207 protein-coding genes and 3 pseudogenes (1 of these 210 running past the window's edge) are annotated in these 228332 nt (G+C 63.2%); 93 read left to right on the top strand and 117 right to left on the bottom strand.

The window, feature by feature from the left end:
- Nucleotides 1-85: 85 nt before the first annotated feature.
- Nucleotides 86-334, top strand: a complete 249-nt coding sequence (locus tag ACSQ3Z_RS23775; protein WP_436173691.1) for a hypothetical protein — start codon at nt 86-88, stop codon at nt 332-334.
- A gap of 191 nt (nt 335-525) precedes the next feature.
- On the opposite strand, the gene ACSQ3Z_RS23770 is transcribed toward ACSQ3Z_RS23775, so the two are convergent.
- Nucleotides 526-729: a hypothetical protein gene (locus tag ACSQ3Z_RS23770; protein ID WP_436173690.1), complete on the bottom strand. Its 204-nt coding sequence runs from the start codon at nt 727-729 to the stop codon at nt 526-528.
- 291 nt (nt 730-1020) lie between these two features.
- Between ACSQ3Z_RS23770 and ACSQ3Z_RS23765 the strand changes: the two are divergent.
- Together ACSQ3Z_RS23765 and ACSQ3Z_RS23760 are read left to right on the top strand one after the other, a co-directional pair.
- A pseudogene (locus tag ACSQ3Z_RS23765) lies at nt 1021-1170 on the top strand (IS630 family transposase); the annotation flags it as partial.
- Between the two features lie 128 nt (nt 1171-1298).
- Nucleotides 1299-1970 carry a zinc ribbon domain-containing protein gene (locus tag ACSQ3Z_RS23760; protein ID WP_436173689.1) on the top strand — a complete coding sequence of 224 codons (672 nt, stop codon included), beginning with the start codon at nt 1299-1301 and terminating at the stop codon, nt 1968-1970.
- 184 nt (nt 1971-2154) lie between these two features.
- Here ACSQ3Z_RS23760 and ACSQ3Z_RS23755 read toward each other — a convergent pair whose 3' ends face one another.
- The 4 genes and pseudogenes from ACSQ3Z_RS23755 to ACSQ3Z_RS23740 all read right to left on the bottom strand — a co-directional run.
- Nucleotides 2155-2394 (bottom strand): hypothetical protein, encoded by a 240-nt coding sequence (locus tag ACSQ3Z_RS23755; RefSeq protein ID WP_436173688.1) that lies wholly within the window; start codon nt 2392-2394, stop codon nt 2155-2157.
- Nucleotides 2395-2733: 339 nt separating this feature from the next.
- Complete coding sequence (locus ACSQ3Z_RS23750) at nt 2734-3642, bottom strand: LysR family transcriptional regulator (RefSeq protein WP_436173687.1); 909 nt, start codon at nt 3640-3642, stop codon at nt 2734-2736.
- A gap of 1161 nt (nt 3643-4803) precedes the next feature.
- Complete coding sequence (locus tag ACSQ3Z_RS23745; RefSeq protein WP_436173686.1) at nt 4804-5793, bottom strand: methyltransferase; 990 nt, start codon at nt 5791-5793, stop codon at nt 4804-4806.
- Nucleotides 5794-6345: 552 nt separating this feature from the next.
- A pseudogene (locus tag ACSQ3Z_RS23740) lies at nt 6346-6465 on the bottom strand (IS481 family transposase); the annotation flags it as partial.
- A gap of 1176 nt (nt 6466-7641) precedes the next feature.
- On the opposite strand from ACSQ3Z_RS23740, the pseudogene ACSQ3Z_RS23735 reads away from it, so the two are divergent.
- The 5 genes and pseudogenes from ACSQ3Z_RS23735 to ACSQ3Z_RS23715 all read left to right on the top strand — a co-directional run bounded on the left by ACSQ3Z_RS23735 (nt 7642) and on the right by ACSQ3Z_RS23715 (nt 14715).
- Nucleotides 7642-8680 (top strand): annotated as a pseudogene (locus ACSQ3Z_RS23735) (IS110 family transposase).
- Between the two features lie 1129 nt (nt 8681-9809).
- Complete coding sequence (locus ACSQ3Z_RS23730) at nt 9810-10430, top strand: DUF6647 family protein (RefSeq protein WP_436173685.1); 621 nt, start codon at nt 9810-9812, stop codon at nt 10428-10430.
- A gap of 631 nt (nt 10431-11061) precedes the next feature.
- Nucleotides 11062-12207 carry a TRAP transporter substrate-binding protein gene (locus ACSQ3Z_RS23725; protein ID WP_436173684.1) on the top strand — a complete coding sequence of 382 codons (1146 nt, stop codon included), beginning with the start codon at nt 11062-11064 and terminating at the stop codon, nt 12205-12207.
- A 91-nt stretch (nt 12208-12298) separates the two neighbouring features.
- Nucleotides 12299-12967 carry a TRAP transporter small permease subunit gene (locus ACSQ3Z_RS23720; protein ID WP_436173683.1) on the top strand — a complete coding sequence of 223 codons (669 nt, stop codon included), beginning with the start codon at nt 12299-12301 and terminating at the stop codon, nt 12965-12967.
- On the top strand, nt 12964-14715 hold the full coding sequence (locus tag ACSQ3Z_RS23715; RefSeq protein ID WP_436173682.1) for a TRAP transporter large permease: 1752 nt from the start codon (nt 12964-12966) through the stop codon (nt 14713-14715). The genes ACSQ3Z_RS23720 and ACSQ3Z_RS23715 overlap by 4 nt, the downstream gene beginning before the upstream one ends.
- Before the next feature lie 159 nt (nt 14716-14874).
- On the opposite strand, the gene ACSQ3Z_RS23710 is transcribed toward ACSQ3Z_RS23715, so the two are convergent.
- From ACSQ3Z_RS23710 to ACSQ3Z_RS23690, 5 genes are all read right to left on the bottom strand, one after another.
- A complete protein-coding gene (locus ACSQ3Z_RS23710; RefSeq protein WP_436173681.1) occupies nt 14875-15450 on the bottom strand; it encodes a Chromate resistance protein ChrB in 576 nt (191 codons plus the stop codon).
- 239 nt (nt 15451-15689) lie between these two features.
- Entirely contained in the window at nt 15690-16103 is a 414-nt protein-coding gene (locus ACSQ3Z_RS23705) for a curlin (RefSeq protein WP_436173680.1), read from the bottom strand.
- A gap of 172 nt (nt 16104-16275) precedes the next feature.
- Nucleotides 16276-16677, bottom strand: coding sequence for a curli-like amyloid fiber formation chaperone CsgH (gene csgH / locus ACSQ3Z_RS23700; protein ID WP_436173679.1), 402 nt, complete (start codon nt 16675-16677; stop codon nt 16276-16278).
- A gap of 69 nt (nt 16678-16746) precedes the next feature.
- Nucleotides 16747-17184, bottom strand: coding sequence for a curlin (locus ACSQ3Z_RS23695; RefSeq protein ID WP_436173678.1), 438 nt, complete (start codon nt 17182-17184; stop codon nt 16747-16749).
- A gap of 445 nt (nt 17185-17629) precedes the next feature.
- Entirely contained in the window at nt 17630-18301 is a 672-nt protein-coding gene (locus tag ACSQ3Z_RS23690) for a hypothetical protein (protein WP_436173677.1), read from the bottom strand.
- Nucleotides 18302-18687: 386 nt separating this feature from the next.
- On the opposite strand from ACSQ3Z_RS23690, the gene ACSQ3Z_RS23685 reads away from it, so the two are divergent.
- Nucleotides 18688-19086, top strand: a complete 399-nt coding sequence (locus ACSQ3Z_RS23685; protein ID WP_436173676.1) for a hypothetical protein — start codon at nt 18688-18690, stop codon at nt 19084-19086.
- 177 nt (nt 19087-19263) lie between these two features.
- On the opposite strand, the gene ACSQ3Z_RS23680 is transcribed toward ACSQ3Z_RS23685, so the two are convergent.
- The gene (locus ACSQ3Z_RS23680) at nt 19264-19569 is read right to left on the bottom strand and encodes a hypothetical protein (RefSeq protein WP_436173972.1); all 306 of its coding nucleotides are present in this window, start codon (nt 19567-19569) and stop codon (nt 19264-19266) included.
- 398 nt (nt 19570-19967) lie between these two features.
- Between ACSQ3Z_RS23680 and ACSQ3Z_RS23675 the strand changes: the two genes are divergently transcribed.
- From ACSQ3Z_RS23675 to ACSQ3Z_RS23665, 3 genes are all read left to right on the top strand, one after another.
- Nucleotides 19968-22643 carry a caspase family protein gene (locus ACSQ3Z_RS23675; protein ID WP_436173675.1) on the top strand — a complete coding sequence of 892 codons (2676 nt, stop codon included), beginning with the start codon at nt 19968-19970 and terminating at the stop codon, nt 22641-22643.
- Between the two features lie 546 nt (nt 22644-23189).
- Nucleotides 23190-24566 carry an aspartate aminotransferase family protein gene (locus ACSQ3Z_RS23670; protein ID WP_436173674.1) on the top strand — a complete coding sequence of 459 codons (1377 nt, stop codon included), beginning with the start codon at nt 23190-23192 and terminating at the stop codon, nt 24564-24566.
- A 622-nt stretch (nt 24567-25188) separates the two neighbouring features.
- The gene (locus ACSQ3Z_RS23665; protein WP_436173673.1) at nt 25189-25959 is read left to right on the top strand and encodes a LuxR C-terminal-related transcriptional regulator; all 771 of its coding nucleotides are present in this window, start codon (nt 25189-25191) and stop codon (nt 25957-25959) included.
- A gap of 109 nt (nt 25960-26068) precedes the next feature.
- On the opposite strand, the gene ACSQ3Z_RS23660 is transcribed toward ACSQ3Z_RS23665, so the two are convergent.
- A complete protein-coding gene (locus ACSQ3Z_RS23660) occupies nt 26069-27211 on the bottom strand; it encodes a hypothetical protein (RefSeq protein WP_436173672.1) in 1143 nt (380 codons plus the stop codon).
- Between the two features lie 810 nt (nt 27212-28021).
- On the opposite strand from ACSQ3Z_RS23660, the gene ACSQ3Z_RS23655 reads away from it, so the two are divergent.
- A complete protein-coding gene (locus ACSQ3Z_RS23655; protein ID WP_436173971.1) occupies nt 28022-28609 on the top strand; it encodes a sugar transferase in 588 nt (195 codons plus the stop codon).
- 62 nt (nt 28610-28671) lie between these two features.
- Here ACSQ3Z_RS23655 and ACSQ3Z_RS23650 read toward each other — a convergent pair whose 3' ends face one another.
- Nucleotides 28672-28920 (bottom strand): hypothetical protein, encoded by a 249-nt coding sequence (locus ACSQ3Z_RS23650; protein WP_436173671.1) that lies wholly within the window; start codon nt 28918-28920, stop codon nt 28672-28674.
- Nucleotides 28921-29423: 503 nt separating this feature from the next.
- On the opposite strand from ACSQ3Z_RS23650, the gene ACSQ3Z_RS23645 reads away from it, so the two are divergent.
- The 9 genes from ACSQ3Z_RS23645 (at nt 29424) to ACSQ3Z_RS23605 (ending at nt 39681) form a co-directional block, all read left to right on the top strand.
- Entirely contained in the window at nt 29424-30704 is a 1281-nt protein-coding gene (locus ACSQ3Z_RS23645) for an O-antigen ligase family protein (RefSeq protein ID WP_436173670.1), read from the top strand.
- 73 nt (nt 30705-30777) lie between these two features.
- Nucleotides 30778-31611 (top strand): hypothetical protein, encoded by an 834-nt coding sequence (locus tag ACSQ3Z_RS23640; protein ID WP_436173669.1) that lies wholly within the window; start codon nt 30778-30780, stop codon nt 31609-31611.
- Entirely contained in the window at nt 31608-32645 is a 1038-nt protein-coding gene (locus ACSQ3Z_RS23635; RefSeq protein WP_436173668.1) for a hypothetical protein, read from the top strand. Before ACSQ3Z_RS23640 ends, ACSQ3Z_RS23635 begins: the two co-directional genes overlap by 4 nt.
- A gap of 202 nt (nt 32646-32847) precedes the next feature.
- Nucleotides 32848-35028, top strand: coding sequence for a pyruvate kinase (locus tag ACSQ3Z_RS23630; protein ID WP_436173667.1), 2181 nt, complete (start codon nt 32848-32850; stop codon nt 35026-35028).
- Nucleotides 35029-35038: 10 nt separating this feature from the next.
- Nucleotides 35039-35605, top strand: a complete 567-nt coding sequence (locus ACSQ3Z_RS23625) for an adenylyl-sulfate kinase (RefSeq protein ID WP_436173666.1) — start codon at nt 35039-35041, stop codon at nt 35603-35605.
- A 66-nt stretch (nt 35606-35671) separates the two neighbouring features.
- Nucleotides 35672-37114: a cation:proton antiporter gene (locus tag ACSQ3Z_RS23620; RefSeq protein ID WP_436173665.1), complete on the top strand. Its 1443-nt coding sequence runs from the start codon at nt 35672-35674 to the stop codon at nt 37112-37114.
- A 63-nt stretch (nt 37115-37177) separates the two neighbouring features.
- Nucleotides 37178-38338: a PqqD family peptide modification chaperone gene (locus ACSQ3Z_RS23615; RefSeq protein ID WP_436173664.1), complete on the top strand. Its 1161-nt coding sequence runs from the start codon at nt 37178-37180 to the stop codon at nt 38336-38338.
- Entirely contained in the window at nt 38335-39330 is a 996-nt protein-coding gene (locus ACSQ3Z_RS23610; protein ID WP_436173663.1) for a nucleotidyltransferase family protein, read from the top strand. The genes ACSQ3Z_RS23615 and ACSQ3Z_RS23610 overlap by 4 nt, the downstream gene beginning before the upstream one ends.
- Before the next feature lie 69 nt (nt 39331-39399).
- Nucleotides 39400-39681: a hypothetical protein gene (locus ACSQ3Z_RS23605; protein WP_436173662.1), complete on the top strand. Its 282-nt coding sequence runs from the start codon at nt 39400-39402 to the stop codon at nt 39679-39681.
- Nucleotides 39682-39742: 61 nt separating this feature from the next.
- Here the strand turns inward: ACSQ3Z_RS23605 and ACSQ3Z_RS23600 are convergent, their stop codons facing one another.
- The 12 genes from ACSQ3Z_RS23600 to ACSQ3Z_RS23545 all read right to left on the bottom strand — a co-directional run bounded on the left by ACSQ3Z_RS23600 (nt 39743) and on the right by ACSQ3Z_RS23545 (nt 60847).
- Nucleotides 39743-39979: a hypothetical protein gene (locus ACSQ3Z_RS23600; protein ID WP_436173661.1), complete on the bottom strand. Its 237-nt coding sequence runs from the start codon at nt 39977-39979 to the stop codon at nt 39743-39745.
- A gap of 40 nt (nt 39980-40019) precedes the next feature.
- On the bottom strand, nt 40020-43988 hold the full coding sequence (locus ACSQ3Z_RS23595) for a metallophosphoesterase (RefSeq protein ID WP_436173660.1): 3969 nt from the start codon (nt 43986-43988) through the stop codon (nt 40020-40022).
- 406 nt (nt 43989-44394) lie between these two features.
- Complete coding sequence (locus ACSQ3Z_RS23590) at nt 44395-46830, bottom strand: RTX toxin (RefSeq protein WP_436173659.1); 2436 nt, start codon at nt 46828-46830, stop codon at nt 44395-44397.
- 247 nt (nt 46831-47077) lie between these two features.
- Nucleotides 47078-48580, bottom strand: a complete 1503-nt coding sequence (locus ACSQ3Z_RS23585; protein ID WP_436173658.1) for a lipopolysaccharide biosynthesis protein — start codon at nt 48578-48580, stop codon at nt 47078-47080.
- Between the two features lie 216 nt (nt 48581-48796).
- Nucleotides 48797-49675 (bottom strand): sulfotransferase family protein, encoded by an 879-nt coding sequence (locus ACSQ3Z_RS23580; RefSeq protein ID WP_436173657.1) that lies wholly within the window; start codon nt 49673-49675, stop codon nt 48797-48799.
- Between the two features lie 130 nt (nt 49676-49805).
- The gene (locus tag ACSQ3Z_RS23575) at nt 49806-51125 is read right to left on the bottom strand and encodes an HlyD family type I secretion periplasmic adaptor subunit (RefSeq protein WP_436173656.1); all 1320 of its coding nucleotides are present in this window, start codon (nt 51123-51125) and stop codon (nt 49806-49808) included.
- Nucleotides 51126-51151: 26 nt separating this feature from the next.
- Nucleotides 51152-52927 (bottom strand): type I secretion system permease/ATPase, encoded by a 1776-nt coding sequence (locus ACSQ3Z_RS23570; RefSeq protein ID WP_436173970.1) that lies wholly within the window; start codon nt 52925-52927, stop codon nt 51152-51154.
- A 438-nt stretch (nt 52928-53365) separates the two neighbouring features.
- Nucleotides 53366-54625, bottom strand: coding sequence for a polysaccharide biosynthesis/export family protein (locus tag ACSQ3Z_RS23565; RefSeq protein WP_436173655.1), 1260 nt, complete (start codon nt 54623-54625; stop codon nt 53366-53368).
- A 185-nt stretch (nt 54626-54810) separates the two neighbouring features.
- A complete protein-coding gene (locus ACSQ3Z_RS23560) occupies nt 54811-56031 on the bottom strand; it encodes a glycosyltransferase (RefSeq protein ID WP_436173654.1) in 1221 nt (406 codons plus the stop codon).
- Nucleotides 56032-56242: 211 nt separating this feature from the next.
- Nucleotides 56243-57925, bottom strand: coding sequence for a hypothetical protein (locus tag ACSQ3Z_RS23555; RefSeq protein ID WP_436173653.1), 1683 nt, complete (start codon nt 57923-57925; stop codon nt 56243-56245).
- Nucleotides 57926-58160: 235 nt separating this feature from the next.
- Nucleotides 58161-58730, bottom strand: a complete 570-nt coding sequence (gene nusG, locus ACSQ3Z_RS23550) for a transcription termination/antitermination protein NusG (protein WP_436173652.1) — start codon at nt 58728-58730, stop codon at nt 58161-58163.
- Nucleotides 58731-58750: 20 nt separating this feature from the next.
- Nucleotides 58751-60847, bottom strand: coding sequence for a GumC family protein (locus ACSQ3Z_RS23545; protein WP_436173651.1), 2097 nt, complete (start codon nt 60845-60847; stop codon nt 58751-58753).
- Nucleotides 60848-61286: 439 nt separating this feature from the next.
- Between ACSQ3Z_RS23545 and ACSQ3Z_RS23540 the strand changes: the two genes are divergently transcribed.
- The 3 genes from ACSQ3Z_RS23540 (at nt 61287) to ACSQ3Z_RS23530 (ending at nt 63953) form a co-directional block, all read left to right on the top strand.
- The gene (locus ACSQ3Z_RS23540) at nt 61287-61937 is read left to right on the top strand and encodes a hypothetical protein (protein ID WP_436173650.1); all 651 of its coding nucleotides are present in this window, start codon (nt 61287-61289) and stop codon (nt 61935-61937) included.
- 456 nt (nt 61938-62393) lie between these two features.
- On the top strand, nt 62394-63029 hold the full coding sequence (locus tag ACSQ3Z_RS23535; protein ID WP_436173649.1) for a Crp/Fnr family transcriptional regulator: 636 nt from the start codon (nt 62394-62396) through the stop codon (nt 63027-63029).
- Nucleotides 63030-63311: 282 nt separating this feature from the next.
- Nucleotides 63312-63953 (top strand): ThuA domain-containing protein, encoded by a 642-nt coding sequence (locus tag ACSQ3Z_RS23530; RefSeq protein WP_436173648.1) that lies wholly within the window; start codon nt 63312-63314, stop codon nt 63951-63953.
- Between the two features lie 46 nt (nt 63954-63999).
- On the opposite strand, the gene ACSQ3Z_RS23525 is transcribed toward ACSQ3Z_RS23530, so the two are convergent.
- The 10 genes from ACSQ3Z_RS23525 to ACSQ3Z_RS23480 all read right to left on the bottom strand — a co-directional run bounded on the left by ACSQ3Z_RS23525 (nt 64000) and on the right by ACSQ3Z_RS23480 (nt 74892).
- Complete coding sequence (locus ACSQ3Z_RS23525; protein WP_436173647.1) at nt 64000-65355, bottom strand: glutamine synthetase family protein; 1356 nt, start codon at nt 65353-65355, stop codon at nt 64000-64002.
- A gap of 280 nt (nt 65356-65635) precedes the next feature.
- The gene (locus tag ACSQ3Z_RS23520) at nt 65636-66334 is read right to left on the bottom strand and encodes a GntR family transcriptional regulator (RefSeq protein WP_436173646.1); all 699 of its coding nucleotides are present in this window, start codon (nt 66332-66334) and stop codon (nt 65636-65638) included.
- 265 nt (nt 66335-66599) lie between these two features.
- A complete protein-coding gene (gene atzF / locus ACSQ3Z_RS23515; RefSeq protein WP_436173645.1) occupies nt 66600-68432 on the bottom strand; it encodes an allophanate hydrolase in 1833 nt (610 codons plus the stop codon).
- Nucleotides 68429-68779, bottom strand: coding sequence for a cupin domain-containing protein (locus tag ACSQ3Z_RS23510; protein ID WP_436173644.1), 351 nt, complete (start codon nt 68777-68779; stop codon nt 68429-68431). Before ACSQ3Z_RS23510 ends, atzF begins: the two co-directional genes overlap by 4 nt.
- The gene (locus tag ACSQ3Z_RS23505) at nt 68772-69440 is read right to left on the bottom strand and encodes a cysteine hydrolase family protein (protein WP_436173643.1); all 669 of its coding nucleotides are present in this window, start codon (nt 69438-69440) and stop codon (nt 68772-68774) included. Before ACSQ3Z_RS23505 ends, ACSQ3Z_RS23510 begins: the two co-directional genes overlap by 8 nt.
- Nucleotides 69440-70972 (bottom strand): ABC transporter ATP-binding protein, encoded by a 1533-nt coding sequence (locus ACSQ3Z_RS23500; RefSeq protein WP_436173642.1) that lies wholly within the window; start codon nt 70970-70972, stop codon nt 69440-69442. The genes ACSQ3Z_RS23505 and ACSQ3Z_RS23500 overlap by 1 nt, the downstream gene beginning before the upstream one ends.
- A 10-nt stretch (nt 70973-70982) precedes the next feature.
- The gene (gene biuH, locus ACSQ3Z_RS23495) at nt 70983-71684 is read right to left on the bottom strand and encodes a biuret amidohydrolase (RefSeq protein ID WP_436173641.1); all 702 of its coding nucleotides are present in this window, start codon (nt 71682-71684) and stop codon (nt 70983-70985) included.
- 16 nt (nt 71685-71700) lie between these two features.
- The gene (locus ACSQ3Z_RS23490) at nt 71701-72627 is read right to left on the bottom strand and encodes an ABC transporter permease (RefSeq protein ID WP_436173640.1); all 927 of its coding nucleotides are present in this window, start codon (nt 72625-72627) and stop codon (nt 71701-71703) included.
- Entirely contained in the window at nt 72627-73745 is a 1119-nt protein-coding gene (locus ACSQ3Z_RS23485; protein ID WP_436173639.1) for an ABC transporter permease, read from the bottom strand. Before ACSQ3Z_RS23485 ends, ACSQ3Z_RS23490 begins: the two co-directional genes overlap by 1 nt.
- Before the next feature lie 19 nt (nt 73746-73764).
- On the bottom strand, nt 73765-74892 hold the full coding sequence (locus tag ACSQ3Z_RS23480) for a BMP family ABC transporter substrate-binding protein (RefSeq protein ID WP_436173638.1): 1128 nt from the start codon (nt 74890-74892) through the stop codon (nt 73765-73767).
- Between the two features lie 300 nt (nt 74893-75192).
- Between ACSQ3Z_RS23480 and ACSQ3Z_RS23475 the strand changes: the two genes are divergently transcribed.
- Nucleotides 75193-75876, top strand: coding sequence for a GntR family transcriptional regulator (locus ACSQ3Z_RS23475; RefSeq protein WP_436173637.1), 684 nt, complete (start codon nt 75193-75195; stop codon nt 75874-75876).
- Here ACSQ3Z_RS23475 and ACSQ3Z_RS23470 read toward each other — a convergent pair.
- Nucleotides 75842-76666 carry a LuxR C-terminal-related transcriptional regulator gene (locus ACSQ3Z_RS23470; RefSeq protein WP_436173636.1) on the bottom strand — a complete coding sequence of 275 codons (825 nt, stop codon included), beginning with the start codon at nt 76664-76666 and terminating at the stop codon, nt 75842-75844. The two genes, ACSQ3Z_RS23475 and ACSQ3Z_RS23470, sit on opposite strands and share 35 nt — an antisense overlap.
- A 114-nt stretch (nt 76667-76780) precedes the next feature.
- Between ACSQ3Z_RS23470 and ACSQ3Z_RS23465 the strand changes: the two genes are divergently transcribed.
- From ACSQ3Z_RS23465 to ACSQ3Z_RS23445, 5 genes are read left to right on the top strand one after another with little or no spacing between them, the layout of a single operon-like run.
- Nucleotides 76781-77917 (top strand): ABC transporter ATP-binding protein, encoded by a 1137-nt coding sequence (locus ACSQ3Z_RS23465; RefSeq protein WP_436173635.1) that lies wholly within the window; start codon nt 76781-76783, stop codon nt 77915-77917.
- Nucleotides 77898-79061, top strand: a complete 1164-nt coding sequence (locus tag ACSQ3Z_RS23460) for an ABC transporter substrate-binding protein (protein ID WP_436173634.1) — start codon at nt 77898-77900, stop codon at nt 79059-79061. The genes ACSQ3Z_RS23465 and ACSQ3Z_RS23460 overlap by 20 nt, the downstream gene beginning before the upstream one ends.
- A gap of 47 nt (nt 79062-79108) precedes the next feature.
- Nucleotides 79109-80002: an ABC transporter permease gene (locus ACSQ3Z_RS23455; RefSeq protein ID WP_436173633.1), complete on the top strand. Its 894-nt coding sequence runs from the start codon at nt 79109-79111 to the stop codon at nt 80000-80002.
- The gene (locus ACSQ3Z_RS23450) at nt 80002-80808 is read left to right on the top strand and encodes an ABC transporter permease (RefSeq protein WP_436173632.1); all 807 of its coding nucleotides are present in this window, start codon (nt 80002-80004) and stop codon (nt 80806-80808) included. The genes ACSQ3Z_RS23455 and ACSQ3Z_RS23450 overlap by 1 nt, the downstream gene beginning before the upstream one ends.
- 10 nt (nt 80809-80818) lie before the next feature.
- Complete coding sequence (locus tag ACSQ3Z_RS23445) at nt 80819-81580, top strand: SDR family NAD(P)-dependent oxidoreductase (RefSeq protein WP_436173631.1); 762 nt, start codon at nt 80819-80821, stop codon at nt 81578-81580.
- Between the two features lie 20 nt (nt 81581-81600).
- On the opposite strand, the gene ACSQ3Z_RS23440 is transcribed toward ACSQ3Z_RS23445, so the two are convergent.
- The 9 genes from ACSQ3Z_RS23440 to ACSQ3Z_RS23400 form a co-directional block, all read right to left on the bottom strand.
- Nucleotides 81601-83109: an aldehyde dehydrogenase family protein gene (locus ACSQ3Z_RS23440; protein ID WP_436173630.1), complete on the bottom strand. Its 1509-nt coding sequence runs from the start codon at nt 83107-83109 to the stop codon at nt 81601-81603.
- A gap of 20 nt (nt 83110-83129) precedes the next feature.
- Entirely contained in the window at nt 83130-83474 is a 345-nt protein-coding gene (locus tag ACSQ3Z_RS23435) for a cupin domain-containing protein (RefSeq protein ID WP_436173629.1), read from the bottom strand.
- 29 nt (nt 83475-83503) lie between these two features.
- The gene (locus ACSQ3Z_RS23430) at nt 83504-83845 is read right to left on the bottom strand and encodes a cupin domain-containing protein (RefSeq protein ID WP_436173628.1); all 342 of its coding nucleotides are present in this window, start codon (nt 83843-83845) and stop codon (nt 83504-83506) included.
- Nucleotides 83846-83869: 24 nt separating this feature from the next.
- The gene (locus tag ACSQ3Z_RS23425; RefSeq protein ID WP_436173627.1) at nt 83870-84220 is read right to left on the bottom strand and encodes a cupin domain-containing protein; all 351 of its coding nucleotides are present in this window, start codon (nt 84218-84220) and stop codon (nt 83870-83872) included.
- Nucleotides 84221-84242: 22 nt separating this feature from the next.
- A complete protein-coding gene (locus ACSQ3Z_RS23420; protein WP_436173626.1) occupies nt 84243-85523 on the bottom strand; it encodes a glycosyltransferase in 1281 nt (426 codons plus the stop codon).
- Between the two features lie 12 nt (nt 85524-85535).
- Entirely contained in the window at nt 85536-86609 is a 1074-nt protein-coding gene (locus tag ACSQ3Z_RS23415; RefSeq protein WP_436173625.1) for an ABC transporter ATP-binding protein, read from the bottom strand.
- The gene (locus tag ACSQ3Z_RS23410; RefSeq protein WP_436173624.1) at nt 86606-87400 is read right to left on the bottom strand and encodes an ABC transporter permease; all 795 of its coding nucleotides are present in this window, start codon (nt 87398-87400) and stop codon (nt 86606-86608) included. Before ACSQ3Z_RS23410 ends, ACSQ3Z_RS23415 begins: the two co-directional genes overlap by 4 nt.
- Entirely contained in the window at nt 87393-88235 is an 843-nt protein-coding gene (locus ACSQ3Z_RS23405; RefSeq protein ID WP_436173969.1) for an ABC transporter permease, read from the bottom strand. The genes ACSQ3Z_RS23410 and ACSQ3Z_RS23405 overlap by 8 nt, the downstream gene beginning before the upstream one ends.
- Nucleotides 88236-88335: 100 nt before the next feature.
- The gene (locus tag ACSQ3Z_RS23400; protein WP_436173623.1) at nt 88336-89400 is read right to left on the bottom strand and encodes a polyamine ABC transporter substrate-binding protein; all 1065 of its coding nucleotides are present in this window, start codon (nt 89398-89400) and stop codon (nt 88336-88338) included.
- Nucleotides 89401-89628: 228 nt separating this feature from the next.
- On the opposite strand from ACSQ3Z_RS23400, the gene ACSQ3Z_RS23395 reads away from it, so the two are divergent.
- The 4 genes from ACSQ3Z_RS23395 to ACSQ3Z_RS23380 are packed head-to-tail and all read left to right on the top strand — an operon-like array spanning nt 89629 to nt 94543.
- Nucleotides 89629-90567 carry a GntR family transcriptional regulator gene (locus tag ACSQ3Z_RS23395; protein WP_436173622.1) on the top strand — a complete coding sequence of 313 codons (939 nt, stop codon included), beginning with the start codon at nt 89629-89631 and terminating at the stop codon, nt 90565-90567.
- An 11-nt stretch (nt 90568-90578) separates the two neighbouring features.
- A complete protein-coding gene (locus tag ACSQ3Z_RS23390; RefSeq protein WP_436173621.1) occupies nt 90579-91862 on the top strand; it encodes a glycosyltransferase in 1284 nt (427 codons plus the stop codon).
- 6 nt (nt 91863-91868) lie between these two features.
- Nucleotides 91869-93254 carry a glutamine synthetase family protein gene (locus ACSQ3Z_RS23385; protein WP_436173620.1) on the top strand — a complete coding sequence of 462 codons (1386 nt, stop codon included), beginning with the start codon at nt 91869-91871 and terminating at the stop codon, nt 93252-93254.
- Nucleotides 93254-94543, top strand: coding sequence for an NAD(P)/FAD-dependent oxidoreductase (locus tag ACSQ3Z_RS23380; protein ID WP_436173619.1), 1290 nt, complete (start codon nt 93254-93256; stop codon nt 94541-94543). The genes ACSQ3Z_RS23385 and ACSQ3Z_RS23380 overlap by 1 nt, the downstream gene beginning before the upstream one ends.
- A gap of 39 nt (nt 94544-94582) precedes the next feature.
- Here ACSQ3Z_RS23380 and ACSQ3Z_RS23375 read toward each other — a convergent pair whose 3' ends face one another.
- From ACSQ3Z_RS23375 to ACSQ3Z_RS23350, 6 genes are read right to left on the bottom strand one after another with little or no spacing between them, the layout of a single operon-like run.
- Nucleotides 94583-95089 (bottom strand): L-2-amino-thiazoline-4-carboxylic acid hydrolase, encoded by a 507-nt coding sequence (locus ACSQ3Z_RS23375; RefSeq protein WP_436173618.1) that lies wholly within the window; start codon nt 95087-95089, stop codon nt 94583-94585.
- Entirely contained in the window at nt 95086-95871 is a 786-nt protein-coding gene (locus ACSQ3Z_RS23370; protein ID WP_436173617.1) for an ABC transporter ATP-binding protein, read from the bottom strand. The genes ACSQ3Z_RS23375 and ACSQ3Z_RS23370 overlap by 4 nt, the downstream gene beginning before the upstream one ends.
- A complete protein-coding gene (locus ACSQ3Z_RS23365) occupies nt 95868-96728 on the bottom strand; it encodes an ABC transporter ATP-binding protein (RefSeq protein ID WP_436173616.1) in 861 nt (286 codons plus the stop codon). The genes ACSQ3Z_RS23370 and ACSQ3Z_RS23365 overlap by 4 nt, the downstream gene beginning before the upstream one ends.
- Nucleotides 96725-97555, bottom strand: coding sequence for an ABC transporter permease (locus tag ACSQ3Z_RS23360; RefSeq protein ID WP_436173615.1), 831 nt, complete (start codon nt 97553-97555; stop codon nt 96725-96727). The genes ACSQ3Z_RS23365 and ACSQ3Z_RS23360 overlap by 4 nt, the downstream gene beginning before the upstream one ends.
- Entirely contained in the window at nt 97552-98553 is a 1002-nt protein-coding gene (locus ACSQ3Z_RS23355; RefSeq protein WP_436173614.1) for an ABC transporter permease, read from the bottom strand. Before ACSQ3Z_RS23355 ends, ACSQ3Z_RS23360 begins: the two co-directional genes overlap by 4 nt.
- A gap of 13 nt (nt 98554-98566) precedes the next feature.
- Entirely contained in the window at nt 98567-100177 is a 1611-nt protein-coding gene (locus tag ACSQ3Z_RS23350) for an ABC transporter substrate-binding protein (RefSeq protein ID WP_436173613.1), read from the bottom strand.
- Between the two features lie 384 nt (nt 100178-100561).
- Between ACSQ3Z_RS23350 and ACSQ3Z_RS23345 the strand changes: the two genes are divergently transcribed.
- The gene (locus ACSQ3Z_RS23345) at nt 100562-101746 is read left to right on the top strand and encodes a M24 family metallopeptidase (RefSeq protein WP_436173612.1); all 1185 of its coding nucleotides are present in this window, start codon (nt 100562-100564) and stop codon (nt 101744-101746) included.
- A 121-nt stretch (nt 101747-101867) separates the two neighbouring features.
- Here ACSQ3Z_RS23345 and ACSQ3Z_RS23340 read toward each other — a convergent pair.
- From ACSQ3Z_RS23340 to ACSQ3Z_RS23325, 4 genes are all read right to left on the bottom strand, one after another.
- Nucleotides 101868-102816 (bottom strand): IS630 family transposase gene (locus tag ACSQ3Z_RS23340; protein WP_436173611.1). Its coding sequence is split into 2 segments (ribosomal slippage): nt 101868-102479 and nt 102481-102816, totalling 948 coding nucleotides; the frame shifts between segments, so codons are not numbered across the junction.
- Nucleotides 102817-102912: 96 nt separating this feature from the next.
- On the bottom strand, nt 102913-103332 hold the full coding sequence (locus tag ACSQ3Z_RS23335) for a cupin domain-containing protein (protein WP_436173610.1): 420 nt from the start codon (nt 103330-103332) through the stop codon (nt 102913-102915).
- 4 nt (nt 103333-103336) lie between these two features.
- A complete protein-coding gene (locus ACSQ3Z_RS23330; RefSeq protein WP_436173609.1) occupies nt 103337-104203 on the bottom strand; it encodes a phosphoenolpyruvate hydrolase family protein in 867 nt (288 codons plus the stop codon).
- Nucleotides 104204-104215: 12 nt separating this feature from the next.
- A complete protein-coding gene (locus ACSQ3Z_RS23325; RefSeq protein WP_436173968.1) occupies nt 104216-105412 on the bottom strand; it encodes a Tm-1-like ATP-binding domain-containing protein in 1197 nt (398 codons plus the stop codon).
- A gap of 111 nt (nt 105413-105523) precedes the next feature.
- Between ACSQ3Z_RS23325 and ACSQ3Z_RS23320 the strand changes: the two genes are divergently transcribed.
- The 7 genes from ACSQ3Z_RS23320 (at nt 105524) to ACSQ3Z_RS23290 (ending at nt 112268) form a co-directional block, all read left to right on the top strand.
- Complete coding sequence (locus tag ACSQ3Z_RS23320) at nt 105524-106219, top strand: TetR/AcrR family transcriptional regulator (RefSeq protein ID WP_436173608.1); 696 nt, start codon at nt 105524-105526, stop codon at nt 106217-106219.
- A 361-nt stretch (nt 106220-106580) separates the two neighbouring features.
- Complete coding sequence (locus ACSQ3Z_RS23315) at nt 106581-107897, top strand: ABC transporter substrate-binding protein (protein ID WP_436173607.1); 1317 nt, start codon at nt 106581-106583, stop codon at nt 107895-107897.
- A 68-nt stretch (nt 107898-107965) separates the two neighbouring features.
- Nucleotides 107966-108871, top strand: coding sequence for a carbohydrate ABC transporter permease (locus tag ACSQ3Z_RS23310; protein WP_436173606.1), 906 nt, complete (start codon nt 107966-107968; stop codon nt 108869-108871).
- 1 nt (nt 108872) lies between these two features.
- Nucleotides 108873-109832: a carbohydrate ABC transporter permease gene (locus tag ACSQ3Z_RS23305; RefSeq protein ID WP_436173605.1), complete on the top strand. Its 960-nt coding sequence runs from the start codon at nt 108873-108875 to the stop codon at nt 109830-109832.
- Entirely contained in the window at nt 109829-110065 is a 237-nt protein-coding gene (locus tag ACSQ3Z_RS23300) for a hypothetical protein (RefSeq protein ID WP_436173604.1), read from the top strand. Before ACSQ3Z_RS23305 ends, ACSQ3Z_RS23300 begins: the two co-directional genes overlap by 4 nt.
- A complete protein-coding gene (locus tag ACSQ3Z_RS23295) occupies nt 110062-111165 on the top strand; it encodes an ABC transporter ATP-binding protein (protein ID WP_436173603.1) in 1104 nt (367 codons plus the stop codon). Before ACSQ3Z_RS23300 ends, ACSQ3Z_RS23295 begins: the two co-directional genes overlap by 4 nt.
- Nucleotides 111165-112268 carry an ABC transporter ATP-binding protein gene (locus ACSQ3Z_RS23290; RefSeq protein ID WP_436173602.1) on the top strand — a complete coding sequence of 368 codons (1104 nt, stop codon included), beginning with the start codon at nt 111165-111167 and terminating at the stop codon, nt 112266-112268. The genes ACSQ3Z_RS23295 and ACSQ3Z_RS23290 overlap by 1 nt, the downstream gene beginning before the upstream one ends.
- Nucleotides 112269-112304: 36 nt before the next feature.
- On the opposite strand, the gene ACSQ3Z_RS23285 is transcribed toward ACSQ3Z_RS23290, so the two are convergent.
- Together ACSQ3Z_RS23285 and ACSQ3Z_RS23280 are read right to left on the bottom strand one after the other, a co-directional pair.
- Complete coding sequence (locus ACSQ3Z_RS23285; protein ID WP_436173601.1) at nt 112305-112736, bottom strand: DUF4437 domain-containing protein; 432 nt, start codon at nt 112734-112736, stop codon at nt 112305-112307.
- A 116-nt stretch (nt 112737-112852) separates the two neighbouring features.
- Nucleotides 112853-113821, bottom strand: a complete 969-nt coding sequence (locus tag ACSQ3Z_RS23280) for an AraC family transcriptional regulator (RefSeq protein ID WP_436173600.1) — start codon at nt 113819-113821, stop codon at nt 112853-112855.
- A gap of 91 nt (nt 113822-113912) precedes the next feature.
- Between ACSQ3Z_RS23280 and ACSQ3Z_RS23275 the strand changes: the two genes are divergently transcribed.
- On the top strand, nt 113913-115127 hold the full coding sequence (locus tag ACSQ3Z_RS23275) for an MFS transporter (protein WP_436173599.1): 1215 nt from the start codon (nt 113913-113915) through the stop codon (nt 115125-115127).
- Nucleotides 115128-115177: 50 nt separating this feature from the next.
- On the opposite strand, the gene ACSQ3Z_RS23270 is transcribed toward ACSQ3Z_RS23275, so the two are convergent.
- Nucleotides 115178-115747 carry a TetR/AcrR family transcriptional regulator gene (locus tag ACSQ3Z_RS23270; RefSeq protein WP_436173598.1) on the bottom strand — a complete coding sequence of 190 codons (570 nt, stop codon included), beginning with the start codon at nt 115745-115747 and terminating at the stop codon, nt 115178-115180.
- Between the two features lie 88 nt (nt 115748-115835).
- On the opposite strand from ACSQ3Z_RS23270, the gene ACSQ3Z_RS23265 reads away from it, so the two are divergent.
- Nucleotides 115836-116744, top strand: a complete 909-nt coding sequence (locus ACSQ3Z_RS23265) for an SDR family oxidoreductase (protein ID WP_436173597.1) — start codon at nt 115836-115838, stop codon at nt 116742-116744.
- Between the two features lie 2 nt (nt 116745-116746).
- Here ACSQ3Z_RS23265 and ACSQ3Z_RS23260 read toward each other — a convergent pair whose 3' ends face one another.
- Nucleotides 116747-117094 (bottom strand): GFA family protein, encoded by a 348-nt coding sequence (locus tag ACSQ3Z_RS23260; RefSeq protein WP_436173596.1) that lies wholly within the window; start codon nt 117092-117094, stop codon nt 116747-116749.
- Nucleotides 117095-117221: 127 nt separating this feature from the next.
- On the opposite strand from ACSQ3Z_RS23260, the gene ACSQ3Z_RS23255 reads away from it, so the two are divergent.
- Nucleotides 117222-118520, top strand: coding sequence for an amidase (locus ACSQ3Z_RS23255; protein WP_436173595.1), 1299 nt, complete (start codon nt 117222-117224; stop codon nt 118518-118520).
- Between the two features lie 23 nt (nt 118521-118543).
- Here the strand turns inward: ACSQ3Z_RS23255 and ACSQ3Z_RS23250 are convergent, their stop codons facing one another.
- From ACSQ3Z_RS23250 to ACSQ3Z_RS23230, 5 genes are all read right to left on the bottom strand, one after another.
- A complete protein-coding gene (locus tag ACSQ3Z_RS23250) occupies nt 118544-118930 on the bottom strand; it encodes a hypothetical protein (protein ID WP_436173594.1) in 387 nt (128 codons plus the stop codon).
- An 83-nt stretch (nt 118931-119013) separates the two neighbouring features.
- Nucleotides 119014-119994 carry a hydroxyacid dehydrogenase gene (locus ACSQ3Z_RS23245; RefSeq protein ID WP_436173593.1) on the bottom strand — a complete coding sequence of 327 codons (981 nt, stop codon included), beginning with the start codon at nt 119992-119994 and terminating at the stop codon, nt 119014-119016.
- An 8-nt stretch (nt 119995-120002) separates the two neighbouring features.
- Nucleotides 120003-120719, bottom strand: a complete 717-nt coding sequence (locus tag ACSQ3Z_RS23240; RefSeq protein ID WP_436173592.1) for a FadR/GntR family transcriptional regulator — start codon at nt 120717-120719, stop codon at nt 120003-120005.
- 2 nt (nt 120720-120721) lie between these two features.
- On the bottom strand, nt 120722-121891 hold the full coding sequence (locus ACSQ3Z_RS23235) for a mandelate racemase/muconate lactonizing enzyme family protein (protein ID WP_436173591.1): 1170 nt from the start codon (nt 121889-121891) through the stop codon (nt 120722-120724).
- 57 nt (nt 121892-121948) lie between these two features.
- Nucleotides 121949-122836, bottom strand: coding sequence for a sugar phosphate isomerase/epimerase family protein (locus tag ACSQ3Z_RS23230; protein ID WP_436173590.1), 888 nt, complete (start codon nt 122834-122836; stop codon nt 121949-121951).
- A 399-nt stretch (nt 122837-123235) separates the two neighbouring features.
- Between ACSQ3Z_RS23230 and ACSQ3Z_RS23225 the strand changes: the two genes are divergently transcribed.
- The 3 genes from ACSQ3Z_RS23225 (at nt 123236) to ACSQ3Z_RS23215 (ending at nt 126692) form a co-directional block, all read left to right on the top strand.
- A complete protein-coding gene (locus ACSQ3Z_RS23225) occupies nt 123236-124291 on the top strand; it encodes a sugar phosphate isomerase/epimerase family protein (RefSeq protein WP_436173589.1) in 1056 nt (351 codons plus the stop codon).
- A 155-nt stretch (nt 124292-124446) separates the two neighbouring features.
- Nucleotides 124447-125634: a Gfo/Idh/MocA family protein gene (locus ACSQ3Z_RS23220; RefSeq protein WP_436173588.1), complete on the top strand. Its 1188-nt coding sequence runs from the start codon at nt 124447-124449 to the stop codon at nt 125632-125634.
- Nucleotides 125635-125801: 167 nt separating this feature from the next.
- On the top strand, nt 125802-126692 hold the full coding sequence (locus ACSQ3Z_RS23215; RefSeq protein ID WP_436173587.1) for a sugar phosphate isomerase/epimerase family protein: 891 nt from the start codon (nt 125802-125804) through the stop codon (nt 126690-126692).
- Here the strand turns inward: ACSQ3Z_RS23215 and phnE (ACSQ3Z_RS23210) are convergent.
- From phnE (ACSQ3Z_RS23210) to phnG, 14 genes are all read right to left on the bottom strand, one after another.
- Nucleotides 126680-128239 carry a phosphonate ABC transporter, permease protein PhnE gene (gene phnE / locus ACSQ3Z_RS23210; RefSeq protein ID WP_436173586.1) on the bottom strand — a complete coding sequence of 520 codons (1560 nt, stop codon included), beginning with the start codon at nt 128237-128239 and terminating at the stop codon, nt 126680-126682. The two genes, ACSQ3Z_RS23215 and phnE (ACSQ3Z_RS23210), sit on opposite strands and share 13 nt — an antisense overlap.
- Nucleotides 128240-128243: 4 nt before the next feature.
- A complete protein-coding gene (gene phnE, locus ACSQ3Z_RS23205) occupies nt 128244-129218 on the bottom strand; it encodes a phosphonate ABC transporter, permease protein PhnE (RefSeq protein WP_436173585.1) in 975 nt (324 codons plus the stop codon).
- Nucleotides 129219-129291: 73 nt separating this feature from the next.
- A complete protein-coding gene (gene phnD / locus ACSQ3Z_RS23200) occupies nt 129292-130200 on the bottom strand; it encodes a phosphonate ABC transporter substrate-binding protein (protein WP_436173584.1) in 909 nt (302 codons plus the stop codon).
- Between the two features lie 149 nt (nt 130201-130349).
- Nucleotides 130350-131195: a phosphonate ABC transporter ATP-binding protein gene (gene phnC, locus ACSQ3Z_RS23195; protein ID WP_436173583.1), complete on the bottom strand. Its 846-nt coding sequence runs from the start codon at nt 131193-131195 to the stop codon at nt 130350-130352.
- A gap of 130 nt (nt 131196-131325) precedes the next feature.
- Nucleotides 131326-132036 (bottom strand): DUF1868 domain-containing protein, encoded by a 711-nt coding sequence (locus tag ACSQ3Z_RS23190; protein ID WP_436173582.1) that lies wholly within the window; start codon nt 132034-132036, stop codon nt 131326-131328.
- Nucleotides 132037-132105: 69 nt separating this feature from the next.
- Nucleotides 132106-132597, bottom strand: coding sequence for an N-acetyltransferase family protein (locus ACSQ3Z_RS23185; RefSeq protein WP_436173581.1), 492 nt, complete (start codon nt 132595-132597; stop codon nt 132106-132108).
- A 232-nt stretch (nt 132598-132829) separates the two neighbouring features.
- Complete coding sequence (locus tag ACSQ3Z_RS23180; protein ID WP_436173580.1) at nt 132830-133447, bottom strand: DapH/DapD/GlmU-related protein; 618 nt, start codon at nt 133445-133447, stop codon at nt 132830-132832.
- The gene (gene phnL / locus ACSQ3Z_RS23175) at nt 133444-134151 is read right to left on the bottom strand and encodes a phosphonate C-P lyase system protein PhnL (protein ID WP_436173579.1); all 708 of its coding nucleotides are present in this window, start codon (nt 134149-134151) and stop codon (nt 133444-133446) included. Before phnL ends, ACSQ3Z_RS23180 begins: the two co-directional genes overlap by 4 nt.
- A gap of 68 nt (nt 134152-134219) precedes the next feature.
- Complete coding sequence (gene phnK / locus ACSQ3Z_RS23170; RefSeq protein WP_436173578.1) at nt 134220-134996, bottom strand: phosphonate C-P lyase system protein PhnK; 777 nt, start codon at nt 134994-134996, stop codon at nt 134220-134222.
- Entirely contained in the window at nt 134993-135892 is a 900-nt protein-coding gene (locus ACSQ3Z_RS23165; protein ID WP_436173577.1) for an alpha-D-ribose 1-methylphosphonate 5-phosphate C-P-lyase PhnJ, read from the bottom strand. The genes phnK and ACSQ3Z_RS23165 overlap by 4 nt, the downstream gene beginning before the upstream one ends.
- Nucleotides 135893-136151: 259 nt before the next feature.
- Complete coding sequence (gene fosX / locus ACSQ3Z_RS23160) at nt 136152-136571, bottom strand: FosX/FosE/FosI family fosfomycin resistance hydrolase (RefSeq protein ID WP_436173576.1); 420 nt, start codon at nt 136569-136571, stop codon at nt 136152-136154.
- Complete coding sequence (locus ACSQ3Z_RS23155; RefSeq protein WP_436173575.1) at nt 136568-137680, bottom strand: carbon-phosphorus lyase complex subunit PhnI; 1113 nt, start codon at nt 137678-137680, stop codon at nt 136568-136570. Before ACSQ3Z_RS23155 ends, fosX begins: the two co-directional genes overlap by 4 nt.
- A gap of 1 nt (nt 137681) precedes the next feature.
- Complete coding sequence (gene phnH, locus ACSQ3Z_RS23150; protein ID WP_436173574.1) at nt 137682-138293, bottom strand: phosphonate C-P lyase system protein PhnH; 612 nt, start codon at nt 138291-138293, stop codon at nt 137682-137684.
- Nucleotides 138293-138754, bottom strand: a complete 462-nt coding sequence (gene phnG, locus ACSQ3Z_RS23145; protein WP_436173573.1) for a phosphonate C-P lyase system protein PhnG — start codon at nt 138752-138754, stop codon at nt 138293-138295. Before phnG ends, phnH begins: the two co-directional genes overlap by 1 nt.
- 157 nt (nt 138755-138911) lie before the next feature.
- On the opposite strand from phnG, the gene phnF reads away from it, so the two are divergent.
- A complete protein-coding gene (phnF, locus tag ACSQ3Z_RS23140) occupies nt 138912-139658 on the top strand; it encodes a phosphonate metabolism transcriptional regulator PhnF (RefSeq protein ID WP_436173572.1) in 747 nt (248 codons plus the stop codon).
- Between the two features lie 11 nt (nt 139659-139669).
- Here phnF and ACSQ3Z_RS23135 read toward each other — a convergent pair whose 3' ends face one another.
- The 7 genes from ACSQ3Z_RS23135 to ACSQ3Z_RS23105 form a co-directional block, all read right to left on the bottom strand.
- Nucleotides 139670-140497, bottom strand: coding sequence for an amidohydrolase family protein (locus ACSQ3Z_RS23135; RefSeq protein ID WP_436173571.1), 828 nt, complete (start codon nt 140495-140497; stop codon nt 139670-139672).
- 4 nt (nt 140498-140501) lie between these two features.
- The gene (locus ACSQ3Z_RS23130) at nt 140502-141518 is read right to left on the bottom strand and encodes a zinc-binding alcohol dehydrogenase family protein (RefSeq protein WP_436173570.1); all 1017 of its coding nucleotides are present in this window, start codon (nt 141516-141518) and stop codon (nt 140502-140504) included.
- A gap of 67 nt (nt 141519-141585) precedes the next feature.
- Complete coding sequence (locus ACSQ3Z_RS23125) at nt 141586-142551, bottom strand: ABC transporter permease (RefSeq protein ID WP_006200459.1); 966 nt, start codon at nt 142549-142551, stop codon at nt 141586-141588.
- The gene (locus ACSQ3Z_RS23120; protein WP_436173569.1) at nt 142548-144101 is read right to left on the bottom strand and encodes a sugar ABC transporter ATP-binding protein; all 1554 of its coding nucleotides are present in this window, start codon (nt 144099-144101) and stop codon (nt 142548-142550) included. Before ACSQ3Z_RS23120 ends, ACSQ3Z_RS23125 begins: the two co-directional genes overlap by 4 nt.
- A gap of 126 nt (nt 144102-144227) precedes the next feature.
- On the bottom strand, nt 144228-145223 hold the full coding sequence (locus tag ACSQ3Z_RS23115) for an ABC transporter substrate-binding protein (protein ID WP_436173568.1): 996 nt from the start codon (nt 145221-145223) through the stop codon (nt 144228-144230).
- 338 nt (nt 145224-145561) lie between these two features.
- Nucleotides 145562-146560 (bottom strand): aldo/keto reductase, encoded by a 999-nt coding sequence (locus ACSQ3Z_RS23110; RefSeq protein ID WP_436173567.1) that lies wholly within the window; start codon nt 146558-146560, stop codon nt 145562-145564.
- A 59-nt stretch (nt 146561-146619) separates the two neighbouring features.
- Nucleotides 146620-148125, bottom strand: coding sequence for a UxaA family hydrolase (locus ACSQ3Z_RS23105; protein ID WP_436173566.1), 1506 nt, complete (start codon nt 148123-148125; stop codon nt 146620-146622).
- Between the two features lie 258 nt (nt 148126-148383).
- Between ACSQ3Z_RS23105 and ACSQ3Z_RS23100 the strand changes: the two genes are divergently transcribed.
- The 6 genes from ACSQ3Z_RS23100 (at nt 148384) to gndA (ending at nt 154444) form a co-directional block, all read left to right on the top strand.
- A complete protein-coding gene (locus ACSQ3Z_RS23100) occupies nt 148384-149301 on the top strand; it encodes an FCD domain-containing protein (RefSeq protein WP_436173565.1) in 918 nt (305 codons plus the stop codon).
- A 204-nt stretch (nt 149302-149505) separates the two neighbouring features.
- Nucleotides 149506-149859, top strand: a complete 354-nt coding sequence (locus ACSQ3Z_RS23095) for a DUF2946 family protein (RefSeq protein ID WP_436173564.1) — start codon at nt 149506-149508, stop codon at nt 149857-149859.
- A gap of 98 nt (nt 149860-149957) precedes the next feature.
- Nucleotides 149958-150506: a copper chaperone PCu(A)C gene (locus ACSQ3Z_RS23090; RefSeq protein WP_436173563.1), complete on the top strand. Its 549-nt coding sequence runs from the start codon at nt 149958-149960 to the stop codon at nt 150504-150506.
- Between the two features lie 42 nt (nt 150507-150548).
- Nucleotides 150549-151064: a YcnI family copper-binding membrane protein gene (locus ACSQ3Z_RS23085; protein ID WP_436173562.1), complete on the top strand. Its 516-nt coding sequence runs from the start codon at nt 150549-150551 to the stop codon at nt 151062-151064.
- Between the two features lie 56 nt (nt 151065-151120).
- Nucleotides 151121-152761 (top strand): copper resistance CopC/CopD family protein, encoded by a 1641-nt coding sequence (locus tag ACSQ3Z_RS23080; protein ID WP_436173561.1) that lies wholly within the window; start codon nt 151121-151123, stop codon nt 152759-152761.
- Nucleotides 152762-153016: 255 nt separating this feature from the next.
- Nucleotides 153017-154444 carry an NADP-dependent phosphogluconate dehydrogenase gene (gene gndA / locus ACSQ3Z_RS23075; RefSeq protein ID WP_436173560.1) on the top strand — a complete coding sequence of 476 codons (1428 nt, stop codon included), beginning with the start codon at nt 153017-153019 and terminating at the stop codon, nt 154442-154444.
- Nucleotides 154445-154502: 58 nt separating this feature from the next.
- Here the strand turns inward: gndA and ACSQ3Z_RS23070 are convergent, their stop codons facing one another.
- Nucleotides 154503-155546 (bottom strand): LacI family transcriptional regulator, encoded by a 1044-nt coding sequence (locus tag ACSQ3Z_RS23070; RefSeq protein WP_436173559.1) that lies wholly within the window; start codon nt 155544-155546, stop codon nt 154503-154505.
- A gap of 27 nt (nt 155547-155573) precedes the next feature.
- Between ACSQ3Z_RS23070 and ACSQ3Z_RS23065 the strand changes: the two genes are divergently transcribed.
- From ACSQ3Z_RS23065 to mgrA, 7 genes are all read left to right on the top strand, one after another.
- The gene (locus ACSQ3Z_RS23065) at nt 155574-157202 is read left to right on the top strand and encodes an ABC transporter substrate-binding protein (RefSeq protein WP_436173558.1); all 1629 of its coding nucleotides are present in this window, start codon (nt 155574-155576) and stop codon (nt 157200-157202) included.
- Between the two features lie 129 nt (nt 157203-157331).
- A complete protein-coding gene (locus tag ACSQ3Z_RS23060) occupies nt 157332-158222 on the top strand; it encodes a carbohydrate ABC transporter permease (protein ID WP_436173557.1) in 891 nt (296 codons plus the stop codon).
- On the top strand, nt 158219-159154 hold the full coding sequence (locus ACSQ3Z_RS23055; RefSeq protein WP_436173556.1) for a carbohydrate ABC transporter permease: 936 nt from the start codon (nt 158219-158221) through the stop codon (nt 159152-159154). Before ACSQ3Z_RS23060 ends, ACSQ3Z_RS23055 begins: the two co-directional genes overlap by 4 nt.
- Nucleotides 159154-160254, top strand: coding sequence for an ABC transporter ATP-binding protein (locus ACSQ3Z_RS23050; protein ID WP_436173555.1), 1101 nt, complete (start codon nt 159154-159156; stop codon nt 160252-160254). Before ACSQ3Z_RS23055 ends, ACSQ3Z_RS23050 begins: the two co-directional genes overlap by 1 nt.
- Before the next feature lie 51 nt (nt 160255-160305).
- On the top strand, nt 160306-161052 hold the full coding sequence (locus ACSQ3Z_RS23045) for a sugar phosphate isomerase/epimerase family protein (RefSeq protein WP_436173554.1): 747 nt from the start codon (nt 160306-160308) through the stop codon (nt 161050-161052).
- Between the two features lie 11 nt (nt 161053-161063).
- Nucleotides 161064-162206 carry a Gfo/Idh/MocA family protein gene (locus ACSQ3Z_RS23040; protein WP_436173553.1) on the top strand — a complete coding sequence of 381 codons (1143 nt, stop codon included), beginning with the start codon at nt 161064-161066 and terminating at the stop codon, nt 162204-162206.
- Nucleotides 162207-162340: 134 nt separating this feature from the next.
- The gene (mgrA, locus tag ACSQ3Z_RS23035) at nt 162341-163387 is read left to right on the top strand and encodes an L-glyceraldehyde 3-phosphate reductase (protein WP_436173552.1); all 1047 of its coding nucleotides are present in this window, start codon (nt 162341-162343) and stop codon (nt 163385-163387) included.
- A gap of 62 nt (nt 163388-163449) precedes the next feature.
- Here the strand turns inward: mgrA and ACSQ3Z_RS23030 are convergent, their stop codons facing one another.
- Entirely contained in the window at nt 163450-164535 is a 1086-nt protein-coding gene (locus ACSQ3Z_RS23030) for a S1 family serine peptidase (protein WP_436173551.1), read from the bottom strand.
- Between the two features lie 391 nt (nt 164536-164926).
- Here ACSQ3Z_RS23030 and ACSQ3Z_RS23025 point away from each other — a divergent pair, with 391 nt between their 5' ends.
- Both ACSQ3Z_RS23025 and ACSQ3Z_RS23020 read left to right on the top strand, forming a co-directional pair.
- Nucleotides 164927-166036, top strand: coding sequence for a trypsin-like serine peptidase (locus ACSQ3Z_RS23025; RefSeq protein WP_436173550.1), 1110 nt, complete (start codon nt 164927-164929; stop codon nt 166034-166036).
- A gap of 167 nt (nt 166037-166203) precedes the next feature.
- On the top strand, nt 166204-168042 hold the full coding sequence (locus tag ACSQ3Z_RS23020; RefSeq protein ID WP_436173549.1) for an MORN repeat-containing protein: 1839 nt from the start codon (nt 166204-166206) through the stop codon (nt 168040-168042).
- A 1-nt stretch (nt 168043) separates the two neighbouring features.
- On the opposite strand, the gene amrB is transcribed toward ACSQ3Z_RS23020, so the two are convergent.
- From amrB to ACSQ3Z_RS22995, 5 genes are all read right to left on the bottom strand, one after another.
- Complete coding sequence (gene amrB / locus ACSQ3Z_RS23015) at nt 168044-169729, bottom strand: AmmeMemoRadiSam system protein B (RefSeq protein WP_436173548.1); 1686 nt, start codon at nt 169727-169729, stop codon at nt 168044-168046.
- Nucleotides 169726-172752, bottom strand: coding sequence for a caspase family protein (locus tag ACSQ3Z_RS23010; protein WP_436173547.1), 3027 nt, complete (start codon nt 172750-172752; stop codon nt 169726-169728). Before ACSQ3Z_RS23010 ends, amrB begins: the two co-directional genes overlap by 4 nt.
- A gap of 12 nt (nt 172753-172764) precedes the next feature.
- Complete coding sequence (locus ACSQ3Z_RS23005) at nt 172765-173484, bottom strand: DUF4760 domain-containing protein (RefSeq protein WP_436173546.1); 720 nt, start codon at nt 173482-173484, stop codon at nt 172765-172767.
- Complete coding sequence (locus ACSQ3Z_RS23000) at nt 173481-173852, bottom strand: hypothetical protein (RefSeq protein WP_436173967.1); 372 nt, start codon at nt 173850-173852, stop codon at nt 173481-173483. The genes ACSQ3Z_RS23005 and ACSQ3Z_RS23000 overlap by 4 nt, the downstream gene beginning before the upstream one ends.
- A 115-nt stretch (nt 173853-173967) precedes the next feature.
- Nucleotides 173968-176184: a caspase family protein gene (locus ACSQ3Z_RS22995; RefSeq protein ID WP_436173545.1), complete on the bottom strand. Its 2217-nt coding sequence runs from the start codon at nt 176182-176184 to the stop codon at nt 173968-173970.
- Between the two features lie 275 nt (nt 176185-176459).
- On the opposite strand from ACSQ3Z_RS22995, the gene ACSQ3Z_RS22990 reads away from it, so the two are divergent.
- The gene (locus ACSQ3Z_RS22990) at nt 176460-176864 is read left to right on the top strand and encodes a Fur family transcriptional regulator (protein WP_006200431.1); all 405 of its coding nucleotides are present in this window, start codon (nt 176460-176462) and stop codon (nt 176862-176864) included.
- 97 nt (nt 176865-176961) lie between these two features.
- On the opposite strand, the gene ACSQ3Z_RS22985 is transcribed toward ACSQ3Z_RS22990, so the two are convergent.
- A complete protein-coding gene (locus ACSQ3Z_RS22985) occupies nt 176962-177591 on the bottom strand; it encodes a LysE family translocator (RefSeq protein ID WP_436173544.1) in 630 nt (209 codons plus the stop codon).
- Between the two features lies 1 nt (nt 177592).
- The gene (polA, locus tag ACSQ3Z_RS22980; protein WP_436173966.1) at nt 177593-180556 is read right to left on the bottom strand and encodes a DNA polymerase I; all 2964 of its coding nucleotides are present in this window, start codon (nt 180554-180556) and stop codon (nt 177593-177595) included.
- Nucleotides 180557-180980: 424 nt separating this feature from the next.
- On the opposite strand from polA, the gene ACSQ3Z_RS22975 reads away from it, so the two are divergent.
- The 6 genes from ACSQ3Z_RS22975 (at nt 180981) to ACSQ3Z_RS22950 (ending at nt 185070) form a co-directional block, all read left to right on the top strand.
- Complete coding sequence (locus ACSQ3Z_RS22975) at nt 180981-182366, top strand: M20/M25/M40 family metallo-hydrolase (RefSeq protein ID WP_436173543.1); 1386 nt, start codon at nt 180981-180983, stop codon at nt 182364-182366.
- Nucleotides 182367-182498: 132 nt separating this feature from the next.
- Complete coding sequence (locus tag ACSQ3Z_RS22970) at nt 182499-183119, top strand: ribonuclease D (RefSeq protein WP_436173542.1); 621 nt, start codon at nt 182499-182501, stop codon at nt 183117-183119.
- Nucleotides 183120-183192: 73 nt separating this feature from the next.
- Nucleotides 183193-183396: a hypothetical protein gene (locus ACSQ3Z_RS22965; RefSeq protein WP_436173541.1), complete on the top strand. Its 204-nt coding sequence runs from the start codon at nt 183193-183195 to the stop codon at nt 183394-183396.
- Nucleotides 183397-183502: 106 nt separating this feature from the next.
- A complete protein-coding gene (locus tag ACSQ3Z_RS22960; RefSeq protein WP_436173540.1) occupies nt 183503-183757 on the top strand; it encodes a GlsB/YeaQ/YmgE family stress response membrane protein in 255 nt (84 codons plus the stop codon).
- 24 nt (nt 183758-183781) lie between these two features.
- Nucleotides 183782-183928, top strand: a complete 147-nt coding sequence (locus tag ACSQ3Z_RS22955; RefSeq protein ID WP_404278131.1) for a hypothetical protein — start codon at nt 183782-183784, stop codon at nt 183926-183928.
- Nucleotides 183929-184104: 176 nt separating this feature from the next.
- Entirely contained in the window at nt 184105-185070 is a 966-nt protein-coding gene (locus ACSQ3Z_RS22950) for a YncE family protein (protein ID WP_436173539.1), read from the top strand.
- Here ACSQ3Z_RS22950 and ACSQ3Z_RS22945 read toward each other — a convergent pair.
- The gene (locus ACSQ3Z_RS22945) at nt 185053-186150 is read right to left on the bottom strand and encodes a glycosyltransferase family 9 protein (protein ID WP_436173538.1); all 1098 of its coding nucleotides are present in this window, start codon (nt 186148-186150) and stop codon (nt 185053-185055) included. The genes ACSQ3Z_RS22950 and ACSQ3Z_RS22945 overlap by 18 nt on opposite strands.
- Nucleotides 186151-186521: 371 nt before the next feature.
- On the opposite strand from ACSQ3Z_RS22945, the gene ACSQ3Z_RS22940 reads away from it, so the two are divergent.
- Nucleotides 186522-188777: a transglycosylase domain-containing protein gene (locus ACSQ3Z_RS22940; RefSeq protein ID WP_436173537.1), complete on the top strand. Its 2256-nt coding sequence runs from the start codon at nt 186522-186524 to the stop codon at nt 188775-188777.
- A 155-nt stretch (nt 188778-188932) separates the two neighbouring features.
- Entirely contained in the window at nt 188933-189685 is a 753-nt protein-coding gene (locus tag ACSQ3Z_RS22935) for an SDR family NAD(P)-dependent oxidoreductase (protein WP_436173536.1), read from the top strand.
- 12 nt (nt 189686-189697) lie between these two features.
- Here the strand turns inward: ACSQ3Z_RS22935 and ACSQ3Z_RS22930 are convergent, their stop codons facing one another.
- On the bottom strand, nt 189698-190618 hold the full coding sequence (locus ACSQ3Z_RS22930; protein ID WP_436173535.1) for a zinc-binding dehydrogenase: 921 nt from the start codon (nt 190616-190618) through the stop codon (nt 189698-189700).
- Between the two features lie 222 nt (nt 190619-190840).
- Between ACSQ3Z_RS22930 and ACSQ3Z_RS22925 the strand changes: the two genes are divergently transcribed.
- On the top strand, nt 190841-191650 hold the full coding sequence (locus ACSQ3Z_RS22925; RefSeq protein ID WP_436173534.1) for an AraC family transcriptional regulator: 810 nt from the start codon (nt 190841-190843) through the stop codon (nt 191648-191650).
- 97 nt (nt 191651-191747) lie between these two features.
- On the opposite strand, the gene ACSQ3Z_RS22920 is transcribed toward ACSQ3Z_RS22925, so the two are convergent.
- Nucleotides 191748-193529 carry a cation:proton antiporter domain-containing protein gene (locus tag ACSQ3Z_RS22920; RefSeq protein WP_436173533.1) on the bottom strand — a complete coding sequence of 594 codons (1782 nt, stop codon included), beginning with the start codon at nt 193527-193529 and terminating at the stop codon, nt 191748-191750.
- A gap of 161 nt (nt 193530-193690) precedes the next feature.
- The gene (locus tag ACSQ3Z_RS22915) at nt 193691-194140 is read right to left on the bottom strand and encodes a baeRF12 domain-containing protein (RefSeq protein WP_436173532.1); all 450 of its coding nucleotides are present in this window, start codon (nt 194138-194140) and stop codon (nt 193691-193693) included.
- A 408-nt stretch (nt 194141-194548) separates the two neighbouring features.
- On the opposite strand from ACSQ3Z_RS22915, the gene cysG reads away from it, so the two are divergent.
- From cysG to ACSQ3Z_RS22880, 7 genes are all read left to right on the top strand, one after another.
- Nucleotides 194549-195997 carry a siroheme synthase CysG gene (gene cysG, locus ACSQ3Z_RS22910; protein WP_436173531.1) on the top strand — a complete coding sequence of 483 codons (1449 nt, stop codon included), beginning with the start codon at nt 194549-194551 and terminating at the stop codon, nt 195995-195997.
- Nucleotides 195994-196305 (top strand): DUF2849 domain-containing protein, encoded by a 312-nt coding sequence (locus tag ACSQ3Z_RS22905; protein ID WP_436173530.1) that lies wholly within the window; start codon nt 195994-195996, stop codon nt 196303-196305. Before cysG ends, ACSQ3Z_RS22905 begins: the two co-directional genes overlap by 4 nt.
- 38 nt (nt 196306-196343) lie before the next feature.
- Nucleotides 196344-198014 (top strand): nitrite/sulfite reductase, encoded by a 1671-nt coding sequence (locus ACSQ3Z_RS22900; RefSeq protein WP_436173529.1) that lies wholly within the window; start codon nt 196344-196346, stop codon nt 198012-198014.
- Nucleotides 197989-198753, top strand: a complete 765-nt coding sequence (locus ACSQ3Z_RS22895) for a phosphoadenylyl-sulfate reductase (RefSeq protein WP_436173528.1) — start codon at nt 197989-197991, stop codon at nt 198751-198753. Before ACSQ3Z_RS22900 ends, ACSQ3Z_RS22895 begins: the two co-directional genes overlap by 26 nt.
- A 169-nt stretch (nt 198754-198922) precedes the next feature.
- Nucleotides 198923-199456, top strand: coding sequence for a DUF934 domain-containing protein (locus ACSQ3Z_RS22890; protein ID WP_436173527.1), 534 nt, complete (start codon nt 198923-198925; stop codon nt 199454-199456).
- Between the two features lie 97 nt (nt 199457-199553).
- Nucleotides 199554-201161 (top strand): GMC family oxidoreductase, encoded by a 1608-nt coding sequence (locus tag ACSQ3Z_RS22885; RefSeq protein ID WP_436173526.1) that lies wholly within the window; start codon nt 199554-199556, stop codon nt 201159-201161.
- A 193-nt stretch (nt 201162-201354) separates the two neighbouring features.
- On the top strand, nt 201355-201975 hold the full coding sequence (locus ACSQ3Z_RS22880) for a DJ-1/PfpI family protein (protein WP_436173525.1): 621 nt from the start codon (nt 201355-201357) through the stop codon (nt 201973-201975).
- 45 nt (nt 201976-202020) lie between these two features.
- Here ACSQ3Z_RS22880 and ACSQ3Z_RS22875 read toward each other — a convergent pair whose 3' ends face one another.
- Nucleotides 202021-203043 carry a fatty acid desaturase gene (locus ACSQ3Z_RS22875; RefSeq protein ID WP_120013950.1) on the bottom strand — a complete coding sequence of 341 codons (1023 nt, stop codon included), beginning with the start codon at nt 203041-203043 and terminating at the stop codon, nt 202021-202023.
- 124 nt (nt 203044-203167) lie between these two features.
- Entirely contained in the window at nt 203168-203365 is a 198-nt protein-coding gene (locus ACSQ3Z_RS22870) for a hypothetical protein (RefSeq protein WP_436173524.1), read from the bottom strand.
- A gap of 217 nt (nt 203366-203582) precedes the next feature.
- On the opposite strand from ACSQ3Z_RS22870, the gene grpE reads away from it, so the two are divergent.
- Together grpE and ACSQ3Z_RS22860 are read left to right on the top strand one after the other, a co-directional pair.
- Nucleotides 203583-204218: a nucleotide exchange factor GrpE gene (gene grpE / locus ACSQ3Z_RS22865; protein WP_436173523.1), complete on the top strand. Its 636-nt coding sequence runs from the start codon at nt 203583-203585 to the stop codon at nt 204216-204218.
- Between the two features lie 114 nt (nt 204219-204332).
- Nucleotides 204333-204965: a trimeric intracellular cation channel family protein gene (locus tag ACSQ3Z_RS22860; RefSeq protein WP_436173522.1), complete on the top strand. Its 633-nt coding sequence runs from the start codon at nt 204333-204335 to the stop codon at nt 204963-204965.
- Nucleotides 204966-205039: 74 nt separating this feature from the next.
- Here the strand turns inward: ACSQ3Z_RS22860 and ACSQ3Z_RS22855 are convergent, their stop codons facing one another.
- From ACSQ3Z_RS22855 to ACSQ3Z_RS22830, 6 genes are all read right to left on the bottom strand, one after another.
- Nucleotides 205040-205915: a GNAT family N-acetyltransferase gene (locus ACSQ3Z_RS22855; protein WP_436173965.1), complete on the bottom strand. Its 876-nt coding sequence runs from the start codon at nt 205913-205915 to the stop codon at nt 205040-205042.
- Nucleotides 205916-206090: 175 nt separating this feature from the next.
- On the bottom strand, nt 206091-208382 hold the full coding sequence (locus tag ACSQ3Z_RS22850; RefSeq protein WP_436173521.1) for a response regulator: 2292 nt from the start codon (nt 208380-208382) through the stop codon (nt 206091-206093).
- 80 nt (nt 208383-208462) lie between these two features.
- A complete protein-coding gene (gene acuI / locus ACSQ3Z_RS22845; protein ID WP_436173520.1) occupies nt 208463-209458 on the bottom strand; it encodes an acrylyl-CoA reductase (NADPH) in 996 nt (331 codons plus the stop codon).
- Between the two features lie 77 nt (nt 209459-209535).
- A complete protein-coding gene (gene lspA, locus ACSQ3Z_RS22840; RefSeq protein WP_436173519.1) occupies nt 209536-210024 on the bottom strand; it encodes a signal peptidase II in 489 nt (162 codons plus the stop codon).
- Nucleotides 210025-210092: 68 nt separating this feature from the next.
- Nucleotides 210093-210938, bottom strand: a complete 846-nt coding sequence (locus tag ACSQ3Z_RS22835; protein ID WP_436173518.1) for a TrmH family RNA methyltransferase — start codon at nt 210936-210938, stop codon at nt 210093-210095.
- Nucleotides 210939-212021, bottom strand: a complete 1083-nt coding sequence (locus tag ACSQ3Z_RS22830) for an RsmD family RNA methyltransferase (protein ID WP_436173517.1) — start codon at nt 212019-212021, stop codon at nt 210939-210941.
- A 281-nt stretch (nt 212022-212302) separates the two neighbouring features.
- On the opposite strand from ACSQ3Z_RS22830, the gene ACSQ3Z_RS22825 reads away from it, so the two are divergent.
- Entirely contained in the window at nt 212303-213526 is a 1224-nt protein-coding gene (locus tag ACSQ3Z_RS22825; protein WP_436173516.1) for an RNA ligase RtcB family protein, read from the top strand.
- Nucleotides 213513-214130 (top strand): peptide chain release factor H, encoded by a 618-nt coding sequence (gene prfH, locus ACSQ3Z_RS22820; protein WP_436173515.1) that lies wholly within the window; start codon nt 213513-213515, stop codon nt 214128-214130. The genes ACSQ3Z_RS22825 and prfH overlap by 14 nt, the downstream gene beginning before the upstream one ends.
- Before the next feature lie 111 nt (nt 214131-214241).
- Here prfH and ACSQ3Z_RS22815 read toward each other — a convergent pair whose 3' ends face one another.
- The 4 genes from ACSQ3Z_RS22815 to sppA all read right to left on the bottom strand — a co-directional run bounded on the left by ACSQ3Z_RS22815 (nt 214242) and on the right by sppA (nt 216955).
- Entirely contained in the window at nt 214242-215210 is a 969-nt protein-coding gene (locus tag ACSQ3Z_RS22815; RefSeq protein ID WP_436173514.1) for an ornithine cyclodeaminase family protein, read from the bottom strand.
- 37 nt (nt 215211-215247) lie between these two features.
- Nucleotides 215248-215592, bottom strand: a complete 345-nt coding sequence (locus tag ACSQ3Z_RS22810) for a DUF1049 domain-containing protein (RefSeq protein ID WP_120013965.1) — start codon at nt 215590-215592, stop codon at nt 215248-215250.
- Between the two features lie 41 nt (nt 215593-215633).
- Complete coding sequence (locus ACSQ3Z_RS22805) at nt 215634-215918, bottom strand: integration host factor subunit beta (protein WP_006200394.1); 285 nt, start codon at nt 215916-215918, stop codon at nt 215634-215636.
- A gap of 80 nt (nt 215919-215998) precedes the next feature.
- Nucleotides 215999-216955 carry a signal peptide peptidase SppA gene (sppA, locus tag ACSQ3Z_RS22800; RefSeq protein WP_436173513.1) on the bottom strand — a complete coding sequence of 319 codons (957 nt, stop codon included), beginning with the start codon at nt 216953-216955 and terminating at the stop codon, nt 215999-216001.
- A 303-nt stretch (nt 216956-217258) separates the two neighbouring features.
- Between sppA and lptC the strand changes: the two genes are divergently transcribed.
- The 6 genes from lptC to ptsN all read left to right on the top strand — a co-directional run bounded on the left by lptC (nt 217259) and on the right by ptsN (nt 222504).
- Complete coding sequence (gene lptC / locus ACSQ3Z_RS22795; protein ID WP_436173512.1) at nt 217259-217972, top strand: LPS export ABC transporter periplasmic protein LptC; 714 nt, start codon at nt 217259-217261, stop codon at nt 217970-217972.
- A complete protein-coding gene (locus ACSQ3Z_RS22790; protein WP_436173511.1) occupies nt 217959-218540 on the top strand; it encodes an LptA/OstA family protein in 582 nt (193 codons plus the stop codon). Before lptC ends, ACSQ3Z_RS22790 begins: the two co-directional genes overlap by 14 nt.
- Nucleotides 218540-219358, top strand: a complete 819-nt coding sequence (lptB, locus tag ACSQ3Z_RS22785) for an LPS export ABC transporter ATP-binding protein (protein ID WP_006200390.1) — start codon at nt 218540-218542, stop codon at nt 219356-219358. The genes ACSQ3Z_RS22790 and lptB overlap by 1 nt, the downstream gene beginning before the upstream one ends.
- Nucleotides 219359-219571: 213 nt before the next feature.
- A complete protein-coding gene (gene rpoN, locus ACSQ3Z_RS22780) occupies nt 219572-221101 on the top strand; it encodes an RNA polymerase factor sigma-54 (protein ID WP_436173510.1) in 1530 nt (509 codons plus the stop codon).
- Nucleotides 221102-221392: 291 nt separating this feature from the next.
- Nucleotides 221393-221977: a ribosome hibernation-promoting factor, HPF/YfiA family gene (gene hpf / locus ACSQ3Z_RS22775; protein ID WP_436173509.1), complete on the top strand. Its 585-nt coding sequence runs from the start codon at nt 221393-221395 to the stop codon at nt 221975-221977.
- A gap of 62 nt (nt 221978-222039) precedes the next feature.
- Nucleotides 222040-222504, top strand: coding sequence for a PTS IIA-like nitrogen regulatory protein PtsN (gene ptsN, locus ACSQ3Z_RS22770; RefSeq protein WP_006200387.1), 465 nt, complete (start codon nt 222040-222042; stop codon nt 222502-222504).
- A 72-nt stretch (nt 222505-222576) separates the two neighbouring features.
- Here the strand turns inward: ptsN and ACSQ3Z_RS22765 are convergent, their stop codons facing one another.
- On the bottom strand, nt 222577-222834 hold the full coding sequence (locus tag ACSQ3Z_RS22765; RefSeq protein ID WP_120013971.1) for a DUF1150 family protein: 258 nt from the start codon (nt 222832-222834) through the stop codon (nt 222577-222579).
- Between the two features lie 64 nt (nt 222835-222898).
- A complete protein-coding gene (locus ACSQ3Z_RS22760; protein ID WP_436173508.1) occupies nt 222899-223324 on the bottom strand; it encodes an Hsp20 family protein in 426 nt (141 codons plus the stop codon).
- A 142-nt stretch (nt 223325-223466) separates the two neighbouring features.
- On the opposite strand from ACSQ3Z_RS22760, the gene ACSQ3Z_RS22755 reads away from it, so the two are divergent.
- The gene (locus tag ACSQ3Z_RS22755; protein WP_436173507.1) at nt 223467-224408 is read left to right on the top strand and encodes a nucleoside hydrolase; all 942 of its coding nucleotides are present in this window, start codon (nt 223467-223469) and stop codon (nt 224406-224408) included.
- A 166-nt stretch (nt 224409-224574) separates the two neighbouring features.
- Here ACSQ3Z_RS22755 and ACSQ3Z_RS22750 read toward each other — a convergent pair whose 3' ends face one another.
- From ACSQ3Z_RS22750 to ACSQ3Z_RS22730, 5 genes are all read right to left on the bottom strand, one after another.
- Nucleotides 224575-224847 (bottom strand): hypothetical protein, encoded by a 273-nt coding sequence (locus ACSQ3Z_RS22750; protein WP_436173506.1) that lies wholly within the window; start codon nt 224845-224847, stop codon nt 224575-224577.
- A gap of 127 nt (nt 224848-224974) precedes the next feature.
- Entirely contained in the window at nt 224975-225589 is a 615-nt protein-coding gene (locus ACSQ3Z_RS22745) for a LysE family translocator (protein ID WP_436173505.1), read from the bottom strand.
- A 111-nt stretch (nt 225590-225700) separates the two neighbouring features.
- A complete protein-coding gene (locus ACSQ3Z_RS22740) occupies nt 225701-227161 on the bottom strand; it encodes an amidase (protein WP_436173504.1) in 1461 nt (486 codons plus the stop codon).
- Between the two features lie 17 nt (nt 227162-227178).
- A complete protein-coding gene (locus ACSQ3Z_RS22735) occupies nt 227179-228087 on the bottom strand; it encodes a ribokinase (RefSeq protein WP_436173503.1) in 909 nt (302 codons plus the stop codon).
- 78 nt (nt 228088-228165) lie between these two features.
- Nucleotides 228166-228332, bottom strand: the final stretch of a protein-coding gene (locus tag ACSQ3Z_RS22730; protein ID WP_436173502.1) for a hypothetical protein. 316 nt of this gene lie beyond the right edge of the window; the window shows 167 of its 483 coding nt (coding positions 317-483); its start codon lies beyond the right edge, outside the window; the stop codon is at nt 228166-228168.

The raw sequence follows: 228332 nt of genomic DNA, 5'->3' as shown, positions 1-228332 counted from the left end.
TTCGCAGGGCCATCATGGGCCGCCCCCGCCCCCTCCTCACCACTAATCCCGCAGTGTGCGGTAGAGTGTATCTAGGAGGACAACCATGTCCGGTAAGCCAGCAATCTTTCCAGCGCTCGATCCCTTGCCGAGCCAAGCTCAAAAGCATGTTCCGCCGGCCGCTTTCGATATCGATACAGCGTTAGCAGCCCTGGCAGCGGCGGCTCCCAATCATCCCGACGGGCCTGGCGATCATTTTGCTCCCCATGCGACCGTTGACCTACCTGATGCAGGGGTTGCTGGCATTGAGCACGCGAGCCTGCCAGTTCACATTTCGGATTGGTGGCAGCTCTAGCAAGCTCCATCTCGGCGCACAGATTTTGCGGCCGCGCCGAGCGCGTCACGGTGAAAGCCGTTGAGCCTCAAGACCTCGCGAGAGGCGAACCCCACCATGGCGACACCAAGCCCGGTGGGGTTTCTTGCTTCTAGAGCCAGGGAAGCCTGCCAGCGCGCGTTCTTTGCCGTTTGGCGCCGATGTGCCCCTGGCTACCAGCCCAAGTGGATTATCTGGGAAAGATCGGCGATGTCGCCATAGATCATCGAACCTTTGACGAGAAAACACTTGCCACCCAGGACCTCGAAGAGTGGGCTTGACGCGGTGCAAACCGGCGGGACCTTACGGTCCGTGGCTCCGGCATAGCCGACGCTGATCGCCAGGATAGCGATAGCACAGAGAGTCGTTTTGCTCATATCTAACCCCTAAAGCCAACTGGCTTTTTGGGCCGCAAAACCGGGTTGCCATCCCTTTAAGGTAGCATCGGGCCACATGAGCTTCATTCTATCGATTGGAGACACGGGCTCATCTATTTGCCGTAGGCGCAAAAACGGGTTCACCCCGCCAGCGAACTGGCATCACTACCGGCTGGCATCCGTGGGCCTGCATGGGCCGGCGCCAATCCATTCCTGCCGGCAGCTGTCCTACACCGCCGCCGAAGCGCCCGCGCGTGCTCGCATTGTCAGAAGTTGGCCAGGAGCTGGCGCTTCCACTCCGTCGTCGACCTCCAGGCCGCTATCAACCGCTACCTCGCTGATCACAACCGACAACCCAAACCCTTCACCTGGACCTCCAACCCCGACAAAATCAACGCTGCCGTCAAACGAGGGCACCAAGTGTTAGATTCCAGCCGCTAGCGGCCGGCAACGCTAGCCAACAACCCGACAGCCTTTATGTCCAGGCGCATCAGACTGAAGGGGCCAGTGCGGTGGTAGTTGGCTCGGCGAGCACCCTCAAGTGTACGGTCTAGGTCGACGGATCGCCCATGGCCGCAGGTCTAAGACTTTTGTGGCTGAAACTTCTTTGTGATAAAGCAACCATGTCATACAGACAACAGCAGCGGGGGCTGGTGCGTGGGCGTATTAATGATCGCCGTTTTGATTGGCCTCATCCCGGCGAGTATCGCGCAAGGGAAAGGACGCGACTTCGTATTGTGTGGTTTTACGGAGCTGCCTTATTCATTGTAGCCCTCCCTCATTCTCTTCTGATGAAAGCTGACCGCGTTGGGTTGGAGAGAAAGCAGTTGTCCGAGGGTCTGAAAAAGTGCCCGCACTGCGCTGAATTTATCAAGATCGACGCCAATGTGTGCCGTTATTGCGGCCGCGATCTAAATTCCTATGTTGAACCGCTGCCCGATATGTCGCGCTGGTCAAAGCGGGATCGCGACGCGCGCCTTGCGCAATACGAGGCGGTGATTCGCGCCGCCAATGTTGAGAAGCATAGTACTAGCCAACAAAAGCAGTTGGCTCCCAGGGCGCGTCCAATTCCCTACAGTGCCGACCCACACTATCAAAGGGATACACGTCGTGGAATAATCGCGCTAACGCTTATTCTATGCGCACTCATCAGCTTAGGAATTTACGCAAGAGCGCGGGGGGCAGCTAGAACCGCGAGACTAGAAATGACAGCTTCCTACTTCCTACCCACTAGACCTTGAAGTGTTCCGCCTGACTTGGGCAGACAGGAATGGCCCCAGCTGAGGAACTGCGCCTAACTCAGCTTTTTGCCCTTGGCTAAGACCCAAACGGGGATGTGGCCTGTGCCTTGCAGCGCCCCTTCGGCTTCGGGGTGGTCTGATCAACCCGAACCTTGTTCTTCCCGGCTTGTCGGCCACAAGATCCCTAGAAATCCCGGAACATCAACGGGGACGTACGGTCAACCGACGCCGTCCCCGCGTCCTCCGCTTCCGATCGCCTGACTATCAAGCGAACGACCAGGCCGACGTACCCGACCTGCAGGACGACCATGGCAAGGATTGCCCAGCCGAGCGCGGTCCAGATTGAACTGGCTTCTATGTAGGCCCAGATCGCCACAACGACTGTCGTGGCAGACATCCCGACCAAAAACTGCGGAAAATACATGCTCTTTTTCCCCAGCCTATCCCAAAACCAACCGGTTCGAGAATCGGCGCCACTTTGCCCTATGTCCCCCGCGCACCGTTTCACTAAATTAGCAAATACGCAAATAATCTGGGTTCGAATTGCAGGCTGCAAAACGGCCCGCTGCTACGAGTGTTAACAGCAGCGAGCCATTAGTGACCGGAGGGGAGAGACGTCTAGCTGGCTGTTAGCTTTGTCTTGGACCGACAATTGACAGGACAGTTGCCGCTTTGCGCCTGACGGGTGCGCCTACACCGGCAACGCTAGACAGCTGCCCCGACAGCCTTATATCAGGTGCATCAAGCTGAGTGGCAGGTGCCATCACGACACGTCATACTGCTGCGCCAGCGAGGCGGAAAGCTGGTCGGCGAAACGGGCAGCGGCCACCGGTAGGGTGCGGCCCTTGAGTTGGCCGACATAGAGCATGCCAGCGGGCACGTCGCGTGGGTCGAGCGGCCGGGAGATCATGTCACCGGTCATCGTCTGGTGGGACAGGCCAATTGGGAAATGGAAGGTGATGATATCCTCCGAGATAGCGTGGTTGCGCAGGAATTCGAAGCTGTCCGACTGAATCACCGGCTCCAGCTGCAGCGATGACGATTGCGCCCCGATGTCGAGCAGGTAGCGCACGCCGTAACCTGATGTGGGAAGCGCGATTGGATAGTCGAGGCAAGCGCGCAACCGCACCGTCTCGTGAGAAGCCAGCGGATGATCGGGCCGCATAACCGCATGCACCGGCTGGTGCACCCGCATCAGCGTCATGAAAGCAGCCAGCCGGGTTGGCTCGTAGACGATGGCGATGTCGGCCGTGTGATCGACCAAGGCACGCTCGGCCTCCTCCCGGTCGCGCAGGTGCACTCCGAAGGTCACATTCGGATGTTCCTTGCGGTAGAGTGAGATCTGCATCGGCAGATGGTAGGGCAATAGCGCCTGGCTGCAGGCGATCGCCACATGGCCGCGCCGGGCGCCAGCAAGGTCTGCAATCTGCGATTTCACGTGCTCCATATCGGATAACTGGTTGCGCATGTGATGCACTAGAAGCTCGCCGGCGCTGGACAACCGCACGCCGTGAGGCAGTCGCTCGAAAATCGCAACGCCGAGTTCGGCCTCCATCGCCAATATACGCCGGTTGAGCGCCGTCGAGGTTATGGCGAGCAATTCCGCGGCGGCGCGGATCGAACCGGTCTTGGCCACCACATTGATATAGTGAGCGGAGTTCAGGTAACGCATCGGCAGCGCCCGGCATCACCGCTGCAATTCTTGCAGCAGGCTGAACAAAACATAGCACAAGACAGCAGCACCGTCATCGAGATAATTAATCCTGTCGATATATGGGTGAAGAAGTATCTTCAAGCGACATTGATTGTTTAAAGACAATGAAAGATGGAATAATGTATTTATTCCACTTTCTTCAGTTAATTCATTAATTGAAAGGAGCAACCATGCGCTACATATCAATTCTAAGCTTAGTTTCTTTCGGTTTTATTGTCCTTGTAAATGTATCGGCGATTGCCGCCGAACAATGCAGCGACATGACCGCGTCATCGGGCCTACCAGGTTATACTCGTCAATGTAGTGTGACCTCCAATACCAGCATCGATGAAAGCGTTCTAGCGGACGCCGGCGAGCATAAAAGCTGCGGTTCGGATTGTGCGCAAGTCTACAGTCTGTGCAAGACCAGCAGGGGTAGAGACTGTCGCCAAGAATACAAAACCTGTTCTTGGAAATGCGTCTTTGGTGCGGCAATAGCGATTCGCTAGTAAAGAAAACCCGACATTTGAAATCTCTTGTGCGGAATTCTTGTTGGGCGTTTAGTGCGCGGGTCGGGCATATGCGCGCCGAAATTACCATCACTGTTTCGCCCGCCGACCGCTGCCGCCTTCTAGCTGTGGTCATATGGCATAAGGTCGTCCTTGAACAGAGCTTGGTACGCCAAATGTCATGCTTCGATTTCGTTTCGGACTTTTACCGAAAACGAATCTATCTTGGGATGGTAGCGTTTGCGACCAAGGGCAATTAATTGGACAACCTTTACACCGCCCCACAAGCGCGAATTGCTCACGGTGATGTCAGATGCCTTTCAATGGGACACAACGGTGCCAGCGGGTACTCTCGCCCTCGTCAAGCCTGATGGGGAGACGGTAGAATGCACCTTGATCCTGATGAGTGAGTGGCAAGTAAAGCTGCCTGACTACCTCAAAGTGCCTCACGGCGATCAAACCCAATCTTCATAAGAAACGGCAAGCAACCGGCAATTTCCAGGTGGGTAGCGGGGTGGATGGAAATCCGCTCAGTCCTTGTATCTTCTTGGAAACAAAGCATTTCTTGGGAGAAGATGGTGCCCAGAGGCGACCTGCCACTGTTGACCCTTCCCCGACAGGCGCGCGCCTTCTAGGCCGCAGACGCCTCAAGGATTGAAATGGGTCCTCGGGTCTGAATCACTCGTTCAAGGCGTAGCCCAGCGGCGTCGAACAACCTTGCATATTGGGCCTGCGTTCTCTCAAGGCCGCCAGTGATGGCGAGCATGACCACGTCGATACCCTTGATCTGGTTCGGTTCGTCACCCGGCGGCACGAGCGTCTCGGCCACAAGCACCTTCCCATTCGGCAGCATTGCCTTGCGGCAATTTCGCAAGATCACCGCAGCACGCCCATCCTCCCAGTCGTGAATGACCTTCTTGATGACGTACGCGTCTCCGGTGGGAACGCTCTCAAAGAAATCACCGGCGAAAAATTCGGTGCGCGGTAGGTCGCCCCCGGCACTCTGGCGCGCTGCCGCGACGCCCGAAGGCAGATCGAAAAGCATGCCGTTCAAATGGGGGTTGCGGACCAGGATTGCCGAGAGAAGCTGGCCATGTCCGCCGCCAACGTCGACGATCCGTGTGAATGGCTTGAAGTCATAAGCATCGGCAACGGCCTCGTTGCTGCCTTGGCCCAAGGCGACCATGGCACGCTGAAACAAGGCAGCCTGCTCCGGGTGTTCCGACAGCCAATCAAACCTTGGGCTCCCGAACACCTTGTCGAAGGCTGGCTTTCCGGTGCGGACAGAATGCAGGAGCTGCTCGAAGGCAAGATAGGCCTCGCTGTTGATCATACGGACAAAGTCACGGGGACCCGGGCGATCGGAGCGCAGCACCGCGCCCACCTCCGTCAACTCGAAATGACGGGGCAGCAATTCCCTAAAGACCCCTTCAGGCGCGAGAAGTCGCATTACTCGATAAAGCGCGTCAGCATTTGACTGAGTGGCAGCCGCCAGCTCATCCACCGACTGCTCGCTGGTAGCCAGGAGATCGGGGATGCCGAGTTCGACAACGACTCGCAGCGCTTGTGACACCGCGAATCCAAATCCTAGTCTCATGATCTGTTGCGACGGATTGGTCATGACTCTCCCTCGAAGAACTCTAGCTGTGGAGCGCCTCTCGAAGGAGGACCCGGACCAGAGGGTCCAATTGCGGTGCCAACAGCCACCTATTATAAGATCATCAAAGCAAACTGCTACACCTATACCCCAGCGACGCTGTCGGGGCGGGATGATCCGGGTTTTCGCCCTTCGAAAGGGAACTGCCTTCAACCTCTCATATTCCCGCATCGCGTCCCAGTGTGCCAACGGATGCATGCCTTCAAGCACTTTCGTCGCCCGCCGCTAAGCAGGCATCGCGTTGGTTCTGCTTCGAGCATGGGGACGATGGCGAGCGATGTCTTTGATGCTAGAGGTTGAGCTGAGTCCGACCATATTCTGCAAGGTCAGAGAAGCCCTAGCTGATCGTGGGGGTCGCTTTCGACAGCGGCGAGGAGGTGCGCTCTATGGTTGGACCGGCCGACCAGTGGAGCGATGAGCGGGCCATTCCCACCGCCAAAGCTCCGGCTTCAAGTCACGCAGGCATCATCGCCTGGATCCTTGACGCCGACCTGCGCTCGGTGACTGCGGCCCGCCGACGGTCTTCTGGTTGATCCCGTAGCGCTTCGCCAGCGTCCTCAGGCTCTCTTGACTATGCTGTATCGCTCGACGGACCGCCTCTGTCGTCGTGGCGCTCCCATGAAGAACCTGGCCCATAGCGCATCCCTTGATTCGGAGGACAAGGATGCCCATCAAAGCCTGGGATCAAACATCCTAGCTGGCGCGGTATGTGGAATTAGGCATGCGTTGCAGTCGCCTTCATAGCGGCGCCGGCCATTTTGACTATGCCGGCGTCGGAAGGCAGGGCCATGCCGCTAAGCTGGCCCGGTACGATTTCGTCAACAATGACAATCGCGATTACCGCAGGGCGCCGGCCGTCCACGCGCCTCCTGGACCGGCGGACACGGCACGTCTGCGTTCCCCCCGTATGTTGGTATCGGCAACTTCACGGCCGTGGGCCTTTGTGAAGAGGACTATACCTGGGTTGGAAGCCTAATAAGCGGCAAGGTTGGCGGGGGCTCCTCTTGCCCGCTGGTGCCGGCTGCTCCAAATCTCAGGATCGGACATCTTACAGAGCTGATTAACTAGCTTCCCGGCCTTTAGTTGCGCGACTTCTAATATAAGCGTTGCAAAAGGTGCGGGGGGACGCTCACAATCCAACCGCAATGGCCGGTGCGGTTCGCTATCACACCCAAACAGGGCAATCGCGCCGGCCAGCTTGAACCTGTGCGAACGCATCTCCCCGCTGCGGCCCAAATCCTTGTTGAAGACTAGCAGGCTTCAACGGTTTTTGGACTTCGCCAGCGCAAAAGGCCCGAGTGAGCCCGTCTAGGATTCTCGGGGACGCTCGTCGAGCGAACGCGACGTCCTCCGAAACTCTGGCGGATGCGATGTACAGCTGACACCGTTTGACCGACTCGAAAGCCGCGGGTTGGTTAGGTACTTTTCAACCTTGACCGGCCCGAAGAGGCCGACAATTCGCACGCGGGCTGCGCGCGAGATGCCTGTCAATCTACGCAGTTGCGCGAAACAGTCCGCTGCGGTCGCCGGCAACCAGCATGGCTAGCGGATAGTGCCGTTGTTCGAATCGCAAGTTAAGAGCAAATCCTGTCCCCGCAACCACTTCTGTCATAACACGCTAACCGTCCCGGTCTAACCGGGGCGGTTTTTGCGTTTTGACGCTGGGGACTGTCTGGTTTGCGCCGCATCCCGGTCGTAGCGACCAGCTTTGCCGCTTCCTGAAAGCAGATGAGGTGGATGGCTCCCGCTCCCGGCATCACAGTGCCACAGTGGGTTTGCTGTCAGGCAACCCGAGCCAAGGAGCCATCCGCCATGCAGATTACCACCGTGGGCCTTGATCTGGCCAAGCGCATTTTTCAAGTTCACGCCGTCGACGCGTCTGGAGACGTTGTCGTTCGCAAGGCACTGCGCCGATCGCAAGTTCTGCCGTTCTTCACCAAGTTGCCGCCCTCACTGATCGGCATGGAGGCGTGCGGCACATCGCATCATTGGGCTCGAGAGTTGACGGAGCTCGGCCATGAAGTCCGCCTGATGCCACCGTCCTACGTGAAGCCCTATGTGAAGCGCGGAAAGAATGATGCGGTGGACGCGGAAGCGATTTGCGAAGCGGTGACACGCCCGACCATGCGTTTTCGTCGTGATGAAGTCAGCCGAGCAGCAAGCGGCCCTATCGCTTCACCGCGCCCGTAATCTTCTGGTCAAGCAGCGTACGCAACTGGTGAATATGATCCGCGGCCTGTTGGCCGAGTTCGGCATCGATATTCCCGAAGGTTTGGAGCGGGCGCTTAGGCTGGCGCGCCAGATAGCCGCGAAGAAATCCACATTGGACGTACCGGCAATGGCACTGCAGATTCTGTGTCTCCTGTGCGAGCAGGTGCTCGACACCCATGCCCGGCTCCAGACCATTGACCGGTCGATCCTTGCCCAGCAAAGAACGAATGAAGTGGCACGGCGTCTATCGACCATACCTGGCATTGGCCCGATCGGTGCCACTGCGTTGGCGGCCTCGGTTGCTGATCCGAGTCGGTTCCGCTCGGGTCGAGAGTTTGCCGCCTGGCTCGGGCTGACACCTTCGCAAAACTCGAGCGGCGGAAAGGACCGTCTCGGGCACATCACCAAGATGGGCGACCGGTACCTGAGAAAGCTCCTTGTGATCGGCGCGACCTCTCTGATCCGACGGGCAAGGCATAAGCCCGAGGCTGCGGATCCGCGCCTCCTCGCGTTGCTCGCCAGGAAGCCAGCGCGCGTGGCGAGCGTAGCCATGGCAAACAAGATGGCCCGCGTGGTGTGGGCTATCATGGCGCGCGGCGAAACCTATCAAGCGCGTCATGCTCCGAACCTTGCAGCGTAAGTTGCGCAGAAGACGAGACACTGAAGCAGAAATCAGATCGAGCCGATCAATCGGCTCCATGAGGTTGTAAGAGCGACGCGATGTGATGGCGAGACCGGTCAGGTCGGGAACAGGGATAACCCATGCGATGTCGGAGGCATCATAGCCTGCAAAGCAGATTGGGACCTTGTTCGCCGACCCCATCAGGGCCAGCAGCTTCGAACGGCTGCATGAACAGGCCGGACAGAAGACTGCACCCGACCAATGCGCCAGAACAGCGAAGGGCGAACAAGCGCATCACCGATGCAGCTAGCTCTGTGAATATGTCGACGCAATGGCACTGATGACTTAGCCGCGGCCGATCAGGTCGGTCATTGCATCGATGACTTTCCCGGCCGCCGCTCCCGTGGCAGACCGGTCATTGACCAGGATCGAGGTGCGGAACGGAATGTCGAGATCGATCGCTCCATGCTAGGCGGCTTGGTCTCGACCCTGCGAGCTACCGGCTTGCCCAAATCTGTCCATTAGAGTATTCTAATTTGATGTACTTATAATTGCGGATCAACAAGTGGAGGGGCAATGGGAAGGCATGAGTGGTTAGGCTTGGCGTTAGCTTGCTCTGGAATACTTTTGAATCCGATAACCGCCGAGGCAAAAGCTTTCAAAAATTTCCAAGGCAAAGAATGCAACCGCGACTACAACGGCTTTGCCCAATGACACCGATCGGCAAATGCGATCTTCAAAGCATGATCGAGCAGTTGTCACCCGCCTGCAAAGCTTTCGTGGAGAAGCACCGGTAAAAGTCGCAATGATATTTGCACGCTGACCGCATTTCCCTCCGGGGTGGTGGGCGACGACGCCAGGCGTGACTACGCTGGTGTTCAAGCCCAATCGGTGAGTGACCACTGAATGCTCAGGCCTTGCTTCATGATGGAGGGCCACATGCCGGCCTTTTTCCGACGTGCGTACATCAAGCTGGATCGGGTCTTTTTTCTCGCGATAGCGTCAGTTGCGTTTCTCATTTGCGAGGGGGGGCGGGGACCTCTATGCGGGAGAGTTCAAGAAAACGAATTGTTGGTTCGAAATTCCGCGGGACCGCGCAGTGACGTGCGGAACCCTCAGTGTGCCTGAAAACCGGAAAGGAACACTGATGCTGAAATCACCCTGTCCGTGGTGGTCTTCGAACCGGATCGCGAACGGCACGAGCCCGTTGTCTATTATCGGTGCCGCCGCGCAGCAAGTTGAAGTCCCTGGCCAGGCCGCTCCTGCGGTCGCACTACCGGGAACCAACTACGTCGTCGCGCCTGCGACCTTCGCAGGACCTGGCGCAGATCGGCCCCTGAAGGATTTGCAGACCGCGATTGCCGATTGGCTCGCGTTCGAATTTGGCCTTCCGAAGGTATCTGCTCAGGCAAAAATCGTATTTGCATCTGAAACCCGGATGGCGGACCTGCGGTTTCGGGACGTGCCCTCTGACCTCGGGCCGAACGACAAACCCGATCTCCTGGCAGTTTATGACGACGACGCGAGGACGATCTACCTGCCCGACGGATGGACAGGCGGAACCGCCGCCGACCGCTCGGTGCTGGTGCACGAAATGGTGCACCATCTCCAGAACGGCGGCGGATTGAAGTTCGCTTGCCCCGAAGAGCGCGAGAAGACGGCATATGAAGCGCAAGAGCGTTGGCTGCAGCTTTTCGGCAGCAGCCTTGAGGCGGATTTCCAAATCGACCCGTTCACGGTACTGGCCCGTACAACCTGCCTCTATTGATCCCACTTGGAGCATCCAGGCCGTCAATTCCCAGCGAGTAGATCGAGCGAAGCTCCCATGCTCGCCGCCGACATATAGTACAGTCGGCCGCATGCCAGGGCCGCCAAACAAGGACGGCATTGGGCTGACGGTCCGAAAAGCTGAAGGTCCGAAAAAAACGAATTCCTGCCGTGCGGCCCGATCGTCGAATCCGTCCGCAACGGGTCAGATCCGTCATGCTACCCTGGCAACTGAACGACCGCAAAGGGTCGTCTCCAGCCGCAGCGCGAACGTCAACCTTCGGAGAAGCTCTGGGAATGTCAAGAAATGGCGCTGCTTGCCCGTTCAGTTTGACGAGAGCAATGGCTGACTTCCACCCCGGCCGGACCCGAGCCTCATCAGGTGTTCAGAAGTCTGAACGCACCAACCAACCACATGCGCCGGACCTTTGTATCCTTGGCGAGAGCGGTCATTCAGTGGCGCGATGCGTAACTGCTACTCGCCCATTGCTTGGGAACGTACCGGCACCTGTCCTTAAGAGAGAACCGCACTAGTTTAGGCGATGGGACGTGCGCTGCAATTTTTGCTGGGCCGTCTTTGAGGAGTATTGTCGGACGTGGGCTTGAAAAGCCGACACCTTCGGGAGGAACCGATGACCAAAGCAAGGATCCAGACATGGAATATGAGGTCGCGCCGCAAGTTCCTTGGCGAGGCGGCCGTGGCAGCTGCGGCGATCGTTGCCGCGCCGAGCGTCGTCAAGGCACAGGGGCCGGTCAACATGCGCTGGCAGAGCACATGGCCTTCCAAGGATATCTTTCACGAATACGCGCTCGATTTCGCCAAGAAGGTCAACGACATGACCGGCGGCGACCTCAAGATCGAGGTGCTGCCGGCGGGCGCCGTGGTGCCGGCCTTCGGCCTGCTCGACGCGGTGTCGCAAGGAACGCTCGATGGCGGCCACGGCGTGCTCGTCTACCACTACGGCAAACAGACGGCGCTGGCGCTGTGGGGGTCCGGGCCGGGCTTCGCCATGGATGCCAACATGCTGCTCGCCTGGCACAAATATGGCGGCGGCAAGGAACTGCTCGCAAAGCTCTACGAATCCATCGGCGCCAATGTCGTTTCGTTCCCCTATGGGCCGATGCCGACACAGCCGCTCGGCTGGTTCAAGAAGCCGATAGCGAAGGCCGAGGATCTCCAGGGCCTGAAGTTCCGCACCGTCGGCATTTCCATTGACGTGTTCACCGGTCTCGGTGCTGCGGTCAACGCGCTGCCGGGCGGCGAAATCGTCGCGGCATTGGATCGCGGCCTGCTCGATGCGGCCGAGTTCAACAACGCGTCGTCCGACCGGGTGCTCGGTTTTCCGGACGTCTCCAAGATCTGCATGCTGCAGAGCTATCACCAGAATGCGGAGCAGTTCGAGATCATGTTCAACAAGACGAAATACGACGCCCTGCCCGATCAGATGAAGGCAATCATCACCAATGCGGTCGAGGCCGCCTCGCAGGACATGGCCTGGAAGGCGATCGACCGTTATTCGAAAGACTATTTGGAGATGCAGACGCAGGACAAGGTCAAATTCTACAAGACACCGGAAGCAATCCTCAAGCGACAGCTGGAGGTCTACGACGAGGTCGTGAAGAAGAAGGCGGCTGAAAACCCGCTGTTCAGGGAGGTCCTTGAATCGCAGCTCGCCTTTGCCCAGCGGGCAACACGATGGGAACAGGACGTAGTCGTCAGCCGCCGCCTGGTCTTCAATCATTACTTCGGACCTGACGGGGCAGCAAAGAAGATCTGAAGCACAGTTCGAGCCGGCAAGGCACCATCGGGGCCATGACCGAACGGTGCCTTGCCTTCTTACCAACACTCTGGCCATCCGGCTGCCTCGCATGAACGTCCAGAATTTCCTGAATACAATCGATGCAATCAGCGCGTGGGTCGGCAAGGCCGCGGCGTGGCTCATCATCGGGCTGATGACGCTGGTCTGCGTCGAGGTATTCAAGCGCTACATCATGAACATGCCGACCGCGTGGATCTTCGACGCCAGCAACATGCTCTACGGCACGCTGTTCATGCTCGCCGGGGCATACGGGCTGGCGCAGAATGCCCATGTGCGCGGCGACTTTCTATACAGCTCGATGCGGCCCCGGACTCAAGCCGCGCTCGATCTTTTGTTGTACGTGGTTTTCTTCCTGCCGGGGATCGCGGCTCTCGTCTATGCAGGCTACGACTATGCCGCGATTTCATGGCGGATCGGGGAGCATTCGACCGTGACAGCTGAGGGTCCGCCGATCTACTATTTCAAATCGGTCATTCCGCTGGCCGGCGCCCTGGTGATGCTCCAGGGCGTGGCCGAGATCGTGCGCTGCATCGTCTGTCTCAGGACCGGGCAATGGCCCAGCCGGCGCAAGGACGTTGCGGAGATCGACGTCGTGGAGGAACAGCTCGCGCTCAGTGAATATGTGGATGAAGAGACGCGCAAGACCGCCATCGAGCGCGCGCAAAAGATAGACGAGGAAGCGCGGCAGCGCGGAATGGGTGGAGATCTGCAGAGATGAGCGATCCAGCCCTCGGACTCACGATGCTCATGCTCATCGTGGTCGTCATCGTCATGGGTTTCCCGACAGCCTTCACGCTGATGGGGCTCGGCATGTTTTTCGGGTTCTACGCGTTCTACAACCCGGCGGAGCACTGGATCGACAACCGCGTGTTCGATCTGATGGTCCAGCGCACCTATGGGGCAATGACCAATGACGTTCTGATCTCCATCCCGCTTTTCGTGCTCATGGGATATGTGATGGAACGCGGGGCGCTGGTCGACAAGATGTTCTACAGCATCCAGCTTTCGTTCCGACGAGTACCGGCGTCGCTGGCCATTGCTACGCTCATCGTCTGCACCTTCTGGGGCATCGCCAGTGGCCTCGTCGGCGCCGTTGTGGTCTTGATGGGGGTGATTGCCTTCAATCCGATGCTGCGCGCCGGATACGATGTGAAGCTCGCTTCCGGCGTGATCACCGCGGGCGGCACGCTGGGCATCCTGATCCCGCCGTCAGTCATGATCATCGTCTATGCGGCGGTTGCAGGCCAGTCCGTCGTGAAGCTCTATGCTGCGGCGATGTTCCCCGGTTTTTTCCTCGCCTTCCTTTATCTCGTCTACATTCTTGGCTGGGCGACAATCAGTCCGAAGATCGCCCCACCTTTGCCAGAGGATCAAACAAAGGTTCCGGTGCCGGCGTGGATGCGAAGCTTTCAGACAGTTTACTCGCGCAACATGCTTGTTGGACTTCTTTCCGCATTGTTCTCGCCGTCCAAGGCGACGGTGCTCGAGACGGAGAACGGACGCCTCACATATTGGAAGCTGTTCAAGAATTTCTGCGCTGCGCTGGTACCTTTCGCCTTGACAGTACTCACCCTCTTGCTGGTGTGGTGGTATGTCGTCATCCATCCGCAAGCATCGGCCGACGTCGAAGCTCCAGTCGGATTGGAGCAGCTCGGCGCTCCGGCAGTGGAGGAACTTGGCGCACCCGCGGTGGACGCAGTGCCGGCAACCAGCTTCTACGTCACCTTCGGCATCATCGCAGCATTCGCCGCAGTGGTGCTCGTCCGCTACTACCGGAACATGACTGCCGAACGGCTAGAGGTCCTGAAGCTGCTGGTCTCGTCGGTCATGCCGCTGGGCATACTTACCGTCGTCGTGCTCGGCGTCATCCTGTTCGGAATCACGACGGCGACCGAGTCCGCGGCAGTCGGCGCCGCTGGTGCCTTTCTGCTGGCGTTCCAGGCCCGGACGCTCGACTGGAAACGCATCAAGGAAGCAGTGTTCCTGACGGCGAAGACCACAGCCATGGTTTGCTGGCTCTTTGTCGGCTCGGCGCTGTTCTCCGCCGTTTTTGCGATCCTCGGCGGCCAGGCACTTCTCGAGCAATGGGTGCTGTCGCTCGACTTGTCGCCCGTGCAGTTCATGATCCTGTCGCAAGCGATCATATTCATTCTCGGCTGGCCGCTCGAATGGACCGAAATCATCATCATCTTCGTGCCGATCTTCCTGCCGATGTTGAAGCACTTCAACATCGACCCGATCCTCTGGGGGGTTCTCGTCTTCGTGAATTTGCAAGCGGCGTTCTTGTCACCCCCGGTCGCGATGTCGGCGTTCTATCTCAAGGGCGTTTCCCCACCGCATGTCACCCTCAACCAGATATTCGCAGGCATGATGCCTTACATGCTGATCGTCATCCTCTGCATGATCCTCATGTATATCTGGCCCGGCATGGCGCTCTGGCTTCCGAACTATCTTTACGGCGGCTGAGAAAGACTCCGTTCTCGGACGCCTTCCGCGACCGCGCGTTTTCGGCCGCTTCGACCCACGGGATGTCCTTTTGAACGCCAAAGCAGGATCTCGGAGATACAGGTGATCGGAAGGTCTACTTTCGGGCGACAATCGGCGCGAGCGAATGACGGCTTCGGGTCATGAGCGTGAATTCGGCCAGGGCGAACGAACTTCCGCTTCCTCGTCATGGGCGTCGAAGACGCGTTGCGCGTAGCTGTCGAGCAGAGCTTCGCAGGCGCGCAGGCGTTCCGTGGCTTCCTCGGCCAGCGCCGCGCCGTAGAAGTCGAGCTTCTTGATCTTCTCCAGCCACCCCTGGAGCTTCTTCAGATCGGTGTCCTCCTCCTCGAGCTCCGCATAGGTGAATTTGTTGATGGCGATCTCCTTGGCGATCTCCTTCTCGAAATCGGCGCAGCGGCCGAGGAACTCGCGATACTGCTCGTCGCGGTCCGCCTTGAAGCGGGCGACGACCTTCTCTTCCTGGACCCGATCGAGGGCGATCGTCTCCAGGATGACGGACTCACCGCGCATCTCAGAAACATCGTTCTCTAGCATCTTCAGCCGGCGGACATGGTCGTCGGTCTTGGGCAACAGGCAGACGCCGTTCTGCAGATAGACGGCGCCCATACCCTTGAGCCGTCGCCACAGCGCGATGCGCTTGGCCGCCGGTTCGGGCGGTACTTTATATGTCAGAAGAAGCCATGAGGCAGCTACCATGGCTCCTCTGTAATGCAACGGTCGTAACATTTCAATAGAAATGCTTCGCGCCATCCGGAGCGATTGCTTAGGAGCAGTGAGGCAATCGCTACGACGACGGGTGCACCGCATCGAACGCAAAAGACAACGCGTGAGCAAAGCTCGCAAACTTTGCCCACGTATTTGGCCAATTCCGTACCCGTGCCGCCCGGAGACTCCTTAACACCACCGGTCGGAAAATTGATCTTCGTGGCGGGCCGCTACCAACCGTAGCTCAGGGTAGCGCCGCCGCCGCCATTGCCGTTCTGCACCACATTGGCGCTGGTGTTCCCTCCGAACTGGAAAATGCCGTAAGCGTTGTCGTCGCCGTTTTGCTGCAAGGTGGCGGAATGACCGTTACCCTTCTGCTGGATGATGCCCACATTGCCGCGCCCGTTCTGGGCGATGCCAGCCGCGTTGCCGCGTCCGGACTGACGGATGCTGGCGCCGTGCAGGCCGCGATAGAGCGAATAGAAGCGCAGGCCGGTCGCCAGAGCGCTGCCGTCGCGCGCGTTGGCCGGGGCATAGGTCACCGAAACCGAGCCGCCGGCGAAGGTCGGTGTGGAAAGTGCCAACTGACCGATGCTGCCGGCAACGAGAGCGGCGGTAAGGGTCTTGAACATATTGCAGGTCATCCTGGTTCTCCATTTTCCGGTTGCCTCAGCCCATGGCCACCTTCTCATTTCGCGGCTGAACCTTGCCGGAGTCCGCCGTTCAGATTGCATTCAGCCGCCTTTTCATGGCTGGCTTGCATAAAAAAGGGCGCCGGTCGCCCGACGCCCTTTTTGCAAAACCCGGACGGTGCGATCAGGTCGCACCGCCGATCCGGTCGGTGCAGCCGATGCTCTTGCCGTCGACCGTGACCTCAAGCCTGGCGTCATAGACGGCGCCCTTCGCGTCGAGCGTGACGGCGCCGAGTGTGGCAGGCCTGCCGGGCGCAGCGCTGAAGGCGCCGCCCTGCTCAATATTGGTGCCGCCAGTCTGCCCGGCGCTTTCGACATGGAAGGAATAGGTTCCGCTAACCTTTCTGTCCGCATAGGCGAGCGCCTCCAGCGAGACCATGTCGCCCTCCGGCGTGACCCGGATTTCGCAGCGCGCTGGCCCGACGGATTGGTCGGCGGTGGCAATGGTTGCCAGAGCGCCGACCGGGATCAGGATTAGGGCGAGTGCGGCCATGACGCGGCGGGGATGCTTGATGATGCGTGGCATGGTTCTTCTCCTGGCGTTGGATTGCGGCCGCGGACCTTTCCGCGACCGCCCGCCTGGTTGGTGGTCCGCTTACGGGCAGGCCTGGACGAAGGCGGCGACGTTGCCGCTGCCGCCCTGGCTGACATTGGCATCGCAGCCGTGGCCAACTTGCACGCCGGCAGCGATATTGCCATTGCCGTCCTGGGTGAGGATGGTGGTGTGGTTGGAGCCGAACTGGCCAACGCCGGCCACGTTGCGGTTGCCGTTTTGGTAGGTGGCGCCGTAGTTGCCGACGCCGTCCTGGCCGATGGCCGAAAGGTTGTGGCGGCCGCGCTGCTGGCCGATCACCTTGTTGAACCGGCCGTTCTGGTAGACGCGGATGCGGTTTCGGAAGCCGTTCTGGGCGCCGCCAGCCGAGTTCGACCAGCCGTATTGCTCGATGCTCACGTCGTTGGCCATGGCCGGTGCCGCGGCGGTGATACCGACAAGGGCGGCGAGCGCAGTTGCGATGAAAGAATTGCGGATCATGAGAGCGTCTCCTTTGGCGGACGGGACCGCGAGTTGAACGTCTCCTTTTTAGGAGATGCCGTTCGAACCGATGCTGAAGGCAACGTTCAGCCAAGGTTCAGGAGAAGCCTGGATGGGTCGTGGCGGCTCTAGACTAGGCGTGCGGTTATCACGCCGCTCGGAGAGCAGCTAACCTTACCAAAGGATGGGCAAGATAGACTTTTCGGTCATTCGCGTTGTAGGGCGCGGATGTCCTTTGTAGGGTGGTTTGCGGCTCTTGATCGCGGGCCCAACGACGACCGGTTTGCGCCACTTAGGTACATTCGCAGCGCCGCCGCTGCGAATGCGGACCGTCGTACTCGGAATTTCACAGGACGCTGGTGGTTCAGGACGACGCGATTACCACGCACCAATGAATTATTTGCCGTTCGATCATCAAAATTCCTCCCGAAGAACCGATCAGATTTTACACGGCCTCGACGTCAACTTGCGGCATGGGTTGTGAGGTGCCAGCCTGGCTTTCTCCCGTGAGCGCCGTTGCAGCATCGGGCTGCCGAAGTGTGATCACGCCAACTAGAAAGCCCTGAACCAAAACCAGAAGGTAGGCCTCGAGGATGACCATGCAAGGCACGACGAAGTTCAGCTGCGGTGCGGCACCGAGAACCACCGGTATCGTCCACGAGACGATTGAGATGACGCCACAGCCGATCAACGCAGCCCTTTTCCTAGATGAGATTCCGTCCAGCAATCGGCGGCCGATCTGATGGCGGAGGAATGGCAGGACGAGCCGGTGGATGGCGATTCCGTTTAGGGTCAGAATCGCCACGATGGTTAATTTGGCCCATATCTTCGGATTGAGCAGCTTTTCCGGCTCTGTTGCTTGGTAGAGCAGTAGGAAGCCGATGCCTGAGAACCAGAGCAGGGCGAGCCCTAGCGCGACGAAGCGGCTTATCCATTCGACATTGTTCACCAGTTCTGCCGTCACGGCCGTGCGGCGATAGCGCGATACCATCAGGTCGATAGCCAAAGCACCGCCGAACCCGAGGACCAGCCCTGCAAAATGAAGCAATCGAAGGGTCGTCCGGATGTAGGACACAAGTGCCGGTGACGATGCGACAGAGAGGTCGAGAGCGCTCAATTTTCAACACCAAGAACGAGCAAAGCGATGCCGGCGCGCCACCCATAGAAGGTCGCGCCCGAATGCTTCGAGCCGAGAGGATTGGAAGTTTCAACCCGGTAGCTCCCTGGAACGGCGGGCCGGAAGCCGAGCGGCCCAACTCGTATTTAACTTGAATATCGTCGTCAAGTATCACAAGCGGCTATTTCAGAACTTTTGCAAATTTCCGAAGCGTCACATGCAGAGGTGGCTCGCCGCCGGATTTTTGGTCAGCCGACCCCTGACAGAATGCGAGGTGCTCAACCACCTAAGTTCACAATTAGCAACAACTAAAATTGTCTCCTTGCATTTAAGGGCGTCGTAATTTAGCCGGACGATAAAGCCGGGTGCCAGCCACGGTGGCTGGCTTGCTGAAATCGGACACAACGATGAAAAAGTTCCCTTTGCTGGTAGCGACCTCGATCGGCCTGCTGGGCGTTCTCATGGCCGGGAAATCGTTTGCAAGCCAAGTCTCCGATCACGGCGCTCCGGTGACCGCCGCCATACCAAACGATGACAGCGAGGATGCCGGCGATCAGAACGATGACAATGTCGTGGAAAGCGACGACAGCACCGATGATCAAAATGGTGATGGCGTCGAGCAGGGCGACCAGGGTGACGATGGCGTCGACGCCGGTCCGCATGAGGGCGACCAGGGTGACGACACCGGCGATGATAGCAGCGACAGCGATCACGAGAGCGGCGACCATGCCGGTGGCGATAGCGGGGGCGGCGACAGCGGCGGCGATCACGGGGGTGACGACTGATACGTTAGTCCACTTTGCAGCCTTTGGCCCCGCCGACTGGCGGGGCTTTTTGCGCCTGGACCAGAGCTATATCGGCCGGATGGCAAAGGGCTGGACGTTCCAATTTCTTGATCACCCGCGGCACTCTGGCATGTCGCGACCAGTTCCGGGCCAATAAAATGAATTGGTAGTGCCCTGCTAGTTGGGGTCGCCGGACCTGGGGCTCCCGTGCGAGCCGCCGCCGTAGCTGTCGGAGCGACCTTCGCGGAAGTTGGAGCGACCTTGATCGACCTTGTAGGCTTGACCGGGAGGGCGAGGTGGACATGGTTCTTGCCCCCTCCACGGCGGACGTGATCCACCCGATTTGGCAATCGCCGCAGAACTCAGGCTTGCGCCGAGCAAAAGCGTTATCGCCGGCGGTGTCACCGCCGCGAAGCGCCCCGCCTTCTTGAGAAAGTCGCGGCGCGCCTGAAGTCGCTTTTCGTGAAAGAGAGTGCAAGCGATTCAGGCAAGGGGTGCCGGTGTGGCGGGGGAAGATGTTAAAAACTCTGCGGTACACAAACACAGCCGCAGAATTAAGAGCTTAAAGCGACATGGTGAACGAGGGGTTAAAGCAACCTTAGCCTTTAGGAGCCTCGCCAGCGCCCGTCTCGGCTGGCTATAGCGTGAAGCGCGCCTAAAAAGGCAGCGCCGATCTCGGTACGGCGCAAAGAAACAGCGCGTGTCGCCCTTTCTGAAACCGCCTGATCCGGCGCACCTGCAGGTCGCATCGCGTAAGGGTAACCCAAAACCACTTTTTTGGACGAATTTGTGCCGCAAATCCGCGCGAGATTCTGGCTCGCACTGTTTTCGGAAGATTTCCGTCTCTGCGGCGTTGTTGTTCGTATGGATGGCGGATTGTAATGCGCACGCTCCAGAAATTCCTCGGCTTCCTGGTCGCGCTCACCATCCTTGCGGTCTGTTTCGCGACCGGGGCTCTCGCCCAGGGCGAAAAGCGCCTGGCCTTCGTGATCGGCAATGCCGCCTATCAGTCCGGAGAGCTGGCAACGCCCGCCAATGATGCCGGTCTGATCGCACAGACCTTGCAGGCGGCAGGATTCGATGTCGTCGGGGCGCGCGACGTCGACCAGGAGTCGCTACGCGGCGCGTTCCGTGATTTCCTCGGCAAGGTCTCGGCCGCCGGTCCGGACGCGGTGGTCTTTGTCTATCTCGCCGGACATGGCGTCCAGTTCGAAGGCGAGAACTATTTCGTGCCGGTCGACGCCCAGATCTCGAATGCCACCGATGTGCCGATCGCGGCGGTGCGGGTCTCCGATCTCACCAAGCCGCTCGCCGCGTTGCCGACCAAGGTCAACATCATCGTGCTCGATGCCGCGCGGCCAAATTCCTTCGCGCAGTCGAAGCAGCCACTTGCCGGTGGCCTCGCGCTGGTCGATCCCGATCCGAACATGCTCATCGCCTTCAACGCCGCTCCAGGGACGGTCGCGCCAGGAGGCAAGGGGCCCTATGGCGCCTATGCCCAGGCATTGGCCGAGATGATGCGCGAAGGCGGTTTGCCATTGGACGAAGTCTTCGACAGGACGCGGCTGCGCGTCAACGAAGTGACCGAGGGCGGCGAGCTGCCCTGGAGCGCTTCGAAGATCACCGAGCCCTTCGTCTTCTTCGAACGCGGTCCGGATGCTCCCCCGCCCCAGGTTTCAGCGGCGGAGGTCGGCAAGATGCGGACAAAGGAGATCCGCGACTTTGATGCACTCGACGCCTATGCCGCGGCTCTCGAGCGTGACACGCTGCGCGGTTACCAGGACTTTCTCGCTGCCTATCCTCAAGACCCGATGGCCAGGCGCGTGCACGCGATCATCGGGGCGCGGCGCGAGGCGATCACCTGGCGAGAGACCTGGCTGCGGGACACGCCGGAAGCCTACTGGTCCTATCTCGAGCGTTATCCACATGGCCCGCATGCCTGGGATGCGCGCCGCCGGCTCGCGCATTTCGATGCCGCCCTGGAGCCGCCGGAGGATTTCACCCTCTATGTCTATGACGTGCCGCCGCCGCCGCCGGAGGAAATCGTCTATATCGACCGGCTCGTGATATATTTCGATGATCCCGACTTCGACTTCGCGCCGCCGCCACCGGTGGCGGTGATCTTCCTTCCGCCGCCGCCGCCGGATTTCATCGTGTTGCCGCCACCGCCGCCGCCAGTCGCGATCTTCGTTCTGCCGGTGCCGGTCTTCGTGCCCGTGCCCGTATGGGTCAACCCGCCACACAACATCGTGCCGCCGCCGGACAACATCGTCTTCAACAACATCCACAACACCACCATCATCAACAACACGACGATCAACAACGAGACCATCAACCAGACTGGGCAGGCCAGCGGGAATGCGCCGGGCGGTCTCACCACCGGCCAGAAGGCGGCCGGCGCCGCCACGGGCCTGGGTGCGACCGCGCTTGCGGCCAAGGTCGCGTTGCCGCCGCTGCTGCAGAAAAAGGCCGCGCTGGCCAAGCAGGGCCCAGGCGGCCTGCCGGCGAAGCTCGGCCAGGGCGCGACGCAAGGCCAGCAGCCGAATGGAGCGACGCCGCTGTCGAAGACGTTGCCTGCCGGCAAGCGTTCAACCGAACACGCGCTGCCTGGGGCCAAGGGCAAGCCGCTGCCGCTCGTCAATGGCAAGCCGCCGCTGCTCAACAGCCAGTCCTTGCCCAACGACAAGTCCAGGAAGTTCCTGCGCAAGCAAGGTGCGGCGGGCAGGAACCAGCAAGCTACCGGAAACGCCGGCGCCGCCGTAACGGGAGAGCAGGGTACGGGACAGCAGCCGAATGGAGCGACGCCGCTGTCGAAGACGTTGCCTGCCGGCAAGCTTTCAACCGAACACGCCCTGCCTCGGGCCAAGGGCAAGACGCCGCTGCTCGACAGCCAGACCTTGTCCAATGACAAGTCCAGGAAGTTCCTGCGCAAGCAAGGTGCGGCGGGCAGGAACCAGCAAGCTACCGGAAATGCCGGTGCCGCTGTGACAGGAGAGCAAGGCACGGGCCAGCAGAGCGGGCAGGGCAAGAAGTTCCGCAAGCTTCCGACCGTCAATGGCGCACCGGCCGGGAACGGCCTGAGCGCCCAAGAGAGGTTTAAGAGAAACAATCCGACTGTGTTCTCCGACCAGAACAATGGCAAACCCAGGAAGCTGCTGCGCAGGCAAGGCCTGCCCGAGGGCAAGCCATTGTCGTCCGGCCAGGCGATTGTCGTGAACCCGAACGGGCAAGGCTCGGCGACCGGGAACGAAAAGGGCAGGAAGTTCCGCAAGCTTCCGGCCATCGGGGGTGGATCGGCTGGCGGTGAGGTCAACGTCCAGCGCAACTTCAAAGTCAACAGGCCCAACGAAAATCCGCAGCGCCAATTCAAGCTGCAGGAACAGCCGAATGCTCAAGTGTTCTCCAGGCCCCGGAAACCAGAGTTCCAAGCGCAGCCAAGGCCCCAGGTCCAGATGCAAGAGCGACGTCAGCCGCCCGCACCTTTCAAGCCGCAGCAGCCACAGGCCGGAAAGAAGCCGTCCTGTGGGCATCCGGGCGAGCCGGCCTGCAGCAAATAGGAGCGCGGCAGGCAATCGGCGATGCAATCGCGCGAGGTGGATCGGTGAGGCTCTAGATGGGCGAGAGCGAAAGTTGATGGTCGACTGGATCGACAGCCGCCCACTGGGCATCGGCTAAGACCGCCCGGCCTATGAGGCCCGGAACCATGCGGAACGATACGGGAAGGCCTCTGATTCTGAACACGTCCCCGGGCCTACCACATTGATCCATGCAATGCGACTTGACGTTGTCAAATCTCCACCACCAGTGAATGTCGGTATCGGTGGTTGCGTGTCCCCGCAACCAAATACCAAAACGGCCCGCCTCGTGCGGGCCGTTTTGGTATTTGGCTGTGATGGCCGGTCGATTTTGACCCTCATCAGGGGCCCGCAAGGAGGTGAATCCGACGCCGCGGGACTAAAAAGTCAAATCCTGTCCCCGCAACCAAATTTCGAAAACGGCCCGCCTTGTGCGGGCCGTTTTCGTTTGGGAACATGCAAGAGGGAAATTGCGGAACCCCAAGAGGGCAGCAGACAGTTCCCGTACGCATGCACACAGGAGCCTTCATGGACGCCAGACCCAATTCCGCTGAAGCCCGTGACATACGCTACCATCTGCATGGTTATACCAATGCCCGCAAGCATCAGGAATCGGGCCCGCTCGTTATCGAGAAGGGCGATGGCATCTATGTCGAGGACGTGGCCGGCAATCGCTACATCGAAGCGATGGCGGGCCTGTGGAGCGTAGCCGTCGGCTTTTCGGAAAAGCGGCTGGTCGACGCCGCCACCCGGCAGATGTCGAAGCTGCCCTATTATCACGACTTCGGTTCGAAATCGCATTCGCCGCTGATCGACTTGGCCGAGAAGCTGGTCCAGATGGCGCCGGTCCCGATGAGCAAGGCGTATTTCACCAATTCGGGCTCCGAGGCCAACGACACGGCCATGAAGATGATCTGGTACCGGTCAAATGCGCTCGGCCAGCCAGCTCGCAAGAAGATCATCAGCCGCAAACGCGGCTATCATGGCGTGACGATTGCCGCGGCAAGCCTGACCGGGCTGCCCAACAACCATCTTTCATTCGACCTGCCAATCGCCAACGTGCTCCACACATCGACGCCGCATTACTGGCGCGAAGCGGAACCGGGCGAAAGCGAAGAACAATTCTCGAGCCGTCTTGCCGATAATCTGGAGACGCTGATCCTTGCGGAGGGACCGGAGACCATCGCCGCCTTTATCGGCGAGCCGATCATGGGCGCGGGCGGCGTCATTGTTCCGCCCGCCGGCTATTGGGAGAAGATCCAGGCGGTGCTGTCGAAATACGACATCCTGCTCGTAGCCGACGAGGTCATCTGCGGCTTTGGCCGGACAGGCGAGATGTTCGGCTCGCAAACCTTCGGCATCAAGCCCGACATCATGGTGCTGTCCAAGCAGATCTCGTCGTCCTACCTGCCGATCTCGGCCCTGCTCATCAATGAGAAGGTGTTCGAGCCGATCGCGGACGAGAGCGACCGCATCGGCACGTTTGGGCATGGCTTCACGGGCGGCGGCCATCCCGTCGCCGCGGCCGTGGCGCTGGAGAATCTCAAGCTGATCGAGGAGCGCGACCTTGTCGGCAATGCGCGTACGGTCGGTGCGCACATGCAGGCACGGCTGCGCAAGCTCGCTTCGCACCCGCTCGTTGGAGAGGTGCGCGGCATCGGCCTGATCGCCGCCGTCGAGCTGGTCGCCGACAAGGCTGGCAAGGCGCCGTGGGGCAAGCCCGGTGCGCTCGGCGCACTGGTCAACGGGTTGCTGCAGCAGAATGGCGTCATCTCGCGCAACATGGGCGATGCGATTGCCTTCTGTCCGCCGCTGATCATCACCGAGGCCCAGGTCGATACGCTGATCGATGCATTCGAACGGTCGCTCGCCGCCGCCCTGCCGCAGGTCCGGGTGCAGGGCTGAACAGTCTGCGTTGCCTCCGGGTTTCATGACCGGTCGTCATCGGAGCGAGGCGGTGCGCCGACCAGGGGGGCGCTGTCGCGCCCATTTGGAGGGCCGCTCGCCGCATGTGGTCACGGTCGCCGACTGCCGTAGTTGGATGCGAGCTAGTGGCACCGGCAGCCGAGGCCAGGACTTTTCCTGGAATTTGAGGCCCCCCGTTCTCCTCAAGCCGCAGGTGTCCCCAGACCAAAAGGCGAGGAGGGGGGTGTTCAGCTCCCTGGTGTGATTCTCGACGATGCAATGTAAGGTTGTTATCCTTTCGGATTATATTAGTCACCTAAGATATAATTACCAAATTGTTAACCGGGATTAATGCGAGTTTTCCACAGTACCCGTAGTATGGATCTAGGTAGGTCGGGCTGGGCTACCTAAACGGAGCGTGGCGGGTGGCACCGTACGTCGAGCGTTGGATCGACGTTTATGCCTACTCCTTGAGATTTACTCCCAGTGAACGTGCAGGGCTGATATGCCGTGGATGAGGCTTATCGGTTCACACGCACGAGAGGCTTTGCGTGCAGCGCAAGGCAAAGAAAAGAGAGGATATAGGGAAAGTAAATCGGCAACGGAGAGGAGGAGTAAGGCTATGGTGTACTCTCAAAATCCCGATTTCTCGAATGGTGCCACGGGGGTGGCAATACACAATGGACATAATGGGCATCTGCCCGATAGCAGTGGTGTCGGCAAGATTAGGCTTGAAAGCGGACACCAGAACGAAGGTCTGGTCGTAATCATCGACAAGCGAGCACTTGAGCGGGAATGCCTGGCTCGCGGCCTTGTCGAACACAATCCTAGCTTACGGGTCAGTGCCGTGGGATCGCTCGACGAATTCCACAACATTGCCGACGCGGGCGAACCATCAGCTTTCCTCGTGCTCCTGGGGGCTAAAAGGGTCACAGACCAAAGTGTTCGGGCGGAACTCTTGAACTTCGTTTCTGAGGTCGGCGCCGTGCCTGTAATCGTGGTCGCGGATTCCGATGAACCGGGCGAGATTCTCGCGGCTCTTGAAAGTGGCGCTCGAGGCTACATTCCGACAAGTGTGACAGTGAAGGTCGCTGCCGAGGCCACTGGCCTTGCTCGCGCCGGTGGAATCTTTGTACCCGCCAGCTGCGTGCTGGCGCTTCGGGAGATCATCCACGCGACCGCAAGCAGCACCCGTCCACTCACCGGCATGTTCACCGTGCGCGAGGCCGCCGTTGTGGAGGCGCTCAGAAAAGGCAAGGCGAACAAGATAATCGCCTATGAGCTCAACCTTTGCGAGAGTACCGTCAAGGTCCACATCCGCAACATAATGAAAAAACTGAAGGCTACGAACCGTACGGAAGTAGCTTACAAGCTCAGAGAGATGATGCTTTGAAGCGCCGCCTGGCCGGCCTTTGACGGGCCGGCCCAGCTGATGTGACTGCCGGACAGTATCGCTACGATTGCGGGCGGGCCTCGTTGAGGTCCGAGCGCGAGTCTGATGCTCAGCGATCCGGCGTTCCCTCCGGATCCTTTTCGCGCAACAGATGCGCGTCGGCGAGTGTCTCCGCGCGTGCCCGCTCAACCATCCCGGACCCTGCCTTCACAATATAGCCAACGCTGTCCCGCCCCAGTTCCGCGCCGCGATATGCGGCTTCGGCGGCCTTCAGCCCGCCGGTGAGCTTGCGGATCGCCGGAGCCGCTCCGAGTACGTCCAGCGGCAGGCCCAGTTGACCGCGGGTGGGCCGCTTCGGCGGCCACACCGTCAGGCCGAAGTAGCTGGCGGCCGAGCGGTCGATCTCGCCGCTGAACTGCACCAGCAGCGCCTGGCGCGAGCTCTCGGAAATGCGGCCCAGGCTGTTGATATCCATTGGCGGTCTGTCGGAAGGCCGCAACGCGGCAACGATCACATCCCATTTGCCGTCGGTCAGGAGCGACGGGTGCGCAAAAACGCTCACTCTCACCCCACGCTCGCGCAAGGCCTGCTCGATGAATGGTGCACAGGGCGTATCACAGACAAGGGCGAGTGATGCGCCGCGTTGCTGGACGCCGGCCTGGTCGAGCATGATGCAACATAACCGTGCGAACTCAGGCAGCAGGTTAATGGCCGGATGGCCGAGATTGGGAGCTACGACCTTGATGCCGGCGTCGTCACAGCTGTCGAAGTCCACAACGCCTGGCCGAAGCTCCCACGGTTCAGCCATCAGCGAAACCACAGCATGAGGGGGCAGAAGTTCAACGAGCGATCTCGAGATTGGCCCGACCGGGAGACCGTTCGCGAGGACATCGACGTCCTGCCATCCGCGGCTGTCGATGCGGTTCATCACTTCCACGCGTTCGGAGACGTGGGCATATCTGGCACATGCCAACGTCGCGTCGACGGCTGTTGCCAGGCTCGGATGTCTTTGGAATTCGCCGGCGAGCGCTATGACACGGCCGGCATCGGCCAGCGCGGCGGCAGTCGCAGCTACCGCCTGGTATCCCGTCGCGGCGCCAACGACCACTGTTAGCCCGGAGAGATCGAGATCGAGCAAGGCTATTTGCTCGCGGACGATGGCAAGTGCTTCCGCGTGATCGATCTCGGGAACATTGCGAGCAACCGGCCTTGAGGGGAACTCAAATGATGAAATCATGAAGCTGTCCGTCACGTTGCGCGCTCTCCAAAATCAGATCGGCTGGTAACGTCCTTCGACGCAGAGAGCCCCGCTTCGCGGGATCTCGTCCGGGCGCGGTGCATATGCCGTCACGCATTGGGTCCACCCTTGGCCCGGCTTGCGCATCTGCAAGCGCGGTCCCCAGATTTGCAGTCTGCGAAGCAAAGGGGTGGCCTGTATTCGGGTGGCACTCTCGACCGCCTCATGACGGATCCAGTTCCAATGCGTCATTCTCGCAAGTAAGGCCGAATTTGCCCGAACCGCTACCACGGCAATCGGATGCCGATGATACGCCGTTTGGTCGGAAGACTTACCGCCGCCATGGCAGCAATGCGCGGACCTCTCCGAATGAATAGGGAGGCGCCATCGGCGCCTTGCCGGCTACCGCTATTGCGCCGGCAGCGTCCGCACGGCGGCAACGCCCCGGTCCAGTTTGAGACAGTCACCGTCAGCATTCGGCTGTGCGACGGGGTTCTAGCCCCTCCTAAACGTCCACCTGCGCCTCCCAGGGGCCCCTGCACCGGAAAACGGCTCTCAGCGGCCTGGGCTGCCTTCACGGCCTGGCCGGCACATGACATCGGGTGCCTTGAAATAAGGCTAAGGGGGTAACCGGAAACAGTTAGCTGGCTACCTCCTTTGCGGCTCTTGTCGAGATTGGTCCGTCGCTGTGAAGTTGTACGCAGCAACAGCTAGTATTCGTGGGCGAAACCCGTGACAATCAGCGCATTTGACATAAACTCCCGCAGGCCCGGCCTCCACGTTGGCCGGAGCCATCGTCCGCTTGGAGGCCGGCGCAAGAGGATGATGGACGTGACGGTCGCCCTGATCGCGCTTGTCCTGGCCTCTCCGGTCATGCTGGTCGTTGCCCTTCTGATATGGGTGACCGACGGCGGGCCGGCGATATTTTCCCACACCCGTGTCGGTTTCAACGGCAAGCGTTTCGCCTGCTACAAGTTCAGGACCATGGTGGCCAACTCTCAGCAGGTTCTGGCCGACTACCTGGCGAAGAACCCCGAAGCCGCCAAGGAGTGGGAGCAGAACTGGAAGTTCAAGAACGACCCACGCATAACATTCCTGGGGCGCATCCTCAGGAAGTCGAGCCTGGATGAACTGCCGCAGCTCATCAACGTGCTGCGCGGGGAAATGAGCTGTGTCGGTCCGCGCCCGGTCGTTCCCGACGAACTGCAACGCTACGGCGCCTGTGCGGCCGAGTATCTGCAAGCCCGGCCGGGACTGACCGGCCTGTGGCAAGTGACGGGCAGAGACGCAGTAGACTATGCCAGTCGTGTCTCCATCGACAGCCGCTATATACGAAACTGGTCCATATGGGCCGATGTCGTCATCCTCGGACGGACGGTCTTCGCCGTGATGAAGTTCGACCATGCGTCCTGACTGAAAGCGCGTCGCGTTTGAACGGGCTTCATACGACGCGCCTCATGAATGTCCACGCTCCGTCATTGCTCACGGGTCACGCCACGGCGCCATATGGCGCCGAGCAAGAGGCCGAGCACATAGGCGCACTGCAGCGTGACGACGAGGAGCAAGATTGAAAGCAGGCGCTGCCGATCGAACAGACCGTCGGTGCCGCTTGCGGCGGCGCTGATCACGACGGTCACAGCCGTCACGACGATGAGTGCAGGTGCGCGAAAGCGAAATCCCAGCAAAATGCCGGTCACGCCGACGGCGACAAGGCTCCAAAGCACGGCGATCTCCTATGGGCCCGGAAGAACCAATGTGCCGCGCAAAGTCTCCCACATTTTGCGAACCCCTACCAACATTCAAATCCGGTGTACGCCTATCGTTCGTGATCTGCGCGCCTGGGGCTGCACTATGTGCCCCTCCCTCATGGCAACAAAGGCCTCGGGAACCGCGCCTCGGTCGCTTGCACAAAAGGCGTAGGTCACCTTGCACCAATGTCACCCTTTCGCTCATTTCCTTGTCCACCGGCTGAGCTTACGCTGCTTGTTGAATGATATGCGGAATATTCACCCGCAGTGCGGCAGCATGCCTTGAATTGTTGTGCACGGGCGAACGCTGGGCGACTTGTTTCTCAGTGTTACTTGTTCATGGCAAATGGTGCTGGATGTTGCGTAGCGATGAAGGGCCGCGTCGGCTGCACCTCATTCGCCGCGGACAGCCCCGCTCATAGACTTGCCAGAAAAAGCAGGAAGTAGCGCTTTCGGTGCGACATCCCACAGACCATCCCATGCTTCAGGCATCCGTTCTTTTGCTTATCGTGTCGATATGGTTCCCTGGCGCCACGCGGATTGCCGGAACCGATGGGTCACTTTCCTTCCTGCTGGCCCTGTTCTGCGCTCTGGTAAGCGTCGTCTGCTATGGCGAAACGGCAAGGCGCCTTCATCATACCGAAGCCGCCCTGGCGGCTGCCGTGCTGACGACATCTGCCTTCATCATCGTTCTTTCCCTTCTTTCGATGCTCTATGCAGACAGTCCGCTCCGGACAATGCGCGCAGTTTTCGCGCAGATATTCGGATTTGCCATTGTCCCGGCGGTTGCAGCGATCTCTACGAGGCCTAAGGGTTTCGAGGCGGTCGACAGACTTGTGATGGCGATGATCGTCATGAGCGTGGCAACGTCGTGCCTTGTGACGATCGGCCTGGGCGACGCCAAATTCGCCGACAGGGCTGAAGGATATTTCAAGCACTCGAACCAGCTGGGAATTGCCCTGTCGGCGGGGTTGCCGCTGATCGCCGCGAAGCTGGTCACCGCTCGCAGGCACCGGATTCTCCTGCTGGGTTGTCTTGCGGCGGTGCTGCTGGGCCTGGTGAAATCAGGTTCAAAGACAAATTTCGTTGTCGGCGTTGTCGGTCTTGGAATTTTCTTCGGCCTATACAGCATCTATCTGGTGATGAGAAAGCAGAGGCCGATATCGGTTATCCTTGGCGTGGTTGCGGCTCCCGTGTTGATCCAGGTGTGTTTGGTCACATTGCAGTCCCTCAATCCACGGGCTTACAAGCTGCTGTCGGTTCAACTCTCCGGAGGCGAGGCGCATTCGATCGTATCGCGGCAGCGACTATGGTCGATGTCCATTGATCTCGGCTTGACGCATCCCTTCATCGGGGTTGGGGCAGGGCAGCCGGTGGGCGACATCGCTCCCCATAGCCACAATTTGTTCATCGACTACTTTAGAACGCTCGGGGTGCCCGGCGTCGCGCTGGTGGCGGTCATCGCTCTGCTGGTCACGGCCTATCTGGTCAGCGCCGTTCTTTCCACACTGTTCGGCAAGGACAGGAACGAGGACGCGGCAGAAGCGAATGTGATGGTGCTCGGTTCGTCGGTTTCCGTATGGAATTACCTCGCCGCAAACCAGATGAGCGATTCCTTCGGTCCTTCGACCGCACCGTTCTTCTGGCTGCCTTTGGCACTGCTGATAGCCTATCGGGGGATGCAACGATCGCTCCAGATCAGCCGTGACGGGAATACTGAGCTGTACGCCGGCACGGCGCCGCAGGCATTCGAACGCTGAGGATCCGAAGAAGAGCGAGAGCTTTTCCTTGTTTCTTCGACCTTCCAAGAGTCAACTTCACCGGCTGAATCCAATGACTTCGCACACGGTTCGTAACCTGGCGGCAAGCCTGCCGCCAAGCGTCGAAGCACGCGCGCTTCAGACAGACATTCGATTTGTGGAGTTCTTTGGTCTGCCCGGGATTGGAAAGACAACTGCCTCCAGCCTGCTGGCGAACAGCTTGCGACGATGCGGCCCGCTGGTAGGCGAGGTGCAAATAGCCTGGGGGACAAGAACATTCATCAGCCGCCAGATCTACAGGATCGGTATCCTTGCCCCAAGATTCATGGATCGTGAGTTTCGCTCGCTGTTCGCGCGAATTGCACGCTTTGTCATCGAAAGCGGGCAATCATCGATTGTCGATGCAATCAGGGTCATCTGGAACCTTTCGGTTCTGGTTGCCTATGTTGAGAACGAGAGGCCAAGAAGAAATACCATCGTCATTATGGATCAGGGATTGTTGCAGGGGTTCTGGTCCATCTTGCTGAAGAGCAAGCATCGGGCAACGTCCGAGAAATGGCTCGATATCCTGTCCGCCATTGGTGTGCATGACATGGTCTTCGTCCATCTGCGCGGCGAGACCGGCGTCGCACGAGATCGACTCCAGACAAGGGGCGACCGGTCCTCGCGGATGCAGAGGACATCTCCTGATCGCGACCCTGATCTCTGGTCGACGGCGGATCGTTCTTGCCGCGAGATGGCGGCCGCTCTCGAGACGGGAATGGCAACGGAAGATCATGTCGGCGTATTGGCGGCAGTCGATGTGGACAGGTTGGCGTCGCCTGAGGACGTGGCCGAAAGAGCCCTTGAGGCGGTGCTTTTGGCCTGCCTCGACAGGCATCGGCTATGCGGTTCGGCAGGCCAATGAGCACGAATATGGACCGCCGTGCGTTCATGAGCCTTGCCGGTATGTCGCCCGTATTGGCTCTGTTGCCGGCTTCGTCCAAGGCGGAAGGGGCGCAGGCGCCCCTTCAGTCGGATGACAGCGGGAGAGGCACGCAGGTCGTGCTGAGAGGTGAGTACGGCTACGAACAACAATCGGTTCGGGACCTACAGGCCGGAGCAACAGTCGACGCGCGGAATGCGTCCTTCACAGTCGCCAACAGCAGAAACAGCGATCCAAGCGCGCTCATGGGCTGCGATGCGGGGATGCTGCCGGTCAATCGCTATCCACTTGTCATCCGCAACTGTCCCGACGTTCGCTTTGTCGGCGGGCGCTTCAACGGCCAGGTGCCGCTGACGTCGGACTGGCAAGATACCTACTGCAACAGCGCGGCCCTGCTTGTCAGGGACGGGACCACCAATGCGACGATAGAAGGTGTCCGCGCGCGCCGCTGCTGGGATGGCATTCGCTTCGCAGAGCGATCTGACGGCTTTCGCCTGAAAGGGTGCTGGCTCAGCGAAATCAGGGATGATGCGGTCGAAAACGACTATCTCCTCAGCGGCAGCATCGAGGATTGCCTGTTCGACGGATGCTTCTCGGGGATCAGTCTGGATCCCGCATCGAACGAACGGGACGGAACACAAGAGATCGTGCGGATCGAGGGGACACTCATCCGCATGCACGCCTATCTGGCCAAGGGCGACGTCACACATCAAGCCCCGGTCAAGGCTTCCGACCAATCGCCCAGCTTGAAGATCACGGGATCGATCTTTGCGCTGGCTTCGTCAAACATGCGGGGATTTCGGCGCCTGGAACGAACGTGGCAAAAGACCATCGAAAGCCGGGACAATTTGTTGTTGTGGCTGCCCGATGAGCCGATCCCGCCCGCACTGCCGCTGCCGCCGTCCGGTTTCAGGGTGCTGACGGGCAGCAACGCTCGCGAACACTGGGACAAGGTTCAGTTCCAGTGGATCACGGCGCATCAGGATGTGGCCCGGTTCTCCGACGAAGTGCTGTGAGACGTCGCGCAGCATCGGCAAATCGCCGGCCATCTCCTTCCACGGCTGCGTCGAGAGCGATCGCCCGGCTTGAGCCGAGCCGACGAGCGTTCGGGTCGTCCGCGCCTTCGGCCACATCATCGGCAGGACCGCAAGCCTGGTCGCGCCGGTTCATCGTTTCATCAAGTGCATCACACAACCATGAAGACAAAGGTGGGGAGCCATGAAAGCCAGGGAAGTCGAGCTTCTGTGCACGCTGGGTCCGGCGTCGCTCAATGACAAGGTCATCCATTGGTTGGACCGGGTCGGTACTTCGCTTTTGCGCCTCAATTTGTCTCACACGAAGATTGAGGACCTCGAGCGGATCATTACGTTCATCCAGAAGCGGACACGCATTCCGATTTGTCTCGATACCGAAGGCGCGCAGGTCCGCACCGGTCCGCTGGTCGACGGCAAGGTTACGGTGCATGAGAACCGGTTCTTGACTGCCCGTGCGCGGCCGGTGGCGGGCGACCAGTTCAGCATCAGCTTCTACCCGGCATACATCATCAACAAACTTCAAGTCGGCGATTTCATCAGCATCGATTTCAACGCTGTCCTGACCCAGGTCGTGGAGAAGGACAACGAGGCCGTGATCCTGAGGGTCCTGAACGGTGGAGAGCTCGGTCAGAACAAGGCCGTAACGGTGCAGCGCACGCTCGAGATGCCGCCCTTGACCGAAAAGGATCTGGCAGCAATCGCGATCGGCCGCCGGATGGGGATACGTCATTTCGCGCTCTCCTTCGCCCATCGTGCTTCAGACGTTGACGGGATCCGGGCCAAAGCCGGCGCCGGCGCAATCATCATCTCCAAGATCGAATGCCTGAGCGGCTTGCGCAATCTCGCCGCCATTGCCGAGAAGTCCGACGCAATCCTGATTGACCGCGGCGACCTGTCCCGGGAGGTACCGATCGAGCAGATCCCCGCAATTCAGAAGATGATCATCCGAAATGCGAAGGCGCATGGCGCGAAAGTCTATGTCGCAACGAACCTGCTGGAGTCGATGACGAGCGCGCCGACGCCGACTCGGGCCGAAGTCAACGACGTCTACAATACACTGGCGGACGGCGCCGACGGCCTCGTCCTGGCGGCGGAAACGGCCATCGGCCAATACCCGGTGAGCTGTGCCAGGATGGTCATCAAGGTTGCCGAGCAATTCCGGCGGAATATGGCCGGCGGCGCGCAAGCCATTCGGGTGCGTCCGTCATCGCTGCACGCCGGCGTCGAGCCTCATGGCGGGCGCCTGGTCATCCGGACGCTCGGACCGGCGGAAGATCTGGAAACCAAGGATCTGCCGATGGTCACGGTCACAGACGAGGACCTGACCGACGTCGAGCAGATCGCCCGCGGCACCTTCTCGCCGCTGTGCGGCTTCATGGACAAGGCGTGCCTGGAAAGCGTGCTTGAACGCAACCGGCTTCCCTCGGGATTGGCCTGGACGATGCCGGTTGTGCTGGCTGTTCCCAAAGAAACCGCAAGCCGATTTTCGGGCGGCGAGCGCGTTCTCCTTTGCAGCAAAAGCGGACTGTCGCACTCCGTTCTCGACATCTCCGAAACCTACGGGTTCGAGCCGGAGCTGCTCGCGCGCAAATGGTTCGGCACGGACTCGCGCGAGCATCCAGGTGTCGCCCGCGTGCTTGCGCGCGGCGGACATTTTCTTGCCGGCAGCATCACCCTTATCCAGCCGCTGCCTTCGCCGTACCGGCGCTACGACCTGACGCCGGCCCAATTGCGCACGGTCTTTGCGCACAAGGGCTGGACCCGGGTGGTGGCCTTCCACAGCCGCAACCTGGTTCATCGTGTCCACGAAGTGATCCAGATGGCCGCTCTGGAGCGCACCTACGCGGACGGCCTGTTGATCAATCCCGTGGTGGGAAATGCCAAGCGCGGCGATTTCATGCCGCATCTTGTCCTCGATGGCTACCAGGCCATGCTCGACTACGGCATTTATCCGCCAGGCAAGGTGGTGCTCGCAAGCTTCATAACCTACCCGCGATTTGCCGGTCCTCGCGAGGCGGTTTTCACCGCGCTTTGCCGCAAGAACATGGGCTGCAGCCATTTCATCATCGGGCGGGATCACTCAGGCGTCGGCGGCTTCTACGGCGCCAACGAGAGTAGGGAGCTGTTTGATGAACTGGGCGACATAGGCATAGAGCCGATCTTCTTCGATGCCATCGGCTACGACACCCAGTCCGAGAGCTATGTCGACCTGAACGCCTGCAAGGCCGCGACGCCCATCAGCGGCTCGGAGATTCGACGCGCGTTGCGGGCGGGAGAAGCGCTGCCGAACTGGATGATGCGATCCGAGGTGCAGGAGGTGGTGCGCGCCGAGGTGATGATGAAACACGCGCTGTTCCAGGAATAGGATGCGAACGATGGCCAACGGAGTGAAGCATTTCGGGTTGCCGCGGCAGGACCGCGAATATCCTGAACCGGGAACGGTGCTATGGCTGCTCGGACCAACCTCCGCCGGCAAGACGACGCTGGCGATGCGCGTCGTTGCGGATCTGCGGCGGCTCGGGGTTCCGACCATCCTCTTTGACGGCGACGAGGTCCGCGGGTTCTTCGGAGCCGACCTCGGGTTTGGCACAGACAGCCGGTTGCGCGTGGTCTCAGTGCTGGTGCATCTGGCCAACAAGGCGGCCGATGCCGGCCTGCACGTCGTGGTCGCCGCGCTGACCGCAGGGCAAGATGCTCGCGAGCATGTTCGCGAAAATGTCAGAAACCTGACGATTGGCTACGTCGCCTGCTCCGTCGAGACCTGTGCGCAACGGGACCCAAAGGGCCTGTATCGCAAAGCGATAAGTGGCGAGATCGATACCCTCATCGGCTACAACTGCGAATATCGGCCGCCGGACAGTCCGGACCTCGTTCTCGATACCGAGGCGCATTCCGTGGACGAACTCGCGGCGCGGATCGTTGCCTCGTATGTCGGGAATTGACCCGGCGTGCCGGCCAGCGGCATCCCACCTTCATCCTCTGAGCGCGTCAGCAACTGAGGCGGTCGCATGAACGATTCCGAACTCGCGCGTTTCTTTCTTTCCCTGGTTCTGCTGCTCATCGGCGCATTGGGCGGCGGCCTTGTGTTCGAGCGATTGAAGCTGCCGCGCGTGATTGGCGAGATCGCGGGCGGAATTGTGCTCAGCCCGTCCGTGCTGGGGCTTGTCTCGTCCGAAGCGCACACATGGCTGTTTGCCGGGTTCCCCGCGCAGGGTGCCTTGCTCTCCGCCTTTTACTGGCTGGGCCTGGTTCTGCTGATGTTCACCGCCGGCTTCAAGATGCAGGCGGAAGGCATGACGGGATCGGGCCGCATCATACCGGCGCTGGTGATCGGCGCGCTCGTGGTTCCGTTCGCGTGCGGCTATGCGGGCGCGCCGCTGTTTGCGGACGCACAGGCGGGCGATGACCTTGCGTTCAAGCTGGTGATGGGTATCGCCGTTGGCGTTACGTCGATCCCGGTCATCTCGCGCATCTTCCTCGATCTTGGCCTGATGAACAGCTCCTTCGCGCGCAACATCATCGGCGCTGCGACCATCCAGGATCTCATCCTCTGGAGCATGCTTGCCATCGCCACGGCGGTGCAGAACGGTGACGCCGCCGATGCGGGAGGCATCGGGCGTGTGATCGCCGTCAACCTAGCCTTCGTCGTCGTCTCGCTGTTCTTCGCGCCGGCAGCGGCGCGCGCGATTCGGCGAAGCGTCTTCGGCAAGTTCAGCGAAGCGTCTCTGACAGGCTACACCATGCTGCTGTGCCTGGTCTTCGTCGCGGCCGCGAGCCTCTTGAAAGTGAACGTCATCTTCGCCGCGCTTCTGGCGGGTCTCGTGATGGCGCGATTTCCCTCGCGGCATCTTGCTCCGGTGAAACAACATATCGCTGACATCTCGATATGGTTTTTCGTGCCGATCTACTTCGCGCTGGTCGGCTTGCGGCTCGATCTGGCGCATCAATTCGACGGCCCGCTCACCCTCTTCTTCATCGTCGCAAGCACGGCCATCAAGCTGGTGAGCTGCACCATTGCCGCCAGAGCAGCGGGTACCGACTGGGCCAGGGCCTTCGACTACGGTGTCGCCATGAACACGCGCGGCGGGCCGGGCATCGTGCTGGCGAGCGTCGCATACGCCGCCGGCATCATCGACGAACGCATGTTCACCGCGCTGGTGCTGGCTTCGATACTGACCTCGCTGGCCACCGGGCTCTGGTTACGCTGGCGGCTGGCGCGTGATTCCGAAGTGTTTGCCGAATTGGCGAGACCACCCGCGTCTGGCATGCGCGGGGCAGCGAGCCTGGCATCGACGATCATGGAATTTCTGGTCCGGATTTCCCGGTCGCCGTCAGGCCGAGACCGGCACGCCGCTGCCAAACCCTCGGGGCCAGTACCGGATGGACTTGAGAGCTCAAAGCAATCGAATGGGCGAAATGAGCTGCTGCCGAAAGGGCGCTTCGCTCATTGAATGCGCCTGCCCTGCAGCAGCAGATCAGATCGTCGCATTGGTAGACTGGAGGACGACCACCCGATGAATCAGCACCAGGCGGTTGACAGAACCGTGGCGTCAGGCGCCGCCGATTACAGCACGGCCGCGTTCGTGATCCAGGGGCGCCTGGCGCCCGTCAGAGGGCAAAACATCCTGTTCAGTTCCTGCCGGCAGGCCATTTTCGCCGTCAACGATACGGCTGCCGACATCTGGCGCTCTCTGGAAGAAGGCATGCCACCGCACGCCATCGCGTTCGAGATTGCGCGCAGTGGCATCGATAGGCGTGAGGCAGACAGGCATGTCGAGGCTGCGCTCGAGGCTTGGCAACGGCTGGACCTGATACGGCCCTGTGCACCATTGTCTCCACCATCGGCCCGCGAGCACGTGAGCCAGGTGGTCGGCGTTGCGGGCCTCCATATTCGCATCGTCTATCCGGCAGCCTGCGCCTTTCCCGCGATCACCGCATTCCGGCATCTCGAGGTTCAAGGAGAGGCTGCCAACGTTCTGCTCGAGGTGGTAGAGCGGGAGGGGCGGATTCACCTGTTTCGGGATGGCGACTGGATCCTGTCCTGCTCGCTCAACGAACTTCCGGTGATGCTGAAAGGGCAATTGCTGACCGAGGTTCTCGATCACGGCGCCTATGAACTTGCTGTCCATGCGGCCGCGCTTCTCCGAAATGAACGTATCGTGCTTCTTTGCGGCAGTCCGGGCGCGGGCAAGACAACGCTGACCTTGGCATTGGTCCATGCAGGGTTCGGCTTCGCCGCGGACGATGTGACGCTGCTGGACTCAAAAGGGTATGGCGTGGGTCTTCCGTTTGCTCCCGCGGTCAAGGCGGGAGCTTGGTCACTCCTGGCCGAATACTGCCCCGATCTCGGCGCTGCTCCGGTCTTTCGCCGCCCGGACCGCAGGCGTGTGCGCTTTGCCGTGCCCAGGGAGTTTGTCCCGGGACCAGCTTCTCCTCTACCGGTCGGCTGCGTGGTGCTGCTCCGGCGAGGCCGCGACGCGAAGGCTTGCCTCGCGCCGATCGACCCAGCCAGCGCATTGCGTGGCCTGCTCAACGGCGCCTTTTCGCCCGGCCGGGAACTGAGCGGCACCGCGTTCGACGTGCTGACCCAGATCGTCGGATCGGCGGAGACCTATTGCCTGACCTATTCGAGGCTCGATGATGCTGTCGAGCTGATCACGAAAGCGTGCCGATGATGCGCAGGGGCAACGCACTTGAGGCATTGATCGCCGGACTTCGCGGCTGTCCGGCCGACAGGGCCGACTGGCAGGCAGTGATTGCGCTCGCAAATCACACTTTGCTCACACCCGACTTGTTCTCGTCCCTCGCGCGTGCCGGCCAGATCCATCGACTGCCGCAGGAGGTGCGTGAGTACCTGGAGTTTGTTCACGACTGCAATCGGGAACGGAACCTGCGCTTGCGAGCCCAATTGAGCGAAGCCGTTGCCGCCCTCAACCGCCGTGACATCGTTCCGGTCCTGCTCAAGGGAGCGGTCCCCCTGTTCCTCTCCCCGGCCGGACAGGTTCCCAGCAGGATGACCAGTGATCTCGATCTGGCTGTAGAGCCGGCTGAAGAGGCAGTCGCGCAAGCCTGCCTTGAAGAGCTTGGGTATGTCCAGGTTCCGGGCGATCGAGGCGCGACCCGCCAGCAGGATGCAGGAATGCTGGAGCTCCGCCCGAGCCGACCAAACCACCTTGAACGCCCCAAGCTCGTTCAGCGAGACGGTCTTCGGGCGGAAATTCCTCCCGCGCAGTCGCGGGCCCTGCACTGGATCGTGCACGACCTCCTCAAGGAGGGGGATTACTGGCGCGGAAGGATTGATCTCAGGCACCTTCATGATCTGGCACGATTGGCGGAAACCGACGACGTGGATTGGACGGCACTGCAGGCATCGGTGTCGGATCAAAGCGCCCGTAATGCGCTCGATACCCAGCTCCTGGCCTTGCAGCATTTCTTCGGGACCGGGATTCCGGCAAAGTGCGCACAGCGCCCGATGGTTCGTTTTCAGCACTGGAGGCGCATCTTCACGGCGACACATCCCATCATTGGCGCCCCCTTGCGCCTGGCCGGCAATTTGGCATGGGGCACATGGCGGTTTTCACGAGCCGACGGTTTGGCACGACGTGGCCCGCTCGATCTCGCGCGTCGCATCGCTCGCACGCTCTTGGAGGCGCGCACGAAAATCTAAGCCTTTTGGAGAGCTTGTGCCTTATTCTGGAATTCCTAAAGTAAATTCGTCAAAAATACGAGGTATGACATGACCACCGAAAGTAAAGGGCAATCGGAACAGACGCAGGAGAGCCTGGTCTCAGAAGCTCAAGCGCGCCGGGACTTTCTCAAGAAGGCAGGGCGTTTCGCTGCGGTGACGCCGCCGGCCATAACACTTTTGCTCGGCACAAGCTTGAACTCCAGAGCGATTGCCAAATCGGGTGGATCACGCCCGGGTCATGGCTGGGGAGACAAGAACCACATTCACTTCGGCCCCCCCGGGCAGCTCCGCAAGCTCTTCAACCGTCGTGGTCATGGTCACGGAAAATAGGGGTTTCGAGGTAAGGCACTAGAGCGGTTCATCGTTTCACGGAAACGATGAACCGCTCTATCTATTTGTTTTGACGCAATTCCGGACGGAAAACCGCTATGCACTTTTCCTGGAATTGCTCTGGTCTTTCATTTAACAGCCCGGACTGCTCGCGGCGCACAGAGTGCCGCGAGCAGTCCGGGCTTTTCTTTGCCGGCGGCGACCAGGCCCGCACTTGCGTTGCATCAAAAAGAAAGAGCCCCATCCCGACCTGATCGGGATGGGGCTCCAGCCGCGTACGCCGCGGATCTTCGGGCATTCAGTCGCTCGGGCGCATATCCTTTTCCGCCGGGCGGCGCCTATGCGAGAAGCAGATTGCCCAGGAAGTTGTCGTTGTGGAACTGTTCCTCATGAACGCCAAGCAGCGTGATCTGATCCCCGCCGCTTAGAGACGCCACGACATTCGCGCCCTGGTCTGTGGCCACCTGCTGGAATTGGCTGGCATTGGTGATGCCAAAGGCTCTGAGATCGAGGACGTCGCCGGACCCGGCGCCAGCGACGAAATTCGCGATGGTGTCCTGGCCGTCGCCGACAGCGAACACGAACAGATTGTTCTGGTTGCCGGCAATCAGCATGTCATTGCCGCGCCCGCCGATCAGCGTGGCGTTCCCGCCCAGACCCCACAGATAGTCCGCGCCGATCGTGCCGTTCAGGACGTAGCCTCCGTCGACGATTGTCGGCGTGCGTCCTGCCGGCGTCGGGACAAAGTAGGAATCGGTCAGCACGCTGGTTGCCGTTGTCCCGTTGAAACTGCTGACCTTGTAGAACTCGATCAGCATGCCTGCGTCCGTGACCGTCACCAGGTTCGCGCCGACATTGGGAACGCTGCGACCGGCACCGCCGAGGCCGGTGGTCGTGTAGGGAAGAAAGACGCTGTCGCCATTGTCGTCTCGGTTCTCGCGGTAATAATTGTGCTGGTGGCCGGCAAAGACTGCGTTTACGCCCCATTGCTCGAAGGGCCATTGCATGGTGCCGGTGCCGCCACTCGGGTTGTACGGCGTGTGATGGAAGTACGCTACGTTGAAGCTCGCGTCAGAATTCGCAAGGAGAGATTGCGCCCACTGGCCCTGCACTGAAGTGGAGCTGCGCCCATCCGGGTCCTGCTTGTTGCTGTTCAGCGCGAAAAAATGCACCGGGCCGATCTGGAAGTCGTAGTACCTCTCATTGTCGGGTAGCGTGAAGTAGTTCTGGTAGGCGGGAACGGTGCCTTCGTTGTATTCATGGTTGCCTAGCGTAGGAAAGAAGCGGTTGATGGTGCTGCCACTGCCGTACGCGCCCTGATAGTTGCCTATGTAGTCATGATACTGCTGGCCGATGGCGGGATCGAAGGTCTGCGGTGCATAGGCGTTGTCGCCGACTGTGAGAACGAAATCGACGTTCCAGGCATGGATCATCGCCGACACGGCTTTCTCGCCCGAGAGATCGGTGTCGCCAAAATCACCAAAGATCGCGAACCGGTATATTGTCTGCGGCCCCGCCGTCGGCACGACGCCGACAGTATAGTCCTGCGTGGCTGTGCTTCCGTCGGACGAGGTTGCAGTGACGTGGAGGTTGATTGACGGTTCGGAGGCCGCGTTGAGCGTCCCTGTACCCGAGCGTGTGATGACGCCGGTGCTGGGGTTGATGGCGAAGCGCGCATCATCGAGGCTGTAGGTGACCGTCGAGCCGATATCGGGATCCTTGGCCGAGGCGGTGATGCCGATCGCCGTGCCCGCTGCGTCGTTCTGGGCGATCCGGTTGACAGCAATATTGGTGTCGGGCGGGGTGTTGAAAGCGACCGGCTCCGGATTGTCGAGGACGGCGAGGGTGAAGCTCTTGTTGGCCAGACTGCCGTCCGACGAGCTTGCCGTCACCGTCAGGTTGATCGACGGCTGGGTCTCGAAGTCGAGCGTGCCGGTGGCCGAGCGCGTGATGACGCCGCTGCTGGCGTCGATGGCGAAGCGGGAGTCGTTGAGACTGTAAGTGACGGTCGAGCCGGCGTCGGGATCCGTTGCCGAGGCGGTGATCCCTGTGGGAGCGCCCGCCGCGGCAAGTTCGGCGATCTGGTTGACGGTTGTGTCGGCATCAGGCGGCGTGTTGAAGGCCACCGGAGGGCTGACCGGGCCGGGCAGGAGATATTCGATATGCAGGAGTGGCGCGCCGGCAGGCGAGTACTCGTAGGAATCGGCCGTGCGCGTGCCGGTGCCGGTGATCATGAATGCCATGTCGTTGAGCGCCGCCCAACCCGAGCGGTTGACGATCTCCTGAACAACTGCCGACAGGTCCGGTGTGCGCTGGGCCAGGCCGTGGGCGCCCACCGTGGTCCATGGGTCGGGCGCCCAGGCCGTGGACGCGTCCGTCGTCGCGCGCGAGGACACGTTGAAGCTGACGCTGGTGAAGGGACTGGCGTCGTCGGCGTCCTCGCCCTTGATTAGCAGCGACGTCGCGCCAGTCTTTACCTCGTTGGCCTGGAATTGGATGTAGGCGCTGGTGATGATGGCGCCTTGGGGAATGTCGATGCCAATGAAGCGAACGCCGACCGTCTGGCCGGTGGTGCCGTCAACGACCATTTCCAGATCGGTGACGTTGGTCGAAATCGAGCCCGAGCTCTTCTGTTCGACATCGTCGCCGGCGGCAGCCACCCTCGTCTCGACAATCACAGGCGCGGCCCCGGTGACGCCGACGCTGAAGGCGTGGGTATCCGTGCTGCCGTCGGAGGAGGTGGCTGTGACGGTGAGGTTAACCGATGGCTCCGAGACCGCGTTGAGCGTGCCGGTGCCCGAGCGCGTGATGATGCCGGTGCTGGCGTTGATGGCGAACCGCGCATCGTCGATGCTGTAGGTGACCGTTGAGCCGGCATCGGAATCCTTGGCCGAGGCGGTGATCCCGATCGCCGTGCCCGCCGCGGCGTTCTGGGCGATCCGATCGACCGCGGTGTCGGCGTCCGGCGGTGTGTTGAAGCCGACCGGCTCAGGATTGTTGAGAACGGCGAGGGTGAAGTTCTGGTTCGCGGTGCTGCCGTCGGATGAGGTTGCCGTCACCGTCAGGTTGATCGACGGTTGGGTCTCGAAGTCGAGCGTGCCGTTGGCCGAGCGCGTGATGACGCCGCTGCTAGCGTCGATGGCGAAGCGAGCATCGTTGAGGCTATAGGTGACGGTCGAGCCGGCGTCGGGATCGGCGGCCGAGGCAGTGATCCCGATAGGGGCACCCGAGGCGGCAAGCTCGGCGATCTGATTGGCAACGGGATCGGCGTCGGGCGGCGTGTTGAAGGCCACGGGAGGGCTGGGCAACTGATATTCGATATGCAGCAGCGGCGCGCCAGCCGGATTGTATTCGTAGGAATCGGCTGTGCGCGTGCCGGTGCCGGTGATCAGGAATGCCATGTCGTTGAGTGCCGCCCAGCCAGAGCGGTTGACGATCTCCTGAACGATCGCCGAGAGGTCCGGTGTGCGCTCGGCAACGCCGTGGGTGCCGACCGTGGTCCACGGATCCGGCGCCCAGGCCGTGGACGCGTCCGTCGTCGCGCGTGAGGACACGTTGAAGCTGACAGTGGTGAAGGGACTGGAGTCGTCGGCATCCTCGCCTTTGACCAGCAGCGACGTCGCGCCGGTCTTCACCTCGTTGGCCTGGAACTGGATGTAGGCACTGGTGATGATGGCGCCCTTGGGGATGTCGATGCCGGTGAATCGAAGTCCGACCGTCTGGCTGGTGGTGCCGTCAACGGCCAGTTCCAGGTCAGTGACATTGCTCGCTATCGAGCCAGAAGCCTTCTGCTCGACATCGTCGCCGGCGGCTGCCACCCTCGTTTCGACGGTCAGGTCGATCGCAGTTGTGCTGGCGGCGAGGAGGCTGCTGCTGGCGACCGTGGCCCCCGTCAGGGTGGTGGTCGTGTCTGCCACTCGGTCGGATGCGGGGGCGGGCCAGGTGATGCCGCCGTTCCCAAGGCCCACCGCGGAATGCCAGGAGCCGGCGTTCGCCGCCACGCTGTCGAGGAAGGTGTTGTCGAGATGAATGCCAATTCTGGCGGCTGCTTCGGCGAGGCCGGGGAGTTTCAGTCCGCCATCGAGCGCCCAGGTCGCAGTGATCTCGAGCGTGGAGATGAGGCTGTCGATCTTGCTCGCGGCTTGATCCGCGCTTTGGCCGTAATCGCGCTTGCCGGCTTCGCCAGCGAGGCTGCTATCGTCGGAGAATTCGAGGATCGGAGAAAGACTGTTCAGGAAGGTCGTGGAGTCAAGCACGACCGGTCCCGGAGCGTTGCCGCTCTCCGGAATCCGAGGTGGTTTAGACATATCAGATCTCCTTTGCCGCTGTTTTTCAAAACCTGGGCCTCGGCAGGGCCGTAGGTGGACATGACAGCCTGCTCCGCTCAGTCGCGATCGACGGCGTGTCGACGGTCAAAAAATGGAGGGGCCGCATTGCTGGTGGCGAGGGTCTGCCGGGATTGTGTGCGCTCAATTGCGCCGGCAGGGCGTCGCCGCAGAAAACAAAAGTCAGGACGTCAGGCGAGCACGTTGCCTGGATCACTCGCGGGGGGCCGCGGCCGCAGGCCGACCATGGGCCAGCCCATCACGGTGTATGGGGCGGTATCTGGATCAATGGAAGGAACTGGCCTCGGCACTGGTTCGTATCCGAGGGTGCATCCCTTGCGGTCGAGCGAGGCGAGCGCCCGCGCCTGGGGCATCGCCTGCTGCCGGATCAGACGAGCATCCAATGATCGAATGAGAACTCATAGATCCTGCCATCGTTCTCATTCGGATGCGAGTCGTTGTCCTCAACGCGATCGACGATGTACAGGCTCGTATGGGTCGGATCGTCGCTGCTCGGCGCCAGCGCCAACCCCGCCGGTTTGTGCGTGTTGGCGGCAGAGATATCGAGCGTGCCCAGCAATTGCCCTGTGGGTGTTACCATCGCCACCGAGTCCCGTGACTGAATGATATAAAGGATGTCATGGACCGGGTCATACGCAATGCTCTCGTCGGATGGGGTTCCCAGCGAGTGCGCGGAGAAACTCGTCACGATGTCATCGCCGCCAGTGCTCGCGACACCGTCGAATTTGCCGTTCGGACCCGGCGCGACGGTGTAGATCTTCTGACTTGTGCCATCCGCGACGTACAGGACGCCTCGATTGGTATCGTACGCAATCCCCTCCGGATCCGTGCTGCCGAATGCGGACGTCTTGAACGATGTCACGATATCATCGGACGTGTTGTAAAGTCCGTCCTGCCCGGGGTTGAGCTCGTAGACGCTCTTCGTGCCGGTGTCGTCCGTGAAGAAGAGATGCTGGTTGACGGGATTGTAGGCGACCCCGGAGGGCTCGTCGGAAAAGCTGATGGTTGTGAGCGTGCTCGCCAGGGCGCCGCTCGGACTCATCTGAAAGAGATTTTTGCCGGTAAAAAGGGCAGGCATCTCGTCGACTTCGCTGTCGGCTACCAGCAGCGTGCCGAGGTGGGAGATATAGACGATGTCCGTGGGGTCGGGGCTCGGCGGCGACCACTGCCAAGTCAGGATGGTATGTTCCAAAGTCACTGACGTGGGCAACTGGTTGCCGGTGACGCCGACGCTGAAGGCGTGGGTATCCGTGCTGCCGTCGGAGGAGGTTGCGGTGACCGTGAGGTTGACCGATGGCTCTGACTGGGCGTTGAGCGTGCCGGTGCTTGAGCGCGTGATGACGCCGGTGGTGGGGTCGATGGCGAAGCGCGCATCATTGAGGCTGTAGGTAACCGTCGAGCCGGCGTCGGGATCCGTGGCCGAGGCTGTGATCCCGATCGCGGTGCCCGCTGCGGCGTTCTGGGCGATCTGGTTGACCGCAGTGTCGGCGTCGGGTGCAGTGTTGAAGGCAACCGGCTCGGGACTGTTGACGACGGCGAGGGTGAAGCTCTGGTTGGCGGTGCTGCCGTCGGAAGAGGTTGCCGTCACCGTCAGGTTGATCGACGTCTGGGTCTCGAAGTCGAGCGCGCCGGTGGCCGAGCGCGTGATGACACCGCTGCTGGCGTCGATGGCGAAGCGCGTATCATCGAGGCTGTAGGTGACGGTCGAGCCGACGTCGGGATCGGCGGCCGAAGCGGTGATCCCAATAGGGGCGCCCGCCGCGGCAAGCTCGGCGATCTGATTGGCAGTGGGGTCGGCGTCGGCCGGCGTGTTGAAAACCACCGGATTGCCCGGCGGACCGGGCAGCTGATATTCGATATGCAGCAGCGGTGCGCTGGTCGGCGAGTACTCATAGGAATCGGCTGTGCGCGTGCCGGTGCCGGTGATCAGGAATGCCATGTCGTTGAGTGCCGCCCAGCCGGAGCGGTTGACGATCTCCTGAACGATCGCCGAGAGGTCCGGCGTGCGCTCGGCCAGGCCTTGGGCGCCCGCCGTGGTCCACGGGTCCGGCGTCCAGGCCGTGGACGCGTCCGTCGTCGCGCGCGAGGACACGTTGAAGCTGGCCGACGTGAAAGCGCTCGCGTCGTCGCTGTATTCACCTTGAACCAGCAGCGACGTCGCGCCGGTCTTCACCTCGTTGGCCTGGAACTGGATGTAGGCACCGGTGATGATGGCGCCCTTGGGGATGTCGATGCCGGTAAAGCGGAGGCCGACCGTCTGGCTGGTGGTGCCGTCAAGGCCCAGTTCCAGGTCATTGATGTTGGCTGATATCGTGCCGGAAGCCTTCTGCTCGACATCGTCGCCGGCGGCCGCCACCCTCGTTTCGAAGATCGGGTCGACCGCACTTAGGCTGGCGGCGAGGAGGCTGCTGCTGGCGACCGTGGCCCCCGTCAGGGTGGTGGTCGTGTCTGCCACTCGGTCGGATGCGGGGGCGGGCCAGGTGATGCCGCCGTTCCCAAAACCCACCGCAGAATGCCAGGAGCCGGCATTCGCCGTCACACTGTCGAGGACGGTGTTGTCGAGATGAATGCCAATCCTGGCGGCTGCTTCGGCGAGGCCGATGAGTTTCAGTCCGCCATCGGGCGCCCAGGTCGGAGGGATCTCGAGCGTGGAGATGAGGCTGTCGATCTTGCTCGCAGCCGCGCCCAAGCCGGGATCGTCCTTGCCGGTTTCGGCGGTCAAGCCGTCACCAGGATCGGCGGTCCAGTTGTCATTGGTCAGCCAGTCGCCCTTGATGCCAAGGTCGATGTCGAACTCTGTCATCAAAGGTTTCGCGTCACTCCCGCTGCCGGGAGGCCAAGGCAGTTTAGCCATGTTGAATCTCTTTCCGCATTTTTCCTCGATCTAAGACCAGAATCTCGATGCGCCCGAAGGGGACGTCACAGCCAGCGACGCCCCCGAGGTGAGCACAACGACGTTGCCCATGAATGCTGGGATGTTGCCCATGAATGCCGGCCGGGCTGTCGGGTACAAACGCCGAGCCCGGCCGGCGATCAGGCTGCTTGCTTCGTTATCCCGGGCGGCGGAGCGGACGCCAAGCGGGCGCTACGGACGCGAGCAAGCGCAGCAGGGATCGCCCGTCCTGTCCAAGGAACAGCGACGGCAGGATCCAGCACAGCAGCAAGCCCCCAGCCGCCGCCAGCAATGCCGTATCGATGAGCAGGGCAAGGGCAGGCAGTTGCAGCTCGCGCAACCATTCCACGAATGCCCAGATGCCTGTTCCGAGAACGCCTGCGAGCGCGAGGCCAGGCATGTGCGCCATGGCGAATTCCGACCACCGCATCCCGGTCACGCGAAGGCTCAACTGTGCCATGAGGATGAAGTTGACCCCGAAGGCGGCGCCGACGCCGATCGCCACGCCCTCTATGCCCCAGAATTGCCCTATGACGGACCCGACAAAGACGCCGATGGTGAAAACAGCCTGGCGCCAGGCACGGGCGTAGACCGTGCCTGTTGCCCGCGAAACGGAATCGCTGAGCTTGTAGCTCGTGCGGAACAACATGCCGAATGCGAGGATCTGGAGCGGGCCGACAACGCCCTCCCATCCCCGTCCGAGAATGACCGCCACCAACTCGGGCGCGACGATCGCCACGACCACGCTGGCCGGCAGGACGAGCAGGGCGCAACCCGCGACCGCGCTGCGATAGGCGCGAGCAAGCCGCGCGGGCTGCTCCTGGACCAGTGCCATGGTCGGGAACAGCACGCGATCGAGAACCTGACCGACGATGACCGCAGGCGTCGTCATGAGCTGCGACGACAGACCGTACAGGCCGAGCGCATCGGCGCCGAGCCAGCGGCCCACGACAAGCTTGTCAGCCTGGGTGGCGAGGTAGTTGAATATCCGGGCAATGGTGAAGCCGCCTCCGAAATAGAGCAGTTCGGCGATGGCGCGTCGCTCCAGCAAAGGCCGCATCGGGTGTGGCTGGCCTATGAGCAGCACGATCATGCGTGTGAATTGCTGGATCAGCACGGCCGCTACAAGCGCCCAGATGCCGAAGCCGAGCCAAGCCAGAACCGGCCCGGCAACGACGTAGCCCACGGCAAAGGCGCAGGCGTCGATGAGTGCCAGCCAACGGAACCGCAGCGCGCGCTGAGCCGAAGCCAGTGCCACCATGGAAACCCCTTGGAAAAGGAACACGAAGCAGACCGCACGCACGACCGGAGCCAGTTCGGCAAGCCGAAGGAGGCCGGCAATGGCGGGTGCCATCGCCCAGACCAGTGCGGACACAGCCAGCCCAAGGAGGCACGACAAGGTGAACCCGACCCGAAGATGCCGATCCTCCAGAACAGGGCGCTGCACGATCGCGGGGGTAATGCCAAGTCCCTGGAAGATGGCTGAAAATTTGATGACGATCAGGGCCGCGGAGTAGAGGCCGAACTCCTTGGGCGAGAGCAGCCTGGCCAGGACGAGGAGGGCGACAAGCTCCGCGACCGCAAGCGCGCCCATGGACAGAGCCGTCCAGAACATGCCCACGACACTGTGTTTTGCCAGCCCGCGCCGGATATCGCTCACGCCACTCTCCACTCACCAGAGCGGTTCAGCTTTTGATAGAATCGCCGACCCGCTCTAACTCTTTGTTTTTACGCAATTTCGGACAGAAAACCGCTACGCACTTTTCCTGGAATTGCTCTAAGCCGACCCAGGCAGGCGGCCATTGCATCGTTCCAGGATCCGCCGAGCGAGACGACGGATATCGCAAGCTCAGGTGGCGCCCGCAGCGCGCCATCCTTACTGAAGGGGTTGGGGAATCTCGTAGCGATAGAACTGCATTTCGTCCCGGATCTCCGGTATGATCGCCGCCAGTTCCTTGCGGTCGAGGCGGAGCCACTTCTGCTGACGGCCGGGATCGATCATCTCCTTGGCCGTGCGAATGATCTCGTCTGTGCAGTCCAACCCACAATGCTGATAGATGCGCCGCAACACCGGCTCGGGATCCTGCATTAGATCCTCATAGCGAAACGACAATACGCGGCCGTTCCCCAGCCTGGCGAGATCCTCCCGGGCCTTTCGGTTGCCTCGCGCCCATTGGCGCGCGATCACCGTCAACTTTTCCTGTTCCTGCAAATCCCGATCGATTCCCTTGTAGCGGGGCCCATAGATCGGCGTGTATTTTCTCCTCAATAGCTTCTTGGCGATGATCTGCTTTATGAAATCTTTTGCGTAATAATGAAGCTGTGTCACCGGAGTGACCGCAAGCGTCCTTCGCAGGCCTTTTAAGGTCTTTGGTTTCTGCCACTTAAGCTCCATCGAGCTTATGCATGAGAATGGATTTCTCGTAATATATAGAAATATGGCTTCCGGAAAAACCTCGTGGACAAGCGGCACGCGCAGGACATTGGAAGGCGTATTTTCCATAACCTGCCGGCCGCCGTGTCGCGACTGGTACTCGAGGAACCGATCGCGAATGTAACGAACGACCTTTTTTGTGGCGTCAGTTTTGACGAATTCGTCATGACGCCGTGCCGGATCGGCATAGAGCCATAATGTCCTTGGTTCATACCAGGTGACAATGTCCGGATGCAGTCCGATCAGCTTCTGCGCAATGGTGGTGCCCGACCGATAGTTGCCGATCAGAAAAATCGGAGGTTTCAACTCTGTTGCCGTCATGACAATTCATCCGTTCAATGCAAGTGAACCAGGATTGCTCGATCCGCCCTAACTCTTTGTTTTCACGCAATTCCGGATGGAAAACCGCTGCGCACTTTTCCTGGAATTGCTCTAGCCGCGCTGAGCGCGGCTACTGGTCCCTGAACGCACGCGTCATCTGGTCCGTCAAAGGCTTCATCAGGTAGGAGATCACCTTGCGGTCGCCGGTTCTTATGAACGCTTCCACCGGCATGCCGGGAATGAGCGAGATAGGGCCGAGCTTCCTGATGTCCTTCGGGTCGGGCGTGATGCGTACCGCGTAGTAGGTTTCATTGGTGTGTTGGTCGCGCGTTACATCGGCCGCGATCATGGACACCACACCTTCCGTTTCGGGGGTTGTGCGCACATTAAAGGCGGTGAAGCGGAGATGCGCGCGCTGGCCGATCAAGAGCTGGTCGATGTCCTGCGGGGCGGCCTTCACCTCGACCGTGAGAGTGTCGGTGTCGGGTACGATCAGCATGATCGGCTCCCCCGCGCCGATCACGCCGCCCACGGTGTGGATTGTCGATTGATGGACAGTGCCTCTGGCGGGAGCGCGAATATCGATGCGTGACAGCTGGTCCTCCGCGGTGATCTTGCGTTCCTCGAATTCGGCGATCTTGGCCTCCACTTCGCGCAGTTCGCTTCCGGTTTCGCTGGAGAACTGCTTGTCCAGTTGCAGGATCTGAAGCTCGACTTCGGCGATGGCCCCCCTTGCCTGCGCCATGCTCGACACAAGCTGCGCCCGCTCGCCCTCGATGCGTGTCGCCTCGCGCTCATATTCGGTCAGCTTCGATTTGAGGATGAGCTTCATTTCCACAAGGCTGCGGATGTCGACGAGTTCGTCGCTGATCAGCACGATCTCCTTGGCCTTTGCCGACGCCTGAGCCGAATAACCTTCGATCTGCTCGCGAAGCTGCTCGATGCGTTCGCGCAGGCGTGCCTTGTTGCCCGACAGCTCGACCCGGCGAAGTTCGAACAGTCTTTGTTCGCTGGCCACCGTGGCCACAATCTCAGGGTCGTTCATTCGTGAGACAAGGATCGGAGCGAGCGTCATCCGTTCACTGCCGTCACGTTCCGCCTCGAGCCGGGACTTTCGCGCATAAAGTTCGTCCAGGTTCTTTGTCACATAGGCTAGGCTGGCACGCGGAATGGTGTCGCTAAGCTGCACCAGAATATCGCCGGCCCGGACATGGTCGCCATCGCGCACGAAGATCTTGCCGACAACACCGCCTGTCGGGTGCTGCACCTTCTTTTCGCTGCCGTCGACGATCACCGCGCCGCGCGAAATGATCGCGCCCGAAATGTCGACTGTCCCGGCCCAGACTCCCATCACTCCGACGAGCAGCGCAACGACGGTCGTCCCGCCCAGCAGATTGCGGTGAATGGATCGCCGGTTGGAAAGCGATCTGCTCAAGATGGCTGCCCTCATTGGCCGTTTCCCTTATCCGGACGTTTTCAATTCGGCAGTTGCGGCGAGCTTGAAACCGGCTGCAGGCCCTCGCCATTGACCTGTGGCATCGGAAAGAACTTGGACAGAACGCCCTCTCTCGTGCCGAACATGTGCATCTGCCCCTCTTTCATCATGAGCATGAAATCCACTGTGGCGAGAATGTTCGGCCGATGCGCAACGATGGCCACGATGCCGCGGCGCGCCTTGATTCTGAGGATGGCCTCGGCAAGTGCCCTTTCGCCTTCCATGTCGAGGTTGGAATTCGGCTCGTCGAGGACGACAAGAAAGGGGTCGCCGTAGAGCGCGCGCGCCAGGGCGATACGCTGACGCTGCCCGGCTGAAAGCGCGGCTCCGCCTTCTCCGATCTGTGTCTCGTAACCATTGGGAAGACCGACGATCAGGTCATGGACGCCGGCGGCACGCGCAGCGGCGACGATGGCCTCCGCATCCGGTCCAGGATCGAAACGTGCGATGTTGGCACCAACCGTTCCCGCGAACAGTTCGACGTCCTGCGGCAGATAGCCTATGCAGCGGCCAAGTCGCTCCGGCGACCACTGATCGAGTGCTGCGCCATCCAGCTTGATACGACCAGCCAGCGGTCGCCATGCGCCGACCAGCCCGCGAACGAGGCTCGATTTGCCGGAACCGCTTGGGCCGATGATGCCGAGCACCGAGCCGGCATCCAGACGGAATTCGACGCTTTGCACGATAATCCGTTGCGTGCCCGGCGCGCCGATCGCGATGCGGTCCACCGTCAGATTGGAACTCGGCACCGGAAGCGCCATCGGCTGGGCATCCAGGGGCAGGCGGGCGAGCAGATTGCTCAGCCTGCGCCAGCTCTGGCGCGCGCCGACGAAGTTCCGCCAATGGGCGATGGCAAGATCGACAGGGGCAAGCGCACGGCCCGCAAGGATGGAGCCGGCGATGATGATCCCGGCCGTTGCCTCGCCCTCGATGACCAGCCAGGCGCCCACACCCAGCATTGCCGACTGGAGCATCAGCCGCAAGGCGCGGGCGAAGCTGCCGAAGCCGCCGACGATGTCGCTGACACGCTGCTGCTGTGCCAGATATTCCCGGCTCGCTTCCCGCCAATGGTCATGCAGGCGCTTGCCCATGCCCATTGCCGCAAGCACCTCGGCGTTGCGGCGACTGGCCTCGGCGTAGCTGTTGCGCCGCACGCCGGTCAGAACCGCGGCGCCCATCGGTTTGCGCGTGAAGATCTCGGTTGCGGCCGTCAGGGTCACCAGCACGATCGCGCCGCAAGTGGCGGTGACCCCGAGGATTGGATGGAAGCTCCAGATGATTGCCAGATAAAAGGGCAGCCACGGCAACTCGAACAGCGCGCTGGGCCCGGGGCTCGACAGAAATGTGCGGATGCTGTCGAGATCGCGCTGCGGCTGCAGCCCGTCGCCCTGCGGGCCAAGGAACAAGGGCAGCCTGGACACGGCTGTGAACACGCGTCCTCCAACGGCTTCGTCCACTTCGGCGCCGATCCTGGTCATGATGCGGCCGCGCACGAGGTCGATGACCGCCTGCCCGATAAACAGGGCGCCTGCCAATATCGCCATCCCTACCAGGGTCGGGATGCTGCGGCTCGGCAGCACCCGGTCATAGACTTGCAGCATGAATATCGCACCGGTCAGCATGAGGATGTTGCTCACGCCACTGAACACCGCGACGCCCGCGAGCGCTCCCTTGCAGGAGCGCAGCGCGCAGGCCAGTTCCGAACCGGGCGCCGGCTGGGTGCCCCCGGCAGAGGATTGAGCGCCTGTGTTCGCCAACACGATTGGCAGGGCGCCCCTCCGCTTCCGCCTTGCCCTGTAGACAGCCACCACCAGCAATCCCAGAACTGCGGCTGTCAGCCAAACCGGGAGAGCGTCCAGTGAACTCCCATCGGCAAAGCGGAGCCAGTCAGGCAGGCGATCAGCCCAGGGCTGTGTCGGCGATGTCAGTCCCCCGAAATCGACAAGGCGCGGCAGAAACCCAATTCCCGCGAGCGTAAGAGCGAGGAGGAGGATTACACCGGGAATGCGCGACCGCACGGTGGGACGCCGACGACGCGGCGCGCGACGTAGCGTCTTTCGGCGCGCCGGTGCCCGGAGAAGGCCGAGCGGCCTCTGTGCCGGTTCAACGGGGACAATCGCCCGGCGGAGATAGCTCCCCAAGACTGTCAGTGCTGCACCGAAGACCACGATCAAAGTACCTGAGATTTGGCGCCGCTATTGTCCGGTGGTCGAATTGTCCGGAGCGTAGAAACCCTTGTTGGCCACGATGGAGACCTCGATGACGTCGCCTGCTCTTACTTCGGTATTCTCGTCGGCGACGAGGTCGTGGGAGATTTTCTGCTCGCGCCGGAAGATCGAAATCTTCACGGAGCCTTGCAAATCGTCGAAGGTCCGCTGTTCGCCGTAGCTAAAGATAAAGAGAAGCTTGTCGGCGACGTACCTTATTTGGCTTTGAGTTTTTCCAAGCTCGACCTGCGTGTCCTGGGTCTGCGCGATCAAGTCCATTTCATAGCTTTGATGCTTTTTTCGCAGCTCGCTTTCCGAGTTCAGGATCGCCTGCCGCACCTGCTCCTGCTGAAGCTCGGTCTGCGCAAGTTCGGCGCGATAGCTGGTGTGGGCTCTCTCGGCCGTCATGACATTCGAATTCGTTATCAGGCCTTTTTCCCGCAGCGACCGGGCAGACTTCAGTTCCTCGAGTTGAAGGTTGGCGGTCTTCTCCCGCTCATTTCGCGAGGTGGCAATCATTTTCGCTTCCTTCCTCGCCCGATCCAACGAGGCCTCAAGGTAGGAAACGTCGTCCCGATACGCGGCAAGCCGCGCGTCCAACTGGGCTTGTTCGGAGGCGACGATGTCGGCAATCAAATGTCCGGCAAACTCGACCGGCGGATCCGGCGGAGCAACGAAAGACTTGTCCTGTCGACTTTCCGCCTGGAGCCGGGCGAGCCGAACCTTGAGGCGATATTCTTCGAGCCCCAGATTCGCACGCGTGCTGCGTAGATCTGCGATTTGCAGGGCGGGTTCCATGTTTCCCACGGTGGTGGCCCGGAAGCCGCCTGCTATGGCGAGCGCATGGCGAACCGTTATTCCCGGTTGAAACGGGTACGATCCGGGATGGGCCACCGTTCCGGAAATGAAGAATGGCCGGTACTGGCCGATCTCCACTTTCACGAAGGGCTCGAGGATGAGCTTCTGCTGCTGAAATGCGCGCTGAATGGCCTGCGAGAGGGCAACGGTGGTGAGGCCGCGCGCCTGGATGTCACCCAACAAGGGAAGCGATATGGAGCCCCGATCATCGACCACGACGTCGAGCGGATAGGATGCCTCGCCGATAACCGAAACGCGCAGGATGTCACCGCTGTCGAACGTATATCCATCCGCGCGGGACGCATTCGCGGCGAGCAGGATGAAGGCCATGGCGAGGCCACCAATGATTGCCAGCATATAGCTGACCGCAGGTTCGAATCCGGCAAACAACGATCGGCTACGATCCTTCGCTCGGAATGGCCTGGATGGAAATTGTTGGTCAGCACGCAAACGCATCGTTCGTACTCCACTTGTATGCCTGCCGTCAGGATCAGTTCGTCGGCCGGAGCGCGACGGCAGGGAAATGTTCGGTTCGAAGAGCAAGCCTTGGACACGCTCCGTCGGGGTGGGGTCCATCAGAGTCCGTGCAACCCCAAGGTCTGCTTGGCGAGGCTCTCGCCAATTCGGATATCGTTCGGCCTGGCGGGTGAAAGGGCCGACTCCAGCACCGACTGATAGATCAGCTCGACCCTTTCGCACATGGACTCCAGCCCCCAGGATGAAAGGTCGGTGAGCTTCGCGCCATCAGCCAGCCGAGCACGATAGTGTTCGTTCTCGAGAAGATCGGCGACCGCCGCCGCCGCGGCGCCCACGTCCTCCGCAGGCGTCACGATGCCGTTCACGCCATGCTTCACGACCTCTTCCACACCGGGCAGATGCGAGACCACGCTGGCCCGACCGCCCGCCAGGTATTGCATCATGACGCGCGGCAATCCTTCTCGCATCGACGTCAGCACGCACACGTCGGCCAGGCTGATCAGCCGTTCGGGCTCGCGGTGATGGCCGATCATGCGAACCCTGTTTGCGAACGGGGATCGTTGGATCGCCGATTCGACTGCGGATCGCGCCGGTCCCTCGCCGGCCAGCAGCAGCCGCACGTTCGGAATTCGATCGACCACCTGGCCGAATGCTTCAATGAACTCGACGTGGCGTTTTCTCGGTTCCAGTGCGGCCAGCACCAGGACCACGGGCGGTTTTGGCTCACCGACGGCCGTCCCCAGCAGCAGATGCGGTTCTTGCGGCCATTGCGCGTTCGCGAAGCGCGCCAGGTCGAAGCCGGAGTGGACGACATGGTGCTGATCGGGGCTACCCAAATGATTGGCGATGCAAATGTCACGCATCGCCTGGCTGACATCGATGAAAGCGCGCGTGAAGTTTGCTGCCAGACGTTCGGCGGCCAGGAACATCAGCCGCTGCGCCTTGCCCACATGCACGAAAGGCAGAATGTGCACGCCATGTATGATGCCTGGGATATTGGCTTCCCTTGCGGCAAGGCGGCCGACGATGCCGGCCTTGCTTTGATGCGTGTGCACGATGTCAGGCCGCCAATCGCGCATGAGGCGCGTGAGTTGCCTGAATGCAGAAATGTCGCGGGATGGTGAAATCGGGTTCAGGAGCGGTTCCAGGGTCACCACCCGAAGGGCTCCGGCTACCGACGCCCGCAAACTCGCGTCGTATTCCTCGCCGTGAACCAGCAGCACCTCGTGGCCGTGCCGCGCCTGGGCGAGACAACAGGCCAAAGTGTTCTCTTCGGAACCTGCCCGAAGCAGTCGGGTGAGCACATGAATAATCTTCATTTGCTTGTACCTCAGGGGACATGAAATCCGGCGGACGGTGCATTCAGGCAGGAGATCGGCGCAGCGGGTCAGGACGTTGGGGGCTTCTCTCGGCGTTTGTCCCGCGCATGGCCGGGATCGCCCGGCCCTCAGTACGGTCGTGGCAAGGCTGCCCGCTTGCGACTGTCGTCATGGTGGTGAATGTCGGCGGTCGAGCCGCCCGCTCTGTCTCTTAGAGAGACAGCCAGATATGCCTGAACAGTTCCCGGTTGACCGTCTCTAGGCTGGCGCCAGCGTCAACGGTCCGGATTTGCGTGTCCCGGGCCCGCAATTCCGCCATCAGCGACAGCCGCGCCTCGAACGCTTCTTTCCTGATTTCTCCCGGCTTCCGCTGCTCGGAGACGGCAAAATCGGAAACGAGGTGCAAAGTCAGGTGCGGCCGGCATTCTTCCATCTTTTGATAGAGTTTCTGCTCGAGCCGGGCGAGAGCTGACAAGCCTGGGATGGCGAACAGGTGCTCCGGGACGGTTGGCCCGTCCAGATATCCTCTGCGCAGCGTCTGCGGCCACCTGTCACTAACGACGATCATGCCGCGTGTTGCCCATCGATGCGCACGCTTCACAACTGCGTATCGCTCAAACGCAATCATGACCGCCCACAATGCCAACCCGGTCGTGACAACGCCTCCCTTGACCCAATTTCGGCGGATGGAATCGTTGCCATCCTGCTGGACCAGAGACTTCAGGCTGCGTCTATGGGGCAAAATCAGGCTCTGCAGCCGCTTGCGAAGCCACCATCCGCGGCCATCGCCGGTTCCGACATAGGCCTGCGCACAGCCGAATTTCCATTGAAATGTCTGGGTCAGCCGATCGACCTGAGTGCTCTTGCCCACCCCATCAGGACCGACGACCGCCACCACAAGCCCACCAGCCACAGGCCGTCTCTTGGGTGGAAGGCGGCCGGGCATCAGGCGCTGAAGCAACCTCAGGGCAAGATATGAGGTCTTGCGCGCGAGATGGACCGCAGCATCGGCGATTGCATAGCGTCCCGTGAAACCGGACATTTCCCGGATCGAACGGCGCAGCCTGGTGAGATCGCCATAGTCAGCGACCAAACCGTCGCCGCTTTTCCGGAACCTGCAGATCGCCGTTCTTCCGCCGCCAAAGGTGTATTCCACGACATGCAAGCCATGCTCTCCGGACAGAGATGGCTCGCCGGGCAGAGATGGCAGGCGTGCGAGTTGGTCCGTCCAACGATCGGGCAGGGTGATCCACCGGCTCCACGGGAAGGCCCAAGCCCGGAAGGCGAAACGGGCAATCGCTATTCGGATCTCGTCTTCGGGCGAGACGACGGGAACCGATGCGTCTTCCACGCAAATCGACTCCCATCGTGCGATCGCTGCATGGTCGAACGCCAGATAGCGCTTACGAAACTCCCGGCCGACCCGGACACCGATGTGCATGTCGAGATGCAGATACCGGCCACGCGAAAAGTCGGGTATGAACCAGTCCTCCCGACCGGCGCAGACATTGTCGTAGCAGGACAGGCTCACGCCGCGGCGACCCTGCATCTGACTGACGATCGAGCAGAAGACCGGGTAGTCGTGCTTGTCCAAAAGGACATCCAGATCGTCCCGGCCAGCAAGTGCGTCCTGCACGGATGCGAGATCCTGAACGATCCCGTATTTCAGGCCGGCCGCATTCAGCGCCCGAAACAGTTCGGCGGCAATCGGCAGTGCCGATACCGTTTCGAAGGGGCGAAAAGGAGCATTTCCGTCAGTTTGAGATGGCCCTGCATCGGCTTCGCTGCCCGCAACGGCTTTCCGCCGCCAGTCGAAGTCTTGCCACGACCCTGCGCCGGGCGTCCTGGCAGGTGCTGGAACGTGCGCGTCCGGCGCCAACGCTTCCGCCAGCATCCTTGCCTTGGCCTCCGGTGACCAGCGACGATATTGTTGCGGCTGCAGGCCATCCCGAAGCTCTCCGGGGCCTGCGGGGTGGCAGCTTCCTGGTTTGGACTTGCGTGAAGGTTTCAAGGGCTTGGATCTCGTATTGCAAGCTACCGCACTGAGGGTGAATCGTGCACCAACTCATCACTCCCTCGCCGGATGGTTTCGGCATCACACTGCGAAAAAACCAACTAGAAAAATATGCTCAATTTTGAGAGACGATCGATATATTCTCTCTATCAATGGTAATTGGAATTGAACGGTTCATGATATCGAGAAGAATTCTAACTGCTCCGGCTCTTCCAACGTAATCAAGGACGCCGAGCTGGTCCGAAAACGGTCCGTCGGTGATCCGAATTCTTTGCCCCGGCCTCAACAGTACATCCGGATGCAAGATGCCGTCGCCGTCGGTCGCCGATATCAGGGACTCAACGACGCCGTATGGCGCCGGTGTCGGCACGCCGTGACTCATGACGAGCTTTCGAACGCCAACGGTAGAGTTGATTGGGTACCAACTTTGCTGATCGACAGCCAAGGAGACAAACAGGTAGCAGTCAAAGTACGCACTGCAAACGGTCTTGACGCTACGAGCGTGCCGAACAGTTCGCTTCCGCTTGGGCAGGTAGGTTCGGAAGTTCTGCGACAGCAGGTGCCGCTCGGCCAGGCTCTCGGAATGCTGATGTGTCTGGACCACGCACCAACGCGCAGCCTTGCCGTCGCGGCGCTCTGTTATCGGCTCCGGAAGTGAATTGTAGTCTAGGTCAGATTGAAGCATTTTTGATATCTCTTCTTTTCTTAGTTGAGATAGTAACTGTCCGATACACTGCTCTCGAGCGACGTATAACGGCCGTATCGTGGTAGCTTTGGTTCGTCCACCATTGTCAGGGCAATGCCGGCGATCTTGGAACGGCCGCCAAGACTTCGGATTCCCTCGGCAGCGGCCTCGCGCGAGGTGTCACGCCACTTCACGACAAAGACGACCTTGTCGACGTGCGGCGCTAGGATCGAGGCATCGGCAGCAGGGCCCACGGGCGGCGCGTCGATTATCACCGTATCGAATTTTCCGCGAAGCTCATCGAGCAGCGAGCGCATTCGCGCCGAAGCCAGAAGGGCAGGCGGGTTCCGCGTCCTGGCGCCGGCAGGCAGCACGCAAATTCCCGAACGTTCGTCCCGATGAATTGCGTTTGTGGCCTTCATCGGCAAAGTCAGAAGGTCAACCAATCCGACCTTATCCCCCATGCCAAAGAAGGCCGTGGCTGCCGAAAGTCGCAAGTCTGCATCGATCACCAGGACCCGGTCACCGTCGGCGACTGCGGAGCAGGCCAGACTTAAAACCAGAGTTGTCTTTCCTTCCCCGGGCATTGCCGATGTCAGCAGCGTGAGACGCGGCGAATGCCCCAACCCCGGCGTAGCCTCCACGCCCAGGCGAAGCCGTCGCACGGCTTCGCTGTATCTGGACAGCGGCCGGCGCTCGAGATAGGCCACGGGTTGGGATTGGGAATTGGCGTCTCCCGACCAGCCCAACATTCTCGGCATGGACGCAAGAACTGGAACGGCCAGTTCTTCCTCTATCTGTTTCTTCGCCATGAAGCCGGAGGCGAAAAGTTCACGAAGAACGGCGCCGGCGCCACCAAAGAAGAAACCAAGCACCAGACCCAGAGCCGCAAAAAGCGGCCTGTTCGGGAAGCTTGGCGAATCCGGAACCTCGGCATCCGTGATCACGCGCACGCCGCTGTTGAGGAGGGTGGATTTTTCCTCGGCGAGCTTGGCGCGAGACAGGAACGTCCCAAAGAGTTCCTTGTTCGCGTCGGCAATCCTCTGCAGGTCGCGCAACTGGACGCCAACCTGGCCTTCGACTTCGGACTTGTCAGATACCGACGCCAGGGCTCGCGAGAGGGAAGCTTCGCGGGCCTCGGCGGCGTCGACTTCATTCTTCAGATTGCCGATCAGGCGCTGAACCTCGGCGGAAATCTGTCCCTCGATGTCCCGGCGCTCCGCCTGAGCGGCCACGACGTCCGGATGCCGTTCGCCATACTTCAGCAGAAGGTCGGTTTCCCGCCGCGCCACCACGGATTGCTGAGCTCGAAGGGCGCTGACGACAACGGACTGCAATACGTCGGGTATGGTCTGGATATCGCCGCCACCACTCAGCAGTTTGTCAACCAGCTGATATTTTGTTTTTTTCTCCGACAGTTCCGCGCGCGCATTGATCAGGGCGACATTCAATTCAGACAGCTGCTGGTCGGTCAGGCTGCCCGATTGTGTCGACAATAAATTATGATCGATCCGGAATTTCTGGACGGCTTGTTCCGACCGGCTGAGTTCTTCCCGCAGATACGCGGCCCGCTCACTGAGCCATGTGGACGCTTTCTTGGCGCCCTCGTAACGGGACTTTACCCGGTCAACAACATAGGCTTGGGCAATTGCGTTCGCGAGGGATGCCGATTTTTCCGGATCGTAGGAGGTTACGGAAAGCTCGATGACGTCCGCAAGCCCGACGCGCGAGACGCCCAGTGCGCCCTTGAGCCAATCCAGTGCCGCCAGCCCGACGTTGGGATCTTCCGTCAGCTTTTCGCCATCGACGACCTTCTGCAGAAGCGAAGTGGACCTCAGGACTGCAATCTGACTCTCGATGAATGTTGAATTGTCCGAAAAGTCGGATTTGGAGTAATCCTGCGGAGTCACATAATCGTTTGGCGCGTCCAGTAAGACTTGCGCGACTGCCGTGTACGATGGCGGGATTTTATAGGCGGCAACCAGGAATACGGCGAAGGTGATCGCTGCAATTGCACAGACAAACTTCCAGCGCCGGACAAGGAAATCGAGAATCTCCCTGACGTCGAGCGGCATCAATTGCCGGGTCATGATCGGATTGTCAGTCGGGCTAGGCATTTCCGAATCCTTGCGACGAACAACAGAACTCCTACCCCTTCAGCGCCGGCTGAATGGCTCGCACTTCAAGATCCTTCGGGCAGCTAGCTGCTAAGTGCGCTCACGCGCATGAAACGGTAAGGTTTCGCCCCGCCATCTGGCATGTCCAAATCGCTCTCTTCCGCCCGTTGACCGATCACGCAACCGGTCAATCGAAACCATATCAGCTTCGCGGACACCCTCGCCATTACCATTAATGAGTAGTAACTCGGCTAAAGGTCGATCTGGTCTACCCGATAGCCTTCCAGAGGTCTTCAGGGCGTCGGCAGGCACCTTTCCCTGTTCATCCGGGAGGTCTACAACAGCACTGGCGCCATCAAGGGGGCGACGGCGAGCGTGCACCCTCCGACGACGCGAATGCGGCGGATACCTCATTTGTCTCGGCGAGCCTGGGGTTGATATGGACACGTACGGCGAATTCGGTTTGGCGTTTGTGGACTGGGTGGCGAATAGATCAGGAGCCATTCTGGTGCTGCTGGCAAGCTTGCCGTTGGCGCTTCTTCTGAAGGAGGGCCGGATGCTGAGCTACAGTGCCCTTGTCGTGTTTGTCGGGGCTGTCGGATTGATTTTGTACAGCTTCGAAGGCCCTGCAGGGGCAGTCCTTGTCGTTCTCGCGAATACTTTTTTGGTTTTGGTTGCCCTGCTTTTCACCCGAAGGCGGTTGTCGCAGATCGAAGACAGGCTGGCGTCGGTAATATCGGCAGTCGGTGACCTGGAGACTGCCGAGGAAAGACGACAAACTTTCAACGCGAAACGTCCCTCGAATTCACGGCCTTTCCTGCGCCGGAAACCAACAGCCGCAACAAAGGAACAGATCGTTTCGGCCGGCGCAGCGGAAAGTCCTGGAAGAGAGAGTCAGTTACTCTCCGGTGCATCTTCGCAAGAACTGCGAGCCCCCGATCTATTGCCAGGCTCTGCAGTTCCAGTATCTTCTCGAATAGCAGGCCGCAATTCCGCTTCCAGAGGATCTCAAAAGAAAGCTGTGCTCGAGCTGAACCATCCCGCCGGCGATGGTTCGGGCCAGTCGAGGCGACCGCAAAGGTCGTCGTGATGGTTGAGTGACGCCCGAAGGACAAGTCCGTTCGATGGCGGGACCATCTGTTCGTTGGTTTGCCACAGGCGACCAGCAGGCACCCTTGCTGATAGAATGAAGTACAGCGCCTTAGGCTGAGCAAGCCTTTTGCAGGCCGGCGCGGCTGCGCCCGGCTGCTCGAATGCCGGCACCGCGCGGCGATGTTTTTCCGAGACCCGCGGTAGTCCTCCCGGGCCAATTTTGGCCGCGCCTGCCCGCTCCAACATCACAGGGTGGTAGGACCCTAGCCAAAGGTGGTAGACTGCGCCGCCACCTGGATGAAATCATTGATGGCACTTTCGGAGTATTTGATTTAGATTTGCAGCTTCAGGTTGACCTGTGGCTGGGTTATTTCGGGGCGAGATGAGCTTATCAAAGCAGGTTCTTGGATTCGGGCCGAGACCTACACTTGCTGAAGCAAGTTGGGAGAGGGGTGTGTCTGAGTTGCCGGGAGCCGTGCGCCGTTCCTATACGGCCAACACAACGATCGCGCGCGAGTATCAGGCCAGATCGGCTATTCTGATCATAACTTCCGGGTGGGCGGCATTTGCCAAGACGCTGCCGGACGGCTCACGCCTGATCGTCGATTTTGCGCTTCCTCACGAAATTGCCTTGATCGAATTCGCCGGCGAAGTCAGCGAGACGGTAACGGCCCTGTCGGACGTAACCGCGATTGAGTTGGCCGGTCCTGTCCGTACTTGTTTTTCGCGCTATCCGCAGCCCTTTTGCGAGGCTGTGCTGCAGGCTGAGACAAGTCGATATTCCCGGGTTGTGGAACATCTGGCAGGAGTCAGTCGGAGGGGAGCCATTGAGCGCACGGCCCATCTTCTGCTCGAACTGGCCTGCCGCGCACATCGGTCGGCAACGAGTTATCCGGACCGTTTTGTTTGCCCGTTGACCCAGGCCGAATTGGCCGACGCGTTGGGTCTCTCCGCTGTGCATGTGAGCCGCGTCATGAAGGCCTTGCGAGAGGCCGGCCTGGCTTCATTCCGCAATGGCGTGGTCGAGTTGCATGACCATGCAGGCCTTATCGAAACAGCCGGATTTGATCGGTCTTACATCTCGATCTGACGTCCAAGCGGCTTTGCGACACGGTCGATCCATCCATCGATTGTGGATCGAAGAGATACCCGGCTTTCCGGCCCAGTCTGAGCGTGCAACTTCCGCAACGTTGCTCGCGATGCAAGCATCACGCACGGGCAGCCTCCTGGCGCCGGGCTTTTTTGTGTTTGGAAAATCGCTCGAGGAGAGACAGCTTGTCCGGGCGGCGGGCTGTCGCCCGAATCATGACCCGGCGACTTATGTTTGGCGACCCTGGTTGATACCTCGGTAAAACCATTGACGGAGATGACTATGCGGCAAGCGCTGATCGTATGGGGCGGATGGGAGGGGCACGAGCCGGAACAGGGGGCGGGTGCCGTCAAGGCGCTACTCGAGGAGGAAGGCTTTGGCGTGCGCGTCGAGACCACGACCGCTGTATTCGCCGACCCGGCGATCGCCGATCTGAGCCTGATCGTGCCGATCTACACCATGTCCAAGCTCAGCAAGGACGAGGAGCGCAACCTGACGAAGGCGGTGGAGGGCGGCGTCGGCCTCGGCGGCTACCACGGCGGCATGGGCGACGCATTCCGTGAATCGACGGACTACCAGTTCATGTGCGGCGGCCAGTGGGTCGCGCACCCCGGCAACATCATCGACTACCGGGTGAACGTCGTTCGGCACGACGATCCGATCATGAGCGGCATCGATGATTTTAACTACTGCTCGGAGCAGTACTACATGCATGTCGATCCGGCGAACGAGGTGCTGGCGACCACCACCTTCTCCGGCGACCATGCGCCCTGGATCGACGGCGTCGTCATGCCGGTGGTGTGGAAGCGCCGGCACGGCAAGGGCAAGGTCTTCTATTCGTCGCTCGGGCACGCGGCCGCGGAGTTTGCGGTACCGCAAATGCGGACCATTCTTCGCCGCGGCTTGGCCTGGGCGGCGCGCTGACAGCACTGGCGCCCCGGCCAAGGTCTTGCTTGGGCGCTGATGTTGATCAAACGCTTTCGAGATAGGTCTCGAGTTCGAAGTCGCTGACGTTGAGCGCGAAGGTGTTCAGTTCCTGGCGTTTGCAGGCAATGAAGGAGTCGCGCAGGATCGTCGGGAAGATCTCCGCGACATGCGGCCCGCTTTCGAAACTGGCGATGGCGGAGGCCCAGTCTGGCGGCAGCCTGGCCGGCTGGCCGCCTTGCCCTTCGCCACGGGTCGGGTCGCCGGGCGACAGTTCTCTTTCGATGCCGATCAGCGCCGCGCCAAGGATCGCGGCCAGCACCAGATAGGGGTTGGCGTCGGCACCCGAAACGCGATGCTCGATGCGGCGCGCCGCCGACGGCCCACCGGGAATGCGGATCGCCACCATACGGTTCTCGTAGCCCCAGGCGACCGCGGTCGGAGCGTAGGAGCGCGGACGCAGCCTGCGGTAGGAATTGAAGTGCGGCGCAAACACCAGCGTGCTCTCGGCCATGGCCGCAAGCAGACCGCCGACGGCATGGCGCATGATCTCGGACCCTTGGTCGCTGCCGTCGTCGAAGACGTTGCGGCCGTCGGTGTCGAGCAGGCTGAAATGGACATGAAAGCCGTTGCCGGCACGGTCGCCATAGGGCTTGGCCATGAAGCAGGCGGCAAAGCCATGCTTGCGGGCGATGCCCTTGACGGTGCGCTTGAACAGCACCGCATCGTCGGCGGCGCGCAAGGCATCGGCGACATGGTTCAGATTGATCTCGAACTGGCCGACGCCGTTCTCGGCAATCGCCGTGTCGACGGGAATGCCTTGCATGCGGCAGGCATCGTAGACGTCGTGGATGAAGGCTTCGAAATCGTCGATCTCGTCGATCGACAGTGCCGCATCGGAATCGAGACGGCGCCCGGTCACCGGCGAGACAGGCCCCACAAGGCGCTGCGACTGCGGGTCGACCAGATAGAATTCGAGTTCGGTGGCAGCCACCGGTGTCAGGCCGAGCGCCTTGTAGCGGTCGAGGATACGGGCCAGCGCCCGCCGCGGGTCGCCCAGATAGGGCGCGCCGTTCTCGTCGGCAAGCCAGAGCGGGACAAGTGCTGTCGGATGCGCGGTCCAGTTGACGGGCAGGATGCCGCGTCCGGTCCACTGGCAGAGGCCATCGGCATCGCCGGTCGAGAAAACCAGTGCGTTGCCTTCGATGTCCTCGCCCCAGACGTCGAGGCCGATCAGTGAAAAAGGCATGCGCAGCTTGCCCTCCAGCGCCTTGCGCGCCTGCTCGACGGGAATGCGCTTGCCGCGCATGATGCCGTTGAGGTCGCACACCGCGGCCCTCAGACTCTGGATGTCGTTTCTGCTTTCAAGCCAGTTCAAAACGTCCGCAATTGCTTCGCCCAATTTCCAACCTCTGGTTTTTGAAAGGTGCCGTAGCCTGGCGCCACGATATCCCTGGTAAAAATAGCTCGTGAGTTTCTGAAGGCCGCCTCGGCTTTTGCCGACGGAATTTCCTTCATTTTTTCAATTCACTAGCCGGGATGTCGGGCGGCATTTCAAAACCAATTGTGCGATTTGCGATCGCAACATAGAGGGAAGTCAGGGCAAAGCCAAGCTGCATTTGAGCTGCCGGTTGGGAGAAGCGCAGGGTCGGCCAGCGGAAACCTTTCGGGCCCGGGCTTTTCTAGCTCCGCGTTTCCGGAAACCTGGCCTGCCGCAGGATATGCGCTGCGCCTTCGTCGATGTCGCGCACGATTGCGGCGCGAGCGCGCTCCGCGTCCTGGGCCTCGATCGCCGCCACGGCCTCCTCGTGGTAGTCGATGTCGAGAATGGAGGCGAGGTCGTCCTCGAACCCCATGCCGAGGTTCCTGAGAAACGGGCCGACCTGCATCCAGACCGTCTCGATCAGGAAGATCATCTGCTCGTTGCCGCAGTGGCGGTAGATGGAGAACTTGAAGGCGTAGTTCTTGCGCAGATAGTCGTCGATATCCCCCTTGCGCGCCGCCATGGTCAGCTCGGCGCAGTGGCGCCGGATGGCCCGCAGATTGTTGCCGTTGATGAGCTGTGTCGCCAGCTCGGTCGCCGAACCTTCCAGGATCGTTCGTACGGCGGTCAGCTGGGAGAACCGCTCGGCCGAGATGATTGGCACCTCGACGCTGCCGTTCGGCATCGGGCTCAGCGCGCGCAGCGCCTGCAGCCGCATGAAGGCGCTGCGCACCGGCATGTCGCTGGTGCCGAGCTCCTTGGCGAGCTTGCGCGAGGTCAGCTTCTGGCCAGGCACGAACTGGCCCGACATCAACGCCCGCACGAGTTCCAGATAGACTTTCTCATGCAGGGGGACGGTGTCGAGGGCGGTCAATCCGAATTGTGTCTTGTCGGCCATTGGCGATGCGCTACTTCATTCGTTCTGAAATCTACGCAGCAGACGCCGCTCGTAATCCGGGTCAGCCGAACGCGGTATGAGAGCCGAGGCCAGCAATTTTGCGGCATATGATAGACGCTTCAACCGCAGCGCCGCAAGCGCGCGGTCGCGGGGCGCCAGCGCGACCCAGGATGAGGCGGACCATCGTCGTTCCATACGGAATCTCGAAGGCCGTGCCCGTTTCCCTCTTCGTCACGGCGTCGGGCCACGGCTCGGTGCCGATCGTTCAACTGGACGGAACGCTTTCCAGGCGGTGTCGCGGTTCGCGGGCACTTGCGACGAAGCTGCGCCAGCCGCCATAGGCCGAGATGTCGGTCGCCGCCGACAGGCCCGCCGTTTCGGCGAGGAATCCCTTCGCCAATGTTCCATCGTCGAGCTCGATCGTGCCGATGCCGAGCGGCGGCGGGATGGCGGCGACGAAGCGGCCGAAGGCGTCGGCACAAAGCCGCCAGACTTCGACCTCGATCGCCATGCCGCCATCGGCGACGCGGATCAGGCCGGGTTTGGGCACCAACTGGCCGGCCAGCGCATAGAGTTTGTAGGCGGCGGCGGTCCTGGTCGCGCGCAGGAACTGTGCGCCGAGTTGGTTGAGCTGGCCGTTGAGCGGCATGCCCGAGAGATGCGCGCCGACCACCACCAGGTCGATCATGCCGTCGTTGGTCGGCTGGGCGGCAGGCTGCAAGCCGGGCTGCGGCCAGCCCGTGGCGCCGAGCGGAAGGCCACTCGCCGCATGCAGGTCGCGGGCGAGCATCGCCGTCAGCGCATCGCGTCCGGCCGGCGCCAGCAAGGTGACGCTCATCGGCAGGCCGTCATCACGCCTGCCGGTCGGCACGGCGATGCCGCACATGTCGAGCAGATTGACGAAGTTGGTGTAGGTGCCGAGGCGGCTGTTTGTCTCGACCGGATCGGCGAGCACGGCAGAAGTGGTGTAGTGCGTCGGCGCGGTCGGCACGCAGAACAGATCGACCGAGGCGATGACGGAGGCGAGCTTCGCCTTGTAGGCCTGCAAGGCATAGAGCCCGCGGAAGGCGTCCGCCGCCGACAGGTTCCTGGCACCGCCGATGATTTTGCGCGTCACCGGATGCATGGCTGCTTCGTTAGTCTCCATGAAATCGCGGATGGCCGCATAGCGCTCGGCCACCCAGGCGCCCTCGTAGAGCAGGTTGGCGGTGGCGTAGAAATCGCCGAAGGGGATTTCGACCAGCCGGCAGCCGAGCCGCGACAGCATGGCAAGCGCGGCCTCGAAGCCGGCCTGCATCGCCGCGTCGCCGAAGAACTTCAGGTCGGTTTTTGCCGGGATGCCGAGGCTCAGCACCGGCGGGCGCATGGCGAGCGGCTGGACGGCGACGTCGCGCGAATAGGGATCGGCAGCGTCGCGCGCAGCGGCGACGGAGAACACCCTATAGGCGTCGTCGACGGTCAGCGCGAACACCGAGACGCAGTCGAGCGTGCGGCAGGCCGGCACGACGCCGGCGGCCGAAAGCGCGCCGACGGTCGGCTTCAGCCCGACGATGTTGTTGAGGCCCGCCGGAATGCGGCCGGAGCCGGCGGTGTCGGTGCCGAGCGCGAAGGAGACGATGCCGCGCGCCGTCGATACGGCCGATCCGGACGAAGAGCCGCCCGGCACCAGCGCCTCGTCGATGGCGTTGCGCGGGATCGGCCAGGGCGTGCGCACGCCGACGAGACCGGTGGCGAACTGGTCGAGATTGGTCTTGCCGATGACCAGCGCGCCGGCCGCCTTCAGCCGCGAAACCACGGTGGCGTCCTTTTCGGGCCAATAGGTGTATTCGGCGCAGGCCGCCGTCGTCGGCATGCCGGCGACGTCGATGTTGTCCTTGACGGCGAAAGGAATGCCCCAGAGCGGTTTTGCCACGGGGTCGAACGGGCCGAGTGTTTCGGCTGCGGCAAGCAAATCTTCTTTGGGCGCAAGGTGGATGAAGATGCCCGGATCATCAGCCACCTTGATGCGGGCATAGACAGTGTCGATCACCTCCGCGACGCCGGTGCCAGCCCGATAGGTGCTGTGCAGGCGTCCGATGTCGAAGTGGATATCGCTCATTTGGCCTCCCCCAGAATGATCACCGGCAGGTCCCACTGGATCAGCACGACGCAGCCGTCCTTCGTCCACACCGAATGCTCGGTGCCGACCGGGTTCAGGACGACGCTGCCGGTGGGATAGTCGCCGTTCTCGTCGCTCTGGGTGCCTTCCAGCACGACAATGGTCTCCAGCCCGACATGGCGGTGGCGCGGCACGCCGGCGCCGGGCTGGTATTTCAGAATCGCGACAGACGGCTCGACCGGTCCGCCCTTGAGCAGCCAATGCACCGTGATGCCGTCGCGGAAATGTTCGAACGCCAGATCGCGCCAGCCGCCGTCGAGCAGGCCGGCAAAGGCAAGATTAGGCATTGGCAATTCCCTCGAGCACCTGGTCGGTCGTGGCCGTCCAGCCGACGATGGCGCCTTGCGCCCTGATCATGGCGATCGCCGCCGCCTTGAACTCGGGAAAGTAGCTCTCCGTCGCGTCTTCGGCGAGCAGGCACTCATAGCCGCGGTCGTTGGCCTCGCGCATTGTCGTCTGCACGCAGACTTCGGTCGTCACCCCGGCAAAGACGAGGTGCTGCGCGCCGAGCCGCTTGAGGTCGTCACCGAAGCTTGTGGCATAGAACGCCCCCTTGCCGGGTTTTTCGATGACGATTTCACCGGGCAGCGGCGCAAGCTCGTCGAGGATCGCCGTGCCCGGCTCGCCGGCGATCAGCACGCGGCCCATCGGACCGGCATCGCCGATGCGGATCGAAGGATTGCCGCGATCGCGCTTGGCCGGCGGCAGGTCCGAAAGGTCGGGCTTGTGGCACTCCATGGTGTGGATCACCGGCAGGCCGGCGGCGCGAAAGCCCTCGATCAGTCGCTTCACCGTCGGCACGATCGCGGTCACCCGGCTGACGTCGTTGCCGAGGCTGGCGCCGAAGCCGCCGGGCTCAGCAAAATCGCGCTGCATGTCGATGACTACCAGCGCCAGGGTGTTCGGCTTGAAGGCGAATGGAAACGGCTGCGCTTCGATGTCAGCCATCAATGATGTCCCGCCATATGCTCGCCGATCGTCTGCACGCTCGCCTGCGCGATCGGCGTCTCGTAGACCAGCGCGCCGTCGGACATTACGAGGATACGGTCGGAGAGTTCGAGCAATTCGTCGAGATCCTCCGACATCAGAAGGACGGCGGCACCGGCATTGCGTGCCTTCATGATGCGGGCGCGGATCTCGGCCACGGCGGAAAAATCGAGGCCGAAGCAGGGGTTGGAGACGATCAGAAGATCGACCTCGCCGGTGAGTTCGCGGGCAAGCACGGCGCGCTGCACATTGCCGCCCGACAGCGAGGCGATCGGCGAGGACAGCGATGCGGTCTTGACCTTGAACTGTTCGACCAGGCGGGCGCTGAAGGATCTGATGGCACCGGCATTGATCCAGCTCACCGGCCTGCCGTTGCCGTCGATATCGAAGGTGCGGAAGGAGATGTTCTCGGCCACCGTCATCTTCGGCGCGCAGGCGTTCTTCAGCGGCTCCTCCGGGATGAGGCGGACATTGAGCGCGCGTGCCTCGGCGCGCGTCGCCGCATAGGCAGTGCCGCGCACCATGACTTCGCCGGCATCGCGCGGCCGCTGCCCGGCCAGCACTTCGAGGAACTCCTTCTGGCCGTTGCCGGAAATGCCGGCGATGCCGACGATCTCGCCGGAGCGCACGCCGAGATCCTCGATGCGGATCGACTTCAGCCCGGTGTGGTCCGGCGCCTTCAATGCTTTCACCTTGAGCACGATCTCGGCGTCGGGCTTCGGTTCGGCGCGGCTGTCGAGCGCGGCGATCGGCTGGTCGCCGATCATCATCGCTGCCATCTGCTTGTGGTCGAGGTCGGCGACGCGGCCAGTGCCGGTCAGCCTGCCCTTGCGCAGCACGCTGACGTCGTCGGCGAAGGCCGTCACCTCATGGAATTTGTGCGAGATCATCAGCACGGTGAGGTCGCCAGCCCTGGTCATGGCGCGCACCAGGCCGAGCACCTCCTGCGCCTCGCCGGGCGTGAGCACCGAGGTCGGCTCGTCCAGCACCAGGAAGGAGCGGCCGAGATAGAGCTGCTTGATGATCTCCAGCTTCTGTTTCTCGCCGGCGGCGAGCTCGGACACCTTGACGTCGAGCGGCAGCTTGAACGGCATCCGCTCCATGAATTGGGCGAGCGCGACGCGCTCCTTGCGCCAGTCGATGACGCCGGGAACCTCTTCACGCGAGATGACCAGGTTCTCGGCGCCGGTCAGCGACGGCACCAGCGTAAAATGCTGGTAGACCATGCCGAGGCCGAGCGCCGAGGCATCCCTGGGGCTGGCGATCGTCACCTCGCGGCCGTCGACGAGGATGTCGCCGGAGGTCGGGTGGTAAAAGCCCATCATGCATTTGACCAGCGTCGACTTGCCGGCGCCGTTCTCGCCGAGCAGGGCGTGGAAGGAACCGGCCGGCACCTTGACCGAGACATTGTCGAGCGCCGTGAAGGCGCCGAAGCGCATGGTCATGCCGATGGCCTCGACGCCGACCGCCTTCTTGTGGGTGGTTGCGCTCATCGCGGTGTCCTCACGGCAGCTGGGCCACGAGTGCGGCCGCGTTCGACACCGCGCCGAACACGCCGCCCTGCATCTTGATCATCTTGATGGCGGCCAGATGATTGCCGTAGTCGGTGGCGCCGCAGCAATCCTCCAGCATCACGCATTCGAAGCCGCGGTCGTTGGCCTCGCGCATGGTGGTGTGGACGCAGACATCGGTGGTGATGCCAGTCAGAACGATGTTGGCGATGCCGCGCTGGTTGAGGATCAACTCCAGGTCGGTGGCGCAGAACGAGCCCTTGCCCGGCTTGTCGATGATCGGCTCGCCCTCGGCCGGATAGAGGTCGGGGATGATGTCCCAGCCCGGCTCGCCTCGCACCAGGATGCGCCCGCAGGGGCCGGGATCGCCGATGCCGGCATTGATGCGGCGCGAGCGCCAGCGCTTGTTGGCCGGCAGGTCGGCGAGGTCGGGCCGGTGCCCTTCGCGGGTGTGGATGATGGTGTAGCCCTTGGCGCGCATCGCCGACAGAACCGACTTGATCGGCTCGATCGGGGCGCGGACCAGCGACAGGTCGTAGCCCATGTGGTCGACATAGCCGCCCGGCCCGCAGAAATCGGTCTGCATGTCGATGATGATCAGCGCCGTGTTGTCTGGCCTCAGATCGCCATTGTAGGGCCATGGATAGGGATCGGCGTCGATGTAGCGCTGGGTGATTCCGGTTCTGGCGTTCATGGCAAAACCTCCGGTCTCATTTGGTGATCGACAATTCGCCCGGCGCGCCGGCGAGCGAGCGGCTCGGCGACGAGGTGGCGATCATGATGACGAGGGTGAGGATGTAAGGCGCGGCATAGAAGAGGTAGTAGCCTTGCGTGACGCCGACCGACTGCAGCGCCGGCCCGAGCGCGCCGGCGCCGCCGAACAGAAGGGCGGCGGCAAAGCAGCCGAGCGGGTTCCAGCGCGCGAAGATGACCAGCGCCACCGCCATCAGCCCTTGCCCCGAGGAGATGCCTTCGGTCCAGCTGCCGGGATAGTAGAGCGACAGATAGGCGCCGCCGATGCCGGCCAGCGCGCCGCCGACGCCGGTGGCGGTAAGGCGCACCGTGTTCGGGTCGAGGCCCATGGCGCGCGCCGCGTCGGAACTGTCGCCGACGACGCGCAGGATCAGGCCGGCGCGGGTGTTGCGGAAGGCCCACCACAGGAACACTGCCAGTGCGGCGCCGATCAGGAACAGCACGTTGACGTCGAGGGCGGCCTGCACCTGCGGAATGTCCGACCAGCCACCGAAGGGAATGGCCGGCAGGTCGGGCGCCGAGGGCTGGATGAAGGGCTTGCCGAAGAAGAAGGCGAGGCCCGAGCCGAACAGCATCAGGGCAATGCCGATGGCGATGTCGTTGACCTTCGGGAATTTGCAGATCCAGCCGTGGAACAGGCCGAAGCAGAGACCGCCGAAGGCGGCGGCGATGAGGCCGAGCCAGGGCGAGCCGGTCATCACCGCGACCGCATAGGCGCTCATGGCGCCGAACACCAGCGTGCCTTCGAGGCCAAGGTTGATGCGGCCGGAGCGCTCGGTGATGGCTTCGCCGAGCGATACAAAGATGAAGGGCGTAGAAACGCGGATGGCACCGCCGAGGATGGCGAGCGGCACGCCCCAGAGGCCGATCCCGGTGGCGTCCATCAGCTGCTCCTTTGCCAGAGGTCGGGGTTGAAAGCCTTGAAGCGGCCGTAGACGGTCTCGCTGAACAGGATGACGATGAACAGCATGCCCTGCAGCACCAGTACGGTGGCGTCGGGAAGGTCCATGCGGCGCTGGATCAGTCCGCCGGACGCATCGATGCCGCCGAGCAGGAAGGCGACCGGGACGATGGCCAGCGGATTGTGGCGGGCAAGGAAGGCGACGAGGATCCCGGTATAGCCATAGCCGGCGGCGAGCGAGGCGTTGGCGCTGCCCTGCACGGCCGCGACCTCCAGCATTCCGGCGAGACCGGCGAAGGCGCCGGCCAGGCCGGTAAAGCCGACGATCAGCGAGCCGACGGCCAACCCCTGCACCTGGGCCGCCCGGACATTGCCGCCGGCGATGCGGGCGGCAAAGCCCCAGCGGGTCTTTTCGATCAGCACCCAGGACAGCACGCAGGCGACGACGCCGACGGCAAGGCCCCAATGCACCTCCATGCCCGGCATGTTGCCGATGCGGTAGATGTCGGCCAGCGGCTGGGTCGAGGGCTTGTTGAGCGAGGCCGGGTCGCGCAGCGGCCCTTCGACCAACTGGTTCATCAGCGCGATGGCGATATAGGCCATCAGCAGGCTGGAGATGGTCTCGTTGACGGCGCGGTAATGGCGGAGCGCGCCGACGGCACCGATCCAGATGCCGCCGGCGGCCATGCCCGCCACGCCCATGACGAGAATGACGATGAAGGAAGGGGCACCGCTGAGCGCGGTGCCGGCTGCCGCGGCGGCGACGCCGCCGAGCACGATGGCGCCCTCGCCGCCGATGACGACGAGGCCGAGCCGGGCCGGCAGCGCCACGCACAGCGCCGCCAGCAGCAAGGGAGCGGCGCGCGACAGCGAGTTCTGGATCGAGAACCACGAGCCGAAGCCGCCGCGCCACATCGTTTCATAGAGCTGGACCGGCGACTTGCCGACAGCCAGGATGAACAGGCTGAACAACACCATGCCGACGATCAGCGCCGCGATCGGAATGACGAAGGCTTCCGCCCGCCGGGCGATCCATTCGAGCGCCGCCGGATGACCCCTGGCACCGAACGTCGCCGGCACGCCTGCCACCGTGTCTGTCATGTTGCCGCCTCCGTCCGGTTCAGGCGGTCGAGCCGACGACGCCCTCGACGAGATAGTCCATGCTTTCGAGCTCGATGGCGGTCTCGGCGAAGGCCTGGCCTTCGGTCGCGACGACGCCGCCCTTGTTGCTCTTCAGCGGGCCCTTGATGACGGAGAAGCCACCCTTCATCATTTCGGCCAGCGTGGCGTCGAACTGCTTGCGCGCCGGCTCACTGACGGCGGGGCCGAGCGGGCTCATCTTGACGAAGCCGTCGGCCAGTCCGCCGCGGGTGAAATTGGGCAGCGGCTTGCCGGCGATGAGGTCGTCGACGAACATCTTGTAGACCTTGGCCCAGTTCCATTCGGCGCCGGTCAGGTATTTCTCAGGCGCCAGCGGGCTCTGGTTGGCGTGGTAGCCGCACACAAAGGCGCCGCGGCCGGCGGCGGTCTCGACGACCACCTTGGGGCTGTCGACATGGCAGGTAACGACATCGATGCCCTGGTCGACCAGCGCGTTGGTGGCTTCCGCCTCCTTGACCGCCAGCGACCACTCGCCGGTGAAGATCACCTGGCAGGTGATGGTCGGGTCGACCGAGCGCGCGCCAAGCAGGAAGGAGTTGATGTTAAGCAGGACCTGCGGGATCGGCTTGGCGGCGACGAAACCGAGCTTCTTCGACTTCGAGGTGTGGCCGGCGACGACGCCGTTCAGGTACTGGCCCATGCCGATATAGCCGAAATAGGAGCCGGCATTCATCGGATGCTTGTCCTTGTTCCACATGCCGCCGCAATGGCGGAACTGGACGTCGGGGAATTTCGCGCACATGGCGAGCATATGCGGGTCGAAATAGCCGAAGGAGGTCGGGAAGATCAGCGAGGCGCCGTCGAGGTTGATCATCGATTCCATCGTCTTCTGGACGTCGACCGTCTCGGGGACGTTCTCTTCCTCGACGATGGAGATGCCCTCGACGCCCTTCAGTGCGGCGGCACCCTCGGCATGCGCCTGGTTGTAGCCATAGTCGTCCTTCGGCCCGACATAGATGAAGCCAACGGTGGCGGCGGCGGCGAACGCCCTGCCGATCGGAAAGGATGCCGAGGCCAGCCCAAGTGCGGCTCCGGCGGCGGAGGTCTTGAGCAACTGGCGGCGGCTAAGCATGAATTTGTCGGTCATCTCTTATGCTCCCCTGTAGGACCCTTTCCGGGTCGGTTAACGCCTTCTCAGGAAAGTGCATGCAATCACTGTGCCAGTTCAAAAATGATAATTTACGCAATAAAATCAGTGAGAGGCGCGTGATCTCATGCACAAGCGAGAGGCAATTGCATGCACTTTTTGCTTTGAATATAGTCAGTTTGACATGTAGATTAAAATTGAGGCATAGAGTGGAGAAGCCGAGTCGAAACAGGCCCTTGAGTTGCAAAAGGACTGGCCTGCAAAAGACTGGACGGAGGAGACGTGTCGGGAAAGCGCAGCTTGATCAGGTCGGGCACGACCGTCGATCAGATGGTGAGGGCGATCAGCGACCGCATCGTCACCGGCTTCCTGCGCCCGGGCGAAAAGCTCGACGAAACCTCGCTCGCCGCGCGCTTCGATGTCTCACGCACGCCCGTCAGGGAAGCGCTCGGCCAGTTGAGCGCCATAGGGCTGGTCGAACGACGGCCCAACCGGGGCGCCATCGTCGCCGTGGTGACGCAGGAGCATCTCGCCTCGATGTTCGAGAGCATGGCCGAACTGGAGGCGATCTGCGCCCGCTTCTCGGCCGAGCGCATGACCAGCGGCGAGCGCCGCTCGCTCGAGATCGAGCATCAGGCTTCGGCACGGCTGGTGCAACTGGGCGCCGAAGAGGACTACGAGTATTTCAATACCGAGTTCCACACCCGGCTCTATCGTGGCGCTCACAACACCCATGTCTATGAGATGACCATCATGACGCGCAGCCGCCTGGCACCGTTCCGGCGCGCCCAATTCATGTTGCCGGGGCGGCTCGCCAAATCCTGGCAGGAGCACGACGCCATCGTCACCGCGATCATGCGTGGCGACGGCAATGCCGCTGGCAAGGCCGCCAAGGATCACGTCTCCATCGTCAGCGAGGCCAGCGCCGTTTTTGCCACGGTCGAACCTCTCAGCCCAGAGGTGAGCCGATCTGCGCGTCGATGATCTCGACGAAGCGCGCGAACAGGCCTGCCTGCGACTTGATCTTGAGTTTGCGGTAAATGTTGCGCCGATGGACCTTCACGGTTCCCGGCACGATCCGCAGTGCCCTGGCGATCGATTCCGTGGAGTGGCCCTGAAGCACCAGGTCGACGACCTGCTTTTCGCGTGAGGTCAGCGACAGGCTTTTCCAGATATGCGCGCGATCGAAGTCGCTGGCGACCGCAGCCTGCTCATCGCGCGGGATCGTTGCCGGTTCATCGGCCGGCAGGCCTGGCCAGCGCAGCCTGGCGAGGCTGATCACCGCCGGCGCCATGTCGCGCAGCAGCCTGGCGTCGGCAGTTCCGAACGGACCCGAAGCGCGCAGCCGCATCAGCGAGAGCACGAGCGCATCCTTGCCCGGCAGCGGCACGAAGAAGCCGACCTCCTCGGCAAGCCTGGTCTGGCTGTAATAGGAGCGATAGTACTCGCTGGCATAGAAGCGGTCCGGCGCCAGTTCGCGCATGCGCCAGAAACCTTCCTTGCGCTCGACCGCCGCGTGGTGGAACGGGTCGAGCAGATAGGGCCCTTCCTGGTAGAGCGTGACGAAGACGTGGCTCTCGGCCGGCGAGAACGTCTCGAACAGCAGCGGCGGGCGCGAAGCACCGCGATAGCCGAAGACGACACAGTGGTCGAAGCCGACATGGCCGCGCAGCCAGTCGACCATGGCCTTGCCGAAATGGTCGCCGACCGTCTCGCGCGTCGCCGCGACGGCGGCGGCAAGCCCATTGTATTCATCGCTGCGGGAGACGCCCAATCCATACCCCTCCAAACGATAAAATAGGTCAAATATACCACCGGCGAGGTATATACTAGTCGCCATTGGCTCTGGTAGCGTTTCGAAATTGTCCAGTCGCTGGAGCTCGCAGCCTTGACCGCAGTGCCCGACATCGAGTTTCGCGGCGTCACAAAGCGCTATGGCAACGTGACTGCGGTCAGCGGCATCGACCTCGCCATCCCGCCGTCGGCCTTTGTCGCTTTGCTGGGTCCCTCCGGCTGCGGCAAGACAACCTGCCTGCGCATGATCGGCGGTTTCGAACAGCCCAGCGAAGGCCAGGTGTTCATCCGTGGCCGCGACATGGCCGGCACGCCGCCCTATCGGCGGCCGGTGAACATGGTGTTCCAACAATACGCGCTGTTTCCGCATCTCGATGTCGAGGACAACATCGCTTACGGGCTGCGCCAGGCAAGGCCGCGGCTGTCGGCCCGCGAGATCTCCTCAAGGGCAGGCGAGGCGCTGGCCATGGTGCGGCTGGACGGCTATGGCCGCCGCAAGATCCACGAGCTCTCCGGCGGCCAACAACAGCGCGTTGCGCTGGCCCGCGCGCTGGTCAACAAACCGGCGGTGCTTTTGCTCGACGAGCCGCTGGCGGCGCTCGACAAGAAGCTGCGCACCGACATGCAGATCGAGCTGCAGAACCTGCAGCGCGAAATCGGCATCACCTTCGTTCTTGTCACCCACGATCAGGAGGAGGCTCTGTCGATGAGCGATTTCGTCTGCGTCATGAATGGCGGACGCATCGTCCAGCTTGGCCAGCCGAGCGAGATCTATGACGAGCCGGCCGACCTCTTCGTCGCGGACTTCGTCGGCAAGACCAATCTCCTACCTGGCAAGGTCGCCGGGCACTCCGGTGAACTGGTCGACGTGGCGCTTGCCGACGGCACGGTGATTGCCGCGCGCAAGCGGGTGCCGCTCAGCCGGGGAGAGACCGTATCGGTCAGCCTGCGCCCGGAATCGCTTAGCCTCGGCGCGCCGGGAAGCGGCCGGCTGACTGGCATCGTCCGCAACCGCATCTTCCTTGGCTCGACGGCGGAATATGCGATCGAGGTCCAGGGCATCGGATCACTGCTCGCCAAGGCCGACCATCCGATCGGCCAGGGCAATCTCTTCAAGCCGGGTGAACCCGTCGCCATCGGCTTTGCCGCCGGAACGCCGCTGGCGTTTCCGGACCCCAAGAACAACGGGACCAACCAGAGGGAAAACCAACATGTCGAAATCCTATCGTGACGGACTGCCGATAAGCCCGGAGAAATTCGTCGATCAACTGATGCGCTTGAAGCGCGGCTCGATCGGCCGGCGCGAATTCCTCGGCCTCACCGGCCTTGGCGTTGCAACGGCGGTAATGGCGCGCGAACTCGGCATCATGCCGACGCCGGCATACGCCGCGGAAAATCTCGGCGACCGCATGTCGATCGCCACCTGGCCCAACTATCACGACCCGGCGACCTTCGAGAGCTTCAAGGTCGAGACAGGCGTCGCGGTCGAAGTCAACGTCTTTGGCTCGAACGAGGAGATGCTGGCCAAGCTGCAGGCCGGCGCCTCGGGCTGGAGCCTGTTCGTGCCGACCAACTACACGATCTCGACCTACAAGAAGCTCGGCATCATCGAAGCGCTCGACATGGCGAAGCTGGCGAATTTCGACGGCACGCAGGAAGACCCGCGCTTCACCTCGGAAGGCACGATCGACGGCGTAACCTATGCGGTGCCGAAGAACTGGGGCACCACAGGTTTTTCCGTCAACACCAAGAAGCTGACCAAGCCGATGACCAGCTGGAAGGAGTTCTGGGACACCGCCATGGCGGAAGGCGACGGCCGTACCATGGTGCACGACTACCAACTGACCACGATCGGCAATGCGCTGAAATATTACGGCTACTCGTTCAACTCGCTGAAGCCGGACGAACTGGCCAAGGCCGAAGAGTTGCTGCTGAAGGTCAAGCCGCATCTGTTTGCGGTGTCGAGCGACTACCAGCCTTCGATGCGCGCCGGCGATGCCTGGATGACGATGTGCTGGACCAATGACGGAGCGCAGCTCAATCGCGATATTCCCGAGATCGCCTATGTGCTGGGCAAGGAAGGCGGCGAGATCTGGACCGACTTCTACGCCATCCCGAAGGATGCGCCGAACAAGCCCGCCAGCTACGCGCTGCTCAACTATCTGATGAACCCGAAGGTCGCGGTGAAGGAGCACCTGGCCAACGGCGCGCCGTCGACCGATGCGCGGGTCAACGCGCTGCTGCCGAAGGAGGTGCTGGACAATCCGATCCTCTACCCGGCGGCTGAGCTGTTGAAGCCGCTGGAGTTCGGCGCCGCCGCGACGCTGACCGATCCTGGCCGCGCCGAATTGATGGCGCGCTTCAAGTCGGCTTGAGCGAGACCGGCCACAAACCCGATCCAGACAATGCGACCGGCGGGCAAATGTCCGCCGGTCCCGAAGCGGTTTTTTCGATGCGCGGCAATCACCTTCGCAAAAATCTCCTGACCGCGCTGCTGCTCGCTCCCGCGGCGCTGTGGCTGGTGGTGTTCCTGGTGCTGCCATTCGTCGCCATCGCCATCTTCAGCGTCGGCGAGCGGGCGCCGGAAGGCGGCTACCAGGCCGCTTTCACGCTGGCGCAATATGCCAATCTGCCGGCGCGGGCGACCGCCTTCTGGAACACGATGGTGCTGGCGCCCGTTGGCGCGCTCGCCTGTCTGCTCGTGGCCTATCCGGTCGCCTATTACCTTGCCTTGAAGGCGCCGGAGCGGTGGCGGCTGATCCTGCTGGCGCTGGTCGTTATCCCGTTCTGGACCAGCCTTCTGATGCGCACCTATGCCTGGATGTATGTGCTTGGCGGACGCGGCATTCCGGCGCTGCTCGCCCTTGTCGGCATCGAGGATGTCAGGCTGATCAATACGCCGGGCGCGGTGCTGCTCGGCATCGTCTATGGCTATTTGCCGCTGATGATCCTGCCGATCTATGTCAGCCTCGAACGGCTCGACCGCCGGCTGCTTGAGGCTTCCGCCGATCTGGGTGCTGCGCCCCTCTCGACATTCCTCGGCGTGACGCTGCGCCTGTCGCTGCCCGGCGTGATGACAGGCTTCTCGCTGGTGATGATCCTGCTGCTCGGTGAATACCTGATCCCGACTCTGCTTGGCGGCGGCAAGGTGTTCTTCATCGGCAATGCGCTGGTCGACCTGTTCCTGCAGTCGCGCAACTGGCCGTTCGGATCGGCCATCGCCATCACCCTGGTCCTGGTCTCGGTGGTGGTGCTGATTGCCGCCAACCGCATCTCGACCCGGCTTTCGGGCGCGCGCAGAGTGGATCTGATCTGATGCGCGCATTCGTCGTAGCGGTGTTTGCCTTCCTCTATCTGCCGATCGCGCTGGTGGTCTTGTTCTCGTTCAACGCCGGCCACCATGCCAGCGAGTTCACCGGCTTCTCGGTGCAGTGGTACGGCAAGGCGCTGTCGAACCCGTTCCTGGTCGAAGCGCTGAAGAACAGCCTGTTCATTGCCACCACCAGCGCCCTGCTGGCAGCGCTTTGCGGCACGGCGGCAGCACTTGGCCTGCAACGGGTCGGCGCGCGGACGCGCGCCGTCTTCGACGCGCTGCTGGGTGCGGCGATCGTCGTGCCAGGTGTCGTCATCGGCATCTCGACGCTGGTGGCGCTCGTCCAGCTGTTCGGGGTCCTCAATCCGTTCCTCGCCGAGCTGTGGCCAAACGACCAACCGCCACGCCTGGCGCTTGGCTACGGCTCGATCATCGCCGCGCACGGCCTGTTTTCGATGGCGCTGGTGGCGATGATCGTCGGCACGCGGCTCGGCAGCCTCGACCGCAACCTCGTCGAGGCATCGAGCGATCTCTATGCCACGCCGCTGACGACGTTCCGCTCGATCGTGCTGCCGCAGATCATGCCGGCGGTGATTGCAGGTTTCCTGCTCGCCTTCACCTTCTCCTTCGACGATTTCATCGTCGCCTTCTTCGTCGCGGGCGCGCAGACGACATTGCCGATCTATGTCTTCGCGTCGATCCGGCGCGGAGTGACGCCGGAAATCAACGCCATCGCGACGATCGTGCTCGTCGCCTCGGTCCTGCTCGTGGTGCTTGCCCAATGGCAATTGCGTCGAAGAAAACACTGAAAGACGGATCATGATTCTGAGAGATCGCATCGCCGTGGTGACGGGCGCCGGGTCGGGCATCGGGCGCGCCGGCGCCATGATCATGGCCAGGGAGGGGGCGCTGGTGGTGATCGCCGATCGGGACAAGGTCGCCGGCGAAGCAACAGCCCACGCCATCCGCGCCGCGGGCGACCGGGCCGAGGCCGTGGCGACCGATGTCGACGACGACATTGCAGTCGAGCAGCTGATCAACGGTACGATTGGCAAGCACGGGCGGATCGACATTTTGCACAACCATGCCGGCATCCAGGTCGGCGGCACGCTGACGGAAGTCGGCACCGACGGCATGGACGCATCGTGGCGGATCAATGTGCGGGCGCAGTTCCTGGCGGCGAGAACCGTCATGCCGTCGATGATCGCGCAGGGTGGCGGCGTCATCCTCAACACCGCTTCGAATTCCGGCGTGTTCTACGACCGCGAGATGATCGCCTATGCGACGTCGAAGCACGCCGTGGTGGCGATGACCAGGCAGATGTCGCTTGACTATGCAAGGCACAATGTCCGCGTCAATGCGCTCTGCCCGGGCTGGGTCGACACGCCGTTCAACGATCCGTTCATCGCCCAGATGGGTGGGCGCGAGGCGATCGAGACCTATGTCCGCACCAAGATCCCCATGGGACGTTGGGCGAGCGCGGAAGAGATCGCCGAAGCGATCCTGTTCCTGGTGTCAGATCGTTCGTCCTTCATGACCGGCCAGGCTCTGGTGGTCGACGGCGGCGAAAGCATCGGCTGAGCCATGTCGCGCCGCTCGCCTCACATGTGCTTACGGCCGCCGGTCTCGCGGAACCAGCTGTCGGGGTAGGGGTACCACCAGCCCTGGACCTCGGGCTTATGGTCGATGATCACCATCTTCGAGCGGCGGAAGGCGTCGAGCCCCTGGCGGCCGAGTTCACGGCCGAGGCCCGAGGCTTTCCAACCGCCGAAGGGCAATGCGTCATTGTCGATCAGCGGGTTGTTGACCCAGACCATGCCGGCCTCGAGCCGTTCGGCGGCTTCATGTGCCTCGGCGAGGTCGGTGGTGAACACCGAGGCGCCGAGGCCGAAGGGGCTGTCGTTGGCGAGCCGGATCGCCTCGTCGAAATCTTTGACCCGGCAGATCGCGGCGACCGGCCCGAAACACTCCTCGCGTACGATCGCCATGTCCGGAGTGACGCCGGTCAGGATCGTCGGCTCGTAAAACCAGCCGGTGTTGTGCGCCGGCGGAATGCGCCCGCCGGTGACGGCCTTGGCGCCATGCGTGATCGCGTCGTCGACCAGCCGCATCACTTTGGCCCGCGCGGCCTCACTGACCAGTGGTCCGATCTCGGTCTTGTCCAGCCCGTTGCCAATGCGCAGCGCGCGTGTCTTTTCGGCGAACAGCTCGACGAAGCGGTCATGCACGGCGTCGACGACGAAGAAGCGCTCGGCCGAGGTGCAGACCTGGCCGGTGAGGTGGAAGGCGGCGGTGACGCTGCCGGCGGCCGCCACGTCGAGCGGGGCGTGCTCGCTGATGATCAGCGGATCGCTGCCGCCGGCCTCGATGACGCAAGGCTTCATGCGCTCGGCGCAGGCCACGGCGACGGCCTTGCCGGCAGCGACCGAGCCGGTGAAGGCGACGGCGTGGGTGCGGTCGGACGCGATCAGCGCCTGTGCGGTGGCGGCACCGCCGGGCAGGCAGGAGACGAGGCCCTCGGGCAGCGAACGGAACACGGTCATGTAGTCGAGCGTCGACAGCGTTGTCGCCTCGGCCGGCTTGATGACGCAGGCGTTGCCGGCGGCAAGCGAAGCAGCGACCGTCCAGCACATCAGGAGGATCGGAAAATTGTAGGGCATGATGTGTACGGAGACGCCGTAAGGCTCGTAGCGTGCATATTGGAACGAGCCGGCCTGCGTCGTGCCGGCGACCTTGCCGGCCTCGTCGCGCGCCATCTCGGCATAGTAGCGGAAGATCGGCGCGCAATTGGCGATCTCGCCGATCGCCTCCGGGTAGGGCTTGCCCATCTCGCGCACCATCAGCTCGGCGCAGCGGGTGAAGTCGGCCGCCTCGATGGCGTTGGCAACGGCATGCAGATGCCTGGCGCGGCTCTTGGCGTCGAGTTTTTTCCACGCGGCTTGCGCTAGCGTCGCTGCGCTGAGCGCGGCATCGATCTCGCTGTCGGCCGCGGCAGCGATGGAGCCGACGGTTTCCAGCGTCGCCGGATCGATCACTGGTTTGTTTGCGCCGGCCATCGGCCGGTAATCCGGATTGACGAAGAAAGCCGGCCGGTCAGCGGAGAAATCCATGGTCGTCCTTTCAGGCCCGCTCAGCGGATCATGTAGACTTTCTTGATCGTCTCATGGACGGTGCAGATGCCTTTCCAGTCCTGCGGGAAGAAGGCAGCCGTGTCCGGCTCGATCTCGATCACTTCGCCGGATTCATGCACATAGGTGCAGCGGCCTTCGAGGAAGTGACAGAACTCGTCACGGGTGACGTGGCAGTGCCACTTGCCTGGCGTGCACACCCACAGCCCGCATTCCGAGCGGCCTTCCGGCCCCTTGTAGAGCAGCTTGCCCGAAGTGCGGGATTGGCCTTCGATCATGGTGGGGATGACGCCCCAGTCGACGAGGTCGGTGATGGCGAGCGGGGATTGCATGATCGGCGTTGTCATTTCGATTGTCCTTGAAAATGCTTCGGTGCTCACCGGCACATGAAGGCCTTGGTCAGCGTTTCGGTGATGATGGAGGTGCCGGTCCAGCCGGCGGGAAAGAACACCAGCGTGCCGGCCTCGACCGGGATCTGCTCGCCATTGTCGCGAACATAGCTGCCGCGCCCGGACAGGAAATGGCAGAACTCATCGGCAGCGAAGGTGATATTGCGCGTGCCGGGCGTGCATGACCAAAGGCCGCATTCGCTCGACCCATCGGGGTGCTGGAACAGGACCTTGCCTGACGCGCGCGGCGAGCCGGCGATCGGCGACGCGCTTGCGCCCCAGTCGTCCAGTTCGACGGTCGAGACCTTCGGCCAATGCGGTGTCGGCATGTCGTGACGCTCCCCCGTTGCTGTTCAGGCCAGCATGTAGACGTTGCGCATGGTCTCATGCACGGTGCATTCGCCTGTCCAGCCGGCAGGGAACATGACCACGGTTCCGGCAAAGACTTCTATCACCTCGCCGACATCCGATCGGTAGGTCGCGCGGCCGGCGACGAAATGGCACAATTCGTCGCGTGGGATGGCCAACCGCCAGCGGCCCGGCGTGCAGACCCAGATGCCGGATTCCGGCTGGTTGTTCGGCCCCTTGTGCACCAGCCTGCCGGTGGAGTGCGAAGCGCCATCCAGAGCGGCGGGCTGAGTGCCCCAGTCGACGAGATCGGTGCGGGTCGAGGCCTGATGGAGATGGGGTGCAGAGGAGGTCATGCGGATGCTCCGCTGGCAAACGTCATGCTCTCAGCAGCCTCTCCAACAGCCCGGCCGCCTTCTCCGGGCCGTTCTGCGACTGCATCTGCGCCGAGGTCTTGGCCAGCTTGGCCTTCATCGCCGGATCGGTCAGGCAGGTCTCGATCTTGGCGATCAGCTCGGCATCGCTCCAGTCGTAGCGGGGCATGCCGAAACCGCTGCCGATCTCGCCGGCCCGGGTGGCGTTGTCGTGGCCGTCCCAGACATAGGGCATGATGATGGCCGGCCTGCCGAAATAGAGGCACTCGGTGAACGAGTTGTTGCCGCCATGGTGGATCACGGCATCGACCTGCGGGATGACCGAAGGCTGCGGGAACCAGCTCTCGACGATGACGTTACCAGGCACGTCCGTGTACTGGTCCTTGTAGCCGCCGACATTGACCAACGCGCGGTAGCGCGTCTTGCCCAGCGTGGCGATGATGCGCTTCAGCAGGTCGACATCGCCGGCGCCCAAGCTGCCGAAGGAGACATAGAGCAGCGGCCCGTCATTGTTCTTGGCGAAGGTTGGCACGGTGTAGGGCTTTTCCTGCCGCACGCAGCCTTCGAGATACTGGAATTTTGTCGGATCGAGCGGATGGCGGCGCTTGAATTTCGCCGCTTCGGGATAAAGCAACAGGTTGAGATAAGGCGAGGCCTCGAAGAACTGGCCGATTGGATAGGGCGCCTCATTGTTGGCAGCGAGGAAGGCGTTGAAGTCGTCATGGATCGGCTTGATGACAGCGTTGAAATGATCGCGGTAGCGCTGATGCCCGGCATGGTCGTTCTCGCCACAGCCGGAGAGGTGCGGCGGGATGTCCTCGTCCTCGATCTCGTTTTCCGAGCAGGAAATGACGCGCACCCAGGGCTTGCCGTACTGCTTGATCGCCGGGAACAGGATGACGTTGTCGACGCAGATGACATCGGGCTTGATCGCCGCGAGCACGCCGGGGAGGTCTTTCTGCGCCCATTTGGCGCTGTCGACGATCGCCGTCCAGCAATCCTTCACATAATTGTCGACCTGGTCGTAGGGCGATTTGCGAAAGTTCGGGATGTGGCCGTTGATGAAGTCCTCCCAGAACTTGGCCATTTGCTCCGGCGGCATCGGCTCCGACAGGTTCACCGGATGGGCCTCGAAACCATAACCTTTGTAGACATCGACGAAGCCGGGGTCGGACAGGAACACAGCCTTGTGGCCGCGCGCCTCGACCGCCTGGGCGATGCCGACGGAATTGAGCGCCGGGCCAAAGGCCGCCTCGGGAAAAAACGCGATCGTCTTCTGCGCCATCAAGCTTCTCCTTCAATCTGCGAAAATTCTGACGTCGGCGGCATCCCAGCCGAGTTCGATTGTGTCGCCTGCCGAGACCGGCCGGCGGTCGGCGGCATCGGCAGTGACGCGCACCAGGAACGGCTTTGGCGACAAAGCGGTGCTGACGTGCAGCTGCAGATCGAGCCCCTGATACGCCAGCGCTTCGACCGTGCCGGCGATGCGGTTGGCCGTCTGAGCCTGTGGGAACAACCGGATACGCTCGGGCCGCACCGATGCCACCGCCGCAGCACCAGGCGAAAGTGTTGTGGGGACCTTGCCCGTGACCCGCGAACCGTTGGCCGCCAGCACGCCATCGGCGGTCGCCTTGCCGGGCACGAAATTCATCACGCCGATGAAGTCGGCGACGAAGCGGTCGGCAGGATGTTCGTAGATCGCGTGCGGCGTGTCGCATTGCAGCAGCCGGCCATCCTTCAGCACCGCCATGCGGTCGGCCATGACCAGCGATTCCTCCTGGTCGTGGGTGACGATGACGAAGGTGATGCCGACCTCGTGCTGCAGGCGCTTCAATTCGAGCTGCATGGCGCCCCGCAGTTTCTTGTCGAGCGCGCCGAGCGGCTCGTCGAGCAACAGCAGCCGCGGCCGCTTGACCAGCGCCCGGGCGAGCGCGACGCGCTGCTTCTGGCCGCCCGACAATTGCTCCGGCTTGCGGTCGGCGAAGGGGACAAGTTCGGTCGTCGCCAGGATGGCGTCGACGCGGGTGCGGATTTCGGCCGCCGGCAAGCGCTCCATCTCCAGGCCGTAGGAGACATTGGCCCTGACGCTCATATGCGGAAACAGCGCATAGGACTGGAACATCAGATTGACCGGCCGCTTGTTGGGCGGAGTTCTGGCGATGTCGCGTCCGTCGAGCAGGATGCGCCCGTCATTGGGCGTCTCGAAGCCGGCCAGCATGCGCAACAGCGTGGTCTTGCCGCAGCCGGAAGGACCGAGCAGCGCGAAGAACTCGTTCTCGCGGATGTCGAGGGAAATGCCGTCGACGGCGGTCACCCGACCGAAATTCTTCGACACCTTGTCGATGGCCAGCAGCGTGCGCGGTTCGCTCATTGGCCGATCACTCCGCGGTTGAGCCGCTGCGACAGGGTCAGCGCGGTGATCGAGACCGCCATGACGATGGTCGCCAGCGCGTTGATCTCGGGCGTGATGCCGAAACGGATCATCGCGTAGATCTGCATCGGCAGCGTGGTCGAGGCGCGCCCGGCGCCGGCAGTGAAGAAGGCGATGATGAACTCGTCGACCGAAAGGGTGAAGGCAAGCAGCGCGCCGGCGATCACTGCCGGCAGGATGACCGGGAGCGTCACGCGCCTGAAGGTGGTGAGCGCGGAGGCGCCAAGGTCAGCCGAGGCTTCGACAATCGACCAATCAAAACTCTTCAGCCGCGCGCGCACCACCGAACAGACGAAGGCGAGATTGAAGACGACATGGGCAAGGATGATGGTGTGCAGGCCCATGGTGAGGTTGAGCATCGAGAAGAACGAGAGCAGCGCGATGGCCAGCACGATGTCGGGGATGATCATCGGCGCGAAGATCAACGCCTCCAGCCCCTTGCCGTACTGCCGGCGCATCTCGACGCCGATCGCCAGCAGCGTGCCGAGTAGGGTGGCGATGACGGTCGAGACCAGCGCCACGATCAGTGTGTTGAGGGCAGCCTGCAGGATCGCCGCATTGCCGGCGAGCGAGGCATACCATTTCAGCGAAAAGCCCGACCATGCCGTCGGCAGCCCGCCTTCGTTGAAGGAAAGCGCCACCAGCACGGCGATCGGGATGTAGAGGAAGGCGAAGACGAGCGACAGCACGAGCCAGAGCGCGCGCCGCGTGCCGGGGGAACGCTCAGCCATTAGCGCCTCCGCTGGCTTCCGCCGCGCGGCCAGCGGCGCGATCGGCGAGCAGCGCCTGCGTCATAAGAACCAGCAACATGATGGCGATCAGTGCCATGGCGAGTGCGGCGCCAAAGGGCCAGTCATTGGCGGTCAGGAACTGGTCATAGACGAGGTTGCCGATCATCTGGAAACGGCCGCCGCCAAGCAGGGCCGGCGTGACGAAATTGCCGATCGACAGCACGAAGACGAAGACCGCGCCGGCGGCGATGCCGGGCACGGTCAGTGGCAGGATAACCCGCCGAAATGTGGTGAGGGCGGACGCGCCGAGGTCGCGCGAGGCTTCGGCGAGTTCCGGATTGAGGCGCGACAGCGGCGCGTAGCAGGCGAGGATGACGAAGGGCAGGTAGTTGTAGACCAGGCCGGCAATGACGGCACCTTCGGTGTAGAGCATCGACGGCGGTTCGCCGGTATAGCCGAACCAGCGCAACAGCTGGGTGATCAGGCCCTCGCGGTTGAGCAGCACGATCCAGGCATAGGTGCGGATCAGGTAGTTCGACCAGAACGGTAGCACGGCGAAGAACAGGAACACGGGCTGCAGCCGGCGGGGGGCGGCCGATATGGCATAGGCGGCGGCATAGCCGATGATGACGGCGATGAGCGTGGCCGTGCCGGCGATGCGCGCCGAATTGAGGAAGATGCCGGCATAGAGCGGGTCGAGCACCAGCCCGAAATTCTCCAGCGTGAATGTGTATTCGATGCCGCCATAGATGCCGCGCCGGAAGAAGGCGAGCGCCAGCACCAGCGCGCAAGGCACCACCATCAGGGCGGTCAGCCAGGCCAGCGCCGGCGCCATCAGCAAGGAGGAGCGAAGTCTGGTTTGGGACACGATTGCGAACCGCATTCGGCGGCCGACGGTGGATGTCCGCCGTCGGCCGTGATCAGTTTGATGCCGCCTACTGTGCGGCTTTGATCTCGCTGACGATCTTCGAATAGTCGCGCTGGGCGTCGCCGACGTCGCGCAGCTGCTCGAACTTGACCAGGTCGGCCACCGGCATCGCCATGTTGGGGAATTTGGCCAGGAAATCGGCCGGCAGGCTTTCCATGGCCGGCTTGTTCGGCACCTTGTAGTCGATATTCTGCGCCGCCCAGGCGTGGTTCTTGGCGTCGAGCATGAAATTTATGAACTGGAAGGCGGCGTCCTTGTTCCCGGAAGCTTTCATCACCACCATCGTGTCGACCCAGAGGTCGGAACCTTCCTTCGGGATGACGTATTTGATCTCGGGCTTCTCGGCGATGCCGTAATTGCACCAGCCGTCCCAGGCCTGCACCATCAGCGCCTCGCCCGATACCAGCTTGGAGTAGAAGGTGGTGTCGTCATAGGCGAGCAAGGTCTTCTTGGCCGAGATCAGCAGGTCCTTCACCTCAGCCATCTTGGCCGGATCGGTCTCGTTGACGGAAAATCCCTTGTTAAGCTGGCCGGCGGCGAGCAGCCAGCGGTCGGTCGCCAGCATGGTGGTCTTGCCCTTGAGGTCGTCGGACGGGGCGAGCAGATCGCTCCAGCTGGTCGGCGCCGTCTTAACCAGATCCGAGCGGTAGCAGAGGCCGGTGGTTCCCCAAGTGTAAGGCACGGAAAAGGCATTGCCGACATCGTGCGGCAGCTTGGTTGCTTCCGGATAGAGGTTGGCGAGGTTGGGGACCTTGGCGTGGTCGATCGGCTCGGTCAGGCCGAGCTTATTCAGCACCTCGGCGAAGGGCGAGGAGACGAAGACCACATCATAGCCCTTGCCACCGGAGGCGACGAGCTTGCCCATGATCTCCTCATTGGTGGCATGCACGACGACCTCGCCGGAAACGCCGGTCGCGGTCTTGAAGGCGGCCATGGCATCGGGCGCCATGTAGCCGTCCCAGTTGGAGATGACGAGGTCGGCCGCGGCGGCCGGCGCCGACAGCGCCAGCGCAAGGCCAAGCGCGATTGAAGACATTGTGTACGAACGGTGCCGCAAAGCGGTGGCGGTCATGACAGACTCCCATTCCGGTTGATCGTCGAATTCGTTTTGGGATCGGCGTTCGCGGTTCTGCCGCAGCCTCGATCCTGTTCCCCGGTCTTTTTTCTCGCCGATTGCAATGACAGTACTATTGCAGAAAAAAGTACGTCAATCCATAATTTGACAGATGGCTAGGGAATCTGGCCGATTGCGTTCGCGATCGGCCAACCATGGCGGTCACGTCCGTTCACGAGACTAATCATGCAAGCGGCAGCCAGACGACCTCGCACCAACCATCTCGACCTCGCCCAGCGCATCCTGGATGTCGCCCGGCAGCGCGGCTTCGAGCCCGGCGCGCATCTGCCCGAACAGCAGATTGCCTCGCTCTGCAATGTCTCGCGGACGCCGGTGCGGGCGGCGTTGCGCCTGCTCACCGAACAGGGCGTGGTGCGCTGGGAGGCCGCTACCGGCTATCGTCTGGTTGCCGACCTCACCGCGCAAGCCGCCGTTGCCGCGGAATTGCCTGTCACGGCTGAGGACGAACTGGCCGAGGCGATCCTGCGCGACCGTTCGGCGCGGCGGCTGGACCAGACGGTGACCGTCGTCGGCTTGATGCGGCGCTATGAAGCTGAACGCAAGACGGTACTAAAAGCGCTTCAGAGACTGACAGAGGAGAATCTCGTCGATCGCGCGCCGGGTCAATCCTGGCTGTTTCGCCGTGCGCCCGACGATCCGGAGGCACAAGGCGAGAGCTACGAGTTCCGGTTGCTGCTGGAGCCAGCCGCCATTCTGACACCGGGGTTCCGGCTGGATGGAGCTCGCGCGGCAGCACTGCGCCTGGGCATGGAAGCACTGGCAACGCTACCAGATGCGGCATTCGACACCAGGGAGTTCCAGCGGCTGGATATCGAGTTCCACGGCATGATCGCCGATGGTTCCGCCAACCGCTTCGTTGCCGACGCGCTGTCGGACCACCTCAGGCTGCGCCGGCTGCCGGGAACCTATGCCGGTGTGAACGTCTTCCGGCTGAAGCAGTCGCTGCGCGAGCACCTCACCATGCTCGACCATCTGGAAAGCCGGCAATATGAGGTTGCCGCCGACCTGCTGCGCGTGCATCTGAGACTCTCTCGCAGCCAGCGGCCGCAAGCGGCCAGTCGCGGCGCGCCCGCACTGTTCGGCATGATCAGCCGGCCAGATTGACGAGGATCATTTTGACGCGCAAAGCCAGCCCGACCATCGCGCTGTTTCCCGAAGCAAGCTTCGGCGCCGCGCTGAATTGCGTCGGCATCGCGCAGGCGTTGCGCGCTCGCGGCGCGCGGCCGGTGTTCATCTGCCATGCCGGTTTTTCCGGTGTCTTTGCCGACTACGGTTTTCAGGAATACCAGCTGCCGACCGACGATCCGCTGAGCGACAGCGAGCGGCAGAGCTACTGGCAGGCTTTCGTACGCCGGCATCTGCCGCATTTCCGGCTGAGCCCGATCGACCAGCTCGAAACCTATGTCGCCCCGACTTGGCAGGCGATCGTCGACACCGCGGTCAATGCCGAAGCGCCGCTGCGCCAATTGCTGGGGCGGCTGAAGCCGGACGCCGTTGTGCTCGACAATGTCATCATGTTTCCAGCTCTGGCCGGCGCCGGCTGCCCCTGGGTGCGCGTCGTTTCCTGCGCCGAGACCGAGTTGCCCGACGCGGAGGTGCCGCCCTATCTCTCCGGCCTTGCCGCTGACGATCCAGGCCGCGAGGCATTCGAGGCGCGCTACCTCTCGGCAGTGGCGGCGGCGCATGAGCGGTTCAACCGGCTGCGCGCCGATGCGGGCCTGGCGCCACTGCCGAAAGGGCCGTTCCTGGAGGCGTCGCCCGATCTCAATTTGCTGCTGACGCCGACCATCGTGCGCCGCGAGCGCGCCACGCCGCTCGACCCCGAGCGCTTCATCTATCTCGAAGGCTGTGTGCGCTCGGAAGGGCCGTTCGAGGTGCCGGTCTTCCCGCGCAATGGCGGACCGCTGGTCTATGTCAGCTTTGGCAGCCTGGGCGCCATGGATGTCGGGCTGATCCAGCGCATGCTTGCCGTGTTCGACAGGTTGCCGGCGCGCTTCATCGTCAATGTCGGCGGCCTGCGCGACGCCTATCGCGCGGTGCCCGACAATGTCTATCTCGATGCCTGGTTCCCGCAGCCATCGGTGGTGGCGAAGTCGGACCTGTTCATCCACCATGGCGGCAACAACAGCTTTTGCGAGGCGCTGCGCTTCGGCGTGCCGTCGCTGATCATGCCCTATTGCTGGGACGGGCACGACAATGCGCAACGCGCCGGCGAGACCGGTGTCGGCGATCATATAGGCCGTGACGGCTGGACTGAAGGAGTATTGGAGAGAGCCATTCTCGGCCTGCTGGCCGACGATGCAATGCGCGCCCGCCTGAAGGAAAATGCAGCGCAAATGGCGCTGAAACCCGGAACGGATGCGGCCGCGGAAGCCATACTCTCTCTGATACGGACATGAACCGAAATGCCTGACAATCACTCAACCATCACGTCGCCCTTGAGCGGCACCAACGATCCAAAAAGCTGGCTGGCCGCGCATGCGATCAGCGAAGTCGAGTGCCTGGTGCCCGACTTGAACGGCGTGCTGCGCGGCAAGGCCTTGCCGGCAGCCAAGTTCCTCAAGGCGCTGGAGGACCGTGCGCTCTATCTGCCGAGCAGCGCCTTCCTGGTCAGCATCGATGGCCGCTATTCCGGCTCGATCGACGAGGGTTTTGCTTATTCGGACCCGGACATGCGGATGGTGCCGGATGTTTCCACGCTCTGCCTGGCGCCCGGTGCCGGTGCGGGGAAGGCCTATGTGTTTGCCGATGCCTTCCACATGGACGACCGTCCGTGGATGGCCTCGCCGCGTCATGTGCTGCGCGCGGTGCTCGATCTCTATCGCCGACGCGGCTGGCGGGCAGTGGTGGCGCCGGAGCTCGAATTTTACCTCACGGCGCCCAATCCCGATCCTGACCGGCCGCTGACCGCACCGGTCGGCAGCAATGGTCGCACTGAAACCGTGCAGCACCCATACGACATGGCGGCGCTGGAGGAGTTCGAACCGGTTATCCGGCGCATCTATGATTACGCCGCGGCGGCCGGATTACCGCTCGACACGCTGATCCATGAATCCGGCACAGCGCAGCTCGAGATCAATTTCCTGCACGGCGATGCGCTGCCCCTGGCCGACAAGGTGCTGCTGTTCAAAAGGATGACGCGGCAAGCCGCGCAGCAGTGCGGCATGCACGCCACCTTCATGGCCAAGCCGATCGCAGCGCAGGCCGGCAGTTCGATGCATCTGCACATGTCGGTCATCGACGAGGCCGGCAATACACTGTTTGCCAGCGCCGATGATGCCGATACCGAAATGTTCGGCCATTTCATCGGTGGCCTGCAGAAATATGTCCCCGAGATCATGCCGCTGTTTGCGCCGAACGTGAATTCGTACCGGCGCATCCGTCCGAACCACAGCGCGCCGGCCAACATCGAGTGGTCGCACGACAATCGTTCTTGTGGTTTGCGCGTGCCAGCCGGAGGGCGAGCGGCGCGGCGCATAGAAAACCGGCTGCCCGGCGCCGACGCCAATCCCTACCTGGCGATCGCCGGCTCACTGCTCGCCGGCTATCTCGGCGTCGAGGAAAAGATCGCGCGTTCGGCCGAGGCGTCGGGCAATGCCTACAAGATCAAGAGCACGCTGCCGAAAACCATGGAGGAAGCGCTCGGCCGGTTCACCGCATGCGACCCAGTGCGGGGGCTGCTCGGCGAGGACTTCTTCCAGTCCTATCTGCGCGTCAAGAGCGTCGAGCTCGATCTGTTCCAGAGCGTCGTAACGAGCTGGGAACGCGACCACCTGCTGCTCAAGGTGTAATGATGGGGTTCAATTCCGGCCTGGATATCGGCAAATCCTATTATGTCGCCACCGCCAACCCGGCGCCGGATCATCCGGCGCTGCAAGGCGATGTAGACGCCGACCTGGTGGTGGTCGGCGGTGGCTGCACCGGCCTGTCGGCGGCGCTTCACGCGGCAGAGCGTGGGCTGAAAGTCGTATTGCTCGAAGGCGGCAAGATCGGCTGGGGCGCATCGGGGCGCAATGGCGGCCAGATGATCCCCGGTTTGCGCAAGGGCGCCAAGGGGCTGGTCAAGGCTTTCGGACCGGAACGGGCGAAAGCGCTGTTCGACCTCGCCTTCGAAGCGCGTGGACTGGTGCTGGACTTCATCGAGCGCCACGCCATCGACTGCGACCTCAGGCTGACCGGCCATCTGGTCGGGGCGGTGAACGGTTCCGATCTCAAGGACCTCGAAGAAGAGGCTGAGTGCCTGGCCAGCGTGATGAAGTTTCGTGACGTGGAGATCTTGTCGGCGCCGGAGGCACGCGGCAAGGTCGACACGCCCTATCATGGGGCGATGTACGAGCCGCTTGGCGGCCACATGCATCCGCTGAACTACACGCTCGGTCTTGCCCGAGCCGCGGTCGCGGCCGGCGTCATCATCCACGAGAATTCGGTGGCCGTGCGGCTGGAACGGGAACCTTCCATCCGGGTCTCGACGGCCAAGGGCTCGGTCCGTGCGAAGCATGTCGTGCTGGCCGGGGATGCGCTGCTGCATGGGCTGGAGCCACGCGTCAACAGCCGCATCATGCCGGTCGGTAACTACATCGTCGCCACCGAGCCGCTGGAGGGCAAGCGCAATGTCATCCCGGCCAATGTCGCGGTGTCCGACACCCGCTTCGTCGTCAATTATTACCGGATGTCGGCGGATGGACGGCTGCTGTTCGGCGGCGGCGAGCGCTACACGCCGTCACCGCCGGCCGACATTGCCGGCTTCGTGCGGCCGCATATGGAAAAGACCTTTCCGCAGCTCACCGGTTGCCGCATCGATCACGCCTGGGGCGGGCTGGTCTCGGTGACGACGTCGCGGCTGCCGCATGTCGGGCACTATGGCGAGGTCTATTTCGCGCATGGCTATTCCGGCAAGGGCGTCATCCTGTCGACGCTGTCGGGCAAGCTGCTCGCCGAGGCGATCACCAGCGATTCCTCCCGCCTCGACCTGTTTTCGACGCTGACCCCGCTACCGTTCCCCGGCGGCACAGCGCTGCGCGGGCCGCTCTATGTGCTGGGCATGCTGTGGTACGCGATGCGGGATCGGATCAAGCACTGAGCCTTCGTGCGGGCCAGCGCTGCAGACACTGTGCTGGCCCTAACCGGCATCCCTGTTCGTCAGCGCGATGTGGCAGCAGCCGGACCCGTGGCCCGGCGTCCAGGTGACATTATCGAAACGCACGCCGGTCGCCTCGAACAGGCCGCGGTCGAAGGCGCCGGCGATGCGGCAGAGCGTGGCGAGTTTTTCCTCGCCGACGCCGGCCTCGACCCAGGCGTCCTTCAGCGGGCATCGCCTCACCTTGAAGGCAATGCGATGTTCACTGCGTTCGACATCTGTCGGATACATGCGGCCGCCATCCGGGCTGACGGCCAGAAACGCCTCGCCGATCGCTGGTGCGTCGTTGGGGCTGAAATCGGCGAAGGCTGACGCGGCGACTTCCCGGCCGCGCTGTTCGATGGTGCGGATCATGACTGCTTCAGCTCTTTCGGCGCCTAGTTCTGCCGTCAATTCGTCGAGGAAGAGGCGATAGAGGTCGGCCCGGTTGCGGAAAGCGGAGTCGAGCTCGCGCGACAGGTTCTCGGCTCTGGCTGCGGGGTCGGTCATGGTGCAGCGGTCCTGTGTAACGTCGGCGTCGCCGCCACCAGCGCCTGGCCGATCGCCGATTGCGGAGCATTGATGACGGCGCGGGCATCGCCGCTCTCGGCAATCCGCCCGGCGTCGAGGATGACGATGCGATGGGCAATGGCTCTGACGACGCCGAGATCGTGTGAAATGAACAGATAGGCGATCCGTTCCTCGCGCTGCAGGTCGAGCAGCAATTTGAGGATGTCGCCGCGCACGGAAACGTCGAGCGCCGACACCGCTTCGTCGAGCACGATCAGCGATGGTTTGGTGGCGATGGCGCGGGCAATGGCGACGCGCTGGCGCTGGCCACCGGAGATTTCGTGGATCGCGCGCGGCGCGAGATCGGCATCCAAGCCGACGCGCTCCAGCAGGGCGGCGATGCGGTGCGGGCGCTCGGCGCGGGATGCGATGCCATGGATGCGCAAGGGTTCGTCGAGCACGCGCGCCACTGTGGCGCGCGGGTTGAAGGCGGCGAGCGGATCCTGGAACACCATCTGCAGGCGGGCACGCCGGGCGCGCAAGGCGGCGCCATTCAGGGCGAGGAAATCCCCGCCCTCGAACTGGATGTTGCCGACGTCGGGTTCGATCAGCCGTAACACCAGCCGGGCGATCGTCGATTTGCCGCTGCCGGAAGGTCCGGCCAGCGCCAGCGTCGCTCCGGGTTCGATCGCGAAGGAGACGTCATCGACGGCGGCGATGGTTTTGCCGCCGCGATGGTATCGTTTGGCAAGGCCGGAGACGGTCAACAGCGGACTGCTCATCGCAGCATTCCGGCCTGCCGCAGCAGCGGTTCGGCATCGAGGCCGATATGGGCGTCGAGCAGCGCTCTCGTATAGGCCTGGTGTGGGGTGCTGACGATCTGCGCCGTGGCCCCGAGTTCGACCAGTTCGCCATAACGGAACACGGCGATGCGATCGGCAAGCTCGGCGGCCAGCGCAATGTCGTGGCTGACGAACAGCAGCGTCATGCCGTCCTCGGTCACCAGCCGCCGGATGAGCGATACGATCTCGGCCTGCACGATGGTGTCCAGGGCGCTGGTCGCCTCGTCGGCGATCAGCAGTTTTGGCTCGGCGACGATGGCGGCGGCGATCGCCACACGCTGCTTCTGGCCGCCGGAGAGCTGGTGCGGATAGGCGTGCATGGCGGCGTTGGGGTCGGGCAGGCGGACGCGTTCGAGCAGGGTTTTTGCCCTCGCGCGCGCCTGCGGCCAGTCGAGGCCGAGATGGGTGTGGGCGACTTCGGCGATCTGCTTGCCGACGGTCATGACGGGATCGAGACTGGCCGAGGGGTCCTGGAAGACGAAGCCGATGTCGAGACCACCGAGGGGGACGAATTTGGGTTCGGAAAAGACGGTTTCGGACCTGGGTCGGCGTGCCTTGGCACCCAAGGTTGGCGGCCGTCGCAAGGACCAGTCGATACGACCGCCGATTCCGGCGGAACCCGGCAACAGTCCTGCGATGGCAAGCGCCAGCGTGCTCTTGCCCGAACCGCTCTCGCCGATGACGGCCAGGCGCTCGCCGGCGGCGATGTCGAGGCTGACATTCTTCAGCGCCACCACCTCCGCGCCGTCGCGGCGATAGCGCACCGAGAGATCACGGATCGAGAGCAGCGCCGTCACGACAGGCTCCTCCTTACCGCCGTCGTCTCGACCACGCCTTCGCCGGCAAGATAGACGCCGAGCACCGTCAGCACGAGCGCCACGCCCGGAATGATCGACAGGAACGGCGCGGTGCGCAAAACAGTGCGGCCCTCTGCGATCATGCCGCCCCAGGTGACGCGGTTGGGATCGCCGAGGCCGAGGAACGAAAGCGCAGCTTCAGTGAGGATGGCGGCAGCGACGATCACCGACGACAGCGCCAGCACCGGCGGCAGAGCGTTGGGCAGCACTTCACGAAAGGCGATCTCCAGCGGGTGCATGCCGACGACGCGGGCGCCGGCGACGAAATCCCGCTCACGGATAGAGAGGACTTCGGCGCGCGCGACACGCGCCGGTCCGGTCCATGCGCCGAGCGCAATGGCCACGACGACGACGCCGAGCGAGGGGCCGACGACGCTGACGAAAGCCAGCGCCAGCAGGAAGCCCGGCACGGTCTGGAAAGCGTCGGTGATGCGCATCAGCGCTTCGTCGACGAGGCCGCCGGCGAAGCCGGCCAGCGTGCCGACGATCGCGCCTATGACAAGCGCCGCGGCTGCCGCCGCCAGCCCGACCGCCAGCGAGGTGCGGGCGCCGTGGAACAGTTCGGCCAGCACGTCGCGGCCGAGCCGGTCGGTGCCGAGCGGCAACCCCCAGTCCTGGAAAGGCGGCAGCAGCGCCGGGCCGGCGATGGCCTGCGGATCGCCGGGAAAGAACAGCGAAGCGGAGAGCGCCATGGCAAACAGCGCCGCCAGGATGATCGCGCCGGCGATCGCCTCCGGCGTGCGCAGGAAACGCCGGAACACGCTCACGCGCCAGCCTCGCTCGCGCCGACGCGTGGATCGAGGAAGGCGTAGGCGACGTCGACGAGAAGGTTGATGACGATGACGAGAACTGCGCTGCTGAGAATAATCCCGAGCAGCAATGGGGTATCCCGCGCGGCCACCGCTTCGTGAGCCAGGCGGCCGAGGCCGGGCACGGCAAAGACGCTTTCGATGACGACGCTGCCGCCCAGCATCTGCGCCGATTGCAGGCCGAGCATGGTGACTAAAGGCAGCAGCGCGTTGCGGGCGACATGGGCCAGCACGATGCGGCGGCGCGACAGGCCCCTGGAGCGGGCGGCAAGGACAAAATCCTGCCGCCATGCCTCGGCCATGCCGGCCCGCATCATGCGCAGATAGAGCGCGAGATAGATGAAGCCGAGAGCGGACACCGGCAGGACGAGATGGACGGCGATGTCGGCTGCGCGGGCAAGGCCGGTCTTGTCCGACGCCAGGCTCTCAATGCCGCCAATCGGCAGCCAGCGCAGGTCGACGGCGAAGATGACGATCAGCACCAGCCCGAGCCAGAAGCCGGGCACGGCATAGAGCGCCAGCGAGCCGATGGAGAGGAAGCGGTCGCGAAAGCTGCCAGGTCTGGCGCCGGCATAGATGCCGAGCGCCGATCCGAGGCCGAAGGAGAGCGCGGTGGCGCTGCCCATCAGGATAAGCGTTGTCGGCAGGCGTTCGAGGATGATGTCGCGGATCGGTCGCGAGAAGGTGACGGACTGGCCGAGGTCGAGATGCAGCAGTGCCCAGAGATAGGTGGCAAGCCGCGTCAATTCCGACTGGTCGAGGCCCCAGCGGTGACGCAGCAGTTCGATCATGCCGGCGTCGCCGCCGGTCGAGACGATGTAGGCGTCGACCGCATCGCCGGGTGCTGCTTCCAGCAAAAGGAAGGTGCCGATGACGACGATCAGCAGCACGAAGGTGCTGCCGACGAGACGGCGGCGCAGGAGGGCGAGGGCGCGGGTTTTGCCGCGAATTTTCATCCGCGCGAGTGTGTCACGATTCCAAATAGGTGTCCGCCCAGTTCGAGACCGCCCAGCGCGGGTTGTTGGCTATATTCCCGACCGTATCCCGCGCGACGCTGATGAAACTCCATTCGGCGACGTTGATCAGCGGCAAGTCGGCCGCCACCTTCTGCTGAAACTCCTTGTAGAGCTCGGTGCGGGCTGAGGTGTCGAGCGTCTCCGACGCCTTGGCGATGAACGCGTCGAGTTCCTCGTTCTTGTAGCCGCCCTGGTTGGAGAAGGGCACGCCGTCTGGGATGCCGCTCTGCACCAGGATGGTGGTCGAGATCGCCGGATCGCCGCGGAACACCGGCGGGCCGACGGCGAGGTCGAAGGCATGGTCGGTGTAGACCGCCTTGATGTGCGCGGGCGAGTCGTTGTTGACCAGCTCGGCGTCGATGCCGATGGCGGCCAGCGCCTGGCGCAGATAGTCGCCGAACTGCTTGGTCTCGTTGAAATAGGGCGCCGGCAAAAGTTTCAGCGAGAAGCGCTTGCCGTCGGGCCCCTTCTTGTAGCCGGCCTCGTCGAGCAGAGCGTTGGCCTTGGCGACGTCGAAGGGATAGGTCGGCACGTCGGCGGTGTAGAATTGCGGATCGTTCTTCGGCACCGGACCGGTGGCGGTGGCGGCATAGCCGAGGAACACCGTCTTGACGACGAAGTCCTTGTCGATGGCATGCGCGATCGCCTGGCGCACTTTCAGATCGGCCAGTTCCTTGCGGCGGTGGTTGATCTCGACGACGAGCTGGTAGGTGAGCCCCTCATAGCCCTTGGTGATGACCTTCAGGCCCGGCACCTTGGAGATGCGGTCGAGATCGGCCAGCGGCACGGCCGAGAAAGCGGCGAGCTGGATCTCCTCGGCTTCGAGTGCCGCCGCCGCCGAGGTGCGGTCCGGCAGCACCTGGTAGACGATCTCGTCGAGCCAGGGCTCGTCCTTGCCCCAGTAGTCGGTGTTCCTCACCAGTCGGTAGTACTGGCCGGCCTTGTATTCGGCGAACTTGAACGGGCCGGTGCCGACCGGCGCATTGTTGGCCGGGTTCTCCTCGATCTTGCCAGTCTCGTAGATGTGCTTCGGCACGACGCTGCTCAGCGCCGGCAGGGCGTTGCGGATCAGCTGGAACGGCGTCGGATTGGCGAATTTGAACACGGCGGTGAGATCGTCCGGCGTGTCGACGGCGGCGAGATCCTTGAACACGGTGCGGCCGAGATTCTGCAGCGGCTTCCAGATCTGCAGTGCCGAGAAGGCGACGTCGGCCGACGTGAAGGGCTTGCCGTCATGCCATTTGACGCCGTCGCGCAGCTTGAAGGTCACCGATAGCCCATCGGCAGCGCCTTCCCACGAGAGCGCCAAGCGCGGCTGCAGCCCATCCTTACCGTCGAAGGAGGCTTCGGCCAGCGTTTCGACGACCTTGCTGGAAATGAAAAAGACGCCGTTTGAGGCGACGATTGCCGGGTTGAGGTTGCGCGGCTCGGAATCGGCGGCGACGACCAGCCGTCCGCCCTTTTTCGGCGTCTGCGCCCAGCCGATCACCGGCATGGCGGTGGAGGCGAGCAGGGCCGCCGAACCGGCAAGCACCGTGCGCCTGGAAATGGTGAAACCTGACATGATCGACCTCCGTCCTCTCCGCACCCGGCCGGGTGCGCCAATCCCCTCGACGCCAGCGGGTCCGCGAGCATCCTTGCGGCGGCGATTATGGCCCTTGCGAAGGGTTTCGCCAGAGACGGAATTGGCGCATGCTGCCGTGGCTTTGAAATTTTCGTCCGCTGGACCAGTTGTTGGCCAAGCGGGTCAAGGTGCTGATCTGGCAATACCAGATTTGGCAAGTGATGCGCGAGAACTCGGCATTGTAAAGTCTGTTGCGACCTCAGCGCCATTTCTGGCTGGACCAGTGCGGCGAAAATAGTGCAGATTTGGCCGACAGCCAGACGATCAGCGACCAGCTCAGCCGGCAAGTCGGCTCGACCGGCCGGCACATTCAGGGAGAGAACAATGAACATCGCCCCGGGCAAGAGCGCCATCGGCACCATTCCGTTCGACCAGGCGAGGCTCGACGGGCTGATGGAGGAAGCCGGCATCGATGTGCTGCTCGCTACCTCCAAGCACAACACGCAGTACCTGCTTGGCGGCTACAAGTTCATCTTCTTCGCCGCCATGGATGCGATCGGCCACAGTCGATACCTGCCTGTCGTCGTCTACGAGAAGGGCGGGCCGGACCATGCCGCCTATATAGGCAACCGCATGGAAGGCGCCGAGCATCAGAACAACCCGTTCTGGACGCCGACCCTGCACGCCGCCTGCTGGGGCACGCTCGACGCCGCCAACCTCGCTGTCGAGCATGTGCGCAAAATCGGCAAGGCAGGAGCACGCATCGGCATCGAGCCGGCTTTCTTGCCGTCGGATGCCTATACGCTCATCCGTAAAACGCTGCCGGATGCAAAACTGGTCGACGCGACGGACATGCTGGAGCGCATGCGCGCCATCAAGACGGAAGCGGAGCTGGAGAAGCTGCGCATCGCCTCCGAGTTGATTACCGATTCCATGCTGGCGACGATTGGCTGGGCGCGCGAGGGCACAACCAAGACCGAGATCATCGAGCAACTGAGGCGCGAGGAGACCAACCGCGGCGCGCATTTCGAATATTGCCTGCTGACGCTGGGCTCCAGCCACAACCGCGCCGCCTCACCGCAGGCGTGGAAGCAGGGCGAGGTGCTGTCGATCGATTCCGGCGGCAATTATCACGGCTATATCGGCGACCTCTGTCGCATGGGCATTCTGGGCGAGCCGGACGCGGAGCTCGAGGACCTGCTGGCCGAGGTCGAGACGGTGCAGCAGGCCGCCTTCTCCAAGGTCAGAGCGGGCACGCTCGGCGGTGACATGATTTCTTTCGCAGAGGGCGTGCTGAAGAAATCGAAGGTTGCGCCCTACACCGATTTCTTCGCCCATGGCATGGGGCTGATCACGCATGAGGCGCCGTTCCTGATGACCAATCATCCGGTCACCTATGAAGGCACCTATGCCGCAAAGCCGCTGGAGAAGAACATGGTGCTGTCGGTCGAGACGACCATGCTTCATCCGACACGTGGCTTCATCAAGCTGGAGGATACGCTGGCGGTGACTGACAACGGTTACGTCATGTTCGGCGACCGGGGCAGGGGGTGGAACAGGGGTGGGTGAGCGGTCGGTTCGCGGAGCGAATTCATCGCGCCAGTGGCACGATGAAAGGCCAGCGAACGCCGGGACGTTGCGGGGCAGCGGGGACCCGGCTGGGCGACCGTCGGGTTCTCTCTAGACTCCTTCATGTTTTGACGGAAGCGTATCCAGCGTTGTTGAAGTAGTTTGCGCATTCGTCTGGCTTGATTGTTCCGACGAGGGTGCCGAGATGGCGCCAGGTGTCTTCGATAGTTCGCTTCTGGGCGTGGCGCATCCAATGTTTGATCTTGGCGAAGGTCTGCTCGATCGGGTTGAGATCGGGTGAATAGGGCGGCAGGAACCAGAGCCTTGCGCCGGCGGCCTTGATGGCGTGACGGATGGCTGCAGATTTATGGCTGCCCAGATTGTCCATGATCACGATGTCGCCTGGCCGCAGGGTCGGGAGCAGTTGCTGACGGACATAAGCGCGGAAGCATTCACCGTTGATCGGGCCGTCGAAGACGCATGGCGCGGTGAGTTCGTCGCAGCGCAATGCGCCCAGGAAGGTCAGGGTTCGCCAATGGCCATGCGGGGCAAAGCCGCGCAGGCGCTGTCCCCTTGGCCCCCAGCCGCGAAGTGGGGCCATGTTGGTCTTGATCCACGTCTCGTCGATGAAGACCAGACGCGCCGGATCGAGGCGACCCTGCCACGACCTCCAGCGCTGGCGGCGACGAGCTATGTCGGCTCGGGCCTGCTCAAGAGCGAACAGCGTTTTTTTTGAAGCTCAGGCCCTCGCGCCTCAAGAACACCCAGACCGCGTTGTGCGAGACCATCACCCCGCGCGCGGCCAACTCATCCTTCAGCCGATGCAGCGTCAGATCAGAGGTCTGGTTGATCCGCTCCACGATGAAGGCCCGATGCGGCTCCAGAATACGCTTGCGGTGTCCACCCATCTTGCCCGGCGCAACCGAGCCGGTGGCACGGTAACGCTGCGACCACTTCACCACCGAGGACACTGCGACGCCAAAACGCGACGCCACCACACGGCAGCTCTCGCCGGTGCCGACGGCTTCAACAACACGCTCACGAAGATCGTTCGAAAGGGCTCGTGTCATCAGACGCTGGCCTCCGTCCAGCCAGCATCTTGAATCACAAACCAGCTGCTTTGGGAATCCTACGATTCTCTCAAGAAATGAAACGCTCTAACGCCCCTACTTCCCTTCCGCCGGCAGCAGCCTGAAATCGGGCAACTCCCGCAGCGCCAGTTCCGGTCCGGCCGGCGAATAGACGACAAAAAGCTGCATCGGACCGTCGCCGGTGTTCAACGTCGAGTGGAAGCGGCTTTCCGGCACGTAGATGGTGCAGCCGGGGCCGACTTTCGCGACGACCGGATTGCCCTGCTCGTCCTCGACCATCTGCTCGCCATGGCCCGAGATGACGAAGATGATTTCTTCCGCGCCCGGATGATTGTGGCGGGTGTGGCCCTTGCCGGACGGCAGGTCGACGACGCCGCCGGAAAAGCGCTCCGCACCGTTCACTTCCGGAGCGACCGTCAATGCCAGCCTGCCCCAGTCGAAGCCGAAGGCGCTGACGTCCTTCGGGTATACGAACACCTTGCTCTTGTCGGCCATCGTTTCATCTCTTCTTTTTCTTCGCGATAGTTTTCGAGCCACCAAACGCGACGGCCTTGAAATCCGCGGTCTGTTTGGCGATCGCGGCTTCCGCTGGCAGCCGCTCCATCGAGCTGGCGCCGTAAAAGCCGTGCAAGCCCTCACAGCGTTCCAGAATGTAACGGGCGTCGTCCGGCATCGAAATCGGCCCGCCATGGCAAAGCAGGATGACGTCCTTGCGCACCGATCGCGCGGCAGCGGCGATGGCGTCGATCTCCTTCACGCAATCGTCGAGTGACTTGGCCGAGGTGGCACCGATCGAACCGCCCGTCGTCACGCCCATATGGGCGACGACGATGTCGGCGCCGGCCTTGGTCATGGCGCGCACCTCGTCCGGGTTGAAGACATAGGGCGTGGTCAAGAGGTCGAGCTGGTGCGCCTCGGCGATCATGTCGACCTCGAGCCCGAAGCCCATGCCGGTCTCCTCGAAGCTTTGCCGCATCTGGCCGTCGAACAGGCCGATGGTGGGAAAGTTCTGAACGCCGGAAAAGCCCATCGTCTTCAGCTCGGCCAGGAACAGCGGCATGATGATGAAAGGATCGGTGCCGTTGACGCCGGCCAGCACCGGCGTCTTCTTCACCACCGGCAGCACCTCATAGGCCATCTCCTTGACGATCTCGTTGGCATTGCCGTAGGCGAGCAGGCCGGCGGCCGAGCCGCGCCCGGCCATGCGGTAACGGCCGGAATTGTAGATGATGATGAGGTCGATGCCGCCGGCCTCCTCGGCCTTTGCCGACAGGCCGGTGCCGGCGCCGCCGCCGACGATCGGCACGCCGTCGGCGATCATCTTGCGGAATTTTTCCAGGATTTTCTTGCGCGGAATGGCGGCCATGCTTGTCAGGTCTCACTTGCTGGCAATGTCGAGAAAGGCAGCGGTTGCGGCCCTGGCGAATTCTGGATCGTTGATGTGCAGGGGCAGGCGGGTCACGCGTCGCGTCGGGGTCGGCTTGATCGTGCGTTCGATGGCTTCGAACAGCGCGGCGTCGGCTGCTGGATCGAAGAAGGCGCCGCCTTCGATGTCGAGCGCCGAGACGCCCTTTTCGGGGATCAGGAAATGGACCGGACCCTGGCAGCGGCTCAATCTTCCGCCGATCCATTCGCCGATCTGGCGGCATTCGTCGGCTGTCGTGCGCATCAGCGTCACATTGGAATTGTGCTCGTAGAACAACCGTCCGCGATAGCGCTCGGGAATGGTCGGCGGCGCCCAGAAATTCACCATGTCGAGCGCGCCGGCCGAGCCGACATAGGGCAGCTTCGAGCGGGCAATGGCGCCGAAGCGGTCTTCGGTCGCCGGCAGCACGCCGCCGAACAGGAGATCGCAGACCTCGGTCGTGGTGATGTCGATGACGCCGGCGAGCAGGCCAGAGTCGGCGAGCTTCTCCATGGTGCGGCCGCCGGTACCGGTGGCGTGGAAGACCATGCAGTCATAAGTGGCGCGCAACTGATCGGCGATGGCTGTCACGCAAGGCGTGGTGACGCCGAACATGGTGAGGCCAAGCGATGGCTTGCCGTCGGCCGATGGCGCGGGCTTCGCTGCCATGCCGGCAATGGCCTGGGCGGCATTGTGCAGCACGACACGTGACAGCCGGTTGAGACCGGCCATGTCGGTGACGGACGGCATCATGACGATGTCGGAGACGTCGACATAAGGCGCAGTATCGCCGGAGGCGAGCGTCGAGACCATGATCTTGGGCAGGCCGAGCGGCAACGTGCGCATGCCTGAGGTGACGATCGAGGTGCCGCCACCGCCGCCGATGCCGATCATGCCTGCAATGTCGGTGCGCGACTGCGCGAACCGGGCGAAGGCGGCGGCCATCGCCGCCACCGACATGCCACGGTCGTCACTTCCCAGCACGGCGTTGCGGCCCTCGTGATGGTGGCCGGCGACCTCCTCGGCGGGAATATCAACCGGCACGGTGGCGGCGCGCGTTCCGACATCGACACGGGTGACGGCAGCACCCGTGGCGGCGATCGCGTCGGCCAGGAAGGCTAGTTCTTCGCCCTTGGTGTCGGCGGTGCCCACCACGTAGATGCGCTTCATCGCGTTTCCCCGGTCCTTGGCGTGCCCGGCGTCGTCGCCTGCCACTCTCTGCAGGCCGCTCGGCAGCGCCAAGGCCATTGCAATTTTTTGAGACGCGCGTATCGTATTGACATGGATGTCTCACGTCAACAAGCCGCAATGAACGATGATGCCGAGCAGAGAGTAAATCAGGCGACCGAGCGCGGGGCTCGCGCCCGCACAAGGCGGCTGATGCTGGAGACGGCGACGCGGCTGATGCAGGCTGGCGCCACGCCCTCGGTGAGCGAGGTGGCGGAAGCAGCCGAAGTGTCCCGTGCGACCGCCTATCGCTATTTTCCGAGCCAGGCGGCATTGGTGCAGGCGGTGGTCGATCAAGGGCTCGGCCCGATCCTCACCTGGCATTCGACTTCCGCCGATCCCGAGCGCCGGGTCGCCGAATTGTTCGGTGCAGCGATGCCGCGCATCGAGGCGTTCGAGGCAACGTTCAAGGCAGCATTGAAGCTGTCGCTCGAGCAGTGGGCGCAGCGGCAGGCGGGCACGCTGGGCGGCGAGCCGCAATTCACCCGCGGCCATCGCGTCGAGCTTTTGAAGGACGCGATCGCTCCGCTCAAGGGCCAACTGCCGCCGCGCGAATTCAGGCGCCTGGCGCAGGCGCTATCGCTGATCTTCGGCGTCGAGATGCTGATCGTGCTGAAGGACATATGGGGCCTGGACAGCCGCAAGATGATGTCGGTCGCGCAATGGGCGGCTGGCGCCCTGGTGCGGGCGGCGGTGGCGGAATCAGTGGGCGATGGAGATGGGGCCGCGCGACCGGCGGTCGCAAAATAAACGCGAATCTGGTTCGACCAGATACGGAAGCCAGCTACACATAGTAATTGTGCTGACACAACCAAAACAAGACCCATATGTATCAAGGAGTAGGAAAATTAAGGTAAAACAGGCAGATACCGCCGCGGATGGGTTGCCTGACAGTCGCTGATCGAAGAAGAAAGAGCTTGACGTGCATTTGAAAGTGGTAATACCAGATCAGGACCGATAAAGCGGATCGAAAGTGAGGGCTGCGATCCATTTTCCGGCCGGGCGAGGAGGCCCAGAACCGGAAATGTGCCACCACGGGAAGAACTACCAGGGCCGGCCTCGCTGCCGGCTCGTATGACACGGTAGAATGCGCACAAGGGAGGAAATCATTATGCGCAAGACAATGACCAGCCTGCTTGCTGGTATCGGCTTAGTGCTCGCCTGCGGAACGTCCGTCTACGCGCAGGATAAGGAACTCACCATATTCTGGGCTGAATGGGATCCGGCCAACTATCTGCAGGAACTCGGCAACGAGTACGAGAAGGAAACCGGCGTCAAGATCACGGTGGAAACCACACCGTGGCCCGACTTCCAGACCAAGGCCTTCACCGAGTTCAACGCCCATGGCGACGCCTATGATATGGTCGTCGGCGACTCGCAATGGCTCGGCGCCGGATCGACCGGTGGCCATTATGTCGACCTGACCGACTTCTTCAACAAGCACAAGCTGGGCGAGGTGATGGCACCGGCAACGGTGAAATACTATGCCGAATATCCGGGCGGCAGCAGCAAGTACTGGGCCATTCCGCTCGAAGGCGACGCCGTCGGCTGGTCCTATCGCAAGGACTGGTTCGAGGACCCGAAGGAGAAGGAAGCCTTCAAGGCCAAATACGGCTACGACCTCGACGTGCCGAAGGATTTCAAGGCGCTGCGCGACATTGCCGAATTCTTCCACCGACCGGACCAGAAGAAGTACGGCATCGCCATCTACACCGACAATTCCTATGACGCGATGGCGATGGGCTTCGAGAACGCGCTGTTCTCCTATGGCGGCGAGTTGGGCGACTATACGACCTACAAGGTCGACGGCTTCATCAATTCCGACAAGGCGATCGCCGCGCTCGACGCCTACCGGGAGCTCTACACGTTCACGCCTCCGGGCTGGGCGAAGGCGTTCTTCGTCGAGGACAACCAGGCGATCACCGAGAACCTGGCCGCGATGAGCATGAACTACTTCGCGTTCTTCCCCTCGCTGATCAACGAGGCGTCGAACCCGAATGCCAAGAACACCGGCTTCTTCGCCAACCCTCCGGGGCCGAACGGCGACCAGTTCGCGGCACTTGGCGGTCAGGGCATCTCCATCGTTTCCTACTCGCAGAAGCAGGAAGAGGCGGTGAAGTTCCTCGAATGGTTCATCAAGGACGAGACCCAGAAGAAGTGGGCAGCGCTTGGCGGCTATACCTGCAGCGCGGCGGTGCTGAAGTCGCCCGAGTTCCAGAACGCCACGCCCTACAACAAGGCCTTCTACGAGACCATGTTCAAGGTGAAGGATTTCTGGGCGGTGCCGGAATATGCCGAACTGCTGCAGCAGCTCAACCAGCGCATCTATCCCTACGTGATCGGTGGACCTGGCACCGCCAAGGAGACGCTGGACGCGCTGGCCGGCGACTGGAACGCGACCTTCAAGAAATACGGCCGCGGCCAATAACAGTCATGCCTGACGGGGGAGGCCATCATGCCTCCTCCGTTTGTCTTTGAAGAATCTGGAGCAGGGTTTTGGCGACCACGATGATCACGACGCTGGACAGGTCCTCGCGGGCCGCTGCCCGCGGCCTCAGCGACATTTCGATCCGCAATCTCTTCATCATCCCGACGATCCTGTTCCTGATCGTCTTCAACATCTTCCCGCTGATCTATTCGCTGGGCTATTCCTTTACCGATTTCCGCGCCTCGACCAATGCGCCGGCGAATTTCGTCGGGCTGCAGAACTATCGCGACCTGCTCAACGACCCCTATGTCTGGTCAAACTTCGCCATCACTGCCAAATACGTCATCATCTCGGTCGCCGGGCAGCTGCTGGTCGGTTTCGGCGTCGCCATGCTGCTCAACCGCGACATTCCGTTGAAGGGCTTGCTGACGACGCTGCTGCTTTTGCCGATGATGCTGTCGATGGCGGTGGTCGGCCTGTTTTGGAAACTGCTCTACGATCCGTCTTTCGGCATCATCAACTACGCGCTCGGCCTCGGCACCTTCGAATGGCTGTCGGATCCGAACATGGCGCTTTATGCGGTGGCGCTGACCGACATCTGGATGTGGTCGCCCTTCGTCATGCTCTTGTCACTGGCCGGTCTCTCGGCGGTGCCGAAGCATCTCTACGAAGCCGCCGCGATCGACCGCGCCGGGCCGTTCTACACCTTCTTCCGCATCACGCTGCCGCTGGTGGCGCCGATCCTGATGATCGCGGTCATCTTCCGCACCATGGAAGCATTCAAGACCTTCGACCTTGCCTACATCCTGACCAGCCAGCCGACGGCCGAACTGATCTCGATCCGGCTTTACAAGATGGCATTCCAGGAATGGCAGACCGGGCGCTCCTGCGCGATGGCCTACATCGTGCTGATCATGGTGCTGGCGATCACCAACATCTATGTGAAGTACCTCAACAAGGTGAAGGAGCGCTGAGATGGCTGCCGTGCGCACTTCTTCCGAGATCGGCTTCAACCGTGCGGCAATCGTCGCGGTGCTGGTGGTGACGATCATCTTCCTTGCGCCGATCTACTGGATTGCCTCGACGGCGTTCAAGCCGCGCAATCTCGCCACCACTATCCCCCCGACGGTCGTCTTCCAGCCGGAAATATCGCCCTTCGTCAAGCTGTTCGCCAAGCGCTCGCAGATGCGCAACGCGGCGTCGCCGGAGGAGTATGCAGCCGCTCCCTGGTGGGAGCGCGTCGTCTTCGACGGCGGCGAAAAGATCGTGCGTGACGGCAAGGGCCAGGTGCAGTGGTCCGGCTATCCGAGCCGCTTCATGAACTCGTTGATCGTGGCCATAACCTCGACGGTACTGGCGGTCGGCATGGGCACCTTCACCGCCTACGGCTTCTCGCGCTTCAGGGTGAAGGGGGAGGCGGACCTGCTCTTCTTCATCCTGTCGACGCGTATGCTGCCGCCGGTGGTCGTCGCGATCCCGATGTTCCTGATGTACCGGGCGGTCGGGCTCAACGATTCCCATCTCGGCCTGATCATCCTCTACACCGCCTTCAACCTGTCCTTCTCGGTCTGGCTGATGAAAGGCTTCATGGACGAGATCCCGAAGGAATATGAGGAGGCGGCGCTCGTCGATGGCTATACGCGCATGGAGGCCTTCTTCAAGATCGTGCTGCCCGAGGCCGCCACCGGCATCGCCGCCACCGCCGTCTTCTGCTTTATCACGGCGTGGAACGAATATGCCTTCGCACTGATCATGACCAGCCGCCGTGCCCAGACAGCACCGCCCTTCATCCCCAGCCAGATCGGCTCCGGCCTGCCGGACTGGACGGTGATCGCTGCTGGAACCTTCCTGTTCCTGCTGCCGGTCGCGATCTTCACCTTCATGCTCCGCAACCATCTCTTGCGCGGCATGTCGTTCGGAGCGATCCGCAAATGAGCTTTCGCGCCATCAACCAGAAATACCTGGAACCCGGCTCGCAGATCCTGATGGTGCTCGGCATCATCGCGCTCTGCCAGCCCTGGAACATGCTGCTGCACAGCTATGGCGTGACCATCATCCTGATCGGGCTGATCGGCTTCAACATCACGTCGAAGATCGCGCCGGAGGAAGAGGCCGGCACCGGTCATGGCGCAGATGCGCAAGCGCGAAATCCGGGAGCACCGCATTGACCCAGATCGAGCTTCGCGGCGTGCAGAAATATTTCGGCGCCGTCCAGGTCATCAAGGACCTCAACCTCAAGATCGACGACAACGAGTTCATCGTGCTGCTCGGCCAGTCGGGATGCGGCAAGACGACGACGCTGCGCGCCATTGCCGGCCTGGAGACGATCGACGGCGGCGACATCCTGATCGACGGCAAGCCGGTGCAGCACCTCAAGGCTGCCGACCGCGACATCGCCATGGTCTTCCAGTCGTTCTCGCTCTATCCGCATATGAGCGTCTACGAGAACATCGCCTTTCCGCTCAGGGCAACGCGCAAGAGCAAGGCCGAGATCGACCAGGAAGTGCGCTCGGTCGCCAAGACGCTGCAGATCTCCGATCTGTTGGCGAAGAAACCGTCGGCGCTGTCGGGTGGCGACATGCAGCGCGTCGCCATCGGCCGGGCGCTGGTGCGGCGGCCGAAGGCGATGCTGATGGACGAGCCGATCGGCGCGCTCGACGCCAAGCTGCGCGAAGAGATGCGGGCCGAGATCAAGCGGCTGCATATCAAGCAAGGCTCGACCAGCATCTACGTCACCCACGACCAGATCGAGGCGATGAGCCTCGCCGACCGCATCGTCATCATGCATGAGGGCGTGTTGCAGCAGGTCGGATCGCCGGACGAGGTCTATTCGCAACCGGCCAATCTGTTCGTGGCGCAGTTCGTCGGCAGCCCGGTGATGAATGTCGCCGAGGCCTCGGTCACGGAAAAGGCTTCGGCCGCCTCGGTCACGGTCGGTGACGCGACCAGCGGCTTCGAGTTCCCGCGCGCGCTTTTGTCGAAGCTCAACGGTCATGCCGGCGGCAAGCTCGCACTCGGCATCCGGCCGGAAGGGGTGATCGTGCGCCATGAGGCAGCGGAAGGCTTCCTGCCGGTCGAGACGCAGATCGTTGAGCCGCTCGGATCCTTCGACATCGTCGACATCAAGGTCGGCTCCGAGATGATGCGTGCGCGCACCAAGAGCGGCTTCGTCAGCGGACCCGGCGAGAAGGTCTTCGCCAGGATCGACCCGACGCAGGCGCATTTCTTCGACGTGGCGAGCGGCAAGTCGCTTGGGGTGAGACTCTGATGGCCCATATCCAGCTGAAAAACATCTCGAAGAGCTTCGGCAATCACACCGCGCTCACCGGGCTCAATCTAGACATCGCCGACGGCGAGTTCTTCGTGCTGCTCGGCGAGACCGGCGCCGGCAAGACGACGACGCTGCGCATGATCGCGGGTCTCGAGAAGCCGAGCGAAGGCCAGGTCTTCATCGACGGCGTCGATGTCGCCGACTGGGGTGCGGCCGAGCGCGACGTGGCGCTGGTGCTGCAGCAATATTCGCTCTATCCGCGCTACACGGTGCGCGAGAACCTCGAATTCCCGCTGAAGCCGAAGATCCGCCGGCTGCCCGATGCCGAGATCAAGGATCGCGTCGACCGCGCGGCCAGGACGCTGCGCATCGAGCATCTGCTCGACCGCAAGACCGACCGGCTCTCGGGCGGCGAGATGCAGCGCGTTTCCATTGGCCGCGCGATCGTACGCAAGCCGCGCGTGTTCCTGATGGACGAGCCGCTGTCGGCGCTCGACGCCAAGCTGCGCGAGGCGCTGCGTACAGAGCTGAAGAACCTGCAGATGCAGCTTGGCGCCACCTTCCTGTTCGTGACGCACGACCAGATCGAGGCGATGTCGATGGGCGACAAGGTCGGCGTGCTCAACCATGGCCGCATCGTCCAGACCGGCACGCCGCAGGAGATCTACAACAATCCGCGCGACACCTATGTGGCAAGCTTCGTCGGCTCGCCGCCGATGAACCTGATCGAGGGCAGGCTGGTCGACAACCGCGCGGTGATGGCGCCGATGAATTTCGAACTGCCGTTCTCAGGTGGAGCCAGGACTTCTTGGGGGTTAAACACGGGCGGTGCGACCGACGGTCGCCCGCTCGTCTTCGGCATCCGTCCCGAGGACGTCTATCTGGAGAGCGGTGCGCCGGTCGAGGCGCGGGTGCATGATGTCGAGAACCATGGCGTCGAGAAGATCCTGACGCTCAGGGTCGGCGACACGATGCTGCGTGCCACAGTGCCGGCGAGGACCGATGTCGAGATCGAGCAACCGGTGCGGTTCGCGTGGAACCCGGACAAGGTGGTGCTGTTCGACAAGGGCAGCGGCGTGAGCTTGCGGCACGCAAGTTAGTTTGCTGCTTTGCGCGACTGTTTCGCCGACCGGCCGCTATTTCGGGAAGTAGGTCTCGTAGGGCGTATCGTTGATCAAAAGGATCACGCACTCGGTGTCTGACAGGCACGCATCGTCGTGCATCTCATTGGCCTTCTGGGTCCAGTAGGATCCCGGGGAAAGCTCGACCTTGGTCGCTTCGCCGCCGTCCATCTGCCAGTGCGCCCAGAGCCCCTTTATGACCACCGCGCGATAGTCCGCGGTGTGCGCATGAACCGGCGCCCGCCAGTTGCCGGGAACCTTGAGCAACGTGCCCGCCGGGCCCTTGGCCCGTTCGCCCCATAGCGGCCCGAGCCGATGCGGCTGGTCGGGCACTTCGGCGACATAGGGGATCTTGTCGGCCGGCAGGTAGCTGTCTTCAAGGGCAAATGCCCGTCCCGGAATGAAGGACAGGGCGGCGAGGGCAAACAATGCAGAGCGTCTGGCCATAGCGGGTTCCTCCGCCGGCCAGATTATTCGCGAGACGTCGCCGGGCAATGACGCTCCGTCCAAAAGATTTGGCAATTCCTCCAGGCCAGCAACTGGCCGCGCGGGCCGGGCTTCCATCAGGGCTCTATGTCGCCGCCGTTGTTACGCAAATGGCTTGGCGCTATGCCCATGACCCGCTTGAAGGCGCGGCTGAAGGACGCTTCCGAATCGTAACCCAATTTCGCCGCCGCGACGGATACTCTCATACCGTCGCGGGCCAGCCATTGCCGCGCCTGGTGCATGCGCACGCGCAGGACATATTTGGCCGGCGTCTCGCCGACCACGGTGGCGAAACGCTGGGCGAAGGCGGAGCGCGATGCCCCCATTGTCCGCGCGAGCGCTTCGACCGTCCAGTCGCGGTCCGGCTGCAGGTGAATGGCGGCGAGCACCTTGCCGACATCCGGATTTCTGACCGCGGCGATCCAACCGGTGGCGTCGCCGCAGCCATTCTCCACCCAGGAGCGGATGATCGTGGCGGCGAGCACATCGGCAAGGCGCGCCAGAATGCCGCCCGATCCGACCCGGTCCATCGTCACCTCGCCGGCCATCGCATCGAGCAGATGCTGGATGCCCGGCGCATTCGCCATCAGCTCATGGGCGCGCATCAGGTCGGGCATCATGTCCAGCAAAGGATGCGATCCGTCGAGATTGAAATGCATGCTGCCGCAGAACAGCAATGTCTTGGGGCCGCCGCACTCGTTCGAGACGTCGTAGATGTTCTCGCACACCGGTTCGATGCTGTAGCGGCCGATCGGCACGGCGGGCACGCCCGGGGCGCTGGCCAGGATGTGCTCGTCGCCGCGCGGGATCAGCAGCGCGTCGCCCACCGTCAGTTCGATCCATTCCTTCGCCGGCGAGAACAGCCAGCAGCCCTGCTGGCCGATGAAGTGGAAGCGCGCCGCCTTCTGGGCAGGGAAGGAGACAGCCCACGGCTCACCGAGGACACAGCGGCCATAGTCGACGCCATCGAGACGCAGGCCGCGCAGCATGTCGCTGAGTGGATCGCCGGAACCCGGCAGCGCAGTTTTGGACGAATTGTAATTCATTCCGGTGTTTCTAGCATGGAAACTCCAGATGGTCACTCCCTATGTTGCATTGCAGCCAAATGTTGCGCTGCAACCAGACCGGAGATCCATCATGACCGAGCCCGCCGCAGGCGTCATCGACGCCACTGTTCTCGACTCTTCCGAAACCGAAGAACGCACCGAGCCGGCGTGGGGGGCGGTGGTGTCGCTGGCACTCGGCGTGTTCGGCCTGGTGACCGCCGAATTCCTGCCCGCCAGCCTGCTGACGCGGCTGGCGCAGGATCTCGGCATCACCGAAGGTGCGGCCGGCCAAGCGGTGACGGCGACGGCCGTCGTCGGGGCGATCGCCGCGCCGACCATGGCCATCGTCACCAAGCGGCTCGACCGCAGGCTGGTCATGTGGGGGCTGACGGTGCTGCTGATCGTCTCGAACCTGCTCGCGGCCTTCGCGTCGTCGCTCCCTGTGCTGCTTGCGGCCCGCGTCGTTCTTGGCGTCGCCCTCGGCGGCTTCTGGTCGATGTCGGCGGCGATGGCGATGAGGCTGGTGCCGATGCGGCTGATGCCGCGCGCCATGTCGATCATCCTCACCGGCGTTTCGGTCGCTACCGTCACCGCGGCCCCGGTCGGCGCCTATGTCGGCGATGTCTGGGGCTGGCGGACCGCCTTCATGATCGCGGCGATCGTCGGCGCGCTGGCGCTGCTGGTGCAGATCGCAACGCTTCCAAAGCTGCCGCCGGCCGGCGTGGCAAGTTTCGGTACCTTGCTGGAGGTGCTGAAGCGGCCGATGATCCGGGTAGCGCTTCTGGTCGTGCTGCTGGTCGCCTCGGGGCACTTTGCCGGCTTCACCTATGTGCGCCCCTATCTGGAGCAGGTTCCCGTCCTGCCGATCGAGACCATCTCGCTCGTGCTTCTGGCCTATGGCATTGGCGGCTTCTTCGGCAATTTCGCCGGCGGCTTCATGGCCGAGCGCAGCCTCAAGACAGCGGTCGGCCTGGCGCCCCTGCTCATCGCCTTGTCGGCTCTCGTGCTGCTCACGCTCGGCGCCTCGCCGGTGACGGCGGCAATCGCGGTCACCGCTTGGGGCTTTGCCTTCGGCGCCGTGCCGGTCGGCTTGCAGACCTGGCTGGTGCGCGCCGCGCCCGACCAGGCCGAGAGCGCCGGCGGGCTGATGGTCGCGACGTTCCAGGTGGCGATCGCGCTGGGCGCGGTGTTTGGCGGGTTGCTGGTCGATCACGCCGGCGTTGCCAGCGCCTTTGCCTATTGCGGAACGGCGACGCTGCTGGCGGCGCTGGTTGCCTTCCTGCTCGGCCCGAAGCGCGCAAGCTAGGTCAACTGTTGACGCTCGACGCCTTCCGCATCGATCGGCCCGATACCCGGCTACGGGTTTCGGGCTGAAATCGCCGCCACGAAACGCTTCAGGCTGTGCTCGACATAGGCGGTCAGCTCCCTATCGGGGTCGAAGCTCCACCACAGCAGCGAGCCCTGCCAGTGGGATGCCATCAGCAGGCCGATGTCTTGCGGCATGTCGGGCACGTCGGCGAAGCAGCCGGCGAGCACCTTGCTGAGCACCGCCTTCCAGCTGGCGCCGCGCGCCCGCAGCACCGGATCGCGCAGATCCTCGCGCAGGACGAGCAGACCTTCGGCATAGGATTCGATGTCGCCGTAGCCCTTGGACAAGGCGACCAGCAACTGGATAGCCCCGGCTGGAGTCTTCGGAACCGAGCGGGCGAGGTCCTCGGTTTTCCGGTCGAGCCCATCCCAGGCGAAAAGCAAGGTGCGTTGCTTCAGCTGTGCCTTGCTCTTGAAACGCTGCACCAGCGTCGACCCTGAAAGGCCACATGCTTGCGCCAGCCGCTCGAAGGTCAGCGCTTCCGGGCCATCGGAATGGATCAGCCGGTACGCAGCCTCCAGCACCTGCTCGTCGGGTTGGGTTTTTGGCCGGGTCATCTTGACATCCAATTATAAACGAATGATCATTTATAAATGACTGAAGAGATGAAAGCCAGTCCGATGAGTTGCTTTTTGGGAGGGTTTCATGACGCCTGAAGGAAAAGTCGCCCTTGTCGCCGGCGCCACGCGCGGCGCGGGCCGTGGCATAGCGGTCGAACTCGGTGCGGCCGGCGCCACCGTCTATGTCACCGGGCGGACGACACGAACCCAGCAGTCCGACTATGGCCGTCTGGAGACCATCGAGGAAACGGCGGAACTGGTGACGGCGCAAGGCGGCAAGGGCATCGCCGTTCAGGTCGACCATCTCATAGCGGACGATGTGCGCAGGCTGGTCGAGCGCATCCGCGCCGAACAGGGCCGCCTCGATATCCTGGTCAACGACCTGTGGGGCGGCGAAAAACTGTTCGAGTGGAACAAGCCGGTCTGGGAGCACAATCTCGACAACGGCTTGCGCCTGCTGCGCCTGGCGATCGACACGCATCTGATCACCGCGCACCATGCGCTGCCGTTGATGATCGAGCGGCCGGGCGGACTGCATGTCGAGGTCACCGACGGCACCGCCGAATACAATGCCGACCACTACCGGCTGTCGCCTTTCTATGACCTTGCCAAGGTGGCGGCGACGCGCATGGCATGGGCGCACGCCAAGGATCTCGCCCCGCATGGCGCAACGTCGGTTTGCCTGACGCCGGGCTGGTTGCGGTCCGAAATGATGCTGGAGGCGTTCGGTGTCACCGAAGAGAACTGGCGCGACGCGACCGCGAAGGTGCCGCACTTCATCATCTCGGAGACCCCGCGCTTCATTGGCCGCGCGATTGCGGCACTGGCCGCGGATCCCGAGCGTTCGCGCTGGAACGGGCAGTCGCTGTCGAGCGGCGGGCTGGCGCGGGTCTATGGCTTTACCGATCTCGACGGCTCACGCCCGGATGCCTGGCGCTACGTTCCGGAAGTCCAGGATGCCGGAAAGCCGGCCGACGCGACGGGATACCGCTGAGTTCAGGCCAACCGGCCGTCGAAATCGAAGACCTCCACCGCGGCCAGATCCAGATCGTCGAGGCAGTTGATGTTGACGTAGGCGCTGCGCTCGCTGCCTTCGCTGACGTCCTCGGCGAAAGGGTGGATGCCGCAACTCCGGCAGAAGCGATGCGCGATGGCGCCCCTGCCGAACGTATACCGGCCGAGGTCGTCGCCCCAGGCAACCAGGCGCAGCCTATCATGCGACACGGCCCACAGCAGCGCGCCTTTGCGGGCGCAGATCGAGCAATTGCATCGCACGGCCGCGGACAAACCGCCTTCGACCTCGAACGCCACCTTGCGGCAATGACAGCTGCCTTTGTAGACCATCGTTTTTTCCCTTTCCTTCGGTCCGGCAGGTGCAAACTTGCCGCCGCCGGGCTATGCCTCTCTCTCGCAGGCCTGATGCTGGCCTCTGCCTGAAAGACGTTGCAGCCTTCCGGAATCCGACAGCGACATGCCATCAGCACGCGATCGTCTTGAAGTTATCCTGTCGCGTCTCGCCGCCCGCGCCGGCGACGAGCGCGTCTTCACAAGACTCTACCAGGAAGTGGCGCGCGCGGCTGCCGATGCCGCCGACGCCCGCCGGAAGGCCGGCGTGACGCTTGGGCCGCTCGACGGCATGATCGTCTCGATCAAGGACCTGTTCGATGTCGCCGGCGAGCCGACCACGGCTGGTTCAGACATGCTGAGGACAGCGTCGCCGGCGCCGCGCGATGCGGCCATCGTGCGGCGGCTGCGACAGGCTGGCGCCGTCATCCTCGGCAAGACCAACATGACCGAATTCGCCTTCACCGCGATCGGCGACAACCTGCACTACGGCACGCCCGGTAATGCGACCGACGCCAGCCTGATCCCGGGCGGCTCGTCGTCCGGCGCCGGCGTTGCGGTGGGGGAAGGCACGAGCGAGATCTCGATCGGCTCCGATACAGGCGGCTCGGTGCGCATTCCGGCATCGCTCAACGGTGTTGTCGGGTTCAAGCCGACGGCGCGGCGCGTGCCGCGCGACGGCGCGTTTCCGTTGTCGACGACCCTGGATTCCATCGGGCCACTCGCCCGCAGCGTCGCCCAATGCGCCGCTGCCGACGCGGTGATGGCCGGTGAGGAACCCGCCTTACTGGTTCCGGCATCACTTGCCGGCCTGCGTGTCGGCATTCCGCGCGGCGTGCTGTTCGAGGAGACGGAAGGTCAGGTGGCGACAGCGTTCGATCAGTGCCTTCGCAAGGTCGAACTGGCCGGCGCACGGATCGCGGACCTGTCGATCGACGATTTGCTGGCAGACATGCGCGCGGCGACCAAGCGGGGCACGATCGCTGCGATGGAAGGCGCCGAAATCCATGCCGACTGGCTTACGACGGGCGCATCGGTGCCGGTCGACCCACACGTCAGCGGACCCTTGTCGCGGGCGCTCGCCGTTCCCGCGTCGGTCTATATGAGGACGATCCGGCGCCGGAAGGCGTTGGCCGCCGCCATGGAGGAGCGGCTGGCGTCTATCGATGTGCTCGCCTCGCCGACGACGCCAATCGTTGCGCCGTCGATCGTCTCGATGGCCAGCGACGAAGCGCTGCGCGGCAGGGCGGAAGGGCTGCTGCTGCGCAATACCCAGGTCGCCAACCAGTTCGACCTTTGCGCCATCTCGCTGCCGATGCCGGGAACGGCGCGACCCGCCGGCCTGATGCTGATGGCGCGCAGCGGCCATGACCATCATCTTTTCCGCTTCGCAGCGGCCGTCGAGGCGCTGCTTGGCCGTCCATAGGGTGAGATCGCGGGCTGACGCTTTCAGCGGGCCGAACAATGGCTGCGTTCGCTTTCCCTCGACGCACGCTCGATGCCGGTCGCGACCAAAGTCGGCAGCGTGTATTGCTGGCCGTGATGGGTCTCGGTCCGATTCTCGATGGAGCCGACAACGACGAGCTTGCCGGCATAAAGCTTGTCCGAGAGATCGAGTGCCTTGTCTTCCTGCGGCAGCCCCTCGATGTCGATCGACACGCCCTTGACGATCTTGCCGGTGGCGAGGTCGAGCGCGCTGTTCGAGGGGCAGGGCGCCACCACGCAGCGCAGGCCGTTGTCACAGAACACGTAGCTGTGCTGTCCGTCAGCGAAAGCCTGCGTCGTTGCGCAGACGCTGATGATCAAGGCAAGAAATCGGACGGCTGCGCTGGACATGACGGCCACCGTCGCCACCGAATTCGAGAAAATTGAGGCACCCCTTGGTGCGACCATTTCCGCACCCCAAAGGCTCATCGCGTTTAGGCGTCGACCGGAAACCGCCGTCGGTATTGTTGTACCACTTCCGGATTGCGCAGATTGACCGGCATCTTGTTGGCCAGCACCAGCAAGGCTTCGCCGGCGGCGCCGACGCCCATGCGCATCATCGATTCCTCGGTGATCCCGGCCATGTGCGGGGTGATAATGACATTGTCGAAGCCGAAATAGGGATGGCTCGCCGACAGCGGCTGCGTCGCAAACACATCGAGCGCCGCGCCGCCGATGCGTCCCTTCTGCAAGGCCTCGATCAGCGCGTCATCGTCGACCACCGGCCCGCGCGAGACGTTGATCAGCAAGGCATGCGGCTTCATGCGGGCGATGCGCTCGCGGCTGATCAGGCCGCGCGTCTCGTCGGTCAGCGGGCAGCACAGAACGATGATGTCGCTCTGCTCGACCAGCGCATCGATCGACAGGAAGCCGACTCGATCGGGCGCCGGCCGCATGCTGCGCGTCGTCGCCACCACGTTGAGATCGAAGCCGTGCGCGGCGATGTGGCCGACCGCCTGGCCGACGGCGCCGAGGCCGACAATGCCGATCGTCTTGCCGGCGAGTTCGCTGTTGGCGTTGGCGTGCTCGCGGCCGGCGAGCCAGCCTTTTGCGCGCAGATCGCGGTCGACCATGCGAAAGCGTCGAAAGAGGGCCAGCGTCACGAACATCACGTGCTCGGCGACCGAGCGCGCATTGACCGCCGGCACATTCGCCACCAGCACGCCGGCCGCCGTCGCCGCGTCCATCGGGATCATGTCGAGGCCGGCGCCGTGGCGGATCGCGGCGCGCAGCTTCGCAGCACCTTCGAAAAGAGCGGGCGGCAGAGGCGCGCGGACAATGACGATGTCGGCATCCTTGGCTTCGTTGGCGAGCGTCCTGGCTTCGAGGGCGGAGGCGACGACGAGCCTGCCGGCCCCGGCCAGCATGGCCGTGGCGCGCGGGTGCAGCGGATGGGTCGACAGGATCTTGGGCATCTTCTGCGTCAGGCCTTTTCGAGCACCGGGCTCGGAGGCTCGGCCGCCTTGCCGCCGATCAGGCCTTTCCAATAGCTCTCCGCGCCCTGCAGATGGGCGCTCATCAGCGCCTGGGCGAGATTGCCGTCACGGCGCAGCAGCGCCTCGTAGATCTGGATGTGCTCGGCATGCGAGCGCACGCTGCGTTCGAGATCGTTGAAATAGATCGGCAGGCGCAACTCGCCCATCAGATAATAGACGCTGCAGATGTTGTGGAAGATGCCGTTCTTGGTGGCTCGCACGATCTCGAGATGGAATTCGCGGTCTTCCTTGGCGAGGCCCTCGCCGGCGGCGATGCGTTCTTCCGAGGCCTTCAGGATCTCGCGCAGCCGCTCGAAATTCTCTTCGGTGGCGCGCGAACAGGCAAGCTCGGCGGCCTTGATCTCATGGATCTTGCGCAATTCGACCGTCTCGTAGATCTGGATCGGATCGAGAGGCAGGCCGGCGCGCGCAAAAAGCGCCAGCGCTTCCACGCTCGCCTGCTTGGTATCGACATAGATGCCGGATTTGGCGCGGCGCTCGACGATGCGCATAGCTTCGAGGATGGCCAGCGCCTCGCGGATCTGGCCGCGGCTGACGCCGAAATGCTCCGCCAGTTCACGTTCCGACGGGGTGCGGCCTGTCTCCTTGTCCGAATTGGAGAACAGATAGGCGGCGAGTTCGGCGAGAAGGTTCTTTTCTTTCATCGTCAGCAGCGTTGCGCGTGCGCCTCCAGGAATCGTTCCGAAAGAGTGAACCCCAAACCAGGCTTTTCAGGGATCGCTATCATACCGTCCTTAGCTTCGACAGTCTCTTCGATAAGATCATGGATCATCGGGTTGGCGCCGAGCGAATATTCGACGGTGAAGCTCGCCGGCGAAGCAGCGCAGACATGCAGCCCGGCAAAGAAGCAGGGCGCGCCGGCCCACAGATGTGGCGCAAAGCGCAGATTGAAGGCGCTGGCGATGGTGCCGATCTTCATCGCCTCGCTGATGCCTCCGCAAAAGGCCGGATCCGGCTGGAAGATGTCGGCGGATTTGAGCACGGCGAGATCGCGGAAGGCATAGCGCGTCGCCTCGCTTTCGCCGGTGGCGATCGGGATGGAGCCGCTGGCGCGCACCTCGGCCATGCCGGGCTTGTCGTCGGCAATCACCGGCTCCTCGAACCAGGCGAGGTCGAGGTCACCGGTGAGATGCATGAAGCGCTTCGCTTCGGCGACCGTATAGGTGCCATGCGCGTCGACCATCAGTTCGATACCGGGGCCGAGCGCCTGCCTTGCGGCGCGGACGCGGGCGGCGGAGATGTGCGGGGCGCCGTCCATGGCGCCGATGCGCATCTTCAGCGCCTTGAAGCCGCCCTTGGCGATGTAGGATTTGAGCTGGTCGCCGATGGCGTCGGCGGCAGCCCAGCCGCCGGACGCATAGGCCTGCATGCGCTCGACTTTGCGGCCGCCGAGCAGCCGCCAGACCGGCTGTCCCAGCGACTTGCCGAGAATGTCCCAGAGCGCGATGTCGACGGCGCTGATCGCGGCGATGCTCATGCCGCGTCGCGCCAGTTGCGGCATGGCGTGGCCGGCGTGGGCTGCGGTCTCGTGGCGCACGCCGTTGTAAAGCATCTCCCAGATGACGCCGATGTCGGCCGGGTCGCGGCCGATCAGCTGCGGGGCGACCTCGTGGTTCAGCATATGGACGAGCGCGCCGTAGCTGCCGGCGCTGCCGGCGGCGTTCTTGCCTTCGCCCCAGCCGACGAGACCGTCATCGGTCTCGATACGCAGGATGGTGGCATCGAACGTCGTCACCTGGCCGAAGTCGCTGCGATGCTGCCGCGCGACTTCGATCGGTATGCGAACCCACCATGCCTGGACCGTCTTGATGCGCATGTTCTTCCCCGGCCCCGCCGCCGGCCGGGCGGAAGGGCTCATTCCCAGTCGGAGCGGCTACTTGATCAGCGGCAGCAGCGTTTCGGCGGTGATGCGCATCTGGTCGGTATAGAATTTCTCCGTCAGCACGCTGGAGCCGTGGTCCTGGATGAACTTCAGCTGTTCGGGGGAGATGTCGACCGGGTGGCGCTCGACCATTTCGGGATAGGGTGCGGCCGGCGTGCGGTCGACGGGCGCGACGAACTCGTTGGTCAGCGCGCCGTCATAGCCGACTTCCTTCAGTGTGCGCACGATCTTCGGCCAGTCGATCTGGCCGAGGCCGGCGGCGAAGCGGTTGTTGTCGGCGACGTGGAAGTCGAACAGGCGCTTGCCGACCTGGCGGATGGCGTCATAGACGTTAAATTCTTCCATGTGGATGTGATAGGCGTCGAGGCAGACGCCGCATTCGGGGCTTACCGCATCGGCCAGCGCCAAAGCCTGGGCGCCGCGGTTGAACAGATAGGTCTCGAAGCGGTTGAGCGGCTCGACCGCGATCTTGACACCGACCTTCTTGGCGTGGGTGAAGCATTCCCTGGTGGCGTCGACCACCCACGTCCACTCCTCCTCCTCGGTGCCGTCGGGCACCACCTTGCCGACGGTGGCGGGAACCAGCGTGATGATCTCGCCGTCGAGCTCGCTGATCATGGTGAGCACGTCCTTGACGTATTGAACCGAGCGCTCGCGCTGGCCCTGGTCCTTGGCGGCAAGGTTGCGCTCGCCCAGCATCAGCGTGACGGCGCCCCAGCAGCGGATGCCGTGCTCCTTCAAGAGCGCCCTCGTCTCCTTGGTCTTGTATTGCTCGGGCTCGCCGGAAATCTCGATCGACTCATAGCCGAATTTCTTGATGCGCTTCAGCGTCGTTTCCAACGGCTCCGCCCGCATCCAGTTGTGCGTCGAAAGATGCATGGTCTATCCTTCCCAGAATTCGCCTGCCACGTTTCCCGCGGCATCCGCCAGCGAGGCCCGCCGCATGATTCCTCCCCACGGGCGTTCCAGTGTTTTTTGACGAACTGGTTCGACCAATTGGGCCTGAAGGCAGGTCTACAGCAAATTCCCATGAACGGCAAGAAGTCGCGAGCGGCAACTCATCGTGTCGTCTATTCCATTGATTAAATTAACATATTTTCACAGTTTGTGATGACCGCCGATCCCTCTGCGGTGCGTTCCGCCGCTTGACCGGCTGGCCATATTTGGTAATACCAGAATGGCGACACAAACAAGTGTCTGCGGGAAAACATCAAACGGGCTGGCCCTGCTTCCAATCGGCGCTATGCTTGGTCGTGACATGAGAGAGGGAGGATGCCGATGCCGTCGACGATGAAGGGTCCCGGTCTGTTTCTGGCGCAGTTCGCGGGCGATGCCGCGCCGTTCAATTCACTTCCCTCGATCACCAAATGGGCTGCCGGCCTCGGCTACAAGGGCGTGCAGATTCCGACCTGGGACGGGCGGCTTTTCGACCTCAAGAAGGCGGCCTCCTCCAAGGCCTATTGCGACGAGGTGAAAGGCATCTGCGCGGACGCCGGTGTCGAGATCACCGAACTGTCGACGCATCTGCAAGGGCAATTGGTGGCGGTGCATCCGGCCTATGACGCGCAGTTCGACGGCTTCGCGCCGGCCGCGGTGCACAACAATCCGAAAGCCCGGCAGAAATGGGCGGTCGAGCAGATGAAGTTCGGCGCCAAGGCGTCGAGGAATCTGGGCCTGAAGGCCTCGGTCTCCTTCTCCGGAGCGTTAGCTTTCCCGTACCTCTATCCGTGGCCGCAGCGGCCTGCAGGCCTGATCGAGGAAGCCTTCGCCGAGCTCGGCAAGCGCTGGAAGCCGATCCTCGACGTCTATGACGAGAACGGAGTCGACATCGGCTACGAGATTCATCCGGGCGAGGATGTGTTCGACGGCGCCACTTTCGAGATGTTCCTCGACGCGGTGGGTGGCCACAAGCGCTGCAACATCAATTACGATCCGTCGCATTTCCTGCTGCAGCAGCTCGACTATCTCGAATTCATCGACATCTACCACGAGCGGATCAAGGCGTTCCACGCCAAGGATGCTGAGTTCAACCCGACGGGACGGCAAGGCGTCTATTCCGGCTACCAGAGCTGGACCAACCGGGCCGGGCGGTTTCGCTCGCTCGGCGACGGGCAGGTGGATTTCGGCGGCATCTTTTCCAAGCTCACCCAGTACGGCTATGATTCGTGGGCGGTGCTGGAATGGGAATGCTGCCTGAAGCATCCGGAGGATGGCGCCGCCGAAGGCGCGCCCTTCATCCAGCACCACATCATAAGGGTGACGGAAAAGGCGTTCGATGATTTCGCCGGCGGCGCGACCGACAAGAAGGCGCTTCGCGCCATGATGGGAATCTAGCGCGGTCTTCCCTCCCCCTCGAGGGGAGGGTCGATCCGCGGAGCGGATCGGGGTGGGGTCGCTGGGCGTAGAGCTCGGCATGAACCGACCCCACCCGGCCCTTCGGGCCACCCTCCCCTCGAGGGGGAGGGGTATCTCACACGAGGGAGACAAAAATGGTCGGCGCATCGAAGTCGGAAACGGGAGGCGGCCCGATCCGCTACGGTATGGTCGGCGGCGGCCAAGGCGCTTTCATCGGCGCGGTGCACCGGATCGCGGCGCGCATGGACAATGACTTTGTGCTGGTCGCCGGCGCGCTGTCGGCGAATCCGGCGCGTGCCAAGGCTTCGGCCGCCGAGCTCGGGCTCGATCCGGCACGCAGCTACGGCTCCTTCGCCGAGATGGCCAAGGCCGAAGCCAAGCGGCCCGATGGCATCGAGGCGGTGGCGATCGTCACCCCCAACAACGTGCATGTGCCGGCGGCCAAGGCCTTTCTCGAAGCCGGCATCCACGTCATCTGCGACAAGCCGCTGGCAACGACGCTGGCCGAAGCAAAGAAGCTGGCGGCGGTGGTCGAAAAGACCGGCAAGGTGTTCGTGCTGACGCACAATTACACCGCCTATCCGATGATCCGGCAGGCGCGCGAGATGGTGGCCAAGGGGCAGCTCGGCGATATCCGCATCGTGCAGTCGGAATATCCGCAGGACTGGCTGACCGAGGACCTTGCCGCCACCGGCCAGAAGCAGGCGGCATGGCGCTCCGATCCCAAGCAGGCGGGCGCCGGCGGCGCGCTCGGCGATATCGGCACGCATGCCTACAATCTGGCGCGCTTCGTCTCGGGGCTGGAGCTCGACGCGCTGTCGGCCGATCTCGACGCCTTCGTGCCGGGCCGCCAGCTCGACGACAATGTCAACGTCATGCTGCGCTTCAAGCCGGTCGGCAAGGCGCATCCGGCCAAGGGCATGATATGGGCGAGCCAGGTGGCGCCTGGCCACGAGAACGGGCTGAAGCTGCGCATCTACGGCTCGAAGGGCGGACTGGAATGGGTGCAGGCCGATCCGAACTATCTTTGGTACACGCCGTTCGGCCAGCCGAAGCAGTTGCTCACCCGCAACGGTGCCGGCGCGCTGCCGGTTGCCGGGCGCGTCAGCCGCGTTCCGTCGGGCCATCCTGAGGGCTATCTCGAAGGCTTCGCCAACATCTACCAGGAGGCGGCCCGCGCCATCCGCGCCGCGCGCAAGAAAGGCGGCAAGCCGGCTAAGGATGTCGTCTTCCCGACCATCGAGGACGGCGTCGAAGGCATGGCCTTCATCGAGGCCTGCGTGAAGTCGTCGAAGAAGAATGGAGCGTGGACCAAGCTTTAAGGGATGTCGATATTCAGGTGATGCCGGCCTGCGAATGGCAGGCTCCTGCGCTTCCGGTGCTCACGTACTTTAAGTACGCTCCGCTCCGGTTCTCGGACCCGCCATTCTCGGCTCGGCCTGACCTGAATCTCGATACCCCTTGTCGCGAAATTTCGGGGAGGGTGTCGATGAAAATCGGCATGTGCATGTTCTTGTGGACGACCAGCGTCTCGAGGAAGCACGAGGCGCTGCTCAGGGACATCAAGGCGACCGGCTTCGACGGCGTCGAGATACCGGTGTTTTCCGGCGCGCCTGACGACTACAAAAAGCTCGGCGAACTGCTCGATCGCATCGGGCTGGAGCGCACCGCGGTCTCGGCGATGGGCGATCCGGCGATGAACCTGATCTCGCCTGACGCCGCGACCTGCAGGGCCGGGATCGACTACATGAAATGGGCGATCGACTGCAGTGAGGCGCTTGGCGCCGACAGATTGAGCGGCCCGCTGCATTCGACGCTCGGCGCCTTCTCCGGCAGCGGCCCGACGGCGGCGGAGAAGAAGCGCTCGGTCTCCTCGCAGCGCGCTATCGGCGACCATGCCGGCAAGAGGGGCGTCACCATCGGGCTCGAAGCGCTCAACCGCTTCGAATGCTATCTGCTGAACACGATGGATGATCTGTCGGAGCATGTCGACGTGATCGACCGGCCGCACATCAAGGCGATGTACGACACGTTCCATGCCAATATCGAGGAGGCCGACCCGATCGGCGCCTATACGCGCAACCGCAGGAACGTCGTCCATATCCACATTTCCGAGAACGACCGCGGCGTTCCTGGGCGCGGCAACATTCCGTGGGCCGAGACGTTTTCCGCCATCCGCAAGAGCGGCTATGACGACTGGCTGACCATCGAGGCGTTTGGGCGCTCGCTCAAGGATCTGGCGGCGGCGACCAAGGTATGGCGCGATTTTTCCGAGAGCCCGGAAGCGGTTTATCGCGATGGTTACAAGCATATCCGGAATGGGTGGAAGAAGGCTGGTGCCGGAGACGCAGCGAAGCCCTTTCCCTCTCAGACGATCTGAGCCGCCGGCAGCGGGCGGGTGGGCGTGCGCTGGGGCCGCTCGTCGTTGCCGTTTCCGACGGTCCCCATAAGTTTGCGACGGAGATAGTTGGAGATGTTGTCGAAGATAAAAACGACAAGCAGGATCAACAGAACCATGTAGAAAACATTGGCCCAGTTGGTGTTGGTGCGCATGGCCTCCCACAATTTCAGGCCGATGCCGCCGGCGCCGACAGCGCCGATGATTGTCGCCGAGCGCGTGTTCGATTCCCAGAAATAGAGGGATTGGCTAAGGAACACCGGCAGAACCTGAGGCAGCACGCCATAGCGTTGCACCATCGCCGGCGTCGCGCCAACCGAGCGGATTCCCTCGCGCTGCTTGTCGTCGATGTTTTCCAGCGCCTCGGAATAGAGTTTGCCCAGGGTTCCGGTGTCGGTGAAGAAGATCGCCGACATGCCGGCCAGTGGTCCCGGGCCGAAGCCGCGGGTGAAGAACAGCGCCCAGATCAGCATGTCGACAGACCGCAGGAAATCGAAGAAGCGTTTTGTCGCCTGGTTGGCCATCCAACTCGGGGTGATGTTGCGCGCAGCCAGGAAAGCGAGCGGAAAGGCGACGACCGAGGCCAACACCGTGCCGACAAAAGCCATGACTATGGTTTGCAGAAGCTTCAGCCACACGTCGCCGTGCTGCCACTCGGCGTTGTAGAGGATGTTGTCCCAGGCAAGCGCCGCGTTTGATCGTGACGGGTCGATGCGTTCCCCGGAAACGATCAGTGAAGCGACCTCGCCGAACGATTTTCCCCAGAATGGGGAATTCGTGTCAAACACAAAATTGGCCCAACCGAAAAACCGCCTCCAGGCGATCACCTCGTCGTTTTGCACTTCGGCGCGGCCCAAAAATCCGAACGAAACATAGGCTGTCGAACCTGCCTTGCGTTGCTCTATCCAGTAGGGCAGCGGCGTGCGCGGCGTGACAGACCTGTCCTTGGCAATGTCAAAGATGACGCTTTCGGCGCCGCGCGTCACAGTGACAAGATTTGGCGTAATGGCAATCTGGCCGCTTCCAAGGACGACGGTCGCCGCCACGACGGCCTTTTCGCGGACCGTTTTGGGCGCAGCCGGAACCGATTTGTCTGGCGAGGGTGCAGGGTTCTCGGCGGTTGGCGCGCCAGGCGCCATGAAAGAGCCCTGCGATGACTTGTCAGTGGCCATCGCCGGTGCTGGTGCGGCGTCGCCCCGCCGCTCGATCGCAGCAATCCGTTTGATCACCCAGTCGGGATTTGGATTGGATCCCAGCTTGGAGAAACGAGAGTAGTCGATGGTCAGATAATCGTCCTTGAACTCGATGTCCGGGCGGATTTCGTAAGACACCCAGTCGGCGAGATAGGCGCCGGCCAGGTTCCAGTTCGCCTTTTCGAGAACGATGCCTATCGAAAAGAACCACCAGCAGTAAAAGGTATAGAGAATGCACAAAAGGACGCCGAACGGGGCGGCATAGCGCTTCCATAAGGGGCGTCGGAACGCATCCGGATGGCGGGCGGCGATGTCGTTGATGGCGTCGGCCTTCATTGCGTTACTCTCCGCGCCCGTATGCAAACGCCTGCCTGCCAACAAGACGTTGTCTCAGCCATGCCGAAAACTGGTCGACGGCGACAATCGTGCAGAACAGCAGAAAGACGATGGCAATGGTCTTGGCCTCATGGCCCCGGCTGATCGAAAGACGGAGGGATTCGCCGATGCCGCCGGCGCCGACCGCGCCGAGAATGGTCGAAGCGCGTACGTTGATCTCGAAGCGGAGCAGGAAATAGCTCATGAAGTTGGGCAGAACCTGAGGCACGATGCCGAACCACACCCGTTCGACCCAATTGGCGCCAACGGCCCGCAAGCCTTCGTCAGGCTTCATGTCGGCATTCTCGACCACTTCGAAGAACATTTTTCCGAGCGCGCCGACGGTGTGGATGCTGACCGCGAGGATCGCCGGAATAGGCCCAAGCGAGAAGATCGCCAGAAAGAAACCGGCAATGACGATTTCCGGAAAGGCGCGGACAATTTCGAGGAAGCGGCGCGTGGTGAAACGGAGCCAGCGGCTGGCCGTGATATTGCTGGCAGCCAGGAAGCAGAGCAGGAAACCGAAGGTGGAGCCGACCAGCGTCGAAAACAGGGCAATGTTCAGTGTCTCGATCATCCGGTAGAAATACTCCGGAATGTAGATGCCCTGGGTTAGGTAGACCCGGCCTTCGGGATAGTCGAATTTGAGGCTGCCATCGTCATAGGGCGAGGGCAGGTCGAATAGTGCACGCACCGGGTCGAACCAGTCGCGCGGCTTCAGTTCAACGAAAAAGTCGGCGACGTAGGGAAGGCGGTCGAAGAACTTTCCGGCGTTGGTTTCGTTGGCGAACCAGAGCGAGCCCGAGAGCGCAAGCAGCAGGAAAACCAGGCCTCCGATCGTGTAGAGGCGCCGGCGAGCGGCGAGGTCGCGCCAGTGCCGCTCGACCAGGGCTCCTTCGGTGGAGAGCGCAGGCGCGCGGTAAACGTCGGTCGCACTCATTGATAGGTCCCCAGCCCGTGACGCGGCAACGCCGCCGGCGGCACTTGGCCCCGGCGGCGTCGTGCCTTTAGGCTTACGAGCCGATCTTCGCCTTACGAGCGTCGATGATCGCCTGATAAAACTCGGGGGTGACCGGCGAATAGCCCTTGAAGTCGCCGCCTTGAACCGCCGAGAAACAGGCCGGATCGGTTTGCGGAAGCTTGGTCAGGAAATCGGTGATCTTCTGCTTGGTACCGGCGTCGAGCGAGGTGCGTATGACCAGCGGGCCGTTCGGGATCAGCGGCGACTGCCACAATTCGACGAGGTCGTCCATCTTGAGGACGCCCTTGTCGACCATCTTGCGCAGATTGCCCGAGCTGTAGCCGTCCTTGAAGTCGCCAACGCCGGAGGCCCAGGTGGTGCCGGCATCGAAGGTGCCCTTCAGAACTTCAAGGACAAGCTGTTCATGGCCGCCGCCGAAACCGGTCGACGCGAAATAGCTCTTTACATCCATGCCGATGTCCTTGGGCAGCGACGTGACCGGGATCAGGTAGCCAGAAGTCGAATCGGGATCGGCGAAACCGAGTTTCTTGCCCTTCATGTCAGCGAGTGTCTTGATACCTGAATCCGCACGGGCGACCATAACCGAATGGTAGCCGGTCGAACCGTCGGTCTGGACCGTCGTCAGGATCGGCTGAACCGCGTCCTTGTTTTCGAGATAGACCTTGGCGTAGGCGGAAGCTCCGAGCTCGGCATAGTCAAGTGTGCCGCCGAGGAGGCCCTGGATGACGCCGTCGTAGTCGGCGGCCGGGAACAGCGAAACCTTCTCGACACCGAGGACTTCCTTGATGTGATCGGCGAAGCACTGGTAGTTGCGCAGGCGGTCGGCTTCGTTCTCGCCGCCGAGAATGCCAACGCGGAATTCCTTCAGGTCCTCTGCCTGGACAGCGCCCATCGCCATGGCAATGATGGAAACGGCACCGAAGAGTATCTTCCTAAACATCTCGTGTCTCTCCTGTTGAGTCCGGCATCGCGCCGGCTGCGTTCGAATTTTGACGGGTGCCTGTGACGCGGGCTGGCGATCCAGATTGCTCTTTCTTGCTTGTCCATGATCTTTCCCGCAAACCGGCGTCCACTTTGCGGGATCATGGATCAGTATCCGGGGAATGCGGGCTCGAGCGGTCCAGTGGATGCGGCGATTCTTTGCTTGATGGTGACGCTGGTCGAGGTGATGGCCTCGGAGATTTCGCCGTTGCTGTCGGCGCCATAGACCGTGCGCACCGCCTCGCGGTTGAGGTCTTCGGGCGGGCCGTCGAACACAACCTTGCCGGCGGCCATGCCGATGATGCGGCTGCAATAGGTGCGGGCCGTGTCCAGCGTGTGCAGATTGGTGACGACGGTGATGCCTTCGCGCAAATTGATATCCTGCAGCGAATCCATCACCACCTTGGCGTTGAGCGGGTCGAGCGAGGCAATCGGCTCATCGGCAAGAATGATTTTCGGCTGTTGCATCATTGCGCGGGCGATGGCGACGCGCTGTTGCTGGCCGCCGGACAAGGTGCCGGCCGGCTGCAGCGCGGTGCGGGCGATGTCGAGACGCTCGAGTGCTGCGATCGCCTCGGCTCGTTCCTCGCGCGAGAAGACACCGAGCAGATTGGCAATGGTGGCACGATGATTCAACCGGCCGAGCAGCACATTGGTCAAGACGTCGAGGCGCGGCACCAGATTGAACTGCTGGAAGATCATTGCGCAGTCGCGCTGCCAACGGCGTAGCGGCGAGCCGCGCAGCCGGGAGACCTCGGCGCCGTCAAAAAAAATCGACCCCTGGCTGGGATCGATGAGACGGTTGATCATGCGAAGAAGGGTGGATTTGCCGGCGCCCGAACGGCCGATGATGCCGACCATCTGGCCCTGCGGGATCGACAGATCGACCGCGCTGACGGCGGTGTTCTTGCCAAATCGGCGGGTGACGCCGCGAATTTCGAGCGTTGCTGACATGGGGTAGGCTCCAGTCCAGTCGCAGTTGAAGGTCTGTTAACCCTCGCTAGCGCAGCCGCATGAACCTGCGGTGTCGGATTCATGTCAGTTTTGTTACCACCCACAGGCAGGTGGTGGGCAGGATCACGGATCAGCCGAGGACCAGAAGCTCCTCGAAATGCTTCATGTCCCGGAAGGCGCAGAAGGCCGGCGGCTTGAGCTCGATGACCGGCGCTTCGCGCTCGAACAGCGACAGGCAGTCATCGAACAGGTCCTGCCAGGCGGACGCCCGCTCGTCGGCGAGACGCCGGACCTGGTAGGCGAAGGTGATGTGGAAGACGTAAGTGTCGTGGTCGGGGTGCCGGTAGCCGAACGGCACCGACAGTGCGTCACGCCAGGCCTGCATGATGCGCCGATCGTCTTCCGAGGCGCCAGCAACCGTCAGGCCGGTCGGCACGACTTCGACAACTTTGACCTTGAATGCGCCTTGGCCCTCGAAGCCCTGCAGCCGCTCCTGGTAGAGACGGGTCGTATCGTCGATGCTGGTGTCGAGCGGCACGTCCTCCGGCCAATAAGGCAGCCGGCGGCGATACTCGATGATGCCCTGGAACAGCGTCATGTGCAGGCTGGAGATCGGCGTGAAGGCCAGCCGGTCGGCGTCGGGCATGGCGCGCATGCGTTCGCGCACCTCGATGACCACCGCTTCGGAGGGCGAGCCGCTGACGAGATGGCTGACAATTGTGTTGCCGGGCTCGAACAGAAAATTGCCTGATCTGTCATAGCGCGTGCCAAGATGCACGGGAGGGGTCGGGTTGGTGCCTTCGAAAAATCCGGCGAGCGAGGGTCTGACCAAATCGAGCATTGCGATCTCCAAGGAAAGACCGCGTCCTGTCCGAGTCATGTGTCAGGGATATGAAGCGGGCAGGTGCGCTTATAGCATTCGATGCATGACCAAGGCATCAACGTAACCGAGCCTAGGGTGTTCAAACGCCTTCGGGATTGTCCCGACAATGTCGAAGCCGAGCCGGCTCCACAGCTTTACTGCGCGCTCGTTGGAGCTGATGACGAAGTTGAACTGCATGGCCCGGAAGCCGCGCTCAGTGGCCTTTTGCAAAGAGTGTTCGCACATAGCGGTGGCGATGCCGCGACCGCTGGCGGCGGCAGAGGTGACGTAGCCGCAGTTGGCGACATGCGCGCCACCGCCACGCTGGTTGGCATGGAGGTAGTAACAGCCGATCACACTGCCGGCATCTACTGCCACGAACACTTCGTGACCGCTGGAAAACCAGTAGTCCAGCGCCTGCGCACGGTTCCAATCGCGGGGCAGCGCATAGGTTTCGCCGGCCCGCAAAACGGGTTCGAGCATGATCCAGATAGCGTCTGCGTCGGCCTCTGTGGCGGGGCGAATGGTTGGCACGATCAAGAACTCTTGAGAGGTGGGAACGTCAGAACCAGATAGCGGCAAGGATACTGCCAAGAAAGGTCAGGACCGCAAAGGCAGTCACAGTTCCCGGCTCTGCGGGGTAGGCCGGTGAAGCGGGGATATCCCTTCGCAAGGGCTGCATGAACCCCTCAAACATTCCCTACTTTAGCATTCGCACATTTTCCTGAACACTCGCGAAGTGCGTCCTTCGCCTGAGGAGGTGACGTTGGCGCTAGCCGCCGTACATATCCAGAAAAGCTTCCGCCTCCAGCTCGCGGAAATCGTCGAGAGCCGCGCGCAGCCGGGCATGGTCCCAATCCCACCAGGCGAGCGCCTGGTAACGCGCGGCCGTGCGGCGGTCGAAGCGTTCGCGGATCGTCCTGGCCGGCACGCCGCCGACGATGGTGTAGGGCGCGACATCCTTCGACACCACGGCACCGGCGCCGACCGCCGCACCGTCGCCGACGGTGACGCCGGGCAGGATGGTCGAGCCATGGCCGAGCCAGGTGTCGTGGCCGATGGTGACCCGTTTGGCGCGGCGCTGGGCGAAGAACTCGCTCTCATGCTCGGCGTCGTCCCAATAGTCGGAAGCACGGTAGGTGAAGTGGTGCAGCGTCGGCCGCCAGGTCGGATGGTTGGTGGCGTTGATGCGCACGCTGGCGGCGATGTTGGAGAACTTGCCGATCGTGGCGCACCAGACGGAGCAATCCTGCATCATGTAGGAGTAATCACCGAGGATGCTCTCCGAAACCCGGCTGCGGTCGGCGATCTCGGTCCAGCGTCCGAGCGTCGAATTCTCGACCTGCGCCGTTGCGTGGACCAGCGGCGCTTCCGACAATTTCCTGCTCATGCGGCGATTTTTCCTGCAGCGAAGGTAGTGACGTCGATGATCCGGTCGGCCACTGCCTCGCGCACGTCGTGGTCGTGGAAGATGCCGAGCAAGGCGACGCCCGCCGCCTTCTTTTCCGCGATCAGGGCGATCACCACGTCGCGGTTCCTGGCGTCGAGCGAGGCGGTCGGCTCGTCGAGCAATAGGACCGGGTGGTCGGTGATGAAGCCGCGCGCGATGTTGACGCGCTGCTGCTCGCCGCCCGAGAACGTTGCCGGCGGCAGCGCCCAGAGTTTTTCCGGCAGGTTGAGTTGCGCCAGCAAGGCGCGCGCCTTTACGCGTGCGGCCTCGCGTTCCTCACCACGCTCGACCAACGGCTCGGCGACTACGTCGAGCGCCGAGACGCGCGGTACGGTGCGCAGGAACTGGCTGACATAACCGATCGTTTGCCGGCGCACGGCAAGCACGGTGCGTGGGCTGGCTGTGGCCAGATCGATCAGCCCGTTTTCGTGCTGGACGATGATCTGGCCTTGGTCGACGGCATAATTGCCGTAGAGCATTTTCAGGATAGAGCTCTTGCCGGCGCCGGAGGGACCGCCGAGCACAGCGCATTCGCCAGCTCGGATCGAGAACGATACCCCGGCGACAATAGGCAATTTGATGCCGTCGCGCAGATGCATGGTGAAGCTTTTTGCGACGTCGGAGACAACGAGCGGGGTGGGCATGTCAGAGTCCTTAGATTTGCCGCATGATCTGATCCGAAAACCGGCTTCCACTTTTCGGGATCATGCGGCTAGACCTGCAATATCGAAGAAACGAGCAATTGCGTGTAGGGCGCGCGCGGGTCGTCGAGCACGCGGTCGGTGAGGCCGCTTTCGACGACACGGCCGTCCTTCATCACCATCATGCGCTGCGACAAAAGCCGCGCCACGGCGAGGTCGTGGGTGACGACGATGGCCGCAAGGCCGAGATCGGTGACCAACCCGCGCAGCAGGTCGAGCAGGCGCGCCTGCACCGAAACGTCGAGGCCACCGGTCGGCTCGTCCATGAACACCAGCCGCGGCCCGGTGACGAGGTTGCGGGCGATCTGCAGGCGCTGGCGCATGCCGCCGGAGAAGGCGCGCGGCTCGTCGTCGATGCGGTCCTCGTCGATCTCGACGCGCGACAGCCAGTCGACCGCCGTGGCGCGGATCTTGCCGTAGTGGCGGTCGCCGACCGCCATCAGCCGCTCACCGACATTGGCGCCGGCCGACACCGTCATGCGCAGGCCATCAGCCGGGTTCTGGTGGACAAAACCCCAGTCGGTGCGCATCAGGAAGCGGCGCTCGGCCTCGCTCAAGCGGTAGAGCTCGCGGAACTGGCCGTCGCGCATGCGATAGCTGGCCGTGCCGGAGGAGGGCAGCAGCCTAGTCGACAGGCAGTTGAGCAGCGTCGTCTTGCCGGAGCCGGATTCGCCGACCACGGCCAGCACCTCGCCCGGCCACAGGTCAAAGCTGACATTCTCGCAGCCGACGCGCGAACCGTAGAATTTGGACAGTGCTGAGACGCGCAGCAGCGGTTCGTCGGTCATTGCGCCGGCTCCATGTTTCCTGGGGCAAGATGGGTTTCCGGGGCAAGATGGCCGCGATGGCCGTCCGCGCGCCGCTTTTCGCAATGATCGGTGTCGGAGCAGACGAACATGTGGCCGCCATGGTCGTCGAGGATGACCTCGTCGAGATAGACGTTCTCGGCCGCGCACAGCGCGCAGGGCTGGTCGAAGGTCTGCACCTCGAAGGGATGGTCCTCGAAGTCGAGGCTAACGACGTCGGTGAAGGGCGGGACGGCGTAGATGCGCTTTTCGCGGCCGGCGCCGAACAATTGCAAAGCCGGCGAACGGTGCATCTTCGGATTGTCGAATTTCGGCGTCGGCGATGGGTCCATCACATAGCGACCCTCGACCTTGACCGGATAGGCATAGGTGGTGGCGATACGGCCGTGCCTGGCGATGTCCTCGTAGAGCTTGACATGCATGAGGCCGTATTCCTCCAGCGCATGCATTTTTCGTGTTTCGGTCTCGCGCGGCTCGAGGAAGCGCAAGGGTTCGGGGATCGGCACCTGATAGACCAGCACCTGGCCAGCGGTGAGCGGATGTTCGGGAATGCGGTGGCGGGTCTGGATGATGCTCGCCTTGGCCGTCTCGGTGGTCACCACGACGTTGGCGACCTTCTTGAAGAAGGCGCGGATCGAGACGGCGTTGGTGGTGTCGTCGGCGCCCTGGTCGATGACCTTCAGCACGTCATCCGGACCGATGATCGAAGCAGTGACCTGCACGCCGCCGGTGCCCCAGCCATAGGGCATCGGCATTTCGCGCGAGGCGAACGGAACCTGGTAGGCGGGAATGGCGATGCCCTTGAGGATCGCGCGGCGGATCATCCGCTTGGTCTGCTCGTCGAGATAGGCGAAGTTATAGGTGGCGATGTCGGTCATGGTGATCGCTTCCGCTTTGTGCTACCGAACTGGCTTCCAACACACGGAAAATGGGCCCGACTCAGATGACCCCAGCCGGATGGATGCACATCGGAATTCTCCCGTTGGCGTTTATTGGCGTGGTTGCCTTTGTCCTTCGAAGAATGGTTCTCCCTGCGCCGAAGGAAGGCGCGAGTGGCGAGACCGTAGCCGGCAGTGGTGGTTATGGCGGGCCCGGAGGGTACGATGGCGGTGGCCATTCCGGCGGGGGCAGCTAGGATCATCCGGCGACCTCCAGTCCCCTGGCGTAGCACGCCAGCCGATCGGCCAGCGTGCCAGTGTGCAGTTCGAACATGTGATTGTCTTCGTCGTAGAAGTAGATCGAGCGGCCTTCGCCCCCGACGCGCGGGCGTGGTGGGCGCATGTCGAGGCCAAGCGTTTTGACGCGCTCGGCATAGCGGTCGAAATCGGCGTCATCGATCTTGAAGGCGATGTGGTTGTAGCTGCGCTGCGGCAGCGCTTCGCCCTCCATGATGGCGATCCAGAGATCGCCGATCAGGAAGAATTTTTCCCGCGACAGCGAGAACTGCTGGGCATCGCTGGCATAGACTTCGCGCGCGTCGAAAATGCCGGTCAGGATCGCGCTCATGCGGTCGAGATCGTGGACGATGAACGTCATGTGGGACAGGCATTCGATCATTCGGCGGCCTCCCGCTTTTCCTCGACCTTGGCAGGGTTTTCGCGGGCCTCGTATTCGGCGCGCATGCGGCGCACGAGGTCGAGTTCAGCCTGGAAATCGACATAGTGCGGCAATTTCAGATGTTCGACGAAGCCGGTCGCCTGGACATTGTCGGAATGCGAGATGACGAACTCCTCGTCCTGCGCGGCGGCGACGACATCCTCGCCCAGTTCGCTTGCACGAAGAGCGCGGTCGCAGAGCGCCATGGCCATCGCCTTGCGCTCGCTCTGGCCGAAGACCAGGCCGTAGCCGCGGGTGAACTGCGGCGGCGCCTTGGCCGAGCCCTTGAACTGGTTGACCATCTGGCACTCGGTGACGCGGACAGAGCCGAGTGGCGCGGCGAAGGGCAGTTCCGGCACGTCGAGTTCCAGCTCGACCTCGCCGATGCGGACCTCGCCGACGAAAGGATGGTTGCGGGCATAGCCACGCTGGGTGGAATAGCCGAGCGCCAGCAGAAAACCCTCGTCGCCGCGCGACAGCGCCTGCAGGCGGATGTCGCGCGCCATCGGGAATTCCAGCGGCTCGCGGGTGATGTCGCCGGGGATATGGTCCTGCGGCATGTCGCCGTCCGGCTCGATCAGGCCTTCGCGGGCGAGGATCGCCGAGACGCGCGGCATGGCTTCCGCCTCGCTTTCGCGCTGCAACGGCTCGGCGACGTCGCCGCCGGCGGCAAGCTCCGGATCGAGCAGCCGGTGGGTGTAGTCGAAGGTCGGGCCGAGCAACTGGCCGCCGGGCAGGTCCTTGTAGGTCGCCGACACCCGCCGCTCGACCAACATCGCGCCGGTGTCGATCGCTTTGGTGTAGCCGAAGCGCGGCAGGGTCGTGCGATAGGCGCGGACCAGGAAGATCGCCTCGATCATGTCGCCGCGCGCCTGGACGATTGCGAGTGCGGCCAATTCCCTGTCGTAGAGCGAACCTTCGCTCATCACCCGGTCGACGCCGAGCGCTAGCTGCTCGACGATCTGGTCGAGGCGAAGTGCCGGCACCGAACGGTCGCCGCGCCGGCGATCGGCGAGCAGCCGGTGGGCGTTACGAATAGCTGCTTCGCCGCCTTTTACCGCAACGTACATCTTACGCCTCCATCGTCTTGATGCGCGTCGTGCGCGGCAGGCAAGCGAGGCTGTCGGCTGTGGCCAGGATGATGTCGACGCCACGCGGAAAGCGCTGGTTGTTCTGCTTCCACTGTTCGACGAAATGACGCGGCATCTGCGCCGGCGCGATGGTCGCACTGGTTTCTATGCCGGGGCCTTCGAGCAGCAGCGGCGCGCCAGAGGCAAGATCGGTGACCTGCAGGATCAGCGTCGTCGAGCGATCGGGATAATCCTGGGTGCCTTGCGAAAAGCCGTCGAGCGCCATCATTTCCGCCGGGTTGGCGATCAGCGCGAAATGCGCATCGGCCGGGGTGTTGGCTGAAGGCGCGCCGGTGTGGAAGCCGAGCCAGGATTTAACGGCGGGTGCGGCTTGCAAGGGGAGATCGAGCCAGAGCGGCGTGTCGTTGTCGCAGAGCGAAAGCGCAATGGCGCCAGCCGTCGCCGAAAGCGGCACCGGTGGGCGGGCAAAGGCCGGCAGGGCTTGCACGCTGCCCGGTCGCGCCATGGCATCCATCACGGCGCGAAACACCGTCTGGGCGTTGAACACCGGATCGGCGAAGCCGCCCTCGATCGCTTGCACAGCCAACCCCATCAGTCTTCTCCGCGCACCATGGTGAAGAAATCCACTTTCGTTGCCGCGGTCTCGGCGCGCCGCTGTTCGCGCGCCTCGACCAGGGCCGCCCGCAGCGGCGCCACCAGCCTGGTCTCGACCGCCTCGCGATGGGCGGGCTCCTGCCACAGCGCATCGGCGATCGCCGCCAGCTTCGCCTTCCGCTTGTCGCGACCGAGCGTGTAGCAATGGCCGACCTGTCCGGACGGCAGCCGGACCGTGGCGCGGGTGACGGTCGCCTCGCCGACATTGAAGGGCGCGCCGCCGCCGCCGATGCGGCCGCGCACGGTGACCAGGCCGGTTTCGGGGCCGCGCAGCAGTTCGGCTTCCGAAGGCAGGCCGGCCTCGTTCCAGAGGCGGGCGATGTCGTCGCCGGGCGACTGCGCCAGCGTCGCCATGATCGCCTTGCGTTCGGCCTGATCGCGGGCTTCCTGTCCTCGCATGGCGAACTCCTTGCGTAGTGGCTAATTTGTCGATTGATATAGACAACCATACAAATTATACCTGTTAGCTAGCGCGAGTCCATGACGGGTGCATGACATCTGGCAAAAAGACTGGGCGAGCGAAAAGTCGGGGTGGGCGAGAAGATCGGGGTTGGAAATGATTGGGCAGCAAGTTGCCGGCATCGAACGGCGTAGCGGGGTTTCGCTTTGGCGGCAGATCGCCGACCAGATCCTGCATTCGATTGCCGTAGGCGATTTTGCTGAAAACGCCGCGCTGCCGCCGGAAATAGCATTGGCTGAGCGCTATGCCGTCAACCGCCATACCGTGCGCAGCGCCATCGCCGCCCTTGTGCAGGACGGGGTGCTGAGGGCGGAGCAAGGGCGCGGTACCTTCGTGCTGTCGCGCAAGCGGCTGTCCTATCCGATCGGCGCCCGCACACGCTTTTCGACCGGCCTGCAAGGGCAGGCGTCCGAACGGCATATCGTCCTGCTGGCGTCGTCGGTCGAGCCGGCCAGCCGCCGCGTCGCAGAGGCCCTGGGTCTTGCCAGAGGATCCACCGTGGTTCGGCTGGAGACGCGCGGGGAAGCCGACGGGCATCCGGTGTCGCGCGCCACTGCCTGGCTTGATGCCCAGCGCTTCGCCGGTATCGACGCTGCGATGGCGGAAACCGGATCGGTCACTGCTTCGCTCAAGCGCTTTGGGATCAACGATTATCTGAGGCAATCGACGGTGCTTTCGGCTCGCCACGCCGATGCCGCCGACCTCGCCGATCTCGACCTGCAGCCTGGCGCCATCGTGCTGGTTACGGTTGCCGTCAACATCACGCCAGACGGAAAGCCGATCCAGTTTTCCGAGTCGCGGTTTCCGGCCGAGCGGGTGGAGTTGAAATTGTCCGCCTTGTAGAGTTCGAGCTGTCAGTCGATGCCGTAGAAAAGCGCGGCCGTGCCGCCGAAGATCTGATCGCGCGCGGCCGGCGAAAGACCGGCCACAAGTTCCTTCGCGGCGGCCAGCCACTTCTCATAGGTGGCGGCCAGTTCGCAAACCGGCCAGTCGCTGCCGAACATCAGCCGTTCCGGGCCGAAGCAAGCGATGAGATGGTCGGCATAGGGTTTCAGGCCGGCGATCGACCAGTTCGGGCCGGCTTCGGTGACCAGCCCGGAAAACTTGCACAGCACCGACGGTCTGTTGGCGAGCGCGGCCATGTCGCTTGCCCAAGGCTCGATGATGCCCTTGGCGATGAACGGCTTGGCAGCGTGGTCGACGACGATCGCCAACTCCGGAATGTGGTCGGCAAGTGCCGCGACCACCGGCAAATGACGCGGCTGCGCCAGCGCGTCGAAACGCAGGTTCAGTTTGGGCAGCAGCCTGAGCGCCGCAAGGTGCTTTGGCTTCAAAATGTCGAACGTGTCGTCAATGTCCTGCAGCATCGGCCGGATGCCACGGAATTTCGGCCGTGCCGCCAGCCGGCGCAACGTTGCTTCGACGTCGTCGGCGCCGAGATCGACCCAGCCGACCACCGCGGCGATGCTCGGTTCGGTCTCGGCAAGGTCGAGCATGAACTCGGTCTCGGCCACTGTCGCCGCCGCTTGCACCACGACGGTTCGATCGATGCCGGCAGCGTTGAGATGCGGCTTAAGATCGGCCGGAAAGACATCGCGCACGATCGGCGCGACATGCGGCCCCATCCAGAAATAGTCGCCGCGGGCGATCTTCCAGTAGTGCTGGTGTGCGTCGATCCGCATCGTCTCATCCGACCTCGATGATGGCCTTGATCAGCCCGGATTTCTGATGCGCCCAGCGGGCGAGGTCAAGAGGCGTGCCGGCAAGCGTGGTCCGGTGGGTGACGAGCTTTGCCAGCGGCACCGCGCCGTTGCGGATCGAGGCGGCGACATGGTCGAAATCGGCTCTGAGCGCGTTGCGGCTACCGACCAGCGTCATTTCGCGCTTGTGGAACTCGGGGTCGGAAAAGCCGATGTCGTCCTTGACGACGCTGACCAGGACCAGGGTTCCACCGTGCGCGACATGTGCGAAGGCCGATTGCACCGACTGTGTGTTGCCGGTGGCGTCGAAGACCACGTCGAAACCCTCACCGCCGGTCGCATCCCGCACCAGGTCGGCGGCGGTGCCGCGGGAACCGTCCAGCGTTGGGAAGCCAAGCTCGCTTTCGGCGAAGCCGAGCCGCTCCATGCTCATGTCGAGCAGGCTCACATCGAGCCCGGCGATGCGGGCGAAAAGCGCCGTGCCGAGCCCGATCGGGCCGGCGCCGATAACCAATGTTCGGGCGCCTGGATCGGCGCGCGCGCGGCGCACCGCATGCGCGCCGATCGCCAGGAATTCGACGGCTGCGGCGTCGGCCAGCGACAGTCCGCTTGCCGGATAAAGGTTTTGCGCCGGCACCAGGATCTGTTCGCACATGGCGCCGTCGCGGTGGACGCCGAGCACCTCGATCCTGACGCAGCAATTCGGCTTGCCGTGCCGGCAGGCGATGCATTTGCCGCAGGCGAGATAGGGATTGATGATCACCGGTTCGCCGATGGCAAGGGCTACGCCGTCGCCCTTGTCGAAGACCGTGCCCGAGACCTCGTGGCCCATGATGCGCGGATAGGCGAGGAACGGGTGCTTGCCTTCGAAGATGTGGTAATCGGTGCCGCAGATGCCGACATGACTGACGGCGACCAATGCCCATCCCGACGGCGGCGAGCCAGGCGCCGGACGGTCCTCCACGACAAGATCAGCGGGCGAGCGGCAGACGACGGCTTTCATGCTTCAATCCAATTCATGAAACCGCCGGCCCTCGCTTTCGCGAGGCCGGCGGCAGCTTGGGAGGGACTTACTTGCCGCGGCGGCGCAGGCCGTCGAAGTAGACGATGACGATGATCAGCACGCCGGTGATGATGCGCTGCCAGAAGGCGTTGACGTTGAGCAGGTTGGCGCCGTTGTTGATGGTGGCGAGGATGAAGGCGCCGAGCAGCGGTCCGTGCACGGAGCCGACCGCGCCGAACAGCGAGGTGCCGCCGATCACCGAGGAGGCGATCGCCTGCAGTTCCCAGCCTTCGGCCTGAGTCGGATTGCCGATGCCGATGCGCGATGCCAGCAGCACGCCGACGAAGGCGGCGCACAGGCCGGACAGCGTGTAGGCCATGTAGATGGTGCGCTGGACGTTGACGCCGGACAGGCGCGAGGCCTCGGCATTGGAGCCGACCGAGAACAGATAGCGGCCCCATCGGCTGTGATGCAGGAAGATGTAGGCCGGGATGCCGACCAGGATCACCATCCAGAACAGATTGGGGACGCCGACAAAGGAGCTGCGCGAGAATTCCTGGAAGGCGTCGTTGTTGATCGAGATCGAGTTGCCGTTGGTCATCAGCAAGCCGATGCCGCGCAGCGATGTCAGCGTCGCCAGCGTGATGATGAAGGGCGGCAGGCCCATCTTGACGATGCCGAAGCCATGGAACAGGCCGATGGCGACCCCGACCAGCAAGGTGATCAGGATGGCGAGGAAGACCGGCACGCCGGCATTGATCAGCATGGCGGCGATGACGGTGGCAAAGCCGACCACGGCGCCGACGGACAGGTCGATGCCGCCGGTGATGATGACGAAGGTCTGGCCGACCGCCAGGATGGCGATCATCGAACCCTGACGCAGCAGGTTCGAGATGTTGTTGCCCGAGGCGAAGCTCTGCGTCGCCACCGACAGGATGACCCACAACAGAACCAGCAGCGCCAGCAGCGTCAGCCCGAACAGGGCGTTGTAGTTGCGTTTCGGTTTTTCGGCGGCAATGGCCTCGGTGCTCATTTCTGTCCTCCCAGCTTTTCTTGTTTCTCGGCGAGCGCCTGCGTGAGAATGTCCTCGTGATTGGCGGTACGGAACCCATGCGTGGCCACCAGCTTGCCGCGCCGGAACACGTGCAGCGTGTCGGCCAGCTCATAGACCTCCGGCAGATAGGACGAGATCAGGATGATGCCGGCGCCCTTCGACAGCAGCGCGCCGAACAGGCGGTAAATCTCGGCCTTGGTGCCGACATCGACGCCGACCGTCGGCTCGTCGAAGATGAACAGCTTGGCGCCGTGCGCCAGCCATTTGCCGATGACGATCTTCTGCTGGTTGCCGCCGGACAGGCTGGAGACGAGCGCGCTTCGCGTTGGCGTCTTGATCCTGAGGCCGGCGATCTGGCGATCGGCCTCGGCCTTCTCTTTTGCGCCCGAGATCAGCATGTTGCTGGAGATGCGCTTGTAGATCGGCAGGTTGAGATTGAGGCCGACCGGCAAATTGAGGCACAGGCCTTGGTCGCGGCGGCTCTCCGGCGCCAGCGCCATGCCGAGCCTGATCGCGTCGTGTTCGGAATTGACCTGGACCGGCTTGCCTTCCCACAGGATCTGGCCGGCCGACTTGCGGTGGCGGCCGTAAAGCGTGGTGACGAACTCGCTGCGCCCTGCACCGATCAGCCCATAGAGGCCGACGATCTCGCCGGCGCGCACCGACATCGACACATTCTCGAAGCCCTTGCCCGACAGGTTCTTCGCTTCGACGATCATCGCGCCGGGCGTAAAATGCTCCTTGTGGTAGACCTGCTCGATCGAGCGGTTGATCATCATCTTGACCAGTTCGGCGTCGTTGGTCTCGGCAATGTTCCTGGTGCCGACCAGCGTGCCGTCGCGCAGCACCGAGATGCGGTCGGCGAGCTCGAACACCTCTTCCATGCGGTGGCTGATGTAGATGATGGTGACGCCTTCGCCCTTCAGCCGGCGGATCAGCTTGAACAGCTGGTCGGCCTCCTTGCGGGTGAGGTAGGCGGTCGGCTCGTCGAAGATCAGGAATTTGGTACCGCGCACGGTGGCGCGGGCGGCGGCGATCAGCTGCTGCTGGCCGATGGTGAGATCGCCGAGCACGACATGCGCCGGCAGGTCGAAGCCAAGATCGTCGATGATCTTCTGCGCGTCCTTGACCATGGCCCGCTGCTGCAGGATGCCATAGCGCGCGTTCTCCTCGCCGAGGAACATGTTGGCCGCGACCGTCAGGTGGCGGCAGAGCACGACCTCCTGGTGGACGGCATTGATGCCGAGCGCCATCGCCTCGTGCGGGGTCGCCAGCGCTTCGGGCTTGCCCTCCCAGATGACGTCGCCGGAGGTGCGCGGCATGACGCCGGTCAGAAGCTTGATCAAAGTGGACTTGCCGGCGCCGTTCTCGCCGACGATGGCGTGGATCTCGCCGGACTTGAAGGCTAGGTCCACCGGCTTCAGCGCGTGCGTGCCGGGGTACCGCTTCTCCAGCCCCTTGAGTTCGAGGATCGTCCTGCCGGGCTCCAGGGTCGGGGCCGGGTGCAGTTCCTGCGCCGTGGACGTCATGACAATCCTCCCAGATTGGTCCTGCGATTAGGCACGTAGACTAGAGGCTGCCGCATCCCGATGGTGTCGGGTTGCGGGGTGTCTCCGGGGCAAGGGGCCCCAGAGACGATGCGCCTGTGGCGATGCTTAGTCGAGCTTCGGGTTGAGCAGCGCGTCGATCTTCGGCTCTTTCATGTTGGCCTTGGTGACCAGATTGGCGCCGGTGTCGACATTGGCTTCGACCTTCTCGCCCTTCGAGGCGGCGAGCGCGGTCTTGATGCCGTCATAGCCCATCCGGTACGGGTCCTGGACGACGAGGCCGGAAATGACGCCGTCATTGAGGAACTTGATCAGCTTCTCGTCGCTGTCGAAACCGATCAGGCCGACCTTGCCGGCAAGGTTGTTCTCGGCGATCGCCTGGCCGACGCCCTGCGCCATGATCAGGTTGGATGCGAAGATGCCCTTCAGGTCAGGATTGGCGGTGATCAGGTCGGTCGCGATGTTGAGGCCGGTCGTGGCCTGGCCGTCGGCATATTTGTCGGCAACCAGTTCGAGGCCCGGATATTTCGCCTTGAGCTGTTCCTTGAAGCCTTGAGCGCGCTGCTCGAGCGAGCCGGCGCCGGGAAGCGCGGTGATCAGCGCAACCTTGCCCTCGACCTTGCCGCCATTGGCCTCGCCGATGGCCGCGGCGAGACCGTCAGCGGCAACGCGGCCGCCCTGGACGTTGTCGGTGGTCAGGAACGAGGTGAAGGCCTTGGAGTCGGCACCGGAGTCGATGCCGATGATCTTGACCTTGGTGGCAGCCTCGTCGATCGGCTTGCCGAGCGCCTTGGCTTCGGTCGGCGCGATGACGACGGCGGCCGGGTTGCCGGCGACGGCGTTCTCGAGGATCGAGATCTGGCCGTTGACGTCGGTTTCGGCCTGGGCGCCGAGTTCCGGCACGTTGACACCGAGGTCTTTGCCGGCCTTGCGGGCGCCGGCCAGAACGATCTGCCAGTAGAAGGAGGTAGTGTCCTTGACGATGATCGGGATTGTCACGTCCGCCGCCGAAGCCGGCGCCGTGTGCATGGCGCCTGCGAGCATCGAGGCGGCCGCGAGTGCCACGAAGGCGCGGCGGTTGAGAATGCTGGTCACGAATTTCATGAGGGTTCCTCCCTAGATCGCCCGGTGAAGGTTACGGAAGCTCCATTCGGATAGGCGCGGCCCAAACAGAACTTTATCAATAAAAAACATTTGCCGCTTTTTGATAGTGCATCGATCCGGCCGACGCAAGCGGTGTTTCGTATCGTCTCCGCGTGGCCTCGACAGGAGGCAAGCCTCCCTTCGCCGGTCCTCATTGCCACGTTCGGATGCTTCCGATCCTCTCTGATCGATATGGAATATTAATTCCATTGCTATGTCAATATGGAATATTCATTCTCTCGCGATCGTGAAGCCGTTTCTCATGCCGACCACCTGGGCGGACAATAGGCTCGTTTGCCTCAGCCAAGCGCCTGCACCAGCGTATGGGGATCGTATCTGGCGAACTCTGCCGGCAGCACAGGAGTTTCGAGCAGTTCCAGATTGCGCGTCAGATTGGCCGGCTTGGCGGTGCCGGTCAGCACGGAGGCGACGACCGGCTCATGCAGCGGGAACTGGAAGGCTGCCGCCGCGAGCGGGTAGCCGCCCTCGGCGGCGATCTTCTCCATCGCGCCGACGCGGTCGAGAATGTCCTTGCCGGCCGGCTGGTAGTCGAAATGCGCGCCCTGCACCGGGCCGGTTGCCAGTATGCCCGAGTTGAACACGCCGCCGATGATCAGCGAGGTCTGCCGCTCCCGGCACAGCGGCAGCAATTCGGCTTCGGCGCTGCGGTCGAGCAGCGAGTAGCGGCTGGCGAGCAGAATGCAGTCGAGCGGCGCACGGTTGAGCACGTCGAGGCAGATCTGCACTTCATTGACACCGAGGCCATAGGCGGAAATCGTGCCGGACGTCTTCAGCTCATCGAGCGCCTTCAGCCCGCAATCCATCAGCTGGCGGAAATGCAGCTTCGTCTTCTCGACGCCGTGCGTGTAGGTGCCGATGTCGTGGACAAACAGGATGTCTATCCTGTTTAGGCCGAGCCGGGCATAGGAGAATTCGACCGAGCGCATGATGCCGTCATAGGAATAATCGTAGTCGAGCGCGAAGGGCAGCGGATCGACATAGGAGTGATCGGGAACCTGGTCCTCCGGCACGGGGCGGAACAGCCGGCCGACCTTGGTCGAAAGCACATAGGAGTCGCGCGGCTTATAGCGCAGGAAGTCGCCGAAGCGGCGTTCCGACAGGCCGAAACCGTAGAAGGGCGCGGTATCGAAATAGCGCAGGCCGGCGTCCCAAGCGGTCTGCAGCGTTTCCATCGCCACATCGCGCGGGCAGGCCCGGTAGAGCCCGCCGATCGCCGCGCCGCCGAAGCTTATCTCGGTGACGTCGAGCGCAGTTGTGCCGATGCGGCGCTTGTCCATGCAAAGCCTCCCCTCCGGCCGCTGGCCGGTTTGTAAATGTCTGGTTGGTCGTGGCTGGTCTACAGCGTCGCACCGAGGTGCCAGGGCACGAACTCGTTGTCGCCGTAGCCGAACTCCTCGCTCTTGGTCTTGCGGCCCGAAGCCGTCTCGACGATCAATTCAAAGATCTCGCGGCCCATGCCGGCGATGGTCTTCTCGCCGGAAGCGATGACGCCGCAGTTGACGTCCATGTCCTCTTCCATGGTGTGATACATGGTCGAGTTGCTGGCGACCTTGATCGACGGCGTCGGACGGCAGCCGAAGCAGGAGCCGCGGCCGGTGGTGAAGACAATGACATTGGCGCCGCCGGCCACCTGGCCGGTGGCCGAGACCGGGTCGTAGCCGGGCGTATCCATGAAGACCAGGCCGTGTCCGGTGACCTTCTCGGCGTAGCCGAAAACGCCGTTGAGCGGCGTCTGGCCGCCCTTGGCGACCGCGCCCAGCGACTTCTCCAGGATGGTGGTCAGGCCGCCGCGCTTGTTGCCGGGCGAGGGGTTGTTGTCGATCGAGGCGCCATGCTTGGCGACATGGTCCTCCCACCATTTGACGTAGCTGTCGAGCTTGGCGGCGATCTCCGGAGACGCCGCGCGGTAGGCCAGCAGATGCTCGGCGCCGTAGATCTCTGTCGTCTCGGACAGAATGCCGATGCCGCCGACACCGGCGAGGATGTCGACGGCGGCACCCAGCGCCGGATTGGCGGTGATGCCGGACATGCCGTCGGAGCCGCCGCACTGCAGGCCGACGACGATCTCGCTGACCGGGATCGGCTCACGCTTCAACTGGCCGACTTCCTCGGCGATCTCGGCCAGCACGCCCATCGCCTTCTCGACCGATTTGCGCGAGCCACCGGCCTCCTGGATGTTGAAATGGCGTTTGCCGGCAGCGACGCCCTTTTGGCCGTAAAGGGTAAGCTGGTTGACCTCGCAGCCCAGCCCGACCATCAGCACGCCGCCGAAATTCGGATGGCGGGCATAGCCGGCCAGCGTGCGGTGCAGAACCATCATGCCGTCGCCGGTGCCGCTCATGCCGCAGCCCTGGCCGTGGACGATCGGCACAAAGCCGTCGATCCCCGGATATTTCGGCAGCAGCTCGCGGTTGGCCTGGTCGGCGATGGCGTGGCAGACAGTGGCCGAGCAATTGACGCTGGCGACGATGCCGATGAAGTTGCGCGTGCCGGCGCGGCCATCGGCACGGCGGTAGCCCATGAAGGTGCGGGCGCGGTCGGCCTCGGTGGCGTGCTCGGCCTCGCTCGGCGGCACAACGGGCAGGCGGCCGGACTCAAAGACCAGATTGTGCGAATGGACATGCTCGCCGGGCGCGATGTCCTGCGTGGCGCGGCCGATCGCCTGGGCATACTTCACCACCGCCTCGCCGGTCGCGATCGGCTTGATCGCCACCTTGTGGCCGGGCTCGATCAGCGCGGCGGCAACGGCGCCGCCTGGCAGCGCCGTGCCGATCTCGATGCGGCCATTGGCGACCGCGACATTGTCGGCCGGGGAAAGAAGAATGCTGCTTGCGGCGTTCACGGGCAGTTTTCCTGAGGGTTCCTGGGATGCGCTGGCGGATTGACATCAGCCTGTTAGCAGATAATGTCTTTTATCGTGAAAAAACATTTTTACGTCAATTGTTTTTTCGAAGGCCGTGCGCCCGGTGGATGCATGGAGGATAGGAGCCGCGCCTGACACGGAAAGCGATTCCGCTTTTTTCGAGCATGCGCTAGGAACATCTGTCATAGCGCGCTTCAAGCCGGCCACAGCAAGCGCCGGTGCGCAACGGGGCAGGGGATGTCGAAGAGCAACAACGTCTACAAGGACGCCTACAACCGCTGTTTGCGGCTGCTCGATGAAACAAGGAGCCTGCCGTCGGAGCCGGAACTCGGCACGCTGCTCGGCGTCAGCCGCACGACGGTGCGCAGCATTTTGGCGCGCATGGAAGAGACCGGGCTGATCGCCTGGAACAAGCGCAGCAAGACGGTCTTGCGCGCGCCGCGGCCGGACGATTTCTTTCCAGACGAAGAAACCGACACGCTGGCCGAGATCATCGAGCGCTCCTTCATGCGGCGGCTGCTTGCCGGCGGTGCGGAAGCGGGCATGCAGATCATCGAGCTCGAGCTGGCGCGCGAGATCGGCGTCGGCACCACCAGCGTGCGTGAGTTCCTGATCCGCTTTTCCCGCTTCGGCCTGATCGAGAAGCGGCGCAACAGCCACTGGGTGCTGAAAGGCTTTACCCGCGCCTTTGCGCTCGAACTGACCGAAATCCGCGAGATGTTCGAGCTGCGTTCGGCGGCTGCCTTCGCCGCGCTGCCGGAAGAAAGCCCGGTGTGGGCCGATCTCGACCGACTGGAGGACGAGCATCGCCTGCTGGCGCGCGACATCGCTACCCGCTTCAACGAATTTTCCGAGCTGGACGAGCGCTTTCACCGGCTGATCCACCGCGCCTCGCACAACCGCTTCATCGTCGATTTCTACGACGTCATCGCCATGATCTTCCACTACCACTACCAGTGGAACAAGGCGCAGGAGCGCGAACGCAACGAAGTCGCGGTGGCGGAGCATCTGGTCTATATCGCTGCGCTCAAATCGCGCGATCTCGGCAAGGTCGATGCCGCCTGCCGCAAGCATCTGAAGTCGGCGCGCAACACGCTCTTGACCTCCATCCCCGAGGCCGGCAGCCGCAACGTGCCTGATGCGCGTCGTGCCTGACCGGTTCGATGCGACGCGCTTAAATTATTGTCCATGCATGTCGTTGTCCCAAAACCGCTGCGCACTTTTGGGCGACATGCATTGGTCGTGCCGCGTTGCCGCAGCAATGATTTGACGATTTTCGCCCGGTCGGCCGCGTGCTAGGTATCTGCCGTTGCTGATCAAAGAGGCAGATCCTTGAACATCCGGCGGAGACGATGGAGCATGCCGGTCGCGCTTGTCGCGGCCTATCTGCTGCTCATCCAGTCGACGCTCGGCGCGTTCGCCTTCGGCACGACGCAGGATGCTGCGTTGCTCGACGCCTTCGGCAACGTCATCTGTACCCATGAGGGCACTGCCCAGCCTCCCGGCGGCGATCCGCACCAGCAGCACGTGCCGGCCTGCTGCATGCTCGGCTGCAGCATGGCTTCCGCGGTTCATGCGCCGCCGCCCGATGCCGGCGCATTGGCCACGAGTCTCTCCTTCGAGGCCGTCGCCTTCGTGCTGCCGGCCTTCAGGCATCTCGATTTCGCCCGTGATCGCTCTCCATCGAATCCGCGTGCGCCACCGGCGTCCTGAGCAAACGCGGCCTCGCGGAACCTTTCGTGGGCGCATTCATCCAACGCTGAACTGTTCGCGACCGGCCAACGGCGCGATAACGTATCCATGGAGCCATCATGTCTCTCTTCCTCCGTGCCGCCGCGCATGCGCGCGCACCCGGCCACAGAAATACCCTCCTGCTCGAGCAACGCCTCGGCATCCTTGTCGTCGCCCTCGCCTTGCTGTTCGTCGTCGCCCAGTCGGCCTTCGCGCATGAATTCAAGGTCGGCGACGTCGAGATCGAACATCCCTGGTCGCGGGCAACGCCGGCCGGCGCCAAGGTGGCGGGCGGCTATTTTACCGTCACCAACAAAGGCAGCGCGCCGGACCGCCTGCTGTCGATTTCGTCCGATATCTCTGACAAGGCCGAGCTACATGAGATGGGGGTCAAGGACGGCGTCATGACGATGCGGCCGGTCAGCGGCGGCCTCGAAATCCCTGCCGGCGGCAAGGTCGCGCTAAAGCCCGGCGCCTATCACCTGATGTTCTTCGGCCTCAAGCGCCAGCCCAAGCAAGGCGAGAAGTTCTCCGCCACGCTGACCTTCGAGAAGGCCGGCAGCGTCACCGTCGAGTTCGCCGTCGAAGGCATGGGCGAAACGGGTGGGATGGACGATCACGCCAATTGAGCCGACCAGTTTCCACAAATTTTGAGAATCAGAGAGACCATCATGAACAATTATCTTTTGTCCGCCGGGGCGCTTTTCGTCGGGACAAGTGCTGCCTTCGCGCACATCACGCTCGAAACCCAGGAAGCGGCCGTCGGCTCGACCTACAAGGCCATCCTGCGTGTGCCGCATGGCTGTGAGGGCAAGGCGACGACCGCTGTGCGCGTGCAGGTCCCGGAAGGGGTGATTTCGGTGAAGCCGATGCCGAAGCCCGGCTGGACGCTGCAGACCAAGAAAGGCAAGTACGAAAAATCCTACCAGCTCTATGGCGAGGCGGTGACATCAGGTGTCAAGGAAATCGACTGGAGCGGCGGCAGCCTGCCGGACGAATTCTACGACGAGTTCGTCTTCCGCGGCACGCTGGCAGCGGATTTGCCGGCCGGCGAAAAACTGTACTTCCCGGTGGTGCAGGAATGCGAGGGGGCTGCCGAGCGCTGGATCGAGATTCCGGCGGCCGGACAGGATGAGGATGCGCTGGAGAATCCGGCGCCCGGCCTCAAGCTGCTGCCGAAGAAATGATCTCTCGGCGGCGCGCTCCGTTCGAAGGAGCGCGCCGCTGCTTTCGCGATGGTGGCATGAGCGCGGTATCCTCCCCATGGACGACCTGCAGGTCCGGCAACAGCGTCGGCCGGCTTGGCGTCGGGCTGCTGGCTGTCCTCGTGCTGCTCTTGGTTCTCGCCCTGCCGGAGCGAGCATTGGCCCACGCGGCGCTGATCAAGGCCGATCCCGCTGACGGTGCGGTGCTGGCGCAAGGCCCGGGGCAATTTTCGCTGACCTTCAGCGAGCCGGTGTCGCCGCTCGTGCTCACCCTCGTGCGGCCCGACGGCACATCGGTTGCGCTGACCTCGTTTCGCCTCAGCGACCGGACCGTGGCCATAGACAATCCACAGAAGCTGAAGCCGGGCACGCATGTGCTGAGCTGGCGGGTGATTTCCGCCGACGGCCACCCGGTCGGCGGCTCGGTGCTGTTTTCCATCGGCGCGCCGAGCACGCCGCCGGTGGCTGCCGAGCCGGTCGACTGGGATTTGCGGTCGGCGATCTGGCTCGGCAAGATACTGCTCTATGTCGGCTTGTTTCTCGGCGTCGGTGGCGCCTTCGCGCTTGCCTGGCTGGCCGAGGGCGGGCGGTGCGGGCGGCGCTTCGTCATCGCCACGCTCCTCGCCGGGCTGATCGCTGCGCCGGTTTCGTTGGGCTTGCAGGGGCTGGATGCGCTCGCGGTGCCGCTTGCCCAGGTCGACGCGTCCGTGGTGTGGCGCACAGCGCTCGACACCAGTTTCGGCCGGACGGTTCTGATCGCGCTGGTCGCGCTCGGCCTTGGCCTGCTGTCGCTGGTCGCACCGCGCGGCGTTTCAAAGCCGCTTGCTCTGGCGGGGCTGGCCGGCGTCGGTGCCGCGCTTGCCGCCAGCGGCCATGCCAGTGCCGCCGAACCGCAATGGCTGATGCGACCGATGGTGTTCCTGCATGGCATGGGCATCGCCTTCTGGGCCGGCGCGCTGGCGCCGCTCGGTCTTGCGGTGCGACGGCAATCGGGAGAGGCCGGGCCATTCCTGCGCCGGTTTTCCCGCGCGATCCTGCCGGTCGTTGCCGTGCTCACCGCCGCCGGCATCGTGCTTGCCGTCATCCAGGTGCAGACGCCCGCGGCACTGGTCAACACCGGCTATGGCCGGCTTTTGCTGGTCAAGCTGGTGTTGCTGCTCTTTCTGTTCACGCTCGCTACCGTCAACCGCTGGACGCTCACCGCGCCCGCCGAAGCCGGCGCAACCGAGGTGCAGCGACGGCTGGTCCGCTCGATCGGCGCCGAAGTATTGATCGTGCTCGCCATCTTCGCCGTCGCCGCCGGCTGGCGCTTCACGCCGCCGCCGCGCGCGCTAGCGATCGCCGCCGCACAGCCCGCGTCGGTGCATATCCACACGCTGAAGGCGATGGCCGATCTTAGCATCACGCCCGGCCATGCCGGGCCGGTCATCGCCTCGATGGTGCTCATGACCGGCGATTTCGGCCCGCTCGACGCCAAGCAGGTGACGCTGGTGCTGTCCAAGCCCGATTCCGGCATCGAGCCGATCAAGCGCTCGGCGACCAAGCCCGGCGAGGGCAGCTGGCGCGTCGATGATCTCGTCATCCCTATCCCCGGCCGGTGGACAGCGCGGCTCGACATCCTCGTCTCGGACTTCGAGATGGTGAAGATCGAAGCGCCGATCGACATCCGCGCGGAGTGATATTCAGGTGATGCCGGCCTGCGAACGGCGGTTTTCTGCGCCCCCGGTGCTCACGTACTTTAAGTACGCTCCGCTCCGGTTCTCGAGAACCACCATTCTCGGCTCGGCCTGACCTGAATCTCACGCATCGCTGCCTCGACACAATTCGGCGAGGCGGTTGACGCCGCCGCGAAGGCCCGTCATTCATCACGGGAACAGGGGCATCTCCTCAAAAATCGCGGCCTCAACAAAAGATCCGAAAGCAGGGAAGAAACGATGGAAAAAGCCGAAATCGGCCTGATCGGCCTTGGCACGATGGGCTCCAACCTGGCGCTCAACATCGCCGAGCATGGGCACCGCATCGCCGTCTACAACCGCACCGCGGCGCGCACCGACGCCTTTGTCGAGAGTGCCGGCGCGCTGAAGGACATGGTGGTGCCCTGCTACAGCCTGGAGGAACTGGCCGCCGCGATCCGGCCGCCGCGGCCGATCATCATCATGGTGCTGGCCGGCAAGCCGGTCGACGAACAGATCGCAGCACTGCGCGGCGTGCTGTCCGACAACGACATCGTCATCGATGCCGGCAACGCCAATTTCCGTGACACGATGCGGCGCTTCTCCGAGCTGTCCGGCTCCGGCCTCACCTTCATCGGCATGGGTGTGTCCGGCGGCGAGGAGGGGGCGCGCCATGGTCCGTCGATCATGGTCGGCGGCACCGAGGAAAGCTGGAAGCGCGTCGAAGACGTGCTGACGGCGATTTCCGCCAAGTTCAAGGACGAGCCCTGCGCGGCCTGGCTCGGCACCGACGGCGCCGGCCATTTCGTCAAGACCGTCCACAACGGCATTGAATATGCCGACATGCAGATGATCGCCGAGATCTACGGCATATTGCGTGACGGCTTGGGCATGGGGCCGAAGGAGATCGGCGCCGTGTTCGCCGACTGGAACAACGGCCGGCTCAATTCCTACCTGATCGAGATCACCGCCAAAGTGCTGGCCGCCGAAGATCCCAAGACCGGCAAGCCGGTGGTCGACATCATCCTCGACCGCGCTGGCCAGAAAGGCACCGGCAAATGGTCGGTCATCGAGGCGCAGCAGCTCGGCATTCCGGCCACCGCGATCGAGGCCGCGGTGGCGGCGCGCGTGCTGTCGTCGATCAAGGACGAGCGGCAGGCGGCGGAAAAGGCCTATGGCAACAGCGGCGTGACGAAGATTGCCGGCGACAAGGACGCTCTGCTCAGGGATCTCGAACTGGCGCTGTTCGCCGGCAAGATCGCCGCCTATGCGCAAGGCTTCGCTGTCATGAGCGGCGCTTCGAAAGAGTTCAACTGGAACCTGCCGATGCCGACCATCGCCAAGATTTGGCGGGCAGGCTGCATCATCCGTTCGCAAATGCTGGATACGATGGCTGAGGCTTTCGGCTCCGGCGGCGCGGCCACCAACCTCCTGATGGCGCCGGCCTTCATCGCCATGATGCAGGAGGCGCATCCGTCGCTAAGGCGCATTGTGGCGCGAGCATCCGAGGCTGGCGCGCCGGTGCCGGCGCTGTCTTCGGCGCTCGCCTATTTCGACAGCTACCGCCAGGGCCGCGGCACCTCGAACCTGATCCAGGCGCAGCGCGATTACTTCGGCGCGCACGGCTTCGAGCGCATCGGCGAGCAGGGCGCCTTCCATGGCCCGTGGGGAAGTGGAGCGGCCGGCTAAAGCTGGGTTGAGCATGATCTTTTCCGAAAACCGGTTCCCCACTTTTCGGGATCATGCTCTAGCCGCGATAGGCAACAACTTCGCCGGGCAGGCTCATGCTCTGCAAGGAACCGGGGGCGGCGCCACCGATCAGGCCGAGCACCGAGCGGGCGAGTTCGGAGCCGGCCAGCCGGAAGTTCTCGTTGACGACCAGCAATTCGCGCCGGAACAGATGCAGCAGATCCGATGACTGTTTCGATACGACATCGACGTCGCGGCCGAGCTTCAGGCCCGCGTCCTCAATGCCGGCGACGATGGCCAGCGTCGCGGCCGCGGCGCTGCTGACGAAGCCGTCCGGCCTGTCGTCGCGGCGCATCAGCTGCGCGGTGCGCATCCTGATCTGCTCGATGGAATGATCGATCGAAACCGTGTTGAACGGCACCTCACTGGCGCCGACCTCGCTCAGGGCATCGGCAAAACCGTTTACCGTGTGGCCGTGATAGGTCAGGCCCACGGGCGGTGTCAGCAGAGCGAGCCTGCGGCGGCCGATGCCGGCCAGATGGCGCACCGCCTCGGCCGCGAAGGCATAGTTATCGAAATCATGGTAGGGGTGGATCAGCCCCATATCCGTGCGGCCATGCGTGGCGAAGGGGATGCCGCGCTCCAGCATGTAGCGGGCCCTCGGATCGTTCGGCTGCGTGCGCGAAATGATGACGCCGTCGGCGGAGCCGGTTTCCACCAGATAGCGGATCGGATCGAGCGGATCCTGCGAGCGCGAATAGGGCGTGACGATCAGGTGGTAGGGCGTGTCGGCGATCACTTCCGAGACGCCGTAGATGATATCCGAGACAAAGCTCATGATCTCGCGCTCGGTGTTGAGCACGAGGCTGATTACGTTGGTCTTGCCGGTTCTGAGACGCACCCCGGCGCGGTTCGGCCGGTAGCCGATCTGCCTGGCCACGAGCTGGACACGGCGCCTGGTCTCGGCGCCGATCTCGGGCGCGTCCTTCAGCGCCCGCGATACAGTGGTGACACCGAGGCCGGTCATGAAGGCAAGCGTCTTCAGCGTCGGGCGCTCGTGCGCCGACGCCTCGTCGTCCTTGTCTGTCTGATCCCTGTCCATTCGTCCCGCCCGTCAGGCGCATAGCAGTTGCCGGGCAGGCCGGCAATCGCCGGGGCCGCGACGTGCGACTTCCACCTGGCGAAACCTCAATACACTGAAACGTTACAGATTGTCACGAGCGACACATGGGCGGCTGTGGCAGGCAGCTTAGGTCTGCGGTGCTGCCGGGACAGAAAACCATCGGAATTCAGCGGAGAAGACCTTTCAGGCGAATTCTTTGCCAGCTTTCCTTGTTTTGCGGTGCAACTTTGCGTGCTGCGGTGCACAATGCGGTGTTGGAGGGAGGATTTTGTTCGCAGCTCGAAAAATATCCGGACTGCTTTTGCGCGAGGGGTTGCGCACGTCACGCAATTGCCGTATCGAAAATCTGTAACGTTTCAGATTCTGGGAGGAACCGAAATGCGATATAAACTCTTGACTGCCGCGCTGACGGCGACGGCCGCGCTGCAGCTCGCCGGTCCGGCGGCTGCGACCGATCTGGAAGTGATTCACTGGTGGACGTCGAAGGGCGAGTCGGCGGCGGTCTCGCAGTTTGCAAAGGCCTTTGACAATGACGGCCACGGCGACAAGTGGGTGGACAGCGCCATCGCACTCGGCGAAACCGCCCGCTCGACCGTCATGCAGCGCGTGCTCGGCGGCGATCCGCCCGGTGCGGCTCAGTTCAATCCCGGTCGGCAGTACGAGGAACTGATTTCGGGCGGCAAGCTGCTCGACCTCACGGACGTCGCGACCGCCGGCAAGTGGGATGAGGTCATTCGCCCGAAGGCGATCGGCAGCGCCTGCCTCGTTGATGGCCACTGGTGGTGCGTTCCGGTCAACATTCATTCGAACTACTGGGCGTGGTACTCCAAGCCGGTCTTCGAGAAAGCGGGCGTGCCGGAGCCGAAGAGCATGGCCGATTTCATCGCGGCCGCACCGAAGATCAAGGAGGCAGGCTTCATTCCCTTCGCCATCGGCGGCGACGGAAACGGCTGGCAGATCCAGTTGCTCTTCCAGGACATGGTCACCGAGGCTCTCGGCGTCGCCAAGCGTGACGAGATGTATACCAAGAAGAGCGCCGAGATTGCCGGCGGCGCCGAGATGAAAGGCGTCTTCACCGAGTTGAGGACCCTGAAGCAGTTCACCGACAACGGCTACGCCAACCGCAACTGGAATGACACCACCAACCTGGTGATCACCGGCAAGGCCGGACTTCAGGTGATGGGCGACTGGGCGCGCGGCGAATTCGCGGCCGCCGGCATGACCGGGGTCAAGGATTTCGGCTGCATGATCGGCCTGAACGAGGACAAGCCGGTGGTCAGCACCGACGGCGACATCATCGTATTCTTCAAGCAGGACAATCCGGATGTCGAAGCAGCGCAGAAGCGTCTTGCGGCACTCCTCATCAGCCCGGAGGTTCAGGTCGCCTTCAACAACGCCAAGGGTTCCATGCCTGTGCGTGGCGATGTCGACATGTCGACGGCCGACCCGTGCATGCAGAAGTCCCTGAAAGCGGTGGAAAACCCGTCCAACATCGTCACTGCGACGAACCGGTTCATCACCGAGAACACCAACCAGCAGATCAATGAGCTCGTCGCGCAATTCTTCGCGGACGACTCCATGACCGCTGACGACGCCACTGCGAAGTTTTCTACCATCATCGGAAACTCCGACTAGGAACCGATCAGCACCCAGAGGCGCCGCCCTTGCGGCGGCGCCTCTGTCCGGAGCCAGTGGTTCGGACAACGCTGACTTTCACGTCGGCAACTACCCCATTGTGTCGGTGGAGGCGGAGAAAGACGGACGATGCAGAAGAGTTGGAGGCGCAGATTTCACTTGCCCGCCGTCATCGGGACGATACCGATGATTCTCGTCGCCGTCGGCGTGTTCGTGATCGGCATCGGCTTCTCGGTGCTATGGTCTTTCACCAGTTCGAAGCTGTTCCCCACCTATGATTTCGTCGGTCTGGCACAGTATAGGCGCCTTTGGGCCGACAGCCGCTGGCTCGTCTCGGTCAACAACATCTGGTTCTTCGGCCTGATGTCCATCACCTGCAACATGGTATTCGGCTACCTGCTCGCCGTTTTCATGGACCAGCGCATCCGCCAGGAAGACCTGTTCCGCTCGATCTTCCTGTATCCTTTCGCCATGTCGCTGATCGTCACCGGTCTCGTGTGGCAATGGGTGCTCGACCCCAATCTCGGCCTGCAGGCTGCGCTCCGCAATTTGGGCTGGTCGAGCTTCAGCTTCGCCCCGCTGGTCGATGCCGAGACCGCACTGTACGCGCTGGTCGTGGCGGGCATCTGGCAAGGCTCGGGCGTGACGATGGCGATCCTGCTTGCCGGCCTGCGCGGCGTTGACGAGGAGATCTGGAAAGCGGCGAGGGTCGACGGCATCCCGACGTGGCGCACGCACATGTCCATCGTGGCGCCAATGATGAAGGGTGCCTTCGCCACCGCCTTCGTTCTCCAGTGCGTAGGCGTGGTGCGCGTCTACGACCTGGTTATCGCCATGACCGGCGGCGGTCCCGGCATCGCCACGTCCATGCCGGCAGTCTACGTCATCCAGCTCATCACAGTCCGCCAGAACGTCGGCCAAGGCATGGCCGCGGCAACGATGATGCTGCTGCCGGTCCTGGTCGTGCTGGCTTTCAGCGGAATTCTACTGTGGCGGCGAAACCGGGAAGCGAGCGCATGACCGCCAGCCAGATCACCGCAATTCAGCCTGTCCAGGAAGCGCCGGATCAGGCCGGCGTGGGGCCATTCGGGCCGAAACCGCGTCGGATATCGGCCAGCCGCATCGGTCTTTATGCTTTCCTGGTCGTCGCGGCTCTCTTCTTCCTCATCCCGGTCTACATCATGATCGTGACATCGCTGAAGGGGATGCCGGAGATCAGGCTGGGGCATCTTTTCAACCTTCCGGGCGAGCCGACCTTTCAACCCTGGGCCGACGCCTGGCTCCATGCCTGCACCGGTCGCGACTGCAACGGCCTCAGTCCCGGCTTTTACAATTCGGTGAAGATCACCCTGCCCAGCGTGGTCATCTCGATCATCTGCGCGTCGATCAACGGTTATGCGCTGACCTTCTGGCCATACAAGGGCGCCAACCTGCTCTTCGGGTTGCTCGTGTTTGGCGCCTTCGTGCCTTATCAAGTGGTGATCTATCCGTTGATCATCGGGCTGAGCTCGGTCGGGCTGTTCGCGTCCCTGCCTGGTATCATCATCGTGCACACGATCTTTGGAATGCCCATCCTGACGCTGCTGTTCCGCAATTTCTACGCGGCAATACCGGTCGAGCTGTTCAAGGCAGCGCGTGTCGACGGTGCGGGTTTCTGGCGCATCTTTTTCCACATCATGCTGCCGATGTCGCTGCCGATCACGGTCGTCGCCGTCATCCTGCAAGTTACCGGTATCTGGAACGACTTCCTGTTCGGCATCGTGTTTGCCGGGCGGCCCAACTGGCCAATGACGGTGCAGCTCAACAACATCGTCAACACAACGACCGGCGTGAGGGAGTACAATGTCAACATGGCGGCCACCATTCTGACGGCGGCGGTGCCTCTGCTCATCTATTTCATCTCCGGAAGATGGTTCGTGCGCGGCATCGCCGCCGGCGCGGTGAAAGGCTAATGGATATGGCGCAGAACGGTACCAGCGTTTCGATCCAGGACCTGTCGCTGAGTTTCGGCGTCATCTCGGTACTGCACACGCTCAATCTCGATGTCGCCGAGGGCGAGTTCATCGTGCTGCTCGGGCCGTCGGGCTGCGGTAAGTCGACGTTGCTCAACTGCATTGCCGGCCTGCTCGACATTTCGGAAGGCCGCATCTTCATCAAGGGCAAGAACGTCACCTGGGAGGAGCCCAAGGACCGTGGCATTGGCATGGTGTTCCAGTCCTATGCGCTCTATCCGCAAATGACGGTGGAGCGGAATCTGTCCTTCGGCCTGCGCGTCGCCGGTGTGCCCAAGGAGGAGATCGACAGGCGCATCGCGCGCGCCGCCGAGATCCTGCAGATCGAGCCGCTCTTGCAGCGCAAGCCGTCGGCGCTCTCGGGCGGCCAGCGCCAGCGCGTGGCGATCGGGCGGGCACTGGTGCGTGACGTCGATGTCTTCCTGTTCGACGAGCCGCTTTCCAACCTCGACGCCAAGTTGCGAGCGGAACTGCGCGTCGAAATCAAGCTGCTGCATCGCAAGCTGCAGAATACCATGATCTACGTCACCCACGACCAGATCGAGGCGATGACGCTGGCCGACCGCATCGCGGTGATGAAGGGCGGCGTCATCCAGCAGCTCGACGCGCCGCAGACCATCTACAACCGCCCGGTCAACCGCTTCGTCGCCGGCTTCCTCGGCTCGCCGGCGATGAACTTCATCGATGGCAGGCTGGAGAAGGACAACGGCGACTGGCACTTCGCCGTCGAGGACGTGCGCATCCCGCTCGCGACCTACGCCTTCGAGAAGGAACCGACGCCAGGGCCGGCCGTGTTCGGCATGCGCCCCGAGCATGTCGCCTTCAACAGCGGCGCAGGCTGGCCATTCACGGCGACGGCCAATGTCGAGGTCGTCGAGCCGATGGGATCCGATACGCTGGTCTGGCTGAAGCTCGGCGAGCAGAACTTCACCGTCAGGGTGACATCGGAGCGTACGCCGAACAATGCGGACACGGTCAGTATCGGCTTCGACCCGATGCGGGCCTCGCTCTTCGACGCCCAGACCGGCAACCGCCTTTAACTCCCAAGATACGCGCCAAGATCCATCCCCCAAGAGAAAACGGACAAGACGATGAACTGGTCATTCCAACTCTACAGCGCCCGCAATTTTCAGCCCTGGACCGGCGTGCTCGAGATGCTCGGCAAGCTCGGCTACAGGCAAGTTGAAGGGTTCGGCGGCGTCTATGACGACCCCAAGACCTTCCGCGCCGAACTCGACAAGAACGGGCTTTCGATGCCGACCGGGCATTTCTCGATCGACGCGCTGGAAAATGATTTCGACGGCGTGCGCAGAACAGCCGACGCGCTCGGCATCACGCTCGTCATTTGCCCCTATCTGCTCGCCGAGCAGAGGCCGTCCGATGCCGCCGGCTGGCGCGGTTTCGGCGAGCGGCTCGCCAAGGTCGGTGAGACGGCGCAAAGGGCCGGCTACGGCTTTGCCTGGCATAACCATGATTTCGAGTTCAAGAAGCTCGCCGACGGCTCGGTGCCGCAGGACCACATCCTGACGGCGGCGCCCGACATCGGCTGGGAGATGGACGTCGCCTGGGTGGTGCGCGGCGGCTCTGATCCGCTGCCCTGGATCGAAAAGCACGGCAAGCGCATCAGCGCCGTCCATGTCAAGGACATGGCCAAGCCGGGCGAGGGGCTCGACGAGGACGGCTGGTCGGATGTCGGCCACGGCACGATCGACTGGGCCGGGCTGATCAAGGTATTGCGCGCCAAGAGCGTCGCCAAGTACTACGTCACGGAACAAGACAACCCCAACGACATCGAACGCTTCGCCCGCCGCTCGATCGCATCCGTCAAGGCTTACTAGGAACAATCATCATGGCAAAGAAACTGGGTATCGGCGTCATCGGCTGCGGCAACATCTCGAAGGCGTATTTCTCGCTGGCGCCGTTGTTCCGCGGCATCGAGATGCGCGCTTGCGCCGACATCAACATGGACGCTGCGAAGGCGCGGGCGAAGGAGTTCAAGCTGCGCGCCGAGACTGTCGATGATCTGCTCAAAGCCGACGACATCGACATCATCGTCAACCTCACCATTCCGGCGGTGCACTATGAGGTGTCGAAGCAGATCCTCGACGCCGGCAAGCACGTCTATTCGGAAAAGCCGTTCGTGCTGTCGATCAAGGAAGGGCTCGACCTGAAGAGCCGCGCGGAGAAAAAGGGGCTGCGCATCGGGTCGGCACCCGACACCTTCCTCGGCGGCGCGCACCAGCTGGTGCGCAACCTGATCGACACCGGCGCGCTCGGCAAGATCACCAGCGGTACCTGCCATGTCATGGGTCACGGCATGGAGCACTGGCATCCCAATCCGGACTTCTTCTTTCAGCCGGGCGCCGGTCCGGTGCTCGATATCGGACCTTACTACATCACCAACCTGATCCAGCTGATCGGGCCGGTGAAGCAGGTGGCGGCGTTCGCTTCGATCCCGGCGACGGAGCGGACGATTTCGTCGAAGCCGCGCGCCGGCGAAAAAATCCCGGTCAACACGCCGACGACCATCCACGGCCTGCTGGAGTTCGAGAACGGCGCCGTCATCACGCTCAACACCAGCTGGGACGTCTGGAGCCACGGCCACGCGCCGATGGAGCTCTATGGCGAGGCGGGCACGGTGTTCGTGCCGGATCCGAATTTCTTCGGCGGCGACGTGCGCTTCACCGAGGCGGCCAAGCCGGTCAAGAAACTGCCGAAATGGAAACATCCGTTCGGTGTTCCCAATGAAATGCACGGACAAGGCATGATGGCCAACTATCGCACCGCCGGCCTTGCCGACATGGCGATCGCAATTGCCGAAGGGCGGCCGCATCGCTGCTCGATGGAGCTGGCGTTGCACGCTGTCGACGTGATGACCGGCATATTGCGCTCGGGCGAAACCGGCAAGTTCGTCGCCATGCAGACAACCTGCGAGCGGCCGGCCGCGCTTGGCATCAAGGAAGCGAAGGCGCTGATGGCCAAGAAGAAGTAGGCTGCAGAGATTATCGATAATTTTGACTAACCCCTCTCCCCCTTCTTCCGGGGAGAGGGTAAAGGGTGGGGCGCAGGGCTCGCTCATCGCACTGCGATGGCTGGCCTGGTCCGTTTCAGATTCGAGGATTCCCCATGCCCTATGTCGCCGCCGAAAACCGCTACGAGAAAATGATCTACAACCGCTGTGGGCGGTCCGGCCTGAAGCTGCCGGCCATCTCGCTCGGGCTGTGGCACAATTTCGGCAACGACACGCCGCACAAGACCAAACAGGCCATCGTGCGCAAGGCCTTTGACCTCGGCATCACGCATTTCGATCTCGCCAACAATTACGGTCCGCCGCCCGGCTCGGCGGAGACCGCCTTCGGTGAAATATTGCGCACCGACTTTGCCGCCTATCGCGACGAGATGATCATCTCGACCAAGGCCGGCTACGAGATGTGGGCAGGCCCCTACGGCGAATGGGGTGGGCGCAAATATGTGCTGGCCAGCCTCGACCAGAGCCTGAAGCGGATGGGACTCGACTATGTCGATATCTTCTATTCGCATCGTTTCGACCCCGATACGCCGCTGGAGGAGACGATGGGTGCGCTCGACCATGCGGTGCGCTCGGGCAAGGCGCTTTATGCCGGCATCTCGTCCTACAATTCTCAGCGCACGCGCGAAGCGGCCGACATACTGAAGCAGCTCGGCACGCCCTGCGTCATCCACCAGCCGAGCTATTCGATGCTCAACCGCTGGGTCGAGGAGGACGGGTTGCTCGACACGCTGGAAGGGCTTGGCGTCGGCTCGATCGTGTTCTCGCCGCTGGCGCAAGGCATGCTGACCGACAAGTATCTCGGTGGCATCCCTGACGGCAGCCGCGCTGCCCAGGGCAAGTCGCTGCGGCCCGCCTTCATCAACGACAAGTCCATCGACAACATCAAGGCGCTGAACGCGATTGCCGGCCGCCGCGGCCAGACGCTGGCGCAGATGGCGCTGGCCTGGGTGCTGCGCAAGGGTCGGGTGACCTCGGCGCTGATCGGCGCCAGCCGGCCGGAGCAGGTCGAGGATTGCGTCGGGGCGTTGAAGGCGCTCGATTTCAGCGATGCCGAACTCGCTGAAATCGATACCTACGCGCGCGAGGCCGACATCAATTTGTGGGCGGCCTCGGCCGAGCGCAAGGGTCCGCCAAGGAAATAGATAAGCCGGCAAAGTATCAAAAACGGCGGGAGGTTCCCGCCGTTTTCATTTGAGGCTTGTTCTCAGGGCTTCTTGGCAGTGCCGGCACCGGCCTTGGGTGCTGCCGGGGCCGCTGCGGGGCCGTTCATCTTCTCCTCGATCCAGCCCGTGTAGTTGGCCAGCCGCGTGTAGATGCCGTAGGCGTTCTTGTGGCCGCAGGCGGCGCTGCCGTCCGCCGGGCCTTCGCCCCAGGAAACGACGCCGACCTGGACCGGACCGTCGGCGCCGGTCATGAACAGCGGGCCGCCGCTGTCGCCGTTGCAGGCGTCGCGTTCGCCGCTGGCGGTGCCGGCGCAGATCATGTTGCCAGTCAAAGGATCGGACATGTCGGCGGCAATGGCATTGGCGGCTGCGTCGATGCCCCTCGCCGAATAGCGCATACGGCGGGCGAGATCGCTGAGCGCCGCTTTCAGGTCGCGCGCATAGATGTCCTTGATGCCGGTGTTACAGGTCGTGTTCGGCTCGAGATCGAGGTCGGCCACCATCAGCGCCGTCGGGAACGTTCCGTCCTGCATCTTGCCCCAGCCGATGACCGTGGTCTTGCCGGACTCGGGCGTTGCCTCGCGGGCGAGTTTGATGGTCGGCGCATCGGCCGCCTCGGCCAGCCGGATCAGGCCGAGGTCACTGTCCATCGTCTGCTCGCTATAGCCTTCGTTGACGATGACCTCCGCCGCCTTGTAGCGCTTGCCTTCGCTGAGTTCGGTGGCTCCGGTCAGCACGGTGATCGCGCTCGCCGAGATCGGCTGGCCATTGTCGACAAGGCAATGTGCTGCCGTCAGAACCCATTGCGGTGCGATCAGGCTGCCGCCACAGAATTGCGCGTCCGGCTGCGAGGCCGGGCTTTCGTCGAGCCTGTCGGTGGTCAGCAGCGCCACCTGGAACGGGTAGGCGCCCTTCTCGGCCTCCTTGCCGCCATAGACGCGATCCGCGCCGTCGGGGTTCTCGGCCATGGCCTTCGCCCGGGCTTCCGCCACGCGCTTCATCGGCGAAACCGCAGCCTCCGGCCGGGCGGTTGCGTCGGCCGCATGAATGGCATTGACCGTCGCGAGCGCTGCCATGCCGGCCAGCAATGCTGCGGCGAACGGCCTGAAGCGATGGATGATGTTCAACTGGACCTCCTGAGACGTGCGTTCCTGGACAGGCCGGCCGGGTACATGATCCGCCACCGGGGAACCGGTTCGACGATCGGTCGTGCGCCAATCCAGATCGGCGCGCGACCGGTCACAAAACCGAACGCCACGTCTGCTAGTCGTGCCCGCGAGCAAAGCCTGCTCAAAACCCTATAGCCCCCCACGGGCTACGTGGAAGCGATTTGTCGTTGCCAATGTTGGAATATTTTAGGCAGTATATCGCGGGGATGTTTTTGGCGGGGGCCTCAATTGACCGCGCGGGGCAATAATCTGGTGTGCGCTACCGAAGCTCGGTTTTGGCGCCACCACGATCTCGACAATATTTCTCTATCTTGATCCAGTCCTTGCTGACTTTTGGGAGAGTCTCACCGTGACAAAACTGACAAACACCATCATTGCGTCCGCATTGCTTTCCACCGCCATGTGGGCGATGCCCGCTTTCGCCGCCGAACCCGGCTCGGCGAATGCCGGCAACGGCGAAAGCATGCGCGATGCGACTTCGGGCGACTACAAACCGGGCCGGGCAAAGCCGATCGTTACGCTGAAACTGACGGAGGACGAGGCCAGCCGCGCCGCGCCGCTCGCCGACGAGGCAACGGCGGTCAAATCCTATGGCATCGTCGGGCGTTCCGCCGACGGCAAGGACATCAAGATCGATGCGAACCAGGCGCTGAAGGACCTGATCATCAAGGAACTGAATGCGCCGGCAGACGGACAGAGATCCGACGCGACGCCGGGTCCGCAGAATACCTCGGATCCTGGCTTGCCGGAAGGCGAGGCCGGCCGTCAGGTCTTCGGCCCCGACGATCGCGAGCAGGTCAAGAACACCAAGACCTATCCGTTCTCGGCTATCGGCTATCTCGAAGCGAAGTCACCGAAGACCGGCAGTTTCGGAAGTTGCTCGGCGACGCTGATCGGCCCGCGCACGGTGCTCACCGGGGCGCACTGCCTCTACAGCCACGAGGATGGTGGTTGGCTCGACGAGTATCTGTTCGTGCCGGGCCTCAACGGCAGCACCGCCGATGATGCGCCGTTCGGCGCCTTCGCCTATGAGAGCGCCTATATCCTCCAGGGCTTCATCGACAATTATCAGGGCTATTACGGTTCGGTTATCCCGTGGGATCTCGGCATCGTCACGCTGAAGCAGGATGTCGGCACCAATCTCGGCTGGCTGGGCTATGCCAATTATGACGATCTCGGCGACTTCACCGCCAACATCGTCGGCTATCCCGGCGACAAGCCGATGGGCACGATGTGGAAGGCAAGCTGCGAAGTGCATGTCGAAAACATCGGTACCGAGTATTTCCAGTATGATTGCGACACGTTTCCGGGGTCGAGCGGAAGCTCGGTCTATGCCTATGACAGCGGCGCAAAGCAGCGTGTCATCACCGGCGTGAACGTGGCCGAAAGCCCGGATGCGAACACCGCCGTGCGCCTGAATGCCGCCAACGTGCAATGGATCAACAGCCTCTACAAATAAGCCCCTCCGGTCCGCCACGAAACACCGGTGAGATCCATTGGAAGACAGGCGATGGGAGCGATCCCGTCGCCGGCCTTTTCGTACGGGCAAATGGCGCATTGGGTGCGGGCTGCTTACTTGCGCCGCCTTGCGTGGCCGATTACGCTAGGCCATCCAAGGGGTTGGGGATGGCGCGGGCAGGGACGATCTTCGGGATCAAGGTGATTGCGGCCGCTTCGATGCTGGCCGTGCTGACGGGCTCGGCCGCCTTTGCCGATAGCGCCGGTGCGCCGCAGGCCGGCGCCTGGGCGGAGCGCGTGCAGATCCTCTACCAGAGCAACACGCGTTCGGTGCTGCGCAGGAGCGTGCGTGTCTGGGATTTCAATCCGGAAAGGAACCTCGACTTCGTCTGGGAGCCGGCGGCGGGCCAGTCGCCCGACCGGACGATCGCCGAGGACGGCACAGTCAGCGGCACGGGCAGGCTGACCTGGCGGGTGCGCGGCTCGGCGAGCTACGATCCCAAGACCGTCTATTCGAGCTATTTTGGCGAGATCAGCAATGGCCGACCCGACGGGCAAGGCCGGCTGGAACTGCGCTCGGGCGATGTGCTCGAGGGCCGCTGGGTTGCCGGCAAGCTCGACGGCCAGGGCATCCATATCGATGCCGACGGCAACCGCTATGAGGGCGCGTTCGCCGCCGGCGTGCCGAACGGCCACGGACGCCTGCTGTCCGCCACCGGCGAGATCTTTGCCGGCATGTTTGTCGACGGCTTGAAGAACGGCAAGGGCCGCACGCGATTGCCGGGCGGCACCGTCTATGCCTCCGACTGGGTCATGGGCAAGGAGACAGGCGGCGCGCGCCCCGACACGCTGGCCGACGCCAGGGTGGGCGGGCTGCTCAAGGCGCAGGCCGGCGATGGAGCCGCCGACAAGGTCGAGATCGGCGTCGCCGTCGACCAACGTATGACCCAGCAGGCCGACATGCAGTACCAGCACCTGGTGCGCGACGAAGACATCGCGGTCTATCCGGTGTCGGATGAATACAACGACGCCTGGAACGGTACCGGGCAGATCCGCACCGGCAATGTCTATGAGGGCATGGACTGGGAGCAGGCACCGGCCTTTGCCGAGGTCGATCTCAAGACGATCGACCAGTCCAAGGTCAAGCTCGACAGTCTCGAAATGAAGGTCGCCGCCAGCGAGGCCTACCGCAAACCGATGTTGTCGATCAGCGAGCATTTTGGCTGCGTCGGCTTCCGGCCGGATTTCTCGATCGTCAACAATGGCTGGGGCGACGTGAAGGGCATGAAGATGTCGATCCAGTTCACCAGGCTCGACGAAAAGTACAACCCGACCGGCGAGCCGAGCCGCGTGTTCACCAAGGACATCGGCGATTTCGCCGACGGAGCCGACGTTTCGATCAAGAGCGTTCTTGGCGAGGCCGGCGTCGACACCGCCAGCCTTGAGACGGGGCGGTTCCCGTGTCCATCGGTGGATGGTCTCAATGTCTGCCGCGCCCAGCTCACCAACAAGATCGGGTTCGGCGAGGCGCTGGACTACCTCGGCACTTTCAATCAGGCGGTGACGCTGAACGCGATCGGCAAGTTCGATTATTCCTGGTCGGACGACCAGGGCAACGCCGTCCAGCAGAGCGAGGCGTTTCGCACGTCCATGACCATGGCGGTGTTCGAAGTTCCCGAATCGATGGCGGAATGCGGCGACGGCGGCGGCGGCTCGCCGGAAGCCATGCGCTACCAGAACGTAGAATTTCCGATCGGCAAGCACGACTACACCATTGCCATGCCGATGCGCGGCAACAAGAAGCTGAGTTCCTATACGGCGCGGCTGAAGATGTGGTCGGCGATGTCGTCGATCCACAGGTTCAGCATCGCAGCGCACTTCGCCGACGGCTCGACGCGCGAGAGCAAGCCGGTGACATTCTTCTATTTCCGGCCGAAGGAATCGCTGTTCGAAACCAGGACCGCGCCGGCGGCCTGCTATCTGCCTGCCGATATGCAGGGATGCTGAGTCATTTCCGCCCCATTTCAAAGTAGTTCGGCAGCGGAATGAGCCTGGGAAAGATCGTGCCCTGTCCGAAGACACGCAGTTCCAGCATCGAACCTGACGACCGCTCTGCCCTCTGGTCGAACAGGAAATTGCCGAGCGAATAGACCTCAGCGACATCGCCGCCGGCAAGCGGCACGAGCGCCTCGCTCGACACATGCGGGTGGCTGCCGACGATGGCCGAGACGCCTCTTAGCCGCATCTGGTCGGCGAGCAGTTCCTCGCGCGCGGACGGCTCCGTCTTGTACTCGCGGCCCCAGTGAACGAAGGCGACCAGCGGACGGCTGGCGTTCGTGCTGACCAGGCTGTCGACCAGGGCGGGGGTCAACAGGTCGGTGTTCTTCGAGCCATTCGTGTCGATGTCGGTCAGGCCGACAAGGTCGAGATCGGTCAGCGCCAGCGCCTCGCCCTGGCCGAAATGAGGGATGCCGGCGGCGTCCAGCGCGCGCCGTGTCTCGGCATAGCCCGATGGTCCGAGATCATAGGCATGGTTGTTGGCGAGGCTGACGCCGGCAACGTGCAGTCGCTTCAGCATGTCGATGGCAAGATCGGCGGGCATCGCCAGCGTCATGTCGTCGATGGCTTCCGGCACATTGGGCAGGACGACGCCCTCGAGGTTGACGATCAGCGGCCGCGATCCGGTCAAGGCGAGCACGTTGTCCACGATGCGGTCGGCGACGCCCTCGCGCAGCAGCACCTTCTTCATGGCGCGGCCGAAATTCACATCGCCGGCAAAATAATAGATCCTGTCCTTTGTCCGGACCGGATTGTTGAAGCCGGGTCCGAAGGCGCCGAACAGGGCGACGATGTAGCTGGTCGTCCGGTCGACGTAGTCGGTCGTCGTTTCCTGCGAATTCTCGTTGGCGACGACCAGTGGCGCGGCACCGAACAAGGCACGTTGCAGCTTGGTCTGGACATAGAGCGCGCCGACCGAGTCGGCGTGGTCGGGCTGGCGCAGCGCCGCGATACCGTCGAGCGATCCGGCAGCCAGGACATTCAACGTCTGCTGGTCGAAGCGCCGCGCATCGTGCTGCGGCAGATAGTGCGAGAAGTCGGTCGACTCGACGATCAGCGTGTCATCGCCGACGACGGTTTTCAGGGCTTCGGCCAGCCTGTCCCAGTCACTTCTGCGCGCCTTGACCGACATCGCGACCGGCACGATTTTCGCTTCAGGAAAATAGTGACGCAGAAAGGGCAGCATGGCCATCACGCCATGCTCTTTCGCGAACAGGCAGGACTCCTCGACCATGTCGCCATTCGCCTCCAGCCGCTGGGCCGCCTCGGTGTCGATCGCCACTGATCCAAGCACGGTGTCGAAGCCGCGCGTCGTCGTGGCAAACAGCTTGTGGGTCTTGTGAAAATGGTCGGGCGACAGGATGACGATACGCTTGTAGCGAAAGCCTGACGCGGCGCGAAAACCGAGCGCGACGAGATCGGCCATCAGCAGATGATGCGGCACGGTGATGCCGGTCAGCCGCTGGTTCGAAGGTTCGACGTCGGCGACCTCGGCGATGGCGTCGCGAAACAGGGTTGCATCGTCGTAGAAGGACGGGAAGTTAGCGTTGCCGGGCGGGCAGGGGACGGGCTGCGCACGTACAGCGCCGACCACGGTCAGCAACAGGACAGCAATCCCCAGCAGGCGCATACTCATGGCCCGACTAGCACGATGTTCTCGACGCCGCCGACATAGTAAAACGGCTTCTGCCGCGACGCGGTCAGCCGCACGACCTCGCGGGACACGAAGTCGGCGAGGCCGAACAGCGTCACGCCGCTGTCGGACGTTCTGGCCTGGCCGCGCAGGCCTGCGAGGATCGAATAGGTGAAGACACCATGGCCGAGCTCGGGCAGTTCGGCGGCGGTGTTGTTGGCGGCGGTGGCCGAGAAGACGACGATGCGTGCGTCCTGCGCGTCCTTTTCCAGGCGCGGGTTGAAGGCGTTGGCGGCGTGGCAGGTGTCGAGCAACATGAAGCGCATGCCCTTGGCCCGTTCGACCGATTTCTGGATGTCCGCCCAATCGACGAGCGAGGAGCGCTTCCAGCGCTCGGCGTCCTGTTTGCGGCCATCGGTGGGGATGAAATAATAGTCCTCGTCGATGTTGATGCCGTGGCCGGCGACAAAGACGATGGTGGTGTCGTTCTCGCCGGGCCTGTCGAGGAAGTCAGCGAGCTGGTCGTCGATTGTGTCGGCGTCGGGTTCCAGAATCTGGTCGGCGCTGGCGACCCGGTAGACGCCATCGGCACTGTCGGGCGCCTCGTCGAGGGCTTCGCGGTTGACCAGCACCAGCGTTTCCATGGACGAGAACAGCGGCGCCGATTTCTGCGCGATCACCTTGAGGAATTCCGTTGCATCGTCGACCGGGTAGCGCAGGTCGCAGGCGCGGCCGCCGCAGGCGTCGGTGAGGAAAGGATATTTGTCGACGCCGATGACGGCGACATAGAGCTTGCCCTTGTTTGCTTTCTTTTCGGCCTTCCTGGCCAGCGCCGTTACGCTGCGCTCGGTCAGATAGCCGAATTCATTGGTGCCGGTGATGCGGATGGTGTTTTCGCCGTTCTCGACCGGCACCTCGACAATGGTGCTCTTGCCGCCATCGACCGAGCGCGTGGTGACGTCGCCGACATTGCGGCTGTTCGACAGGATCGAGAAGCCGGCGATTTCGGCGCCTGCCTCGCCGGCGCCGATGATCTCGACGGCGACGTAGCCGTCGCGGACATTGCCCTGGTCGGCGGCGACACGGATGCCGAACTCCGGTGGCTTGCGCCGCAGCAGCTTCTCCAGCTCGCGGTCGACGCCCGGCCGCATCTCTTCCACCGCCTGTTCGGCGCTGCGCAGGATGATGGCGCGGCGCACCATCTCGGGGCTCCAGAGATATTTCTTCAGCTGGCCGGCGCTGATGAAGCGGCCTTCATGGTCGCGGCCCTGGTTGACCTGCCAGCCGATCAGTCTGTCGCCGTCGCCGGAGGAATAGTAGTAGCCCTGCGGCATCCAGACGATCCATTCGGAGCCGGCAAAGAACATCGAGACGATCAGCCTGTGCGTCTTCAGGTTCCATAGACGCAAGGTCTGGTCGGCGCTGCCGGTGACCAGCAGGCCAGCGTCCTTCGAGACAGCCATGGCATTGATCTCGCCGGTATGCCCAGTGAATTCGCCTGACACACGCGCGGTGGTGGTCTTGTACTCTAGCAAGGTGCCGTCATTGCCGCCGGTGATCAGGCCAAGCCCTTGGTCGATGAGGGTGTAGGCCGAATGGACAAAGCCGTTGGTAGCGTCGTTTTCGATCGTGCGCGCCACCTTGCCGGCACGGGCGATCTCCAGCGCGGCATTTTCCAAATCGTTCTTGCCGCCCGGTGCGGCGTTCAGCGACCATTGGCCATCGGTCAAAGCGGCGCGGGTATAGTTTCCGGGATCCGTCAGCGCTTGCGGGTCATCGAAGAAGCGCTCCGCAGTCGGCAAGGCCAGTGCCTTGTTGAGCGCGCCACCAAGCTCGGGACAGGAGACGCGCTCGGGGCAGGGATTGGCATTGCCCCAGGCAATGACGCCGTCAGCAGTGTCGATGCCGACCGCCGTCACCGGCTCGCCGACGCCTTGCAACAACGCCTTGCGCTCACCGGTCACCGGGTCCCAGACCTGGATGGCGTTGCGGCTGCCGCCGGCGGTCGCCACCAGCGAGCCGTCGGCATTGGCCGTGCTGGCAAAGACGGTGCCGTCGTGGCCGCCGTAGTGGAGCATCTCCATGCTTGTCTCGGCGTTCCAGACAATCGAGCGGTGCTTGTCGGTGCAGCGGTAGCCGCAAGAGGCGACCAGAAGCGATCCCGAAGCGAAGGTCAGCGAGCCGATCTGGAAATCCTGCTTCGGCATGGCGCGGACAAATTTTCCGTCGCTTGCCTGCCAGAGCTGGACCAGCCCGTCCTTGCCGCCAGTGGCGAACAGGCTGCCATCCAGCGACACGGCAAGCGCTGTGACACTGGTTTCCCTGAGCGGCTCGGCCTGGCTGGGAAGGGCGATCTCTTCGGCCTTCGCCACATCCCAGAGCCGGATGCCGTTGTCCGTGGTGACCGCGGCAATGCGCGTTCCTGAGTCAGCGAAGGCGAGCTTGTCGATATGCCAGGAATCGGCGTCGAGCTTCTCGCCCAGCGTCCAACCGGTCGCGGACTTGTCGTCCAGCCGCCACAGATAGACGAACCCATCGGCGCCGCCGGCTGCCAGGGTGTTGCCATCCGGGGAGAAGGCGATGTCGTAGATCGCGTAGTCCGCGGCCTTGAGTGCGGCCTTCATCTTGCCGGTGGAGATTTCGAACAGCCTGATGTCGCCGTAAGGTGGCTTGTCGCCGAGGCTGGCGCCGAAATAACCGCCGGCGGCGATCGTCTTGCCATCGGGTGAAACTGCGACCGCGAAGACCTTGCCGTCGCTGCCCTGGCCGAGATAGCCGCGGATGGTGCGCAGCGTTACCCCGCTCTGCCAGTCCCAGATGCGAATGGTCTTGTCGTTCGAGGCTGAAACCAGCACCTGGCCATCCGGCGTGAGGGCAAGGTCGGTGACTTGGGCACTATGGCCGCCGGTGTTGAGGTCGAGATGGAAATCCAGCGCCTCCTCTGCCCGGACGATAGATGCCAGGGCCAGGGCGCCGGCCAGCGTCAACCAGCGGAGGGCACGCAAGAGCAATGAGCGGCCCGGCATGATGTCCCGCCGCTATTGAGCCGGAGCCGAAGGCGGCTGCCCAAGGCGTACATAGGTCTCGATCGGCAAGGCGAAGGTAGAAGAGCCCGCCTTGCGCTGCTTGTCTGCATAGCCGGCAAAGTAGCTCCAGAAGGAAACGGCATAGTCGCGGAAATAGGCGTCGGCCACCTTTTGCGAACAGAGCTTGCCTTCGACGCAGAAGGACAGGCGGTTGAGGAAATAGACGATGCGGTCGAAGTGATCGCTGAAGTCGGCCAGCAGCATGTCGCCGCCTTCCGCCGTCATCGCCTCGATGCCGATGCGCTGCCTGAACACCTGTTCCTCGGTCGGCGTCGGATTGGCGCTGAGCAGTTTGTCATATTTGGCGTTGAGCGCCGCCAGGCGGTCCTTCAGGGCGCGCTGGGCCTGCTGGTAGTCCTTGGTCTCCCAAAGCTCGACGAGCGCCATCGTCTGCTCGACGCGCTTCTGGTCTTGGCTGGCCAGGAACTGGTAGATCGAGAACATCAGCGTGAAGATGATCGCCAGGCGCACCAGCAATCCAGACCAGGCATAGACGAGCATGCGCCAGTCGCGATCGGTGAAGGGGTTCGCCTCCTTCTTGATCTCGTGACTGCTCGGCCACGGGAAACCCTCTGTCGTCTCGGGCAGCGTGGCCGCCTTCCCGGCTGCTGCCGGCGGCGGCGCCGGTGCTGGTGCCATCTGCTGTGTCGTCTTGCCCCCCGGCCTTTTCATCGGCAGCTGTCCAGGTCGATGGTGGCGGACGGGTCGAGCACAATGCCCGGCGCCTCGAGCTTTTCCTTCAGACAGTCGAGCTGCAGGTGCGAAATCAGGAATTGCACGTCCGGCTCGGCGGGCCCCTTGTTCGGCGACGGCAAGGCCTCGACCACACCGCGCGAGCCGCAGTTCGAGAGATCGACGACTATGGCTTCGCTGCTTGTTCGGGCGAACTGGTCGTACTGGTCGAGGAAGCAGCCTGCCAGCTCGGAATTGGTGACGATCTGCTTGGCACACAGGCCACAGGCCTCGTCCGCCGAGGCTTGGCCAAGCAGAAGTCCGGCAATTGAAAGCCCGGCTACCGCGCCACGCCAGGAAAGCATCATGATATTCACGAACGTCCTCATCCTTTTCGTCCGGCCGCGCCAGAATGTTCACATACCAGGCCGGCCGCAAGAGGCCAGCCAATGATGCCAGCCATAGCCTTGCGGCGGCGACCGTTCAGGAGCGCGGCATAGTCTCCATCGGGAAGATCATCACCGCGCCCTTCGGCCCGCTCTTGTCGCCAAGTTTCATCACCGAGCGTGTCGCCGGCGCCATGCCGATGTCGGTCAGCAAGTCGGAAAAGCCCGACCCGCGGACCGCGCGCGTCGCCGAGGGAACGCCGTCCTGCGCCAGGAAGGCCAGATCCTCCTTCTCGCTCTGCGGCGGCGCTTCGGTCAGCACCGCGATCATCCGCTCCATACCGAAGCTGGTGTCGGTGAAGGCAAGCAGGCCTTCCTTCAGCCCGGCATCGGGCGAGCCATTGGCGGGCGCCAGCCGCTCGGCGACGATATGGGTGATCGAATAGTCGCTGCCGACATAGAGCACGTTGATGTCGACATATTTGTCGGAATCGTTCCTGGCCTTGATATGCACCTCGTCGCCGGGCGAAACGCGCGGCACCGTCGAGGCCTGCAGCGGCTCCAGCGCGTCGCTGCCCTGGCGTTTGATCTCGAATTCGACGCTGACTTCTTCCGGCCGGTAGTCGGAAGCGGCCGCCAGCCGCGACAGCCCGGTGGCGCGGAAGATCGTCGTCAGGTTCTTTGCCGTCGCCTCAGCCAGCTTTGCCTGCTCGTCCGGATGGATGATGATCAGCGGCGGCCTGGCGCCATCCGTCAGCGTCACGTCGCCGGAAGCCGGCAGGAACCACAGAGCCGGCTTGTCGCTGGCATCGGCCGCAGCCCCGGCAATGGCATTCTCGCGCAGCACGGCCAGCCTCAGATCGGCACTCTTGCCTGGCTCGACCAACTCGACATGGAAGCCCGATTTCTTCCGGGCCGCCAGTTCGTCGAGGACCGAATTGACCAGCGCGGTCTCCTTGTCGAGTCCTCCCGTCGCGGCGGGCCGCGCCACCACCAGCCTGTAGTCGACGGCGAGTTCGGCGAGGCGCGCATAGGCATTGGCGGGGATATCGGCCAGCTTCAGCGCCGGCTTGCCGTCGAACTCGACCGGCTTGATGCGGCTCTCAAGGTTCCTTGCCGACTGCACCTCGACATAGCCGAGCGCGTCGGAAAGCTGCGACAGCGCTGAAGGCAGGATGGCGAGCTTGCTGCCGGGGCTCAGGCGCTGCAGCAGCCCGGCCCCGATCGTCGCCGCATCGTCCTTGACCACCAGAGGCCACTGCATGACGGCGTCGGTCTTGTCCGTGCCGAAGACGCGGGCGTCGAGCTCGCCTTCGAACAGCGGTGTCGGCCGGGTGCGGCCGTCGGCCGAATACTGCTGCAGCACGGCCTGGCCGAGCTGGCGGTAGGTGACGTTGGGGTTCTCCGCCAGCTTGGACAGGATGGTGAAGGTGAACAGCCCGAAGCGCGGTGCATCCGCGGTGCCCTTGGGTAGCGGCATCTCCGGCGTCGTCTCGACGGTTTGCGCGGCATAGAAGGCGACCAGCTTGCCCTTGGTGATCGCCTCGCCGCCGGTCGGCGTCAGATTGAAGGCGGGCTTGCGCTGGCCGTTCTCGTCCAGACCGCGCGAGGCGCTCGCGGTGATCTCGTCATAGAACTTCACGGCCGCCGTCCTTTCGGCCTCGCCGCCGCCGACGAGATCGGCGAACTCGACCTTGCGTTCCAGCTCATCATCGACTTCGGCGGCCCGCGTTGCCGTGCCGGAATGGCAGCAGTCGAAGACCACCCAGACGAAGGCGCCCTTGTCGCGGATGGCGTCGAGTGCCGTGCCGATCTCGTTGTCGATCAGCGCATTGGGCACGCCGGCATCGCGGTTGACCCATTTGTCGATGTCGACGGGAAGGAAGATCTCGTCGAGGCCGTCGGTCTCGTTGCCCTTCTTCGCCTCGGGCTGCTGGGCGCCGTGGCCGGACAGGTGCAAATAGACGAAGTCGTCACGCTGCACCCTGGCGGCAAGGTCGGCAAGCGCAGCCTTGATCGCCGCATGTGTCGGCAGACCATTGGCGCCTTCGACATCCTTGCCCAGCAGCGTGATGTTTTCCGGGGCGAACGTCACCGGAGCGGGGGTGTTCTTCAACAGATAGTCGCGCACCAGGCCGGCATCGTTCTTCGGCCCGATCAGCCAGTGCTTCCTCGGCAGGTTTGGATAGTCGGTACAAGCGACCAGCAGCGCATGGTAGGTGCGCCCGGCGGCAAGGGCGCGGAACGACAGCGTGCCGGCAAGTGTCAACGCGGACGCGCCGACAAGCAGCGTCCTGCGTGTCAAGCTGATCATGAATGCTTCCCCAAGCCCGATCGAATTTCCAAGCGCGGCAATCCTCGTCGAGGATCTTGTCAGTATTTTGAATGCGGTCAGGGCAGTCAACCCGCAACCGCGAGTGGAGCGGACTCGGCCATGCCGTGCAGACAGGCGACCCGGCAATCTTGGAGCTAATGCAGATGACGGAAACAGTGGCAAAAAGGCCGGTTCGTCGCTATTTCAGTGTGACTGAAGCCGCTCGCATTCACCAATGACGTGCGGGCGGCGTGAAAATGATTGGAAGCAGGATCATGGCGGCAAGGGATGTGCTGACGAAAAACCAGCTATGCGTGCTCGAAAAACTCGAGGCCGCCAGCGGGCCGCTCAGCGCCTATACGCTGCTCGACCAGCTTCGCGAGCGCGGTTTTCGCGCGCCGCTGCAGGTCTACCGCGCGCTCGATACGCTGGTGAAGTCTGGCTTCGTGCACAGGCTGGAAAGCCTCAATTCCTTCGTCGCCTGCGCCGAGCCGCATGACCACAGCCATTCAATGACCGCCTTCGCCATCTGCGACACCTGCGGCCAGGTGACGGAAATGTCTGACCACGATGTCGATCATCGGCTTGACGAGTGGGTGCGCTCGACCGGCTTCGCCGCCAAGAAGGCGGTGATCGAGTTTCGTGGGACGTGTGCGAAGTGCCTGGCAGAGGCCGCTTAGAGCGGTTCAGCCTTTGATAGAATCGCCGGCCCGCTCTAAGTACTTGTTTTACGCAATTCCGGACGGAAAACCGCTACGCACTTTTCCTGGAATTGCTCTAACGGGCGGTCGACCAGGCGAACCAGAATGCCACCAGCGCCAGCAGTGCGGAAAGCAGCCGTCGGCTGAAACGCTCCCGTCGGGGGTCGTTGAGGAACGGCTCCAGCGATCCCGCCAGCGCGACAATCATTCCATGTATTCCAGTTGCAATAGCCACATAGACCGCGGTGAGCAGGACAGTCTGGGCGAGGATAGGCCGTCCGGCGTCGACAAAGGTCGGCAGCAAGGCGACATAGAAGATGGCCGCCTTGGGATTGAGAAGGTTGGTGACGAGCCCGCGCATGAAGTATCTGCCATGCGCGCCGCCACCAGCTGAAACCACGTCTGTCCCGGCGGTCCAGCCTTCCCAGGCAAGGTAGAGCAGAAACAACACTCCAGCCCAGCGAAGCCCTTCATAAAGGAACCGGGACGCCTGGATCAGTTCGGCGACGCCGAAGGCCGCAATCCCGCCGATGGCGGCAAGGCCCAAGGCGATGCCCGCGACCGTCGCGAAACCGGCGCGGCGGCCGTCGCTGGCGGAAACCAGCGCCAGATAGGTCATGTTCGGTCCGGGCGTCAATTCAATCAGCAGGCATGCGAACGCAAAGGAAAGCAACATGCCCGTCGAAAGCGGCAGGACGCCGCTCACCTCAATGCGCCTCGTCCCAGTTGTTGGCGGCCCGCGCATCGACATGCAATGGCACCGACATCGATACCGCCGGCATCGGCGCGTTCTCCATCACCCGGCGCACGACCGGGATCGTCGCCTCGACTTCCGCCTCCACCGTTTCGAAGATCAACTCGTCATGCACCTGCAGCAGCATGCGGGCGGAAAGCCCGGCCTTCTCCAGCGCCTCGTCCATATGTACCATGGCGCGGCGGATGATGTCGGCGGCGGTGCCTTGCAGCCTGGCGTTGATCGAGGCGCGCTCGTTGAAGGCGCGGATCGAGGGGTTCGACGATCGTATCTCCGGATAGTGGATGCGGCGGCCGAAGATGGTTTCGACGAAGCCATGTTCGCGGGCATAGGCCTTGGTCGCCTCGATATAGTCGCGGATGCCGGGGAAGCGCTCGAAATACTTCTTGATGTAGGCGCCGGCCTCCTCGCGAGGGATCGACAGCTGGTTGGCAAGGCCGAAGGCCGAGATGCCGTAGATGATGCCGAAATTGATCGCCTTGGCGCGGCGGCGCACTTCCGAAGGCATGCCTTCCACCGGCACGTTGAACATTTCCGAGGCGGTGATGGCGTGGATGTCGGCGCCGTCGGCGAAGGCCTGCGTCAGCTGCGGGATTTCGGCGACATGGGCAAGCACGCGCAATTCGATCTGGCTGTAGTCGGCCGAAACCAGCTTGTGCCCCTTGTCGGCGATGAAGGCGGTCCTGATCTTGCGCCCCTCGGCGGTGCGCACCGGGATGTTCTGCAGATTGGGATCGGATGAGGACAGCCGGCCGGTCGTCGTCGCGGCCAGCGCGTATGAGGTGTGCACGCGCTTTGTATCGGGGTGGATGAAGCCAGGCAGTGCGTCGGTGTAGGTCGATTTCAGCTTGGTAAGCTGGCGCCAGTCGACGATCTTGCGCGGCAGTTCGTGGCCTTCGGCGGCGAGGTCTTCAAGCAACTGAGCCGAGGTCGACCATTGGCCGGTCTTGGTCTTCGAGCCGCCCGGCAGGCCCATGCGGCCGAACAATATGTCGCCCAGCTGTTTCGGCGAGCCGATATTGATGCGCTCGCCGACGAGGCCGTAGATTTCCTCTTCCAGCCGGGCAGCGCCCTGCGCCAGCTCGCCGGAGAGCCGCGACAGGATCTGGCGGTCGACCGAGATGCCGCGCTGTTCCATCCTGGCCAATACCGGCACCAGCGGCCGCTCCAGACGCTCATAGACCGAGACCAGCCCCTTGGCGGCCAGACGCGGCTTCAGCACCTGCCACAGCCTCAACGCTACATCGGCATGGCCGGAGGCGTAGGCGGTCGCCCTGTCGATGTCGACCTGCTCGAAACCGACCGAGCTTCTTCCGGAGCCTGCGAGATCCTTGAGCGGGGTCGTGGCATGGCCGAGCCATTTGTCGGAAAGAGCTGACAAGGTGTGGTGGCCGGTGCCGGCGTCGAGCACATAGGAGATCAGCATGGTGTCGTCGAAAGGCGCGACGTCGACGCCATGGCGGCTCATGACGACGATGTCGTATTTCACGTCCTGGACGATCTTAAGGACCGATCTGTCCTCCAGCAGGGGTTTTAGCAGCGCAAGCGCCTCACGGATGGGGACCTGGTTCTCCAGCAATCCGCCGCCGAGCAGGTCGCCGGCGCCGCTCTTGTGGGCAAGCGGCACATAGGCGGCGCGGCCGGGCGCAATCGCCATCGAAAAACCGATGAGATCGGCGAGCATCGGGTCGGATGAGGTTGTCTCGGTGTCGAAGGCAACGACTCCGGTCTCTCTCGCCTCAGCCAGCCAGGCCTTCAGCGTTGTCGTGTCGCGGATCGCGACATAGGCGCCGGCGTCGATCCTGGCAGCGGAAGCCGCTTCGAGGCGGAGGGCGGCAAGCAGGGAAGGGGTGTCGCCTGCCTTGGCCGCTTCCGCCTTGGCTGCAGCCGGCGCTGCTCCGGCTTCGTTCGTCCCGGCGCCCGCCGCGCTTGGGGCTGCTGCCGGTGCGCCGGCGCCGACATCGGGACCATGCGCGGTGTCGGCGCGCTCGACCGTGACGGCAACGGCCTGGACATCGCCGGCCTCGGTGCCGGTCGCTTCCGCAACGCGGCGGGTCAGCGAGGAAAATTCCATGGTCTTGAGGAAGCCGATCAGCTTCGGCCCGTCCGGTGCGTGCAGCACGAAGTCGTCGAGCCCATCAGCGACCGGCACGTCGTTCTTCAGCGTCACCAGCTGGCGCGAAATGCGCGCCTTGTCGGCGTTGGCGATGATCGATTCCCGCCTCTTGTCCTGCTTGATCTCGCCGGCGCGCTCAAGCAGCCCGTCGAGGTCGCCGAACTGTTCCAGCAATTGCGCCGCCGTCTTCGGCCCGATACCGGGCACGCCCGGCACATTGTCGACCGAGTCGCCGGTCAGCGCCTGCAGATCGATCATCTTTTCCGGCGGCACGCCCCATTTCTCGATCACCTCGGGAATGCCGATCTGGCGGTCCTTCATCGGGTCGTACATGCCGACCGTGTCGCCGACCAACTGCATCAGGTCCTTGTCGGAGGAGATGATCGTGGTGTCGCCGCCGGCCTCACAGGCAAGCTTGCAATAGGTGGCGATCAGGTCGTCGGCCTCAAAACCTTCCATCTCGATGCAAGGCAGGTTGAAGGCCTTGGTCGCCTGGCGAATGAGGCCGAATTGCGGGATCAGGTCTTCTGGCGGAGCCGAGCGGTTGGCCTTGTATTCGGGATAGAGTTCATTGCGGAAGGTCTTCGACGAATAGTCGAAGATCACGGCGAAATGCGTCGGCACCAGACCGACATCGGTGTTGCGGGCGTCCTGCATCAGCTTCCACAGCATGTTGCAGAAGCCGGAAACGGCGCCGACAGGCAGACCGTCGGATTTGCGGGTCAGCGGCGGCAGCGCGTGATAGGCGCGAAAAATGTAGCCGGAGCCGTCGATAAGGAAGAGATGATCGCCTTTTTTCATGCCGGCAGGGATAGCGCGGCGCGGCGCTACGGTCCATGCCAAAGACGGCTTCCGTCAACGGTTCCGGCAATACCCTGACAGAACCCGGCGCTGATGGGCCGGCCGCTCACGGGTATGTTACAAAAGTGTAATTTTGGTGCCCTTGAATCGCCACGTTCAAGGACCCAAATACATGTCATCGGCAGTTTTCGCCGAAGTCCGGAGCAAGGCCCGTCCCCCGCCTATCCCGGACACCTGCGGCAGCCTATCCCCCCTCTCCGGGCTGCCGCAACGTTTCGAGTAAAAGGCCGCCGTGGTTCCCCCTCCACCACGGCGGCTCTTTTTTGCCTCCATATTGCCGATGGCCGTGGCCCAACGTTCGTGGGCTTTTCGTTTTCACGTGCTGCCTTTACGGTTCCGCCTCTGAATCGAAAGGCCTGTAGCAATGTCCCAAGTTTCCCCCGTCCTCGATCGTCTCGACAGCAATCTCGACCAGAGCCTGGAGCGGCTGTTCGGGCTGCTCAGCATCAAGTCGATCTCCACCGACCCAAGCTACGCCGCCGACTGCCGCAAGGCGGCGGAATGGCTGGTGGCCGAGCTCAAGCTGATCGGCTTCGACGCCAGCGTGCGCGATACGCCTGGACATCCGATGGTGGTGGCACATCATGAAGGACCGGCAGGCGCACCGCATGTGCTGTTCTACGGCCATTACGACGTGCAGCCGGTCGATCCAATCGAGCTTTGGGAAAACGATCCGTTCGCGCCGGCCGTGAAGGAGGTCGAACCCGGCCACAAGGTGATCACCGGCCGCGGCTCGGCCGATGACAAGGGCCAATTGATGACCTTCGTCGAGGCCTGCCGCGCCTGGAAGCAGGTGCATGGCAGCCTGCCTTGCCGCATCACCATCCTGTTCGAAGGCGAGGAGGAATCCGGCTCGCCGTCGCTGAAGCCGTTCCTCGACGCGAACAAGGCCGAACTCAAGACCGACTTCGCACTGGTCTGCGATACCAGCATGTGGGACCGCGAGACGCCGTCGATCTGCGTTTCGTTGCGCGGCATGGTGGGCGAGGAGGTTACCGTCAAGGCGGCCAGCCGCGATCTGCATTCGGGCCTCTATGGCGGCCCTGCCGCCAACCCGATCCGCATCCTGGCGAAAATCTTGGCCGACATTCACGACAAGGACGGCCGCGTGACCATTCCCGGCTTCTATGACGGGGTCGAGGAGACGCCCTCGCAAATCCTGAAATCATGGGAGACTCTCGGCGAGACCGCCGAAACCTTCCTCGGCCCCGTCGGACTGTCCATACCCGCCGGCGAAAAAGGCCGTTCCGTGCTCGAGCTCACCTGGGCGCGGCCGACGGCCGAATTCAACGGCATCATCGGCGGCTACACGGGAAAAGGCTTCAAGACGGTGATCGCAGCCGAAGCTTCGGCGAAAGTGTCGTTCCGCCTGGTGCACAAGCAGGACCCGAAGAAGATCCGCGCCGCTTTCCAGACTTTCGTGCGGGAACGCATTCCGGCCGATTGCTCGGTCGAATTCCATCCGCATGGCGGCTCGCCGGCGATCCAGCTTTCCTATGACTCGCCGTTCCTGGCCAAGGCCAAGGACGCACTATCCGACGAATGGGCGAAACAGGCCGTCACCACGGGCGGCGGTGGTTCGATCCCGGTGGTCGGCGATTTCCAGACCTATCTCGGCATCGAGTCGCTGCTGGTCGGCTTCGGTCTCGACGACGACCGTATCCATTCGCCCAACGAGAAATACGAGCTCACTTCCTTCCACAAGGGGCAGCGCTCCTGGGCCCGCATTCTCGACGCGCTGACGCGCTGAATTGGCGTGAAAGTCAAGTTTCTGTTGATTTTTCGCCGGATCGCGGCGAGGACGGATGACTAGCGTTAGGTGCTGCAGCGTCCTTTGCGCATCCCAGATGCGCGGCGCTGCAGGCCGCGACCGGAGAAGACGATGAGCGACATCCGCTTCCACAAAAATGACTTGCCCGACCTTTCGCACTACAATGTCGGGGCGGTGGCCATCGACACCGAGACGCTGGGGCTGAACCCGCATCGCGACCGGCTCTGCGTGGTGCAGATCTCGCCCGGCGACGGCTCAGCCGACGTCATCCAGATCGCACCCGGCCAGAAGAAGGCGCCGAACCTCGTCAGCCTGCTCAGGAACAGGGGCATCACCAAGCTGTTCCATTTCGGCCGCTTCGATCTCGCCGTGCTCTACAACGCCTTCGGCGTCATGCCGGAGCCGGTGTTCTGCACCAAGATCGCCTCGCGGCTGACCCGCACCTATACCGACCGGCATGGGCTGAAGGACATCTGCAGCGAGTTGCTCGGCATCGGCCTGTCGAAGGCGCAGCAATCGTCGGACTGGGCAGCCGAGACGCTGTCGCCGGAACAGCTCGAATACGCCGCCTCCGACGTGCTCTACCTGCACCGGCTGCGCGAGGTGCTGGCTGCCCGGCTGGCGCGCGAGAACAGGACGAGGGAGGCTGACGCCTGCTTTCGCTTCCTGCCGACGCGTGCCAAGCTCGACCTGATGGGCTGGGCCGAAGAGGACATCTTCGCCCATAGCTGACGGCTGCGGAACCAGGGCGCCGTTGGCTGCGTTCCGTCGGCTCAAAGAGGGATGACCTCGAAGAGGGCAAGACATGGCAGACCGCAAGCCGATATCGACCGCACCGACGGACGGTTCCAGGGTCACCGTCTACTGGAAAGACAGCAACAGCGTGATCAACGAATCCATCGCCCAGTATCGCGACGGTGCCTGGTGGACCTATATCGACAGCGATACGCAAAAGCGGGTCGAACCGACGAGTTGGCGGCCGGCCTCCGAGGATAGTGACGACGACTGACGCCGCCGCTGGCGGGGCCGGCTGCTTTCGCATAGCCTGAAGTCGTTGATATCGAGGCCGATTCGGGGCGTTCGCTCCGCCGTCGCCCTTTGCTCGGAGGAACTCAATGGGTATCGAAAGCCTTCTCATCTTCATCATCATCGGCGCCATCGCCGGCTGGCTCGCCGGCCTCGTCGTCTCAGGCTTCGGCTTCGGCCTGGTCGGCAACATCGTCGTCGGCATTATCGGTGCCTTCATCGCCGGTTGGCTTTTCCCCAGGCTCGGCTTTGCCATTGGCGGCGGCATCCTCGCCGCCATCATCAATGCCACGATCGGCGCCATCATCCTGTTGCTGGTGGTCAAGGTCTTGAAACGAGCCTGACGCACGACACCAGAAGGGCGCGCCATGAAACAGAACATGCTCTATTTGATCATCGGCGCGCTCGTCGTGGTCGTCATCGCCCTTGGCATCTACGTCTATCGGGAACAGACCAAGCCGAAGGGCGTGGAGCTGAAGATCGACGACAAGGGCATTTCGATCCAGCAGAATTGATAACGACGGATTGACGCCGGGCTGACAGGCTTGACCGGACAACCGCGGATCAGGCTTTATCACTGCGTCTCACGCCAAGGCGGGCCAGCGAGCACCTTCCATTCCTTCCTCTCTTCAAGGTCAGGCCTCAGGTGATACCCCGGATCAACTTCAGGGCCAGCGATGCTGTCCGAGCCGTGCTTTCGGCAATCGGGCGCACGGAAGATGTGCGCTTTTCGCCCGACAACCGGTTATTGGCCATCGCCGGCTTTGGGCGAAAGCGCTGCCTGATCCTGGGGATCGAGGTCGAGCCAGCCTCCGATGGCCCCGAGGTCACGATCCATGATCACATGGAACTGACATCCGACTGCATCGGCGAGGTTCATGGCCTCGATTTCATCGACGACCGGACCCTGGCAGTCGCCAATCGCGATGGGCTGGTTGGGATATTCTCGCTGCCTGCGGGAGAGCCTGCCGGCAGAAGCCTTGAAATCTCGCCGCGGCGCCAGATCAAGAGCGGGCTGCTCTGCAAGCTGAGGACGCCCGGTTCGATCGCAGTCATACGGGAGTCGCGCAACCGGACCAGCCTGCTGGTCTGCAACAACTATACGCACCGGGTCACCCGGCATGTCGTTGACCGGCTGCTGGGATATCGCGCGCTGAGGAACCAGGTGCTGCTGAAACGGGGCCTTGATATTCCCGACGGCATCGCGCTCAGCCATGACGGCCAATGGGTCGCCATCAGCAGCCATGGCACCAAGGATGTGAAGATCTACAGCCTGTCGGGGCCGCTTGGACCCGACACCGAGCCGGCCGGGATCCTGGACAACGCCAACTATCCGCACGGCCTGCGCTTCACCGCTGACGACCGGCACATTCTTGTCGCCGACGCCGGCAGTCCAAGGCTGCACGTCTATGACAGCGAGGGCGGCTGGACCCCTTCGCGCTCGCTTGTCGTCCTCGACGATGAGACCTTCCTGCGCGGCAGGATCAGTGACGAGGAAGGCGGGCCGAAGGGCCTCGATATCGACCGCTCGAACAATGTCGTGGCGTTGACCTGCGAAGAGCAGGCACTGGCGTTTTATTCGCTGGCGTCGATCATCGGGCGGGCAGGGCAGCGAGCTCGAGCCGGAGTTGACGCGCCTCTAAGGGTAAGTATTTGAAGTGGTTGGGACGGCAACGGCTCCGGCGGCCTGAACATCAGCAACACCAACTTTCGGTTGGTCGTGAGGGCTTGGGCCTGGCGCCGAGTTCGACGCCCACCGGACTATTTCCTGGATGCGGGCAACCACGACATCAAGAGGTATATCCTCGGTTTTCCTCGATCCGAACTCGCGCGCTTCCACTACCCAATGATGCGGGGTGAGCGGGCGCCAGAGGCGGGCTTTCGACGGGCCTGCCAATGTAAGCAGTGCACCCTGCCGAGTGGCCACCAGATGTCCAAGCCCGCTCTCTGCGGCAACAATGCAGATCGCACGATCGGCGAGAGCGTGGAATAGCCAAGGAAGCAACGCCGAATCCTGGACCGAACCGACATCAACAATCTTCGACACGCCGTCCTTTTCAATCCAGTTGCGCTGCTCGGTTTCTTGCGGCCCGAGCAGGAAAACAGGAATGATGCCATCGTTGGCAATGTGTTTGGCCAGGTCCGTCCATTTCTGCCGATGCCAGAACTTATTCATGGTCGGGCCGGGAGACAGGCCTATAAAGCGCTCGCCCGACGAAATGAGTCGCAAAGCCTCGTCGCGCGCCTTTTCGAACACGGGCAATCTGGCGTCGAAAGGCAAAAGGCGGCCAGTGGCCAGTTCGACCATCCGATGCCATCGCAGGGCGTTGGTAGGGGGGCGAGGCTCGAAAAAGCCGGCAATATTGCGTCGTAGAGCGAAGCCTACCGAATTGGCAATGTACCGCGCAGGCAGTCCTGTCGCTGCAAAATAGCTCCGGGGTGTCTCCTTGCTTGAGCGAAGATCCAACACGAGGTCCACGGTGCCAAGTCGGCGTATCAGCGCACGCACCTCAGAAATGTTGGACAGGCGCTGATCGACTAGAATTTCATCGATAAGTTCGGGCTGAACGGGGGCCAATGTTGTGCGCCACACGGTGTCCAAATCCGATGCGCAGACGATCCGATGAGTGGGCAAAGCCAGCCTCAGCGCGCGGTAGACTGGAATCCGCAAAATCGCGTCCCCAAGCTTTTCATTGCGCGTCAGCACCAGGACTACTGGCTTTTCTGAAATCTTCATGTTCGCAGCGCCAAATCCCGAAAATCTTCGCGCTAATGCAAGATGATGCCGAAGGCAAGCAGTGACCGAGCCACAAGCCAAGCATGCGGCGAATACTTTTGCCCTCGCGGGTTCACATTGCGCGGCCGACGAACCCCCTCAGGGGTAACCTCGATCAGGATTTAGCCGCGCCGCGCAAGCCACGGCGAAAGGCTTATGTCGGCATGAAAGAACCTATTTCCGCGCGGGAAAGCATCGGTAACGGCAGCGGATTTCCAAATTTCCAAGGCAATTCAACGGGCTGTGAATCCGCCGCTTTAACGCGCCTTTAAACCGCCGCATCTAATCTGCAACCCGAGCGCCCATAGGCACCGGGACATTAAGCACAGCGCATGGCGAACCGCAGAGACAGTCGCATCGAACCGAGCTTCGAGGGGCCGTCACAGGCAAAGACCTCGGCCGGGTTTTCGGTGAGCGAGGAGGATCGCGTCGTGCCTGGCAATCGCAAATCCTCCACAGGGCGCAAGACCGCCAGGGCGAAATCATCGCGGCGTGGACGCGGCCGCAGCCGGCGCGGCCTGTTCGGCGTGCTTGGCCGCCTGGTCTACTGGTGCTTCGTGCTCTGCATCTGGGGCGGCATCGCGGCGGCCGGCATCGTCGTCTATTACGGCGCGAAGATGCCTGCGGCCACGACCTGGTCGATCCCCGACCGCGCGCCCAACATCAAGATCGTCTCGGCCGACGGACAATTGCTCGCCAATCGCGGCATGAGCGGTGGCGAGGCGGTCGGCCTGCACGAAATGTCGCCCTACATTCCCGAAGCCGTCATCGCCATCGAGGACCGCCGTTTCTATTCGCATTTCGGCATCGACCCGATCGGCCTGTCGCGCGCCATGGTCACCAACGTGCTCGGCGGGCATTTCTCGCAGGGCGGCTCGACGCTGACCCAGCAGCTGGCCAAGAACCTGTTCCTGACACCGGATCGCACGCTCGAACGCAAGGTGCAGGAAGTGCTGCTGGCGCTGTGGCTGGAGCACAAGCACACCAAGGACCAGATCCTCGAAATGTACCTCAACCGGGTCTATTTCGGCTCGGGCGCCTATGGCGTGGAGGCGGCTTCGCGGCGCTATTTCGGCAAGAGCGCGAGCGACGTCACCTTGTCCGAGGCAGCCCTCCTGGCCGGCCTGTTGAAAGCGCCGTCGCGGCTGTCGCCGGCGCGCGACCCGAAGGCGGCCGAGGACCGGGCGCAGCTGGTGCTCGCCGCCATGCGCGACGAAGGCAAGATCAGCGCCAAGGAACTGACCTCGGCGATGAGCGCGCCGGCGACACGCGCGCCGTCCTACTGGACCGGCTCGGAAAACTATGTCGCCGACACGATCATGGAAGAATTGCCCGACCTGATCGGCGACGTGCGTGGCGATATCGTCATCGATAGCACTGTCGACCTGACGCTGCAGAAACTCGCCGAACAGTCGATCCGGCGGCTGATCGACGAGAGCGGCAAGAAGCTCAATGTCAGCCAGGGCGCGCTGGTGTCGATCGACGATTCCGGCGCGGTGCGCGCCATGGTCGGCGGCTACGACTATTCGACCAGCCAGTTCGACCGCGCCTCGGAAGCGCGCCGGCAGCCCGGCTCGGCCTTCAAGCCGTTCGTCTATATGGCGGCGTTGGAAGCCGGACGTACGCCGGACAGCGTGCGCAACGACGCGCCGATCAAGATCGGCAAATGGACGCCGGACAATTACGGCGGCAAGTATTTCGGCAAGGTGACACTGGCGACGGCGCTGGCGAAGTCGCTGAACTCGGTCGCGGCACAGCTGACCATGGAGGTCGGGCCCGACGCGGTGGTCGAGGCGGCGCACCGCATGGGCATCCAGTCCGAGCTGCAGTCGAATACCTCGATCGCGCTCGGCACTTCCGAAGTGACGCCGCTGGAACTGACGTCGGCCTATGTTCCCTTCGCCAATGGCGGCTACAAGCCGGACATCCATTTCATCCGCCGCATCACCACGACCGAAGGCAAGGTGCTCTATGACGACAATGGCGGCGGCGCGCCGCGCGTCGTCAAACCAGAGATCGTCGGCATGATGAACTCGATGATGACCGGCACGGTCGAGATCGGCACTGCCAAGAAGGCGGCGTTTGCCTGGCCGTCGGCCGGCAAGACCGGCACCAGCCAGAATTCGCGCGACGCCTGGTTCGTCGGCTACACCGCCAACCTGACCACCGGCGTGTGGTTCGGCAATGATGACGGCAGCGCAATGAAGAAAGTCACCGGCGGCGCGCTGCCGGCACAGGCCTGGCACGAGTTCATGGTCGCGGCACATGAAGGCGTGCCGGTGCGGCCGCTGCCCGGAACCTGGAAGTCGACGCCATCGGACACGATCGTGCCGGACGACATTCCGTCTGCCGATGTCGGACCGGCGCCGGTGCCGCAGGCGTCGGTCGGCCAGTCCCAGCCTGCTGCCCGAGCGCCTGCGCCTGCCCGCCCTGCACGGCCCGCCCAGACGGTCGATGCCGATGTCTTGGACATGCCGGGCGACGGTGGCACCACCGCTTCGGTCGGGCATCCCGTGCCGCCCGGCAATGTCGGCGGCCCGACCAAGAAGCGGCAGACGTCGATCCTCGACATCCTCACCGGGGGGTAGAGCCTGATAGAATCGGGATGGGGCTCTATCTCTTTGTTTGACCATGATCTTTTCCGAAAACCGGATTCCACTTTTTCGGGATCATGGTCCAAGCGTCAACTCGCCCCTCGCCACGGCATCGGCGTTCCGCTAAATGTCCGGCTGGAGACCGCGACATGGCTGAACCCGACACCAGAAAGACCATCGTGCTGACCGGCGCCAGCCGCGGCATCGGTCATGCCACGGTCAAGCGCTTTTCACGCGAGGGCTGGCGGGTCATCACCTGCTCGCGCCAGGCCTTTGCCGAGGACTGTCCGTGGCCGGCCGGGCCGGAGGACCACATCAAGGTCGATCTGGCCGACCAGGAGGATGTCGGCGTCGCCGTTTCGGAAATCCGTCACCGGCTGGAGGCGCATGGCGGACACCTCAATGCGCTGGTCAACAATGCCGGCATCTCGCCGAAGCTCAGCGACGGCAACAGCCGCATGAACTCGATCGACACGCCGATGCATGTCTGGCGCGACGTGTTCCAGGTCAATTTCTTCGCACCGATCATGCTGGCCAGAGGCCTGTTCAAGGAGCTGGCATCGGCGAAAGGTTCGATCGTCAACGTCACCTCGATCGCCGGCACCCGTGTACACCCCTTCGCCGGCACGGCCTATGCGACGTCGAAGGCGGCGCTCGGTTCGCTGACGCGCGAGATGGCGCATGATTTCGGCCCGCACGGCATCCGCGTCAACGCCATCGCACCGGGCGAGATCGACACGGCGATCCTGTCGCCCGGCACCGACAAGATCGTCGAGACGATCCCGCTCAGAAGGCTCGGCGCTACGGCTGAGGTCGCCGACATCATCTTCTTCCTCTGCTCGCAGCAGGCATCCTACGTGACCGGCTCGGAAATCCACATCAATGGCGGCCAGCACGTGTGAGGCTTCAGGCTCTCATTCGGTCATGGTGAGAACAGCCTTGCCGCTGAAGCTGCGCTGTCGCAGTGCGTCCAGGGCTTGGGCGATGTCTGTCCACCGCACAGTCAAGGCCACGCGGGTTTCCAGCCGGCCAGCCGCGACCAGAGCGAGCAGCGAGGCGATGTCCGCGCCAATGCCGGAGCCAGAAGTGTAGTACGCGAAAGTCTGAAGCCTCGCCCCCTCGTGACCAGGGACGAACTGGCGGAATCCAACGGGCGTGAGTTCGCCACTGCTCGAACCGAACATGACGATGATCCCGCCAGGTGCGACTCGCTCGATCGCGTGTGCGAGGCTTTCGCCGCCGACTGACTCAGTGATCAGCGAAAATGGCCCCTCGGCCAGCTCAATCGACTCGACGACCTGCTCGGCGCCCAGGCGGCGGAGATCCTCGCCGTGCCGGGCGGCTGCGATCGCGGTCACCGACGCACCCTGCTGGCGGGCGATCTGGATCTGGAAACGACCGACCGCACCGCTTGCGCCGGTGATCAGGACCTGCTGGCCGGCCAGGTCGCCGCCGTGGCGCAGAGTCCTCAGCGCCGTCGTGCCCGCGACCGGAAGCGCGGCTGCGGAAACGAAGCTGACGTCATCCGGCAGCACGGCGAGACGGTCGGTTGAAACGGCGACCCGTTCGGCCCAGCCGGCCTGGTCGACCAAAGCCGCAACCCGGGTGCCCACGGCTGGCCCGGAGCCATCGGCTGCTGCCTGTTCGACAACCCCAACGATGTCCTGGCCGGGTATCCAGCCGCTCGGACGTATGGTGAGCAGGCGCAGTTCGCCGCGGTTCAACGAGGTTGCGTGGACCGAGACAAGCGCCTCGTTCGCGAGGGGCTGAGGTTCCTCGAACTCGCCTAGCCTTAACCCGGTGGCGCTGTCGGGAGACGTGACTAGGGCGAGCATGGGGGTCGTACCTTCCTGCCGGTTTGTGGACGCCAGCTCCCCTGGAAAGCACGGCAAGCTGGCCCACTCAGAGTACCCATCGAGATCGCAGGCCATGCCTGCGATGCGCGCGCAGCGTCATTGCGATCAACTGGTGTCCGCCATGCGCAAACCGGAACCTATCGACTTCCCTGGTTTAGGAATTTAGCTATGATGGCATTTAATCGCTAAAAGCCGTCAATCATGAGGCAGCCTCTTCGCTATCCTTGGCCCGATCTCGATGTGGACAATGTGCTCGCGCCGGCGATCGCGGTGCGCGTTGACGTCACCGACACCAGAGCGGAGGTACCCGCCCATCGGCATCGCAAGGGCCAGCTCGTCTTCGCGCTCGGAGGCGGCGTCACATGCCACGTCCCAAGCGGCCTATGGATGGTACCGCCTCATTGCGGGGTCTGGATTCCCGGCGACATGGAGCACAGCAATGTCGCGACGGCCAACGCCCGGATTTTTTTCGTGTACATTGAGCCGGGAGCCGCCGATCTGCCGGACCGGTGCTGCACCCTTTCGATCTCGCCGCTGCTTCGCGAACTGATCATCGAGCTGTCCGATGGCGTGCAGGACGACCACGCGAGGGATGAGCTTTTGACCAAGACCCTGCTTACTGAGCTGCCACGTATGCCTGTCCAGCGGCTGCATCTGCCGATCTCGTCCGAGCCGCGCTTGAGGAAGATCGCCGAAGCGTTGGCGCAAGACCCTGCCGACCGTAGCACACTGGCAGAATGGGCCAGTCGCGTTGCGCTCAGCGAGAGCAGTCTCGCCCGCCTCGTGGTGAAGGAGACAGGGCTGAGCTTCGGGCGCTGGCGCCAGCAATTGCACCTGATCGTCGCGATTCGAGAACTGGCCTCCGGTGCGAGCGTGCAGCAGGTTTCGGGCGATCTTGGCTATGGTTCCGTCACGGCCTTCATCACAATGTTCAAGAAGGCGCTTGGGAAGCCGCCGGCAAAATACCTCGGCAGTGTCGCGCAAAACGGCGGCTCTGCATTTATGGCGTGAGCAACTCGCCTGCGGGCGGACGATTGAGATCGATTGTGCAATCTTTCGCCGGCCTTCTGCCAGTGGCGACCAGTACGCATGATCGTGCAGGATCGACTCAGGCAGCGGACGGTTCAGCCGCCTCTGGCTTGTGGCCCAGAACCTCTTCCACGATGCCGCGGGCGATCTCGCGCTCGCCCATGATGACGGTGTCGGCGCCGAGCCCCTTGAGGTGCTCGACCTCGGCGTCTGAATGGGCTCGGGCGATGACGTCGATGCCAGGATTAGCGGCGCGTGCGCGCAGCACGACCTGTCCTGCCTCGAAGGCATTGGGAATGGCGAGGATCAGCCGCTTTGCACTTTCCGGATTGGCGGCGGCAAACACGTCGGCATTGGCCGCGTTGCCGGAAATGGTTTCAATGCCGTCGGCCTTGAGCTTCGTCAGCGTCTTGTCGGCATCTTCGATGACGAGGAAGGGCATGGCTGCGTCCTTGAGTGCCGCGCCGACGAGGCTGCCGACGCGGCCATAACCGATCAGGATGGCGTGGCCGGTGAGCTTTGTCTTCGGCGGCGGCCCGTCCTCCCGAGCTGGCGCCGCGACGGAAGCCACCTCTCCCGGTGCGGTCGCCGGGCCGATCGGTTTTGCCTCGACCGGTGACGCTGCCTTGGCGGCCCGCGCCTCCAGCCATGGCTTCATCCAGTCGATGGCGAGGAACATCAAAGGGTTGAGCATGATCGACAGGATGGCGCCGGCCAGGATCAGGTCGCGTCCCTGTTCGGGCAACAGGCCGAGCCCGACGCCGAGTTCGGCCAGGATGAAGGAGAACTCGCCGATCTGGGCAAGGCTTGCCGAGATCATCAGTGCGGTGGCAATCGGATAGCCGAAGACGACGACAATGACGAACGCCGCCAGCGATTTGCCGAGCACGATGATGGCCAGCGTCGCCAGGATCGGCAGACCATTGCTCATCAGGCTGAGCGGGTCGAACAGCATGCCGACCGAAACGAAGAACAGCACCGAGAAGGCGTCGCGCAGCGGCAGCGATTCCTCGGCCGCGCGGTGGCTGAGCTCGGACTCGCTCATGATCATGCCGGCAAAGAAGGCGCCCAGCGCCAGCGAGACGCCGAACAGCTTTGCCGCCCCGAAGGCGACGCCGAGCGCTATGGCGAGCACGGCCAGCCGGAACAGTTCGCGCGAGCCGGTATGGGCGACATAGTGCAGGATCCAGGGGATGACCCGGCGGCCGACCACCAGCATGACGACGACGAAGGCGGCGACCTTGGCCAGCGTGACGCCGACGACCCCCCAGATGCCGTAGCTGGCGGGCAGCGCCAGCACGCCGCTGGCGTGGCTGTCCGCTTGTGGTTGGCCGCCGAGCACGCCGGCCAGCGCAGGCAGCAGCACCAGCGCCAGCACCATGGCCAAGTCCTCGACGATCAGCCAGCCGACAGCGATGCGGCCGCGCTCGGTCTCGATCAGCCGGCGCTCCTGCAAGGCGCGCAGCAGCACCACGGTCGAGGCGACGGAAAGCGCCAGGCCGAAGACCAGCCCTGCACCCATCGACCAGCCGAGCAGCCAGGCAAGGCCGGCGCCGAGGGCGGTGGCAAAGGCGATCTGCACGACGGCGCCGGGCACGGCGATGGCGCGGACCGACAAAAGGTCCTTCAGTGAAAAATGCAGGCCGACGCCGAACATCAAGAGGATGACGCCGATTTCGGCGAGCTCGTTGGCGAGGCCGGCATCGGCGACGAAACCCGGCGTGTTCGGCCCGACCAGCACGCCGGCTACGAGATAGCCGACCAGCGGCGGTACGCGAAAACGGTTGGCGAGCGCTCCAAAGACGAAAGCCAGCCCCAGACCGGCGACGATGGTGGCGATAAGGGGCGTGTCACGCGGCATTGTCTATGGAGCGCCTTTCGAAATCGCGATGTCGGATAGGGCCGCTGGAGGCCGCCGCCTGTTGCAGTATGGGGGCTGTCATAGGCGCGAGGCAACCCGCCATGCCGCGAAATGGCCGGCAGTGCCGACAAGAGCGAATGGAGGACCGAATTGCGCGCGGGTCAGGCGGCCTGCAGCAGGCTCTCGATCTCGAAAATAGTGTGGTTGGTCAGCGTCTTCGGAATTTCCGCCTGCACCCTGTCGCCGACCTCCTTGTGCAGCTTCCGGCGCATCTCGCCCAGCACCTGCGGCGGCGCGACCAGCACGATCTCCTCGAAGGCGCCGCGATGCGCCAGCCGGTAGAGCCGCTCGGCGATATCGTCGGCGAAGCGCTCCTTGCCGATACGGTGCCAATCGGTGTCCTGAACCGCACTGCGATGGACCGACGGGCCGTCATTGTAGCGGCCCGGGCGGTCGCTGCCTTGATCGCGGGTGGCGGGGTTCTCCTGCTCCATTTCCTGCACCACTTGCAGGTCGGTGAATCGCGTGTCGCCCCGGTTGCGCAGGAACAGCGCCTTCTCACCGTCGGCGACCACAACCCACAGCCCATGCTTCAGCTTGATGTCGCTCATATCGGCTCCTCCGTTTCCTGACCGGCCCCGGATGAGACCGCATGGCCCGATGCCCTGCAGCCTGGGGCTTGAATGGCAAACGCTGGGTCGGGCGAAATCGTTCCGGGACGACGCCTCGTGCCCGGCCGAAGATCGCCGCGATGCCTTGCGGCATTAATCTACTAATTTGGTAGAATTTAGAAAAAACTGTTTTGCGACGCCGAGCGCGAGCGGCTAAAAGGGCCGCAGATCCGGGCCTGCAACAGCATCTTGAATCCGCTTGGCACCTGGCTGTGGAATAATTTTCTCCTGCCCTTCGCAGTTGCGAAAAAGCGATTGCCTGCCATCGCCGGATGCGCGAGTGCTTTCCTTCTGGTTTTTCGCGCCGCCGCGTAAAACTGGCAGACTGTTCCAGGATTCCTTGTCGTCATGCCTGAGGCCAATGCCAAGCTTAACGCCTTTCCCGTTTTCATGCGGGTCGAGGGCGAAGCCGTGGCCATCGTCGGCGGCGGCGAGGAGGCGTTGGCCAAGGCTCGGCTGCTCGGCCAGTCGAGCGCGGTGCTGCGCATCATCGCCAATACCGCCGAAGCCGAGCTGCTGAGCTTCATCGCTGCGACCGGCGCCGTCCATATCGATGCCGCCTACGAGGCGGCGCATCTGGAAGGCGCGACCCTGGTGTTCGCCGCCAGCGGCGAGGAAGCGCTCGATCGCCGCGTCGCCGCCGACGCACGCCGGCTGGGCATTCCGGTCAATGCGGTCGACCGGCCCGAGCTTTGCGATTTCTTTACGCCGGCGCTGGTCAACCGCGCCCCGGTTGCGATTGCCATCGGCACCGAAGGGGCTGGTCCGGTGCTTGCCCAGATTCTGCGCGGCCGCATCGACCGCATGCTGTCGCCGTCGCTCGGTGCGCTGGCGACGCTCGCCGCTTCGTTCCGTGGTGCCGCCGAGCGCCTGCCGAAGGGCAATGGCCGCCGCCGCTTCTGGAGCGATTTCTTCGCCGGCGCGCCGGCGCGTGCCGTCGAAGCCGGAGAGCTTTCGCAGGCGCATGATGCAGCACTTGACCTGCTCGTCTCCAATGCGCCGGCCGCAGGCCATATCGCGCTGGTCGGCGCGGGCCCAGGCGCGGAAGACCTTTTGACGCTGCGGGCGCATCGGCTTTTGATGGAAGCCGACGTCATCGTCTATGACGCGCTGGTGCCGGAAGCGATCGTCGCCATGGGCCGTCGCGACGCCGAGCGCCTGCCGGTCGGCAAGCGCAAGGGCTGCCATTCCAAGAGCCAGGCCGAGATCAATGCGCTGCTGGTCGAACTCGGCCATGCCGGCAAGCGCGTCGTGCGGCTGAAGTCGGGCGATCCGCTGGTGTTCGGCCGGGCCGGCGAGGAAATGGCCGCACTTCGCGACGCCGGCATAGCCTATGAAGTGGTTCCCGGCGTCACCGCGGCCTTCGCTGCTGCTGCCGATTTCGAACTGCCGCTGACACTGCGCGGCGTCTCTTCGTCGATGGTGTTCACGACAGGCCACGATCTCAAGGGCAATTCGCTGCCCGACTGGGCCAAGCTTGCCATCTCCGGCGCCACTGTCGCCGTCTATATGGGCCGCTCGGTCGCCGCCGAAGTTGCGGGACGGCTGATCGAAGCCGGCCTCTCGCCGGACACGGCGGTCGCTGTGGTCGAGAATGCCAGCCTCGGCAACCGCCGCCGCTTCCACGGCACGCTGGCCGATTTGCCGTCTCTGGAAGCGCGCGCCGACCTCACCGGCCCGGTCATGACTATCATCGGCGATGCGGTCGCCGGCGCCAATTTCGAACGTTCCGAGCCGCTCGCGGCACACAGGCATGAGGGCGTTGCCAACACGGCCGCCGAAGGAGTTGAGCAATGAAGGTTCTGACCGCAAACAGGCTCACCGACGGCATCGCCGTCTGGTACGCCGATGGCGGCTGGGCCGAGACGATCGGCAATGCCGACCTCGCCCATGACAAGACGGCCGAGGACCGGCTGGAAGCAATCGGTGCCGCTGCCTACGCCAACAATGAGGTTGTCGACGTCAATTTGATCGACGTCACCGTGGTCGACGGCGTGGTCGAAGCGGTGCGGCTGCGCGAAAAGATCCGCGCCGCCGGCCCGACCATCCGTGGCGATCTCGGCAAGCAGGCTCATCCGGAAGCTGTCCGGGCGGCATCGATTTAAGCAGGCAATACGGGCGGGCGCGCCCTGAAAGACGAAGCATGTACCGTTACGATGAGTTCGACCAAGATTTCGTGCAGGCCCGTGTCGCCGAGTTCAGCGACCAGGTCCAGCGGCGGCTTGCCGGCGAGATCACCGAGGACCAGTTCCGGCCGCTCAGGCTGATGAACGGCGTCTACCTGCAGCTGCACGCCTATATGCTGCGCATCGCGGTGCCCTATGGTACGCTGAACAGCCAGCAGCTGCGTATGCTCGGCCACATCGCCCGCAAATACGACAAGGGCTACGGCCATTTCACGACGCGGCAGAACATCCAGTTCAACTGGCCGGCGCTGTCGGACATCCCGGCGATCCTGGCGGATCTGGCCAGCGTCGAGATGCATGCCATCCAGACCAGCGGCAACTGCATCCGCAACGTTACCGCCGACCACTTTGCCGGTGCCGCCGCCGACGAGGTCGCCGATCCGCGCCCCTATGCCGAAATCCTGCGGCAATGGTCGTCGGTGCATCCGGAGTTTTCGTTCCTGCCGCGCAAGTTCAAGATCGCGGTGACCGGTGCCGACCGCGATCGCGCCGCCATCCAGACGCATGACATTGGCCTGCACTTGAAGAAGAATGCTGCCGGCGAACTCGGCTTCGCCGTCTATGTCGGCGGTGGCCAGGGCCGCACGCCGATGGTCGCCAAGAAGATCCGCGACTTCCTGCCGGAAGCCGACCTTCTCTCCTACTGCACGGCGATCCTGCGCGTTTACAATCTCTATGGCCGTCGCGACAACAAGTACAAGGCGCGCATCAAGATCCTCGTCCACGAGACCGGGGTCGAGGAGATCACCCGCCAGATCGAGGCCGAATGGCAGGAGCTGAAGGACGCCGAGCTGAAGCTGCCGGAAGCCGACATCCGCGCCATCGACGCTTATTTCGCGCCGCCTCAGCTGACCGCTCGGCCGGAAGGCGACGCGGCGGTGAAGCTGGCACGGCTCGATTCCAAAAGTTTCTCCGAATGGCTCGACCAGAATGTGGTGACCCACCGCCATCCCGACTATGCGGCGGTGACGATCTCGCTCAAGGGCATCGGCGAGGTGCCGGGCGACGCCACGGACAGCCAGATGGAAGCGGTTGCCGACATCGCCGAGAAATACGCCTTCGACGAGCTGCGCGTCAGCCACGAGCAGAACCTGATCCTGCCGCATGTCGCGCGCGCCGACCTCAAGGCGGTTTATGACGCGCTGGTAGACATCGGGCTGGCGACAGCCAATTCCAATTTGATCAGCGACATCATCTCGTGCCCCGGCCTCGACTATTGCGCGCTGGCCACGGCGCGCTCCATTCCGGTGGCGCAGGAAATCTCGCAGCGCTTCGCCTCGCTCGAGCGCCAGCGCGAGATCGGCGAATTGAAGCTGAAGATTTCCGGCTGCATCAATGCCTGCGGCCACCACCATGTCGGCCATATCGGCATTCTCGGCGTCGAGAAGAAGGGCGCCGAGCTCTACCAGGTCACGCTCGGCGGCTCGGCCGACGAGAACACCTCGGTCGGCGAGATCATCGGCCGCGGCTTCTCGTCGGAAGAGATCACCGACGCCATCGAGCAGATCGTCGAAACCTATCTCGGCCTTCGGCTCGATCCCTCAGAACGATTCATCGACGCTTACCGCAGAGTCGGTCCCGCGCCGTTCAAGGAGGCGCTTTATGCTGGCGAAACCAAGGCCGCTTGACCGTATCGTCGATGTCGAGGCCGGCATCGCCGCCGAGGCGGCGGGGCTCGACGCGCTCTATGGTCACCTGAACCCGCTCCAGATCATCGAGCGCTCGACGCGGGAAATCTTTCGCGGCGGTATCGCTGCAGTTTCCTCCTTCGGCGCCGATTCGGCCGTGCTCCTGCACATGATCGCCGAGATCGACCGCACCCTGCCGGTGATCTTCCTCGATACCGGCAAGCATTTCGAGGAGACGCTCGGTTATCGCGACGCGCTCGCCGCCGATTTCGGCCTGACCGACATCAGGGTGATCAAGCCCGAAGAGGCCGCACTCGAGCGGGTCGATCCGACCGGCAACCTCAACGAGACCGACACCGACGCCTGCTGCAATGTGCGCAAGGTCGAGCCGTTGGCGCGCGGCGTCGAGCCGTTCCGCGCCTGGTTCACCGGGCGCAAGCGCTTCCAAGCCTCGACGCGCGCGGCACTGCCCGTCTTCGAAGCGGTCGGCTCGCGCATCCGCGTCAACCCGCTGGCGCATTGGACGACGTCGGACCAGGCCGCCTACATGCGCGCGCATGCGCTGCGCGAGAACCCACTGGTCGCTTATGGCTATCTGTCGATCGGTTGCTTCCCGTGCACGCAGCCGGTGCAGCCGGGCGAGGACGCGCGCAGCGGCCGCTGGGCCGGACACGCCAAGACCGAGTGCGGCATCCACCTTTCCGGGCTGGAGAAGTCGCTGACCGACGCATCGCTTTAGGGTATGTTGATCTTCAGGTGAGGACGGCCTGCGAACGGCGGTTTCCTGCGCTTCCGGTGCTCACGTACTTCAAGTACGCTCCGCTCCGGCTCTCGGAAGCCACCGTTCTCGGCTCGGCCTGACCTGAATCTCAACACACCCTGGTATAGTTTTTGGGCTAGGAATTTTGATGACCGAACCGACGACACCGGAGACCCGCCTCTGGACCCCTACGGGTTTCCGCGAGGACGAATGGGTTCATGCCGAAAGCGCCGATGCGCTTACCGGCAATGGCCGCTTCATCCTGCCGCTGCAGGCGTTTCTGGGGCTCGACGCGGAGGTGCGCCGATCGGCGAAGGAGCGCCTCGGCGTCCAGCTTCTGCCGGGTGACGAACTCGACAAGATCGCCGGACTGCTCGACCAGCTGTCGCTGGTGGCGCTAGCCTTTCCGGCGTTCAATGACGGGCGGTCCTTCTCCAAGGGCGAATTGCTGCGCGCGCGCTATCATTTCCAGGGTGCCGTCCGCGCCACTGGCCAGGTTCTGGTCGATCAGCTGCCGCATATGCTGCGGCTCGGCTTCGACGAATTCGAAGTGTCGAACCCGGTGCTGTTGAAGCGGCTCGAGGAAGGCCGCACCGGGGGCCTGCCGCTCTACTATCAGCCGGCCGCCGAGCCGGAGGCCAAGGGGCCGAAATATTCCTGGCGGCGCAAACGCACGGGCTGACCCTACGGCAACGCGCTGACGTCTTTACAATGCTCGCAAGCGGGCCTTCTCTTGGACATCCGGACGGAAACATCCGCCGGATGATCGGGAGGAGACCATGCGCTACGACTATGTCATTGCCGGTGGCGGTTCCGCCGGCTGCACGCTGGCTGCAAGGCTCTCTGAAGATCCCTCCAAAACGGTCTGCCTGATCGAAGCCGGCGGCGCCGGCAAGGATTTGTTCATCCGCGCGCCGGCGGGCGTCATTGCGCTGCTGCCGGGGCGGCCGAGGATCAACAACTGGGCTTTCGAGACGGTGCCGCAGCAAGGGCTTGGCGGCCGCAAGGGCTACCAACCGCGCGGCAAGACGCTCGGCGGCTCCAGCGCCATCAACGCTATGCTCTACATTCGCGGGCACCGCAGCGACTATGACGGATGGGCCGACCTCGGCTGCGACGGCTGGTCGTGGGAGGAGGTGTTGCCCTATTTCAGGCGCGCCGAAGGCAATCAGCGCGGCGCAGACGCGCTGCATGGCGGCGACGGGCCGTTGCGGGTCGGCGAGCAGCAGGAGCCGCGTCCCGTCGCCCGCGCCTTTGTCGAGGCCTGCGGCGAAAACCAGATCCGCCGCAATGACGATTTCAACGGAGCCGAGCAGGAAGGGGCGGGGCTCTATCAGGTGACGCAATTCTGGGGTGAGCGCCGCAATGGCGAGCGCTGCTCGGCGGCTGCCGCCTATCTGCATCCGGCCATGCACCGGCCGAACCTGACCGTTGTCACCGGAGCGCATGCCACCGGCATCGTCCTCGACGGCAAGCGCGCCACGGGCCTGCGCTACCGCGTGGGCAAGAACGAGGCGGTGGCGCAAGCCAAGCGCGAGGTCATTGTCTGCGGCGGCGCCTTCGGCTCGCCGCAGCTGCTGTTGTTGTCCGGCATCGGCCCGGCGGCCGAACTGGCGATGCACGGCATTCCGGTCGTCCATGAGGTGCCCGGCGTCGGCAAGAACCTGCAGGATCATCTCGATTTCATCATGGCCTGGACGTCAAAAGATGCCGACATGATGGGCATCGGCCTGCGCGGCACGCCTGGAATGCTCAGGCATATGCTGCGCTGGCGCCAGGACGGCACCGGCATGATCGCCACGCCCTATGCCGAAGCCGGCGCTTTCCTCAAATCCGATCCGGCGATCGACAGGCCAGACCTGCAACTGCATTTCTGCATCGCCATCGTCGACGACCACGGCCGCAAGCTGCATATGGGCTACGGCTTTTCCTGCCATGTCTGCGTGCTCAGGCCCTATTCGCGCGGCGAGGTCGGTCTGTCGGCTCCGAACCCGCTGGCGCCGCCGCGCATCGACCCGCGCTTTCTCGAGGACGAACGCGATGCCGCGCTTCTGCTCAAGGGGGTCAAGACGATGCGCGGCATATTGGAGGCGCCGGCGCTGGCGAAATACCGCCGCAAGGAAATCTACACCGCCGGCGCTTCAAGCGATGCCGAGTTGATGGCGCATATAAAGGCACGCGCCGACACGATCTACCATCCGGTCGGCACCTGCAGGATGGGCGTCGACGACATGGCCGTCGTCGATCCGCAACTCAAGGTGAGGGGGATGCAGGGGCTGCGCGTCGTCGATGCTTCGGTGATGCCGACACTGATCGGCGGCAACACCAATGCGCCGACGATCATGATCGCCGAAAAGGCGGCGGACATGATCCGTGCCGCCGCCTGATCGGTTGTCAGTGGTCGGACCAGGATTGCCGTGCGGACGGCAAGGCCAAGGGTCTGGCTGGATTTTTAGCAAGCGCAAATCAATCTGGTCAGACCAATTGTGCGATTTGCGCTTTTCCTTTCGCCTTCTTGCCCTTAGGATAAGTCTATTATTTCGCGATCCGACATAAATCGCCAGCAGGGGAGGAACCGGTATGGCAGGCAAGAAGATATTGATGCTCGTTGGCGAGTTCAGCGAGGAATACGAGATTTTCGTCTTCGAACAGGCCATGCATGCGGTTGGCCATACGGTGCATGTTGTGTGCCCGGACAAGAAGGCCGGCGACATATTGAAGACGTCGCTGCACGATTTCGAAGGCCATCAGACCTATACGGAAAAGCTCGGCCACGACTACATCCTCAACAAGACCTTCGCTGAGGTGAATCCGGCCGAATACGACGCCGTCTATGCGGCCGGCGGGCGCGGGCCGGAATATATCCGCATCGACAAGCGGGTGCAGGCGCTGGTCAGGCATTTCCATGAGACCGGCAAGCCGATCTTCACCATCTGCCACGGCGTGCAGATTCTGATCGCGGTCGACGGCGTGGTGCGCGGCAGGGAAGTCGCGGCGCTGCAATATTGCGAGCCGGAAGTGACGCTCGCCGGCGGGATCTACATCGACGTCGCGCCGACCGGCGCCCATGTCGATGGCAACCTGGTGTCGGCCAAGGGCTGGCCGGGCCTCGCCGCCTTCATGCGCGAATGCCTCAAGGTGCTCGGCACCGAGATCCGCGACGGCAAGGCCCTGATGCGCGACGACCGCAAGGCGGCCTGAACAAGGCTTGAGGAACCCGCCGCACCGCTAGTGCGGCGGTCTGTTCTACGCGGCCATCCGCGCTTCGCGGAACGACACCAGCTTGCGGCGGTTTTCATCCCACAGCGCCAGCTTGACGCAGCGCAGGCTGTCGAGAAGCGTGACGCGGCCGATGCCGCGCAGTTCCGGATAATCCCGCAGCACTTCCGGAAGCCGGTAGCACGGCACCTTGGCCGAGAGATGGTGGACGTGGTGGACGCCGATATTGCCGGTGAACCAGTTCAGCACGGCCGGCAGGTCGTAGTAGGACGATCCATGCAGCGCGGCATGCTGGAATTCCCATTCGGAATCCTTCGCCCACTCTGTCTCCTCGAACTGGTGCTGGACGTAGAACAGCCAGACGCCGGCCGAACCGGCGAGGATCACGATCGGCAAGTGGACGACCAGGAACGCGCCTAGTCCGACGAACCAGATGAGGATCGCGGCGGCAAGCGCGATGCCGAGATTGGTCGTCATCGACGACACCCAGGGCGTCAGGCCACCCCGCATCATGCCGACCGGCAGCCTTTGCTCGAAGATGAAAAGCCAGATCGGTCCGAGGCCGAACATGACCAGCGGATGGCGATAGAGCCGGTAGGCAAGCCGGCCCCGCCATGACATCTGCCGATATTCAGCGACGGTCAGGGTCTTGATGTCGCCCATGCCGCGCTCGTCGAGGTTGCCGGCGCTGGCGTGATGGGTGGCGTGAGCGCGCCGCCAGCAATCATAGGGCGTCAGCGTCAGGACGCCGAGCGCTCGGCCGATCCAGTCGTCCGCATAGCGATTGGCGAAGAAGGAGCCATGGCCGCAATCGTGCTGGATCATGAAGATGCGCACCAGGAACCCGGCCGCGGGAAGAATGAGGATCAAACCCCACCAGTGGCCGTAGGAATAGGCGGCCGAGGAGAGCGCCCAGAGCGTGACGAAGGGGATGAGGGTGATGGCGAGTTCAAGCGCGCTGCGTCGCCGGTCAGGCTTTTTGTAGCGCGCCAGAATCTTCAACCAGGCGCGCTTGCTGTTGGCAACCGCCTCAGGGGAAATCATGTTCATCAGGAAGCATAGGCAACAGGCTTCGCCGCCGCAAGGCAAAGCTCACGCAAAATTACTGCGCGTAATTGCCGCGCGATGCCCGAGGCCGTTGCCGAAGACGAATCGGCGGTCGCAGCCGGTCGGGCTACCGGCGCTCGCCGCCGGCCACGCTGGCCTCCGCCCCCTCAAGGCGGTCGAGCAGTTCCCTGAGATGCTCGGGCAGATCGGCCTGCAGGCGGAATGCCGGCAGCGTGCGTAGGAACCGCTTCGTGGCCTCGGTGCCCATCTGGCGCTTGATATCGGCGGCGAGTTCTTCGCGCCTGTGGCGCTTATTGCCTGTCATTGTCCCAAAATCCTGTGTCGGCTTCGAAACTCCTCCAGAGCGGTAATGGTTCCCGCATTGCGGCGGCCTTGCAAGAAAAGCCGGCCGTTACGGTAAAACTTGAATTAATAGCGAAAGACCGAGGGCAGCCCCGATATGGCTTGCCCCTTGATTTTTGGCCGCCAAACCTCGATATCGGGCGCAAATCCAGACCATTCGAAAATGACGGGAAACGGCGATGAGCGACCAGGCAAAAGACGAACGCGCGCCCGAGGAAATCGAAGCCACTGAAGCGGCGGGCGAACGTACCGAAGGCAGCGTCGACGGAGACTATGAAGCGCTTGTGCGGCTGCTGAAGGAAAACGAGGAGCTGAAGGATCGCGCCTTGCGCGTTGCCGCCGAGATGGAGAATCTGCGCCGCCGCACCGCGCGCGACGTGCATGACGCGCGCACCTATGCGGTCGCCAACTTCGCCCGCGACATGCTGTCGGTGTCGGACAATCTGCGCCGTGCGCTCGATGCCGTCCCGGACGAGGCCAAGGCTGCGGGCGATGCCGGTTTCAAGGCGCTGATCGAGGGCGTCGACCTCACCGAGCGCGCCATGCTGTCGGCGCTGGAGCGGCATGGGGTGAAGAAGCTCGCACCGGAAGGCGAGAAGTTCGACCCGAATTTCCATCAGGCGATGTTCGAGGTGCCCAATCCCGAGGTTCCCGCCGGGACCGTCGTCCAGGTGGTGCAGCCGGGCTATTCGATCGGCGAGCGCGTGCTCAGGCCAGCGATGGTCGGCGTCGCCAAGGGTGGCCCCAAGCAAGCGGCGGCCGAAGCGCCGGTCGAGCCCGGGCCGGTGAATGAGCAGGCCGAGAAAGATGCGTGAGGAGTAGTGAGTAGGGAATAGTCAGTAGCAAGTAGGGAATAGCGAAGCCGGTACAACCGTGCGGCTTCGTGCTATTCATCGCTACTCACTTATTCACTACTCACCTCCGCGCCCATGAATCCGATCGACCTTCTCGACTATGCCGGCGTGGCCGTCTTTGCGGCGACCGGGGCGCTTGCGGCTTCGCGCAAGCAGCTCGACATTATCGGCTTCCTGTTCCTGGCCAGCGTTACCGCCATCGGAGGCGGCACGTTTCGCGACGTCATCCTCAACCTGCCAGTGTTCTGGGTCGCCAACTCCAGCTATGTGCTAATCTGCGCAGCGGTGGCGGTGCTGGTCTTCTTCAGCGCGCACCGGGTTGAATCCCGCTGGAAATTGCTGCTCTGGCTCGATGCCGTAGGCCTCGCCGCCTTTTCGGTGATGGGCGCCGCCAAGGGCCTTGCGATCACCGGTTCACCTGTCGTGTCCGTAATCACCGGCGTGCTCACGGCGACCTTCGGCGGCATATTGCGTGATCTGCTGGCCGGAGAGCCTACCGTACTGCTCAGGCCTGAAATCTATGTCACGGCGGCACTCGCAGGCGCCACGCTTTTCACGCTCGGCGACCTTGCCGGCCTGCCGGCGCTGGCTTCCGGCCTGCTAGGCTTCGCGACTGCCTTCCTGGTGCGCGGCGGGGCTCTCAAATTCGGCTGGTCGTTTCCGGCCTACAAGAGCCGGCCCGGCCGGAGGCCGGAAGACATTCCGTGAGGAGTAGTGAGTACTGAGAGCGATAGCTCGGCGCGTCGCCCTACTGACTACTCACTATTCGCTACTCACTACTCTCAGGCTGCGAAGCGCTGGGCTTCCCCGCCATAGTAGTTGACGTAGCGGGCGCCGATCTCCTTGACCGGCATGACCACGAACACGTCGACCGTCGAGAATTCGTGATCGATGACGCAGCCATCGCCGATGCGGGCGCCGACGCGCAAATAGCCCTTGACCAGCGGCGGCATCGCCGCGATCGCTGCCTTGGCGTTCACCGCCTCGATCGGCATCAGGTCCATGGGGCAATAGCGGCCGGCGACCGCCCTGACGTCCCAGGCCGAGTCGGTGCGGCAGTGATGGGCAAGGTAGGTGAGCGCCTCGGCATGCGCCGCCGGCACGATGCCGTGGAACGAGGCACAGCCGGTCATCACGCCGATGCCGTAATGGTTGATATAGGCCCAGATGCCTTGCCACAGCGCCTCGATGGTGCGCTTGGAGCGATATTCCGGCAGGACGCAGGAGCGGCCGAGCTCGAGGAAGCGCTGGCCGGGGTGGCGCGCGATCAGCTTGGTCAGTTCGAATTCGCCTTCGGAATAGAAGCCGCCGGCCGTCGCCGCGATCTCCTGCCGCAGCAGCCGGTAGGTGCCGACGATGCGGCGGTGCTCCGGGCCGGCAAGCGAGGCGTCGAGGACGAGCAGATGATCGCAGAGCGGGTCGAAGCGGTCGGCGTCGCGGCGATCCTGCGCCTGGAACAGATCCTTCCTGGCGCCAAGCTCGTCATAGAATACCCGGTAGCGCACTTCCTGCGCGGCGGCGATTTCGGCCGCATTGCGCGCCAGGCGCACTTCGAGGTTGCCGATGCGGCCCAGAGGTGCCCCATTTGCGACGGCGTCGGCGGTCCGCGCGGCGAGCAGGGCGCCGCCGGCGTTCGGCCGAGTGTCACATTCCGGCATAGCTGTATGCACGAGTGATTCTCCTTCGAGCCATCCCTCTTGGCACGGGGATACGGGGTAGGTGCAACAGGATTGTGACAGTACCGTGATACGGCGCGACGGGCAATACTTCGTCGGCTGGCGAATACGCTCAACCGGCTACGTTTACGTGATGAGAGACGGCCGATGCGCGACGTCAGGCCGCGACCTGACCCTCGACGGCATGGACCAGAGCGTCGGGGTCGAGAGGCTTGGTGACGAAGCCACTGGCGCCGTGGGCGAGCACGGCGTGACGGGTCTTTTCCTGGCTATCGGCTGACAGAACCATGATCGGAACCGGCGGCACGGCCATTTCCTCTTCATGGCGGCGGATGGCGGCGATCGCGTCCAGCCCGTCCATCACCGGCATATGCAGGTCCATCAGCACCACGTCGAAGCGGTGTTTGAGCCCGGCGTCGGTGATGGCCTCGACGGCGGCCTTGCCATTGCCGACCACCTTGACGCGATGCCCGGCCTTGAGAAGCGTGGCGCGGGCAAGCATGGCGTTGATGTCGTTGTCTTCGGCAATCAGCACCGACAGGCCGTGCTCGCGGCGGCCACCGCCGGCACGCACGGGCGGGGCGCCGTGCTTGTCCGATTTCGGCAGGGGGAGGGCCGGCGCGTGGCTGGTCAACAGCACGCGCAGCAGCGTCTCGCCGCGCACCGGCCTGGCCAGGAAGGTGGCATAGCCATTGGCGCGGAACTCGCCGAGCATGCCGCGATCGGTCGGCGCGATCAGCGTGATCGCCTCGCAATCGGCAAAGCCGTTCTGGCGCAAGCGCTTGAGCAGGCGTCCATCGCTATTTTCCATCGCCGCATCGACCAGCAGCACGTCGCAGCCGGCAGCGAAAGGTGTCGCCTGGGCAAGCGTCGTCGCCAGATCGACCGCGCCGCCATGGGCGCGGATGGTGCGGGCGATGGCGTCGGCCTCGATGGCGTTCTTCGAAACGATCACGGCGCGGCGGCCGGACAGGATGTTCTGCCGGTTCTGCGGCGGCTCGGTTGCCGCAGTGGCGGGGAGCTCGAAGACGAATTCGGATCCCTCGCCGAGCCGGCTCGACACCGAGATCGAGCCACCCATGGCGTTGACCAGCCGCCTTGAGATGGCGAGGCCGAGGCCGGCGCCGCCATGCACCCGGGTCGAGGTGCCGTCGGACTGCTCGAATTCCTCGAAGATGCGCTCCATGTCCTCCTCGCACAGGCCGGGACCGGTGTCGGAGACCGTGAAGCAGATACGGTCGGTGGTCTCGGTGCGCGCCCGCGCCACGCTCACCAGCACGCCACCGATGTCGGTGAACTTGACGGCGTTGCCGATGAGGTTGAGCAGCACCTGGCGTACCCTGCCTGGGTCGGCGGTGATCATCTGCGGCACGTCGAGCTCGACATGGCAGCCAAGCCCGATGTTCTTGCCGAAGGCGCGCGCCGCCATGAGTTCGATGATGTTGTCGGCGATCTCGCGCAGCGATGTCGGCTGCGGTTCCGGGTCGAAACGGCCGGCCTCGATCTTGGAATAGTCGAGCAGGTCCTCGATGAGCGCCAGCAACGCGCTGGCCGAGGTCGAGACGGCGCCGACATAGGTCCGCTGCTCGGGCGAGAGGTCGGTGTCGACCAGGAGCTTGGCCATGCCCATGATGCCGTTCATCGGCGTGCGGATCTCATGGCTGACGGTGGCAAGGAAGCGCGACTTGGCCTGGCTGGCATATTCGGCCCGCTCGCGGGCGGTGATCAGCGAGGATTCAGCGCGCTTGCGGGCGGTGATGTCGCGGGCGATGGCGCGATGCGAGACGGCGCCGTTGTCCTTGTCGCGTACCGACAGCTCGATCCATGAAAACCAGCGCGGGCCGCTCGGCGTGCGAATGGCGACGTCGGTGGAGCTCAGGCACTCGTGATCCGAGAAGGCGGCGTCGGGAACGATGCCGACATCGATGCCAAGCTCGGACAAGGTCTTGCCGGCAAGGTGGCGCTGGTCGATCTCGACGAGATCGGCGAAAACCTTGTTGGCATAGACGATGTTGCCGTCGCGGTCGCGATGGACGACGAGATCGCCGAGCGCGTCGATCAGCCCGCGGAAGCGCTCCTCGCTCTCCTGCATCTCCCACATGCGGTCGGCCAGCGTCTCGAACTCGGCGCGGCTGCGGGCGGCGGTTTCATCGAGCAGGGCCGCCGTGCGGCGTTCATTGCGCTTGGCTCGCAGGTGCATGCCGAGGCCGGCCAGGCCGGTCGCCAGCAAACCGACGGTGACGAAGATCGGCGCGCCGGTCAGGTGAGCCAGTCCGGCCAGCACGGCGGTGGCGACGATGGTCAGGAAGGGCAGGCCTTCGGGGTTGGCTGGCGGCGGTGCGGGCATCAGCGGCGGCGCTGCGATAAGCAGCCGCTTTGGCGCCTCGGGGCCTGGCCCGTCGACGCCTTCGGCACTGCCCAGAGCTCTGATGCCGGATTCCGCGATCATGCGGAAAGCCTTGCCACAGAGAGATTATGGAAGATTGCGGCGGATCGTTCGAATTTTAGCGGTCGCGCCGTTTTGCCTTGTCAGCGCTGCATATCGACGACGACACGACCCCTGATCTTGCCGTCGACGATGTCGCGCGCGGCCGCGACAATGCCATCGAATCCGATGGTCGTGGACAGGGTGGCGAGCTTCTTGTGGTCGAGATCGGTGCCGATGCGGCGCCATGCCTCGAGCCGGACGGGCTTCGGCGCCATGACCGAATCGATACCGAGTAATGAGACGCCGCGCAGGATGAACGGGGCGACGCTTGCCGGCAGATCCATGCCGCCGGCCAGGCCACAGGCGGCGACCGCGCCACCATAGGAGGTCATCGACAGAACATTGGCCAGCGTGTGGCTGCCGACCGCGTCGACGCCGCCGGCCCAGCGCTCCTTGGCGAGCGGCTTTGCCGGCTGGGCAAGCTCGTCGCGCGAGATCACTTCGGCGGCCCCGAGATCGATCAGATAGGGGCTTTCGGCACTGCGGCCGGTCGAGGCGATGACATGGTAGCCGAGGCTGGACAGGAGCGAGACCGCGACCGAGCCGACGCCGCCGGCGGCACCCGTCACCACCACCGGGCCGCGATCGGGTACGATGCCGTGCCGCTCCAGGGCGATGACGCAGAGCATGGCCGTGTAGCCCGCCGTGCCGACCGCCATCGCATCATGCGGGCTCATGCCCTCAGGCAACGGCACCAGCCAGTCGCCGTTGACGCGGGCGCGGCCGGCATAGGCGCCGAAATGCGTCTCGCCGACGCCCCAGCCGTTCAGGATGACCTTGTCGCCCTTGCGCCAGTCGGCATGGGAGGAGGAGATGACGGTGCCGGCGAAATCGATGCCCGGCACCAGCGGCCAGCGGCGGATGACCGGCGCCTTGCCCGTTATGGCGAGGCCATCCTTGTAGTTTACCGTCGTTGCTTCGACCGCGACGGTGACGTCGCCTTCCATCAGCTCGGCTTCGGTGAGGTCGGTCACCGCCACCGACTGTTTCTTCTCTGCGTCGCGTGAAACGAGGATGGCTTTGAAGGTTTCGGGCATTTTGTCTCCTCGGTCTGGAATAGGCGGACTGTGCGGCGGCGGCCCGGCGAGGTCAATCTTTCAAGAGAGTCGGGCGTTCAGGCGTCCGGCCCCTGGGGCTTGGCTTCGCGCCGCCAGCCGATCAATTCGTCAAAGACGACCAATGCAGCGCCGACCGAGATGAAGGCGTCGGCGAGGTTGAAGACGGCAAAGGACCAAACCGGCGTGTGGAACAGGATGTAGTCGATGACGTGGCCATAGACGGCGCGGTCGATCAGATTGCCGAGCGCGCCACCGATGATCAGGGCAAAGCCGGTGCGGGAAACGATATGGCCGGCCGGCGTGCGCGTTGCGAGATAGAGCACGAAGGCGACGACGAGGGCGGCAATGACCACCAGGCCGGTGTCGCCGAAGGACGAGAACATCGAGAAGGCGATGCCGGTGTTGTAGGTGCGAAAGAGCGCCAGGAACGGTACCAGGTCGACCTTCTCCTGGAAGGCGAGGCCGGTCTCGACCAGATGTTTTATCCACTGGTCGAGCCCGATGGCGACGACGACCAGCAGGGCGTAGGGGGACCATGACTTCACGATTTGGTGTCCTCTTGCCTGACCATGATCTTGTCCGAAAACCGGACGCCACTTTTCGGGATCATGGTCTAGTCCGGCCCCAGCTTCAGCGCGCCGCGCCGGATCTCGAACAGCATGACGCCTGTCGCCACTGCGAGGTTGAGCGAATCCGCGCGGCCGGCCTGCGGAATCCTGAGCAGCCGGTCGCAGCTTTCGGCCAGGCTGTCGGGCAGGCCCTGCTGCTCGTTACCCATCAGCAGGAGCACCGGCCCCCTGGCAAAGTCGACCGAGCGGTAGTCGACCGCGCCTTTCAGATGCGTTCCGGCGACGAGGCCGGGAAAGCTCTTTCGCCAGGCGAGGAAGGCTTCCGGCGTCGCCTTGGCGACAGGCACGGCGAAGATCGAGCCCATGGTGGCGCGCACGGTCTCGACGGAGAACGGATCGGTGGTTTCGCCGACCAGGATCACGCCTTTGGCGCCGACGGCATCGACGGTGCGGATGACGGTGCCGAGATTGCCGGGGTCGCGCACCCGGTCGAGCGCCACCCAGACATCGCCATCCCTGGCGCGGATGTCCTTGAGCGGCAGGAGTTTCTGGGCAAAGACACCAACCACCATTTGCGGATTGTCGCGGCGGGTGATGGCGGTGAGCACCTTTTCCGAGACTTCGAGGACGGTGCCGCCGGCGGCGACCGTGCGCGCCGCGACCTTTTCGACCGCCGCATTGCCACGCCCGGCCTTGGCGAAGACCAGTGTCTTGATCGACCAGCCGAGGTCGAGCGCGTCGATGACCAGCTTGAGGCCCTCGGCCATGAAAGCATTCTGCTGGTCGCGGAATTTCTTCAAGGCGAGCGCCTTGATGTCCTTGACCAGCGGATTGGCGAGGCTGGTGACTTCCTTCACCTGCCCTGGCGCGCCTGCGTGCCGCTCGCTCATTCAGGCCACCCAGCGCGAGAACAGCGAGGTCGACAGCGCGCGGCCGGCGGACTTCTCGCGGATGATCAGCTCGCCGGATTCGACCGTGCCGCCCATGCCGGCAAAGGTGTCGCGCATCAAAGCGTGGATGGCGAAGAAGGAGGCACGGATCGAATAGGCGGTCAGCACCACCGCAAGCGGTTTTGGCGTCAGGATCGCGCGGCAGAGGTCGGTCAGCCCAGGCAGGTCCTCGAACAATTGCCAGACCTCGCCCTTGGGGCCGCGACCATAGGCGGGCGGGTCGAACAGGACGATGTCGTAGCGGCTGCCGCGGCGTTCCTCGCGTTCGGCGAATTTCACCGCGTCGTCGACGATCCAGCGGATCGGCTTGTTGCCGAGCCCTGCCATCTCCTGGTTCTCGCGCGCCCAGCCGATCGCCTTTTTTGAGGCATCGACATGGGTGACCTCGGCCCCGGCGCGGGCCGCAACCAGGGAGGCAAGTCCGGTGTAGCCGAACAGGTTCAGCACCTTGACCGGCCGCTTCGCTTTCGCGATCAGCCCGGCCATATGGTCCCAGTGCGAAGCCTGCTCGGGAAAGACGCCGACATGGCGAAACGAGGTGAAGCGGCCGAGATAGTCGATGCCATCATGCTTCATCGGCCAGGTCTCGCCGAGCGGCGTTCGCGGGAAGCGCCAGCGGCCGATGCCTTCCTCGTCTGTGTCGCCGGTGAAGACGGCATCGGCGCGCTCCCAGTCCTTCGCCGGTAGCGCCTTCTGCCAGATCGCCTGGCCCTCGGGCCGCACGATGCGATAGGGGCCATATTGCTCGAGTTTTTGCCCGCCGCCGCTGTCGAGCAGCGCATAGTCGGCATTCGGCGCAACTTCGAGGATCAGCGGCAGCCGTTCGGCTGGCAGGGCGCCGGCGCGGCGGGAAAGGATGCGCGGCGTGGATTTCGGTTCAGACCGGTCGTCCGGTTTTGTTTCGTGTCGCTGCTGCTGGGCTTCCGGTCGGGCCGCGACGCCCGGCCGCGACCGTGCCGGCTCCGCCCCGCCCTTGGCGTGATGCGGACGGTTGTCGCGGCGTTTGTCGCGCGAATGCTTCAAGACGATGCGCCTCCGGCGGTTCGGCCCGCTTTTGGCATGAGGGCCGCGGCGGTGCAACACGCGATGATGGTCATGCTTTGGCGGGTCCGGACTTGTGTTTTTGCACGCTTCGTCTATGAGAGCCGCATTGTTGTTTCTGGAATGGGAGCGAAGGATGACGAACATCTTCACCGCGCACCCCGCAGGGGTTTCGGCGTAAGCCAGCATTTTGCTGACTGCCGCCGGTCGAACGGATGCCTGAAGGTGTCCGATCCCAGACCTGTATCCAGAAGTGTTCCATTATGGGCAATTTTATCAGGGGCTCCGGCCCCTCTTCGTCATGCGCCGCGCCGGCTGCGAATATCCAGCATTGTTTTTCGCCGCAGACATGGATCGAGGGCGCGGCGCTCGAACAACTGAAGACCGTCGCGGCCTTGCCCGGCGTCACCTCGGTTGCGGCCTTTCCAGACCTGCATCCCGGCAAATACGGCCCGACCGGCATTGCCGTGCTGTCGAAGCGGCTGCACCCGCAGCTGATCGGCAATGACATCGGCTGCGGCATGTCGATGTTCGAGCTCGATCTGCCACTGCGCAAGCTCCGGATCGACAAGGCCGCCGAGCGGCTGCGCCAGATCGAGGCCGAGGATGTCTTCGATCCGGCCGAGGCGCTCGCCGGCTCCAATCTGCCGAGGGATCTCTATCCAGAGGCGTTGGGCACGATCGGCGGCGGCAACCATTTCTGCGAGCTGCAGGCGGTTGACCAGACGATCACTGCCGCAGGCGAGAGCCTGCTTGATCGCCAGAGGCTATATCTGCTGGTGCATTCCGGTTCACGCGGGCTCGGCGCGTTTGTCTTCGGACAGATGCTCGATCTCCAATCGGCGATCGCCGCCGGACTGGAACCCGACAGCGCGGATGGCATCCACTGGCGTCGCCAGCATGATCTCTGCGTCGCTTGGGCATCGCTGAACCGCAGGCTGATCGCGGAGCGCGCGGCAAGCGCACTGCGCAGCGCGGTCCGGCTGGTCACGGACATCCCGCACAACCTTGTCCGCGATAGGGGCGACGGCCTGGTGCACCACAAGGGCTCGGCAGCGGTTTCCGCCGGAGACATCGCCCCGATCGCCGGGTCGCGGGCAAGCCTGAGCTATGTCGTGCAGGCCCTCGACGGCTCCGGTTCGTCGCTGGGCGGGATTTCGCATGGCGCCGGCCGAAAATACGACCGCGCCACGATGCATGGCCGTGTCGGGCGCAACAGGTCGGAGCGCGACGCCTTGCTGAGAAACGCGTGGGGCGGGCAATTGATCTGCGACGATCGCAACCTGGTCATCGAGGAGGCGGCTTCCGCCTACAAGGATGCCGGCCAGGTGGTGGGAGACCTCAGTGAGGCCGCCCTTGTGGTGCCACTGGCGGCAATGAAACCGTTGGTGACTTACAAGAAGGCCGTCGAAGGTCCACCTGACCGGACACGCAAGAAGCCGTCCTGGGAGCGGGCCGAACGGAGGGCGGGCCATGGCCGCGATTGATCTTCTCGTCACCTCCGGCAGCGGTCCCGTGGAATGCCGCATCGCGCTGATGGCGCTGGTTCGTATCATCGAAGGCGAGGCCGGCCGGCGTGGATGCGCGATCGATCTCGCATTCGGCCACAGGCCGGACCGGCACGGCGCCAAATCCGCCTTGCTTGGTCTCGAAGGCCCGAACGCGGCCGCGCTGGCGGCGGAGTACTGCGGCACCGTCAAATTCGTCTTCAAGAGCCCGGTGCGCCGGGGCCACAAGCGTCAGAACTGGTTTGTCGGCGTGAAGACGGTCGATCTGGCGGAGGTTGCGCCTGACGCGGCTTCGATCGCGCCTTCCGACGTGCGCTTCGAAACCTTGCGGGCCGGCGGTCCCGGCGGGCAGCATCAGAACACCACCGACAGTGCCGTACGCGCCGTACATCTGCCGACAGGTATCGTCGTCACGGCGAGAAACGAGCGCTCGCAGCATCGCAACAAGGTGATAGCGCTGAGACGGTTGGAAGCAATGCTCCGCGTTCTCGCCGATCGCGAGATTGAACTGTCCAAGGCGGAAATCTTTGTCGCCAACAAGGGGCTGGAACGAGGCAACGAGGTCAAGGTGTTTCGTCTCTGACCGGGTGTCTCCGGCCGGAGTGGGCGCGGCTGCGTTTCCTGGGCGCTTTTGCTACATGAGGCCGCAGTAGGGCAGTAGGAGGGTCTATTTCCTACTCCCTTACTGCCCTACTCACTTCAGCCTGAGCGCCTTGTAGACGGCGATGCCGGCGGCGAGATCCTCGAGTGCGGCGCCGACCGATTTGAACAGAGTGATCTCGTCGGGGCTCTGCCGGCCCTGTTTCTCGCCGCGTGCCAGTTCATGCAGGTCGGCGATGATGGCTTCCTGTTTCAGCACGCCGGAGGCCAGCGGCTGGACGATGTCGCCGGCTTCCTTGGTGGCGCCGGCGCGGGTGTCGACATAGACGCGGGCCCGCCGAATCGCGTCGTCGTCGCTTTCACGCATCGTCGGAGTGAAGCCGCCGACCAGGTCGACATGGGCGCCTGGTTTCAGCAGCGCGCCCCGGATCAGCGGCGCGGTCGTGATGGTCGCCGACGAGACGATGTCGGCCTCGCCGAGTTCGGCATCGAGATCGCCGGCGGCGCTGGCCGGGAGACCTTCGGCGCGCAATTCGGCGGCGACCTTTTCGGCATTGGCCGGCGTGCGGTTCCAGATGCGGATGGTCTTGATCGGCCGTACCGAAGAATGCGCCTTGGCGAGGAACGGCGACAGTGCGCCGGCGCCGACCACCAGCAGCCGAGAGGCGTCCTCGCGGGCCAGATAGGAGGCGGCCAGCGCCGAGGCACAAGCGGTGCGCCATTGCGTCAGCCGCTGGCCGTCGATCATGGCCTCGGGCTCGCCGGTCGCGCCGTCGAGCAGGAGATAAAGCCCCATCACGGCAGGCTTGCCGATGGCGTTGTTGTCGGGCGACACGGTGACGATCTTGACGCCGATATGGCCGCCCGCCGAGGTGCCGGCGGCGTTGAAGTCGGTCCAGGCCGGCATCAGCAGCAGCGTCGAGGCCGCACCATCGGGCCGTTCGACGGTGTGATGGTGGCGGACCGGCTGCACGGCGCCGTCGCGAAAGGCACTGCGCAATGTCTCGACCAGTCCCTTGAAGCTCAGGGCATGGTCGACCTCGGCGGCCGAAATGGTCAGCATGAAAAACTCCGTGGAGCGAAAGGCACCAAACCCTGCTTCAGGCCGTCGGCTTCGGCAAGGCTGTCCCTTGGGCCGGCCCCTGCGGCGCCGCAGGGGCGCGGCTGACCGCCTGGCGCAGGTTTTCGGCCTCGACGCCGCGCTGACGCGCCAGCTTGCGGTAGCGGCCCTGCTTGACCCAAGTCGCCAGGCTGCCGACGACCATGCCGACGGCGAGAGCCAGGAACAGGAAGATGAAAAGCGGCAGCGTCAGCGTCAGCGCCGGGTTGCCGGGATTGAACGGGTCCAGCGTGAAGGCGACCAGTTCGCGGTTGGCGACGGCCAGCGCGATCAGGATGACGGCCAGCGGCACGAAGACCACGATGAGCATGAAGCGATTGAACATAAGGTTTCCTGTCGAAAGGCCGGGTTGACCCCGCGCGGCGCCTATTTGCCGCCGTTCAGCCTTTCACGCAACTCCTTGCCGGTCTTGAAGAACGGCACCCACTTTTCCTCAACCTCGACGGATTCGCCGGTGCGCGGGTTGCGGCCGGTGCGGGCGGGGCGGTTTTTCACCGAAAAAGCGCCGAAACCGCGCAATTCGACCCGGTTGCCTTCGGCAAGGGCATCGGTGATCTCGTCGAAAATGGCGCCGACGATGTTTTCGACGTCGCGCAGGAAAAGATGCGGATTGCGCGTGGCAATGATCTGCACAAGTTCGGATTTGATCATGAGAACGGTCCCCGTGAAAGCACTGCGGTCAAATTATGAGGATGATTTTATTTGCTTTTTCATCCGTCCCAAACGGCCCGTCAAGGGTGCCAGACCGAAACGAGACCGTCAAGAAACAAGCGGTCCGCTCCAATTTCGTGAATCACGTCGCCGCCGGCGTCCGGCAGGCCGAGCGCGCTGGCGATCGTCCTGGCCATTGTCCTGGAGAACAGGAAACTGCCGCGCCCCTCCGTGTCCTTCCATTCCACCACCTTGAGCTTGGCGTCGACGCCCTTGGTCGCCAGCCAGTCGATCGCCTCGGTCTCGCCACCGACCGCGTCGATGAGGTGGTTGGCAAGCGCCTGCCGGCCGGTGAAGATCGAGCCGTCGGCAAGCGCCAGTGCTTGCTCGCGGGTCATCTTGCGCCGCTCGGCGACGATGCCGACGAACCAGTCGTAGCTGTCGAGGATGAGCTTGCGGACCATGGCGCGCTCGTCGTCATTGGTCGGCTTGAAGGGTGAGGGCGAAGCCTTCAGCGGCGAGGATTTCACTTCCTCCAGCTTGATGCCGAGCTTGTCCATCAGGCCACTGACGTCGGGATACTGGATCAGCACGCCGATCGAGCCGACGATGGAGGATTTGCGGGCGACGATGTGGTCGGCGGCACTTGCGATCATGTAACCGGCGGATGCGGCGAGCGTCCCGACTTCCGCCACCACCGGCTTGTCGCCGGCGAGTTTGCGTACCTCTTCGAAGATCGATTCGCCGCCAACCGTGGTGCCGCCGGGCGAATCGATCGACAGGATGACGCCTTTCACCTTCGCGGACTGGCGGATGGTTTCCAGCCGTTTGATCAGATCCTCGTCCTCGGTGATGGTGCCTTCGATCCTGACCTTGGCGATGTGGTCGACCGCCGAACCGGTGAAGTCGTCGTTGTAGACCCAGGCCGACAGTGCGATCAGTGCGGCCGCCGCGACGCCGAGCGCGGCAACGCGCCAGAATGTCAGCTTGCGGCGCAAACGGCGGCGGTCGATCAGGTCGTCGGCTCTCAGTGCCATGGTCAGCCTCACGTCGGTGGGAAGGGATGCTTTTAAAGCAAGCGCCAACGCCCGGCTACCGTTTCCTGAGGGTCTGCACGGGACGCAGGATTGTCTGCGGCTGCGAAGCGGCGTTTCACGAAAAATTTACGCTGCCTGTCCGTATCTGCTATGAAGTGCGGAAATTGTGTTGCCTTCTTTTCCGTTTGTAAGACAGCGGCCGTCATATTTTTGCGGTTTTCCTCGGCTTGTGCTTGCTTGCGGGGGCCGGCATCCCACCTATAGGCGGTGTTTTGGCGGGCAAGGGTTTATTAGAAAATAGTCATGTTAGCGCGATCGAACGAACAGACCAATGCCGAGACGGCTTTGGCGCCTGCGGCGCCAGCCGGCACGCGCGGTGACGCCTTCGACCTCGCGCAGCGGCATTCGCGCCGGGTGCGTGTGCTGAAATTCGCGGTGCCGCTGCTTGCGGCCATCATCGCCGTTGCCTTTCCGGTCTACTCCTATCTCGCCGCGCCCGTGTCCATCTCGGTGCAGGCCGACGGCAGTGCCTTCTCCGACGGCAAGCTGGTGATGGCCAACCCCAAGCTCAACGGCTTCACCAAGCAGAAGCTGCCCTATTCGCTGACGGCGCTGCGCGCCATCCAGGACGTCGGCAAGCAAGGCATCATCGATCTGGAAGGCATCAATGCCAAATTGCCGCTGGCGCCCGATAATGTAGCGACGGTCAACGCAACGCGCGGCATCTACGATCGTGACGGTAACACGATGAACCTGACCAGCGACGTCACCGTGACGACAACGGATGGCATCGAGGCCAAGCTCAAATCGATCTTCCTCGACATGGGCAAAGGCACTATGAAGACGAATGATCCGGTCGATGTCAGCCGTGGCGGCTCGCGGATCACGGCGGACACGATGTCGATCCAGGACAATGGCAAGGTCCTGGTCTTCGAAAACAGAGTGCGCGTCAACATCGACGCCGCCAGCCTGAAGGCGGCAGAGGCAAAGAGCGGAGAATCGAATGCGTCGCAGTAGTTCGGCACGGCTTGTGGGCGCGGCATCGGCGCTGCTGCTGCTCGGCCTGGTGCCTTCGTTCGCACAGTCCGGCGCGACCAGCCAGTCCGGCCTCAAACTGTCGGGCGACCAGCCGATCCAGATCGAGAGCGACAAGCTGGAAGTCCGCCAGGCGGACAGCGTCGCCGTGTTCAGCGGCAACGTCACCGTCACGCAAGGGCCGACCATGCTCAAGGCCGGCAAGATGACGGTCTACTATGTCAAGGATCCCAATGCCGCAAAGGGCGCGGCCGCAGGAGCCTCGGCGATGACGGGCTCGGCCAACATCGACCACCTGGTGGTTGAGAACAAAGTCTATATGAAATCGGACGACCAGATCGCCACCGGCGACAACGGCACTTTCGACATGAAGACGCAGGTGCTCGTTCTGTCCGGCAAGGAAGTGGTGCTGTCGCAAGGCCCCAATGTGCTCAAGGGCTGCAAGCTCACCGTGCAGATGAAGACCGGCCTTGCCAATGTCGACGGCTGCGGCGGGCGCGTCATCATGTCGATGACGCCGCCGCCGAAGCAGGGAGCGCCGAAGAACTAATGGCCGGCGTAGCGTCGCTGCTGGCCCGCCTTCCGGGGCGGGCCGCCGGCAAGTTGGGGACACCGGCCACGGCCAACGTCGATTCCGCGAAGTTCAAGGGCACCTTGATCGCCAAGGGCCTGACCAAGAGCTACAAGGGCCGCAAGGTCGTCAGCGGCGTGACCATCGGCGTGCGCGCCGGCGAGGCGGTCGGGCTGCTCGGCCCCAACGGCGCCGGCAAGACGACCTGTTTCTACATGGTCACCGGCCTGGTGCCGGTGGATGAAGGCACGATCGAGATCGATGGCTTCGACGTCACCTCGATGCCGATGTACCGTCGTGCCCGACTTGGCATTGGCTACCTGCCCCAGGAAGCGTCGATCTTCCGTGGCCTGAGCGTCGAACAGAACATCCGCGCCGTGCTCGAAGTGGTTGAAAAGAGCCGCAAGGAGCGCGAGCGCAGCCTCGACGAGCTGCTCGAGGAGTTCCACATCAGCCATCTGCGCAAGGCGCCGTCGCTGTCGCTTTCCGGTGGTGAACGGCGTCGCCTCGAAATCGCCCGCGCCCTGGCGACGCGCCCGGCCTACATGCTGCTCGACGAGCCCTTCGCCGGCATCGACCCGATTGCCGTCGCCGACATCCAGCAGCTTGTCCGTCACCTGACGGCGCGCGGCATCGGCGTGCTGATCACCGACCACAATGTACGCGAGACGCTCGGCCTCATCGACCGCGCCTACATCATCCATGCCGGCCAGGTGCTGACGCATGGCCGCGCCGACGAGGTGGTCGCCAATGCGGATGTGCGGCGTCTCTATCTCGGCGAGGGTTTTACGCTCTGAGCGTAAAATACGTTTCCCCGCAGTGAATTGGGGCAATTCTCGGTTGTTTTTTGCTATTTTTCGCCCGGATAACGCTCCGGTAAGCGACTCTTGCTAGCGTTTCGCTTGACAAGCAAAAGCCGGGCCAGTCTCTATGCCCGGTCGGAAAAATTGCTCCGCTGTTCCGATGCGTAGACTTCCCAGTGGGTAGAGAAGGGCGTTTGAAACCGAACCATGGCTCTGGCGGCAAAGCTACAGCTACGACAGTCCCAGTCGCTGGTGATGACGCCGCAGCTGATGCAGTCGATTCGGCTGCTGCAGCTCACCCATGTCGAGCTGGAACGCTTCATCGACGACGAGATCGAACGCAATCCGCTGCTTGAGCGCGCCGAGCCGCAGGACGATGCGGCGAGCGACCAGGCGCAGAAGAACGATGCCGCGCCCGAGCCCGCCGCCGATGGGGACTGGTTCGAAGCCGAGACGCAATGGAGCGCCGAGGCGATCTCGGAAAAGCTCGACTCTTCGCTGGAGAACCTCTTTCCCGACGATCCTGGCACCAGCGAACGGCTCGGACCCGACCTCACGGCGCAGTGGAAATCGGCCTCCGGCAACGGTGCCGGTGCATCTTCGTCCGAAGGCTTCGACGTCGGCGACATGGCGGCCACGGCAATCACGCTGCGCGAGCATGTCGGCGAGCAGATCGCCCTTGCCTTCGCCGATCCGGCGGCGCGGCTGATCGCCGGCGAGCTTGCCGACGGCCTCGACGAGGCCGGCTATCTGCGCGCCGATACGGCCGAGATCGCCGCCCGTCTCGGCGCGAACGCGACGGCGGTGGCCAAGGTGCTTGGCGTTTGCCAGACATTCGAGCCTGCCGGGCTGTTTGCCCGTGACCTCGCGGAATGCCTGTCGCTGCAGCTTGCCGTGCGCGACCGGCTCGATCCAGCGATGGAGGCGCTGGTCGCCAATCTGGAGCTTTTGGCGCGGCGCGATTTCCAGACGCTGAAACGCATCTGCGGTGTCGACGAGGAGGATCTTCTCGACATGCTGGCCGAAATCCGGGCGCTCGACCCTCGCCCCGGAACGGCATTTTTGGGCGGCGCCAGTGACGCAATCGTTGCCGATGTCGAGGTGCGGGCGGCCAATGACGGCAGCTGGACGGTGGAACTCAACGCCGAAACGCTGCCGCGCGTGCTGGTCGACCATATCTATTTCGCGCGGGTTTCCGGCCACGCGAAAAACCAGACGGAAAAGGATTTCCTGGCCGAGTGCCTGCAGAACGCCAACTGGCTGACGCGCAGCCTTGATCAGCGGGCGAAGACCATCCTCAAGGTGGCGTCGGAAATCGTGCGCCAGCAAGACGCCTTCCTGGTCCATGGCGTGCGCCAGCTGAAGCCGCTCAATTTGCGCACGGTGGCGGACGCCATCGGCATGCACGAATCGACCGTCAGCCGGGTCACGGCGAACAAATACATGCTGACGCCGCGCGGCGTGTTCGAGTTGCGCTACTTCTTCACCGCCTCGATCGCTTCAGCGGGCGGCGGCGATGCCCATTCCTCGGAAGCGGTGCGTGACCGCATCAAGCAGTTGATCGACGAGGAAAAGTCCGTCGACGTGCTTTCCGACGACGCCATCGTCGATATGCTGAGGGAAAGCGGTGTCGACATCGCCCGGCGCACCGTCGCCAAGTACCGGGAAGGCATGAACATTCCCTCGTCGGTGCAGCGACGGCGCGAAAAACGGGCCATGGCCAGCGTCGGGCGTTGATACGGCCCCAAAATGGGCCCTGCGAGACGGCCGGATTTCCACAGTTTTCGTGCTTCATTGACAAGCCGCAATGAAGTGGCTAGAAGCCCGCCCGCATGAGACGGGCTCGAAGCCCGCATGCGAATGGTCCGTCACGGCGAAGGCCACGGGACGGCCAAGAAGGCGGCTTGTGATCAATCGGAAAGTCCGGATTTAAAAACAGCGGGAGTGCCGCCGCAAAGCTTGTGCGCACGGACCACGAGTATAAACTCGGGGCAGTTTGAAGCCTGAGCAGGGAAGGTCAGTTTTCAGATGAAACTGCGCATATCGGGAAAACACATGGATATCGGCGATGCGTTTCGTACGCGCATCAACGACCGTGTCGGCGAGGCGATCGGAAAATATTTCGACCGCGGTTTTTCAGGGCATGTCACGGTCATCAAATCAGGGTCGCGCTATTCCGCCGACTGCATGATCCGGCTTGATTCCGGCGCTTCGTTGCAGGCGACCGGCGACGCCCAGGATCCGACGCTGGCCTTCGAGGCCGCGGCAGACCGCCTGGAGACGCGGCTTCGGCGCTACAAGCGCCGGCTGAAGTCGCACAATTCCGGCAATGGAAACGGCGAACCCACCGACGTCGCTTACGCGGTGATGGCGCCGCTTGCCGACGACGACGAGGAGATACCGGAGAATTTCGCGCCGGCCATCGTCGCCGAATCGACCATGACGCTGCGCACCATGTCGGTGGCGTCGGCCGTCATCGAGCTAGACACCAAGGACAGCCCGGTTTTCGTCTTCCGCAATGCCGGGAACGATCATCTCAACATCGTCTATCGCCGGCCGGATGGAAACATCGGCTGGATCGATCCGTCCACGACCAAAGTCGCACAGGGATAAGAAGCCAGCCGCGCGAGGGGGCGAGGACTGGCGGGCGGCGGGCGAACAAGGGAATTTCAAGCATGGATCTGAGCGATCTGATCAACGTTCCGGCGATCATGCCGGCGTTGAAGGCGAACTCAAAGAAGCAGCTGCTGCAATTGCTGTCCGAAAGGGCGGCGGCGATTTCCGGCATTCCGGAGCGGGAGGTGTTCGACACCATCCTGCAGCGCGAGCGGCTGGGTTCCACCGGTGTCGGCAACGGCATCGCCATTCCGCACGGCAAGCTGGCCGGGGTGAAGCGCATTGCGGGCGTCTTTGCCCGGCTGGAGACGCCGGTCGATTTCGAGGCGCTGGACGACCAGCCGGTCGATCTGGTGTTCCTGCTGCTGGCGCCGGAAGGTGCGGGCGCCGACCACCTCAAGGCCTTGTCGCGCATCGCGCGGGTGCTGCGCGATGCCGACACGGTGGCCAAGATCAGGGGCACGCGCGACGCTGTCGCGATCCACGCGCTTTTGTCGGACACACAGGCTTCGCACGCGGCCTGAAGTTTCTTTGGGATAAATCGTCCAAGGGCCGCCGCGGGCGGCCCTTTCCATTCAGGAGATGACCCAGTCGCCTTAGTGGATAGCGACGGTGGTCAGGTCGTTCTCCAGCGCGCCCGCCAGAGCCCGGTCGCGGGCGTCCGAAAGCAGGATCGGCTGGCCGTTGGCGGCAAACAGCGCCCACAGCTCCATGCCGGGCGCGATTTCGCCGAGGCCGGGGAAGCGCCCGCGCAGATCGTCGCTCGACACTTTCCTCAGATAGGCGACCGTACCTTCGCCGAGATGGGCGAATTCGCCGCTGGTCATGGTGAGATTTTCGTCAGTTCTGGTCATTTCAAGCCTCCTTGGCGCGAGGACGCCGCTCAAGGCCGCCTCGCATGAGAGCCATCGGTGAGGATCAGTCTTTCACCGATATGTTTATTTTCCGTACCAGCCGCTCGGCCTCCGGTCGGTCGAGATCGATCGACAGCAGGCCGTTCTTCAGCTCCGCCGCAATCACCCGCATGCCTTCGGCCAGCACGAAACAACGCTGGAACTGGCGCGCGGCGATGCCGCGGTGAAGGAATTCGCGCTCGGTGTCGTCGTTCTGACGGCCGCGCACGATCAACTGGTTCTCTTCCGTGGTGACATCGAGGTCGCTTTCGGCGAAACCCGCTACTGCAAGCGTGATGCGCAGCCTTTCGGCCATGCCGTCAGCACCGCCGAGGCGCTCGATGTTGTACGGGGGGTAGCTGTCGCCAGACTTCGCCAGGCGTTCGAGCGTCTTTTCCATGGCGTCGAAACCCAGGAGAAGCGGACTCGAAAAGGGCGTCATTCGGCTCATGTTACAGTGTCCTCTCAAGAGCGACATAAACCGGAAAAACCCAGATGGCATTTTTCCCGATGGTCTTGATATGGTCTGCCCCACGGCCAAGTTCAAGCCATCAAAAACCCCGCCCAAAAGACTCCCCAGACAAGGAATTGAAATGCCCCAATCCCGCAAGATCATCATCGACACGGATCCCGGCCAGGATGATGCCGTCGCCATATTGCTGGCGCTCGGCAGCGCCGAACTGGACATCGTCGGCATATCAGCTGTTGCCGGCAACGTGCCGTTGAACCTTACCGAAAAGAACGCGCGCAAGATCTGCGAGCTGGCCGGACGGCCCGATATCAAGGTCTATGCCGGCGCCATCCGGCCGCTGGCGCGCGAACTGGTCACCGCCGAGGAAGTGCATGGCAAGACCGGCCTCAACGGGCCGCAATTGCCCGACCCGACGATGAAGCTGCAGGACCAGTATGCGGTCGATTTCATCATCGAAACGCTGATGAACGACCCGAGCGGCACGATCACGCTCTGCGCGCTCGGGCCGCTTACCAACGTCGCGCTGGCGCTGATTCGCGAGCCGAAGATCGCGCCGCGCATCAAGGAAATCGTGCTGATGGGCGGCGGTTTCTTCGAGGGCGGCAACGTCACGCCGACGGCCGAATTCAACATCTATGTCGACCCGCATGCAGCCGATGTCGTGTTCAAAGCCGGCATTCCGATCGTCATGATGCCGCTCGACGTCACCCACAAGGCGCTGACCACCGCCACGCGCACCCAAGCCTTTCGCAAGCTCGGCACCAGGGTCGGCACGGCAACGGCGGAGATGCTGGAGTTTTTCGAGCGCTTCGACGAGGAGAAATACGGCACCGACGGCGGGCCGCTGCACGACCCCTGCGTCATCGCCTATCTGCTGAAGCCGGAGCTGTTCAACGGCCGCAACTGCAACGTGACCGTGGAGACCGCCTCCGAGCTCACCATGGGCATGACCGTGATCGACTGGTGGGGCGTGACCAAGCGTCCGAAGAACGCCATGGTGATGCGCGACATCGACCATGATGCGTTTTTCGCATTGCTGGTGGAGCGGCTGGGGCGACTTTAAAAGCTCCCTTCTCCCCGTTTACGGGGAGAAGGTGCCGGCAGGCGGATGAAGGGCGGCGCATTCGTCGAGATTTTGCCTGCAACCCCGGCGCCGCCCCTCACCCGATCGCTTCGCGACCACCCTCTCCCCGTAAACGGGGCGAGGGAAGAGGTGCGCCGGTTATCGCTCACTCAGCAAACCGATAAAAGACAAAGCCATTGTCGCGTGTGACGCGTTCTATGTTTGCGGGTGAGCCGATCAAATGCGGGCGTTCGTCCTTGATAAGAACAGACGAACCGTTCTCGATAGAAACCAGATAGATGCCGCGGCCGTGGTCCCACTGGACACTTTTGACCGTTGCGTCGACTGTGTCGACCGACCGGATCGGGCTGGCATCATTGGCCCATTTGTTCATGGCCGAGGGAACCATCACTGCGAACAAGGCGACGATCAGGATCACACCGAGCGCGTTCCTTTTCAAATCCGCATAAGTCCATGACACCGACATGAATCCCCCGATGTCGATTCATGTGGTGGCAAGAAGGCCGACTTTCAATCGGCTTTTTGTTCCGGCGATGTACTGCTGGTTACTTCGCCTTTGAAAACGCCAGCCACAGGCCGCCGCCGACCAGGAAGCTGCCGCTGATCCTGGACATGAGCTTGACGCGGCTGGCCGACAGCAGGCGTCCGGCGCGGCCGGCGGCGAGCGCGTAGGTCGAATCCGACACGGCAGCGAAGACCATCGCGGTGAGGCCCATCACAACGATCTGCAGCGAATAATTGCCTTCAGGGGCGATGAACTGCGGAAAGAAGGCGCCGAAGAAGACCAGCGTCTTGGGGTTGCTGATCGCCACCAGCAGGCCCTGCAGGAAGAAGCCGCCGCGCGGTTTTTTCGCCGATCCGTCGGCATTCAGCGTGCCTTTCGAGCGGAACATCTGAACGCCCATCCAGATCAGATAGGCGGCGCCGATCAACCGGACCCATTCGAACCAGTGGCCCATGCCCGCGATCAGCGACGTGAGGCCGATGCCGACAACCGCGATCATGATGGCAAGCCCGGCCTGCGTGCCGGCGACATTGGCAAGGCCGGCACGCGAACCGTGGCGGATGCTGTTGGCGATGATCAGCGTCACCGTTGGTCCGGGCACCAGGATGATGACGAGACAGGCAAGCAGATAGGCGGCGTAAAGTTCCAGCGACATGGGGGGTCCCTCGACAGAATGCCGCTATGCGACGCGGCCATGTCAAATCAATGCATGGGATCGCCGTCGGCGCAAGCCGGTGGAATTGGCACCGATAGAACCAGGCTGGCTTCAGGAGGCGCCGGCCTGCCACGGCAGCGTCGCCTCATAGGCCCCTCCCGCCTTGAGCACGGCAAGGTCGCCGCGCGGCTGACCGATCAGCTGCATGCCCATCGGCCGGCCCTTGCCGTCGAAGCCGACCGGCACGTTGAGCGCCGGACAGCCGCCCAGCGTGGCGAAGGCTGAGACCTGCATCCAGCGGTGGTAGCTGTCCATGTCGCGCCCGGCCACCTGGCTCGGCCAATGGGTGGAGACCGCGAACGGAAAGACCTGCGCGGTTGGCAGCGCGACGAGGTCGAAGCGCTCGAACAGCGACAGCAGCGTTTTGTGCCAGGACGAGCGCCGCACCGTGGCGGCATGGACTTGCGGCGCTGTCAGGCGGAGCGCCTGCTCGACTTCCCACACCACTTCAGGCTTCAGAAGCCGGCGCTTGGCCGGGTCGTCGTAATGCGCCTTGAGCGCGCAGCCGCTGCTGGCCTGGCGTAACGTGACAAAAGCCTGCCACAGCGCTTCGAAGTCGACATCCGGTACCAGCGCTTCGCTTTGGAACGACGCGCTGGCGAGCCTGCCGAGAGCCGCCTCGCAAAGATCGAGAATGCCCGGCTCGACCGGCAGATGGCCGCCGAGATCGCCGAGCCAAGCGATGCGGCCGCCGGCCGCCGGTGTTTGCAGTCCCGCCAGGAAAGAGCCCTGCTTGTGATGCGAGAGCGGGGCGCGCGGATGGTAGCCGGCCTGCTCGTCGAGCAGCAGCGCGATGTCGCGCAAATTGCGGCCCATCGGGCCCTCGACGCCCATCTGCGCATGAAAAACGTCGATGTCCGGACCGGCAGGGACAAGTCCCTGCGACGGGCGGAAGCCGTAGACATTGTTGTAGGCCGCCGGATTGCGCAGCGAGCCGCCGAAGTCGCTGCCGTCGGCCACGGGGAGCATGTCGAGCGCCAGCGCCACGGCAGCACCACCGCTCGACCCGCCGGCGGTCAAGGCCGGGTCGAAGGCATTGAGCGTCGGGCCAAACACGCTGTTGTAGGTGTTGGAGCCCAGTCCGAATTCGGGAACATTGGTCTTGCCGATGATGATGGCGCCGGCCTTGCGCACGCGTTCGACGAAGAAATCATCCTCCCCGGGGACGAAATCGGCGAAGATCGGCGAGCCGAACGTGGTTCTGAGGCCCTTGGTCAACGCCAGGTCCTTAATCGCGATCGGCAGGCCGAACAGGGATCCAGCCTCGCCCCCGCGCGCCACATGGGCATCGGCGCTGTCGGCTTCGGCCAGGATGTCGGCAGGGTCACGCAGCGAAACGATGGCATTGACCCGCGGGTTCACCGCCTCGATGCGGTCGAGGAAGGCAGCGACCACCTCACGCACCGAAAGCTGCCGGCGCCTGATACGGTCAGCCAGTTCCACGGCGGACATACGGCAGATATCGCCGGCCGCCGGCACTGCGTGTTTTGTCGTGGGTCGCATGGCTGTCATCCCCTTGAGTTGGCGGTCTAGCCGGCAGCTTTTTGCAAAGCGGCGTCGACATCTTTTGCCAGCGGGATCGCCGGCTGGGCGCCGGGCTTCAGGCAAGCAAGCGAGCCGGCAGCGGCAGCGCGGACGAGCGCCTGTTCGAGCGGCAGACCGGTTGACAGGCCGGAGCCGAAATAGCCGCAAAAGGTGTCGCCGGCGCCGACGGTGTCGACCGGGGTGATCTTCAGCGCCGGCACTGTCAGGAAATTGTCCGGCGTCGCGGCCAGCACGCCGTCGCCGCCGAGCGTGACGACGATGGTGCGGCCGGTCTTGCCGGCATAGTCGCGCATCCGTGCCGGGCGGTCGCGGCCGGCGAGCGAGAGCGCCTCGCCATAGAGGTCGAATTCGGTTTCGTTGGCGACGGCATAGTCGGCCTTGGCGAGAAAGCTGGAGGCCTCGGCGCGGAACGGCGCGGTGTTGAGCACGCTGATCGCGCCGGCCGCCCGGGTTGCGTCGAGCGCGGCCTCGACGGTCTGCAGCGGGATCTCGTGCTGGAGCAGCACGACATCGTTCTTTTTCAGCAGGGCTTTGGCAATGTCGGCCGGCAGCACCGAATCGTTGGCGCCCGGCACCACGGCGATGACGTTCTCGCCGTCGGCGCCGACCAGGATCAGCGCCGTGCCGGTCGAGGCGAAGCTCTCTCCGACGCCCGACAGATCGACTTTCCCGTCCCTGAGCAAGGCGGTTGCCTCGGCAGCGAAACTATCCTTGCCGACAGCGCCCACCATGCGCACCTTGGCACCGGCGCGCGCGGCGGCCAATGCCTGGTTGGCACCCTTGCCGCCGGGCGCCGTAGTGAAACCGGAGCCGCGCACCGTCTCGCCGGGTGCTGGCAAGCGGTCGACATTGGCGATGAGGTCGAGGTTGATCGAGCCGACAACGATAATCAAGAAATGCCTCCTGCTGAATGCGCGGGAGGCTAACCTGTAAGAATGCCGGTTGCCAGTCCATCCGGGTGCCGCGTCTCGTCATTCGCAGCGCACCGTGACCATGCCCTGATAGTTGCCTGCCGGAAAGATGCCGGGTGACTTGGTGGCGGTGAGGTCGACCTGGATGGTGTGGGTGCCATTGGTGACGCGCTGTGGCGAGTTGCCTGGGATGTCGGTGCCCGAGCCATCGAGGCGGAAAACGGTGC

This window comes from Mesorhizobium sp. LjNodule214, assembly GCF_964252735.1.
Classification (GTDB): domain Bacteria; phylum Pseudomonadota; class Alphaproteobacteria; order Rhizobiales; family Rhizobiaceae; genus Mesorhizobium.
Note: the sequence above shows the minus strand (reverse complement) of the source record. Positions and strands in the feature narration are given on the sequence as shown.

Coding starts and splice junctions, on each gene's coding strand:
- ACSQ3Z_RS23215 (WP_436173587.1), top strand. CDS start 125,802: ATGAAAATCGGCATGTGCATGTTCTTGTGGACGACCAGCGTCTCGAGG.
- ACSQ3Z_RS22900 (WP_436173529.1), top strand. CDS start 196,344: ATGTACCGTTACGATGAGTTCGACCAAGATTTCGTGCAGGCCCGTGTC.
- ACSQ3Z_RS23670 (WP_436173674.1), top strand. CDS start 23,190: ATGGACGCCAGACCCAATTCCGCTGAAGCCCGTGACATACGCTACCAT.
- ACSQ3Z_RS23455 (WP_436173633.1), top strand. CDS start 79,109: ATGTCCGCCGGTCCCGAAGCGGTTTTTTCGATGCGCGGCAATCACCTT.
- ACSQ3Z_RS22870 (WP_436173524.1), bottom strand. CDS start 203,365: ATGACAGGCAATAAGCGCCACAGGCGCGAAGAACTCGCCGCCGATATC.
- ACSQ3Z_RS22945 (WP_436173538.1), bottom strand. CDS start 186,150: ATGAAGATTTCAGAAAAGCCAGTAGTCCTGGTGCTGACGCGCAATGAA.
- ACSQ3Z_RS23705 (WP_436173680.1), bottom strand. CDS start 16,103: ATGACCTGCAATATGTTCAAGACCCTTACCGCCGCTCTCGTTGCCGGC.
- ACSQ3Z_RS23500 (WP_436173642.1), bottom strand. CDS start 70,972: ATGAGCGCAACCACCCACAAGAAGGCGGTCGGCGTCGAGGCCATCGGC.
- ACSQ3Z_RS23520 (WP_436173646.1), bottom strand. CDS start 66,334: ATGGCCGACAAGACACAATTCGGATTGACCGCCCTCGACACCGTCCCC.
- ACSQ3Z_RS22940 (WP_436173537.1), top strand. CDS start 186,522: ATGGCGAACCGCAGAGACAGTCGCATCGAACCGAGCTTCGAGGGGCCG.
- ACSQ3Z_RS23225 (WP_436173589.1), top strand. CDS start 123,236: ATGCCGTCGACGATGAAGGGTCCCGGTCTGTTTCTGGCGCAGTTCGCG.
- ACSQ3Z_RS23090 (WP_436173563.1), top strand. CDS start 149,958: ATGTCTCTCTTCCTCCGTGCCGCCGCGCATGCGCGCGCACCCGGCCAC.
- ACSQ3Z_RS23380 (WP_436173619.1), top strand. CDS start 93,254: ATGATGGGGTTCAATTCCGGCCTGGATATCGGCAAATCCTATTATGTC.
- ACSQ3Z_RS22955 (WP_404278131.1), top strand. CDS start 183,782: ATGAAACAGAACATGCTCTATTTGATCATCGGCGCGCTCGTCGTGGTC.
- ACSQ3Z_RS23400 (WP_436173623.1), bottom strand. CDS start 89,400: ATGACCGCCACCGCTTTGCGGCACCGTTCGTACACAATGTCTTCAATC.
- ACSQ3Z_RS23095 (WP_436173564.1), top strand. CDS start 149,506: ATGCCGGTCGCGCTTGTCGCGGCCTATCTGCTGCTCATCCAGTCGACG.
- phnH (WP_436173574.1), bottom strand. CDS start 138,293: ATGGGGTTGGCTGTGCAAGCGATCGAGGGCGGCTTCGCCGATCCGGTG.
- ACSQ3Z_RS23240 (WP_436173592.1), bottom strand. CDS start 120,719: ATGAAAGAAAAGAACCTTCTCGCCGAACTCGCCGCCTATCTGTTCTCC.
- ACSQ3Z_RS23040 (WP_436173553.1), top strand. CDS start 161,064: ATGGCAAAGAAACTGGGTATCGGCGTCATCGGCTGCGGCAACATCTCG.
- ACSQ3Z_RS23300 (WP_436173604.1), top strand. CDS start 109,829: ATGAGCTTTCGCGCCATCAACCAGAAATACCTGGAACCCGGCTCGCAG.
- ACSQ3Z_RS23280 (WP_436173600.1), bottom strand. CDS start 113,821: ATGAATTACAATTCGTCCAAAACTGCGCTGCCGGGTTCCGGCGATCCA.
- ACSQ3Z_RS23530 (WP_436173648.1), top strand. CDS start 63,312: ATGCGGCAAGCGCTGATCGTATGGGGCGGATGGGAGGGGCACGAGCCG.
- ACSQ3Z_RS23425 (WP_436173627.1), bottom strand. CDS start 84,220: ATGACCTCCTCTGCACCCCATCTCCATCAGGCCTCGACCCGCACCGAT.
- phnL (WP_436173579.1), bottom strand. CDS start 134,151: ATGCCCACCCCGCTCGTTGTCTCCGACGTCGCAAAAAGCTTCACCATG.
- ACSQ3Z_RS22875 (WP_120013950.1), bottom strand. CDS start 203,043: ATGAACATGATTTCCCCTGAGGCGGTTGCCAACAGCAAGCGCGCCTGG.
- ACSQ3Z_RS23620 (WP_436173665.1), top strand. CDS start 35,672: ATGAACGATTCCGAACTCGCGCGTTTCTTTCTTTCCCTGGTTCTGCTG.
- ACSQ3Z_RS22975 (WP_436173543.1), top strand. CDS start 180,981: ATGTCCCAAGTTTCCCCCGTCCTCGATCGTCTCGACAGCAATCTCGAC.
- phnC (WP_436173583.1), bottom strand. CDS start 131,195: ATGTCAGCAACGCTCGAAATTCGCGGCGTCACCCGCCGATTTGGCAAG.
- ACSQ3Z_RS22990 (WP_006200431.1), top strand. CDS start 176,460: ATGGCGGCAAGGGATGTGCTGACGAAAAACCAGCTATGCGTGCTCGAA.
- ACSQ3Z_RS23645 (WP_436173670.1), top strand. CDS start 29,424: ATGCTTCAGGCATCCGTTCTTTTGCTTATCGTGTCGATATGGTTCCCT.
- ACSQ3Z_RS23595 (WP_436173660.1), bottom strand. CDS start 43,988: ATGTCTAAACCACCTCGGATTCCGGAGAGCGGCAACGCTCCGGGACCG.
- ACSQ3Z_RS23485 (WP_436173639.1), bottom strand. CDS start 73,745: ATGACAGACACGGTGGCAGGCGTGCCGGCGACGTTCGGTGCCAGGGGT.
- ACSQ3Z_RS23720 (WP_436173683.1), top strand. CDS start 12,299: ATGAACGTCCAGAATTTCCTGAATACAATCGATGCAATCAGCGCGTGG.
- nusG (WP_436173652.1), bottom strand. CDS start 58,730: ATGCTTCAATCTGACCTAGACTACAATTCACTTCCGGAGCCGATAACA.
- ACSQ3Z_RS22755 (WP_436173507.1), top strand. CDS start 223,467: ATGCCCCAATCCCGCAAGATCATCATCGACACGGATCCCGGCCAGGAT.
- ACSQ3Z_RS23125 (WP_006200459.1), bottom strand. CDS start 142,551: ATGAGCACCGAGGCCATTGCCGCCGAAAAACCGAAACGCAACTACAAC.
- ACSQ3Z_RS23155 (WP_436173575.1), bottom strand. CDS start 137,680: ATGTACGTTGCGGTAAAAGGCGGCGAAGCAGCTATTCGTAACGCCCAC.
- ACSQ3Z_RS23245 (WP_436173593.1), bottom strand. CDS start 119,994: ATGCCCAAGATCCTGTCGACCCATCCGCTGCACCCGCGCGCCACGGCC.
- ACSQ3Z_RS23410 (WP_436173624.1), bottom strand. CDS start 87,400: ATGGCTGAGCGTTCCCCCGGCACGCGGCGCGCGCTCTGGCTCGTGCTG.
- ACSQ3Z_RS22825 (WP_436173516.1), top strand. CDS start 212,303: ATGGGCAATTTTATCAGGGGCTCCGGCCCCTCTTCGTCATGCGCCGCG.
- phnE (WP_436173586.1), bottom strand. CDS start 128,239: ATGAAGGCCGACGCCATCAACGACATCGCCGCCCGCCATCCGGATGCG.
- ACSQ3Z_RS22890 (WP_436173527.1), top strand. CDS start 198,923: ATGACCGAACCGACGACACCGGAGACCCGCCTCTGGACCCCTACGGGT.
- ACSQ3Z_RS23110 (WP_436173567.1), bottom strand. CDS start 146,560: ATGGACAAGCGCCGCATCGGCACAACTGCGCTCGACGTCACCGAGATA.
- ACSQ3Z_RS23560 (WP_436173654.1), bottom strand. CDS start 56,031: ATGAAGATTATTCATGTGCTCACCCGACTGCTTCGGGCAGGTTCCGAA.
- ACSQ3Z_RS23000 (WP_436173967.1), bottom strand. CDS start 173,852: ATGATGCTTTCCTGGCGTGGCGCGGTAGCCGGGCTTTCAATTGCCGGA.
- phnE (WP_436173585.1), bottom strand. CDS start 129,218: ATGAGTGCGACCGACGTTTACCGCGCGCCTGCGCTCTCCACCGAAGGA.
- ACSQ3Z_RS23715 (WP_436173682.1), top strand. CDS start 12,964: ATGAGCGATCCAGCCCTCGGACTCACGATGCTCATGCTCATCGTGGTC.
- ACSQ3Z_RS23460 (WP_436173634.1), top strand. CDS start 77,898: ATGTCGAAATCCTATCGTGACGGACTGCCGATAAGCCCGGAGAAATTC.
- ACSQ3Z_RS22960 (WP_436173540.1), top strand. CDS start 183,503: ATGGGTATCGAAAGCCTTCTCATCTTCATCATCATCGGCGCCATCGCC.
- grpE (WP_436173523.1), top strand. CDS start 203,583: ATGAGCGACCAGGCAAAAGACGAACGCGCGCCCGAGGAAATCGAAGCC.
- ACSQ3Z_RS23265 (WP_436173597.1), top strand. CDS start 115,836: ATGACGCCTGAAGGAAAAGTCGCCCTTGTCGCCGGCGCCACGCGCGGC.
- ACSQ3Z_RS23745 (WP_436173686.1), bottom strand. CDS start 5,793: ATGACCAATCCGTCGCAACAGATCATGAGACTAGGATTTGGATTCGCG.
- ACSQ3Z_RS23230 (WP_436173590.1), bottom strand. CDS start 122,836: ATGCATCTTTCGACGCACAACTGGATGCGGGCGGAGCCGTTGGAAACG.
- ACSQ3Z_RS23330 (WP_436173609.1), bottom strand. CDS start 104,203: ATGGCCGCCATTCCGCGCAAGAAAATCCTGGAAAAATTCCGCAAGATG.
- ACSQ3Z_RS23415 (WP_436173625.1), bottom strand. CDS start 86,609: ATGAGCGAACCGCGCACGCTGCTGGCCATCGACAAGGTGTCGAAGAAT.
- gndA (WP_436173560.1), top strand. CDS start 153,017: ATGGAAAAAGCCGAAATCGGCCTGATCGGCCTTGGCACGATGGGCTCC.
- biuH (WP_436173641.1), bottom strand. CDS start 71,684: ATGAACGCCAGAACCGGAATCACCCAGCGCTACATCGACGCCGATCCC.
- ACSQ3Z_RS23635 (WP_436173668.1), top strand. CDS start 31,608: ATGAGCACGAATATGGACCGCCGTGCGTTCATGAGCCTTGCCGGTATG.
- ACSQ3Z_RS23770 (WP_436173690.1), bottom strand. CDS start 729: ATGAGCAAAACGACTCTCTGTGCTATCGCTATCCTGGCGATCAGCGTC.
- ACSQ3Z_RS22855 (WP_436173965.1), bottom strand. CDS start 205,915: ATGCCGGAATGTGACACTCGGCCGAACGCCGGCGGCGCCCTGCTCGCC.
- ACSQ3Z_RS23385 (WP_436173620.1), top strand. CDS start 91,869: ATGCCTGACAATCACTCAACCATCACGTCGCCCTTGAGCGGCACCAAC.
- ACSQ3Z_RS22790 (WP_436173511.1), top strand. CDS start 217,959: ATGCGTCGCAGTAGTTCGGCACGGCTTGTGGGCGCGGCATCGGCGCTG.
- ACSQ3Z_RS23395 (WP_436173622.1), top strand. CDS start 89,629: ATGCAAGCGGCAGCCAGACGACCTCGCACCAACCATCTCGACCTCGCC.
- lptC (WP_436173512.1), top strand. CDS start 217,259: ATGTTAGCGCGATCGAACGAACAGACCAATGCCGAGACGGCTTTGGCG.
- ACSQ3Z_RS22970 (WP_436173542.1), top strand. CDS start 182,499: ATGAGCGACATCCGCTTCCACAAAAATGACTTGCCCGACCTTTCGCAC.
- ACSQ3Z_RS23575 (WP_436173656.1), bottom strand. CDS start 51,125: ATGAGGGCAGCCATCTTGAGCAGATCGCTTTCCAACCGGCGATCCATT.
- ACSQ3Z_RS23630 (WP_436173667.1), top strand. CDS start 32,848: ATGAAAGCCAGGGAAGTCGAGCTTCTGTGCACGCTGGGTCCGGCGTCG.
- ACSQ3Z_RS23615 (WP_436173664.1), top strand. CDS start 37,178: ATGAATCAGCACCAGGCGGTTGACAGAACCGTGGCGTCAGGCGCCGCC.
- ACSQ3Z_RS23605 (WP_436173662.1), top strand. CDS start 39,400: ATGACCACCGAAAGTAAAGGGCAATCGGAACAGACGCAGGAGAGCCTG.
- ACSQ3Z_RS23135 (WP_436173571.1), bottom strand. CDS start 140,497: ATGCGGATCGACGCACACCAGCACTACTGGAAGATCGCCCGCGGCGAC.
- ACSQ3Z_RS23375 (WP_436173618.1), bottom strand. CDS start 95,089: ATGACCGACCCCGCAGCCAGAGCCGAGAACCTGTCGCGCGAGCTCGAC.
- ACSQ3Z_RS22815 (WP_436173514.1), bottom strand. CDS start 215,210: ATGCTGACCATTTCGGCCGCCGAGGTCGACCATGCCCTGAGCTTCAAG.
- ACSQ3Z_RS23270 (WP_436173598.1), bottom strand. CDS start 115,747: ATGACCCGGCCAAAAACCCAACCCGACGAGCAGGTGCTGGAGGCTGCG.
- fosX (WP_436173576.1), bottom strand. CDS start 136,571: ATGATCGAATGCCTGTCCCACATGACGTTCATCGTCCACGATCTCGAC.
- ACSQ3Z_RS23335 (WP_436173610.1), bottom strand. CDS start 103,332: ATGGCCGACAAGAGCAAGGTGTTCGTATACCCGAAGGACGTCAGCGCC.
- ACSQ3Z_RS23440 (WP_436173630.1), bottom strand. CDS start 83,109: ATGGATTTCTCCGCTGACCGGCCGGCTTTCTTCGTCAATCCGGATTAC.
- ACSQ3Z_RS23450 (WP_436173632.1), top strand. CDS start 80,002: ATGCGCGCATTCGTCGTAGCGGTGTTTGCCTTCCTCTATCTGCCGATC.
- ACSQ3Z_RS23130 (WP_436173570.1), bottom strand. CDS start 141,518: ATGAAAGCCGTCGTCTGCCGCTCGCCCGCTGATCTTGTCGTGGAGGAC.
- ACSQ3Z_RS23505 (WP_436173643.1), bottom strand. CDS start 69,440: ATGGCTGACATCGAAGCGCAGCCGTTTCCATTCGCCTTCAAGCCGAAC.
- ACSQ3Z_RS22765 (WP_120013971.1), bottom strand. CDS start 222,834: ATGACCAGAACTGACGAAAATCTCACCATGACCAGCGGCGAATTCGCC.
- cysG (WP_436173531.1), top strand. CDS start 194,549: ATGCCTGAGGCCAATGCCAAGCTTAACGCCTTTCCCGTTTTCATGCGG.
- ACSQ3Z_RS22860 (WP_436173522.1), top strand. CDS start 204,333: ATGAATCCGATCGACCTTCTCGACTATGCCGGCGTGGCCGTCTTTGCG.
- ACSQ3Z_RS23625 (WP_436173666.1), top strand. CDS start 35,039: ATGGCCAACGGAGTGAAGCATTTCGGGTTGCCGCGGCAGGACCGCGAA.
- sppA (WP_436173513.1), bottom strand. CDS start 216,955: ATGGCACTGAGAGCCGACGACCTGATCGACCGCCGCCGTTTGCGCCGC.
- hpf (WP_436173509.1), top strand. CDS start 221,393: ATGAAACTGCGCATATCGGGAAAACACATGGATATCGGCGATGCGTTT.
- ACSQ3Z_RS23665 (WP_436173673.1), top strand. CDS start 25,189: ATGGTGTACTCTCAAAATCCCGATTTCTCGAATGGTGCCACGGGGGTG.
- ACSQ3Z_RS23355 (WP_436173614.1), bottom strand. CDS start 98,553: ATGAAAATTCGCGGCAAAACCCGCGCCCTCGCCCTCCTGCGCCGCCGT.
- ACSQ3Z_RS22805 (WP_006200394.1), bottom strand. CDS start 215,918: ATGATCAAATCCGAACTTGTGCAGATCATTGCCACGCGCAATCCGCAT.
- ACSQ3Z_RS23640 (WP_436173669.1), top strand. CDS start 30,778: ATGACTTCGCACACGGTTCGTAACCTGGCGGCAAGCCTGCCGCCAAGC.
- ptsN (WP_006200387.1), top strand. CDS start 222,040: ATGGATCTGAGCGATCTGATCAACGTTCCGGCGATCATGCCGGCGTTG.
- ACSQ3Z_RS23725 (WP_436173684.1), top strand. CDS start 11,062: ATGACCAAAGCAAGGATCCAGACATGGAATATGAGGTCGCGCCGCAAG.
- rpoN (WP_436173510.1), top strand. CDS start 219,572: ATGGCTCTGGCGGCAAAGCTACAGCTACGACAGTCCCAGTCGCTGGTG.
- phnD (WP_436173584.1), bottom strand. CDS start 130,200: ATGTTTAGGAAGATACTCTTCGGTGCCGTTTCCATCATTGCCATGGCG.
- ACSQ3Z_RS23005 (WP_436173546.1), bottom strand. CDS start 173,484: ATGAAAAGGCCGGGGGGCAAGACGACACAGCAGATGGCACCAGCACCG.
- ACSQ3Z_RS23180 (WP_436173580.1), bottom strand. CDS start 133,447: ATGAGCAGGAAATTGTCGGAAGCGCCGCTGGTCCACGCAACGGCGCAG.
- ACSQ3Z_RS22895 (WP_436173528.1), top strand. CDS start 197,989: ATGCTGGCGAAACCAAGGCCGCTTGACCGTATCGTCGATGTCGAGGCC.
- acuI (WP_436173520.1), bottom strand. CDS start 209,458: ATGCCCGAAACCTTCAAAGCCATCCTCGTTTCACGCGACGCAGAGAAG.
- ACSQ3Z_RS22935 (WP_436173536.1), top strand. CDS start 188,933: ATGGCTGAACCCGACACCAGAAAGACCATCGTGCTGACCGGCGCCAGC.
- ACSQ3Z_RS23750 (WP_436173687.1), bottom strand. CDS start 3,642: ATGCGTTACCTGAACTCCGCTCACTATATCAATGTGGTGGCCAAGACC.
- prfH (WP_436173515.1), top strand. CDS start 213,513: ATGGCCGCGATTGATCTTCTCGTCACCTCCGGCAGCGGTCCCGTGGAA.
- ACSQ3Z_RS23285 (WP_436173601.1), bottom strand. CDS start 112,736: ATGGCCAGACGCTCTGCATTGTTTGCCCTCGCCGCCCTGTCCTTCATT.
- ACSQ3Z_RS23755 (WP_436173688.1), bottom strand. CDS start 2,394: ATGTATTTTCCGCAGTTTTTGGTCGGGATGTCTGCCACGACAGTCGTT.
- ACSQ3Z_RS23710 (WP_436173681.1), bottom strand. CDS start 15,450: ATGGTAGCTGCCTCATGGCTTCTTCTGACATATAAAGTACCGCCCGAA.
- polA (WP_436173966.1), bottom strand. CDS start 180,556: ATGAAAAAAGGCGATCATCTCTTCCTTATCGACGGCTCCGGCTACATT.
- ACSQ3Z_RS23220 (WP_436173588.1), top strand. CDS start 124,447: ATGGTCGGCGCATCGAAGTCGGAAACGGGAGGCGGCCCGATCCGCTAC.
- ACSQ3Z_RS22740 (WP_436173504.1), bottom strand. CDS start 227,161: ATGACAGCCATGCGACCCACGACAAAACACGCAGTGCCGGCGGCCGGC.
- ACSQ3Z_RS23320 (WP_436173608.1), top strand. CDS start 105,524: ATGGATGTCTCACGTCAACAAGCCGCAATGAACGATGATGCCGAGCAG.
- ACSQ3Z_RS23490 (WP_436173640.1), bottom strand. CDS start 72,627: ATGGACGCCACCGGGATCGGCCTCTGGGGCGTGCCGCTCGCCATCCTC.
- ACSQ3Z_RS22745 (WP_436173505.1), bottom strand. CDS start 225,589: ATGTCGCTGGAACTTTACGCCGCCTATCTGCTTGCCTGTCTCGTCATC.
- ACSQ3Z_RS23100 (WP_436173565.1), top strand. CDS start 148,384: ATGTCGAAGAGCAACAACGTCTACAAGGACGCCTACAACCGCTGTTTG.
- ACSQ3Z_RS23080 (WP_436173561.1), top strand. CDS start 151,121: ATGAGCGCGGTATCCTCCCCATGGACGACCTGCAGGTCCGGCAACAGC.
- mgrA (WP_436173552.1), top strand. CDS start 162,341: ATGCCCTATGTCGCCGCCGAAAACCGCTACGAGAAAATGATCTACAAC.
- ACSQ3Z_RS23325 (WP_436173968.1), bottom strand. CDS start 105,412: ATGAAGCGCATCTACGTGGTGGGCACCGCCGACACCAAGGGCGAAGAA.
- ACSQ3Z_RS23085 (WP_436173562.1), top strand. CDS start 150,549: ATGAACAATTATCTTTTGTCCGCCGGGGCGCTTTTCGTCGGGACAAGT.
- ACSQ3Z_RS22930 (WP_436173535.1), bottom strand. CDS start 190,618: ATGCTCGCCCTAGTCACGTCTCCCGACAGCGCCACCGGGTTAAGGCTA.
- ACSQ3Z_RS23115 (WP_436173568.1), bottom strand. CDS start 145,223: ATGAAATTCGTGACCAGCATTCTCAACCGCCGCGCCTTCGTGGCACTC.
- ACSQ3Z_RS23260 (WP_436173596.1), bottom strand. CDS start 117,094: ATGGTCTACAAAGGCAGCTGTCATTGCCGCAAGGTGGCGTTCGAGGTC.
- ACSQ3Z_RS23255 (WP_436173595.1), top strand. CDS start 117,222: ATGCCATCAGCACGCGATCGTCTTGAAGTTATCCTGTCGCGTCTCGCC.
- ACSQ3Z_RS22760 (WP_436173508.1), bottom strand. CDS start 223,324: ATGAGCCGAATGACGCCCTTTTCGAGTCCGCTTCTCCTGGGTTTCGAC.
- ACSQ3Z_RS23345 (WP_436173612.1), top strand. CDS start 100,562: ATGAACATCGCCCCGGGCAAGAGCGCCATCGGCACCATTCCGTTCGAC.
- ACSQ3Z_RS23545 (WP_436173651.1), bottom strand. CDS start 60,847: ATGCCTAGCCCGACTGACAATCCGATCATGACCCGGCAATTGATGCCG.
- ACSQ3Z_RS22850 (WP_436173521.1), bottom strand. CDS start 208,382: ATGATCGCGGAATCCGGCATCAGAGCTCTGGGCAGTGCCGAAGGCGTC.
- ACSQ3Z_RS23165 (WP_436173577.1), bottom strand. CDS start 135,892: ATGACCGACATCGCCACCTATAACTTCGCCTATCTCGACGAGCAGACC.
- ACSQ3Z_RS23600 (WP_436173661.1), bottom strand. CDS start 39,979: ATGCCCGAAGATCCGCGGCGTACGCGGCTGGAGCCCCATCCCGATCAG.
- ACSQ3Z_RS23435 (WP_436173629.1), bottom strand. CDS start 83,474: ATGACAACGCCGATCATGCAATCCCCGCTCGCCATCACCGACCTCGTC.
- ACSQ3Z_RS23445 (WP_436173631.1), top strand. CDS start 80,819: ATGATTCTGAGAGATCGCATCGCCGTGGTGACGGGCGCCGGGTCGGGC.
- csgH (WP_436173679.1), bottom strand. CDS start 16,677: ATGCCACGCATCATCAAGCATCCCCGCCGCGTCATGGCCGCACTCGCC.
- ACSQ3Z_RS23730 (WP_436173685.1), top strand. CDS start 9,810: ATGCTGAAATCACCCTGTCCGTGGTGGTCTTCGAACCGGATCGCGAAC.
- ACSQ3Z_RS23305 (WP_436173605.1), top strand. CDS start 108,873: ATGGCTGCCGTGCGCACTTCTTCCGAGATCGGCTTCAACCGTGCGGCA.
- phnK (WP_436173578.1), bottom strand. CDS start 134,996: ATGACCGACGAACCGCTGCTGCGCGTCTCAGCACTGTCCAAATTCTAC.
- phnG (WP_436173573.1), bottom strand. CDS start 138,754: ATGCGAGGACAGGAAGCCCGCGATCAGGCCGAACGCAAGGCGATCATG.
- atzF (WP_436173645.1), bottom strand. CDS start 68,432: ATGAGCGATATCCACTTCGACATCGGACGCCTGCACAGCACCTATCGG.
- ACSQ3Z_RS23540 (WP_436173650.1), top strand. CDS start 61,287: ATGGACACGTACGGCGAATTCGGTTTGGCGTTTGTGGACTGGGTGGCG.
- ACSQ3Z_RS23480 (WP_436173638.1), bottom strand. CDS start 74,892: ATGACCGACAAATTCATGCTTAGCCGCCGCCAGTTGCTCAAGACCTCC.
- ACSQ3Z_RS22905 (WP_436173530.1), top strand. CDS start 195,994: ATGAAGGTTCTGACCGCAAACAGGCTCACCGACGGCATCGCCGTCTGG.
- ACSQ3Z_RS22920 (WP_436173533.1), bottom strand. CDS start 193,529: ATGCCGCGTGACACGCCCCTTATCGCCACCATCGTCGCCGGTCTGGGG.
- ACSQ3Z_RS23420 (WP_436173626.1), bottom strand. CDS start 85,523: ATGGCGCAGAAGACGATCGCGTTTTTTCCCGAGGCGGCCTTTGGCCCG.
- ACSQ3Z_RS23120 (WP_436173569.1), bottom strand. CDS start 144,101: ATGACGTCCACGGCGCAGGAACTGCACCCGGCCCCGACCCTGGAGCCC.
- ACSQ3Z_RS23775 (WP_436173691.1), top strand. CDS start 86: ATGTCCGGTAAGCCAGCAATCTTTCCAGCGCTCGATCCCTTGCCGAGC.
- ACSQ3Z_RS22880 (WP_436173525.1), top strand. CDS start 201,355: ATGGCAGGCAAGAAGATATTGATGCTCGTTGGCGAGTTCAGCGAGGAA.
- ACSQ3Z_RS22835 (WP_436173518.1), bottom strand. CDS start 210,938: ATGAGCGAGCGGCACGCAGGCGCGCCAGGGCAGGTGAAGGAAGTCACC.
- ACSQ3Z_RS22885 (WP_436173526.1), top strand. CDS start 199,554: ATGCGCTACGACTATGTCATTGCCGGTGGCGGTTCCGCCGGCTGCACG.
- ACSQ3Z_RS23350 (WP_436173613.1), bottom strand. CDS start 100,177: ATGTCAGGTTTCACCATTTCCAGGCGCACGGTGCTTGCCGGTTCGGCG.
- ACSQ3Z_RS23590 (WP_436173659.1), bottom strand. CDS start 46,830: ATGACAGAGTTCGACATCGACCTTGGCATCAAGGGCGACTGGCTGACC.
- ACSQ3Z_RS23290 (WP_436173602.1), top strand. CDS start 111,165: ATGGCCCATATCCAGCTGAAAAACATCTCGAAGAGCTTCGGCAATCAC.
- lptB (WP_006200390.1), top strand. CDS start 218,540: ATGGCCGGCGTAGCGTCGCTGCTGGCCCGCCTTCCGGGGCGGGCCGCC.
- ACSQ3Z_RS23235 (WP_436173591.1), bottom strand. CDS start 121,891: ATGCGCATCAAGACGGTCCAGGCATGGTGGGTTCGCATACCGATCGAA.
- ACSQ3Z_RS22810 (WP_120013965.1), bottom strand. CDS start 215,592: ATGTTCAATCGCTTCATGCTCATCGTGGTCTTCGTGCCGCTGGCCGTC.
- ACSQ3Z_RS23020 (WP_436173549.1), top strand. CDS start 166,204: ATGGCGCGGGCAGGGACGATCTTCGGGATCAAGGTGATTGCGGCCGCT.
- ACSQ3Z_RS23655 (WP_436173971.1), top strand. CDS start 28,022: ATGGACGTGACGGTCGCCCTGATCGCGCTTGTCCTGGCCTCTCCGGTC.
- ACSQ3Z_RS23610 (WP_436173663.1), top strand. CDS start 38,335: ATGATGCGCAGGGGCAACGCACTTGAGGCATTGATCGCCGGACTTCGC.
- ACSQ3Z_RS23275 (WP_436173599.1), top strand. CDS start 113,913: ATGACCGAGCCCGCCGCAGGCGTCATCGACGCCACTGTTCTCGACTCT.
- ACSQ3Z_RS23580 (WP_436173657.1), bottom strand. CDS start 49,675: ATGACGGCAACAGAGTTGAAACCTCCGATTTTTCTGATCGGCAACTAT.
- ACSQ3Z_RS23675 (WP_436173675.1), top strand. CDS start 19,968: ATGCGCACGCTCCAGAAATTCCTCGGCTTCCTGGTCGCGCTCACCATC.
- phnF (WP_436173572.1), top strand. CDS start 138,912: ATGATTGGGCAGCAAGTTGCCGGCATCGAACGGCGTAGCGGGGTTTCG.
- ACSQ3Z_RS22915 (WP_436173532.1), bottom strand. CDS start 194,140: ATGAGCGACATCAAGCTGAAGCATGGGCTGTGGGTTGTGGTCGCCGAC.
- ACSQ3Z_RS23010 (WP_436173547.1), bottom strand. CDS start 172,752: ATGCCGGGCCGCTCATTGCTCTTGCGTGCCCTCCGCTGGTTGACGCTG.
- amrB (WP_436173548.1), bottom strand. CDS start 169,729: ATGAGTATGCGCCTGCTGGGGATTGCTGTCCTGTTGCTGACCGTGGTC.
- ACSQ3Z_RS23070 (WP_436173559.1), bottom strand. CDS start 155,546: ATGGACAGGGATCAGACAGACAAGGACGACGAGGCGTCGGCGCACGAG.
- ACSQ3Z_RS23045 (WP_436173554.1), top strand. CDS start 160,306: ATGAACTGGTCATTCCAACTCTACAGCGCCCGCAATTTTCAGCCCTGG.
- ACSQ3Z_RS23370 (WP_436173617.1), bottom strand. CDS start 95,871: ATGAGCAGTCCGCTGTTGACCGTCTCCGGCCTTGCCAAACGATACCAT.
- ACSQ3Z_RS23510 (WP_436173644.1), bottom strand. CDS start 68,779: ATGCCTAATCTTGCCTTTGCCGGCCTGCTCGACGGCGGCTGGCGCGAT.
- ACSQ3Z_RS23695 (WP_436173678.1), bottom strand. CDS start 17,184: ATGATCCGCAATTCTTTCATCGCAACTGCGCTCGCCGCCCTTGTCGGT.
- ACSQ3Z_RS22925 (WP_436173534.1), top strand. CDS start 190,841: ATGAGGCAGCCTCTTCGCTATCCTTGGCCCGATCTCGATGTGGACAAT.
- ACSQ3Z_RS23760 (WP_436173689.1), top strand. CDS start 1,299: ATGGCCGCAGGTCTAAGACTTTTGTGGCTGAAACTTCTTTGTGATAAA.
- ACSQ3Z_RS23250 (WP_436173594.1), bottom strand. CDS start 118,930: ATGTCCAGCGCAGCCGTCCGATTTCTTGCCTTGATCATCAGCGTCTGC.
- ACSQ3Z_RS23190 (WP_436173582.1), bottom strand. CDS start 132,036: ATGCTCGATTTGGTCAGACCCTCGCTCGCCGGATTTTTCGAAGGCACC.
- ACSQ3Z_RS23050 (WP_436173555.1), top strand. CDS start 159,154: ATGGATATGGCGCAGAACGGTACCAGCGTTTCGATCCAGGACCTGTCG.
- ACSQ3Z_RS22965 (WP_436173541.1), top strand. CDS start 183,193: ATGGCAGACCGCAAGCCGATATCGACCGCACCGACGGACGGTTCCAGG.
- ACSQ3Z_RS23315 (WP_436173607.1), top strand. CDS start 106,581: ATGCGCAAGACAATGACCAGCCTGCTTGCTGGTATCGGCTTAGTGCTC.
- ACSQ3Z_RS23055 (WP_436173556.1), top strand. CDS start 158,219: ATGACCGCCAGCCAGATCACCGCAATTCAGCCTGTCCAGGAAGCGCCG.
- ACSQ3Z_RS23060 (WP_436173557.1), top strand. CDS start 157,332: ATGCAGAAGAGTTGGAGGCGCAGATTTCACTTGCCCGCCGTCATCGGG.
- ACSQ3Z_RS23555 (WP_436173653.1), bottom strand. CDS start 57,925: ATGCTGGCGGAAGCGTTGGCGCCGGACGCGCACGTTCCAGCACCTGCC.
- ACSQ3Z_RS22995 (WP_436173545.1), bottom strand. CDS start 176,184: ATGATCAGCTTGACACGCAGGACGCTGCTTGTCGGCGCGTCCGCGTTG.
- ACSQ3Z_RS23405 (WP_436173969.1), bottom strand. CDS start 88,235: ATGGCGCCGGCGCTGGCCTGGCTGACCGCCCTGATGGTGGTGCCTTGC.
- ACSQ3Z_RS23430 (WP_436173628.1), bottom strand. CDS start 83,845: ATGCCGACACCGCATTGGCCGAAGGTCTCGACCGTCGAACTGGACGAC.